The sequence below is a fragment of the Pectobacterium actinidiae genome (assembly GCF_000803315.1).
Taxonomy (GTDB): domain Bacteria; phylum Pseudomonadota; class Gammaproteobacteria; order Enterobacterales; family Enterobacteriaceae; genus Pectobacterium; species Pectobacterium actinidiae.
Window position 1 is genome coordinate 2,303,778 of sequence record NZ_JRMH01000001.1, and the last position, 230,686, is coordinate 2,534,463.

The window sequence follows — 230,686 nt, forward strand, 5'->3', positions numbered from 1 at the left end:
ATTTTCGCTAAACCCGAAAAACAGGCGGTCAGCTTTGGGGCTTCACAGCGCTTAACCAAGCTATCGCTGACGCCTACCAACAATACGGCGTTTTATATCTATGACTGGCTGGTTGGCCTGAATGAGATGATCATCCAAAATGCAGGCTATTCCGCTGCACGAGAAGTCAGTGATGATCAGCGTGAACAGCTAGGCACGATTCTGACGTTGATTAAACCCGCAGAGAAATAACGTTCAGCCTACCGCTGTCGAACCAGGAAACATGGCGTGACATTGTCACTACATTTTGCGCCATGTTTTCTTTTTTCTAACGCCACCTCCCTCCGTATGTACTTATCCCCTTGCCGTTCCTCAAAATCTTATTTGACGAACGGTGGATTCAATCTATACCTAAATTGATATCTTTCAATTAATAAGCGTTGACGTTTCTCTATCTGTTAGCCATCTCCACTGCGTGGACATGGGTGACCTTAACAGGAGTGGTTGTGACGATAGAAAAAGCGCGTGAGGAAGAAGGCATCGCGGTAGAAAACGATGAATACGAACCTATTTTGCTGAAAATAAGGGCATTTTATCGAGAGCTAACCGCTGAAGGATTAACGGAGCTGGGTGATATCTATCATCAGGATATTCACTTTATCGACCCTATTTCCAGTCATCATGGGTTGGATGCTTTGCATCGCTATTTTTCTCATTCACTCGACAGTATGAGCTACTGTCAGTTCGACATCGCCGATGTCCATACCTTCCGCGGCGGTGCGACGATGTTCTGGACGATGCACTATGCCCATCCGTCGTTAAAGCGTAACGCGCCGCTGACATTAGCGGGCTGTAGCCACCTGCTCTTCGCCGACAACAAAGTTATCTACCACCGTGACTATTACGATATGGGCGACATGCTTTATCAGCATATCCCCCTGCTTGGTTCGCTCATCCGTTACCTGAAATCAAGAATGCAGACATGAAACGTGTATTGATTACCGGGGCAAGCTCAGGAATCGGCCAGCAACTGGCACGGGATTATGCCAGCGACGGCTGGGATGTCCTCGCCTGTGGGCGTGATGAACAACGACTTCACGCATTAACTGCCGCCTTCCCAACCATTCGAACACTGGCATTTGATATGACGAACCTGGCGGATACGCAGCAGGCGTTGGACGGCGTCACGGCCGATCTGGTGATTCTCAGTGCGGGAACCTGTGAATATCTGGATAACGGCGTCGTTGAAGCGGAAAAAGTCAGTCGGGTACTGACAACCAACGTGATCGGCCCGGTGAATTGCCTGTCGGTGTTATTGCCGCAGCTTGCCAACGGTAGCCACCTGGCGCTGGTTGGCTCGACCGCCAGCCTCGTTGCGCTGCCAAGAGCGGAGGCCTATGGTGCCTCAAAGGCGGCGCTAGCCTATTTCGCCCGCAGCCTGTCGCTGGATTTGCAGTCTCGCCATATCACCGTGTCGCTTATCCTGCCCGGTTTTGTCGATACTCCGCTGACTGCACGTAATGACTTCCCGATGCCGATGCTGATTTCCGTGTCGGACGCCTCAGAGGCTATTCGTCGTGGTCTGGCAAAGAAAAAACGAGAAATCGCCTTTCCTCTACGCTTTGCGCTATTGCTCAACGTGATTTCTGTCCTCCCACAGTCATGGCAACGTCTGCTCGCCAGCCGGTTAGTAAGGTAAAACGTATGAAGATTGCCATTATTGGCAGCGGCATTTCTGGCTTAACCTGCGCACTCAAGTTATCCGATCGCTTTCAGGTGTCGGTGTTTGAGGCGAACGATTATCTGGGTGGCCACACGGCAACGGTCGATGTCGTTCAGGATGACGTCACCTACGCCATCGATACCGGATTTATTGTCTATAACGAGCGGACCTATCCCCATTTTATTGCATTACTGGATGAATTGGGGTTAACCGGTCAGCCAACAGAAATGAGCTTTTCGGTCAGTAACCCCGTTTCCGGTCTGGAATATAACGGTCATACGTTAAACACATTATTCGCCCAGCGCGGCAACCTGTTCCGCCTCCGTTTCTATCGTTTCGTGGCGGAGATTGTGCGCTTTAACCGCGTCTGCAAGCGGTATCTTGCCAACGGCGATTATCAGGGGCTGACGCTAAGCTATTTGTTGCAGCAGGAAAAATTCTCACCGTTCTTTGCCCAGCACTATCTTTTGCCGATGGGCGCGGCGATCTGGTCGTCGTCGCTGGAGGATATGCGGCACTTCCCTCTGTCGCTTTTCCTGACTTTCTTCAACCATCACGGGCTATTGGATTTGGTCAATCGCCCACAATGGATGGTGGTTCCCGGCGGTTCACGGGAGTATGTGCGGCGACTCGCAGAGCGTATCCACGATCGGGCGACGATCCACCTCCAGACGCCCGTCCATCAGGTAATACGCGATGATGCCGGTGTTACTGTACAGACCTCTGGGCAGGCGTATCGGTTCGATCAGGTTATTTTTGCCTGCCATTCCGATCAGGCACTGGCGCTGCTGGAAACGAGTACGCCCGAGGAGCAGCGTATCCTAGGTGGCATACGCTATCAGCCTAACCGTGTGATTTTGCATACCGATACCCGGCTGTTGCCTCATAACCAGCGGGCATGGGCGAGCTGGAATTACCGCCTGCCAGTCGATCAGGCATTTAGCCGCGTGCGGGCCTCCGTGACCTATAACATGAACATCCTGCAAAATATCCGTTCATCCACGACCTTCTGTGTCTCGCTGAACCCTCAGCAGGACATCGACCCCAATAAAATATTGCACCACGCGATTTATCATCACCCGGTGTTTACCCAACAGACGACAGAACACCAACAGCAGCGCGAACGTATTAATGGGCACAACCGCAGTTGGTTTTGTGGTGCCTATTGGTACAACGGTTTTCATGAAGACGGCGTCAAAAGCGCATTGGATGTGGTCAACCTCCTTCATCAGGGGGTGCAATATGAATAGCGCCTTGTATGTTGGCAAGGTTCGCCATCGACGCTTTACGCCCGTTACACATCGTTTTGACTATGCGTTATTCATGACGTTAATCGATTTAGATGAGATCCCCGCCTTGCCGCATGCGGGGATTGCCTTAGAGCGCTTTTCCCCTGCCTCATTTTGTCGCGGCGATTACCTCGGTGGCGGCGATATCAAAACCAAAGCGCAGGATCGGATTGCGGAACTGACCGGTGAACGCCTCACAGGGAAGGTTTTGCTGCTATGTCAGCTACGCTATCTGGGCTGTTATTTCAATCCGGTCAATTTCTATTATTTGTACGATGCGCATAACGAACTACGCTGGTTATTGGCAGAAGTGCGGAATACCCCCTGGAACGAACGTCATACCTATGCTGTCGTCCCCGATGGTTCTACGCCCGTTTCCAAAGCGTTTCATGTGTCGCCTTTTAACCCGATGGATATGGTGTATCACTGGCGACTCACGCCACCCAACGCGCGTCTGAGGATCCACATCGAGAACCACAGACAAGGTCGCGAGTTTGACGCGACGCTGGTGCTGCATCGTCAGCCACTGACTCGCGCCGCCCTACGTGCTCAACTTTGGTCTCTGCCGTTAATGACGATGAAAACCGCCTGCACCATATATTGGCAGGCTTTGAAACTGTGGATTAAACGCTCGCCCGTTTATCCTCATCCGCAGTCTGGAAAAAAGGATACCCCATGAGTTCAACGGAAACAGAGTTGGTGCGTCACCCGAGCAATACCGCTCGCTATACTCGGGCCAGAAAAGTGCTATTTCTTCTGCTGAGTCGACTAGACGGCGGAGGTTTGCGCCTTCGCGAACCAGAAGGCAATGAAACGTTATTCGGGGATCAACATGCGACGCTGCAAGGCGATATCACGATACATAACCATCGCGTTTATCGCCGCGTCTTGCTGGGGGGAAGTATCGCTGCCGGTGAAAGCTATATCGATGGTGATTGGAGCTCAACCAACCTCACGCTCGTTCTCCAACTTTTGGCGCAGAATCAGGCGCTAGTCGATACGCTAGAAACGCGTTTTGGCTGGTTGACGGGGCCATTTCATCGGTTTATCCATTGGTGTCGCCGTAACCGTCCACAGCAGGCGCAGAAAAATATCGCCGCTCACTACGATTTGGGTAACCATTTTTACCGCAGCTTTCTCGATAGCGAGATGCTCTACTCCAGCGCCTGGTATCAGCAACCCGAAATGACGCTGGAAGACGCACAGCGCGCCAAGCTGCGCCGTCTCTGCGAACAGTTGGCGCTCTGTGAAACCGATCATTTACTGGAGATTGGCACCGGCTGGGGAGGATTAGCCGAACTGGCCGCACGTGAATATGGCTGCCACGTCACCACGACCACGCTGTCACAACAGCAGTATGACTACGCGGTTGAGCGCATTCAGCAAGCGGGGCTGAGCCATAAAGTGACGGTGCTGTTACAGGATTATCGCGCGTTGACCGGTCAGTATGACAAGCTGGTGTCAGTCGAAATGATCGAAGCGGTCGGAAAAGCCTATTTACCCACCTTCTTCAAACGCTGCCAGCAATTGCTCCGTCCACAAGGCCGCATGGTGCTTCAGGCGATCACAATTGCCGATCAGCGCTACAGCCATTACTGTCGAAATGTCGATTTTATCCAACGCTACATTTTTCCCGGCGGTTTTCTGCCCTCAATTACCGCGATGACGACCACCATGACGCGGCATACCGACTTTATTACCCGCGATCTGTTTGATATCGGTCAGGACTATGCCCGCACCCTCAGCGAATGGCGGCAGCGCTTTTATCAGCAGTGGCATACGCTGAATACTCAGGGCTTTGATGAACCTTTCCAGCGCCTGTGGGTGTTTTACCTTTGTTATTGTGAAGCGGGCTTTCGCGCACGCACCATCAGCACGGTACAACTCACTGCGGAAAGACCATGATCAAAAAGCGTAACGGTTGATCCTTAATACTCAAACCTAAGAGGCAAAAGACAATGAAACTGAAGGCACTTATCCTGACAGGCGTGTTTTTTTCCTGTTCCACCTTCGCGGCAAGCACCACGGTGACGCTGCATGAAGCACTGCCTACCGGTGCGGGCGGCAGTATCGGTGAGATATCCATCACGGAAACACCCTATGGCCTGCTTTTCACGCCACACCTGCAGGGACTGGAATCGGGTATTCACGGGTTCCACGTGCATGAAAATGCCAGCTGTGAGCCCGCCGAACAAGACGGTAAATCGGTTCCCGCCCTGGCGGCGGGCGGCCACCTCGATCCAAAAAAGACCGGTAAACACCTTGGCCCTTATAACGATCAGGGACATTTGGGTGACCTACCCGGATTGGTAGTGAATGCGGACGGCACGTCAACTTATCCACTGTTGGCTCCCCGGATAAAATCGCTGTCTGAGGTGAAAAATCACGCGTTAATGGTACACGTCGGCGGGGACAACTACGCGGATGCTCCCGCAAAACTGGGCGGTGGCGGAGCAAGAATGGCATGTGGTGTGATTAAGTAAGGAGACGTGCGATGCCGTATATCCTTCGTAACACGGCATCGCACATTACCAATCGTTAGTTATCGAATCGCGCGTTTTAATATGCGGTTAGCGCTGTTCAGGAAATCATCGGCAACCTTATTCACTTCCCCGTTACCGTAATCCAGCTTTTGCAGACTACTCGTCCACAGTTGAACCAGTTCCTGATTTTCCATAAACGGTGAAACAGGCACCTTAGACGCAGGTTGCTCCGCAGCCGCCCGATAGGCATTCGCTAACAGGTTACCGGGGTTGATCACGCCGATATCTTCCAGCAATTTTTGCGCTTTCGGGTTAGCAGGCATCCCGTTTTGCAACCCTAACGCCTTCACGCCCTCCGGGTTACTCAGCATGAAACTCATCAGCATCGCCGCTTCCTTAGGATGCTTACTGTTTTTGCTGATAGCGAACAGCGAAGACGGCTTGGTGGTCAGCCCGGAATCTTTAGCATCTGGCATGGTGAGGAACGGCCCTGTTTCTAATACAGCATCCTTTGGCATATTGCTGGAGTAGGTATAGATGGCAGAATCCCATAAATACATCCCAGCTAATTCGCCGTTAATCCAGGGGCGAATCTCATAGACGTTGGTACGGCCGAACGAGGAGAAATAACGCTGATCGGGTATCACATGGGAATCAACCAGCTTTTTATAAAAGCCGAAGAGTTCGCGTACCTGATCGCGGCTATAGGCAATGCTCTGCTTCTTCTCATCGATCAGATCAATGCCGTATTTCTGTGCCATGTAACTGCGGCCGAGCGTCAGAATATCCAGCACATCGCTTGAACCTTGAGCGACGCCGAGCGGGTAATAATTGTCGCCCAGTTTTTGTTTAAACACCGGACCAGCGGCAAACAGCTCATCCCAGGTTTGCGGGTAGGCGACGCCTGCCTTATCCCAGGTCGTTTTGTTGTAAATCATGCTACGAGACGTCATCGAAATCGGGAGACCTTGCAGCTTCCCTTTTACGTCCGAGGTTTTCAGGTAGTTAGGCGGGAACTCCCCCAGCCCCAGAATGTCTTTTTGCTTGTTCAAATCATAGAAACCGTCGCCATTGCGCGAAAACTGCGGCAGCCAGTTCCAGTCGATACGAATAACATCAGGCTCCTGCCCCCCGGCCATCTGCGTTGACAGACGGGAAAGATAGCCATCCCAGCCAGCATATTCGGCTTTGACGGTAATCGTCGGATTGGCTTTTTGGAACGCGTTAATAGCAGCGAGTGTCGCCTCATGCCGTTGATTGCCACCCCACCAGGAGATACGGATTTCGGCGGCATCAGCAGAGTGAGAGAATGCCGCGCCCACGGGAAGCGCAGCACAGAGCAGGAGTAGGTGAGATAATTTGTTCCGTGTTTTCGCCATAATAGAACCCTTATAATAGTATTCGGAGGTTTCCACCTGTCTGCCAGTATTCGGACAGACAGGTACTACGGATGCGGAAGCGTTTGCTGCCTGAAATGGCAGGTACTCTGATTAATTCCCTCTTTTCAGGTTAACGGCCAGTTCGCTTATTTTCACTGGCAGTTCGGTGCGTAATGATCGATTAGCAGCAATGCCCGTTAAAATAGACATTGCACCATCACGATAATCTGCTGCGCGATGTAATGGATCGGGTTCCGGTGTACCAAACAGATCGTTTAACATGACCTGATCGCCGCCGCCGTGTCCGCCCGCTTTAAATTCAACCGGTACGACATAAGGCGCGTCAAACATCGGATAGATCTTGATTTCACAGTCATCCAGCGCACCTTCATCCTCTTTTTGTCCGCCTCCGTTTACATAAGATTTTTCTACCAGTTTCATTTCCAACCGGCCCTTGCTGCCATTAAACACCACGTTCAACCCTTCCCAGGGCAAATAGGCATTTAATGAATACGTCATGATGGCTTTACTTTTATAACGCACCATCACACCCAGTACATCTTCAATATTAATCCCGTCATCGAACACGCTTTTATCGCGGTAATAACCATCTTCATGTTCGGCGTCTAAATATAAGGCCGTGAGCTGTTCGCTTTGATTCATATGCAATGCAAACGGATCGTTTTCTGCCGCCGCGCTATTATGTGAGCGGGAATAAAATTCTGTGACACCGCGCGCTTCAGCATTCGCTTTACCGTAAAAACGTAAATCACCCTGCGCATAGACCGTTTCCGGTTCGCTATTAAGCCAGAAATTTACCAGATCAAAATGGTGCGTGGATTTGTGTACCAACAACCCGCCGCTATTACGTTTGTCACGGTGCCAGCGGCGGAAATAATCCGCCCCGTGCTCAGTATTCAACAGCCACTCAAAATGAACAGAATAAACTTCACCAATCAACCCAGCGGCAATCAACTCACGGACTTTGCTGTGATGCGGAGCATAGCGGTAATTAAAGGTGACGCGTAATTTACGGCCGGTACGGTTAATCGCATCGATAATCGCCTGACATTTTTCTTCATCAATCGTCATCGGTTTTTCGCTGATGACATCACAACCTAATTCCATTGCCCGGATAATATAGTGATGATGCGTCCGATCCAGAGACGTCACAATAACCACATCCGGCTTGGTTTCCGCGATCATCTGCTCGAACTGTTCGGCGCGATACGTCGGCACATTATCGTGTCCATATTTATGGACAAGCTGGTTGGCATAATTCATTCGCGTCTGATTTGTATCGCAAAAAGCAACAAACAGTCCCTGATCCTGATAATCCCTGGCAATTGACTCCAGATAAAGGCCAGCGCGGCCTCCCGTTCCCACTACGGCATATTTTTTTTTCATTCTGCGCATTTCCTCCAAATAACGTAGGACCGCTCACCGGATTGACTGGCACGTATCGATAAAGGACTGGTAGCGTGATTTTCATTATGGCAAACCACCCACACGCTTATGCCTTTGCCATAAAAAAATAGAGCATCCCAACATCGTTCACCTTCATTTTATTGCCATGTGATGATGTTATCTGGCAAAAAAATGAAGATTGGCATGCTCCAGCTCTCATAAATACAAATTGAGTGCTTTTTCTATTAATAATTGATTTTATTGATAATATTGGATGGTTAATTCCCATACCCGCGTTGGATGTGCATGACCTCTCTTAAGTGTTCATACGTTAACGGGATTCGTTCTAACGTGGTGCCGTTCGCCACATTCAAACTTTATTTTCAATCCGTCTGAGGATGCCGGATAATCGGCACGTCACTCATGAGAGAAGCAAGAAAGCGATAAGCGCGTAAGGAATCACTATGCAGACTTTTTTTCAGGACACTCTGGCTACCCCGCTTGGGGAGTTATTGATTATTGCGGATGAAAATAATCATTTGCGTGCCGTCGAGTGGCGCGAGTATGAAGACGATTTATTTCGCGTACTTAATCGCAGTTATCGAAATGATCCCTTTTCGTTACAGCCGCGACATAATCCCGGTGGTCTGACTGACAGCCTGCAACGCTATTTTGAGGGTGAATTAGCTATTATTGATACGCTGCCCGTTGCTTCCGTAGGGACCGAATTTCAACAGCAGGTCTGGCAGGAATTACGTCGCATCCCCTGTGGAGAAATTACCACGTACGGCGAACTTGCGACGCTCCTGGGACGCACTGGCGCAGCACGTGCAGTCGGCATGGCAAACGGCTCCAACCCTGTCAGTATCGTGGTTCCCTGCCATCGCGTCATCGGTACTGGTGGGGCGTTGACTGGGTATGCCGGTGGCATTCACCGTAAGCAGTGGTTGCTTACTCACGAAGGTTATTTACCTCGACAGCTATTTACCGCGACTGAATAGTTTACCGTTATAATTCTGCGCGTTGCGACACGCGGAAATGCCCTCCGAATTGCTTATCATCGTAAGCAATTCGGATTAATCAACGTGTTAACCGTTCGGTAACGTAATGGAAAAAAATATTATCTTCGCACGCGTTTTATATATCGAAATATTTCCCAGAAAAAACGAAAAACTATAGTTAGTTCACTATTTATTGGTCTATTCCGATGATTACCGCTCTTATCAGAGCCGATAAAAGCTGTTAAAATTGACCAATATCAATTATTGCCTGAGCAAAGCCTATGATCCCGGAAAAGCGAATTATCCGACGCATCCAGTCTGGCGGTTGTGCAATCCACTGTCAGGATTGCAGTATCAGTCAGCTATGCATCCCTTTCACCCTGAATGAACACGAGCTCGATCAGCTCGACAACATCATTGAAAGGAAGAAGCCTATCCAGAAGGGGCAGGCGCTGTTTAAGGCTGGCGATGAACTGAGATCGTTGTACGCCATCCGCTCCGGTACGATAAAAAGTTATACCATCACGGAGCAAGGCGACGAGCAGATCACCGGTTTTCATCTGGCGGGTGACTTGGTCGGCTTTGATGCTATCGGTACGGCTCAACATCCGAGCTTCGCACAGGCGCTGGAAACGTCAATGGTCTGCGAAATTCCTTTCGAGACGCTGGACGATCTCTCAGGGAAAATGCCTAACCTGCGTCAGCAGATGATGCGCCTGATGAGCGGTGAAATCCGTGGCGATCAGGACATGATTCTGCTGTTGTCGAAAAAGAACGCAGAAGAGCGTCTGGCGGCGTTTGTCTATAACCTCTCCCGCCGTTTCGCCCAACGTGGTTTCTCACCACGTGAATTCCGTCTGACCATGACGCGTGGTGATATCGGCAACTATCTGGGGTTGACCGTTGAAACCATCAGCCGTCTGCTGGGGCGTTTCCAGAAAAGCGGGACGCTGGCGGTAAAAGGAAAATACATCACAATCGAGAATCTTGATGCACTTTCCGAATTAGCAGGCTCTTCACGCAAGTAATATTTCCAGCTTAACTATTTGACGTTGCCACTTTTTTACCGTGGCAGCGTCAATGTTCTTCCCCACTTTTCCGCCCCCTCCGTGATATTTCCTATTTTGTTATTCTCCGGCTTATCTCTGTTGTCCAAAACGATTCCATTGCGGTACTCTTGAATGACAGGCTGTGGAGTAACAGCTGTTTGGAGGAGCTATGGCAAAGTATCAGAACTTACTGGTAGCTATTGACCCAAATCAGGATGACCAACCAGCGCTGCGTCGGGCGGTTTACCTGGTTCAGCGACTTGGCGGCCGTATCAAGGCATTTCTGCCGATTTATGATTTCTCTTATGAAATGACCACCCTGCTTTCCCCCGATGAACGGGTGGAAATGCGTCAGGGCGTTATTCAGCAGCGAACCGAATGGATTGCGGAACAGTGTAAATACTACCTTGAAGCGGGCGTTCCGATAGAAATCAAAGTGGTGTGGCACAATAAACCCTTTGAAGCCATCATTCGGGAAGTGATTTCCGGGCAACACGACCTGTTGTTGAAAATGGCACATCAGCACGATCGGTTGGAAGCCGTTATCTTTACGCCAACCGACTGGCAGTTACTGCGCAAATGCCCTTGCCCCGTCTGGATGGTAAAAGATCAGCCTTGGCCAGTCGAAGGGCGTGCGCTAGTTGCCGTCAATCTGGCCAGCGAAGACCCGTACCACGATCCGCTCAATATCAAACTGGTATCGGAAACGCTGGAACTGGCGCAGCATGTTGACCAGACCGATGTTCATCTGGTTGGTGCCTACCCTGTTACCCCCATTAACATCGCCATTGAACTGCCGGATTTCGATCCCAGCGTCTACAACGATGCGATTCGGGGGCAGCACCTTATCGCCATGAAATCCCTGCGTCAGAAGTTCAGCCTGGATGAACGCGTGACGCACGTAGAAAAAGGGCTGCCAGAAGAAGTGATTCCCGACCTGGCCGAGCATTTGCAAGCGGGTGTCGTGGTGTTAGGGTCGCTGGGCCGAACCGGCCTTTCCGCTGCGTTTATCGGCAACACCGTCGAGCATGTTATCGATCACTTGAAATGCGATTTACTTGCCATCAAACCCGATGATTTCGTGTCACCGGTTACGTTAGAAGACAGCGATAACAGCTGATTGCTGGGCTCAACATCAAATAATGCCAGCCTCCGTGCTGGCATTATTTTTGGCGATGATATGCATCGCTATACTTGAGATGTAAAAAAGGGGCGATTTCGCCCCTTTCGACACCACGCTTACAGCGCTTTCAGAATCGCCTCAACGCTGTCTTTGGCATCGCCAAACAGCATTTGCGTGTTCTCTTTAAAGAACAGCGGATTCTGTACGCCAGCGTAACCGGTATTCATAGAACGCTTGAACACGATAACATTCTGCGCCTTCCACACTTCCAGCACTGGCATGCCAGCGATTGGGCTGTGTGGATCTTCTTGCGCCGCCGGGTTAACGGTGTCATTCGCACCAATGACCAGCACCGTGTCGGTATCGGTGAAATCGTCATTAATTTCATCCATTTCCAACACGATGTCGTAAGGCACTTTTGCTTCAGCCAACAGTACGTTCATATGACCAGGCAGACGCCCTGCAACCGGGTGAATACCAAAGCGAACGTTGATGCCACGCGCACGCAGTTTTGCGGTGATGTCATGCACAGGGTACTGCGCCTGCGCGACAGCCATACCGTATCCCGGTGTGATGATGACGGAAGTTGAGTTCTTGAGTAAATCAGCCACGTCTTCCGCTGAAGCCTCACGGTATTCCCCCACCTCTTCACTCTCACCAGAGGAGACGCCATCCGTACCAAAACCACCGGCAATCACGCTGATAAAGGAACGGTTCATCGCTTTACACATAATGTAAGACAGAATCGCACCAGAAGAACCCACTAGCGCACCGGTCACGATCAGCAGGTCATTGCTGAGCATGAAGCCCGCTGCCGCTGCCGCCCAACCAGAGTAGGAGTTCAGCATAGAAACGACAACTGGCATGTCCGCACCGCCAATGGATGCAACCAGGTGCCAGCCAAATACCAGTGCAATCGCCGTCATCAGAATCAGCGCCAGTACCTGCAACGCTACGCTGCCCGTATTGACGAAAACCAGCAATAGCAGGAAGGACACAACCATCGCCGCCAGATTCATTTTATGGCGATGAGGCAGCATCAATGGCTTGGAAGAGATTTTCCCGCGCAGTTTGCCGAAAGCAACAACCGAGCCCGTGAAGGTCACAGCACCGATGAAGATACCCAGGAAGACTTCCGTCAAATGGATATTAACCATCACTGGGTCGGTAATTTCACCGTGATCGAGGAAGCTGTTAAAGCCAACCAGCACCGCGGCCAAGCCCACAAAGCTGTGAAGAATCGCGACCAGTTCCGGCATTTCGGTCATTTCAACCTTACGCGCCAGATAAATACCGATTGATCCACCGATCGCCATAGCAACAATGATCCACCCCACGTTGCCAGAATCAGGCCCCAGAATGGTCGCGATCAGCGCAAGCGCCATCCCGCTGATACCAAAGATGTTTCCTTGTTGCGACGTTTCGTGCTTGGACAACCCAGCCAAACTGAAAATAAAGAGAATTGCGGCAACAATGTATGCAGCAGTTACTAATCCACCAGACATGTGTTACCCCTTAGTTTTTACGGAACATTTTCAGCATGCGCTGAGTCACGGTGAAACCACCGAAAATATTGATGCTGGCGATCAATACGGCAATGAACGAGAAGAACGACACCCATCCGCCGTGGCCGATCTGCAACAATGCTCCGACAACGATAATGCCTGATATTGCGTTAGTGACTGACATCAATGGCGTGTGCAATGCGTGGCTGACATTCCAGACAACGTAATAGCCCACCACACAGGACAGCGCAAAAACGGTAAAGTGAGACAAGAACTCTTTAGGTGCCACGTCGGCCAGCCAGCCAAACAGCAGGATGGCGATCACGAGGAACGCATATTTCTTCCACGGCGACGTCGGTTTGGCTTCTTCCTTCACCACCGCGGCGGCAGGTTTTGCCTGCTGTGGTTGCGCTGAAACCTGAATCGGCGGTGCTGGCCAGGTGATTTCACCTTCTTTAATGACGGTCACGCCGCGAATCACGGTATCGTCAAAATCGACATCGATCTCGCCATCTTTCTCTTTGCAGAGTAATTTCAGCAGGTTAACCAGGTTGGTACCGTAAAGCTGTGAGGATTGCGTCGGCAGACGGCTAGGTAAATCGGTATAGCCGATAATTTTGACGCCGTTTTCCGTCACGGTGACGCGATCGGCAACGGTCAGTTCACAGTTCCCGCCCGTTTGTGCCGCTAAATCGACAATCACGCTACCGGGCTTCATGCTCAGCACCATTTCTTTGGTGATCAGGCGCGGAGCCGGTTTTCCAGGGATCAGTGCGGTAGTGACAATAATGTCGACTTCTTTCGCCTGAGCGGCAAACAGTTCCATTTCCGCTTTGATAAAGGCTTCAGACATGACTTTGGCATAGCCGTCGCCGCTGCCCGCTTCTTCTTCAAAGTCGAGTTCGAGGAACTCAGCCCCCATGCTTTTGACCTGCTCTTTTACTTCAGGGCGGGTATCAAAAGCACGAACGATAGCCCCTAAGCTACCTGCGGCGCCGATCGCGGCCAAACCGGCCACACCGGCACCGATAATCATAACCTTAGCAGGCGGAACTTTACCTGCGGCGGTGATCTGTCCGGTAAAGAAGCGGCCAAACTCGTGAGCAGCTTCAACGATGGCACGATAACCTGCGATGTTGGCCATTGAGCTGAGCGCATCCAGTGACTGCGCGCGCGAAATACGCGGCACGGAATCCATCGCCATCACCGTCACCTGACGGGCAGCCAGCTTCTCCAGCAGTTCTGGGTTTTGCGCTGGCCAGATAAAGCTGACAACCGTACTGCCTGCACGGGTCAGTTCAATTTCATCATCCTGTGGCGCATTCACCTTCAGGACGATATCGGCTTGCCAGACTTCCACACTGTCAACAATCGACGCACCGGCTTCTTCGTATGCCGCATCGTCAAAACTTGCCAGTTTTCCCGCTTCACGTTCTATCGAGACCGTAAAACCCAGTTTCAGCAGTTGTTCAACCGTTTTCGGCGTCGCTGCTACACGGGCTTCATTGGCCAACCGCTCTCTTGGTACACCAATACGCATGCTGATACCCTTTTCGCTTATTTTTAACGAAGATTATTATTCTCACCCTATTCTGTTATACGAATTCGCCAAGACCAACTGCACCCTGTATCCCCGCATTCACACGCCAGGAAGAGGGTCTTCTCATCTGCTTGCCACACGCTTTTTTGAGGCGTCTCACTGTAGGCGAACTCATTTATAACGTACTGAAAATGTGATCGATGATCCATAAATAAAATGAATTTCACAGAAAAGCCGAGTTATCACAGGTTCTGTCAGCCTTTCTTGGTCGAAAATCATGCTCTTCTCTGCCTTTTGTAGCATTATTACAGAAGTATTTTTCTGGGCTGTTTCACAAAAACGATGTGTTACATGGTTGTTAATGCGATAAATTGCATAAATATCCCTTATGATGTCAAAACAATCATTAACCGTTATTATTAGCACTTTTCTTGTTCCAGGCCGAAGTATCACGGCTTTTTAGCCCGCTGAAAATGCTAAAGCACAAGAATTTATTCCGTGCGATAATCAGCCCTATTCCGTTACAGGTTGATTGCTATACCTTAAATAATTCGAGTGGCAGGAAGGCGAAAGGATTTTTTATGAAGCTGAAGACTACTGTTATTGCATCCACATTGTTGTTATCACTCTCGGCATTTTCAGCGCAGGCTGCACAGGAACTTACGCCTGAGCAGGCCGAATCCCTGCAACCCTTTGAACGAATTACGTTTAAAGGACGTTTTAATGCGATCAATGAAGCGGTAGCCGCAGCCTCAAAACGCGCCGACAAGTTGGGTGCAGAGTCGTTTTATGTGCAAGCGATGGATGACGCTAATTCGAGTGGAAACTGGAATGTCACTGTGGATCTGTATCGCAAGGATGCGCCTAAGGCAAATCAGGATGCCCAATTCCGCACCTTCTACGGTGTGAAAGAACTGCCGAAAGATGTGGCTTACGGGCTGGAACCGTATGACACGGTAACCATTGGTGGATTTTTCCGTAGCCAGCCGGAAGTCAATGACGCCATTGCGAAAGCAGCAAAAGAGAAAAATGCCGATTCGTTTTACATCGTCCGTCAGGTTGATGTGAACTCGAATAGTGGCAACCAAAAAATTACCGCCTACATTTATAAAGCCGATGCACCGAAGCGTCAGACTCAGAGTACCGACGTCATCCCAGCAGATTCTGACGCAGGCCGTGCAGCGTTAGCTGCGGGTGGTGCGGAAGCTGCAAAAGTGGAAATTCCTGGTGTTGCCAACTCTGGCAGCCCTAGCCGTAACGTAGGTAATTTCTTCGAAACGCAATCGTCAAAAGGTGGGCGTTACACGGTAACGTTATCAGATGGTTCCAAGATTCAGGAACTGAACAATGCCACGGCTGCACAGATGGTGCCTTTCGATTCGATTAAATTCCGCGGCAACTACACCAACATGACCCAGGTGTCAGAAGCCGTTGCTAAACGCGCGGGCGAGAAAGGTGCCAAGTACTACCACATCACCAGACAGTGGGAAGGCAACGGTAACAACATGACTATCAGCGCTGACCTTTATAAATAAGATCAATGAAACAGCCCGCAGCAATGCGGGTTGTACATTATGGGGTAGCAAACCCCCCCTTCTTCAGCGTTTCCACGCTATTGCCATTCGCATCTTTTATCTCAAAATCCGCCCCTTTCTCTTTCAGCACTTTTAAAAGCTCTGAACGCTGGAACAGTGAAGCGTACATCGCCGCCGTTTGTCCTGCATGATTGCGCTCATCTGGGTTGCACTCTGCGGCAATCAATCGGCGTGCGATTTTTATCTCACCTTTAAAAACCGCGCCCATTAGCGCAGTATTCCCACGTTTATCATGCAGACATGGATCGGCTCCCGCTTTTATCAATATGTCCACCGCGGTGTCATGCCCATGATAAGCCGCGAGGATTACCGCAGTGTAACCCTTTTCATCAGCCACATTCAGATTGTAGTGCGATGTGATAAACGTCTGAAGTATTTCCAGATCGCCATGTCGGGCTGCATCCCACAGATATTGATTAAGCGATGAGGTGACTTCGGTTTCTCTCAGCCCCGTTTCCTCGCCTTGCACCACCTGTGGAATTGCGACGAACAATCCAAAAATCAGCAATAGTGTTTTCACTGTCTTTCCTCCTTGAGGTAAACGGAGCCTGCGTCACTCATGACGCAGGCCAGTGAGTACGCTTAGTCAGACAGTTTCTCAGCCAGCTTTTTCACCGTGTCGAGATCCGCTTTCGCCACCGTAGTCAGGCGTGAACCATACTCCATATCAGCTTTATAAAAATACGACAGCATGATATCGCGGCTTTCTCTATCAGCCGTGGCTAAGGCTGTCCCCAGACTATTAACCAGATCGGTACGCTCTTTTTCACTGTAGGAACGATACAATTCGCCCGTTTGCTTAAAATTTTGCTCCCGTTGGATTTTGCTCTGTGTCGTGCTGCCTTGTAATGGCGAGTGGCTATAACGTGCTGAAACTAACTCCTCACGAGGATACAATCGGCTAGGCTGGTAGTTGACGCCTTTATCCTGCGTTTTCCCACTGTTCAGGCTGCCATCCTGATTACCATTGTTGACGCCAGTGCGAGGCGTATTGATCGGCAGACTGAGCCCGTTGGCTCCAATGCGATACATTTGGGTATCGGCATAGGCAAACAACCGCCCTTGAAGCAATTTGTCTTCCGATGGCTCTATTCCCGGCACCAGATTGGAAGGTGCCATCGCTACCTGTTCCGTTTCCTGAAAAATATTTTCAGGATTTCGATTCAGCACCATTTGTCCAATTTTTCGTTCAGGAACGTCAGGCCAGATTTTTGTCGCGTCCAGCGGATCGAAAGCAAACTTCTTCAAATCCTCTGGTTTAAGTACCTGAATATAGAGATCCCATTTAGGGTAATCGCCACGTTTAATTGCAGACACTAAATCGTTAGACATGTGGCTGTAATCTTTGCCCTGCACCTGCTCAACTTGCTGCGGATCGAGGTTTTTGATCCCTTGCAGCGTTTTCCAGTGGAATTTGACGTAATGGATTTCACCCTTACTATTCACTAACTTATAAGCGTGTACGCCATTACCATCCATATTGCGATAAGTGGCAGGCGTGCCCTCGTTGGAATAGAGTAGCGTTAACGTACGAATGGATTCGGGGACGTGGGAAAAGAAATCGAATCGACGGGCATCGTCATCCAAATTAGTTCTTGGGTCAGGCTTAAAAGCATGCACCATATCTGGAAATTTAATCGCATCCCGAATAAAGAATGTAGGAAAATTATTGCCTACGAGATCCCAATTTCCTTGAGCGGTATAGAATTTAGTCGCGAATCCACGCGGATCGCGTAATGTTTCCGGTGAATGGTTCCCATGAACCACGCTAGAAAAACGAACGAAAACCGGCGTCGTACTTCCTGACTTAAACACCTCAGCAACGGTTAAATCGGAAATATCCGCAGTCGCGCTAAATTCGCCATAAGCCCCTGTACCACGAGCGTGAACAACACGTTCGGGAATGCGCTCACGGTTAAATCGTTGCAACTTTTGCAACAATTGTACATCTTGCAAAAGCACCGGGCCATTATCACCCGCTGTTTGTGAATTTTGATTATCACCAACCGGTGCGCCATTATCGCGCGTCAACGTCGCCGCACTAACCGAAGAGGCAAAAAGTCCCAGCAAAACCATTGCGGTACTTTTTTTATAGAAAAAGAGATTGCTCACAAAGGGATAATTCATAACGCTGTCCTCATTATTGTCGTGAAGTCCATTCCCTGCCGCGTTGGCGATGTTCTATTTCCTCGCCTCAGCCAACAAGGTATTCCGGCCAGCCGGAATAGAGATACTCTACCGATGCAAACAGAAAGTCGTGAGCGCTCGATACCTATTACATCAATAGCTGTAATCTAATTCCATGTAAAAAACATGGATAAACGGACGCAAATTAAAGGGATTTTAAGAATAACGAGAAGGAAATGAGGGGGTGTAACTAGATCGACATCACATTTTACTATTTTTCATCCAAACGATAATAGACAATCATCGTTTGGATGATCGAAATTTGTGCGCTCTTAGAATCTTTCTTCATCAGCACACAGATCTGCCACGCTTTTTACTTGCTGGTATCCAGTTCTGGGAAGCTTTTCACCAGATCGTCAATCGCTTTGATCTGTTGCAGGAACGGCTCCAGCTTATCCAGCGGCAGCGCAGATGGACCATCACACTTCGCATTTGCAGGATCCGGGTGCGCTTCAATGAATAACCCAGCCAAACCAACGGCCATACCAGCACGCGCCAGCTCGGTCACCTGTCCACGACGGCCACCGGACGCCGCACCAAACGGGTCGCGGCACTGTAGCGCATGGGTAACATCAAAAATCACCGGCGCACCGTTGGAAGCATGCTTCATGACATTAAAGCCCAACATATCGACAACCAGATTGTCGTAACCGAAGTTGCTACCGCGATCGCACAGAATCACCTGATCGTTGCCACCTTCGATGAATTTATCGACGATGTTCCCCATTTGACCCGGGCTGACGAACTGCGGTTTTTTCACGTTGATTACCGCACCCGTTTTCGCCATCGCTTCCACCAGATCGGTTTGGCGCGCCAAAAACGCAGGAAGCTGGATCACATCAACCACATCGGCAACAGGCTGTGCCTGATGCGACTCATGCACGTCAGTGATAATTTTTACGCCAAAGGTCTGTTTCAGTTCCTGGAAGATTTTCATCCCTTCTTCCAGACCGGGACCACGGTAAGAGTGAATCGAGGAGCGGTTAGCCTTATCGAATGACGCCTTGAACACGTAAGGAATGCCCAACTTCTGCGTGACCGTGACGTAATGCTCACAAATGCGCATCGCCAGATCGCGTGATTCAAGAACATTCATGCCGCCAAACAGCACAAAAGGCAGATCGTTGGCGACGGGGATATCCCCTATCTTGACCACTTTATTCGTCATACTTTTACCTTCATGTCGGGAAATAAATTAACGTAGCATTACTGCAAAACGGTTTCTTAATGTAAGACTGTTTTTTTAATGCAAGACAATCTGTTTTTGCTCTATCGAGTGAATCTGTACTTTTATCATTTCACTCACCGGATCTTCCGGGCACTGTTCAACGAAATAGTTGAGATCGGACAGCGCAATATGGTCACAATCCAGTTGAGCATAAATCAGGCCACGATCGCGGATTTCATAGGGATCGTCTGGGTCAAACTGCAATACCGCTTCGCTGGCCCTCAACGCCAGCTCCATCTGTTTTTCTTCCATCAGGGCGACTTTCAGCGTGTCGAGCATTTTACGCACGATGAGAACATTTTCAGCCTCATCCAGATCTTCATCCAGCAGGCGGGTTGACGGGCCGATATTACCTTTCAGCCAGACTTCCAGCACATGCTCGCTCAGCGTATCGCCATTGAGCGGATTGATCAGCCACATCTCTTCATCGAGCCAGTCGGCACGCAGAATCAGCTGCGTCGGGAAAATCACCGGCATCAATGGCAGCCCAAGTTCATTGGCGATATGTAGAAAGATGATGCCAAGCGATACGGGCATGCCCTGACGAGACTCAAGCACCTGATCCAGCCACAGCGCATCAGACAGACGATAAACGCCGCCCGCACCGCCGAATCCCCAGGTGTGATAAAACAGCTCAATCAGCTTTTCAAGCTGAAGATCTTGCTCAAGGTCGTCAGGAATAGCGGCTCGAGCGTTCTCAACCAAGTGTTGCAGATTTTGCCGCACATCCTGAGCGGGAAAGTCGCGGCGAATCGCCTGTGAAACCAACACGACACCATCACTTAGCCGTGACTGGTTGAATTCAAAATCAGCAATAGCACTCATAATTATTCCATCAGCAACGGTGACTGTGTCAGTGCCAGCAGCACGACCACACCAAAGCATATTAAAGCAGATACAAACGCCAACCAGCGAACGTTCTGGCTACGGGGGCGTTTCCCCAAGGCGATAGCGCCAAGAAGGATATAAATGATAACGCCAAACAGTTTTTCCGTCAGCCAGCTTTGCTCGGGAGTAAACGGATACGTATGGCTAAGCGTGATTAAACCAATACCGCTGATCAATAACAAGGTGTCGTTAATATGCGGCAGGATTTTCACCCAGCGCTGTTGCAGCATAGCCGATTGTCGGCACAGCCAAAAAAAACGAATCACAAACAGGGAAATACTGATACCAACCGTTGCCAGATGCAGATATATCGTGGCTGGGTAAAGCGTTATCACGTCCATTGCTCCTAATAAATTGGGGTATGCAACCAGCGTCCTAACGACACGCGGTCATTGCCACCATAGTCTTGACAGGTTTCTATTTGTGTAAATCCTCGTACCTGCAAGAGCTGACGCACCGCATCAGCCTGCTGCCAGCCATGTTCCAGTAACAGCCAGCCACCGGCGTCCAGATAATGTGGAGCGGATTCAATAATCGTGCGTAAATCAGCCAGTCCGTTGTCAGCGGCAATCAGCGCGCTGGCAGGTTCAAAACGGACATCTCCCTGCGACAGATGCACATCATCCGCATCGATATACGGTGGGTTACTGGCGATAAGCGCAAAGCGGGACTGATCAAGCGGTGAATACCAGTTTCCTGACAAGAAGCGGGCGTTGTCGAGCCCCAATTGCTGGGCATTTTTTGTCGCTAACGCAACGGCATCGGGTTGAACATCAATGCCAGTCACCTGGCAATCACGCCTTTCACTCGCCAGCGCCAGCGCGATCGCTCCGGTTCCGGTGCCTAAGTCCAGCACAGCACAAGGCGTTTGAGGCAGGCGTAACAAAGCTTGTTCGACCAAACACTCGGTATCAGGTCGAGGAATCAGCGTCGCGGGTGAAACAGCCAGTGGCAGTGACCAGAACTCACGCACGCCGATCAAATAGGCGATAGGTTCTCCCTGTTCACGGCGCGCCAGCAATTCAGTTAACTGCTGTTGCTCGGCCGCGTTCAGCTCAGTTTCACCAAACGCTAGCAAAAACGTGCGAGCCTTTCCGGTCACAAAACCCAACAAAATCTCCGCATCTCGCCTCGGGCTTTCGCCCGCCGCAAGTTGCGCGACGGCAGAGACTAACCAGTCCTGATACGTCATTATTCCTGCTCGGACAACGCAGCAAGCTGATCGGCCTGGTATTCCTGCACGACCGGTTGAATCAGCGTGTCCAGCTTCCCTTCCATGACTTCATCCAGTCGGTAAAGCGTCAGGTTAATGCGGTGGTCGGTCACCCTTCCCTGCGGGAAGTTGTAGGTACGGATACGGTCGGAACGGTCACCGCTACCGAGCAGGTTACGGCGAGTTGATGCCTCTTCCTGTTGACGCTTCTGTACTTCTGCGGCACGAATACGCGCCCCCAACACCGACAGCGCTTTGGCTTTGTTCTTGTGCTGTGAACGCTCGTCCTGACACTCCACGACAATACCGGTTGGCAAGTGGGTAATACGGATGGCGGAATCGGTGGTGTTAACGTGCTGACCGCCTGCGCCAGAAGAGCGGAAAGTATCGATGCGTAAATCCGCTGGGTTAATGTCTGGCATCTCCGCTTCCGGCACTTCCGCCATCACGGCGACGGTACAGGCCGAAGTATGAATCCGCCCTTGAGATTCAGTCGCGGGAACGCGCTGCACGCGATGGCCACCGGATTCAAACTTGAGCTGGCCGTACACGCCGTCACCAGAGATTTTGGCGATGACTTCTTTATAGCCGCCATGTTCACCATCACTGGCGCTCACCACCTCAACACGCCAGCGGCGTGCTTCAGCATAACGGCTATACATACGGAACAGATCACCGGCAAAGATCGCCGCTTCATCACCGCCTGTTCCGGCGCGCACTTCCAGGAAACAGCCGCGCTCATCGTCGGGATCTTTCGGCAACAACAGCACCTGAAGCTGCTGCTCCAGTGCTTCAATCGTCGCTTTGCTTTCTTTCAGCTCTTCCTGTGCCATATCGCGCATTTCAGGATCGTCCAGCATCATTTCTGCGGTCTGCTGATCCTCTTGCGCCTGCTGCCATTGTTGGAAACAGCCGGTAATATCAGTGAGCTGCGCATATTCTCGCGACAACGCGCGAAAACGATCCATATCAGCGATGACGCTGGGCTCACCGAGTAACGCCTGGACTTCTTCATGGCGTTCTTGTAACGCTTCCAGTTTAGCAACAATAGAAGGCTTCATGCGGGCGGTTAAATCCTGTAATAGAGATGAATGCTAGTCCAGCCCAAGGCTGTCACGTAAAATTTGTAACCGATTTTGGTCGCCGTCACGAGCGGCTTGCTGAAGGGATTTGGTCGGCGCGTGAATCAGACGGTTGGTTAAACGGTGTGTCAGTTCCTGAATCACCGCTTCAACGTCATTGCCTTGTTGGATGGCAGCCAGCGCCTTGGCCGTCATTTCCGCACGCAATTCATCGGCCTGAGCGCGATAATCACGAATGGTCTCCACCGCAGACTGCGCACGCAGCCACGCCATGAAGTCGGAGCTTTCCTGCTGCACGATAGATTCAGCCTGCACCGCCGCCGCTTTGCGCTGCGCGAGGTTATGCTGAATGATCGCATGCAGATCGTCCACGCTGTAGAGATAAACGTTCGGCAATTTGCCGACTTCCGGCTCAATATCACGCGGAACCGCAATATCCACCATCAGCATTGGTTGATTCCGTCTCGCCTTCAGCGTCCGTTCCATCATCCCTTTTCCGATAATCGGCAGCGTACTTGCCGTTGAACTGATCACGATATCAGCATGGACGAGCTGTTCGTCCAGCTCTGCCAGCGTGATGACTTCTGCACCGACTTCCGTTGCCAGCGCCTGCGCGCGTTCACGGGTGCGGTTCGCAATCACCATTTTCTGCACCTTGTGCTCGCGAAGATAGCGAGCGACCAGTTCAATGGTTTCTCCGGCACCAACCAGCAGCACCGTGACATCCGCCAGTGATTCAAAGATCTGTCGCGCCAGCGTACAGGCGGCAAATGCCACCGACACCGCGCTGGCACCAATATCCGTTTCCGTACGAACCCGCTTGGCAACGGTAAACGATTTCTGGAACAGCCGCTCCAGCTCGCTAGATAAGGAATGACCACGCTGTGATTCGGCAAACGCCTTCTTGACCTGCCCCAAAATCTGCGGTTCGCCTAACACCAGAGAATCCAGACCACTGGCAACGCGCATCAAATGGCTAACGGCGGCGTTATCCTGATGCCAGTACAGGCTGTCGTTGACGTCTTCCGGGCGCAATTGGTGATACTCACATAACCAGCGAATCAGTTGCTCCCGCTGGTTTTCCTGTTCGTCAACGCTAAGATAGAGTTCCGTACGATTGCAGGTAGACAGCACAACGCCGCCCTGCACCAGCGGTTGCTGTAGCAGACTGTCGAGGGCCACGCCGAGTTTATCTGGTGAGAACACAACGCGTTCACGCAGAGAAACCGGTGCGGTTTTGTGATTAATACCAAGCGCAAGCAGGGTCATTAGGCTGTTTCTGAGTAATACCGGTCTTAGTATGGATTTCGTTTGAACCGCATTCTACTTGATGCAGGAGTGCAAGAAAAGCGACAGCACGCGATACACCTCGTCCGAGGTAGTCACTTTTTGACAAAAAACAATAAACGCCATTAACGAATAACAATCATTGACGCTGAGCAGTAAGCCCGTTAGCGTGACGTATTTTACGGACTTCGTTCATTTACAGGATACGACCGACATGCCAACCAAAACCGTCCGATGCCTGCGTTTACTGCCTTTAGCCAGCGTATTGCTCGCCGCCTGTAGTGTTAATCAACCAACACAAACGGGTACAAGCCCCACCTCGCCAGAGTGGCAACAGCATCAGCAAAAGGTCCAGCAGCTCAGCCAATATCAGACCCGCGGCGCTTTTGCCTATATCTCCGATAGTAAAAAAGTATCAGCCAATTTCTTCTGGCAGGACACACCGCCGCAGCGTTATCGGCTGCTGCTGACCAACCCACTTGGCAGTACTGAATTAGAACTGCGAGCCCAGCCTGACGGCGTGCAAATCACCGATAATCAGGGCAAGCGTTACGTGGGTAAGGATGCCGAATACATGATTCAGCAACTGACTGGCATGGCGATCCCGCTGAACAATCTGCGCAAATGGATTCTCGGCATCCCAGGTGATGCGACCGAATTCACGTTGGATGAACGCTACCTGCTGAAAACCATCACCTATCGCCAAGGCAATCAAAACTGGAATGTCAGCTATCAGAGTTACAACACCGAGCTGACACCTCCACTGCCAACCAGCCTGGAGCTGATTCAGGGTGAACAGCGTATTAAGCTGAAGATGAATAACTGGATGGTTAAATAAGCGATGCAACCGACGGTTATCGAGACATGGCCTGCCCCCGCCAAACTGAACCTGTTCCTGTATATTACCGGTCAGAGAGAGGACGGCTACCACCTGTTGCAAACGCTATTCCAGTTTCTGGATTACGGCGATACCCTGACGATTCGACCACGTGATGACGACCAGATTAACCTGCTTACTCCTGTCGACGGGGTAGCGAACGAGCAAAATCTGATCGTCCGCGCCGCACGCTTATTACAGCAACACTGCGAACGCCATGCTATTCGCCCTGCCCGGTTCGGCGCAGACATCAGCATCGATAAGTGCCTGCCAATGGGCGGTGGGCTTGGCGGTGGGTCATCCAATGCGGCGACCGTTTTGGTCGCTCTCAACCATTTGTGGCAAAGCGGGCTGAACGTTGATACGTTGGCCGAATTGGGCCTGCAATTAGGTGCAGATGTTCCCGTCTTTGTTCGTGGGCATGCTGCCTTTGCCGAAGGTATTGGTGAACAGTTAACACCTGCGAATCCGCCAGAGAAATGGTATCTGGTCGCCCACCCTGGCGTAAGTATCTCCACACCGTTGATTTTCGGCGATCCTGAGTTGACGCGAAATTCGCCAATTCGTGATTTAGAAACTTTATTAAACCAGACCTTCGTCAATGATTGTGAAGCTATCGCAAGAAAACGTTTTCGTGAGGTTGAACAGCTACTTTCATGGCTGCTAGAATATGCCCCGGCGCGCCTGACTGGAACGGGAGCTTGTGTGTTTGCAGAGTTTGACACCGAGTCCGCAGCCCGTCAGGTGCTTGACCAGGCCCCGGAATGGTTAAACGGTTTCGTCGCGAGAGGTGTTAATATCTCTCCGCTACAACGTACGCTTTCTGGGCAACGTTAGGTTTTGCCACACACCGGCTGCCACGCGGCCAGTCTGTAGCAAACTTAATTCATACACCCGTATGCATATTGTACCTGTTGTTCTTCCTTGCTTGGCAGGTGCAATATTTCTCTGGACGCAAGCCTGAGGTTCTTCTCGTGCCTGATATGAAGCTTTTTGCTGGTAACGCCATCCCGGAACTAGCACAACGTATTGCCAACCGTTTGTACACTAGCCTTGGCGACGCCGCTGTCGGTCGTTTTAGCGATGGCGAAGTCAGCGTGCAAATCAATGAAAATGTACGCGGTGGTGATATTTTCATCATCCAGTCCACCTGTGCACCCACCAATGACAACCTGATGGAACTGGTTGTGATGGTTGATGCTCTGCGTCGCGCTTCCGCGGGACGTATTACCGCCGTTATCCCCTACTTCGGCTATGCCCGTCAGGATCGTCGCGTGCGTTCCGCACGTGTGCCAATCACCGCGAAAGTCGTTGCTGACTTCCTGTCCAGCGTGGGTGTTGACCGTGTCCTGACTGTTGATCTGCACGCTGAGCAGATTCAGGGTTTCTTCGATGTCCCGGTAGATAACGTATTCGGTAGCCCGATCCTGCTGGAAGACATGTTGCAACAGAATCTGGAAAACCCGATCGTGGTTTCTCCTGATATCGGTGGCGTTGTGCGTGCCCGCGCAATCGCTAAACTGCTGAACGATACCGACATGGCGATCATCGACAAGCGCCGTCCACGTGCCAACGTTTCTCAGGTGATGCACATCATCGGTGACGTCGCTGGTCGTGACTGTGTACTGGTTGACGATATGATCGACACCGGTGGCACGCTGTGCAAAGCGGCGGAAGCGCTGAAAGAACGTGGTGCTAAACGTGTATTCGCTTATGCCACACACCCAATCTTCTCAGGCAATGCTTACGAGAACATCAAGAACTCTGTCATTGATGAAGTGATTGTCTGCGATACCATTCCGCTGGCGGAAAACATTCGTTCACTGCCGAATGTTCGTACGTTGACGCTGTCCGGAATGTTGGCCGAAGCGATTCGTCGTATCAGTAACGAAGAATCTATTTCTGCGATGTTTGAACATTAATCGCCGCTGATCGGGTAACCGATCACAAACGATAATGATGAAGCCACCTGTCACAAGGTGGCTTTCTTATTTTTACCGCTTCTGACGTATAAAAAAACCGCCATAGCGAGGCTACAGCGGCTCTAATATTTATTCTTATTAACACCTATGGATGGTGCTGGCGGCGGCAACGTTTATCGAAGTGTTTAACCCACCAATAACGGTCTGCAACTTCCTCACGCCCGCTAATGCGCGCTCCCACCAACCAAAATATTGCGCCAGAAAAAATACTGACCAGATCAATGTAAGTCATATATTCAGGGACATTTAGCTTAGGAAACTGACTGGCGATGGAGAAGCCAATGCCACCAATCATCAGAATCATACCAAGCCCCATCAACACATTACCTAATGCAGCCACGTTCTTGCGTTTCATCTGCCACCTCCAGATTAATTCTGTGGATGAATCGGAGTGCCATTACTGTTTACTGTCTTATCATTGATGTAATTATAGACAATAATGTACTTGGATGATTGCGGGAGGGATCACAGATAAGGGGAATGATTAATATTTTTTTACGTTTAAACAAATAAATAGACAAAAACCCCAATAATCACATAGCTAAACAAATAACACTGCATTTACATTCCGACACCGAGATTTGGCTATCAACCACACGGTGTGTAAACTAGCGTTCTTATTATCACACTACCCTGCGTAAGTTTAAGCACGTAATCTGGAATATACCGTGAGCAGCATTAAATTAATTGTCGGCCTGGCGAATCCCGGCGCTGAATACGCCGCCACTCGCCATAATGCGGGTGCCTGGTTTGTCGACCGTCTGGCGGATTCTTACCGTCAGCCGCTAAAAGAAGAAAGCAAATTTTTCGGCTACACCTCCCGCCTGAGCCTGGCTGGGCAAGATGTACGCCTGCTGGTTCCCACTACGTTCATGAACCTGAGCGGAAAAGCCGTCGCGGCAATGGCCACCTTCTACCGTATTCAGCCTGATGAAATTCTGGTTGCACACGATGAGCTGGATTTATTACCGGGAATTGCCAAACTTAAGCTGGGTGGCGGCCACGGCGGCCACAACGGTCTGAAAGACATCATCAGTAAATTGGGCAACACCCCGAACTTCCATCGTTTACGCATTGGTATCGGCCATCCGGGTGATAAAAGCAAAGTGACCGGTTTTGTACTGGGAAAACCGCCGATGAGCGAGCAGACGCTGATCGACGATGCCATTGACGAAGCCGTACGCTGCACAGAAATCCTGATGAAAGAAGACATGATCAAAGCGATGAACCGCTTGCATGCCTTCAAAGCGGCATAATCTGGTCAGAATGCGGATGGTAGATCGAGATAAATCGCTATTCCGTGTATAATCGGCCGAAATATTTCCATTCTGACAGGCAAGAGATAGTAATTGCCTGATTAATAAGTTATTTAAGGTGATATAAACATGGGATTCAAATGCGGTATCGTTGGGCTGCCTAACGTCGGTAAATCCACTCTGTTCAATGCGTTGACCAAAGCCGGCATCGAAGCGGCCAACTTCCCGTTTTGTACCATCGAGCCGAATACTGGCGTAGTACCAATGCCTGATCCACGTTTGGACAAACTGGCTGAAATCGTTAAGCCACAGCGTATCCTTCCTACCACGATGGAATTTGTCGATATCGCCGGTCTGGTAAAAGGTGCGTCTAAAGGCGAAGGCTTAGGTAACCAGTTTCTGACTAACATTCGTGAAACGGAAGCCATCGGCCACGTTGTACGCTGCTTTGAAAACGACAACATTATCCACGTAAACAATAAAGTTGATCCAGCTGATGACATCGAAGTCATCAACACTGAATTAGCCCTGTCTGACCTCGACACCTGTGAACGCGCCATTCATCGCGTGCAGAAGAGAGCGAAAGGCGGCGATAAAGATGCTAAAGCCGAACTGGCCGCGTTAGAGAAATGTTTACCACAGTTGGAAAACGCTGGCATGCTGCGTTCGCTGGATTTAAGCGATGAAGATAAAGCAGCCATCCGCTACCTGAGCTTCCTTACGCTGAAGCCAACGATGTACATCGCCAACGTCAACGAAGACGGTTTCGAAAACAATCCATACCTCGATAAAGTGCGCGAAATCGCAGCCGCTGAGGGTTCTGTCGTCGTCGCTGTCTGTGCCGCCGTTGAATCCGATATTGCGGAGCTGGATGATGCAGACCGTGAAGAATTCATGGCTGAGTTAGGTTTAGAAGAACCAGGCCTGAACCGCGTAATCCGTGCGGGCTATGAACTGCTGAATCTGCAAACTTACTTCACCGCTGGTGTGAAAGAAGTTCGTGCATGGACAATCCCTGTCGGCGCCACCGCACCGCAGGCCGCCGGTAAGATCCACACCGACTTCGAAAAAGGCTTCATCCGCGCACAGACTATCGCCTATGAAGACTTCATCACCTACAAAGGTGAACAAGGTGCAAAAGAAGCCGGAAAAATGCGTTCAGAAGGTAAGGAATACATCGTAAAAGATGGCGATGTGATGAATTTCCTGTTCAACGTCTAATTTGATTCGGTTGTCTCATGGGATATCACAACATCTCATGAAGACCGACAAACACCCTAAAATCCACGCAGTTGCGTGGATTTTTCATTTCATGACGCCTGAGATAATTTGATGGAAACGCAGTTGAAATGCTCAACGGGAAGTGAAGATAAGCCTCATCACGTAAATCGGGCGGGGTTTCATCATCGGTTCAAATATCGTCCGTTGTATGATCCACGATGATTTCCAACGTCTTACGAATAATATCGACCTTAACCACGTCATCCGTTAACTCAAGTAATCCCATCAGACGCAGAATAATCGTTTTATTGGTCAGGGGCTCACCCCTGGCAAGCATACTGCGAATAACCGCACCGAGCATTGCGGATTCATCTGCCAGCATATCGCCTGCATTACGAAAATACTCAGACAGGATCGTATCTGGGATATCTGCATAATTTTCTGACTCTTTAAGTATAGTCTGACTCATGTATTCACACCGTTATTGATTTATTTGTCATTAGATACTGTCAGTGCTTTTTATCGGAACTACCCTGCTGGTTGTCGCCAAACAATGGATAGACATTACCCATGTCTCCATTGTCCCTACCGCTTTGCTCATTCGTTGGGCTGATATTTACAGTCGCACCATTATTGTGGCTCATTTCAGCAATAATTCGTGCCATTGTCTCTCGCCGCAACCTGTTAGCTTCATGAGATTCCATTGCTTTCAGCTTCACAATAAGCGCCTGAAGGCTGATGGGACAATGTTCCTTGAGGAGGGACAATACCGCCTCTCCGATTAGTTCATCTGTCAGTTGATTAATTTCACTACTTTTCATAACTGCGTCTCTGGTCGCCGCAATGATCGGAGCGGAACGCGGCATTAGTCAGTTGCTCTGATGGAAGAGCCAGAAAAAATTACCGCACCTAGGCGAAACCTTCACTGCCTCCTGACAGAGTTGACTTTGATAACATCAATCTAAAACATTTATTGGTGCGCTTAACGATCAAAAAGCAGACCGATTAACGTGTAATAGTGTTTTTCTTCTTCGGCATCGCAAGCCAGCTCAACCCGACGCAACAATTTATCGCAGATGGCTTTTCGGCTTAGGTTTTTTCCTTCGCTCAGGATCTCAACGACAATTTGCCCTAACGTTTCCTGCTGGCTAGGCAAAGTCGCTTTGTTGAAATACCGGGTAATGGCATTAGCAGTATCTGGAATGTAACCATTCTGATGCATATGTCACTCCTTTAATCTTTAGTAATCAGTGAAATTATTGTTAAACTTATACAAAAACGAGGAGTTCGTACATAAAAATTGTACAGGTTTTTTCGAAAAATCTTCGGCAAAAATAAATTGCAATACATTTCAATTACTTGAAAAAATCAACACTACAGCGACCTAATGAACTTGTACACATCCAACAGATTCAAGAAAACACAAATCAAACAATCAATACATCAGGAAAAGCGTAGTCATGCCAAGGCATTACATCCTCCCATTATCTTTGAAACAAGCGTCATTCCCTACAAGACGTGTAGATAACCATCTGCTACTGTATTGAATCATTCATTTTTGCCTCGGAACAACCATGCTCACTACCATCATTTACCGTAGCCATCTCTGCGACAATATTCCGATTAACACACTAGAAGACATGGTGGCTGCTGCAAATGAAAAGAATAGCCAGGCTGACGTAACAGGAATTTTGCTTTTCAACGGCACCCATTTTTTCCAACTGCTTGAGGGGCCTGAGGAAAATGTTATTCCTATCTACCGCAATATCTGCGAAGACCCTCGTCACTATAACGTTGTAGAGCTTTTATGTGACTACGCACCATCGCGCCGGTTTGGTAAAGTAGGGATGGAACTCGTTGATTTAAGAAAGTATGACAGGCATGAAGTACTGCAGAATTTACTGGATAAAGGCACATCTAAGTATCAATTAACCTATGATGATCGGGCACTCCAATTCTTTAGAACGTTCGTTGAAGACAGAGAAAAAGAGAACTACTTTGAAATTCCCCCTGCTGACTCATGGGAATTTGTTCTCGATGACAATGCCGCGCTGTCAAAAGTCGTTGCCGCAGATCAAGCATCTGACTGTAGCTTTGCATTCCAACCGATTATCGACCCACTTTCTCAACAAATAGTGGCGCTGGAAGCCTTGATCCGTACGCCATCGGGTGCCCCCCCCCATGCTTATTTCGAGGGGCTGACAGACGATGAAATCTACGAAGCAGACCTCAGAAGTAAAAAAATTGCATTTGCCATGGCCTCAGCGTTACCGATAGGAGAACAGAGTCTGTCTGTTAATCTTAGGCCTATGACGTTGGTTAAGATCCCCCAGGCAGTCAACTTTCTTTTGCAGGAAATTCAGGCGCATGGGCTGGTTCCAGAACAGGTCATTATTGAATTTACTGAAAGTGAGGTTATCTCACGCTTTGACGAATTTACTGATGCTGTCAGGCTGTTGAAAGCCGCGGGTATCCGCTTAGCCATTGATCACTTTGGAGCGGGATTTGCTGGGCTGTTATTACTTGCCCAATTTCAACCAGACCGGATCAAGATTAATCGAGATCTCATCAAGGATGTACACAGAAGTGGCTCTCGTCAGGCTATTATTCAAGCGATTATCAAATGCTGTACCTCACTTGAAATTTCAGTTTCTGCCGTAGGTGTTGAAAAGCCCGAAGAGTGGATGTGGCTCGAATCTGCGGGAATTTCTCTGTTTCAGGGATATCTGTTTGCCAAACCAGAGATAGGTAGAATCCCCGCGATTGCCTGGCCAGAAAAAAAATCCGTTTTTTAAATAAGCACGATATCGGGGAATATGGTGGGGCTAGCTTACCTGTACAGTAAAAAAAAATTTGTACAACTTGCTCTGATTCGTTAGTTTTAGGTGCAGGCTGGTAGGTTTTTAACATGAGGGAGTCAATGACCTTTTATAGTATCGGTGACGTAGCCGAGCGATGTGGAATTAACCCTGTAACACTGCGTGCCTGGCAACGGCGCTACGGATTGCTGAAACCGCAACGTAGCGAAGGTGGGCATCGCCAGTTTGATGAAAGCGATATTCAGCGAATCAAAGAAATTAAGCGTTGGGTAGAAAGCGGCGTTCCTGTTGGTAAGGTTAAAGCGCTGCTAGAAGAAAAAAGCGTTGCCATCAATGATGGCTGGTCATCATTTCAGGAAGAGATGATGACGGTACTACGTCATGTTCGCCCCGCCAAATTGCGAACCATGATTATGGCAATAAGTAGCGAACACCCTGCCGATGCAATCATCGATCATGTTTTTATCCCCGTACGTCAGCGCCTCAGTCTTGATCAAAACACGTCACGCACGATGTCTAGCCTGCTGGATGGTGTACTCATTGAATATGCTGTTCTATGCCTTGCTGAGACACGTAAGAAAAAAGGTAAAAATGCATTACTGATCGCATGGGATACCGATGACCGCACTCGCCTATGGCTAGAAGCGTGGCGTCTTTCGCAGCAGGGTTGGCACATTGAGGTGCTGGCGGAACCGCTCAGCTCGCCCCGCCCGGAACTCTTTCCTGGTCAGCACATTCTTGTATGGACAGGTAAAACGCTATCTCGTAGCCAGAGTGAACAACTCGCTCACTGGAAAGCACAAGGTTTTGCTATCGATTTTCACGAAGCATGATCGGGTAGCAGGCGGCATGATACCGCTAAACCGCGTTGATTCTCGAGCCACCTTACTGTGCCTGTTTACCAGTATTCAAGTAAACGTCCATAACTATAAACCTAGCTGTCTAGACGAGAACACCACCACTGGCTAAACGTCTGCTGCGGATTATCAACCTGAACGCATTCACCAATGCGGGGGGTCATTAAGCGCCAGTCTTGATTTTCGCTGGCCTGTGCAATTCGCTCCAGCGGATCGTTCCAGCGATGGTGCGCCAGCTTAAATTTGCTGTTATGGCTCGGCAATACCGCTTTGGCCTGCAAATCACTGGCTGCCCGTGCGCTCTCTTCCGGCGTCATGTGAACGTGAGGCCAATCCCGATCGTATTGCCCGCATTCCAGTATTGCGATATCGAATCCACCCAGACGCGCAACGATCTCCTTGTAATGCGCGCCATAGCCGCTGTCCCCGCCGAGATACAGGCGATACTGTGGCGTGATCAGCGCAAATGATCCCCACAGCGTTTGGTTATGCTTCAGGAGTCGACCGGAAAAATGCTGTGTAGGAAGCACATGAATGTCGACCCCGTTCTCTTTCAGGCAACTGAACCAGCCGCCTTCCGTAATATCTTTCTGCGGGAAACCCCATTTTACAAAATAGGAACCCACGCCAGTTGGCGTGACAATACGGCGGATTTTCCCGCGTAGCGCGTTCAGCGTGGGGTAATCCAGATGATCCCAGTGATCGTGGGTGATCAGCAGATAGTCGATTTCGGGAACATCGTCCGCTGTATACACGTTGCTGCCCTTAAAGGCGACATTGGTGCGCGGCACTGGCGAGGCGTTGTCGCTAAATACCGGATCCAGCAGGAACGTTTTCCCTTCCAGTTGAATAAAATAGCTGGAGTGTCCCATCCAGATGATGACGTCATCCGTTTTACTCAACTGATGCAGATTGGTTTTTTCCGACGGCAACCGGGCATCAGGTAGCGCGCCAGCGTCTTTCTCGAAAAGAAAGCGATACAGCAGCGCGAACCGGTTCTGGCTATCCACCGTCGGGCGAGCAACCGGGTTATGAAACGCGCCATCGCGAAAGAGTGGGTTTTCCGGCTGGGGCTTTACCTCTGGTGATACATACTGCGGCTGTTTTAACCAGCCGTAAACGGCGACTGCAATCACAGCCAAAACGAGTAAAAAAAGCATAGCGTTTATCCGATGTCGTTTCGTGATGAAGATTATTCGTCATGAATGTCAGTGTCGTCCTGATGATTTCAGGCATTGCCCCTCTGGCTCCGGCAAGTTATGCACGAACGTAGAGAATCTGGCAAGGGAGAACCGGGGGATTGTTGGTGCAAAAAAAGCGAAGGTGCTCGCCTTCGCTCAGGAATGTTGATGAAGAACAATGGCAGTCTGTCGCCGCTAACGCCTGCTCTACTGAGTCGGCGAAGATGACTTCTTAAGCGCCAGCAGCGTTTTTCCCATCCCGACAACAAACTCATTTTGTTGCCCAATAATCTTATTCAGCCCAGCTTCATCCTGAGTATTTTCAACCGTGTTGATCGCCTGCACTTCCAGCACGCGTCCTTTAATCAGCGTCGAGCACAGCGAATGCAGAACTTTGTTATTCAGAATCGTTTGTAAACAGCGAAAAGGCGTCGCATCATCAATGTTACCCGCACGCTGGTCGGGCTTGATGCGCTGGCGCAGCATCTCTTTTTCGGTACTGGCGATCACCGCATCCAGATCGCTAGGCTTGGAGGCAATCGGGACGTTGCCATCTTTATCTGGCGGCAGCATGAAGAGTGAAACCAACGCCTTATTGCCTGTCGTAGGGTCAACATACTCGGTTTGCACCATGTGGTTTGCCGCATCAACCACTTTGTCTCGTTGAATCATGTTCAACAGCTGTGCAGGTAATGCATCGGTAAGATCCTGCGTGGTATAGCCAACGAACAAATCTGGATCTTTTGTCTCGGCAAATCCGTGCAACGGCAGCACCAGTAACAGACTCGCAATCCCTTTCTTTATCGCACTGATTTTCATTATTTTCCTCTACGATTCATTGTGTGCATTTCTTTCTCTCACCGATCGCTATTCTGATCACGTTTAAACGCGACAACACGTTCTACAACGACAGGAAAGCATAGCATTTTTTATACAAAAACTTGTTGTCGGATAATTCCTTCGCTAGAATCGCGCCGTTTACTCACCCCCAATGTGTCATGTGGAGCCCCAAAGTGCCCTTTACGTCAGCCCCCCTCTAACCGCCGACGACTGCATTAAGCAGCCTCGATTCGGCGCAGTCTGCGCCAGCGTTGGCTGCGGTACGCGTTCCCCTTTTCTTTCTGCCATTGCGCGGAGCAGAAAATGAATCTTCCGCCTCCTACCCCCGCGACTCTGACCTCTGGAATGCCAGTGGACAGCCTATAGACTCGCGCCAGAACACGTTCGTCGGCCCTCTTTTTTCATAGATGGGCCTGGCTGCGCCAATAACGCAGCAGGCGAAAAACATGTATTTACATTCAATACCGTTAGTAAAATATCCGCGTACTCCTCATCTGGAAGGTTCGCGTTTACAGCCCGGCGATGATGCGTCGGATCAAATTTCACTGAAAGCATTGGCAGGTCGTTACGTCGTGATCGAAGAAAAGATCGACGGCGCGAACAGCGGCGTGTCCTTCAATGAAACGGCGGAACTCCTGCTCCAATCGCGCGGCCACTATCTGGCTGGTGGCTCGCGGGAGCGCCAGTTCAATCAGTTCAAGCTCTGGGCAACCGCGCACGAAATGCGTTTTCTTGAGCTGCTGGAAGACCGCTTCGTGATGTACGGCGAATGGGCGTACAGCAAGCATTCCGTGTTTTACGACCGGTTGCCGCACTATTTTCACGAATTTGATCTTTACGATCGTCGTGACGGCATTTTTTTATCGACGGCGCGCCGACACGCGATGCTGGCAGGTTCACCCGTGTTGTCCGTTCCGGTGCTCTATGCCGGGGAGATGCCAACAAATCCGGCGTTGTTGTGGAAGCTGGTGTTCCGTTCGCTGGCAAAAAGCCAGAACTGGAAGACGGCGTTTGAATCCACCGTGCAGCGTGAAGGCTTACCGCTCGCGCTGTGCTGGCAGCAAACCGATAAATCGGATCGTTCGGAAGGCCTGTATCTGAAGGTTGAAGATGATGAACAGGTACTGGCACGTTACAAGCTGGTGCGCCATGACTTTATCCAGACCATTCTGGACAGCGGATCGCATCATTCCCGACGCCCAATTCTGCCGAACCAACTGGCTGAAGGCGTTGATCTGTACGCGCCTTGTCCACAAGTATCCTGGGAAATGCTGGGGCTGAATACGCTGCGTTCTTTGGACGCACTCGCCGCCGCCATGCCCAATAAGTAAGGAGTGCACCTCTCATGGAGTGGAATACTATCAGGGGATTAGTCCCCGTCTCTGGCGTACAGCCAGATTTTGCAGATTGTCTGGATGCGTTCCCGGTGCTTCAACGCGCCAAAGAGACGCCGCAGGAGCCACGCTATCACGGCGAAGGCGATGTCTGGACACACACCATCATGGTGGTCGAGTCGCTATTGCAGCTTCCCGATTACCAGGCAGCCACGCGCGAGCAGCAGGAAATCTTGTTTTTTGCCGCATTGCTGCATGACGTTGCCAAATACCGCACGACAGTGATTGACCCAGTAACGGGTCAGATTGGTCAACCGGGGCATTCGCGCAAAGGAGCCATCGACGCTCGGGTGCTGCTGTGGGATGCAGACGTTCCGTTTGCGATTCGGGAAGCGATTTGCCGGTTAATTTCGGTGCATCAAGTGCCGTTTTACTGCCTTGAGGATGAACGCCGTCGGATGTCGCCGATCTTTACGATTCGCGAGCTGTCATGGCAGTTGAGCATTCCGCTGCTGGCAACGCTGGCGGAAGCCGATATGCGTGGGCGCATCTGTCAGGATCAAGCGCGCGTGCTCGACAGTATTGAGCTGTTTCGCGAACTGGCGCGGGAAGAAGGCTGTTACGGTCAGCCGAGAGCGTTTGTCGATGCTCATACACGCTTGAGTTATTTTCGTGGAGCCGATGTGCACCCAGACTACCCACTGTTTCAGGAACCGGGTTCAAAGGTCACCGTGATGTGCGGTTTGCCGGCTTCGGGAAAAGACACCTGGGTGCGAACGCATCGGCCCAATTTACCCGTGGTTTCTTTCGACGATGCGCGAACAGAATTGGGGCTGAAACATGGCGAAAATGAAGGGAAAGCGGTGCATTGGGCGACTGACAAAGCACGCTCGCTGCTGCGAACACATGCACCGTTCGTATGGAATGCCACGCATCTCAGCCAGCAAATGCGCACCCGCACGTTGGATCTGTGTTATGCCTACGGCGCAGATGTGGAGATCGTCTATCTGGAGCGTCCGCGTCAGGAATTACTGCGCCGCAACGGGAAACGTGACACCACATTGAGCAATAAAACGCTGCAAGGTATGCTGACGAAATGGGAACTCCCTTCGCCGACAGAAGCGCATAATGTTCTCTATGAAATCTGACGCAGCCGCAGCGCACGCCAGCGTAGAAGCGCGGTAAAACGGGATCACGTACTCTGTGAGACCGTTTCTTTCTGCATCAACATACTGTTTTTCATAGATCGGTTTATCGTCCTCGAAACGTACGGGGACGATAAATCCCCTCACCGCCTGAGCAATCAGATTTTTTTAGATTCCCCACACATTATGACGCAAACCAAGGCGCTATCGGATCCGGATAATTGAGCCACATCGCCAGCCCTTCTGCCATTTCTTTGTCCGTCAGCAGTGCGGCTTCCAGACGGGTTCGCAGTGCGTATTCATCCATATCGATACCGATAAACACCAGTTCCTGCCGCGCATCACCCACGCCATCCACCCATATGGAACGAATGTAATCTAGCGATTCACTATCTGTCGGCCATCTTTCTTTTGGCGCGCTGACCCACCATGAACCAGCCAGCCCCTGACGCGCCACGCCGCCGGCCTGAGACCACGATCCGGCATATTCCGGACGGCTTGCCAACCAAAAATAGCCTTTAGATCTGACAACTCCGGTGAGCGAGTTTTCCATGACCTGCGCGAAGCGGGCAGGATGAAACGGCCGACGCGCGCGGAAAACAAAGCTGGCGATGCCATATTCCTCCGTTTCAGGCGTATGCTCGCCGCGTAGCTCTTTCAACCATCCAGGGGCCTGCGCCGCTTTGTCGAAATCAAACAATCCCGTGTCGAGCACCTCGTTCAACGGCACAGCACCAAATTGCGCATGAAGTATTTTTGCGCCCGGATTCAGTGAACGAACAATCGCAACCAACTTCTGCTGTTGTGCCGCATCAATAAGGTCGGTTTTGTTGAGGATAATGACATTGCAGAATTCGATCTGGTCGATCAGCAAATCCACCACGCTGCGCTCGTCCCCCTCTCCTAACGATTCTCCGCGTGAATGGATGCTGTCCACCGACGTGTAATCTTTTAAGAAATTATATCCATCGATAACGGTCACCATCGTATCCAGCCGAGCCACTTCAGAAAGGCTTTGCCCATCGTCACCCGCAAACGTGAAGGTCTCCGCGACCGGAAGAGGTTCCGCGATACCGGTTGATTCAATGACCAACTGATCAAAACGTCCTTCTTTCGCCAGCCGATTAACCTCGATCAGCAGGTCTTCACGCAGCGTGCAACAGATACAGCCGTTGCTCATCTCCACCAACTTTTCATCCGTCCGTGAAAGCTCAGCGCCGCCCTCCCTCACCAGTGCAGCATCAATATTCACTTCTGACATGTCGTTGACGATCACCGCGACGCGTCGGCCAGCGCGATTATTCAGAATATGGTTAAGTAACGTGGTCTTCCCCGCGCCGAGAAAGCCGGATAGTACGGTCACAGGTAATCTTGCATCTGTTTTCTGTCGAGCTACAACGTCCGCCATATTTCACACTCTCTAATGATTCAAGGTCGTTTGCATTTTTACTTTTCCGCTTCAGGATGATTCATCACCACGAATGTTGAGCTTTTAAACCTTCGTCGCGATAATCTCCCTACGCACCAATTGTTATGTTATAATATAACAATTAAACCATGAAAAATCATTGAGCGTTTGGTTTTGTCTAATAATATTAAAGTCGGCGGGGTTACCCTGCCAGAGACCTTGCAGACAGCACACAACCCGCATCGCACCAGCGTTTTCTTTCTCCCGCCGTTCTAGCTTTCTCCAACTAGGCAAACGAGTTACTCAATTAGAATGTTAAGATAGGCGCAGCAAGCGTTTGCCGTAGAAAGAAATTTATACGGTTTGTTGTGAAAGCTAAGCCATTACTTAAGGAGCGAAAAATGGCACGTGATTCAGCAAGTAAAATTCATCAAGCCGTCTCGCCATTGCTTTCTCCGCACGATGTCACATGTCTTTTACAGCCCGTGGCACAGTGTATTTCGGATGAATACCCCTGGGTAAGTAATGATGAACAGGCGATCGAAAAGCATTTTAAAGGGATTTGCGCACAGGTCATGCGCGTGACCCACACCAAATCGAGGATAGAATGGAATCACTACGGCTCTGGGTATGCGTCTTTTGTCGACGCCTGGTTTTATAAGAACATGCCGGATTTTAATGCCAAACGCCCGGTTCACTATGGTGAAGAGCACACCGGATTGACCGTTTTATTAAGCCGCCTGTCGCCCTATTTCGTTTTTATGGAGAGTGAGAAACACTGGCACGCTCAGGGCGGTTCTCAAGCACTTCCAGACATGGAGATGATCGATAGGTTGGAAACGCCAGCCGTTATTGAATTGAGCCAGCAGGTTCAATCAGCACTAGAGAAGTGTGGGCTTGTGCGCGCTTATAAGGAACAGTTGACATCGTTGCTACCCACCGGGACTCGCGTGCCGACAGTGCTCACAGCTCGCGGCTTCACACAGTTCGATGCGCTGTTCCATTGGGAAGATTGAGAGTTCAACCCAGTCGCAGCGCCCCCCAGCGCGGAAGTGTAGTAAACGGGATCTCGTATTCCGTAATACCGTTTTTTTCTGCACCAAAATACTGTTTCTCATAGACCAACTTATCGTCCTCGAAACGCACGGGGACGATAAATCCTCCCGCAGCCTGAGAAACCTGACATTGCCGTTCTTCGAGCACATCAATACAGAGTAAAGCCGTTTGCGGGCCGTCGCGTTCCGCCGTAGAGAGCCACTCCTGCACGACCAAATAGCGAGAATCCGGCGACCACAGCATGTCTTTGCCGAAAACGCGCCCTTCCAGTGCTTTTCCATCGATGGACAGCGAAAAATAAGGAGGACCGAACCGGATTTCACCAGCGTAAATCAGCATCGCAGTATGTTGTCGATCGAATGAAGGCAGTTTGTGCAGCATACAAAGTGGTTCCCTAATCAGTCTGACGTTATCTCAATCAGATTACCATCAGGGTCGCTGACGATCGCTTCATAAAATCCGTCCCCCGTCATTCGAGGCTGGGCAACCAGAATGCCGCGTTCCGCCGCTTTGCTGGCTAACGCTTCCACATCCGCCTTGCTCCCAACCGAAATCGCAACATGTGCCCAGCCGCAGCCTTCTTTATTGCTTAAGGCTTCCGCCAACACTGGTAGCGTCATCAGCTCAATGGAAGCCCCCTCGCCAAGTTGAACGAAGTGCGATTCAAAACCGGGACGATTCCGGCTCACATACTTTTCCCCCACCTGAGCGGAGAAAAATTCCTGCCAAAATGCTGCCTGAGCAGCCAGATCGGCCGTCCATAACGCCACGTGTGCCACTCTCATCATGATTCCTTTTCAGCTATCGTCTTTCACATTGTCAGAGGGTTATGCAGACCGCGTTCCGTTCAGAATGTCTAAAACCTGTTGGTGCAGATCCGGGCTACCGGTCGCGACCACCGTGCCGCCTGCTTCCACCCGCTGCCCGTTGAGGTCGGTAATGATGCCGCCCGCCTGCTCAATAATCGGGATCAGCGCAACAATGTCGTAAGGCTGCAATCCAAATTCCACGCAGATATCAATCTGGCCAGCCGCCAGCATCGCCATCGCATAACACTCGCCGCCGTAGCGCGTCATCAGCGTACTCTCGGTTAGAGCTGCGAAGCGAACTGCGGGATGCATACTCAGCGCTTCCGGGGCGGTAGTGTGAAGAATCGCCTGTTCGAGCGACACGCCTTTGCGCGTGCTTAAGCGCTTTTCTCCCTGCCGATCGCTATGCCAGGCCTGTGAACCATCGGCCCAGAAACGCTCTCCGGTAAACGCCTGACTCATCATCCCCATCACGGCGCGTTCATGGTGTAGCAGACCGATTAACGTTCCCCATACGGGTAAGCCACATAAGAAAGGCCGGGTGCCATCCACCGGATCCAAGACCCAGCGCACTGGGCCTTCCCCGCTCAGGCCAAATTCTTCCCCCATAATCGCGTGATCGGGGTAATGACGCGTGATGTGCTCGCGGATGACCCGCTCCGCCTCTCGGTCAGCTTCCGTGACCGGATCAAAGCGAAAGCCTTCTTTCGGCTTCGTCTCTATTTGGTTTGCACTAAGGGAACGAAAACGCGGTAACGTTTCCTGACTGGCCAACGTGGCGAGTTCGTGAAAAAAAGCAATATCGGGAAGCGACTGACTCATGATGTTTTACCTTCCTATCGTGTTGGCATGACGTCGTCATTAAGCATAGGGGGATGCACCGTAATGCTCACCAATGCTCGATTAAGTGCAATTTAATTGCTCGATTATGCACAAACAAGCCAAAACCACAATTCACGTTCTTCGTATTGTTGGAAAAAAATAGCCCCCAAACGTCTCCGTCAGGGGGCTAGAGCAGAAATAGCTGAGCAACCTTATTGCCTTTAGCTCAGGTCAGACCCGTTGCTGGCGATAACCTTCTTGTACCAGTAGAACGATTTCTTTTTCTTTCTGGCTAATGTCCCTTCTCCCCGGTCGTCGCGATCGACATAGATGAAACCATAGCGTTTGCTCATTTCACCGGTAGAAGCAGAAACCAGATCGATGCAACCCCACGAGGTGTAGCCTATGACGGGGATACCGTCACCAATCGCGTCCGCCATCGCGCTGATGTGTTCGCGCAGGTAGCTGATGCGATAGTCATCATCAATCTCGCCCTGTGCGTTAATCTCATCCTTCGCACCCAGCCCGTTTTCTACCAAAAACAGCGGCTTCTGGTAGCGGTCATACATCATGTTCATGGTGATGCGCAGACCCAGCGGATCGATTCCCCAACCCCATTCACTCGCCTTGATGTGCGGGTTCTTTAACGATTTCACGATGTTCGCCGCGCTGCTATTCTGCTCGTTCATATCCGCCGAGGCGCAGCGGGAGGCGTAATAGCTGAAGGACACAAAATCTACCGTATTCTTGAGAATCTCATCATCGCCCGGCTCTGACACAATCGTGATGCCCTTCTCTTTAAACAAGCGGCTCGTATACGCCGGATAAGTGCCGCGCGCCTGCACATCAATAAAGAATAGGTTCTCTCGATCTTTATTTAGCGCCGCCCAGACATCTTCCGGTTTGCACGACCACGGATAGAAATTGCCGCCAGCCAGCATGCAGCCAACCTGATTTTCCGGGTTAACCTCATGCGCAATCTTCGTCGCCAGCGCGCTCGCCACCAATTCATGGTGCGCAGCCTGGTATTTCACCTGCTCCTGATTTTCCCCGTCGGCAAACGCCAACCCCGCGCCAGAAAACGGACTATGCAGCAAGATATTGATTTCATTAAACGTCAGCCAATATTTCACCAGCCCATCGAAGGCTTCAAAGCAGGTTCGGGCATAGCGAGAGAAGAATTCCACCATTTTCCGGTTACGCCATGAACCGTACTCGGTAACCAGATGCATCGGCACATCGAAATGGCACAGCGTCACCAGCGGCTCAATGTTGTACTTCTTGCACTCGGCAAACATATCGCGATAAAAGGCTATACCGTCCGCGTTGGGTGTCAGCTCATCCCCGTTTGGGTAAAGTCGGCTCCAGGCGATAGAGGTGCGGAACACCGTGAACCCCATTTCTGCCATCAGCGCAATATCTTCCTTATAGCGATGGTAGAAATCGATCGCCTGATGGCTGGGATAAAACTCATCCTCACGCAGCGCAAAGCGCGGTTCTTGCCCCAGTTTCACCGGCAGACGATTCACGCCGTGGGGAATCATATCCACCGTCGTCAGCCCTTTACCGCCTTCGAGGTACGCACCTTCTGCCTGATTGGCCGCAATCGCGCCCCCCCATAAGAACCCATTGGGAAATGTTGATGCAGACATACGCTCTTCTCCTTCGTACTAATTAGTGCTTCATTTAATTCGTGTTCGCTGCGTGCTGCGGCACGGAAATCTCATCGCTCTGTACGCGTTTCTCTTCCGGTTGGTCTTCTACCGGGATGTCTTCAAAACCCAGCAGCAAGGTGACGAAGAAGGAAATCACGACGGACAGAATCATGACGCCAAATACCCAGGCAATACTCATCGGATTGGTTGGATCGAAGAACTGCACGCTGGTAAACAGCCCCGGCGAGGCCATTGAATGGCTTGCCAGACCGCCGATACCCGCAACGGCACCACAGATAAAACCGGTAATTAAACAGGCGATCAGCGGGCGCTTCAGACGCAACGCCACACCGTACAGCGCAGGTTCAGAGATCCCAGCAACAATAGCCGATGCCGCCGCAGCCAGCGCCGTCTGGCGCAGCTCCGGGTTTTTGGTGCGCCAGGCAACCGCCAGTGAAGAGCCACCCAGCGACAGGTTCGCACCGATTTCAGACGGCATCACCATGCCTTCTTTTCCCGTCTCGGCGATGGTTTGAATAATAGTCGGCGTAAACACACGGTGCATACCGGTCATCACCAGCAGCGGCCAGATAGCGCCCATGATGGCAACGGACAGCCAGCCCAGATAATCATGCACGGTGTACACCACCGCAGAAATGCCGCTACCGATCCAGATCCCAATCGGGCCGATCAGCATGATGGCAATCGGGGACGCAATCAGCACGATTAACATCGGCTTCAGGAAGTTTTTGGTCACCGCTGGCGTAATGCGGTCTACCCATTTTTCAATATAAGACAGAATCCAGGTCATACACAGCGCCGGAATGACGGTGTAGGTATACTTCACCGCCGTGACGGTCAGCCCCATAAACACCACCTGCTGACCCTGCGCCGCTTTTGCCATCAGATCGATAAACGTCGGATGAACCAGCACCCCAGCGATAGCAATCGCCAGTGACATATTGGTTTTGAATTTTACTGCCGCAGATGCTGCCACCATGATCGGCAGGAAGAAGAATGCGCCGTCACCAATCACATTCAGGATCGTTATCGTCGATGCCCCCTTTTCAAACAGCCCGGTCATGTCGAGGATCATGGCGAGCAGTTTCACCATCGAGCCGCCGATAATCGCTGGAATGAGCGGTGACATCGTGCCAATCAGCGCATCCAGAATCCCCGCGCCGATGCGTCGCAGCGTAATTTTATTGTTCACCGGTACGGCTTTTTCAGCCTCCGCGCCTTCCGGCAGCAGTTTCACCACTTCCGCGTAGGCCTGAGAAACGGTGTTGCCAATGATGACCTGACACTGGTTATCATTTTTCACGACGCCCAACACGCCGCTTATCGCCTTCAATTCGGCCACATTCGCCGCATCATTATCTTTCAGCACAAAGCGCAGACGAGTCATACAGTGCGTCACGGCAGCGATGTTATCAGCACCACCGATGGCATCGACGATCGAACGGGATACAGCCGCATAATTCTTTGACATGGATAAACAATCTCTCGTAATCGTGCACGCGACACCAAACTCAACACACCGCTCAGCGCGTCTAAAGCGGCAATATCACTTGGTCTACGCACATTTATTATTCAATTTCATACCGTTATGAAAGTATTCATGCCGGTATCCTTGCTCCATGCAACGTGATGAAACGCCGATGGGTAACCGGTTCCACATGATAGTGTTTATATGTTGATTAGATTTCAATAGAGTAATTTATAATATTTTACTTATGTGATGACGATCGCCATGGAAATGTAATTCTTACCTCGATCGCACCCGCACTCATCCCCTTGCGATCAACGCGCAGGCACTTGACGTATGAGCGATATAAAGTGTGTAAAATGATGGGAGTATTCAACGTCTCAGGATGTCTCATGTCGACAATGCAGGAAGTGGCGAAGAAAGCAGGCGTATCAAAAGCAACGGTGTCGCGCGTGCTATCGGGCAAAGGCTATACCAGTGAAGAAACCAAAGCACTGGTCTATCAGGCCATTGAGGAGACGGGATATCGGCCCAATTTACTGGCGCGGAATCTGGCGACCAGCAAATCAGCCTGTATTGGTTTGGTGGTGACCAACACGCTCTACAACGGCAGCTATTTTAACGAACTGCTGTCACAGGCCGCTAAGAAGCTGGAAGACAACGGGCGTCAGTTGATTCTGGTCGATGGCAAACACAGCGCCGATGAAGAAAGAGCCGCGATTCAATTCCTGCTGGGGTTGCGCTGCGATGCAATCATCATCTATCCCCGTTTTCTCAACGTAGATGAGATGGACGACATCATCGAGAAGCACAAGCAGCCGATCATGGTGGTCAACCGTAAACTGCGGAAACATCAGAGCCACTGCATCTGCTGCGATCATAAGGGTTCCAGCTATAACGCTACGCAGCATCTGATCGCGCGCGGTCACAGAGATATCGCTTTTATCACCGGCTCACTGGATTCGCCGACGGCTATCGAACGCCTTTCCGGCTATAAAGATGCCCTGACGGCGGCCAATATCGCGATACGGGATGAACTGATTGTGAGAGGAAAATGGACGCCGCACAGCGGATCGCTCGCGATTACTGCCCTACGCGATAGCCGGGTATCGTTTAGCGCCGTTGTCGCCAGCAATGACGAGATGGCGATTGGCGCGATAAAAGCACTGGATGAGGCTGGCGTTGCCGTGCCGCGCGACGTTTCTGTCGTCGGATTCGACGATATTCCCACCGCCCCGTTTTTGAAGCCGTCGCTCTCCAGCGTCAAAGATCCGGTGAGCGATATGATCAACGAAGTGATTAACCGCCTGATCGCGATGCTGGACGGCGGCTATTTCTCGAAAGAAAATCTGTTCTTGTCAGAATTACAGGTCAGAGATTCCATTCAGAACGGGCCGTACGGTAATCCGTCCGTTTGAGCGTCATCAAACCTGACAGGCTGCATTGCGCGAAGAGCAGACATGGCTTATGCAGAACACATTAATAGACCCCAATAAAATCATCCTAATGTGTGATCATTTTCATACTCGCCCCCGTATATGTTAAATTATGTAACAATACTCAGCGTTGTGGCCAGGCTCCCATACTTCTGATGTAGATGGTGAATATTGAAATCAATGTTAAAGGAAAGAAGATGAATAAAAATTTATTCGCATTGGCTCCTGCGATCTTTATGGCACTGCCCTATCTTGTTCCCCCTGCCTATTCAGCACCCGCCGTTCGTTCGGTTGATGTAACATCTTTCGATGTCGGCGGCGTAAAGACTGGCATGAGTGTTGAAGAAGCTCGCGCGGCAATGCAAAAAAATTTTGGTGTTTCAGCGGATAAAATAAGAGCCTCTAAGTCCATGAAAAGTCAGTACGCTACCCTTATTTATGGTAGCCCGCAGATTCAGGACCTTGTATATGAAAATAATGGCACCCGTATGCAGGTGAGTTTTGAACCACGTGTTCCCCTCAACCAATCTAACTCCATGGCGGCGTCCTTAATTACCTATGAGATCCCGTGGACGAAAGAAAATGAAACTGCAATGAAAGAAGCCGCAATCGCAAAATATGGACCGATTTCAAGTGGTGGAATGAATCCAATATGGTGTAAAAAACCGTTGCCTACGTCAGGTATGGGGTGTGAACCCGATACAGCCCAGCTGACTGTTGGCAGTACAACTGTGAGATTGTTTGATCCCGCCTGGCAAAACGCTACGAGCAAATATATGGATCAGCAAAAGGCGACTAAACCACAGTTTTAGCTTAGACAATGAATTTCATCTCCCTTGCATTGCAACTGGCGAGGGAATGGAGATGAGGTACCAGAAGTAAGTCTTACCTCTCAGGAGTGTGGTTAGCCTTCCACACTCCTTTAAAGTTAATGGACATATTGTAAATATTTACAGCGTCCATCGATGGCATAGCGCTACCGTTCCCCCTCCGTCAGATAAACGATATTTTCCATCCCGAAACGAAAAGCGACGAAGTTTAGGAAGCCGACACGTTAAAAAATACGCGATTAGACCTACGTAATGACTACTTAGAGGATGCTTTTTGAAGAGGGTTTGATGCAAATAGAGTGAGAAAAAAGAAGGCAACCTACGCACTGAAAACGATCGTTTACAGTACGTGATTGCCCATTTTATCCGCTTGATACCATCTTAAACGTAAACATTAAGCTGGTTATTTGCCGTTGGGCGATTAACCCCATCGGCTATGGGTGTCTTAAAGACCGATGCGTTATTGTCGTACGTCGTCCGGGTTCGGCTAGACGCATCCTGATTAGGGTAACCAGACAGTTGCGACGAGCGGGAGATACCCTGAACATGATCGGGTTTGTCAGGCATTGAGCTATATGACACTGGATAGACTAGGTTGAGACCAATCATTTTTCTTCCCCCTATTCATCTTCTCTGTCAGTAAAACTTACCTTGCTTATTACTGAGTATAGAACAGTCAAACAGGGGGAATATGTAAGGTTTTGTCTGAAAAAACACCGCTAGCGCGGCTCTGACATTTTTTGACCATTGCTCAGCGCGGTGCCAGCAGCCGAATCGACGCTTCACGCTCGCGGGGTGATGTCACGGGCGTATGGATGATGAATTCATCCACACCAAAGCGCTGATGGTAGCTCTCCAGACGCTGATGAATATGTTCCGGCGTGCCGTAAAGCACATGGCGCGGCTCCTGCTCGATACGGAAATTCGTCGCACCCGCCTGCCGAACGAAATTGTCGGCCTGCTCCTGACTGCCTACCGTCAGCGGCGGCTTGTTCTCAATATAAACTTTATAGTTATGCTGCGTGCTGGCCAGTGCCTCCGCATCCTCATGACGTTCAGCGGCAATCACCGACAGTGACAGCAGCGTCTGGGCGCTGGCGGGCTTCAACTCCCGATAGCTCAGGAGAGACTCCGTCAGCAGCGTTTCACTGGCGTTAATGAACCCGGCGAACACAAAACTCCAGCCCAGCGAGGCAGCTAATCGCGCACTCTCCTGGCTGGCACCCAGCAGAAAGCGCTGTGGCGTTTGTTCAGGTAATGGCGTCGCGTTCAGACGTTCGGTCGTCTCGTCATGGCTGTCGAGAAAATGGTTCAGTTGATGTAGCTTCTCCGTAAAGGCAACTCGCTGCACCTCACCGATTTCCTGCTGTAGCGCCCGCGTCGCCAGCGGCAACCCGCCCGGCGCTTTGCCGATCCCCAAATCCACACGCCCGCCCGCCAGTGCGCTGATCACATGGAAATTCTCCGCAACTTTATACGGGCTGTAGTGCTGCAACATCACGCCGCCGGAGCCAATGCGTAGCGTCGTGGTGTGTGCCAATAGCCAAGTGATCAAGACCTCGGGAGACGATCCCGCCAACTCATCAGAATTATGATGCTCGGAAACCCAAAAGCGATGATAGCCAAGCGCTTCCGCCACTTTCGCCAGCGACACGGTTTGCGCCAACGCCTGCGACGCACTCATTCCTTCGGCGATGGGGCTTTGATCTAATAAACTGAGTTTATATCCCACGATGTTTCCTTATTTTCAGCGACTATCCGTTAGCATGCTAGCGCTATTCACAGCAATAAATAGTCATAATAAAAACCACAGCTATAGCAAAAAACAGAATAAGAAGAATGTTGCATAAAGATGTAAAAAATAAATATGAATAACAGATTTTGTTAGCAGAAATATTCATAATAAATGAATACAAAAAAGCACCATCATAAAAAGACATGAAATATAACCAGATGGTATTTATCCATTGCGTTGCTATCAGCTACCTTTAGCATGTTTAAGTTTTGTTAAGGAGGTGTATTGATATGGCTGAATCTATCCCCTGTTGTGATACGTCATTTGAGCAACAGTTAATTAACTGGCGACGGCACTTGCATCAGTACCCGGAATTGTCCAATCAGGAACACCAAACCACCGCGCACATTACCCGCTGGCTACAAGAGAAAGACATCCGCCTGTTGCCCCTTGCGTTAACCACCGGCGTCGTTGTCGAAATCGGTCACGGCAGCGGCCCGACGATTGCACTGCGGGCAGATATTGATGCGCTGCCGATTGAAGAACTGGTCGATGTCGATTTTCGCTCTCAGCACACGGGCGTCATGCATGCCTGTGGCCATGATTTCCACACCGCCGTGATGCTGGGTGCGGCTTGCCTGCTGAAAAAGCGTGAGCATGTCTTACCGGGCAAAGTCAGATTATTTTTTCAACCGGCAGAAGAGGTCTCGACTGGCGCCAAACAGTTGATCCGCGCGGGGGCTCTCGCTGATGTTGCGGCCGTTTTCGGCCTGCACAATGCGCCTGAACTTCCTGCTGGCACCTTCGCTACACGCAGCGGCCCGTTTTATGCCAACGTGGATCGCTTCGCCATTCACATTACGGGAAAAGGCGCACACGCGGCCAAACCCGAACAGGGCATCGACAGCATCGTCACCGCCTGCAATATCGTCAATGCGCTGCAAACGCTGCCCAGCCGTAGCTTTAGCTCTCTGGAGTCGCTGGTCATCAGCGTCACGCGCATTCAGGGTGGCAATACCTGGAACGTCCTGCCGCAAACGGTAGAGCTGGAAGGGACGGTTCGCACCTACAATGCCGCAATTCGCGCGGAGATACCGGAACGAATAGAACAGTTGATTGGCGGCATCGCCCTTGCGCTGGGTGCAAAAGCGGAACTGAAATGGTATCCCGGCCCGCCTGCGGTCGTGAACACCAATGAATGGGCCGATTTCAGTAAGCAAATTGCCCGAGACGCAGGCTATCAGGTAGAAAACGCCGAGCTGCAAATGAGCGGTGAGGACTTTGCGCTGTATCTTCAGGACGTGCCGGGCACGTTCGTCAGCATTGGATCAAACAGCGAATTTGGTTTGCACCATCCTCAGTTCAATCCAGATGAAAGTGCGATAGCGCCAGCCTCACGCTACTTCGCTCAATTAGCGGAAGCTGCGCTACATCGCCTGAGAACCACGAAAACCACCTCACCACAGGCCGTACTGTCCTCATCTTAAAGTCTTGTTATAAAAATAAAATCACCTCCGCACGATCAATTCGGCGGAGGTGTACTGGTTACATAAATTCGATATTAGGAGAGACTCGGGGATGAGGTTCCCGCTGGGACGCCTCACCCCGTGGTTGCTCCGGGTATCTCGATCGTCAAACGATCGGGATTAGGTGAGAAAGCAGTATGGGTTAACCCCGAACTGCATGGTAACGGCGGGAAAAATACACCAGACCATCAGTGCTTTCGCCCTGCTTAATCGCTAATACCCGGCAAATAAAGATATCGTGCGTCGCCGCGCTCACGACCTCTTCAACCTTGCAGTCAAACGCGACCAGCGCGTCCCGCAACACCGGTGAACCCGTGTGTAGCACGTCCCACTCCGCCGCGGCAAACCGTTCCTCGGTAGACGACGGACTCCCAAATAGCGACGACAGCGCTTCATGATGGGCGGGCAGCGTATTGATGCACAAATGTGTATTTGCCTGAAACGTGGGATAAACCGACGAACCACGATTCAGACACACCAACAGCGTACCCGGCGAATCACTGACGCTGGACACGGCCGATGCCGTAAAACCTGCCTTACCTGCCGGGCCATCCGTCGTAACGACATTGACCGCCGCGCTCAACCTTGCCATTGCATCACGAAACGCCTGCCGGTCAACCGTGGCAACTGCCGCAGAGAGAACCGCGTCATTCGCGGTGACGTGTCGTTCAGCTATCAAATCAGACATTCAATACTTCCTTTAGATACGGCCAGAAACATGACTATTAACATCATACTAACAAAATCAGCTATATCATAATCTGAAATTTTTGAATTTCATTATCCATTTTTGTTGTTTTACATCACGCCTCGCCTCATCAATAGTGAAAACACGCTATTAACGCCTTATTAACCTTTCATTGAATGCGTGAATGCCTATTGATGGACTGTTTCACTTTCATGGAAGTTTGTTTAATTAATAATAAGTGCTTTCAATTAATAATAAACACATTCAATTAATAAAAAGGCTTCTGACGATGAGTGAAAAACAAACATCTGCGAATCGACAATTAAGGCTGGGTTTAATATTACAGGGCGCAGCGGGAAATATGTCCGCATGGCGGCATAAAAACGTCGTACCCGATGCCAGTATTAATTTTGGTTTTGTTCTGGATGCGGTAAAAAAAGCCGAACAGGGGAAATTTGATTTTGTCTTCGTAGCAGACGGCCTGTATATCAATGAAAAATCTATCCCGCACTTTCTTAATCGCTTTGAACCTCTGACGCTGCTGTCTGCACTGGCTACCGTTACTACGCATATTGGCCTGGTGGGTACACTCTCAACGTCGTATTCCGAACCCTTTACCACCGCCCGGCAGTTCGCCAGCCTCGACCATCTCAGCAATGGACGCGCGGGTTGGAACGTGGTGACATCGCCGCTGGAAGGATCGGCGAAAAACTTTTCCCGAGAACAGCACCCTGAACACGCGCTGCGCTATCGCATTGCTGATGAGTTCCTTCAGGTGGCGAAAGGCCTGTGGGATTCCTGGGAAGACGATGCCTTTGTTCGTGACAAAACCAGCGGACAATTTTTCGATCCTGAAAAGCTGCACACGCTGAATCATCAAGGAGAGTTCTTCTCGGTACAGGGGCCGCTGAATATTGGCCGATCCGCGCAAGGCCGCCCAATTGTGTTTCAGGCTGGCGCATCGGAAGACGGGCAAAAACTGGCCGCTAAACATGCCGATGCCATCTTCACCCATCAACACACGCTGGAAGACTCACAGCGCTATTACCGCGAAGTGAAACAGAAGCTGGAAGAAAATGGTCGCCGAGCCGATCAGTTACACGTCTTCCAGGGCGTTAGCGTGATTGTTGGTAATGATGCTGAAGACGTAGAGCGCCAGTATCAGGAAACCGCACAGTTGGTGACGATTGAGGACGCCCTCAATTATCTGGGACGCTATTTTGAGCACTATGACTTCTCACAACACCCGCTGGATGAGCCCTTCCCCGATATCGGCGATCTGGGGAAAAACAGTTTTCGCAGCACCACCGATGAAATCAAACGCAACGCACAGGAAAAAGGCTTAACGCTGCGTCAGGTTGCGCTGGAAGCCGCGTCACCGCGTCCCGTCTTCAGCGGCACGCCTGAGCAGGTGGCGGATGGTTTACAGCGCTGGTTTGAAAACGGTGCGGCCGACGGTTTCATTATTCAGGGCGGCACGCCGGATACGCTCAACCACTTTGTCGATCGCGTCGTTCCTCTGCTACAACAGCGTGGCCTGTTCCGTCAGGAATATCCTGGCTACACACTGCGGGAAAATCTGGCGCTGGATTATCCGGTGAATCAATTCACGCGCTAATTCGCGCAACAGGAGATTCACTGTGAAACGTTCCCCATTTATCACGCTAACCCACGTGGCGGCACTTTTGAGTACCACGCTGGTGGCAAACGTGCAGGCGCAAGACGCGGGTTTCGTGAGCCGTATCGATCTGAAAGCCAACCAAACGCCTATTCGTACCGATAAAAATGCTGAGGCCATTGCACAGATTCCGGCTCATTTCAAATTCGTCACACCGGGTAAATTGACGATTGCCGTTTCAGCGCTCAGTTCACCGCCGCTGTCACTGCTGGCTGACGATAACAAAACGCTTATCGGCAGCGATGCCGATATTGCGCGACTGGTGGCTGACGGCCTCGGGCTGGAGCTAAAGCTGGTGCCCGCCTCTTGGGAAGACTGGCCGCTGGGCATCACAGCGGGGAAATACGACGCCGCCATTTTTAATATCACGGTAACGAAACTGCGCAAAGAAAAGTTCGACTTCGCCACGTATCGCATTGATACGCTAGGTTTCTACGTGAAATCGACCAGCAAGATTACGTCGATTAACAAGCCAGAAGACGTCGCAGGTCTGAAAGTGATTGTCGGTTCTGGCACCAATCAGGAAAACATTCTGCTGGGCTGGGATCGGCAAAACCGCGCCAGCGGCCTGCCTCTTGTACAACCCGTTTACGTCACCGACGATGCCGCCGCCAACCTGAGTATTCAGTCCGGGCGCGTCGATGCGTTTTTCGGCCCGCACTCCATCGGAGCTTATAAAGCGGCGCTGACGGGCAAAACCCGCATGGTGGGCAAAGGCCCGACGGTCGCTTACGTCGCAGTCACCACGCAGAAAGGCAACGGACTGGCACAGCCAATCAGCACCGCTATCAATCATGCGATCCACAACGGCAGCTATGCACAGGTACTGGATCGCTGGGGTGAAGACGATGAAAAAATCACGCAATCCGTGGTGAACCCGCCGGGTATCGGCGATTAAGTAAAAACAGCACGCCACAAAGTGACATTGTCACTAAAGCCATTATAAATAGTCACCTGCAAGGGAAAAAAATGCAAAAAGAGATCGCATATTCATCCAACTCACATCGCATACGTCCATCGCGTTTGACAAGGCTACTGACGGGATCTCTGCTGCTCGGCACGCTGTCTGTCACGACCGGCGCACAGGCAGCCATCGACCTGAAAGCTAACCAGCAGCCGATCCATGCACCGAAAAATGCGGAGGCTATTGCGCAGATTCCGGCCGATTTTAAATTCGTCACACCGGGCAAACTCACCGTCGCCATCGCCGCGCTCGGGTCGTCACCGCCGTTGGCGTTTCTGGCCGATGACAACAAAACCGTAGTGGGCAGCGAGCCGGATATCGCCCGGCTGGTAGCCGATAGCCTCGGGCTGGAACTGAACATCGTTCCAACCTCGTGGGAAGACTGGCCGCTTGGCGTGGCTTCCGGTAAATATGATGCCGCCATCATCAATATTACTGTCACTAAGGAGCGCAAGGAAAAGTTCGATTTCGCCACCTACCGCATCGACTCGCTCGGCTTCTACGTGAAATCCACCAGTAAAATTCAGTCTATCAAGGAAGCGAAGGACATCGCCGGGCTAAAGATTATTGTTGGTTCCGGCACTAATCAGGAAGCAGTACTGCTGGCGTGGGATAAACAGAATCGCGCCAACGGCCTGCCCGCCTTTCAGCCGATTTATGTTACGGACGATGCGGCTGCCAACCTGAGCCTGCAATCCGGCCGTTCTGACGCCTATTTCGGCCCCAACGTGATCGGTGCATACAAAGCAGAGTTGACAGGCAAAGTTAAGCATGTCGGTACGGTCAACGGCGGTTACCCCAACGTCGCCCATATCGCGGTCACCACGCGTAAAGGCAGCGGACTGGTACAGCCGATTAATACCGCGTTGAACGGCGTGATTAAAAGCGGTGAATACGACAAGGTGCTGAACCGTTGGGGAGAAAGTATCGAACGTATCGACCGTTCAGAAATCAATCCGCCAGGACTGGGCGATTAATACCGTTCGATGGCTATCGGGACACGCAATGGTTACCGATAGCCCCTATACGCTAACGAATCAGGAGCACCCCATGTCCGACGATATTTTCATTGTTACCCAGCCCGAAGATCCTATCGTGGCACCCATTATCGACGGCCTGTTCGCGGAATATGAACAGCGCTACGGCGACTTTTTTGGCGAACGGGAAAGCGATCCACCAGGCATCTACCAGCAGCCGCACGGCATTTTTATTGCGCTGCTGCGTCACGGCGTTCCCATTGCCACCGGTGCGTTTAAACGCTACGACAGCACCACCGCTGAGATTAAGCGGGTATGGACGGATAACTCGCTGCGCCGTCAGGGGCTGGCAGGGAAAGTGATGCAAGAGCTGGAGCAACACGCCCGGCGATTAGGCTATCAGCACTTTTTCCTGACCACCGGTTTCCGCCAGCCTGAGGCCGTGCGCCTCTACCTGAGCCACGGTTATACCCCGCAGTTCGACATTAACGTCGACCCGGTAACTTACAGTATTCCGCCTTACGATGGGCGACTGCCGTTTAAGAAAGCGCTGTTTGACGCGGCAATGCCACGGATTGCGCGGCAAACGGAAGTCGATCTTATCGCTCGCCATTTGAAAGTGTGTTGACCCTTGCGCACGGTAATAGCCCTATGCATTCACAACAAAACGACACTTTTTAGCATCACCTTCAACGGGTATCGATCATGACGCAATCTCTACACACGTCTTCTCAACAGCCACCGCTGAGCCAGACACAGGAACCGCCGTTGAACATTGTTCCCGCGCGTTACCCTTTTCGCTTTGCCGGTGCGCTGTTTTCTCTGTTTATTTTTGCCGGCATTATTCAGTCAATCGCGCTGAATCCGCGCTGGGAGTGGGCGGTCTTTGCCGAATGGTTTTTTAATCCCGTAATCCTTGCTGGGCTGGGTCAGACACTGCTATTAACCGCACTGGGTACGTTATTCAGTATTTTTTTCGGCACCGCGCTGGCGCTGGCCCGGCTTTCGCCGTCTTACCTGCTGTCCACGCTGTCGTGGCTGTATATCTGGCTGTTCCGATCGCTGCCGCTGATTCTGGTGCTAATCATTCTGTACAATTTCTCATATCTCTATGACGAGCTGGCGCTGGGGATCCCCTTCACCTCTATCGTCTTCCTGAACTATCCGACGATTGATCTCCTGGATCAATTTTCCGTTGCCGTGCTGGGTCTGACGCTGGTGCAATCCGCGTATACAGCGGAAATTATTCGCGGCGGTATTCTTGGCGTGGACGCAGGCCAGTTTGAAGCCTCTGCGGCACTCGGCCTGCCCGGCGGTCGCCGCACTGTGCGCATCATTCTGCCGCAGGCGCTGCGTTCGATTCTGCCCACCGGTTTTAACGAAATCATCAGCCTCGCGAAGGGGACCTCAATTGTCTATGTGCTGGCGCTGCCGGAGCTGTTTTACACCGTCCAGGTCATTTACAACCGTACGCAGCAGGTTATTCCGCTGCTGATGGTCGCCACTATTTGGTATCTGCTGATCACCACGGTGCTATCCGTCGTCCAATACTACGTGGAACGCTATGTGTCCCGCGGTGCGGTGCGTGAAATGCCGCCAACGCCGCGCCAGAGACTCGTCCGTTTCCTGACGCGCCAGCGCGCACGCTAACCCCCAGACTCTGGAGACTCACCATGTCTGAAGCTATCGATTATTTTGCTCATGCCCGCACCACCATACAGCCACAGCCAGAAAACGCGGTTGGGCTGATCGAAATCCGCAACGTAGCGAAACATTTTGGTCAGCACAAAGCGCTGGAGGATATCAATCTGACGCTGGCACCCGGCTCTGTCACGGTGATCCTCGGCCCGTCCGGTTCGGGAAAATCCACATTGCTACGCACCATTAACCATCTTGAACGCGTAGACGAAGGCTTTATCCGCATCGACGGCGATTACATTGGTTACCGCCGTAAAGGGAATACGCTCTATGAGTTAAAAGAAAAGGACGTGTTACGCCAGCGCATCAACGTCGGCTATGTATTCCAGAATTTCAATCTGTTCCCCCACCTTTCCGTGTTGGAAAACATCATTGAGGCACCGCTGGCGCATAAACTGTATTCGCGTCAGGAAGCGGAAGATGTCGCCTTTACCCTGCTGGAAAGCGTCGGGTTACGCCATAAAGCCCAATCTTACCCACGCCACCTTTCCGGCGGCCAGCAGCAGCGCGTCGCGATTGCCCGCGCGCTGGCGCTCAAGCCGAAAGTCATGCTGTTTGATGAACCGACGTCCGCACTCGATCCCGAACTGGTTGGCGAGGTGCTGGATGTGATCAAATCGCTCGCCCGCTCCGGCGTGACACTGGTCGTCGTCACACATGAAATCGGCTTTGCGCGCGAAGTGGCAGACCGCGTGGTGTTCATGGTGGATGGCAAAATTGTCGAAAGCGGGGATTCCTGGCAGGTGTTGAACCATCCCCGTCACCCGCGAACGATCAATTTTTTGAATAAGGTGTTGTGAGGAAAAGAGAAGGCTATTCATTGATGACATACGCATTGGGCTCGCTACGAGTGAGCCTAATGAGATCGCGCGTAAATGATTATTTTGCTGCCAATGGCGCAATATACGGGCTGCTATAAACCTGAACCATTACGCTTTTATCCGCATCAAACGTCGCCACCGTCACAACGTCATGAGTGCCCGCCGCTCGCCAACATTCAGCTTCAACATCGCAACGATCCTGTTTCTCATAACCTATCGACGTCAGGTAACTATGAACCTTGCTGGTATCGTCCGCGCCATAGAAGTTCACCGTCCATATTTTAGCTTCCGGCCCCGTTACGTTTGAAAAATTGAAGTCATAGCGAGCGGTAATACGTGGCATTGCTCTTAGAATATCGGGGGTATAGAACACATATTCCCTTTTGTCTTGCTCGGTATAGTGTGAACTGCCAGCAAAATTCATTTTGATGTAGGGCCATAGAGAACCGACCGCAACAGCAATAACGGTGATGCCAAGCACGGCAAAAATTTTCAGCGGTTTACTCATCCTTAATCCCCCTTTCCTTTTTAGCTGAAGATACACAAAAATTATCCGCTTAAGGCAGTATTTTACAAAATCTGCTCGTTAGGTCTGAAACTTTTGTCCTGCCAGCGTAGCGTTAACGCAACCACATTCAAATCGCCACCAGTCCCCGCACGCCATCCTGTTCCATCGTTTCACCCCGTCCGCGTTGTATGATTTCCCCACGGGACATCACCAGATAGCTGTCGGCCAGGTCGGCGGCGAAGTCGTAAAATTGCTCGACCAGCAGAATCGCCATATCGCCACGCTGTGCCAGTTGGCGAATCACCGCGCCAATCTCTTTAATCACCGACGGCTGTATGCCTTCGGTTGGTTCATCCAGAATCAGCAACTGTGGTTTACAGGCCAGCGCACGTCCAATCGCCAGCTGTTGCTGTTGTCCGCCGGACAAATCGCCGCCGCGCCGCTGCTTCATTTCATCCAATACTGGGAAAAGCTGGTAGATCTCATCCGGCACCTGCCGTGCCTGTTTGCCCGGAAAGCGCGATAGTCCCATCAACAGGTTTTCTTCCACGGTTAACCGTGGAAATATTTCCCGCCCCTGTGGCACGTAGGCAATACCAGACTGCACGCGCTGATAGGGTTTACGCGAGTTAATCGCGTCACCCTGCCAGCGAATCGTGCCGGACTTCGCCGGAATCAGCCCCATCAGACATTTCAGCAGCGTAGTTTTTCCGACGCCATTGCGCCCTAACAGGCAAGTAATCTCACCGGGTTTTACCTCAAAAGACAGGCCGCGCAGAATGTGGCTGCCGCCGTAATATTGATTCAGTTCTGAAATTTCTAACATGTTAGCGCCCCAGATAAACGTCAATCACCTGCTCATTCGCCTGCACTTCACGCAGCGATCCTTCCGCCAGCACCTGCCCCTGATGCAGTACGGTGACGCGGTCAGCAATGCTTTCGACAAAGCCCATGTCGTGCTCCACGACCATCAGCGAGTGTTTGCCCGCCAGGCTGCGGAACAGCTCGGCGGTATAGGCCGTTTCGGCGTCCGTCATCCCGGCGGCGGGTTCATCGAGCAGCAGCAGATGCGGCTCCTGTACCAGTAACATACCGATTTCCAGAAACTGCTTTTGCCCGTGTGACAACAGCCCTGCCGGTCGTTGCCGCTCGTGACCGAGCCGCAGCAGCGCCAACGTGTCGTCTATACGGTCACGCTGCTCGCTGTTCAGCCTGGCGCGCAGGCTCGCCCACACCGATTTGTCGGTTTTTAGTGCGATTTCGAGGTTTTCAAATACCGTCAGCGCTTCAAACACCGTCGGCTTCTGGAATTTCCGCCCAATTCCCGCGCGGGCGATATCGACCGGCGATAGCGTCGTCAGGTCGGTATACTGATCGTAAAATGCTTTGCCGTTATCCGGTCGCGTTTTACCGGTGATGACATCCATCAGCGTGGTTTTCCCCGCACCGTTAGGGCCAATGATGCAACGCAACTCCCCGATGCCAATCTGCAATGAGAGATCCGTGAGCGCGCGGAAACCGTCAAAGCTCACGTTAATCTTGTCGAGTTGCAGTACCGGATCGGTCTGATGCCGATGGCGATCCGACGGATGCGGCTGTGCGAACATCGTCTGCGTCTCGACGGTTTGTGCAGGCGCGGGAACCAATGGCTCAGATAAAGACTCAGTCATGTTTCTTCCTCGTCAGCAGTCCAATCACGCCACGCGGCAAAAACAGCGTGACGAGAATAAACATCATCCCCAAAAAGAACAGCCAATACTCGGGAAAGGCCACGGTAAACCAGCTTTTTGCCCCGTTGACGATACCCGCCCCGAGCAACGGCCCGATCAGCGTCCCGCGTCCCCCCAGCGCCACCCAAATGGCGGCTTCGATAGAGTTGGTCGGCGACATTTCGCCTGGATTGATGATGCCAACCTGCGGCACATACAGCGCTCCCGCCAGCCCGCACAGCACGGCGGAAAGTATCCAGACAAACAGCTTGAAGCCTTTCGGATCGTAACCACAGAACATCAGACGGTTTTCCGCATCGCGTACCGCCGTCAGCACGCGGCCAAATTTACTGCGCGCCAGCGCAAATCCCACTAGCAGGCTAGCAATCAACAACAGCACGGTAGCGACAAATAGCCCAATGCGCGTACCAGTTGCCGTAATAGGGAACCCCAGCAACGTCGTAAAGCCGGTAAACCCGTTATTACCGCCAAAGCCCGTTTCGTTACGGAAGAACAGCAACATTCCGGCGTAGGTCAGCGCCTGCGTCATGATCGAGAAATACACGCCTTTGATTTTGGAGCGGAACGCGAACCAACCGAACACAAACGCCAGCACACCCGGCACCAGCACGATCAGGCACAGCGCCCAGGCAAAATACTGGGTTCCCGCCCAGAACCACGGCAGTTCGGTCCACGACAGAAAGGACATAAACGCGGGCATTCCCTCTCCAGCGGCCTGCCGCATCAGGTACATGCCCATTGCGTAGCCGCCCAGCGCGAAAAACAGGCCGTGACCGAGCGACAGCAGCCCGGCATAGCCCCACACCAGATCCAGCGCAACGGCGACAATCGCATAGCACAGGATTTTGCCAATCAGCGTCAGCGTATAAGTGGAGATCGCCAGCGGATGCTCTGCGGGCAGCAGCGCGAGAAACGGCAGGATCAACAAGGCCAGGAAAACCGCAGCCCCCAGGCCAAGCATGAGTCGCGGTGCACGCTGCGTCAGCGTTATCGTCATGGGTTGCGTAATAGATTGCGTCATCAGTCAATCACCCGTCCTTTGAATGCAAACAGCCCCTGTGGCCGCTTCTGAATAAACAGCACGATCAATACCAGAATGACAATCTTGCCCAGCACCGCGCCAATCTGCGGTTCCAGCACTTTGTTGAGAATACCAAGGCTGAAGGCGGCGACCACCGTCCCTGCAAGCTGCCCGACGCCCCCCAGCACGACGACGAGGAAGGAATCGATAATGTAGCCCTGTCCCAGCTCCGGTCCGACGTTACCCAGTTGCGACAGCGCAACGCCTCCTAAGCCCGCGATGCCGGAGCCCAGCCCAAAGGCCAGCATATCAACGCGGCCGGTCGGCACGCCGCAGCAGTCCGCCATCGCCCGGTTTTGCGTCACTGCCCGCACATTCATGCCAAGGCGAGTTTTATTGAGGAGTAGCCAGGTGAGCAACAGCACGCCGAGGACGAACACAATCACCGCGATGCGGTTATACGGCAGCACCAGATTTGGCAGCAGACGCAGCCCGCCGGACAGCCATGCGGGATTGGCGACTTCCAGATTCTGCGTGCCGAACAGCATACGCACCAGTTGGATCAGCATCAGGCTGATGCCCCAAGTCGCCAGCAGCGTTTCCAGCGGTCGGCCATAAAGATGACGAATCACCGTGCGTTCCAGCACCATACCGACGCCAGCGGTAATAAAGAAGGCAACAGGCAATGCCAGCAACGGATAATACGCCAGCCAGCTCGGCGCAAACTGCTGACACAGCGACTGCACCAGCCAGGTTGCGTATGCACCCAGCATCAACATTTCGCCGTGTGCCATGTTGATGACGCCCAGCAGCCCGTAGGTGATCGCCAGCCCCAGCGCCGCCAGCAGCAGGATAGAACCGAGCGACAGCCCGGTAAACGCCTGTCCCAGCAGATCGCCGACGATCAAACTTTGCTTAATCTGAGTCAGGCTCTCCTGCGCCGCCGCACGCACGCCGGTATCTGGTTCGTTCTGCGCCTGCGTTAACGGCTGTAAGCGTGCCTGCATATGCGGGTCACCGGTCTGTCCTAAGCGTTTGACCGCCTCAAGGCGCACCAGCGGATTAGGATCGCTTAATTGCCGAGTCGCAATCGCGGTATTCAGCGCATCGCGTACCTGCGCATCTTTCTCTACGCTAAGGCGCTGCACCAACAGCGGCAACTGTTCCGCACTGCTGTCGCTCTGTAGCTGCCGTACCGCATTCAGACGCGTTGCGGCGTCATTGCTGACGAGCTGATGCGCGGCCAGCGCGGTGGCAACAAGACCGCGAAGGCGGTTATTCATAAACAGTTTTTTGGTCGCACCCACCGGTTCTGCGTTCGCGTCCAGCGGCGTTAATGTGCCCTGCACATCCCTAAACGGCTGCTGGTTCTTATCAAGCACCACCGATTCATCGCGCAGCGCCTGTAACAGCGGCAAGCGTGCGGGTTCCGGCGCTGCGGCCCATTGCTGCAACAGTTCGGCCTGCTGCGTGCGGCTGGCCGTGGCAAAATCAACCGCAGATCCGGCCTGTGCCAGCAGCGGAAGCACCAGACACAGCGACAGCACAAACGTAGATAATCGACAACTCATCATCGCAATGTCCGCCATATAAGAGAGATAATATCTATTCGGCACCATTTATTTTGCCTTATATATCAGCAGCCTCACCGCCACACATTTATGCTGGCACAGTGAGTATTTCGTGCGCTATAACGCCGCCATTCATATGCAATACCGTATACGCGCCCGACGCAGGGCGCTCAATCGCCGCCGCCCTGCGAACCCAGGCTTCCGGCTAAATTACACCGGATAACAAAACGCTTAAGACCTGAAATTCAGATTTACTGCGCGGCTTTAATTGGGTGATCGGGTTTCTTATCGTTACCGGAGATGTACGGGCTCCACGGTTGCGCGCGAACCGGTTTATCCGTCTGCCAGACCACGTTGAACTGACCATTTTCCTCAATCTCACCAATCATCACCGGTTTGTGCAGGTGGTGGTTGGTGCTGTCCATCGTCAGCGTAAAGCCATCCGGTGCGGCAAAGGTTTGCCCTGCCATCGCGGCGCGCACTTTATCCACGTCTGTCGTGCCCGCTTTTTCTACCGCCTGCGCCCACATATGAATGCCGACATAGGTCGCCTCCATCGGATCGTTAGTCACCACCGTGCCCGCATTCGGCAGATTTTTTGCTTTGGCATAGGCTTTGTAGGCTTCCACGAAGTCGGTATTGGTTGGGTTATCTACCGACTCAAAGTAGTTCCAGGCGGCTAAATGACCGACCAGCGGTTTGGTGTCGATCCCGCGCAGTTCTTCTTCGCCGACCGAGAACGCGACAACCGGCACATCGGTCGCTTTGATTCCCTGATTCGCCAGCTCTTTATAGAACGGTACGTTGGAATCGCCGTTGATGGTGGAAACCACCGCCGTCTTGCCGCCCGTCGAGAATTTCTTGATGTTGGAAACAATGGTCTGGTAATCACTGTGGCCAAACGGCGTATAGACTTCCTCAATATCTTTGTCCTGTACGCCTTTGGAATGCAGGAACGCGCGCAGGATTTTGTTGGTGGTACGTGGATACACATAGTCCGTACCCAGCAGGAAGAAACGCTTCGCCGCCCCGCCGTCTTCACTCATTAGGTATTCCACGGCCGGGATCGCCTGCTGATTCGGTGCCGCGCCGGTGTAGAACACGTTCGGTGACATTTCTTCACCTTCATACTGTACCGGGTAGAACAGCAGCCCGTTCAGTTCCTCAAACACGGGCAAGACCGACTTACGCGACACCGATGTCCAGCAGCCGAACACCACCGCCGCTTTATCCTGCGTCAGCAACTGACGCGCCTTTTCGGCAAACAGCGGCCAGTTCGAAGCGGGATCGACCACCACAGGCTCCAGTTTTTTACCCAACACACCGCCTTTAGCGTTGATTTCATCAATGGTCATCAGCGCCACATCCTTCAGTGGCGTTTCCGAAATGGCCATCGTGCCGGACAGGGAATGCATAATGCCGACTTTGATGGTGTCTGCCGCCTGCACGCTCCAGGTCAACCCCATACCAACCACCGTTGCGGAAAGCGCAAAAACTTTTAGCAATGAACGTCTTTTCATTTATTAGCCCTTAAGTCGTGTTGAGTGATAATGGAATCATGTGATGCGTCAGGTGAAACTGATTGAGGTCGCGCCTGCTGTAACATGTGTAAGGTAATCTTCCTGACTTCGGCCTTACTGACGGAAATGTGCTCAGTCAGAATGCGCTGCGCCTCCTCGGTGTGCTGTTGCAATACCGCCAGCAAAATGCAGGCATGCTCTTTATAGGTCGCGTCGATGCGATCTTCGCGGGTGAAATCGAGACGGCGAATAATGCGGATTTTCTCCGTCAGTTCGCCGTGTACTCGCGCCATTTCGCTGTTTCCCGCTACCGTCACCAGCCCGCGGTGAAACCCTTCATCGTAGCGGGAGACGATCTTGCCGTCGTCCAGACGCGGTTCCTCAATCCAAAAGCGTTTTAGATCCGCTAATAACTCGGCGCAGCGCCCCGGCGGCATCCCGCATAGCCGCCGAATGGCTTCGCGCTCCAGCACAATGCGGAAGTCATACAGTTCCTCGAAATATTCGAAATCAAATGGACGAACCTGCCAGCCACTGCGGAAATAGACTTCGACATAGCCTTCTCGCTCCAGCCAAAACAGCGCCTGGCGCACCGGTGTACGGCTGACCGACATCCGTTCGGCAATTTCATTTTCACTAAAACGGTCGCCCGGCATCAGGCGAAAGTCGAAAATGTCGTTTTTCAGGGTTTGATACACCCGCTCCGCCAGTGCTTCCGGGCGATCTTTGCTGCGCTTTTGTGTGCCTGTTCGCATCGTTTTCTCCGCCTCATCGTTGATTCAGGCTTGTCCCTTTATTTCCATCTCTATTCCAACCACAGTAAGGCATCACCGGGGCTGACGGGGCGTCCCGGCTGGCAGCCGATGCGTTTCACCCGACCCGACTGCGATGCACTAATCGTCAGCTCCATTTTCATCGCTTCAACGATAATCAGCGGCTGTCCGGCTTCGATGACATCCCCCACATTCACCAACACTTTCCAGATGTTGCCGTTCATATCCGCACTGACCTGAAACGCGTCTTCGTCGTTTTCTACGGGAGCGATTGAAACGTCCTCCTGCGGCGAGCTGTCGTCTTCTTGCTGCCACAGCGCCACTTCGGTTTCAAACGCCGAGGCTTGACGCTGGCGGAACGCGGTGATGTCGTCGGCCTGCTCCGTCAGAAAGCGCGAATGCTCGGCAAAATCAAATTCGGTTTCGTCGATGCGGATCGCCGCGCGTCCTTCGCGGAAGTCATCGCGCAGCGCCGTGAGTTCGGCCTCGCTAACCGGATAAAACCGCACCTGATCGAAGAAGCGCAGCAGCCACGGTTCACCTGCGATGAACTGATCGTTTTTAAGGAATTTGTTCCAGATAGGCAGCGTGCGCCCCACCAGTTGATAGCCGCCCGGCGAGTCCATACCGTAAATGCACATGTACATGCCGCCGATACCGACTGTGCCTTCGGCAGTGAAGGTACGCGCAGGATTGTATTTGGAGCTAAGCAGGCGGTGGCGCGGATCGATTGGCACCGCACAGGGTGCGCCGAGATAAACATCCCCCAGTCCCAGAATCAGATAGCTGGCATCGAAAATGATGTCGCGCACGTCATCACGGTGTGGTAACCCGTTAATACGCTGAATGAAATCGACGTTATTCGGTAGCCAGGGCGCGCTGGCTCGTACGGTCTCACGGTAGCGTTCCACCGCGCCGAGCGTGGCGCTATCTTCAAACGCCATCGGTAAATAGACGATGCGCGACGGCACTTTCATCTGGCTCACGTCACCCAGTTGACTTTCCAGATGAAGCAGCACGTCCAAGAGCGCCCGCTGGCGGATAATCCGGCTGTCATAACGTACCTGTAGCGAACGCACGCCGGGTGACAGTTCTTCGATCCCCGCCGTCTCAGAAGCACGGATCGCCACCATGAGCAGATGAATACGCAGCCGCAACGCCAAATCCAGCACGTTTTCGCCATACTCAATCAGAACGTAGTTATCCCCCGCCTGACGATATACGGCGGCTGGCGTGGTCACGGTTGCCGGTACCGCAGCCAGCACTGTTGCGGAGCCGAATGCCGTTGTCGCCAGCGAAGGAACGTCAAATGCAGGGGCATGCGCCGTACCCAGCGTAGAAACGCACGCAGACTGTGCCTGTTCCAGCGCCAGCGCTTCATCCGCACTGATTGGGTGGAAACGAATACGATCGCCCGGCTTAACCTGACCGACTTTCCACAGCTCCGCTTTGGCAATCGTGACCGGACAGACAAACCCACCCAGACTCGGTCCGTCCCGCGTGAGGATCACCGGAAAGTCGCCAGTAAAATTCACCGCACCAATCGCGTATTCACAGTCGTGAACGTTGGAAGGATGCAGCCCCGCCTCGCCGCCGTTTTCTCGCGTCCAGCTTGGCTTGGGCCCAACCAGACGCACGCCCAATCGGTTCGAGTTGTAATGCACCTGCCATTCCGCTGCGAAAAATTCATCAATCGCCGCGTGAGTAAAGAAATCCGGCGCGCCATGCGGGCCGTAGAGCACGCCAATACGCCACTCATCGCTGTACTGCGGAATCACCGCAGCATCCACGGCCTGCGGTGCGCTCACGGGCGCGGGCGTCGTGCAGGCTGGCAAATCGGGTTGAGAAATCGCCAGCATATCTGCCACTCGCAAGGTTCGTCCGGCATGACCGCCAAATTCCCCGAGCGCGAAAGTCGAACGGCTGCCGAGATACTGCGGCACATCAATGCCGTTGCGCACCGCCAGATAGGTGCGGCAACCAGACTGCGCGCGCCCCAGCGTCAGCGTCTGCCCAGCCATTACGGTAAGCGGCTGCCAGTATGGCACCGTTTCGCCATCCAGCGTCGCCGGACAGTTTGCCCCCGTCAGCGCAATCACTGCTGTACGGTGGAAGCACAGCGTCGGGCCTTGCAGCGTAAATTCCAGCCCGGCTGCGGCTTCATCGTTGCCGACAATACGGTTTGCCAGACGAAACGCGAAATCGTCCATTGGGCCGGACGGCGGCACGCCGATATCCCAATAGCCGAGGCGTCCGGGATAGTCCTGCACACTGCTCCAGGTGCCGGGTTGAATCACCTCAATCACCGACGCGGACGGCGTAAAGCTGTCGAGCATCCGCGTCCACACGGTTCCGTTGCGGAACGCCTCGGTGGCGACAATTTGGCGCAGGTAATCGAGGTTGGTGGCAATACCGTGTAAGCGCGTGGCATTCAGCGCCTGTTGCATCTTCTCCAGCGCCAGCTCACGGGTTTCCGCGTGGACAATCAGCTTGGCGATCATCGGATCGTAATACGCCGACACCTCGGTGCCCGTGCTCACCCAGCCGTCAACCCGCACGCCATTAGGAAACGCAACTTCAGTCAGCACGCCGGGGCTAGGCTGGAAGTTCTTCAGCGGATCTTCCGCATAAATGCGCACCTCAATCGCGGCTCCACGCGGTGCCTGCGTCAACTGCACCCAGTCCAGCGGTTCATCCGCCGCAACACGTAGCATACATTCGACTAAATCCAGCCCGGTGACACACTCTGTCACCGGATGTTCAACCTGCAAACGGGTATTCACTTCGAGGAAAAAGAACGCATCGCGTTCGGCATCGTAGATATATTCCACCGTTCCCGCACTGCGATAGCTGACGAGTTCGCCCAGCTTCACCGCGGAGGCCAGCAGCGCTGCTCGCGTGGCATCCGGCAAATGCGGTGCGGGTGTTTCTTCCACGACCTTCTGGTTACGCCGCTGCAATGAGCAGTCGCGTTCGCCCAGCGCGACCACGCGCCCTTTGCCATCGCCAAAAATCTGTACTTCAACGTGACGCGCCCGATCGATACAGCGTTCGAGAAAGACGCCTGCATCGCTGAAGAACTGTTCGCCTAAACGGCGCACGCTCTCCCACGCCGCCCGTAACGCCACCGCATCCGCACAGCGCGTCAGCCCAATGCCGCCGCCACCAGCGGTGCTTTTCAGCATGACCGGATAGCCGATGCCTTCGGCGGCGGCCAGCGCATCCTCCAGCGAGGCCAGCAGCGGCGTTCCCGGCGTCATCGGCACACCGGCGGCAGCGGCTAATTCACGGGCACGGTGCTTCAAGCCAAATTCACCAATTTGCTGCGCGGTTGGCCCGACAAACGCAATGCCCGCTTTTTCACACGCCGCGGCAAATGGCAGGCTCTCTGACAGAAAACCGTAGCCCGGCCAGATCGCCTCAGCCCCCGTCTGCTGTGCGGCGGCAAGAACTTTATCGATACGCAAATAGCTGTCGCTGGCCTTCTCACCACCAATCAGTACCGCGATGTCAGCATCTTTTACATGCTGCGCGTTTTTATCCGCATCGGAATAAATCACCACGCTGGTTATCCCCAGGCGTTTCAGCGTGCGTATGGCGCGACAGGCAATTTCGCCCCGGTTAGCGATCAGTACGGTCTTAAACATGGGATGCCTCCTGACGAGCAAGCCAGTGACGCCAGCCGCCGAATTCGGTGATATCTACGGCGTCACTCAGCGCAGCCGGTTCGCAGATAAAGCCTTTAACCTGCCGTCCGTCGATTAACGTCAGCGTGCCGATGCCCAACGGCGCAGGAATTTCTGCGACAAACTCACCAAAGCGTGCCAGCGGGATGTCCCACAGTTCGACGATAATCGCTGCGCCGTCGGTACTTTTCGCTAAACCGGGCTTGGCCGGTTGCGTATTCGCCAGCGCATAAAGACGATAGTTCTCCGCCGTGCGTGTCTCCTCCACCCGTACAGCATCGCGGGTGGTAAGTTGATGATTCAACGGCATGCCTGTCAGATGCGCGCCGACAACGGCAAGTCGGACGTGTAATGCAGAGGGCGGCAAGGTGGTCAGCCCCGCAGCAGGCCGTGTTTTTCCCGTTGCGCCCAATGTGAGCGCCAGTTGTGTTTGCCAGCGCAGACCAAAACTCGCTAATGCACGGTCATGCCAGGTGGGCGCAATCAGCGTGATCCCCGCCGGCAAGCCATCGGTACGAAAAGGGGCTGGCAGCGCCAGTGCCGAAAGATCGGCCAGATTGGTAAAGTTGGTATAGGCACCTAACTGGGAGTTATAGCGCACCGGCTCCTGCTTCATTGCCTCACGCGTATGAATGGTCGGTGAAGTCGGCACGACTAACGCATCAAACGACGCCAGCGTCTGCTGGATCTGGCGCGCCAGTTCGGCACGCAGGTACTCTGCTTTGAAGGCTTCTACCGCGCTGAAACGCTCGCCGCTCGCCACAATGCCATGCACCACCGGATCCATGTGTTCTGGCTGCTGTAGCATGTCGCCCACCGCAACCGTGCGTTCTGCCACCCAAGGGCCTTGATAAAGCTGCTCGGCGAGTTGCGTGAAAATGCTGAAATCGATCGGGTGCAGCGTCGCGCCCGTCGCTTCTAATTCGACCAGCGCGTGCTGCCATGCCGCCTGTGCGACAGCATCAGCAAAAAAGGTCGGATCGCTGGGGATAGCAAAGCGCGGCTTCGCGGGCAGCGCAGCAGGTGCATTGGCGGGATGGCTGCGTGAGTAGGCATCCGCCCCATCGTATCCGCCAGCCAGTTCGGTGACGGTAAATGCATCCTCGACGGTCAGCGCAAACACGGAAATGGTGTCGTTCAGGCGACAGGCCGGTACGACACCGCTTGCCGATAGCCATCCTTTCGTCGGCTTCAGGCCGACAATATTGTTAAACCCGGCGGGAACGCGCCCCGACCCCGCGGTATCGGTTCCCAGCGAAAAAGCAACCAGCCCGCGCGCCAGCACCGAAGCCGATCCCGAACTGGAACCTCCGCTGATATAGTCCGCATTAAAGGTGTTTGGCACTTCACCAAACGGCGAACGCGTGCCGACCAGACCGGTCGCAAACTGATCGAGGTTGGTTTTGCCAATGACAATCGCCCCTGCCGCTTTCAGTTTGGCAACGGCCGTCGCATCCTTATCTGCCAGATAGGTAAATGCCGGGCACGCTGCGCTCGTTGGCCAGCCTGCAACATCAATGTTGTCTTTGACGGCAAAGGGAACGCCGAACAGCGGCAGCGCGTCCGGGTTTTCACGATACTGAGGCAACAGCGCCGCGATCTGCGCCTGAAGCAGCTCAGGTGTCGCCAGCATGATCCAGGCCGGATCGTCTTCCGACAAGCTGGCAAGCAGCGCACCGAGTGTTTCATCAACGCTATCGGCCTGCTGATGATAATGCTGTTTCCATTCCTGAAGCGTGAGTCCTGTCATTCTTGGCATAGTGTGAATCCCATCTGGTATACAAGATTGAATTCACTAAAGCGAAAACCATGCCAGCTTTTACTCTGTTGATTTTTATGAAATTAACTGAGATAGAATGATTATCATGCACAGAAAAGGCACAACCGTGCGCCATCGTAGAGCACGGTGCTATGGGGTAATGAGAAAAGACAGTAGTCTCTTAGACAATCTTCTTCGCCGCCTGCTGCGCCAGAATCGACAGCTCCGTTGCCTTGAAAATATGCGCTTGCGACATCGCGGTTTCGGTGCGCTCACGGCAGTCACGAAGGAAATCCGCGAAAAAGGGGCGTTCGACGCTGCCTGCGGGGGTAAAGCGCTGTTCGCCTTTGCCATTCACCAGATAAACGACGTTGCTTTCTCCGCGCGTGAGATCGACATATTTCCTGATTTCGATATAGCCTTCCGTTCCTAGTATCGTCAGACGACCATCGCCCCAGACGCTCAGCCCATCCGGCGTAAACCAGTCACAGCGGAAATAGCCGGTTGCCCCATTGTCGCCCAGCAGCATGGCATCGCCAAAATCCTCAAATTCGGGCTGGTGCGGGTGGTGATAATTCGCCGTTTGGCTGGTCACCACTCGCGCATTAGTATTACCAGTAAAATAGAGAAACTGTTCAATTTGGTGGATACCGATATCACAGAGGATCCCACCGTACTGGCGCTTTTGATAAAACCAGTCAGGCCGCGCGCCGCGCTCACGGTGTGGGCCAACGCCAATGGTCTGAATCACTCGCCCAATCTCACCCCGTTGCACCAGTTCACCGGCAAACAGCGCGCTATCCACATTGATTCGTTCATTAAAGTACACGGCAAACTTGCGGCCAGTTTCCGCTACCCGACGTTGGACGACATCCAACTGCTCCAAGGTGGTCAGCGGCGGTTTGGCGGTGAAGAAGTCTTTGCCAGCATCCAGCGTGCGCAGCGCCAGTTCAGCTCGGTCACAGGGAATGACCGCACAGGCAATAAGATCGATAGACGCGTCGGCAATCAACTGTTCCGCAGAGTCAGCAAAAGGAACGGAGGGGAAAAGTGAGATGAATTTTTCCCGATGATTAAGATCGGGTTCAAACACGCCGACCAGTTCCGCGCCCGCATCAACCAACTGCCGACACATGTCATAAATGTGGTTGTGCGCTAGCCCAATCGCCGCAAATCGCCTCTTTTTCATCTTCACCTCTGCCGATATCGTCATGCCGAAGCACTACAATAAGGCGGAAACCCAGCGGGCTAAAGACAAAAGCCGCGTAACGCGTTAGAATTTTACCTGTTTTTTTAACATATCCACATTTTTCGCAACGCAACTAAAGATAACCATGAAAAGAAAACGTATCCTGATCCCCCTCATCATTCTGATCCTGTTTGTGCTTTATCTGAATCGCGATGCGTTGAATCCCTTTGCGACGGATTGTAAAAACCTCCCTGCGAATCAACCTAAACCGGAAGAGTGTAAAAAACCGGTGAAGGAAGTCGCCCCCGGTTTTGAAATTTAAGCCTTTGAAATTTACGCTGGCGCATTAACGCGGTTTGGGAATATTGAACTGTTCTAGCGCGGGATTAACCGTTTTGGCAAAATCTTCCCGCCGGTGTTTGAGTTTGCTTTTGGCATTGAAGAAATTTACCAGCTCAGCAATCCCCATGCCGATGCTGAGCGCCCCGCTCACGGCCCATCCTACCGGTCCAACTGCCGCGCCAACGGCAGATGCCGCCGCCGCACCAGCGGCTTCACCCGCGATGGCACCGACCACCTTTCCGGCAATCGCTGCGCCCGCCTTGCCAGCCAGACCAATGGCCGTTTTACTTCCTGCCGCTTTGGTTAAATCCTCTGCGTGTAGCGATGATTTAGCAAAATTCATCACGCTGCGCCCGGCATCTTTCACCGCCTGCGCATCGTTTTTTACTCCCGATCCCGCATGGGGTACAGCCGAAGGCGAGGCATCAAGCCCAACCGTTCGCGGAGCGGCAGGTGACGTCGTAGAGAAACGCTGGCTCATCGCCGTCTGCGCCAGCAGCGGATCGGAGCGTAAAATGGTGTTTATCTCGTGCGGTACCGCTTGCTCAAAATGCTGAATCACATCCCCGTCTTGCTGTAGCGCTTCGATACGTTGATGTAATACCTTTTCCGTTTCTTCGGTATTGCGGTATTCGCGCCCTGCCATCACCTGTTCCAGCGTCTGTTGCAGTTTGACCAGCGTCGCCGACTTTTGCGCCCCGCTGTAAAGCTGCGGCTGGGAAAAAACCGCTTCATCCAGCTTGCTGATATCCGTTTTTGCCGCCAGCCCCAACGCCGCCGCATTGTGTAGCGTATCCGTCGCTTCCTGAAGGTTCACAGGCGCTTGTTCACGAATCCAGCTTTTCATGTCCTTCATCATCAACTTGCCATCATGCGAGACTCGCGCCAGTTTCTCCCCTTTGACATCCGCATGCTCCAGAATCCCGAATAACCCAGGGTGCGACCACAGCCGGGCAGCCGCTTTTAACTGAGGCGACAGCGTCGGGTTGTCGGTGATAATCGCATTCAGGTCGGTCAACGTGCTGGTACGGTCATTCTTCTGCGGCGGGGAATGCATATAGGATTTTTTAGCATCGGCGGCATTAAGCAGCGGCTCGTTAGCCAGTAACAGCGCGGAAGATTGTACTAAGCGCAGCGACTGCGCATCGGCTGCCGGATTTTTCTCCCGATATTCTTTCACGGCGTGGTTGGCATCGCTGGCGCGTCGCTCCATATTTTTAATAAAGGATTGGGTATCACGATTAGAGATATGTCCATCGGCTCTGCCACCGTCTTTTGCCGTATCCATCGCCGTATAGATCGCGGGATTTTCACGCAGGTAGGCGAGCGCTTTTTCCGCGTTCGCCCCGCCATCCTGTAGCATTTTCGCCGCTGCCAGCGGCCGGTTCAGTTCCTTTGCCGCCTTCTCGCGTTCAGGTTCCGGCAGATCGCTCAACAGCGCCGACCATTTCTCCAACGCCCTGGCATTACTGTGCACCGAGCTATCTATCGCCTGAAGATCGACGGGTGGTCTGGGCTCTGCAATCAGTGAACTGTCAGCAATTTGCATGGTTGGTAATGCGCGCGTAGGTGTCATTGTCCTCAAGTCAGAAGGAACTGGCGACATGCTCGGCGACGTCCCGCCAAAATCGATGGAACGAGCACCCGACCGCGCAGTGGGCAATGGGGCTTGTTGTCCACTCAGCCTACTCATCTCTGTATTATGCTGCGCGGGCAAAGGCGCGGTATTTCCCCAGCGGCTTCCATTCTCAATACGATTGATCATTGATGTCTCCATTCTGCTGTCGTCAGGCTTAACAAACGAATTTCCCGCGTCATTCGAATACAGAGAGGCCAGCACGCTTACCGAGTGCAGTATGACGGAGATAGCGAAGATATGAGTGGAATGAAAACGGCATGGGTTCCTGAAAATGTTCAGGATAGTTAATTATTATTGACCGTTTATTCATTTTGATGGAAAGCGCTTTCCGCAGGATATTTTCGAATCGATGGCGGAAATAAGGCAGATAACAGGTTAACTGTTGTTCAATTACATATCATTATCATCATTAACGATCAAGAGAGACACCCCTCAATCTGACAACAACGATCGCCGCAACTCCACGTCCTTATCCTTACAATAATCAGGCTAAATGATTACAAAAAATTTCAAACAGCAACCAAATGTGTGATCAACATAAATGAAACAGCGTTTCCTTTTCACCATAATGCCATACAACCTAATTATCAAGTCTGATGATAATTATGAAAAACAGTAAGAAGTATAAATTATCGACATTCACTCATCAGCATAAGCCATTTCGCTGATTGAAATATTCATAAGCAACGCCGTATATAAGGAAACGTAAATGAATTGATAGAAACCTGATTTACCAGGGAGAAAGCCCTGCCTGACATTATAAATGGCGTCATCATTATTTCTGGTGATTCTATTTTTACGTCCAAAAAATGACATCAACTGTCTGGTTTGAAAGATAGAGACTGCGTTCGCCAATAATATTATTTATTCATCAAAAAAGAGAAAGATAGAATGAAAGTATACACACGTAACCTACTCATTGTTTGTGCCGGATTCACGCCTTTCCTCACTCAGGCAGAAACCGACGGCAAAACCACTTTCCAATATGAACATAACTGGAAGACAGAAGACCGCCGCCACTCAGACTCCATTAAGCTCATTCATAAGAAAACCAACGGCTGGTCGTACGAGGTCAAATTCAGTACGTCGGCAGGCGGGAACAGCAACTATGACGTTGCCTATGATGATATGCAGGGCGGATCTGGCGGCATGGTGATCGGTAAGGATTTCAAGCTCAGCAAGGCCGCGACCTTGACCCCTAGCTTTGAGTTCTCCATCGGGAACGCAAGCATGATGTACCAGCCGGGGCTGAAATATAACTACCGCATTAACAGCGACTGGTCCACGTATGCCCGCTACCGCTATGAATATAAAAAACCGACGCGTAGCTCACGCTATTCGACCATTTCTACGTCAGATAAATATGGTTATGCAGGGGAATCTTATTTATCAAAATCCGATACTGGGCGCCATCGTCTGGATACCGGGGTAACCTATTCTGGTTTTGATAAAATTAATCTAACTTACGTCTTTAACTACTATATCGGTGATAACACCACAAAATCGTATAAATATAGCAAGGGTGAGTTCACCGAAAGAGAATACGCCGTCTATGACAATGGAAAAACGGATTATGAGCATCAATTCAAAGTTCAATATAAGTTAAACAAACAGCTAACTCCTTACATTGAGTATGATGATATTAGCCAATCCAGCACATCATCAAGCCGTCAAGGGAAAATCAAAGTTGGTTTCAACTACGTTTTCTAAGAAACACAGAATTTTATAAAATAAATACGCCGTATTTCGTGCCGTGTTGATGAAGAAAATGAATTCATGAATGAATTTTGTCTATCAGCGCACAGTTTTCATAATTAACGATCAATATTAATGGTGCCCATAATGAAAAAACGCTACCTTGTGGCCGGTATTCTCTTTGCCCAAATTTATGCTATTTCCGCGTCAGCCTCTGATACCAAACTCAGCTATGAACATAGCTGGGGAACCATGAATCGCTATCACGGTGATGAAATTGGTATGCGGCATTTTATGGATAATGGCCTGTACGTTGGCGTTGAGTTGAATTTTTATAATAAGAATAAAGATCTGACCATCGATGATGTCGTCTCGAATTCTTATGCTTTTTATACCGGCTATGCCTATCGCTTAACGCCTGAGTTAACCCTGACGCCTAATCTGGAAGCACGCTTCTATTCCGGTGGCACCAGCGGTGAAGGCACCGTGGGCGACATCGGCGCTAGCCAGAGTTCTGGCGCACGCTATACGCCGGGTTTGAAACTGAGCTGGGCTGTTACGGATAAGACGGATCTTCATGCGCAATATCGTTATGACCTCAGAAAAATTACCCGCAGCAAGCGTACCAGCACAGATGATGACACTCACCGTCACCGCTATGAAGCGGGCGTGGCCTACAAAGGTTTCGGCAATTTCACGCTGGCGTACACCGCTTACTATTATCATGCGGATTACGTGCTGCAAAACAACAAAAAGCATGATTATCAACAGGATTTCGACGTGTCTTACACCCTCAACGACAACTGGACAGCCCACATTGGCGTTGAAGATGTCGCCAGCGGGCGCGATGTGAAATCGCGTGAAGGAAAAGGAAAAGTCGGCTTCACTTACACGTTCTAACAACGGCTTCCCTTTCTAACCGCAGCTTACCGCTATGCCATTTTTCTCGGGGATCCTGTTCATCAAGCGGGATCCCTTTATTACAAGCATGAATCATCACAGGTAAATAAAATGAAAAGATTTGCGCTGTCGCTCCTTGCGGGTCTGGTCGCTTTACAGGCCAGCGCCGCTACGCCTGACCGTCTCACCATCGTCAATCAATATGTTGATAACGTGCTGACAAAAGCCGGCGATCGCTATCATGGTCAGTCGCCGACGCCATTACTTGCTGATGGTGTCGATCCTCGCACGGGTAAACAAATGGAGTGGATCTTCCCCGATGGTCGCCACGCCGTGTTATCCAACTTTTCCGCACAGCAGAACCTGATGCGCGTGCTGGTCGGACTCAGTAATCTGAGCGGGAATCCCAGCTACAAGCAACGTGCCGAAGCGATGGTGAAATACCATTTTCAACATTATCAGGATGAGAGCGGCCTGCTGATTTGGGGCGGCCACCGTTTTGTGGATCTAAAAACGCTGCAACCGGAAGGCCCCAGCGAAAAAGAGATGGTGCATGAGCTGAAAAATGCCTATCCCTACTACGATTTGATGTTCAGCGTCGATAAAGACGCAACCGCACGCTTTATTCGCGGTTTCTGGAATGCACACGTTTATGACTGGAAGATCATGGAAACCAGTCGCCATGGTAAATACGGGCAAAAAATAGGTGCGCTCTGGCAAAGTCCGTTTGAGCAACAGCCGCCCTTCTTCGCCACCAAAGGCCTCAGCTTTCTGAATGCAGGGAACGATCTGATCTATTCCGCATCACTGCTGTACAAATACAATAAAGAAGACGGTGCGCTGGTTTGGGCGAAACGTCTGGCACAGCAGTACGTGCTGCCGCGGGATAAAGCGACCGGGCTAGGCGTGTATCAGTTTACGCAGGCGCTGAAGCGTGAGGAAACCACCGACGATGCCGATACGCATTCCAAATACGGCGATCGCGCCCAGCGCCAGTTTGGCCCAGAGTTCGGCCCCACCGCGCTGGAAGGCAATATGATGCTGAAAGGACGCACCAGCACAATCTATTCTGAAAATGCGCTCATGCAGCTTCAGTTGGGTAAAGATTTAGGTGCGGAGGGCAAAGAACTGCTGACGTGGACAACCGATGGCCTGAAAGCCTTCGCCAAATACGCCTACAACGAGTCGGATAACACATTCCGCCCAATGCTGGCTAACGGCAAAGATCTCTCCAACTACGTTCTGCCACGTGACGGTTACTACGGCAAAAAAGGCACCGTGATCAAGCCTTATCCTGCGGATAATTCATTCCTGCTTTCCTATGCTCGCGCCTATACCGTGTTACCGGACGCAGAACTGTGGCGTGTCGCACGCGGCATCGCTCATGCTCAGGGACTGGGTGAGTTAGGTTCAGCGCCGGGTAAAGACACCAAAGTAGATCTCGCGACTAAGAACAATGATCCTTACGCCCTGTTCGCGCTGCTGGATCTGTATCAGGCGAGCAAAGTGAAAGACTATCTGTCGCTGGCGGAAAAAGTGGGCGATAACATTATCAGCACACGCTACCAAAACGGCTTCTTTATGGAGGATTCCAAGCGACAGTATGCCGATATCGACACCATCGAGCCTTATGCCCTGTTAGCGTTGGAAGCTGCGGTGCGCAATCAGCCACAGTCCGTTGCGCCATTCCTGAATGGTGCGGGCTTCACTGAAGGCGGCTACCGTATGGAAGATGGATCAACTCGCGTGTCTACTCGCGATAATGAGATCTTCTTGCTGAACGTTGGCGAAACCTTAAAACCCAACAACAAGAAGTAAGCGTTAATCCTCAACACGCCAATGGTGGTTCGCTGCCATTGGCAACCCTCTTGTTACCCTGCTCAACTATTCACAGCACAAAACAGGCCATTATCGGGTGTGATATTTAACGATGTGATGCTTAATCATGTGGTATTGACAGGATGCCATGCCGACCACGATTAACGTGGCCAACATAAGTTAACTCAATAATTTTACGCGTTAGTTAACCAGAGGCACCTCTGGGTTCACACCCAGCCAGCCCGGCGTGGGTTCGCCTTTCGCTTCACCGACATACAGGCTCATCTGTGCGCGGAAGCGCTCGACCGCACCACGGTCATACATGAAATCAGCAAATGCCTGCGGACGAGTATTGCGGTATTCCCAGATGTGCTTGTAACCCTCTGGCGGGGCAATGTCAGTACGCACTGACCACATACGCGAAACCTGAGTCTGCGTGTACGGATCCAGCAGCCAGCTTAGATACAGCTTGGCGCTTTCTGGGTGTTTAGCCTTTTTGAAGATAGCGGCACGCTGAGCCCAGGACACAAAAGGATCGGACTTCGGCAGAACAAAGCGGGTGACGGAATCCGCAGCCGGAACGAGCGCACCAGAACTGGTAAAGGTGGCGCTGTATTTTCCCGTCGCGATTTCAGTACCGGGTACGTTGGTGCCACGCACGTAAACAGGATCCTGATCCTGCAATTTTTTCACAAAATCCCAGCCGTATTTATCCACGACCAGCTTATACCAAAACAGCACCGCATCGTCGTCGTTAGGATAGGCCAGAATCAAATTGCCTCTCAGGTTCAGACGAAGGTAGTCATTGGCTTCACGCGGCCAGGATTTTTCATCCAGAAGCTGGGTATTGACAAGGTTACTGAACGCGATGACATAGGCACCGATCCACGCCCCGTCTGCATCACGAAATTCCGGGTAAATCTTGTCCCAGCCACGTGGTTTGTAATTCAGCAGCACGCCTTCTTTTTTCCAGCGTGGAAAATTCTGCACCGTTTGCAACTGCACCACATCCGGAATCAAGGTATCGGTCGCCAGCTGGTTATCGATACGGGCGTCATGATATTTGCTGTAATCGACAATCACATTCAGTTTGATGCCAGGAAAACGCTTCTCAAATTCCTGCTTGAAACGCGCCTGCTGCGACTGCACATCACCGCCAGCATAGACCGTGACCGTACCGCCTTCTCTCAGTGCACTCTGATAGATTTGATCCAGCGAACGCGTCTCCAGTTCGACTGCCGCCTGACTTTGCCCGACGCTGAGTCCGGCCATCATGGCCAGCATCAGCACTGTTTTCTTCAGGTACTTCCCAGTGTATTGCATTGTGATTTCCTTCACTTAATGAATAAAACCCGTACCGACAAACGACAACGATAGGCCGTTAAAACGGTAACGGTGTGACCAGCGGTTCGCCATCGAGCGACGCGCAGGATTGGCTTAACGAGATGAGATCGTCAAAAATAAAATCAGAGTAGAAAACCCATAGTCCGTCATTGATATCTCTCCCGTTCGAGGATAATCTCCCCACTTCCATTAGGGTATTTAGCCTTGAGTTTAGCGGATTAAATAAAAGTACATGCGAAGAAAAAACGAACAATATAGTTAAAAATATTGAATGGATAAAATGAGATTACGCTTTCCCGTAGGAACAGGTTAACTATCAGAAACAGATAGAATGGAATTATTTATCCATCGCAATAATTAAAAATTTAATTATATCGAGAAGAATCATACTCACTAAGAACATTAGGATGCTGTCACTCTGCCATCTCAGACGTTGAAAATAGAAATCTAAAAATAAAAGCCTGAAATAATCATCATGAAATTAAAGGTGAGCGCTTATATGCTCACCGAATGCAATAATACATCAGTGTTAATATTCATATAATGACTATTATGGGTTAGGATGAATGATCCTTTTCAATCATCATGACCTTGCCTGTCTCGGTGTCCAGAATAAGCAAGGCTTCTTGTGTTGCATTAGCCTGTATGAGACATTTTCCCTCACGATCCCAAACCGCCGACTGCCCTGCACAGATAAAATTATCGGCTTTTCCAACAGCATTCGCCATCAGAACAAACATCCCATGCTGCCTGGCAATGACAGGATAATGCGCATAAGCCTGCACCACGCCATTAGCGGACTTTGCCACACTCGCCGCATAAAGATTGGCCCCCAATTTCGCGGCCTCAAGTGCATGGGCTGGTTGCAAAGACTCATAGCATATTGCTGGCACAACGACTTTCCCTTCAACGCTAAGTGTCGCTTGCTGCTTACCCTGTTTAAAAAAAGGCATTTCATCAGGATGCAGTAACTGCTTTGAATAAAATAACATCTCTTTTTCAGGCTGGAAGATAATCATGGTAATTTTTATCCCATCGCTGAATTTGACAGGATAACCTACCGCAATAGAAATGCCATATTCATCACTCATTGACTGAAAGACATCAAATTTACTCTCTTCAGATGGCAACGCCACTATTTCAGCTAATGAAGGTTCATAGCCGCTTAATGAAAGCTCAGGAAAGACAATAATATCGACAGCATTCTGTGACGCGGTAATTACCATGTCCTGATGCTTTTTCACATTCTCATCGACATGACCAGCCACGAACAGTATTTGCGCGATACAGATTTTCATTGTAAATACCTTGTGCTTATCTGAATAAACTCATTGATACGTTGTATCAGGAAATATAAATAATTGAAAATAGGAAATATTTATTTACATAGAAGCCGATTTAAATAAATAGCAAACTTAGAATCGTTGTTACCTAACGTACCGCCCTCCGTCCATTGGGACGACACCGTCATCGGATCGTGGAATAGATTATCAGTATCAACTGACCTAACCATAGCGTCTTTGATGCATCATATTGTATATTAACGCCTCGTTGCCGCGGGTCGTTGCGGTATCAACCTATCTCTCTATCTCATCACGTTGCGCAGCGCTTCTCTCTGGGGGAACAGTGAATTATCCAATTGGGCAGATCAATCACAGCTATCTGGGTTCCAGCGTTTATACCATGCTGCGTGAGGCGTTAATTACCGGCCAACTCAAACCAGACGATCGCCTGAGAATACGCGAGCTTGCCGCGCAGGTTGGCACCAGCGTCACACCGGTGCGAGATGCTATTCTGCAACTGGCGAAAGAACAGGCGCTGGTGCTCAAAACGCCGCGCGATATCCGCGTTCCCCAATTGACCGAAGCCCAGTTTATCGAGATCCGCACATTGCGGCTGGCGCTGGAAGGTACGGGAGCTGAACAGGCTGCCACGCACATTACGCCGAAAATGCTGGAACAGATCGAAGAAAATATTCGCCAGAATCGTCTGGCGATTGATGACAAAAATCTACGGGAAGCGCTGCGGTTAAATAGCGAATTTCATCTGTTTCTGGCACAGGCGGCGCGTATGCCGCTGTTGACGCAGTTTATCGGTAGCTTATGGATGCGCACGGGCCCGCTGATTGCGCAGGCCTATGCACATTTCTCCGTGCAGATGGCGATCGAACATCACGAAGAGGTTTTCGCGGCGCTACAGCAGCACGATACCCGCGCCGCCAGGCGGGCTATCCAATCCGATATTCTGGACGGCAGCGAAACGATGCTGGCCTTTATTGCCATCGACCAATAGTGTGCCGTGGCTCAACCACGCTATGCCGCGATAAACCGTGGTAACAAGCCGCGAATCAGCAGTCGGGTCTCTTTGGCCTGGCTGATAAAAGCAGGCAGCAGCGCAGTAAAACTCGGTTCATCCAGCGATTCTGCGGTGTGCTGCGTGCACAAACGCAGCGTGGCATTCTCATCCAGCGCCAGCCAACAACCTTTCATCGCCGCCATTTCAAAGTTAAGCATCAGCATGAACTGATACACCGCCGTGTTAACCGGCTCCTGAAATCGCATCACATCGCTGTGTAATAGCAACACGCCGCTGCTGGCGGGGACTTCCAGCACCACCGCCTCCTGACCGTCAGGTTCGCGTAGTGCGCAAACGCCGTCCTGCAAGCCCAACTGGGTACGACTGAGCGCACCGTAATGGCGTAATAGCCGCGTAATATGCTGTTGTGTGGGTGTCATCCTGTTCTCCTTTAATCACCGCATGTTATTTACGATTAACCGTTAATTTGCAGGCCTTCCTGCTGAAGCTGTTGCAATGCGTTGGCAGTAGCCGGATTGGCTTTGGCAATCTCGCCGCTCAGTTTGTAACTTTGCGGTACGGTTTGATCCTGTCCGTAGCTAAAGCTGACGCTGCCGAGCAGTTTATTCATACTGACGCCCGCGCTGCTTGACGCGTTGATGATGACCGCCGGGGTATTGAACCCCTCGCTCTTCTTCACCGCCTTCGAGACGTCAATGCTGGCAAGTCGCAAATTATTGCCATCTTTAAACAGCGCGATGACGTCATCTTTGCCGTGCGTCTTGTTCTGAATACCCTTCTCGATCTTTTCCCGCACATCGTCTTTTAGCTCTAGTGCAACCGTCACCGAGGCTCTGTCGTTATCCTGTAAGCGACTCACGATATCCTTCAGTGCCGGGTTGTCGGCGATCAGTTGATTGATGCGATCGGCATTGCTCGGTGGCAGAGAAGAAAACAAATGGTTACCGATAACCTGAAACAGCCCGTTTTCTGTCAGCTTGCTGAGATTGGTGTAGGACGTTGTGTGCTTGACGCTATCGAGCGTGGCGCCATCACGCTGCGCGACATCCTGCCGCACGTTCAATTTTTGCAAGCTCATCAATCCCTGATGCTGATCGTCGGTTTTTGCCGTTTTACCCGCAAAATGTTGACTCAGGATGGCAAGCTGATCGTCCGGTTCTGCGATTTTTTTCACACTGTCGATCAGGAGCTGACTGGCAGGATCGTTAAAGGCAGAGTTCAGCGTTTTAGTCAGCGCATCGATATCTTTTTTCTCCAGCGGTTCGGCTTTCTTCATGCCCAGGCTGATCGATTGGTTCGTGCGCGAATCTACCGCCACATTCACCCCGATGCTGGCCGAAGTAAAGAACGGGACGGTGCCATCTGGCGTGGTTCTGGCAGCACCCGCGCTGAGGGTCGCGTTGGCCCCCATCGCTCCCTGACTCAGGAAGCGCAGGCGGTTGTCCGACTCTGTATAGGTGGTGGATTTCTCACCTTGCGCGACGCTGGACGCACTGCTACCAGACAGCACATTGACGCTCGCCGTCAGGCCGACGGATCCGCGTAGTGTGGCACTGGTGGGTGCCGCGCCTTTTTCCGTCAGGTTGATGCCACCACGCAGTTCCAACGCCCCATTACCATCCAGATTGAAGCTGACCGTTTTACCCGCCTTAACGCTGTGCTGCTCCCCTTTATCCAACAGGGCAAGCGGGTTGATCGTGCCGCTCGACAGGCCGTCAATAAATCCGGGGAGTTCCTCTTCACTGAGGGTAAAGTTCAGGGCGTTTTGCTGTGCGACTTGCAGGCTGGCGGATACGCCGAAGGAAGCACGGACATCCGGTGCAAAACTGTGTTTACTGTTAATGTCTTGCGTCATCTGCGCCGAGGTTTTCCCTGCCAGATACTCGCTGACGTCGTATCCGCCGGAATAGCTCACTTTCCCGGTAATGCCGCCCGAACGTTCGAAAGCGACATTGATGCCGTTTTCACCACGGGAGAAACTCAGGTTGTAATTTCGTTCACCGCTGACGCCACCGCCCGGCACCGGAGGGAAAGGCAACGGTGTACCGCTGACCACAAACGACATGGATGCCCCGCCGCCATAGGTTCGGTTAAAGGCAATACTTTCGTTGCTATCCAGCGACAGCACGGTCGACTTCATTTTGTCGATCATGTCCGTCTGGCTGGTCGCCTGCATCACGGTTTTTGAGGTTACGCTGACGGCGTTCTCTTCTTTCCTGAACGCCTTCATAAAGGTTTTAACCGAATCGTAATCCGCCTCCAGCGACTTATGATTGGTGAACCCCATGTCGGTCATCTTCTTAACCGGGTTTTCGCCGTAATCTCCCTGCCGCAGCGCGTTAAGTTCCTTCATCATCGATGCCAGTGCCGCCTCACCCGGCGATGTGCCGGATAGCGCATCGATTCGATCGGTCAACTTATGCAGGTCTCCCAGCACCAGGGTATCCAGCACCAGTCGCGTTTTTGCCAGTGACAGCGCATCGCTGGTATCCCGCTGCTGCCCAAACGCTTCGCTATTCGGCTTTTGGGCTAGTGGCGTTTTACTGTCTACGAAGGTTTTTAGTAGCGTCGCAGCGGTACTTGTTTTTGATGATGGATGGCTTTCCATCGCCGCCAGCAGCATCGGAGCCAGATCTTTTTCTCTGCTATGCAGGCTGGCGGGCTTGCCTTCCGTGTTCATCACGCCGTTATCATTCACGACGCCCTGCTGTCTGCCGATAAGCAATGCCGCCTTGGACGAGCTGCTTTCCAGTTCGGTATGGAACTGTTTTAACAGGCTAACCAGCGGTTTCCCTTTCTCCCCCAGATCCAGCTTGTCGATCTTCGTCGCCAAATCCGTCACCGTTCCCTGCGGCTGACTGGCCGTCGTATCCAGTTTTTTTAGTAATTCGGTCTGCATGTCGTACACCGGTTTCAGGCCTTCACGCCCGTTGAACTGGTGCTGAACATGGTCGGCAAAGGTTTTTATCGGTCGCGGCATGTCCAACGTGAACGAGACAATATGGGCTCTGACCAGATCGGACAGTTTACTTTTAACCTGCTGCGACTCTTCACCCGTTTTCCCCAGAACCTGAACATCGGCCTTAACCGTGACTCCGGTTAACGGTATCTTCATGCCCTTTGTCGCCACATCCAGCCGGCCAAACACCGTTTCTGCGTCACGAGGCTCTGCGGGTAACGATGCCTCTCCTTTTGGCACAGTCGTTTTCCACGCGTTCCCTTGCTGGGTGTGTAATTCATGCTCGTCATGCGCAACCTGCAAATGATGCTGTGCGTCTGTGCTCAACGAACTCACCTTGCCCTCTACTGGCGTTTTCACCTGTTGCCATTGCGCACTGTCGTGATTCGCTGCATTTTGCCAGTCGGTTTTCGGCAGTTGAAAAAGCTGCCCGTCTTTATTCAAGACAAAGAGCGTTTGCTGGTGATCCAGCGTGATGTCCTGTATCTCACCGGACAACCCATTTTTAGGCAACGCCAGCGGTGGCGCGGCGATCTTATCCGTTCCTGGCTTGATTTGGTGGAAATGCAGATCGCCCTGCTTATCGACGGCAATAAATTTATTACGGTTGATCACCGCCATCGCCGAGACGCCATCGTCCTTGTCAATGCCGGGGAGCGCGGTGCCCGCAGACGGCGTCATACGCACCTGCGGCAGCGCAAATACGGTGTTGTCGCCGTGCGTAAACGTATCTGACTTCTGATTGATAGACAGCGGCGTGATTTCACCGTCTTTCAGCGTGTAAGCCTGATTGTCCAGCCCGCGCTTTAGCTGACTGGCTTCAACGCTGGACGCCTCCCAGTTCTTGGTATTGCCGTTATAAAATTGGACTTTCCCGTCCTGTAGCCCAATTTGTCCCAACCGTCCTAGATCTAAGGTGTCTTTCGCCGCAAGTGCCGTCGTGGTTAGCCCCAGTTTATTGTCCACCACCAGACTGTCGCTCAGGTTCCATCCCGGCGTTGGCGACAGCCCACTTTGCCCCAGAGGCGCGACGTGTTTTTGTCCTTGACGATCGGTGGCGAGCGCCTGCGTCTGACCGCGTTCATCATGGGCAAATCCGGTAATACGATGGTCGTCGCCCAGCACCGCATTCAGTTCTGGCGTGCTGGCCGGGGTTAATGTGACGTGCGGTTCACCCGCCTCAGGCAGCGGTGCGTGGTAAAGCTTGCCGTCATTATCGGTAATCAGCAGGTGTTCTGCGGTTAACCCCACCGCTTTCGCATATACCGGTTCGCCGCTTTCCAGTTTGAGATCCACAGGCTGCGGTGTGGCCTCCAACGAGCTCATCAGATGCAACTGCGTAAGGTGATCTTGCTCGGTCAGCACGGCCGATTGCCCGTTCTGATTGGCAGAAAACGCCGTAATCTTATCGCTGAAGGTGGATGACACGCTGCCCGACGACAAGTTGCTCAGCGTGTGGTCGTCTTTGACTGCATACAGTTGGCCATCCCCCTGTCGGGATAACTGGCTGTGGGCGACATCGCTGGTTTTCTGCCAGACGCCAAACTCGGTATTTAACGCAAAGAGCTTGCCGTCATGAAGACGCAGTTGCTCACCCGCGCCTGACGCGGAATCGGGCTGTCGGTGGACACCGGTTAACAGTTCGTGGTTCATACGCCCGGATAGCGGCACACTCGTAGATTCGCCGGAGGTTGTTTTCACAGAAATACGTTCCGGCGTGGACGCTAACTGTACGTTATTCGCACTCAGCTTGCCTGTTGGCATCGCACTGCGGCCGCTGCTATGGAGCGCGATATGCTGATTTCCATCGCTTTGAATCACGAACAGCCGCCCTGATTTGTCGGCTAACGCGTGCTGCTGCGCATCCTGATTTTCATGATGAGCGACGAACGGCTGGCTATTTTTCCCGATAGTCTGTTGCAGCAGCGTGGTCAATGCTTCCGGCAACGCCTTACCAAGCTGAAGTTTGCCATGGTGGTCAATTTTAACGCCAAAATCAGGTGTGGACGCAGAACTCGCAGAGTCACGGAGTAACGGCGATGGTTGACTCTGAAAACTTAACCGATCGCGGCCTCTGGTTATGGATATACTCGGCTCTTCGGCGATCGGCGCACGATGTGAGTGAGTGGGAGAAAGGGACTCTCGCGGAGTGAAGAATCGCTCGCTGTCGCTACCAGACTCGCTATGGCGCAGTGAACTGGATGCGGTATGAAAACTATCGTTGTGCTCAAGGTAACGGCCAGACAGGCTACTTTCACGAGAAAGCATCGGCGTATCGCCAAACCGGGAAAAGCTTTGGATCGGTCCGCCCGATGCCAGCGAATCACGCGGTAAACCCTGGCGCATCCCTTCCGATGAGAAAAGCTCGCGCAGGGTGGTCGAGCGTGAGTCCTGGCTCTTCACCGAACTACGGCTTCCCTGCTCCAGTTCGGGCGGTTTATTTTTATCATGCAAACCTTGTTGAACCAGAGACTGCGCGCCTTTCTGGCTCGCACTGGTGCTCGTGCTCTGCGATAACGATGTTTTCGCTAGCGTGGCAGGTGCAATTTCCGACGTGGATAGGCCGGGCTGAACATGCTGGATTTTCTGCATAACAGGTTCCAAGAATGATGAAGTGATCGTGTCAGTTAAGTGGTCATGTTCTGCTTTCGGTTCCCGATATCTTTCTCCTCCCCGATCGGGAACCACATCACCCCTTCCCTCACTTAATACGCAACAGACGTAAGCCTGTTAATGACTCATCACTATTCACTTCACTTTCAAGGAGATGTTATGGCTGATATGACGATTACGCTCAGCATACAACCCGGCGCAGGACTGTCATCGACAGGTCTTAATTCCCCACTTTCGGGCAGTAACAGCGGAGCTTCACCGCGTTCTGCACAGCAAGATAGCCAACTTATGGAGGCGCTGGGCACATTGCTCAGCGCGCTCTTGCCTAATGCACAGAATACGCCATCCTCAACCGATGGCGGCACGCAGAGCCAGCCAGGTGCAGGCAACAGTAGCAGCTCGGCGTTAGGGCAAAACGGCAGTCCTGCCGATATGCTGATGAAACTGCTGGAAACACTGATTCAGGGCAAAAATGGTCAGGACGCGGGAAACCCTCTCTCTTCCGGTACGGCAGGCGGCAACGGCGGTGCTTCACCGCTGGCGGGTTCATCCGGCACGGGCGGCGCAAGCGGTACGCAAAATCCAGAAAATCTGAGTCGCTCTCTACTGCAAGATTCGGCGGGCAGCGCATTAGACAATGCCATCAGCCCAACGGCAGACGGAGGGGGACAACTGAGTAGTAACGATCTGTTGAAAGCGCTGCTCGAATTGATCGGTAATCTGATGGATTCACAGAAAGGTGAGTTCGGTCAGCCGCAAGAAAAAGGACAATCACAAGGTGGTGGCGCGCCGTCTGTGGGCGCACCGCAGGCTTCATCCGGTGGTGGCTCTGGGTCACCTGCTGCGCCGTCTTCACCCGTTGGCGGTAACGGTGGCGCAGCACCTGCTCCACTAACGGCCGCCCCAACCCGCGTTGATGGCGGTTCAACGACATCACCCACGACGTCAACAGCAGGCGCTGGCCCGGTTGCATTCCCAAAGGCCAGCGGTGATGCCACTGTGGTCAATGACACTATCAAAGTTGGCCCCGGTGAAGTCTTTGATGGCGGAGGTAAAACCTTTACCGCTGGCAGCAAATTAGGCGACGGCGGCCAGGCTGAAGGTCAGAAGCCAGTATTTGAACTGGCTCCGGGCGCAACGCTAAAAAACGTGGTGTTTGGTGATAATGCAGCGGATGGCGTACACGTTCGCGGCGATGCCAAAATTGACAACGTACATTGGACCAACGTGGGTGAAGATGCGCTGACGGTGAAATCCAACACGGGTAAACCTGCCAATGTTGAAATCACCAACAGTAGCGCTCAGGGCGCTTCCGATAAGATTTTTCAGTTGAACGCGGATGCCAACCTGACCATCGATAATTTCAAAGCGAAAGATTTCGGTACGTTTGTTCGCACCAACGGCGGACAACAAGGTAACTGGAACTTGAACCTGAGCAACATTGACGCAGAAAACGGCAAGTTCTCGTTCGTGAAAAGCGACAGTGAAGGGCTGAACGTCAAAGGTAGCAACATCAACCTGACGAACGTCAATAATCACTACAAAGTGCCGGATTCCGCCAACTTGCAGGTGAATTAAGATGCCAAACACGATGACCTCTCCCGCCCCGACACGCTGGGCGGATATCGCCAGACAAGGCGGATACATTACGCCGGCGCAACGTGAATCGTTCGCTCAGGCTATCCATTTAGTGAGAACACAGTTGAACACGGTGCTCAGCCAGTCAGGATCGCTGCGACGGGGTGAGTTCGAGTTCGATGCCTTTGTGGATTCACTGGAGCAGGATTTCCTGCATCAGGCCGACATCCATACGAAGAACGGGTTGCATAGCGACGTGGCACAAACCTCGTTCTGGGTCGCTCGCCTGATCGCCGATCGCTTTATTGCAGTGCGCCAAATGTAACACTTGCGCCATACCGCACCGGGGAAAAGCCAGCCAGGGCAACTTGCGCTGGCTTTTTTTAGCTCGAGGAACCAGACATCCGGTGTAAGTACCCCATCGTCCCTCCTGTATGTTTCTGGTAAAAATAACAGAAACACGAGTTAGGATTTCCAGAGCTAATAGATCTAAAATGTATAAATTGGCTCAAGCATCTACCTTATAGTTCAGTCGCCCAAAAAGATTCCTTATCTTTTTTGCATTTGAAAAATAGAAAAAACCTAACCCTACGCCATGATCGTAATAAGCCCAACAACTCATCTCTGATAGCTCTTTTTCTGCCCCCAATTATAGAGAGACATTCATCTAATTCACTGTACCTTATGGCGTATTTCGATGATTAAGTTACTTAGTGACAAAATATTGAGTCGCTCATCAATTTCGCTTGTGTTGAAAGCATCTAGATTTGCATCCCACTCATCTAAAAGGATAATACGGTTCCGTATCCCTGATAATGATTCAAGTTGATACAATTGTTTTTGTCCTGTGGAGCCAGGCACTGTGTCATCATCTATATCAATGCCAGGACCAAAAAATAAAGCATCGGAATGTTGGCTCTTCAAATATTTTATGAGCGATGATTTACCTGCGCCATTCGTCCCCATGATCAATATCCTTCCATTAGGATTACGATCAATGAAATTGTCACCTAAGATATCCTGTACGTTTATCTCATTCCCATTATAAAGATTGGTAATTGACAATTTCACAGGATCAATGTTAGCAAGATAATCATAACCTTTGAGTGTTGTAGAAAAGGAATACAATTTTGTAACTTTTCTCTTCAACAATAAAATCTGGCTTGTACTCATACTTGCAGCATGAATGTTCTGGAACAACTGTAAACTTCTTGGCAGTACAGCAACCAGCGCACCGATAGCGACTTCATTCACTGAAACCTGATAATATGAAAACCCTACCAATAATGGAATAGAAATAAGAATAGGCGTACAGGAAATTATCTGCTCCAATAATTTGTACGACTCTTTTCGCTTGAAATAAATAGACGCTTTCTCTCGGGTTAATGACTGTGCAGAAGCCAAACGCTCTCGATCACCATAGAACATGCTATCCCATATTTTACTCAAAAAATGCAATGTCGTGATTTTATCATTTTGCATATTTCCAGCCAATCCCCCTATCTTTCCTTTTGCCAGAAATAAGAGCATGACTGAAAATAACATGCAGAATACAATAACCCCAGCCAACTCCACGCCCAAAATGACAAATAGTGCGATAGTAGTGAAAATGACGTTAAAATATATGGCGAGAATCTCAACAAACTCAAAGCCAACCTCATCAAAAGTGCTAAGCGCTTCACCACTGAGCCATAGTTGAGTTAATTTTTTATTCTCATCCGTCGAAAGTGAATGATTACGAGAAACACTTTCCAAAGTTGATAGATAATATTTTTGCCACAGCGAATTCGATAATTTAACACGATAAAATAAAGACACCGAACCCAAAAAATAAGCAATAAAAATAGAAAAAAAGAACAACCCAGTATAAAAAAAAGCCCCAAAGGAGCTTAAATTAATATTTTCTCCAGCTCGACCAATAAAATAGGTCGATAATCCAACAAGTATTTGCTGAAGGCAGACAAAGCCAACGCTGATTATAAAAAACTTGTTAAAGAAAACGTTATTCATATTTTTTAATGATTGTCCCTGTTAGCTTCAGAGCATGTAACATACGGGGTTTGAGATGCGATGGCAAATTATCTACTATACTATAAATTACGTCATCTGAGTTTTCAACACCCAATTGATGAAAAATTTTAACTCTATCTTCTTGATTGTAAGAAGCAGCAAGGCAGGACAATATAAGTCTTTGCTCATTGTTATCAAATAGAGGTTTTACTTCATCAATAAAAAACTGAGATGTTTTACGCAATGTTACTGCGGAGACTACTTTTACTTTTCGTTTCTTTTCATCTTCCGTAGTTGCCAAGTTAACATATTCATTGAGTAATTCTATATTTTCCGAATGATAAATCATCTTTGACAATTTTAGAATGAACCAAATTGTTCAGTTAATGAAAGCTGTTTTAATTCATGCAACATTTGCTTTCTACACTGAACAGAATCGATCATATTTAAAAGTCTAAAATATTTTATTTTCTTATTAAACATAATATCAGTCGCAGAGTGATTAACTCTCAACCCAGGAGGAAAGTAGTTAAGCTGCGGAGACAATTCCATGACTGGATGAGTCCTTACTATCAAGCTGACTGTCGGTTTTTCTAAGTGAAGAACAGCATGTTTTTCCTTTCTGCCATAGGGGATGACCCGGCAGTCTCCTTTTTTACTGATATAGGCCTCAGTGAGTTTGATGTCACCTAAACTAAGGTTATGGCTAACTTCGTCGGTTTCATCAAATGAATATATCGCATTCAAAGAACTTCCTTCAAGCTGTAGCAGAACCCCAGAAAATCCATGATCATGAATTGAGGTATCATTATCCCACCAATTAAGTACCTCAATGTAAAAACGAGAATTGTCGAAAAGTTTCAGGTGTAACTCAGAGAATTCAGAGACTATTTGGATTTTAGACATTTCACTATTGTCTAAAACGTCGATTAGTCTAGTAAAAGAAAAGAGAGAGGTTAAATCAATCTTATCTAACTCTGATTTTGCGATATCGGCGAAAGTGTAACAACTATAGTCATCCTCACGCCACCTAGCATCAATATTTCCTGCCAAAGACTTAATTAAATTTAACATATCACACCTCATGGCTAAGATTGTTCTGAGCTTTTAATAAAAAATCTCTGGTTCTTTGGGTTATTAAATCATTCAAATTTTTCATTGCTAGTGTTTCTGCAATAGAGTTCATTGTATTATTCTTTAATATATCAGTAGCAGGATGAATTGTAACCATATCTGATTCAAGATAATTTCTGCGCGCATTGAGAATTTCATGAGAGACAAGAATGCTATGCACAACTTTATCCAATGGCCTTCTTTTCCCAAGTAGAGCAGACATTGAATAATTTTCAGGCTTAACGATTTCCTGATAGTTAAATTGCTCGTGGCACCGCTCATCAATAAATAACAAATGGTGCGTCAATTCATGCAACAAAAATTCTGCGACATCATGAGATGTCAAGTCGCCATGACCACTAATCCAGATACTGCCTATTGCAGTTGAAGAAGAACCACCAAATGATGCAGTATTAAATTCATTAGTAGATTTCCTGAAAAAAATTGTGTGGATAACCAGAGCAAAGATTAACTTAATATCAGCATTGCTACTGGATAGTTGATTGTACCCTTTTATAATGAGTTCAGAAAGTTCTCTGTATCTCTCAACACTATGCTTATCGCCTATCATTTTTAATTGATTTAGATCATCAAGCTTGCTTGGTTGATAGGCATTTTTTAGCGCATTTATTTTTTCATCATCGACAACAATGATGTTCTCGCTCACGTTAACAGGTTGATAAGGCTGGTGCTTCTGAATAAATTTCAAATAGAATGGTTTAAGCTCATGAGTATTTTTAACTGATTTATCCCCGAGGAATGGCTGGGATAAAAGATAGACATTTTTAACTAACTCTTGCTTACCAAGGATACTTAACATATAGGCTCCAATAAGTAAAAATCCACCTCTTGAAGAGGTGGCTTTAAGTGGGGCCCCTAGAAGGGGGCCTTGTCCGTTTTAATCCTGCAATAACTCCATTTGCTGTTCGTATTCTTGGTCTTTCTTATCCTGATGCCTCACGTAACGTCTGATAATTTCTTCGTTCACTCCCACCGTGTCCGCAAAGTATCCTCTAGCCCAAAAGTGATTGCCCCACAGTTTCTTTCTTATATGCGGGAATTTATTGTAGAGACGAATTGCCGTGCGCCCTTTCAGGACGCCCATTAGCGTTGAAATTGAGAGTTTCGGTGGAACCATCACGACAAGATGAACATGGTCTGGTTGAACATTTAGTTCCAATATCTCGCAATCTTTCATATTGCAAAGTATGTAAATCGAACGGTAAAGCTCTTTCCCTACTGTGCCCGTTAAAATCTTGTAGCGATATTTTGGGGTCCAAACCAAGTGGTATTTGCAACGCCAAAACACATGTGCTGAACTTCTATAACTGCTCATGTCAGTGATTTCCTTCTTACTTGTGGTGAGTAAGCTGGAATTTTCTGGCATGGGCTTCCTTCAGGCTATAGCCTCACAGGGACAATCACCACCTCCCGAGGAGGTGGTTTAAGGCTGACAATAAAAGCACCCAAACATCGGGTGCTTATTGTCTACGCATCAAAAGCAAGCATGTTCATTGGCCCAAGAATGGATACTTCTTCACTTTCCATCTTGTTAACTTGATTTTCCGTTGCTTCAATTTCCATTTCCTTCACTGAATTAATCAGATCTTGAATATCCATAGTGTATTACCTCATATATGAAATTTAATACCCATGCAAAATCACCGGGCATTTCGACACTACAAAAACAGACCACAAAAGTAAACAAAAAAAATACAATTAATGTCAAATTAAATAACAAATAAATATAATAATTATGACCAAAAAAATATCATCAAAGTAATATCAACTGATATTATTTTGATGATTAACTGTGGGGGTGAGTTAATTCCTTCCGTTATCCCAACGCTGTATTCATTGAAAAACTTAGAGCAGAATGGAGTACTGAAGATACTTCTTAAAAGCACCAGTAACGATCGAAAGCACAATACCCAACAACACAGCTGCGGGTAAGAGCGACAGATTCGACCACACAGCAGTTGGTCAGGACAAATACAACATACAGGGGACATACATAGCAGGCTTCACAAACCGCTTAGCATGATAATGGATAAAACAGGATTCGTAGCCAGCGCCGTAGAGCCGTAAATCCCCATGAACCAGACCATCAGCGCCCTCTGTCACTCCAACCATGATAAAAGGCGGTACAGATAGCACCAGAATGCCAACCTGTATAGCAAAAATGATCGTTGAAGTGACACAGTAAATTTGGCCACCTGAATTGGGGGGATATTCTTACCTCAACACAAAACAGGTGACTTCATGAATAAGAAAATAAAGCGTACCTTTTTCCCCCTAGTTCAGACTAGAAGGTGATCTACTTATTACTGATAAGGGGTATTCATGTCGCGTAAAGGATAGCAAGCGAAGTGAAAACGCAATAATGCGGAGAAATAACTGAAATCAGGGCAACCAATTAATTAATAATTAATTTAATTATGATTAATAACCAGGGAGCAGCGCTTCCGCCCTGCTCCCTGTAGTTTCTTCGCTTTAGCTGGAGAGCTTTTGCAGCCCCATATTAACGATACGGTCACCAATCATCGACGCATCAATGCCCAGAGACGCGCCGCCGTTGCCGCGAGCGTGCAGGTTGGTATTGCCGGTATCGCCCGCTACCGCGCTCTTGATCATGCCGACCGCCTTCATGAATTTATCCATGCTGCCTTTGGTCATGCCATCATCATCCGGCTTGCTCAGCGCTTTCGCCCAGGATTTGTCATCCTGCTTTGCCGTCTGCCAGTTATCTTTCTGGTATTCCGGTTTACCGAAGACTTCAGGATATTGATCCATAAACTGACCAATTTCTTTCGCCATCTTACGGTCTTCTTTATCGACGAAGTAACGCGTCGGACTGTCGTTGTGCGTGCTAATGTTGTTCAGTTCCTGCAAACCGGCTTTTTGCCCAACGCTCATCCCCAGTGTGTTGCCCAGCTGATTAAACGCACCCGCGCCGCTCAAGCCTTGCAGGCCGTTGTTGCCCAATTGCAGCGGTGACGTTTGCCCTTTCGTCTGGCTCAGACCATTGCCCAAAATCGCGGACAGCGCATCGTTTACGCCTTGGGTATACGCAGAAATTTCCGGCGACGTTGGCTGTTTGTTGCCGAAAAGCCCACCTTGCTGTTGTGACATACCACCGCCCAGCAGATCCTCCAGGGCGCTAGACAGGAGGCTGCCCATCATCGCGGCTGGGTTCATGGCATTCATACCCGCACCTAGCGCCCCGCCCAAACCACTGCCGAGCGCACTGCCAAGGCTACTGCCGAGACCGCCGCCCAGGCCACCGCCCAGCAAACCGCCACCGAGTCCACCTAAACTGCTGCCCAAGCCACCGAGCCCGCCGCCCAATCCTTGTCCCAGTAAACCACCACTCAGTCCGCCTAAGCTGCTACCCATGCCACCACCCATCATGCTGCCCATGAACATCATGGATGTCATAATGTCGGACAGCTGTTCTGCGATGTTGCTAAGCTGACCACCCAGTGCTGACTGCGACGACGATGCGCCATTTTGTGAAGACTGAGGTTGAAATAAATCGCCGTTACCGCTTGCTTTGATCGTGATTTGCAGAGAAGTACCGCCACCAAGAGAATTAAGCATAATGTTTCCTCAATGAATAAATGGGTTATGAAAGCGCCACTGGATGTGCGGTTAACCCGCGTAATTGTGACTCTCCCCCCATTAAGTGATTTTCTTGCCTGCTCAGTTCCCCCCGTACGCACGAAAACACATGACTTTTTCATGGTTCAGCGCGTCGGCAGACCGGCCAAACGCCACAGTTTCGTCGATTGCCATCGCTGAATCAGTGAATGTGGATAATGGCCGACGTAACCGCAGATGTTGCTGTTCATCCAGGCTCAGGCTAATAGCAAACAGTGCGTCAGCCTCCAGAAAGCGACGTTGTAAAATTTGCCGCAGCATTCCGGGGTAATGTCGGGCAGGAGCCAGCGTTAAGGTGAGCGTCGCCTGCCGCGCCGACACAGCCGTAAACCACAGCGTGACGCCCGGCTGTACCGTCCAACAAGCGGCCGGCGTCGTTTCCAGCGCCGTGAGAAAGTCATGCTGATTGTCGAATTCCGCTGCTGGCTCACTCATCCACGCTGACCCTGCTGTAATCCGCCGGGCCGCTACGCAAATCGGGCTGCCACCAGATGATTAATTGCCGCGTTTCCGGCTGCGGACGGCAGGTCACCGAGGCGCAGTTGGCGACCTGGCGCGGGGCATTGCAGGCGCTCAGCAAGAGTGCTATCAGCGCAGCGGACAGTGCTTTATGATTCATGACAACTTCCTGTTTTAATTGAGATCGCTACTGAGATATCAGCAGATTACGTCGGGCTGGCTGGGGCGTTAGCGCGGGCTGTAAAGCCAGGAAAACCTCGCTGGACTCTCCCGGTGCCAGCGTGGTTTTCGGCCACACGGCCACCGCCAGCGTGCGGCTGCTGGCACAGGCAGCTTCATCAAAACGCTGTGGCTGTGTGCCGCCGTTACGCACGACACCGACACTCAAGCGCACCTGACCGTTGCTGTACCACTGATAGCGCGAACTGTCGTAGATCAGACCCGACTGTGAACGACATACCTCTCCTAATCGCGCACCTTTGCTGTCGGCCTGAAATCCGGCAGGAAGCTGGCGGCTGGCGAGATCGCGAAATGCACCTTCAATTAGGCTGTAGAGATCCGTTTTACCGTTGCGCTGCGCGACGCGATTCATCGCACCATTCAGCTGCTGGCGATTAGCGGAGGAAACATAGCGCGTGGGATCGGTTTGATCGCCGACCAGATGTGGTGTCAGGATAAACAGGCGTTCACGACGGGAAACTTCATGGCGCGTCGAGGTAAACAATTTCCCCAACAACGGGATATCCCCGAGGATCGGAATGCGACGATCGCGGTCACCGCTCTCCTCAACGTGGAAACCGCCCAACACCAGCGCACGGTTCTCGCCAATCAGCGCCTGCGTGCTGACGGTGCCGCGTTTCACACCGGATGCTTCACCTTCACGCCCCGTTTCCACCTGACCATCTTCGATATCGATAACCAGTTGGATGCTGCGCTGTGCGCCTTCGCCGATCACACGCGGCGTCACTTGCAGACTGGTGCCAGCGGTCACGGGTTGAATATCCGCGACGCGCTCACCCGTCGCCGTGATGAACGCCGTCCGGCTGAAATCGACAATCGCGGGCTGATTTTCCAGCGTCAGCACGGAAGGATTAGCAACGATGGAGGCCGTTCCTTCCCCTTCCAGTGCCTGAATATCGGCGAAGAAGCGTTTGAAATCGCTGACAAACAGGGTGCTCCGCCCCATCATCATCGTGCTGCCCGCGCTCACATTGCCGAGCTGTGCCTGCCAGTTTGCTTCCAGCCGTGACAGGGCGGTCCGGTCGACATCCAGAATAATGGCATCAATGTTGACCAGATTTTGCGGTACGTCGATATGCTCGACGAGCTGCTGATACTCCGCGCGGCGTTTTTCGTCATCCCTAATCAACAGTGCGTTATTACGCACATCGGCGGAAATCTTGCCGCTCAGCGACATGCGGCCTGATGCCTCACCGTTACGACCAGGGTTGTTACGCGTTGCCAGCCGGGTCATCAGCGAACGCGTACTGTCCCGCATCGCTTCCATGCCGGTATCCGGCTGCACGGGCATCGGGCCGGAAGCGCCCGCCGGTGCTGCGCGTTGACCATCCATCAATTCATTAAGAATGGTCGCAACGCCGGGAATGGTGACTTTTTGGTCGCGATATTGCAGTGTCCGGTCGGATACCGAGGCATAGCGCAACGGAAAAATCATGACCTTGCGCCGTTCGTCCTGCTTTTCCCGCTGCTGGCTGAAATTACGAATCAGATCGATATACGCCTGCGGGCCGGTGACCAGCACTACGCCCTCTTCTGGCAATTCACCCCAGCCGAAGCGCGCATCGAGCAACCCGATACCGCTGAGCGCCTGTTTGATATCGGGCGCGGCGTCTGGGGAAATCTCCAGCCGAACCGACGCCTGTTCATCCTGCGGGCTGACATAGAGCGCATTGTTATACACAAACCACTGAAAACGGTGCTCCAGCGACAGCCTGTCGAGAAACAGCGCGGGGTTATCCGCCCGAATTTTCGCCGTAACCTCATTGTCTGCAATATTGCCCAGCACCAAATCCACGCCGTGGCTGTTGGCAAAATCCGTCAAAATCGCAGACAGCGGTGTTTGCTCGGCAGAATAGGCATACGCGCCCTTATTCCAGTCGGGTGGCGTGGCGGCGTGCGCCAGCGAAACGATCCCGTTCACGGGGATAATCCCCATCAGCACCACCGCCCAGCAAAACCAGCGATAGGCCGCCAGCAAAATGCGATATGATCGATAATGCTTCAGTCCCTTACGCATGTCGTTCTCCTTGCAAAAAAGCCAGCGTGTTCAGATTCAGAGGAGCGGGAACGGGCGCTTTCACACGCGGTGTGAGCAGGCTCAGCCAGACGTCCCGTTGATTCAGTAAGGTTTCCAGGCTGCGGCACAGTTGCATGACGTCATCGGCATCAGGTCGCATCCAGAGCCAGAACTGTTCATCCTGCGGTGAGAGTGACAGTATGGCGGTGTCATCCTGAAACTGGGCGTGGGCGGCGTCAGCCAGTTGTAATGCACGCGCCAGCATCGGCTCATCCGGCAACGTGCGCAGCGGAATGGCCGCGCGGCACGCCACCCCCGATGACTGCCGCACCATCGCTACCGCGCCACCATCAATGTCCAAGTGCAGCGTCGGCGTCCCGCCGTTTAGCCAACGCTCCAGCATCGCGGCCAACTCAGTTGAAGTCATTGATGATGGCCTTTGCCAAGCCGTGTTTAACGCTCAACAGTTGCCCGACAGCCCAACTGGCATTGGAATAATCCATGCTGGCTTCAAAAAAGGCGTAACTGTCAGCCTGACTGGCTCCGCCTTCGGCAACATTCAGCGCAATATCATCAAGTTGCTTCTGCGAATCGACCAGGTGCGCGTCAAGGCGACGCTGAATGGGGTTAAGGGACATAGCACGTTCTCCTCATAAGGTATTTTCCTCACAAACGGTTTGGGTCGTTGACCTGACGTTTTGGCCGTTAACCTAAACGTTCTCGTCATTGACTCAATAGTGAGTGGTTAACCCGGGCGTGCAGTTCCCATCGGCGAGCCGTGATTTCACATCGCGGTGGGATAATATTCAGGCGGAATGAGCTGCGCCGTCGCTTGTCGCCAGCTCAGCGACATCACGCCATGCGCCGTAATCAGTTTCATGGCATCGCTATCCAGCGCCTCATCGCTGGCGAGACGCCACTCCAGATGCGCATGGGCATCCAGCCAGTGCTGCACATCGGCCAACTGGGCGGGATGGCAGTACAGCGTTCCCCGGCTTTCTCCCTGCTGTTGCTTCAGCAGTTGTCGTAATAAAGCGTGATGACGCGACGGTGCAGGCGTTTTATCCAGCAACTGCGCCAACGCATCGCGCAGCAGCTGTCCGGCTTGCGTAATCATCATTTTCTCCAGCTCCATCCGTTCTTGCTGAACGCCCTGTAATAGCGCGTTTGCCTGCTGCCAGAATTCCGCTTCTGCGTGTTCTACCGCCTGCTCACAGAGCATTCGGGCACGGTCATGCGCCTGCGCCACAATCGTCTCGGCCTGCACATTAGCCTCTTCCCAGAGTGTCCGACTGCGCCGATGCGCTGCGATGCGCTCCGCCGGAATAATCACCGTTTCATCCCGACTCGCGCCGGGTAATGTCATAAACGTCTTCGTTGTCAGCATTACGTCCTCCTTCTTTGCTAAATGAAATGGGATAAGAAAGCTAGGCCGGTACAGACGTCTTCCAGATCAGGGCATCGCACAGTGCATGTAGCCGGGCTGCGGGTAATGGCATCATCGGAGTTTGGCAATCGGTGCCCCACTCACGGGGGAAAAGCAGCCGCAGACGCGGCCAGCACGTTTCACCGTAACGAATACGCAGCAACATCAGCACATCCTGATAGCGAGTGGATGGCGATGAAGATGAAAAGGTGATTGTTGACGGTAACCATAAGCCCGGCCGCAGCGCCTTTGCCAGTCGCGCGCACCATATGCCCTCAGCATCCGAGCGTTCCAGGTGAGGTACGGGCTGACACACCCGTAACATCAAACGCAATACCCTTTCTCGCTGCACCGTATCCAGCGCCCCCATTTGTATCAGTGAGGCAAGCGGATCCGGCGGCAGCACTGGCGACAGAGAAAAATGGCGATGAAGTTGCACAGCATTCACATGCAGCCAGTCTCGACGCTGCGGCGAATCAGGCAACCTCACCTTCCCGTCCCACCAACTGGGATCGGCCTGTAACAGGCAGTCTTCTGCCCACCAGATCAGCCAGGCAAGCGGTGTGATGTCGCCCGATTCACGCCCCTGTTTTTGCGCTTGTGTGGTCATTGTGACGACGACGCCCCCGCTTTTTTCTGCTGCCACTGCCGCAGGTAAGGCGTACCCACGCGCCAGCCTAATAGCCCGGCCAGTAGCAGACCGAACAGCCCGGCGCTCCACTGCCAGCGCCGCATCTCATCCGGCGTGAGCGTAAACGGCCCCAGCGTGACGACGGGAATCGTGTCCTGATACGGTTCCGCCGGAACAAAGACGATCGCCAGTTCTTTATCATCCTTGCCAGACAGGCCGGGGATGCTGCTGGCAACCATACGACGGATTCGTTGCTCCATCCCATCAGGCTCCAGTTCGGCACGATATTTGATAAACACCGCCGCCGAAGCTGGCTGAACTGGCTCGCCGGGGGCAATACGTTCAGGTAGCACCACATGCACCCGCGCCACCAGCACGCCGTCGATCTGCGCCAGCGTCGCCTCCACTTCCTGCGACAGGGCGTAGATATAGCGGGCGCGCTCTTCCAGCGGCGTTGAGATCACGCCGCTTTTCTGAAAGACCTCACCCAAATTGGTACGCGATTGCTTCGGTAAACCCGCCGCATTGAGAATATTGACGGCACGTTCCATGTTTTTTGCATCGATCACCAGCGTAACGCCGGTTTTGTCCACCCGTTTCTCCGCGCCGATCTGATAGCGGCCAAGCATCGAAATCGCTTCGTTGGCATCGTTCTCCGACAGCCCGCGATTCAACTCAATCGGCTCGCCACAGCCAGCCAATAGCCCGACCAGCAGAAGAAACACTCGCTTATCGATTTTCATAGGCCGCTACTGTAAATTGGTGAGTTTTTCCAGACTTTGTACACTTTTCGCCACCAGTTTGGCGCTCAGTAAACTTTCGAGATAGAACGACGACAGCGTTCGGGTCGCATCCAGCACATCCTTTGGATTATTGGAACGCATCGACTGGCTCACATCGCGTTCGGCGGATTTAAAAACGCCGTTCAGTCCCTGAGATTTTTCCGCCAGCGCACCCAGCCATTGGCTGTTGCCGCTTTCTGCCGTCATCGGTGGCGACGACAGCGCCGCGCTAAACCAGGAAACATCCTGATCGGTAGCGGAAGAGGAAAAAGACGTACCGTTGTCCGCCAGCGGAGCATCCCCCGGCTGGGACAGCGTAGTAGCGTGGTTGATTTTCATGGTGTGAATTCCATCGCGGACGGGATAAAAAAATAAAGCCGGAGCAAGGCTCCGGCTCGTTGCATCACGATCAGAACTGGATGGCTTTCGCTGCTTTCTGCCCGGAGTTCAGTGATTTGGACGCGGAATCCATCTGACCATCCAGAATGGAGTTTTCTGTATCCAGCGCAATTTTTTCTGCCTGAGCGCCGGCAGCACGAGTCAGAGAACCGGCCATCGCGGTATCCAGAGTCTGAGAAGCCGTCTGAGATGCAACCTGAGAAAGTCCTAAAGCCATGATATATCTCCCAATATAATGAATATTTACGGTAGTGAACTGTCATGCTGTACATACAGTCATCTTGTTCATTCATTAAGTGGGAAAGCGGGTCAGTGAGTTCCAACTGAAAGCAAATTCTTTCTGTAATGCCATTCGAGAGGAAGAACTAGCCTAGTTTTATCTGTGTTTCCGGCCGTTCGTTATCATAGATTTCTTTTAAAATAATAAAAAACGTTATTACCTTACCGAAAGGCCGTGCGTTATTTCTGATTTTCAGGAACGTTTTTATTCTGTGCAACTGGCAAGGATGCAATACCTGAACCCATGCCGTACTATTCCCGTCACGCTGCCAAATGGTTGCTATGCCCAACTTAACTACCAACACCGGATTGTGGTTCAGACTTGTTTTGATTTCATTTGCCAGCGCATTGCTGGCACTGTTTATTGGGCAAGGAATTGTAGCCAGACAGGAACAAACACAGTTGCAGCGCTACAGTCAGGAAGTGCTCGATCAGGGAATTGCTGTCGCGAGTGAAGGCCGGGAAACCATCAACCGCGTGTTGACGTTAAATAACGTCCCTTGCTCTACTGCCGACCTGAAAGAATTACGCCTGATCTCCTTTTACTCCGTTTACCTGCGTGACATCGGACGTATTAAAGATAACTATCTCATCTGTTCTGCGGGCTGGGGTATGCTCAACCCACCGATTTATCTGCTACAGCCAAACCTTACGACCCCCGAAGGCGTACAGCTGTGGACCGCAATGAAAGATGTGATTGATCCACGTATTACCGCCGATATGGCAAGCCTCAACGGCGTTGTCACCATCACCGCAGCCGCTGCATTTCGCCGTTTTACTCAACCGCCAGCCGAACATAACGCAATGCTGCTCACGCGCAATTTGAGCCATGTTTACCAAACCTTCGGTAATATCGACCTCACGGCATTCCAGCAGACACAGCACCTGAATAATTCATGGCTAACGATGGGAAAACGCCAGACGTTTTTCTGCGCGCAGAACCGGGATATCTGTGTACTGGCTCAGTTGAACTCCGCAGGTATTCTGTCTCGTCCGTGGTATATCATCACCGCCCTGTTTTTTATCGGTGCGCTCATTGGTGCCAGTTTTACGCTGTCCTATCAGCTCTACTACGATCGGCACCATGCTCTGCCATCACAGCTAAAACGCGCGATCAAACACCAGCGATTTCAGGTACATTATCAGCCGCTGATCAGCCTGCCACAGCGTGCGATTATTGGCGTAGAGGCATTGGCGCGTTGGAAAAACGAGCGTGGCGATAACGTCTCGCCAGAGTTTTTCATCGGCATCGCAGAAAAAATGGGGTACTCCGCCGAGCTAACCCGCATTATTACGCGCCAGGCTCTGCACGATATGCAGCCGTACCTCACGCAGGAAACGCCTTTTCTTCTGAGTATTAACCTGTCCGTATCCGATATTGTTTCCCGCGATTATCTTCGTTTCCTACAGCAAATGTGTGACGAGTTGGCGATCGATAAAACACGCATCATGCTGGAGCTGACGGAACGATCGAGCACGTCTCATAAGACGCTGGCTAACGGTCTTGAGGCCTTACGCCGTTCAGGTTATAAGGTCGCCCTTGATGATTTCGGCACAGGCTATTCCAATCTCGACTACCTGAGCCACTTACCGTTCGATATGATCAAGATCGACAAAATTTTCGTCGATGCTATCGGCACGGACACGGTGAATGCCGCGATGGCCGATCTGCTATTCACCTTGATCAAAAAGCTGGACGTTCCGGTGATCATTGAAGGGGTAGAAACACGCGAGCAAGCCGCCTACATCCTGCAACAGTGCCCGTCGGCGATTATGCAAGGATGGTATTTCAGTAAGGCGGTGCCATTGCGCGACCTACCGGATGTCCATCACTATCAGTGTCCGCCGATAGAAACGGCGTAACCTGAAGGCAGGTCACTCCACAAAACAGGCCTGCCGTCTTCGGCTCTCATGCCTGACAGGCTTCCACTCCTCCTGCGCACATTTCTCGTACTGTCACATTCAGCACTTTCAGGCGGTGATAGAGCGTCCGCTTGGGGATCCCCAATTCCACAATCACATCGTCAATGCAGTGGTCGTGGCGGCGCAGCGCATCCTGAATCAGAAATTTTTCAATCCGCTTTAACCGATCTTTTAACTGCAAGGGACGCGGGTGTAATAGCGGCTGAATTTCAGCCAAAGGCGACAGCCCCAACGCCCAGCGATCCGCCGCCGCTTTCAGCTCGCGAATATTGCCCGGCCAGCTGTGGGTCAGTAGCTGTTCATAAATTTCCGCCGTCATTGGTGGCAGCGTCATTCTCAGGCGTACCGCCGCTTCCTGACTAAAACGCTGAAACAGCGGCAGAATGAGATCGCTGCGAGAACGCAGCGTCGGCAATTGAATCTTTACCGTATCCAGACGGAAATAGAGATCGCGGCGAAACAGCCCTTTTTCCACCAGTTGCAGCAGCGGCGTTTGTGTCGCCACAATCACACGCATGTCCACGGGCGTGAACTGGGTGCTTCCCAGCCGTTTTACGCCACGGCTTTCCAACACGCGCAGCATCTTGGCTTGCAGCGTCATGGGCATACTGTCGATCTCATCCAGAAACAGGATCCCCTTATCAGCACTTTCCAGATAACCGGCACGAGAGCGATTCGCACCGGTATAAGCGCCCGAAACCACGCCAAACAATTCGCTCTCGGCCAGATTTTCCGGTACGGCGGCACAGTTCACTGCCACCAGCGGACCACTGCATCGAGAAAGTTGATGTATGCGATTCGCCAACGTGTCTTTACCCGTACCGGTTTCACCTTCCAGCACGATGTCGACATTGAGGGGGGCAATAACATTAATGATGGGCGAGAGCGATGAGTGAATATCATCAGCGGTGTGTGTGGAATGTCCCGATAATGACGGGAAAGCGTTTACTGATGACGGTGCTTTTTCTGATGACGAATGCGCTAATGATGAATAGCCCTGTCTGTCCTGATGGTAATGATTATTCATTGACGACTCCTGGAGCCCAAACGGGCTAACTAATTGCTTTCCATAATGTTGGCGTACCACCTCGCCCCCGTGGCTTTTCTCCGCATAACGCACACGGGTGCCTTACCGAGGGAACGATGACAAGCATTACCGTCATTGCACAATGAAACCATCAGGCATCGCTGAACATCAGGTAGGAATTCCAGAGGAATTTGTAAGGAAAGGCCTACAAAAAGGGAGTAATAGCAAAAAAAAACAGTCGATTACTCTTTTACATTACACGCAGGAAAACGAAAAGATACCGTAAGAAAAGCGTAAGCCCACAATAAAGGGATTCACCGACTGTTGAATCCCTTTGATTTGTTATCTTTTACCACGTCGGGTTCCCATCACTAGGGAATGAGCTTCTTGCTCACGACGTATTTAACAATCTCCACATTGGTGCTGAACTGCATTTTTTCCATCAGACGCGCCTTGTGAGTGCTGACCGTTTTATTGCTGATGGCCAACTCATTGGCGATGGCATTGATGCCCATCCCCTGTGCAAACATAATCATGATTTGGTGCTCTCTGGCAGTCAGCACATCGTGCTCGGCTCTGCCGCCCTCCGTGTAGTTGGAAAACACCAACTGCTCGGCAATCGTGTGGTCAATGTAGCGCGCCCCCTGTGCGACACGCCGAATGGCTGCAAGCAGCGCCTCCGGGTCTTTATCTTTAGTGATGTAACCTCTGGCACCGCTTTTCAGCGCATGCTGCGCAATTTGCGCCTCGCTATACATGCTGAGCACCAGAATCGGCAGCCGTGGATATTGCGCCACCACGCGTGAAATCAACGCTTCACCGCTGATTCCGGGCATCGACATATCCAGCAGCAACAAATCGGGCTTCACGCTACGCAACTGCGCTAGTACCTGTGCGCCATTTCCAGCTTCAGCGACAACGCTCAGCGAGTCATCCAACGCAAAGATCTGCTTGAGCCCTTCCCGCATGATGACGTGATCGTCTGCGATCATTAAACGTATTGGTTTACCCATCGCTCATCTCTTCCTTTTGTTATTCTTATCCCGCGGTTAACGGGTGTAGCCATTTTTAGGAAACGTTAACTGCACCGACGTGCCTTCGCCGATCGCACTTTCAATAACCACTTCGCCTCCCAGCATCCGTCCACGTTCTTTCATGCTCATGAGTCCAAAGGCATTTTTATTTTTAGCGTGAGAATCAAAACCTTTGCCGTTGTCCTTGATGCACAGCACAATGCAGTCATGCTGGTTATCCAGCGTAATAATTACCTGTGTGGCGGCAGCGTAGCGCGCCACGTTAGTCAATGACTCCTGCACGACGCGAAAGGCCGCCGTGGCGCTCTCGTCATTGAGCGCCAGCGGTTCTCCCGACGTTCGTAGCAGACAGGTGGCGCTGTAATGCCGGTTAAATTCGTCGCACAGCCATTCCAGCGCAGGCGTCAGCCCCATATTCAATACGTTCGGCCTGAGCCGAGTCGAAACGTTACGCACCACCTGGATCGTTTGGTCCGCCAACTGCATTAGCTTTTGCAAATGCGCCTGCATCTCTGGATTTTCCTTGGCAAAACACATGCGCATTAGCGACAGGCTCATGCGGATCGTGGTCAGGTGTTGCCCCAATTCATCATGAATTTCCTGTGCAATATGCTTGCGTTCTTCCTCGCGTGAAATCTCACGCTGGCGCGCCAGTAAACGCAATTGCATATGCGAATCGGCCAGTTTTTTCTCCGCATAGCGAATCGCTGTAATGTCCCGTCCGACGGTCAGAATGGACACCAGCGCGCCGTGCTGATCGAATTCAGGCACGCAGCGAATATGGTGAATATGGTGATGCAGCTGCTCACCTCTCCCCAGCGCTTCCATGACTTCGCCTTCCGCACTGCTGCGGGTATCCACAACCTGCTGCACCAGTTGTTCTATGCGGATCGCGCAGCCCACGCCGGGCATCAATTCCGTAATCATACGGCCCCGAAGTTGCTCTATGGTGAAATCCAGGTGTTTCAGACTGGCGGGGTTGGCGTACAGGCAATTCAGGTTGGGATCAAAGCGGATAATCAAATCCGGCGTGTTCTCAACCAGCGCGCGAAATTCCTGTTCTCGCGCGTAGGCCAACTGTTCAATATGTTTACGTTCCCTGATATCTCTGACGACACACATGTTGTAGCTACGTCCTCTGTGTTGAAAATGCGTGAGATTGACTTCAACGGGAATGGTCATGCCGTGGCGGGTGAGGTGTCGTGTTTCAAACGTGGTACCCACGCCCGATTCACACGCCTGCAACCAGTCGGGTGAGTTATGCTCGGCGGCCCATTGCGGGTCGATATCGGCAACGCTCAAATGCATGAATTCCGTAATGCTGTAGCCCAGCGTCTGGCTGGCGGCCTCATTGACGTAACAAAAACGCTGATCTTCGTTGACGATATAGATCGCGTCCTTGATACGGCCAAATGCAAAATCCACCAGTTCCAACTGAGGGGCTCTGGTTTTACTATCGGAACGAAAAGGTTGGGTGAACATCATTGCCATCTCCTTATTTAAAGTAAGACTGTTATGCAGCCCCGCCGTGCAGGTAGCGCAATACGGCGTCTCAACATTCCAGAAGATGGACAGGGAACCCTGCAACGGCATAAATGCGGCCTGATATCACGGCGTGTGACCACAAACTGAGCGGTAACCGCCATTATTAAATCAAGCGGTCACCCCATCAGTCAGTGAAAAACGGCAGGTGCAGGCACGTCCTTTCGTCCCGTGCAATACCGTCAGGATTCAACAGCCTGACGGATCACACTTCGGGCACGAGACAACCGTGACCGCACCGTACCGATCGGGATCTCCAACTGCAACGCGAGATCTTGATAGCTGGCATCGGTATCCAGCAATTGCATCAGCATCTGACGGGTATCCTCAGGCAGTGAGACGATGGCATCCATCGCGCGTTTCAATGCCCGCTGACTTTCGGTAATCGCGCCAGGATCGAGTTCTATCGCGATATGTTCCAGCATCTCATCGCCCATTTCCTGAGCGCGCTGGCGTGCCTGCTTGAAATAATTGCGCACCAGGTTGAGGGCAATGCCGAACACCCACGTCTCCGGCCGTGACGCTCCCGCAAATTTATCCTGATGTTTGAGCACTTCCAGATAGGTCATTTGCTGTAAATCCTCAACGTCATCATGGTTGCTGACGCGCTTGCGGATAAAGTTATGCAATTTCTTTCCGTGTTGACGAAACACCTGTTCCCAATCGACAGATAACGCTGGGTAAAGCGAAGGGGTCTGTTCGATGTGGTTGGTAGACATTTCCATTTGCTGACTCTCCGTTGTTATGCCCTATTGGCAAAAACGGAAGAGCAAGCCTTGTGCCAGCCCTAAAAATTTTATATCACACTGATTTTTAATAATTTATTATTTAACTTATCTTTTATCGTGCCATTTTTTGCCAGCGCCCACAGCTCGGAATTGCAAGTTATTGCAATCAGTAAAACGACATTTACGCCAATCCGCCATCAAATTCAGCCTGCTTCAATCACTTCACGTCAGGGAACCCATCCTTTTCTGCGTCCACACAGCAATACATTCATACCGCTGCACGTTCATACCACGACACGTAGCCGACTTATTCAGGATGACATCATGATCAAAATGCCGACTGTCCTTCCCGCCAGCAGCGCCCTGCCGCGTCCCGTCGTGGTGGATGACGATCCCGTGCCACAAACCGCGGTGCAGCAGACGAGTTCTCACCACGCCGCCCCCGGCTCGCCGTTATCCACCTCAATGGAAGAGGTGGCGATGGCATTTGGCGAGCAAGCTGAGCGAAGAAGTAAATCGCTGAATCGGCGCCACATCGCCCAGCAGCCGGACGCACGCGCTGCTGCGAATGTCGAACGGATTGAGAAACTGACGGAACTGTTCAGGATGTTGGAAAATCCGTCACAAAGCACGCTCGACCAGCAGCTGAGCCGCCTGCGCGATCTGCTGACGCGACAGGATTCGCCGTCGCTTGAGGCGGTGTTGGAAGCCGCAGGCAACGATCCGGCGCGCGGCGATATCCTATTGCGCCACATCCAGCAGCAGTCTCAACAGCCCGAGCTGACAGCGGCGGCCGAAAGTGCGCTACAGCAACTGCATCAGGAGAAAGGTCCAGAAGTTCGAGCTGGTCTGAATACGGCAACGGCCATCGCGCTATTCAGCACTCAGCCGGAACAAAAACAGGCGATGCGCGAGCTGTACTACCAAAAAATCGTGCATCAGCAATCGGCCAGCGCGCTGCTGGATTCTCTGCTGGAGCGCTTTGACGCCGCGACTTTTTCCATTGGGCTGCGCACGTTGCAGCGGGCGCTGGCGGCGGATATTGCCTCGCTAACGCCGTCTATTTCGAAAGCCGTGCTCAGCAAAATGCTGAGCAACCTCAACGATTCCCGCCACCTGAGCCATACGCTGTCATCGAGCCAGACGCTGCTCACTCGGCTAGCGAATAAAGTGCCCGCCTTTACGCTCGGTGCCGTGGAGCTCACCCGCCGCCTGATAGGCCTCAGCGCCAACGGAGCCTATGCCCGCGACCTGCACAATCTCGGACGGGAAGTAGCCGGTACCCAAATGCAACATCAGGCGATGTTTTTCAGCGCCCTGCTGCCGCTCGTCAGCGATCTGCCGCATCCGCTGTGGCGAGACAGTAAAAACCGACAAACGGCGATCCAACTGATACGCGGCATGATTGGCGATATCGCTCAATATGAAAAGCAACAGGCCAAAAGTACTCAGCATGATGAACTGACGCAGCGTGATACCGCATCGCGGCAAAAACAGGATGCACGCGACTCCGATAAGGGACAGCCATGAATCTGTTGATTATCTGGCTGAACCGCATTGCGCTGAGCGCGATGCAGCGCTCGGAGGTCGTTGGCGCGGTCATCGTGATGTCCATCGTCTTCATGATGATCATCCCGCTGCCCACCGGGCTGATCGATGTGCTGATTGCGCTCAATATCTGCGTCTCTTCCCTGCTGATCGTGCTGGCAATGTATCTGCCCAAGCCGCTGGCTTTCTCGACGTTCCCGGCAGTGCTGCTGCTGACCACCATGTTTCGGCTGGCGATCTCTATTTCCACCACGCGCCAGATTCTGCTCCAGCAGGACGGCGGCCATATCGTCGAAGCCTTCGGTAACTATGTGGTGGGCGGGAATCTGGCGGTCGGTCTGGTGATTTTCCTAATTCTGACGGTGGTGAACTTTCTGGTGATCACCAAAGGCTCCGAGCGCGTGGCCGAGGTGGCGGCGCGCTTCACTCTGGATGCGATGCCCGGTAAACAAATGTCCATCGACAGCGATCTGCGTGCCGGATTAATCGAAGCCCATCAGGCACGGCAGCGGCGAGAAAATCTGGCAAAAGAAAGCCAGCTATTCGGGGCGATGGACGGTGCGATGAAGTTCGTTAAAGGCGATGCCATTGCGTCGCTGGTGATCGTGTTCATCAACATGATCGGCGGTTTTGCCATCGGCGTGTTGCAGCACAACATGGCCGCGTCCGATGCCATGCACGTCTACTCGGTGTTAACCATTGGCGACGGGCTGATTGCCCAGATCCCAGCACTGCTGATCTCACTGACTGCCGGGATGATCATCACCCGCGTCTCAGCAGATGGGCAAAAGGTCGATGCCAATATTGGTCGCGAAATTGCCGAACAGCTCACCAGCCAGCCCAAAGCGTGGATCATCTCCTCCATCGGCATGTTTGGCTTTGCGCTGCTGCCGGGGATGCCGACGCTGGTGTTTGTCACCATCAGTCTGGCATCGCTTGGCAGCGGTCTGTTCCAGCTCTGGCGCATCAAGCAGCAGGGCCAGCTCGATGCCAACCAGTTGGAAGCGGACAATATGCCCGCTGAACAAAACGGCTATCAGGATCTGCGGCGCTTCAACCCAACCCGCGCCTATTTGCTGCTGTTTCATCCGGTCTGGCAAGGGCAGCCAACGGCGGCGGCGCTGGTACAAAATATCCGCCGCCTGCGTAACAAGCTGGTCTATCGTTTTGGCTTTACGCTGCCGTCCTTTGATATCGAATTCAGCGATCGGGTAGCGGAGGATGAATTTCAGTTTTGCGTTTATGAGATTCCCTACGTTAAAGCCACGTTTGCCACTGACCGGTTGGCCATTGCCAGCAGTGCCGTCGAACCGACCGATGCCGCCCTCGCTACCCCCGGCACCATGCTGCGAGATGAAAATCAGTGGCTCTGGTTGCCGCTGACACATGTCTCGCAGCAGCCCGACGGTGTGCCGCGCTGGACGGCGGATGAGCTGATTCTGGCACGTATGGAACAGGCCATTCACCGCACTGGTTCACAATTTATTGGTTTGCAGGAAACCAAATCCATTCTGGCCTGGCTGGAGAGCGAACAGCCGGAATTGGCGCAGGAGCTTCAGCGCATCATGCCGCTCTCGCGTTTTGCCAGCGTGCTACAACGGCTGGCTTCCGAACGTGTGCCTCTGCGCTCGGTGCGCCCCATCGCCGAGGCGCTGATTGAAGTCGGCCAGCACGAACGGGACACGCTAGCGCTGACCGACTACGTGCGTCTGGCACTCAAATCGCAGATCTGCCACCAGTACAGCAACGAAAACAGCCTTGCCGTCTGGCTGCTGACGCCAGAAAGCGAAGAGCTGCTGCGCGATGCGCTGCGCCAGACGCAGAACGAAACCTTCTTCGCTCTGACGCAGGACTATGCCGCCACGCTGATTGGCCAGTTGCGACAGGCGTTTCCGCCGTTTTCGTCGCATCGCAGTCTGGTGCTGGTGGCGCAGGATTTACGTAGCCCGCTGCGCACGCTATTGCAGGACGAATTTCACCACGTTCCGGTACTGTCCTTCACCGAACTGGAATCCACCTTGTCGATCAACGTCATGGGGCGTCTCGATCTGTACGACTCCCCCGATCCCTTTAGCGCATAGGAACACACCATGTTTGAATTACGCGTGCTGACTGGTTTACATCGCGGTGCGGCACTGCCGCTCTGTGGACATACCTGGCGCATCGGTGCAGCCGATGACGCCGATCTCGTGCTTTACGATCCCGGCATTGCGCCGTATCACGGCCAGTTGGAAAAGACCGCTGACGGCTGGGTACTCAGCGCACAGGATGGCGCGTTGTGTAATGCGGAAGGCCATACCGTCGAACAGATTGACGCTCTGCCACCCGGCACGCCATTTGCGCTGGGGCAGATTTGGCTCTGCATTGTGGCGGCGGATACCCCCTGGCCTGACGACAGCGAAGCCCCTCCGACCGCGGAAGAGCACGTTCCGTCTGCGGATATGCCTGCCGACGAACCACCGGTTCATGCCGTCGCGCCGATTCCTACCCCCGCCCCCGCAACACGTCTGCCGCTATGGGCTAAAGCCAGCTATTTGCTGCTTGGTGCGTTGCTGCTGGTGATGGTTGGCAGTTGGCAGCTACAGGAGAGCGTCGCAATGCCCGCGGCTCCGTCGCCGCAGGATACCCGTAAGCCGCTCGGCACGCTGCCACAATTGGAAAGTACGCTGCGCATTATGTTGCAGGAGCGGGAACTGAGCACGGCCGTGAAAGTGGCGGCGTATCAAGATCGCCTCACGCTTACCGGACAATTAACGCCGGACGATCAAAAAAAACTGGAACGGATGCTCGCCCAACTCCACCAACGTTATAGAACCGCGCTGTCCGTGGATAACCGCACGCAGTTGAAAACGGAGCAACTGCCGTTTCAGATCGTTCAGGTGACCAGCGGGTCGCGCGCCAACGTCGTCACGGCGGACGGTCAGCGCTTTTTCATCGGCGATGAGATAGACAACCTGCGTCTGGTAAGAATTGATGAGCACCAGATTGAATTCAGCGGCAGACAACAGATAACGGTGAACTGGTAATGCAGACACAACCTTCTTCTTTTCCGCTGCTCGACCAGTGGGTCGCCCAGCAGCGCCAGCATCTGGCGAACTACGCCCCCGTGGAGAAAAAAGGCCGCGTGATGGCCGTCAGCGGCATCTTGCTGGAGTGCAGCCTGCCACAGGCACGTATTGGCGATCTGTGCTGGGTGGCCCGTCAGGACGCCAGCCAGATGATGGCCGAAGTCGTAGGGTTCAGCCCGGACAATACCTTTCTTTCCGCGCTCGGCGCGCTGGACGGCATCGCTCAGGGTGCCACCGTGACGCCGCTGTATCAGCCGCACTGCATTCAGGTGTCGGAACGTTTGCTAGGCAGCGTGCTGGACGGGTTTGGTCGCGCGCTGGAAGACGGTGGCGAGAGCGCGTTTGTCGAACCGGGTCATGCTACGGGACGCACGCAGCCGGTACTGGGCGATGCCCCGCCGCCGACCTCCCGACCACGCATCAGTCAGCCGCTCCCTACTGGGTTACGCGCCGTCGATGGCCTGCTGACCATCGGTCAGGGGCAGCGTGTCGGCATTTTCGCCGGTGCGGGCTGCGGTAAAACCACGCTGCTGGCAGAACTGGCACGTAATACGCCGTGCGATGCCATCGTTTTCGGGCTGATTGGCGAACGTGGCCGCGAACTGCGCGAATTTCTCGATCACGAACTGGACGATGAACTGCGTAGCCGCACGGTGCTGGTGTGTTCCACCTCTGACCGCAGCAGTATGGAACGCGCCCGTGCGGCATTCACCGCCACCGCCATCGCCGAGGCTTACCGAGCCGAAGGCCGTCAGGTACTGCTGATTATTGATTCTCTGACGCGTTTCGCCCGCGCCCAGCGCGAAATCGGTCTGGCGCTCGGCGAACCTCAGGGGCGTGGCGGGCTACCGCCGTCGGTCTATACGCTGCTGCCGCGTCTGGTTGAACGCGCCGGACAAACGGAAGACGGCGCCATCACCGCGCTCTATTCCGTGCTGATCGAACAGGACTCCATGAACGATCCGGTCGCCGACGAAGTGCGTTCGCTGATCGACGGGCATATCGTGCTCGCCCGACGACTGGCGGAACAGGGGCACTATCCGGCTATCGACGTGCTGGCCAGCCTGAGCCGCACCATGAGTAACGTCGTGGATACCGATCACACCCGCAATGCGGGCGGCGTGCGACGCCTGATGGCCGCTTACAAACAGGTTGAAATGCTGATCCGCCTCGGTGAATACCAGCCAGGTCATGACGAACTGATCGATTCTGCCGTCAACGCGCATTCAGAGATCACACAGTTTCTACGTCAGTCGATGCGTGAACCGATGCCGTATGGCGTGATTCAACAACAGCTCGCCGGAGTCAGCCGCTATGCCCCATAACACCGAACGCGATGCGGAGTTACAGACCGTGTTGAACCTGCTGATGCCGATACGCCGCCAACGCTTAAGCCGCAGTGAACGCCAGCAGCGGCAGGAAGAACAGCAGTTGATCCGAATTGCGGAGCAGCAACGCCATCATCAGCAGCAGGTCGACATGTTGCGACAGGCCAGCCAGACGCAGCGCGACCAGTTTGCCCAAGAAACCCAGGGGCGACCCCAAACGCTGGAAAACCTGAAAAAGCGTCTTACCGCCGAACAGCGCTTACTCAGTGAGATAGCGACAGAAACACAGCAAGTGCAGGCCACACAGCAACAACGCCACAACCAGCAATGTCAGGTTGATCGCGCCCGAGACGCCACTCGCCAATGCCAGAAAGCGGTGGAGAAACTGGACTATCTGCTTACGTTACCTCAGGAGCACGTATGAATAACCGACAGATTGCGTCACCCGAATCCAAGGCGACGCAAAACGCGCAGGCCGCGCTGCACGGCAAATCCTCACGCGCAGACGATCCACAACATAGGAATTACTGGGAGGCTTTCACATTTTCAGACGGCTTTGAAGACGCGTTCTATCAGGAAGCGTCTTTCGTCTTAACACCGGGCGGCCCCATCAACGCCCCGCCGTCATTACACAGTGAGGCACCGGATAGCCCACAAAACGTGACGCCGTCACAATGGCAGTCGCTGCAATGTGAGCTGATTGAGGCGATCGACAACATCTGCGCCCCGCCGTTTGCCTTCAGCCTGCAACTGCCGCAGTTAGGCGATATCGATGCGCGTTTAGCCACGCTGGTGCCGCGCGGCTGGGATATTTCCCTGCGTTTCAGCCGGGAAAGCTACCACCAGTTAAAAGATCGGCGTGAAGCCTGCCGTCATTCGCTCTCCAGTGCGCTGGGCTGTCCGATAAATCTGCGTTTTGATGCCAGAGAGTATGAGCAATGAATCCGAATCTACAGCACATCAGACCGCTGACGCTGCCGTCCCTGTGCGCGCAGCACGCCCGTATCCGATCGGCGTTGGCCGCCGGATTATCGCTGCCATTTACCCGCGACGGACTGGCTGGCTGTCTGGACCTTCAACTGGCAAATGTACGCGAGCAGGCAGAAGACTCGTTTACCACGCAGGCAAGCCGTTGGCGGAGCGATATCGGTAATCTCTCACTGACCGATCCGTCTCCTGTACTCAGTCTGCTGTCGGACTGCCCGCTGCTGCCCCTCACAGAAGACGATGACGCAGCACAGGAATGGTACTGGACACTCTACAACCAGTCGCTCAATCCCGTACTGCGGACGCTGATCGGGGAAATCTATCCGCTGAGCCTTCCTCAGAAAGAACAGGATTCAACAGAGCAGAATCACAATGCTGCCTGGCTCAGCGTGAGCTGGAACGGCATGACCGTGCGCAGCCAGATGCAGGCCGCTGACGCCGTCTGGCTGGCGCTATTTTCCCGTTCTGACTGGCACCGCCAGCGCCACGCGCTCCCCGCAGGCATGGCTATCACTATCCCGCTCACGCTGGCTGATGCCGTACTGCCGCTGTCCGCGTTACACGGTTTGCGTACGGGCGATCTTATTCTGCCTCATCGCCCGTGGTTTACGCCTTCCGGCGAGGGAACACTGTCATCCGGCACGCTACGTCTGCGCGGAGTACTCCAACTCGCGGCGTTCGCCCCCTTTACCTTTACCGTTACCGACATGGAGACTGTCTCAATGCCCTCGTCCGCTACCGACACGATGTTAACCGCCACGCAGCCAGCTACTTCAGCGCTTGAATTCACGCCAATGAGTGACAACGTCACTGAAAACCTCCCCCCGCTGCCGGTCACCTTACATATTCGCTGTGGCAGCCTGACGATGACGCTGGCGGAATTGCAACACCTCGCCAGCGGTAGCGTGCTGACGCTGCGCGACGTAGTGCCGGGGCAAGCCTGGCTGTATCACGGCGATATCGCTTTGGCGAGTGGCGATCTGGTCGATGTGGAAGGCCGTCTGGGGCTACAGATTACCCAGTGCTTTTCCGTACCAGCACCCAAACTGCCGATAGCGTCTGAAGAACACGCCGCCGAACCGGAGCTGGCACCATGACCTCGGGCGCGTTCGATCCGTTGATGTTTGCGCTCTTTCTGGGCGCACTCTCTCTGATTCCGCTGATGATGATTGTCTGCACCTGCTTTCTCAAGATTGCGATTGTGCTGCTGATTACCCGCAACGCCATTGGAGTGCAACAAGTGCCTCCCAACATGGCGCTGTACGGTATCGCACTCGCGGCAACGCTGTTTGTGATGGCACCGGTGTTTCAGGACATCACCACACGTGTACAGGAAAAGCCGCTGGATATGACCGACATCACCTCGCTTCAGGCCAGCGTGACCTACGGGCTGGAGCCGCTGCAAACCTTTATGTCACGCAACGTTGACCCTGACATTCTTACCCATCTGCATGAAAACAGCCTGCAAATGTGGCCTGCCTCGCTATCCGAAAAGGTGAATACGCAAAATTTGCTGCTGGTGATCCCGGCTTTCGTGCTGTCGGAACTACAGGCCGGATTCAAAATCGGCTTCCTGATCTATATCCCGTTTATCGTCATCGACCTCATCGTCTCAAACGTGCTGCTGGCGCTGGGGATGCAGATGGTCGCGCCAATGACGCTCTCGCTGCCGTTAAAGCTGCTGCTGTTCGTACTGGTTAACGGCTGGACGCGGCTGCTGGACGGCCTGTTCTACAGCTACCTGTGAGGCTGCGATGGAAATAATCACGCTTTTCCGTCAGGCCATGGTGATGGTCGTGCTGCTCTCTGCGCCGCCGCTGCTGGTTGCGGTGATTGTCGGCGTGCTGATTTCACTGCTACAGGCGGTGATGCAGTTGCAGGATCAGACGCTGCCCTTTGCCGTCAAACTGATTTCCGTCGGGCTGGCGCTGGCGCTCTGCGGGCGCTGGATTGGCGTAGAGTTGATGCAGTTGGCTATTACCGCATTCAACATGATTGCGCACACCGGGGTATAAATCCGCATGATCGCCACCATTCAGCACGTTTACGACTTTATCATCGCCATTACGCTCGGCATCGCCCGGCTGTATCCCTGCTTTATTTTGGTACCGGTTTTTTCACTCAACGTGCTGAAAGGGATGACACGCAACGCCGTGGTGATTTCCCTGACGCTGCTGCCGGCCCCCATCGTGCAGCAGCAGCTTCTGCTGACGCCACTTTCCTGGCCGATGCTGCCCGGTCTGTTGCTGAAAGAGATCATTGTCGGGCTGCTCATCGCATTGATTCTGGCGATGCCGTTCTGGTTGTTTGAATCCGTCGGCGCATTGTTCGATAACCAGCGCGGAGCTCTGATGGGCGGCCAACTCAACCCCGCGCTGGGTTCGGATGCCACGCCGCTCGGCCATTTGCTGAAACAGACGCTGATTCTGCTGTTGATTATCGGTATCGGCCTGAAAGGGCTGACGCAGTTGATTTGGGACAGCTACCAGATCTGGCCGGTGCTGTCCTGGCTGCCCGCGCCGGGCGAACAAGGGTTTGAGGTCTATCTCAGTTTGTTGGCTGACACCTTCACGCATCTGGTGGTGTACGCCGGGCCGCTGGTCGCGCTGCTGCTGCTGTTGGAATTCAGCATTGCGTTACTTAGCCTGTATAGCCCGCAGCTTCAGGTGTTCGTCCTGTCTATTCCAGCCAAGTGTCTGGTGGGAATGACATTTTTCATCGTCTACTTGCCCGTATTGCAATATTTAGGTGACCACAAACTTCAGGGGCTACCGGATCTCAAGCACCTGCTCCCGCTGATTTTTACGGCATCGAACAGCGAATAAGGCGGAGCTGATGAGTGAGAAAACCGAAGAACCCACAGATAAAAAACTCGAAGACGCACGCCGTAAAGGGGAAGTCGGGCAAAGTCAGGATGTGCCTAAGCTGCTGATCTGCGTCGGCCTGCTGGAGTGCGTACTGGCGCTGGCGGACAGCACGATGGGGAAACTGCAAACGCTGATACAACTGCCGCTGCAACGGCTGGATGCACCGTTTGCGCAGGTGGCGAAAGAGGTGTTCCACGACGCCGCCGTGCTGGCGGGCACGCTCTGTTTGCTGGCAGCCGCCATTGCCGTGCTGCTGCGCGTGGTGGGCGGCTGGCTCCAGTATGGTCCGCTCTTTGCGCCCGAAGCGCTGAAGCTCGATCTCAACCGCCTGAACCCCATCAACCAGTTCAAGCAGATGTTTTCGATGCGTAAACTGGTGGAAATGCTGACCAATATCCTGAAAGCCGTGGTGATCGGTACGGTCTTTTATAAAGTGGTGGTGCCGGAGCTGGAGGCGCTGGTCGAATTGGCCTATGGCGACCTACACGGCTTCTGGCAAGGGGTTAAAGCGCTGCTGACGCGCATTGCTCGCACCACGCTGACGGCGCTGCTGGTGCTGTCCGCACTGGATTTCGGCCTGCAAAAGTATTTCTTTCTTAAGCAGCAGCGGATGAGCCACGAGGATTTACGCAACGAGCACAAGGATTCCGAAGGCGATCCGCATATGAAAGGCCACCGCAAATCGCTGGCGCACGAACTGATGAACGAACCTGCCGCCCCGCGTCCCAAAGCCAAAATAGAAGATGCCGATATGCTGCTGGTCAACCCAACGCACTATGCCGTAGGGCTCTACTATCGCCCTGGCAAAACGCCGTTGCCGCGCATTTTGTTTAAGGGGGAAAACCAAACCGCACGCGATCTCATCGCGCAGGCGCAAAAAGCGGACATTCCGGTGATTCGCTTCATCTGGCTGACCCGCACGCTGTATCGCACCACGCCGGAGGGCCATTACATTCCGCGCGAAACGCTTCAAGCGGTCGCACAGGTCTATCGCGTCCTGCGCCAGCTCGAAGACGAGCAGAAGCGCGACATTATCGAGATGGAGTGAGAGTGAAAACAAAGACGTAAAATCGCTCGCGGAAAGATCGAGATACCCGGAGCGACCACGGGGCGAGGCATCCCTGCGGGAACCTCATCCCCGTGTTTCTCCTAATCAGTGACAGCAATCAACCGTATCAAACCGCATCGGTAGCGATCTGACTCAGATAATACGCTTCCCCCTGACGCAGCTCCGCCACCATGAAATCCAGAAAATCCTGCTGCTGGGGCGCATGGGCTTTCCCTGCCAGCGTTTGGATTTGGAGCGAACGCTGGTCAAGCTGCTTAATATTCAGCGGTTTCAGACGCATCGGTTGTTGTAAGCACTTGTACATCACGGAATAGAAGCTACAGGCGGTGACCGCGCCCGGCGTGCTCATCGCATAGTAATACAGCGTGGTGAAGTTGTTGCAACACAGGGTCGGTTCCAGAAAGGTGCCGTTCATGCGGCATGAGAGATCGAACAACTGCCGCAGCGTGGTAGAGGATTCTGGCAAGGCCAGCGGGAAAGGATGCAGATCCGCCAGTTGAATAGACTGCTGCGCTAACGGGTGATCGTCAGACATCAGCAGCATCAGCGGCGCAGGCAGTGCCAGTTCCACATTCACCCCCTGTTCGGGCGCCAGCGCAAACTGGAGCGCGATATCCACTTCACCATTGCGTATCATCTGGGACACCTGCATCGCTGAGTCAACTTTCAGCGCAAAAGTGGTATCCGGGTCATGCTGGCGGAAACGCGCAAACAGCGTCGGCAGTAGATCAAACGCCATCCCTTCCGTGCAGCCGATGCGCAGCAGCGCCCGACGGCTGGCTTTCAGCCCCTGAATCTCCGCCACGGCAGCATCCATGTCCATCATGCTCTTACGCACATGATTTTCCAGAATTCGTCCTGCATCATTCAGAACCATGCCGCGCGCATGGCGTTCGAACAGCGGCACGCCGATACGTTCTTCCAGCCGTTGGATTTGGCGACTGATAGCAGAAACGGCCACAAACAGGTGCTGACTAGCGGCACTGAGCGAACCGGTGGTGGCAACCACTAGAAAATAACGGATCTCGGAGCTGTGCATGGCGGCGTTCCTTTCAGACATCACGGGGGCATTCGCAGGTTTATATTAAAAGCAAAGCTTAATTGCAATTTTTATTATTGTTGCAAAGCTCATTTTTCCTTTAAATATCGGTAACTTCGGCACACTATTCAGCAAGGAAAGGCATGACCAGCGCAGACCTTATTCGTATCGCCTGTGAGCGTTTCGATCGCGGAGAATTTAAACAGACGCTGGCCCGTCGTATTGCCCATGCCAGCGAGAGCCAAAAATCCGGTAATCGTCCCGCGCTGAACCACTATCTGACCGACGAGATCCAGCCCGCGTTGCAGGCGATGGGGTTCAACGTAAGCCTGATTACTTCATCGGATGAACGTTATCCTCCTTTTCTGCTGGCCGAACGTATTGAAGATCCCAGCCTGCCGACCGTGCTGTCTTACGGCCACGGCGACGTGGTTTTCGGTGATGAAGAAAACTGGCGCGACGGGCTTACGCCCTGGGAATTGGTGGAAGAAGGCGATCGCTGGTACGGGCGCGGCAGCGCCGATAACAAAGGCCAGCACAGTATCAATCTGATGGCGCTGGAGCAGGTGTTTCAGGCACGCGGGCAGCGTTTAGGTTTCAACTGCAAACTGCTGTTCGAGATGGGCGAAGAAATTGGTTCACCGGGGCTTGCCGAGCTGTGTCACCAGCATAAACAAGCGCTGGCCGCCGATATCTTTATCGCCTCCGATGGACCGCGCCTCAGCGCAGAACGCCCGACGCTGTTCCTCGGCTCTCGCGGCTGCATCAATTTCCGTTTGTGCATCAAGGCACGCGATCGAGCCTACCACTCTGGCAACTGGGGCGGACTGCTGAGCAATCCGGGCACGCAGTTGGCGAACGCCGTGGCCAGTCTGGTGGATGGACAAGGACGGATGAAGATCGACGCCCTGCTGCCACCGCCGTTAACGCCCGCGCTGCGGGAAATCCTCAGTACCATTGACCCCGCAGGCAGCGAGGGCGATCCGGCGATTGATGAAAATTGGGGTGAAGACGGTCTCACGCCTGCCGAACGGCTATTTGGCTGGAACACGCTGGAAGTGCTGTCGTTCATTACCGGCAACCCGAGCAAGCCGGTGAATGCCATTCCCGCCGACGCCACGGCGATTTGCCAGTTGCGCTTTGTGGTCGACACCGACTGGCAGCATCTGGCGCAACATGTGCGCCAACACCTCGACCAGCACGGCTTTACGCAGGTGGAGATTGAGGTACTTAATACCTCTCCGGCGACGCGCTTTAACCCTGAAGATCCGCTGGTGAACTGGACGCTGGCGCTGATGCAGCAAATTAGCGGCAAACAGCCCGCGCTGTTACCGAATCTGGGCGGCTCGCTGCCTAATGACGTGTTCGCCGACATCCTCGGCCTGCCGACGCTGTGGATCCCCCACTCCTATCCGGCATGCGGCCAGCACGCGGTCAACGAGCACCTGCTGAAATCCGTCGCCCGCGAAGGGTTAGCGATCATGACTGGCCTGTTCTGGGAACTGGGGGAGCAAGGCGATACGTTACTAGATGAACACAGAGGGTATGCACATCAGAAGTGATGTTTAGAACCTGGTCACTGCTGTATAAACGCAAAAGTGGCCGTATCAAACGGCCACTAAACGCAATGAAACAACCATTTATCTTTACTGTATCATCAAAGAATAGCACTTAAGCCTTTTCTCTCGATGACCTCCAGTATTCGTAACGCCGCACCCGTTGGTGCGCTTACTCCACGTTCCCATTTCTGAACGCTGTTGGCTGACATATTAATGATGCCAGCCAGTTGGCTTTGACTAATTTTTTCACGCTCACGGATGGCCCGCACTCTGCTCGCGTCCATACTCGCGCGTGATTCCGTTTTTTGACTTTCCGCTACCAAGCGATTGATAGCGTCAAGGTCTACGTCACTGGCCGTTCCTGCGGCATGTTGACGCTGAATCATACTCTGTATATTTAATAAGCGCTTATCAACCATTTATCACCTCAACAAGCTCTTTGTTTTTAAGGTCTGTTTCGAGATCGGCATCAGATTTATTTTTAAACACCGTTGACGCAATTTTAAAAGCTGCCAATACATCATCGGGAATTTCTTTCCCACGCATTGATACCGTGTTTTTCTCCCATCCTTCAAAGAAAAACACCTTACCTTCTCGATGATAAGCCACTATTGTCCGAGCACCGCTACGTTTACCCAGACTGGTAGCAACGCGCTTTTTATAAACACCGCCACCGAGGCCTCCTTTATCTGGATGATCCATAATGTCTGCCGCAATATCACGTAACTGTTGATCGGTTATGCCTGATTTTCTGCGAGATTTATTGTAGTGACGCTCAACAAAAATCCTTTTTTGTCCCATGTTTTCCCCATAAAAAATGCCCGATATTACTATGGTAATAACTACCATAGTAATATCGGGCAATAGCGTCAACCGATTCGGGAGTCGTTTACTCGGATTGCGTGCCTTTCTTCATCCACTCAGGCTTCTGGAACGCGTGGAACATGGAGTTTTTGTCCTCAAAGAACGCGGCGAATTCCGGGGATTGAACGGCGGCTTTCAGATCCTGAGCAAACGGTTTGTCGGCATCCTCCGCACGTACAACAATCATGTTTTTCAGATCTTCCGGCAGCACATCCAGTTGAATCGCGTCAGACAGGTTCAGACCAGCGGAAATCGCGAAGTTGGCGTTAATCAGCGAGCCGGTTACGCCGCCCAGCGCACGCGGTAGCTGTGCGGCTTCCAGCGGTTTAAAGACCAGCCCTTTCGGGTTTTCTGTGATGTCACGCAGCGAGGCTTTTGTCGGCGTAATCTCTGGATTAATCTTGATCAGGCCGTATTTTTGCAGGAAATCCAGCGAACGCGCCAGGTTTGACGGATCGTTTGGCAGCGTCACGATATCGCCCGCTTTCAGCTCATTCAGGGAGCGGACTTTGTTGGAGTAAAAGCCCATGCTCGCTGTCGGCACGGTGATCACTTCTGCCAGTTTCAGCCCTTTATCCGCGCTGAAACGATCAAGATAACGGCGGTTTTGGAACAGGTTGGCATCGATACTGTTGTTCGACAACGCCAGATTCGGCTGGATATAGTCGCTGAATTCACGCACTTTTACGTCGTAGCCTTTTTTCACCATTTCCGGCTTGATCGCTTTCGTGACCATGTCGCCATACGGCCCCGGCGAGACGCCGATGGTGATTTCTTTACCTGAATCTGCTGCGTAAGCCTGAGAGATGCCCAACATCAGCATCAGTGGAATGAGTTTTTTCAATCGCATCGTCGCGTTCCTGTCTGTCGATTTAGTCAGTCTTTACCATTATTTTGGACGTAATAAGTGCCATGATATTGATGACGAAGTAAGGCGGGCAGAGAGCGTGGGTAGATCGTAAAGACGCTGTAAATACATCCCTGTACGCTCGAGCCCCGCCATCCTTGGCGCGGACGCTTTACTCTTCTATCCCACGCTCTCTGTTGCCATGTCGTATAACGATTATGGGCGTCGTAGCGCCCTGTTCTATTTTTATAACGTTATTCCCTGGTGTTGGATAACGTTTTACTGCTCACTTTTTACTACAACGGTTTATTAAATAATTAGTTAAAACAAAAAGGTTTCCTGTCCGTAGCAATATTTTTCGTACAGTTCAGGGTTAATGTCGAAGCCGATTCCCGGCTTATTTGGCACCGCAACACAGCTGTCTTTGTCTAATTCGACAAACGGCAGCATGAAGTCTTCATGCCAGTAGCGGGAAGATGGTGGAATATCGTGCGCGTAGATAAAGTTCGGTAGCGTAGACACTGCGATGTTGTGCGCTTTACCAACCGCCGTATCCAGCATACCACCGCACCACACCGGAATATTGTGGGCCTGACAGTAGTCATGAATCAGTTTGGTTTCAGTAATACCGCCCACGCGTGCGACTTTAATATTGATGATTTTGGCGCTGCCCAGCTCTATCGCCTTACGAGCATCTTCTACAGACGCAATGCTTTCATCCAGACAGATCGGCGTATTCACCGCTGCCTGAAGTTTGCGATGGTCGATAATATCGTCGTGTGCAAGTGGCTGTTCGATCATCAACAGATTGAATTTATCGATGCGCTTAAAGAAATCGATATCGTCCAGCGTGTAGGCGGAATTGGCATCCACCATCAGCGTGATATCACCAAACGTCTGACGCAGTGCCGCAATATAATCGTAATCTTTTCCCGGCTTGATCTTTATTTTGATGCGCTTGTAGCCTTCATTCACGAAATTATCGACCACGCTGACTAATTGATCCGGCGTGTCCTGAATACCAATACTGACTCCCGCTTCGACGTTATTCCGCACGCCGCCCAGTAATTGATGCAGCGGTACGCCTTTTATCTTCGCGTAAGCATCCCAAATACCGCCTTCGATTGCCGCTTTAGCGCAGTTATTACGCTTTACCGGAGCAAAAATATCGCGCACCTGTGAAGGATGCGCAATATCCCCCGCCTGCTTAATCATCGGGATCAGGAAATCACGCATAATATGCCAGGCGGTAACGTTGGTTTCTTCGTTATAAAACGGCAGCGAAATGGCCGAGCAATCGCCGTAGCCAATGTGTCCGCCAGCATGCACTTCCGCGATGGAAAAGTGTTTTTCCGTCTGCGTCGCAAAACTGGTCGTAAATGGCGTTTTCAGCGCCATTTTCATTTTTCTTAATACAATTTTGTCTATTTTCATGACATATCTCTGCTGCCCGAAATACCTTATCCTGCCGTGGTTTAGCGGCGTTCGCGCTTATTTGCCCGGCGCGATAGCATATCACCCAGCGTCTGCACGACCTGTACCAGCACCACTAGCGCAATTACCGTTACCACCATCACTTCGGTTTCATAGCGGTAATAGCCGAAGCGGATCGCCAGATCGCCGACACCCCCGCCGCCAACAATTCCGGCCATCGCGGAATAGCCAATCAGGCTGACCAGCGTGATTGTCAGGCCGCGTAATAACCCAGCCAGCGCTTCCGGTAACAGCACGGTCGCAATGATGCGTGTCGGGCTGGCACCAAAGGCTTCCGCCGCTTCCACAATTCCTAGATCGACTTCACGCAGTGCGGAATCCACCAGACGGGCATAAAAGGCAATCGCCGCAACTGACATCGGCACCGCCGCCGCAACCGGTCCTATCGTGTTCCCCAGCAGCAACTGCGTTAATGGCAACAACAGCACCAGCAGGATCACAAACGGGATCGAGCGGATGATATTCACCAAAATGGTTGAGATCAGATAGATAAAACGGTTCTGCCAAAATAAATGACGATCGGTCACATAAATCGCGATACCTAACGGCAGGCCGAATATCACCGCACAGAGCGTTGAAATACACACCATCGTGAAGGTTTCACCAAAGGCGAAGATTAATTCACCGAATAACTCAGTCATTGATAACCTCCACCCCAAAGGTATTCTGTCGAATATAAGCAATAGCGGCGGCTACGTTATCCGCCGTCGGATCGTCACGGTATGAAATCTGAGCAATAATATGCCCCAATGCGCGATCGTTAATATATTCAATATTGCCGTGCAGAATATTGACCGATACCTGAAACTGCTGTGCCACATCGGATAATACGGGTTGCTCTACCGAATCATCGGCAAAAAGTATTTTCAGCAAGACGCCTTTATTATTCTGTCTAAAGCGTTCAGGTAATTCGACGGGCGTAGAGTGGCTAACCAACTGTTTGGTGTAGGCGTGCTGCGGTGAAGAGAAGATCGTAAAGACGTCGCCCTCTTCCACAATATTTCCGCCCGTCATCACCGCCATACGCTGACAAATACTTTTAATCACACTCATTTCATGGGAAATAAGTACGATCGTGATACCTAACCGAATATTGATGCTTTTCAATAGCGCCAGAATAGACGCCGACGTTTCCAGATCCAGCGCCGAGGTGGGTTCGTCACACAGCAGCACTTCGGGGTGGTTGGCAATGGCACGAGCGATACCCACGCGCTGTTTCTGCCCGCCGCTCAACTGCGCTGGATAAGATGTTCCCTTGTCCTGTAACCCGACCAGCGCCAGAATTTCCGGCACGCGCGATGCAATCTCTTCTTTGCTCTTTCCCGCCGCACGCAGGCTGAACGCTACGTTGTCATACACATTGCGGGTATGCATCAGATTAAAATGCTGGAAAATCATTCCGATACGCTGCCGATGCTGACGCAGTTCACGGCCGGACGCATCGCTAATCAGCGTATCACCCAGAAATACACGCCCTTCGGTGGGGCGCTGCAATAAATTGATTGTCCGCAGCAGCGTACTTTTTCCCGCGCCGCTGGTGCCGACAATCCCAAAAACTTCACCCTGTTGAATGGTCAGGTTGACGTTGTTTACCGCTCTGGACTGTGCTGCTTTACCGGCGGGAAAATCAACGCTCACGTTTTCTAACCGAATCATTACCTGACTCACTCCTGCTGTTGCCCATTGTTTAAGTGATGTTGTGCGGCATACGCAAACGTATGCCTGTTTGATATGAGGGTATGGCCTAATGCCAATCGTTTAAGCATCGAGATACACGGGGCACAGGGGTGGAGCCTCCTACGGGAACCTCCCTCTGTGTTTCCCCTAATAACGGGCTTAAGTGCCCATATCAGGGCAAGGCCTCCCTTTATTGTTTTGTATAACTTTTAGGAGTAAACGCCTTTTTTATTGAGAAATAACCGGGCTATTTGTGGCCGTCATTCTTGTTGTAATTAGATTAAATCTTTATAAATCAATAAAATATTGAAAAATTATCGTCTGTTTAAAGTAGAGAGAAATGAGCTTTGCGTCAATGATAAAAAAAGCAAATCACCTTTCCATTTTTTAGAAGCTTTTTTATGTCTTTTTCTTCTATACAAGCTACAGCCGCCCTTGGCTGCCGTGTGAGGTTAACCACGTCACCAAACATAACAAATCGTGATAATGCGTTGATAAGCATCTCAAAATATATCCTGAAACATTACCATCACAATCAGCGCCTAGCCTGATCTCGCACAGACAAACGTTTATCCTCCCAACTAAGGATGCCACCATGCGTTATCGTTCTACGCGGTTCCCGGCGACGGCAACCAATGTGTTACCCGCGCTCAAGCTGCTGCCTGTAGTCAGTCTTTTCCTGTTACCGTTTTCCGGGTTTGCAGCCCTACCTCAGCCGGAGAATGTAACTATCAGCACCATTGTCGATACCACGACGCAGGCCAGTCACAGCCCTCGCGTTGTTGAACTGGAACAATCCATTCAAGCTGCGCTGCGCAAGGCGATTCAGGGCGATGCAACGAAGATTACCCGAGCACAGTTAGAGCAGGCGAAAGAAACGCCACAAATGGCGGATATCGACTGGCTCAACAACAGCGGTTATGACTTTGCCGTGAAAGCCAACCAGCAGGCCGGTATTGCGCTACTGGAATCTTTCTCACATCTTTCCACCGATGTGTTACAGCAAAACATGGCTATCGTGACGCGCATTAATCGCGAAGCCACCACAGGGCAGCGCGAACAGGCACTGGTGGATGCAGAAGGTCAAGGGTATCTCTACTATCTGGCTGATGCATTGGGCCCGCGGTTGGGCAATATCTTCCTCAACGCGTATGATCGCGGTGAAATACGCAAGGCCGCCGCCTTACTCAAGTTATCCGCCGTCAGTACGTCCGCCGCTAAACAGCATTTCGACTACCCGCGCCCTTTCTTACAGCCGAATAACACTATTCATCTGGTGCCGGATACCGCCGTAATTGGCGATAACAAACCTTACACCGCTTCCGGCGGCGCGTTTCCGAGCGGGCATACGAATACAGGTTACACCGATGCGCTGCTGTTAGCAGAAATGCTCCCTGAACGCTTCGTCCCGCTGATTGATCGCGGTGCGCGCTACGGCTATTCGCGCGTCGTGCTGGGCGTGCATTATCCCTTAGACGTGATCGGTTCACGGATGGTTGTCGAGCGCAACGTGGCGCACTACCTCAACGACCCACAGTATCGTCAGCGGTTTGAACAGGCGAAGGCTGAGTTACGCAACGCGTTAGAGAAAGCCTGTGGCACAACGTTGCGCGACTGCGCGAAGAGCGCGCCACAGGATGACCCCTATGCCGCACCGGAAATGAAGACGTTCTATCGCTACACAATGACGTACGGCCTGCCTGCGCAGCCTGGCGCAGCGTCTCCGGTTAGCGTTCCCGCAGGTGCGGAAGTCCTGCTCGAACCCGTGCTTCCGCATCTCTCCGCAGCCCAACGCCGAAACCTGATGGTGAAAACCGCGCTGGCTGACGGTTACCCACTTTCCGGCGCGCCGGGCGATAAAGGTACGCAGAATTTCTGGCAGCGCCTCAACCTGCATGACGCTGCCCAGCTCGCCCTGCACCGTTAACGTTTTCCTACGGCGGGTTATTCCTGCCTATGGGAGCGGATTGCCGTCAGCACGTCGCTCAGTGTGGTTAAAAACACATCGGCGTGTTCTTCCTGAAACACCAGCGGCGGGCGAATTTTCAGCACGTTCGCCGCTGGCCCTGTTGCGCTGATCAGGACACCGCGTTGACGCATCGCGTTTACCACCTGCAACGCCGATTTACTTGCAGGCAATTTGCTTTCACGATCGCTGACCAGCTCTACGCCGATAAACAGACCGTAAGCCCGAACATCGCCAATCAGCGGGAAATCCTGTGCCAGTTGCTGTAACCCTTGCCGCAGATAACCCCCAACCCGCTGGGCATTCTGCTGTAACCGTTCTTCTCTTATCACCCGCAGCACCGCGTGCGCCGTCTGACAGGACACCGGATTGCCGCCGAACGTATTGAAATAGCGCACCTCTCGCCCGAATGCCTCAAATAATGCGGAACGTCCAACCAGCCCGGCGATAGGATGCCCATTGCCCATCGGCTTCCCTAAACTCACCAAATCCGGGATAACGCCATGACGCGCAAAGCCCCACATTGACTCCCCAGTGCGCCCAAAGCCCGGTTGCACTTCATCCGCAATAAACAGCCCGCCAGCCTGACGGATCAGCGCCGCCGCCTGCGCCATTTCTCCTGCTGGCGCACAGAACACGCCATCGCTGGAAAAAATCGTATCCACTAGCAGCGCGGCAGGACGAATACCGTCCTGCCGCATCTGCGCCAACGCTTGACGAATACTGGTCAGAAATGCGCCGGGCTGACGATAAGTATCCGGTGCATCAATCAGTTTCACATGGCTGCCGCGCGCCACGCCGTCCCCCAGCGACGGCGACAGCTCCGCCAGCGCGCTGGTCACACCGTGGTACGCCCAGCGTGTCACCAGAATCCCCGTCCCGCCCGTAACATGACGAGCAATCCGCAACGCCAGATCGTTGGCCTCACTGCCGGTACAGGTCAGCATCACGTTGTTTAACTCAGCGGGAAACTCACTCAGCAGATCTTCCGCAAAATCGACAATCGCATGATGCAAATACCGCGTGTGAGTATTGAGCTGTGCACTCTGTCGCGCTATCGCCTCAACCACCGCGGGATGGCAATGCCCAACCGAAGCCACATTGTTATAGACATCCAGATAGCGCTTCCCCTGATGATCGAACAGCCACACGCCCTCACCGCGCGCAACGTGCAGCGGTTCGTCATAAAACAGGCGATAACCACTGCCCAATACTCGCTGGCGTCGCGCCAGCAAATCTTCTGTTACTGTCATTTCAGAAGTGATGCTCTGATTCATCGTACGTTCTCCGGGCAAACCTGCTGTAGGCGAGTCACAAACTGCGCATGGGAATAGGTCGCGATGCGCTGCAAACTGTGCCAACAGCGCGGTACATTGCGCAGCAGATACTCCCGATTGTCGGGGTAGCGCGAGGCACGCCACTGCGCAATGGTCAGGGTGAGCGCCATACGAGTCGCGATCAAATCGGGCAGCAGTGCGATCTCCTCCGGCGTTAGCGGCCTGTGTTGGTGATAAGCAGCAATAAATGGCACAACCTGCTCCAACAGATCCGCTCCATCACCCATCTGGTACGCTAGCGCCGTCGCCACTTCGCAGATTAATGGGGCAAATACGGCATCGCCAAAATCAATAATGCCAGTGACTCGCGTCGGTAATGAACCCTCTACCAGCACATTATGCGGGTTCAGGTCGTTATGAATGACCTGACGGCGTAGCGTCGTTAATTCGGGTGCGACGTGGCTATCATAGCGGTCAAAAACACGCTGAAGATGCAGGTACTGTTGCGGTTCAGGAACAAAATCGAGATAAGGACGCACCTGCTCTGCCCGGCTGATATCCCACAGCAGTGAACGATTCGCCGCCGGATGCGTAAAGCCGTGCAACGCGTTGTCCAACTGCGCCAATGTGCCCCCCAGTGGCGGCATCAGCGCCGTTGAAGACGCCACCTGATATTGCGGCATACCCGCCAGATAGCTCACCAGCCGCACGCGCAGCAGTACGCCATCAATCTCAACGCTCGTTTCCGACAGACCCGCCGTTGTCGGCCTGATGCGCGGAACGGGCAGTTCGGGCGCCCGCTGAGCAAGGTGCAACAGTAGCGCGGTCTGAAAATCGCTGACCTCGGCAGGCTCCGCCGCATTGATGACTTTCAGCATATAGCGCTCATCTGGCGTCACCGTCAGACAAAAATTCATGTCACGTTCGCCCTGTAACAGCGCCATCTGCCCGGACAACCCATACTCTTGCTGTGCAATCGCCAGCGCTTGCTGGCAGGAAACCTGCGGGACGGCCTGCGTCATCAACTCGTCACCGAGTGATCCCGTCTCGGCAAACACCGGCTGATTGGACGCAGAAGGCGGGAACGAGGGAAAAAGTACGCTGAGTCGTCCGTCAGACATGCTGCCCTCCGTTAACATGGATTTCCGCCCCGTTGACATAAGACGCACCGGACGTGCAGAGAAAATAGATCAGGCTGGCGACCTCTTCGGGCTTACCCAAGCGCTGCATCGGCACCTGCCGTTCAATGATGTCGTCCGTGCCGGGTGACAAAATTGAGGTTTCGATTTCCCCCGGCGCAATCGCATTCACACGAACGCCGTGTGGACCAAAATCAAACGCCATTTCCCGCGTCAGCGCAGACAGTGCCGCTTTTGACGTGGCATACGCCACACCAGCAAAGGGGTGAACGCGCGATCCGGCAATCGAGGTCACATTGATCACGCAGCCCTGTGAGGCCTTGAGTTCATCGAACAAGCCGTTTGCCAGCAGCGCGCAGGAAAACAGATTGACGTTGAAGACGCGCAGCCAGGTCGCATAGTCCGTATCACGGACGCCCAAGCGCTGCCCGTCTGCACCTTTTGGCGAAATTCCTGCGTTATCCACTAGCGCATCCAGTCGCCCGCCCAGCTTTTCCTTAATCAGCGGCAGCGTCTGTTGCAGGCTGTCGATATCTTCCAAATCGAGATGAATGTGATTGAGCAATTTTTCCGCCCACGGGCACTCTTCTGCCCAGTTTTGTCGCGACGCGGTAAAAATCCGCCATCCTGCCGCATGAAAATGCTTCACGGTGGCATGTCCGATTCCCCGGCTGGCACCGGTCAGCAGTAGTGTTTTTTGCGCGGTCATACCGATCCTCCTGAGTCTGTGTACAATCATTTTTTACACAACACACATCAAAATGGTGTTTGATGCATCATCAATTGGGTTTTAAAAAAAGCTGAAAAAAATTTTCAGCAAAAACCGGTCTTTTCTCGTGGCGAAATGCGCTCTTAAACACACTTTTATGCCGAATCAGAGGGCGTTTCGTGCGCCATAGTACCGTTATTTCATGCTACCTCGTAGCACGCGCCCGACACAGGGCGGCTCACTCGCCGTCGCCCTGTGAACCCTGGCTTTTCGGCGCTAATTATGTCGCTGCGCGATGCCTTCGTCGGTATCAGGCTTAACGAACCGCTTGCGACACGTTCCCTACGTGGCGCAAGCTTTCGCGGCATCCATGCCGCTCATCCTAAGCCTGCTATCTCCTCAGCATAATTCTTACGCCGGATAACAACTGCCTCACTTGCGCCTTACATTAATGGCGATAAGAAACGGAATACAAATATCAACGCGCACGAGATATTCTCACGCTGGATATTTTTCGATTCCCGCCTTAACCCCCGCTTCTTAAGCGCTCTGAACGGCGGCGTAAAATCTCCATCACGATTAGCAGGATAAGCGCAGCACCCACCATCATGGTGGCGGCGGCGGCGATCGTCGGGTCGAGGTTTTCGCGGATGCCAGCAAACATCTGTAGCGGCAGCGTGCGCTGGCGCGGGCTGGCCAAGAACAGCGTGACGATCACCTCATCAAACGACGTCGCAAAGGCAAATAGCGCGCCGGAGAACACGCCGGGGGCAATCAGCGGGAACGTGACCTTACGAAAAGCCAGCAGCGGTGAAGCGCCCAGGCTGGCGGCGGCACGCGTCAGGTTGTGATCGTAGTTCTTCAATACCGCCGTGACCGTAATCACCACAAACGGCACGCCGAGCATCGCATGCGCCAGCACCAGCCCCAGATAGCTATTCAGCAGCGACAGTTTAGCGAAAAAGAAAAACATCCCTACCGCAACAATCACCACCGGCGCAATCATCGGTGAAATCAGGACCGCCATCACCAGTGACTTACCGCGAAATTCACCGCGCACCAGCCCGACTGAGGCCAGCACGCCAAGCACCGTCGCCAGCAGCGTCGCCAACGGTGCAATCAGCAAGCTATTCCCCAACGCGCCCAGCCACTCGCTGGAGTTGAAAAATTCGCGATACCAGCGCAGGGAAAACCCCGTCAGCGGATAGCTCAGAAACGATCCCGCATTAAATGAGAGCGGCACAATCACCAGTACGGGCACGATTAAAAACAACAGCATAGCCGCCCCGTAGAAATTAAAGAACGTGTTCCACAGACGGATAATCACGTCACCCTGCTGTCTCATTTGTTATCTCCCCAATATAAGGTGTGCTTAGTGCGCCGCGGCTTCCGCATTGGTGCGCGTTACACGGATGTACACGACGTACAGCAGCGTCACGATGATCAGCAACTGTGTCCCCAGTGCGGCCGCCATTCCCCAGTTCATGGTGGTATTGGTGAAGAACGCGACAAAATAACTCAGCATCTGGTCGCTCGGCCCGCCCAGCAGTGCAGGCGTAATGTAGTAGCCAATCGCCATCATGAAGACCAGCAGCGCTCCCGCCGTCACACCCGCGTAAGTTTGCGGCACGTAAACCCGCCAGAAGGCGATAAACGGATGCGCCCCCAGAGAAATCGCCGCACGTACATAGTTCGGGGAAATGCCTTTCATCACCGCATACAGCGGTAAAATGAAGAACGGCAATAGGATGTGGGTCATTGAGATGTAGACACCGATGCGGTTGAACACCAGCACCAGCGGTTCGTCGATAATGCCAACGTTAATCAATGAACGGTTGATCAAGCCACCGGACTGCAACAGCACAATCCAGCTTGCCGTCCGCACAATCAGCGATGTCCAGAACGGCAGTAAAACCAGAATGAGCAACAGGTTGGCACGGTTTGAGGGCTGTTTCGCCAGCCAATAGGCCAGTGGATATCCCAGCCCCACGCACAGCAGCGTCACGACACCCGCCATCAGCAGCGTACGCAGCAGCACATCGACATACAGCGCCTGATCGGCAGGCTGTGGAATAATCTGCTGCGTGGTGGCATCGACTTTGTGATCAAATACCGCCAGCAGATAATAGCTGGTGAAAGGCCGCGCCGCGCGATCGAACGTTTGCCAGGTCGCCAGCTCCCCCCACATCGGCTGCTCACGTATCAGTTGGTCACGAATACCGCTGCTGCCCTCAGCGGGCAGCTTACGCAATGTGCGGGTAATCAGCGTGCGGTATTCCGACCCTTCATACCCCAATCGTTTGGTGATCGTGCTTAACTTGCCGCTGCTGCGGGCATCGCGCAGATCGCCGACCAACGCCCGAAAGACCGCCTCATCCGGCACGTTGTTACCCGACCAGAGCCGCATCGCGGCAATGGTCTGCGGCATATTATCGCGCAATTCCGGGTTGGAGACGCTTTTCCCCAAAATCGAGGTGATCGGGAAGAGAAAACTCACCACGATAAACAGAAACAGCGGTGCAATCAGCAGCAGAGAGCGTTTCTTATAGGCTTTCTGCGCAATCCACAGTTGCTGCTTCAAGGTTGAATTTTCTTCGTTTCCGCCAGGCGGTGCAGCGGCGACGATATCACTCTGGGACATAGGCTCTTTCTCCATCATCACGTACGATCACTCACTGCGGCTTTACTGCGCGGCCCAGGCATTAAAGCGCTGTTCCAGCTCTTCACCGTGATCGATCCAAAACTCCGTATCAACTTGCAAGGCCTGTGCCAGATTATCCGGTGCAGTCGGCAGATTAGCGGCGATGGCCGGTGCCAGCAGGCTGGTGGTTTTGACGTGCGTCGGGCCGTACGGGATGTTCTCGGCAAACACCTTCTGGTTTTCTGGCTGGTTGGCAAACGCAATGAACTGTTCCGCCAGCGCCTTGTGCTTGGAGCCTTTGACGATTGCCCAGCTGTCCAGATCGTAAATACTGTCAGCCCAGACAATCTTGAAGTCATGCCCTTCTTTCTGCGCCGCCGCGACGCGGCCATTATAGGCAGACGTCATCACCACATCCCCCGACACCAGCCATTGCAGCGGCTGTGCACCGGATTCCCACCACTGGATATTCGATTTGATCTGATCCAATTTCTTAAAGGCGCGCTCGACACCTTCTGGCGTCGCCAACACCGTGTAGAGATCGTCACGTTTCACGCCATCGGCCAGCAGCGCGATTTCCAACGTGAATTTGGCACTTTTACGCAGCGCACGTTTGCCGGGGTAATCTTTCACATTCCAGAAATCTGCCCAGCTTTTCGGTGCCTGTTTCAGCTTCTGTGCGTTATAGGTCAGTACGGTAGACCACAGGAAGATCCCCGCACCGCACTCGCTCACCGCGCCTTTGACAAACTGAGATTGATCACCCAGTTTTGACCAATCCAGCGGTTCAAACAGCCCTTCGCTACAGCCGCGCATCAGTTCAGGGCCTTCGACTTCCACGACATCCCAGCCTACCTGTCCGGTTTCCACCATCGCCCGGATACGCGCCATTTCACCGTTATACTCGCCAGCTTCTACCGTACCTTTGCCCGCTGCGGCGAACGGTTTGTAAAACGCCTTATCCTGCGCATCTTTGTTCAACCCGCCGAATGAGATCACCGTGACGGATTCCGCCTGCGCCTGACAGGCCATCGTCACCAGAAAAGCGGTAGCCGCGATTTTTTTCAGCGTCTGACGTTTGAACAGTCCTTTTGCTTTGGAGAGAGTATTAAGTCTGGACATTGTTTTGCTCCTGGAGTGGTAGTCAACGTAAAGGTCAAATGCGTATCACAATTTCGCACCCTGCATTCTTGATGCATCATGTATCATCGTAGTCATGCAAAAAAATATGAGCATAAATTGTGCCAATTCAAAAATTTTATTGATGTTTTTCCACTGCGGCGGCGGGAACGGCGATGAGACGCATCAGGGGTGAACAGCATTGTCTTATCGCCTGATAGTATGTCGCCATTTTTGCCATATTGTGGTGCAAGCTAACATAGCCTGCACCACTCAGACGCATCGCACGTCTGCCATACGTGCACCGACATAGATTATCGATGCGTGTTTTTTACCGACGATCGGGGCTACGTTTTATCTGGAAAGATCGACACAGAGATATTTCATCTCCAGATAGTCTTCGATACCAAAACGCGACCCTTCACGCCCTAACCCAGACTGCTTCACTCCGCCAAACGGCGCGACTTCATTCGAGATCAACCCGGTGTTGATACCGACCATGCCGTAGTCCAGCGCTTCCGGTACCGTCCACTGACGCACGGCATCACGCGTGTAAACATAGGCCGCCAGCCCAAATTCGGTATCGTTCGCCATTGCAATTGCCTCTGCCTCATCGCTGAAGCGGAACAGTGGTGCCACCGGCCCGAACGTCTCTTCGCGGGCGAAACGCATTTCGCGCGTCACCCCGCCAACGATGGTTGGCGTAAAGAACGTGCCGCCCAATTCGTGGCGTTTACCGCCCAGCAGCAGCGTTGCTCCGTGCGATAACGCATCAGCAATGTGCTGCTCAACCTTGCTAACCGCATCGGCATCAATCAGCGGCCCCTGCGTCACCCCCGGCTGCGTACCGTCGCCGACGTTCAACTTGCTCACTTCCTCAACCAGCCGTTCGACCAGCGTCGGGTAAATCCCATTCTGCACGTAAATCCGGTTGGCGCAGACGCAGGTCTGCCCGCTGTTACGGAACTTAGAAGCCAGAATCCCCTTCACCGCCTGATCCACATCGGCGTCATCGAACACAATAAACGGCGCGTTGCCGCCCAGTTCCAGCGACAGCTTTTTCACCGTTGGTGCGCTCTGCGCCATCAGGATACGACCCACTTCTGTCGAACCGGTAAAGCTCAGTTTGCGCACTACCGGGCTATCGCACAGCACCTTACCGACCGACTGCGCATCGCCGACAATCACCTGCAACACGCCGCGCGGAATACCCGCCTGCTGTGCCAGCTCCGCCAACGCCAGTGCGGTAAACGGCGTTTGCTCGGCGGGTTTAACAATCATCGTGCAGCCTGCCGCCAGCGCGGGCCCGACCTTACGCGTAATCATCGCCGCCGGAAAATTCCACGGCGTAATCGCCGCACACACGCCGATGGGCTGCTTAATAACCAGCAGACGCTGCTGCCCCTGAGGAGATTGCAGCACGCTGCCTTCAATGCGCTTGGCCTCTTCCGCAAACCAATCTATGAAGCTGGTCGCGTAGGCGATTTCGCCCCGCGCTTCCGCCAGCGGTTTGCCTTGTTCCGCCGTCAGCAGCGCAGCCAGGTCTTCCTGATTGTCCATAATCAGACGCGCCCACGCCTGCAACAGCGCGGCACGCTCTTTTCCCGTTTTTTTACGCCATTCAACCAACGCCTGTTCAGCGGCGGTAATCGCCTGCTTGGTTTGTGACACTGTCACTAACGGGACGCTACCTAACACCTCGCCCGTCGCTGGATTAGTGACATCCAGACGTTCACCGCTTTGACTATCCTGCCACTCGCCGTCAATCAGGCAGTGTTGACGGAATAAGGTTTGCTGTTTCAATGAAATAGCGTTTTTTTTCAGTTGCATAGCTTCTCTTCTATCGTGTTAATACGCGCGTCAGGATGTTCATCGCCTTGCTGAACTGATCGTCAGGCACCGTTAACGGGTACAGGAAACGGATCACGTTGCCATGCACGCCGCAGGTCAGCAGCAGCAGGCCTGCTTCCAACGCGCTTTTCTGGAATTGACGGGTCAACTCTGCCGACGGTTTACCCGTAGTCGGATCGTTAAACTCTGCCGCCACCATCGATCCTTGGGCACGAATCGCCACCAGAGCCGGGCACTGCGGTTTGATATTCTCCAGCGTTTCCACCAGCGCAGCTCCCAAACGCTGTGCACGCTGGCACAATTTCTCTTCTTCAATCACATCCAATACCGCCAGCGCAGAGGCCACTGCCAGCGGGTTGCCCGCATAGGTGCCACCCAGCCCGCCGGGCGAAGGCGCGTCCATCACCTCAGCGCGACCGACGACGCCAGAAATCGGGAAGCCGCCGCCCAGGCTTTTCGCCATGGTGATCAGATCCGCTTTCTCCGCGTAATATTCCATCGCAAACAGCTTTCCGGTACGGGCAAAGCCCGTCTGCACTTCGTCAGCAATCAGCAGAATACCGTGCTCGTCGCACAGTTTACGCAACCCACTGATAAAGGCTGGCGGCGCGACGTGAAAACCGCCTTCGCCCTGTACCGGCTCCAGAATAATCGCAGCAACCTGATCGGCAGCGATGTCGGTGTGCATCAGGCGTTCGACGCTTTCCAATGCCTGTTCAACGGTGATGCCACTCCTTTCATTCGGGTAAAGCGCATGAAAAATGGAACCGGGGAACGGGCCAAATCCCGTTGAGTACGGTGCCACTTTGCCCGTCAGCGTCATGGTCAGCAACGTCCGGCCGTGAAACGCGGCGTTGAAAGCAATCACACCGGGGCGTTTGGTATAAGCACGGGCGATTTTTACCGCGTTTTCTACCGCTTCAGCACCGGTGGTAAAAAACGCAGTCTTGGCTGCGCCTTCAATGGGCGCCAGCGCGTTGATGCGCTCGGCCAACGTGACATAGCTGCCGTAAGGCACAATCTGGTAAGCCGTATGGGTAAAACGATCCAACTGCTCGCGTACCGCGGTGACAATCTTCGGATGGCGATGGCCCGTGTTCAGCACCGCAATCCCGGCGGCGAAATCGATAAACTCTCGTCCTTCAACATCCCACAGGGTGCTGTTTTCCGCACGCTCAGCATAGAAATCACACATGACGCCCACACCACGCGGTGTGGCGGCCAGACGGCGTTGATTCAGTTCGCTATTCTTCATGGTCTGCTCCGGTATCCCAAACACATCTGTTAGATGTTGAAGATGATTAGTTGAACGATGACAGTAAGTGTAGTCGCAAGATGATGGTGTCATTTAGACGCGAGATGGTTCTATAATCCAGTGCCAGTTTTGAATATTTGAAGGATCCACTTTTGCGCTCACTTCTGACCGACTTATTGCTACAGCGTTTAGCCAACCAGCAAGACGGTGCGCTGAATAAGCGTTTGTACGACTGCATTCGGCTAGCGATTCTTGATGGCGCGATTGCTGCTGGCGAGCGTTTGCCATCGTCACGCGATCTGGCGCAGCAACTGTCGCTGTCGCGCAATACCGTGCTAACGGCTTACGAACAGCTACTGGCAGAAGGTTATATCGAAGCGCGCAAAGGAAGTGGAACCTTCGTCACGGAACAGTTGCCCGATGGCAATATGCAGCCTGTAGATAGCAGTAATGCAGGCGATGTGCGTGAACCGAAACATGAGCTGTCGCGTCGCGGCATGCACCTGCTGGGCTACGCCGGTGCTTCCGTCCGCCAGTGGGGGGCGTTTATGCCAGGCATCCCAGATATCGCCAGCTTCCCTCACGATTTATGGCGACGTATTCAAACGCGCCTGACGCGACGTGTTCGCCCCGAACAGCTTTCCTATTCGCCGGTTGGCGGTTGCCCCGAACTCCAGTTGGCACTGGTGGATTACCTACGAGTCGCCCGTTCCGTGGAGTGCTCGCCGGAGCAAATTCTGATTACCGAAGGCACCCATCAGGCGATGGATTTGCTGGCCAAGATGCTGTGCAATCCCGGTGATTTGGCGTGGATTGAAGACCCGTGCTATTGGGGCATTCGCAATGTTCTGACGATTAACGGATTACGCGTCGCCCCTGTCGATGTGGATGAACAAGGGCTGGCACCGCCAGAAACGCTCTCGCCTGACGCCGCTCCGCGCCTGATCTGCGTGACACCGTCACATCAATATCCGCTGGGTGCGGTGATGAGTCTGACGCGCCGTCAGCGGTTGCTGGCACTGGCGCAGGAGCACGGCTGCTGGGTGGTGGAGGATGATTACGACAGCGAGTTCCGCTTTTCCGGCAGCCCAATCCCCGCACTACAAGGGTTACAGACACAATCGCCCGTGATCTACATCGGTACATTCAGTAAAACGCTCTACCCCGGCCTGCGTGTTAGCTACATGGTGCTGCCCCCGCTGCTGGCGCAGTCTCTGAAAACGGCACATTCCGAACTCTATCGCGGCGGACACTGGCTAACACAGGCGACGCTCGCGCAGTTTATCCACGAAGGTCACTACGCTGCACATATCCGCCGCATGCGCCTGCTGTATGCCAAGCGCCGCGCGCTATTGACATCACTGATCGAACAGCATCTGGGCGCGGATTACGTCGGCGACAACAGCAATGCCGGGCTGCATATGCTGCTCAGCCTGCCTTCCCACCTCGATGATGTTGTGCTGAGCGCCGCGATTTTGCGCCGTGGCGTGATGGTCAAACCGCTTTCCAGCTACTATCTGCAACCGACACAACAGCGCGGTTTATTACTGGGCTACGCCAGCGTGGAAGAGAGCCAAATGACGCAGGCTTTCTCGGTAATTGTGGCATGTATTCAGGCTCTGAATACACATGATTCAAACGCCTAACGCGACGCATTTTTATCTGGTATCGCTATCATCATCGTCCGCACCATTAGAGTGCCCCTTCCCGCGAAACGCTCCATTATGGGGCATCCACTGTGCCAGGCAACGGCATTTTTGCCTGTTGTAGTATGACAACCCTCAACTTTTTCGCATCCGGCATGGTTTATGCATTCTTATGAATAACAATGACTGCCGGAGAGTGAAAAATGAGAAATTATGTCAGCTTCAGGAATGTTCAGAAAACCTATGACGGTGACCGCCTGATCGTCAAAAACCTTAATCTGGATATCCGTGAAGGTGAATTTCTGACCCTGCTTGGGCCATCCGGCTCGGGAAAAACCACCAGTTTGATGATGCTCGCCGGATTTGAAACCCCGACGCAGGGGGAAATTATGCTGCGCGACGCCCCGCTGCACCATCTCCCACCGCACCAGCGCGACATTGGTATGGTGTTTCAGAACTACGCCCTGTTCCCACACATGACCGTGGCGGAGAATCTGGCGTTTCCCCTCTCCATTCGTCGCCTGAACCGTGCCGATATCAAAGAGAAAGTGGATCGGGTACTGGATCGTGTGAAGCTCACCAGCCTGGCCGATCGCTACCCAGCACAGATGTCCGGCGGCCAGCAGCAGCGTGTGGCGCTGGCTCGCGCACTGGTTTTCGAGCCAAAGCTGGTGCTGATGGATGAGCCGTTGGGCGCGTTGGATAAGCAACTACGCGAACATATGCAGTTGGAAATCAAAGAGCTGCATCAGTCGCTGGAATTAACTGTGGTGTACGTCACCCATGACCAGAGCGAAGCCATGACCATGTCCAACCGCGTCGCCGTGTTTAACGATGGCGTGATTCAGCAGATGGACAGCCCCAGCGACATCTACGAAAAACCGGAGAACGCGTTTGTGGCCCAGTTTATCGGCGAAAACAATACGCTGCTCGCCACACGCGCCGAGGCCGAAGGCGCGTTCTATCGGGCTACGCTGGACGACGGCACCTCGCTGCGCGCACTGAAAGTCCGCCCCAGCTCACCGGGCCGAAAAATCACGCTCTGCATCCGCCCGGAACGCATTCACGTCAACGCCGCTCATACCGACGACACCATGCAGCATGTCAAAGCCCGCATTCAGCAGTTCATCTATCTGGGCGATCACGTCAGGATGATGACGGAAGTGGCAGGCCAACCGCAGTTTATGGTGAAACTCCCCGCCAGCGAGATCCAGCCGCACTGGAAAGCCGGCACTGAGGTCAATCTATCGTGGCAGCCGGAACACCTGCGCGCGCTGGATAGCATCATTACGCATTAATAGCGCACTGACGGCATCAAGGAACACAGGAAAACATCCAGGTAGAAAATAAGAAAAGAAGCATGTTGCCCCAGAACAGGGGCAACGGATATAGCACTAGTCTCGAATCTTGCGGTATACCCACAGCACGACAATCGCGCCGACAACCGCTACCACAAAGCTGCCGAAGTTAAAGCCATCGACCCGGCCGAACCCAAAGAAAACGCTGATGTAGCCGCCCACGACCGCACCGACAATCCCGAGCAACACCGTCAGGATAAAGCCGCCACCGTCTTTACCGGGCATAATCCACTTAGCCAGAATCCCCGCAATCAAACCAAAAATAATCCAGGACAGAATTCCCATAACCACCTCACCTTTATTTCATCATACCCATATAAACGCCAATCCTTGACAGATAAGACGCGAATCCAAGTATAGACAAGGATTCTATCAACGTGCGCCAGACGGTAAATAAAAATGCTGGTACCCCATACCTATCTCATTCATCCAGCAAAATAATATCCACACCGTTACTGACAATAGGTTTGCATAAAATTTTGTAGCCATCGCTATCAAAATTTGCCGCAACGCGTTTTAGCGCTGCGACCTCTGATAATCGTGCAACCGTTCCCAAATAAAACCAGTTATGAATAATGTGATAATCCGTCTTTCCCTGACGACTTTCTTTGATAGCGATACGGCCTGGATAAGGCCAGCAGCTCAGCTTCATCGCTTCAAGCCGGATTGACAGCCGGCGTTGATGTTCCGAAATGGACTCTTTGCCACAGCAGGCACCGATGCATTTTTTCAATGCATGGCGAAAACAGGCTCTGCCCGCGGGCAGATGCTCAAAACCCAGCACCCCCAGGCACAGTTTTTCTTCATCAGCGATCGTTTTCAATGCATTCACCGCCGCAAGGCGGTGGCTAAACAGCCCATAAAGGCAGGATGTCGTGGAGAAATCGACATTTTTGGCGTAGACCACCTCAATAAGCCTTCCATCAAAATGGAACGAGCACAATTGACGTGAACGCCGCAGCCGCTTGTTAAAAAGCGGCACCTGCTGCTTAATCATCTGCGCTTCCAATAACAGCGCACCGATTTCCCCTGCCGTTTCAATAAATGTAATGCGGCGGGTCTGCCTCAACAGCTTTGCTTCTTTACGTGTACGCATATGCGACAACACCCGAGCACGGATGTTGATACTTTTGCCGATATACAGCGGCAGCGTTTCGCTGTCACCGTGAAAGACATACACTCCCGGCGCCGTAGGCAACCCATCCAATTCAGTACGCAGATGTTCTGGATATTGATAAATATCAGGTATTTTCTCAGGCAATATCATGATTTAACGACCTTCAAATCTTCCGCTCGCGTGGTATAAGCGGGCGAAAGCCGCTCTCGTTTCATGGACCAGTTGGGGTTAATTCCCTGACCCGCAAACCAAATTTTCCCCTTGCCAGACTGATTAATGCGATCGATAGCCGCCATTAAACTGGCGCTATTTGCATGGGGTTTACGCGCGTCAAACATATCCAGTTGTGCCACACCGTGCTGATAGAAATCGGACAACACCACTCCGGCTTTACAGTAACGGTATCCCTGTTTCCAGATGCAGTTCAGTGCTTCAATCGCTAGCGCAATAATGTCTCGCGTATCGTGAGTCGGGACGTGTGTCACGCGGGTAGCCTGCTCGCCATAATAATCCCCCCGTGGGACATGGGGGCTGGTGCGGATAAACACCGAAACCTGACAGCAATACTGCTTCTCATGGCGTAATTTCTCTGCCGCGCGCTCGGCATAACGGCACACGGCCTGATGCAGGTGAGCATACTCGGTAATCCGCGAGCTGAATGAACGGGAACACAGTATTTGCTGCTTGGCCGCCGCGGATTCTTCCACTTCCAGACAGGATTGTCCGCGCAATTCGCGTACCGTTCTTTCTACAACAACGCTAAAATTTCGCCGAATATAGGCGAGATCGCTGCGAGCCAGCGCCAAGGCACTCTCGATGCCCATTGATTCCAGTCTGCGTGCCAGTCGCCGTCCGATCCCCCAAACATCACCGACGGGCGTAATTGCCAGCAGTTTCTCCTGACGGGTCGGGCTGGACAAATCTACCACGCCCTGTGTTTTATGCCAGATTTTGGCCGCATGGTTAGCCAACTTGGCCAGCGTTTTGGTCGGCGCAATACCGACACCGACGGTCAAATGCGCTTCGCGCTTTATCCTTTCTTTGACCTGATGGCCAAAACACGCCAGCGACGTGCAGCGATCCACGCCGGACAAATTCAAAAATGCTTCATCGATGCTGTAGATTTCCACCGCAGGTGCCATCTCTTCTAAAATACTCATGACCCGAGCCGACATGTCAGCGTACAGCGCGTAATTGGAGGAGAAAACGGTGATGTCGTGTTTTTGAATGAGCTCACCGAGCTGAAATAACGGGGCGGCCATCTTTACTCCCAGCCGTTTTGCTTCATGAGAGCGGGCAATGACACAGCCGTCATTGTTGCTAAGCACAATGACTGGCTTGTCTGCTAAATCAGGGCGAAAAATTTTTTCACAGCTAGCATAAAACGTGTTCACATCCACCAAGGCGTACATCAGCGTGTCGCATGTATGACATAAGTCACGACACCAAAAATATCAAGGCTGTCGCACTCATTAATCGGAATCGGGGCATAGGCAACATTCATAGGAACCAATGCGCGGGTCGGTGTCAGTTGCAATTGCTTGATAGTGAACTCGCCGTCGAGCGCAGCAATAATGATATCGCCATGACGCGCCTGTAATGCGCTATCAACCACCACCAGATCGCCATCATGAATCCCCCCATCCACCATGGACTGACCGGACACGCGAACGAAGTAGGTTGCTGAGGGATGACGAACGCACAGCGTATTGAGGTCGATGCGCTGTTCAACATAATCATTCGCCGGACTGGGAAACCCGGCGGGCACCGTATCGGCATAAAGATTTAATTCCTGCTTATCGGGACAGGATTCGGGAAGGTATCGTTTCATCGCTCAGCAAGGTAACTGTATTTTTATACAGTATAGGAAGCGGCGTTTGACAATGCAATGCGCAACATTCCCTGACCGACGCGGATCGTCAGCCTTTCATCTTGGGTAAAAAGCCGATCCATATCACATCAGTGACTTACGCATTACGCAAGGTGGCATAAAAATATTCCGTTACTCCTTGGCATACAAATACACCGACGCCCGCGATACGCCAAGGTGCTGTGCGATAGTTTCCATCGATTTTTTCACTTCCAGCAGGCCGCTGTCTTTCAGTTCCTGAAGCAGGATTTTTCTGTCCTGCGCTTTTAGCGCCCGTGGCGTGGTGGCAAGTCGTGCGGCGAAGTGATCGATGTGTTGCCTGATCGCCGCCGCGCCGTTTGGCTCCAGGTGTTCAGTCACTGAGTCAGACGCAAGCTGGGTGAACTGCGCCAGCGCATTTTGCATGCCGCGAAATAGCGTCATATCGACGTTCAGGCACAGCGCGGCGACGTATTCACCTTGCGCATTTTTGATGCCAACCGAGGTACTTTTTACCGGACGTCCGTCAGCAAACTGGTTGGCGTAGTTCGCCAGAATGTTAGGAAATTCAGGTGAAGCAATGCGCGCAAGACCCAGTTCCGTCGCAGGCGCGCCAACCTCCCTGCCAGAAAGGTTATTGTGAATGGAAAGTATCGCGTGTTCCGGGTTTTTCAGATCGTGCACAACCACTTCACAGAATGGCGCGAACGTCTCGCTCAGCCCTTTCGCTATCGCATCTAACTGCGTCAGCAGCAGACCTTCTCCTGATGTAGCCATCTTATCTCCAATCACAACAGCGTTTTCTGCCGCAGAGTGTACCACACGCCCACGTTTCGCTTTCTTTCAGCGCCACATGACACCTCTCACATAATCCATCATTTAAAAATAAATCAAATTAGACAATTTATCTAATTTTATATATTTTGTTTATTACGTATTCGACACTATCGGGGGCAACAGCCTCGGTATTCATAATCACTAACAACAGGTGATCCAGACATGAGCGACTTACGCCTCCCAACCTACGACGATGTGGTAGCCGCTGCGGAACGTATCGATGGCTACGCCAATAAAACACCGGTGATGACATCGCGCACGGTCAATGACGCGTTCGGCGCAGAGGTTTTCTTCAAATGTGAAAACTTCCAGCGCATGGGCGCATTTAAGTTTCGCGGTGCCATGAACGCACTGTTGCAGTTCTCGAACGAGCAGAAAGCCGCTGGCGTGGTCACCTTTTCTTCCGGTAACCATGCGCAGGCGATTGCTCTGGCCGCTAAATTACTCGGCATCCCCGCAACGATCGTCATGCCACACGATGCCCCGGCGGCAAAGGTCGCCGCCACGCGCGGTTACGGTGGGAACGTGGTGGAATACAATCGATATACCGAAGATCGTGAGCAGATCGGTCGCGATCTGGCGAAAAAGCATGGCCTGACGCTCATTCCGCCTTACGACCATCCGCACGTGATTACTGGGCAAGGCACGGCGGCGAAAGAGCTGCTGGAAGAAACCGGTGAACTGGATGCCCTATTCGTCTGCTTAGGCGGCGGTGGATTGCTGTCAGGTTGTGCGCTTGCCACCCGTCAGCTATCCCCACAGTGCAAAATTTATGGCGTCGAGCCTCTCGCGGGTAACGACGGGCAACAATCTTTCCGTAGCGGCAACATTGTGCATATCGATACACCCAAGACCATCGCCGACGGCGCACAGACCCAGCATCTGGGCAACTATACCTTCCCTCTGATTCGCCAGAACGTTGACGATATTCTCACCGTGACAGATGGCGACCTGATTGACGCGATGCGGTTTTACGCCGAACGCATGAAGATCGTCGTTGAGCCAACGGGGTGCCTCAGCTTTGCGGCGGCACGTAATCTCAGAGAATCGCTACGCGGCAAACGCATCGGCATTATGATCAGCGGTGGGAATGTCGATATCAGCCGCTACGGCGCATTTTTGACCGGAAATGCTTAGGGGAATACGATGATCTTTATTTCTGAAGCTGAATCCGCGGCGCTCATCAGCCATGAGCTGGCCTATGATGCGGTGCGTGAAGCCTTGCTGGCTGCCAGTGAACCGGAAGCACGCAGTTTTCCGGTGGTACACGGGCAAGGCTCCGATCCGGTCAATACATTCAGCATCAAGGCTTCTGCAACCCATGAACTTGCCGGACTAAAAGTCGGTTCGTTCTGGCCGGGAAATCCCGCGAATGGGCTGCCCCGCCACAATTCCCTCATTCTGCTGTTCGATCAGCAAATCGGGAAAATAACTGTCGCGATTGAAGCCGGCAAGGTGAATGCCTTTCGTACCGCCGCCGCCAACGCCGTTGCAGCCGATTTGCTGGCAAGACCTGATGCTTCGGTCCTGGCCGTGTTCGGAACCGGTCATCAGGCTCGCTATGAATGCGCTGCGCTGGCAAGAATACGGCCACTTCATACCGTGCTGATTGTCGGGCGCGATAACAGCAAATCCGCAGACATGGCGCGAGAGCTCAAGGCCGCCGGGCTGAATGCGCAAATCAGCGATGCCGAAAGCGCCTGTCGGGCAGCAGATATCATCGTCACCGCAACGCCATCACGCACACCGCTTTTTAGCGCCGACTGGGTGAAAGCGGGAACGCACGTTGTCAGCATGGGATCCGATGCCGTCGGCAAACAGGAATTACCTCCCGAGCTGTTTACCGCGAGTCGTCTGTTTTGCGATCTGCCTTCCCAATCCCGAATAATCGGTGATTTCCAACACGCGCCAACCGGTGTGACGCTGACCGCCATTGGTGATGTGATTAGCGCAAACGCAGCGGGACGGCAAACGCCGGACGATATCACCGTGTTTGATAGCTCCGGCTTATCTATTCAGGACTTATATGTTGGCCAGCGCATTCTTGCTGCCTGGCAGCAGGCTAAACGAAATGAAGGTGCACAATGAACAATAGTGAATGGCTTAACGCGCTGGAAACGCCTTTTTTGCTGATTGATGAATTCCGCTTTCAACGCAATATCGACAGGCTGTATCAGCGTACAGAAAAATTAGGCAGCCAGATTCGGCCACATCTCAAAACGTTACGGTCAATTGAAGCCGCCCGTTATCTACTCAAAGATGCCGCGTCTCCCGCAACGGTTTCGACGCTGGCAGAAGCGGAAGCCTTTGCCAACGCGGGTTACACCAACCTGCTCTACGCCGTAGGGATCGCCCCACACAAGCTGCCGCGCATCGCCAACTTAATCCACAAAGGCGTGAATATTCATATTCTGCTGGATAGCGCAGAGCAGGCACGCGCAGTAACTGATTTCGCGCTCGCCAATAGCGTGACGTTTTCGGTGTTTATTGAGATCGACTGTGACGGGCATCGCGGCGGCATTCCACCGGAAAGCGACGCGTTGCTTAAGCTGGCGAAGCAGATCGACGGCAACGGTGCAACGCTCACCGGCCTGCTGGCGCATGCGGGAGAATCCTACGCCTGCCGCACGGACGATGCGATTAGAGCGGCCGCGCGTGCCGAGTGCAACGCCATCAATACCGCCGGACAGCGTGTACGGGCGCTGGGAATTGCCTGCCCCGTACTCAGCGTCGGTGCCACACCGACAGCGCATTTTGCCGAAGATCTCACTGGCATTACCGAAGTCCGAGCGGGCGTTTTCACCACGTTCGATCTGGTGATGAAAAATGTCGGAGTTTGTTCACTGGATGATATCGCCCTGTCGGTCGTCAGTACCGTGATTGGGCATAACCGCGAAAAAGGCTGGGTGTTTATCGATGCAGGCTGGATGGCGCTTTCCCGCGATCGCGGCACCGCCTCTCAGGCAAAAGATTACGGTTACGGGCTGGTGTGTGACCGCTATGGCAGCCCTTACAACGACCTCTGCGTGACGATCACCAATCAGGAACACGGCATTATTGCGCTCCCCGCCGACAGTGGCTTTTCGGTCGATAATTTCCCCGTCGGCTCCCGGTTGCGGATACTGCCTAACCACGCCTGTGCGACGGCCGCGATGCATCAACACTATCAGGTTTTGAAATCACACAGGAATGAGCAGGAAACCTGGCAGCGCATTACCGGATGGTGATGGGCGACTAAACATCAACGGCCATCCCGCCCGATCTGAACGCATCGGGCGGTCATTCGTGTTAGTCGCGGTTATCTCAGAGCCTCGTCAACCGTTCGTCCCTAACGTCGGTTCGCAGTTCACAGGAAAATTCACCGAGTGAGCGATGTAGCAGGCATCGTGCGCCAGTTCATGCAATTTGGCATATTGCTCGACGGTGGGCTGCTTCTCACCGCTGAATGTCACCTGAGGACGCAGCGTAACGTCCAGCATCGCCATTTTTCCCGCCGCATTAACGCCCATCGTCCCTACCGCATTGTCCTGATAATCATCTACACAGAAACGCTTTTTAGCCGCAATGGAAAGAAACCACAGCATATGGCAGCTCGACAACGAGGCAACCAGCGCTTCTTCAGGGTCGACCGCATCCTCCTGCGAAAAAGGCAGTGGAACGACATGGGGCGATGACGAGGCGCGTAGCGTAATACCACCATCAAACTGCCACTGGTGCAGGCGACTATAGCGGTTATCAATAAAATCTTGCCCATCGCGTTGCCAGCAAATTGAAGCATGGTATTCAGACATCGTTCAGTTCCTTTTGTATTAACAGATTCAGGTTAGCGCAGTGGCTTAATTTGTCTCTTTAGGTTCAACGCGTCCTGCGTGCCTTTCCAAACCTCGCAGTAGCGCGGCGAGATTAGCGTCAAGCGCAGCCAGAACCTCGGCAGGCAGTACCGACAGCACCTGACGTTCATTCTCAATATGTGCCTCAACGGCACGATTGATCAGTTCCAGTCCCGTACTGGTGAGCTGCACGAGCATACTGCGCGCATCCTGCTCATTCTGCACACGCTCAATAAATCCTCGGGTTTCAAGGCGCTTGAGCCGGTGAGTCATGGTGCCTGACGTCACCATCAGCGTGGAAAACAGTTCAGTCGGACTCAGACAATGTGGTGCGCCAGCCCGCCGCAGCGTAGCCAGCATATCAAACTCCCAACTGCTCAGTTCGAATCTGGAGAAACAGGCTTCCAGCCGCTGCTCCATGAGCACAGCACAGCGCCGGAGACGCCCAATTGGCCCCATGGGGCTGGCATCCAAATCGGGGCGCTCGCGCCGCCACTGGTCAAGGATGGTGTCGACTGCGTCATGTTCGCGCTCGCTAGTTTGATTTTTCATTTATCTTGACTTCAAGGTAATTGATCAACACTATCATAATATCTTGAATTAAAGGTAAAGTCATGAACACCACATTCTCATCACACTATTGGCGTGACGTTATACTCACGGCGCTGGCTCCCGCAATTTGGGGATCGACCTACATCGTAACATCAGAAATCCTGCCACCGGATCGCCCCTTCACGGCGGCGCTGATTCGCGTGCTGCCTGCGGGTTTGCTGTTACTTGTATTCACCCGACGCTTCCCCGCCCGGCGAGACTGGTGGCGTGTGGTTGTGCTCAGCGCCCTGAATATCGGCGTCTTTCAGGCATTGCTGTTCGTTGCGGCTTATCGTTTGCCCGGCGGGCTGGCCGCGGTATTAGGTGCGATCCAACCGCTGCTGGTTATGGTGTTGGTCTGGGCAGTGGATCATCGCGCCCCCAGATTGGCTACGCTGTGGTCAGCGATCATCGGCGTGGGAGGCATGGCCATTTTGCTGCTGTCGCCGCAAACGATAGTTGAACCCGTGGGAATTGCTGCCGCGCTGCTGGGTGCGTTGTGTATGGCGGCAGGAGTCTGGCTGACCCGCCGCTGGCAACTTGATTTGCCCGTACTGCCTCTGACCGGCTGGCAACTCTTTATCGGTGGCTTGATGCTGGCACCCGTCGCGTGGGGAGTCGACGCGCCCTTACCTGCTTTAACCCTGTCACAGTACGCCGCCTACGCCTATCTCTGCCTTGCAGGTGCCGTGATCGCTTATGGACTGTGGTTTCGTGGCATAACCCGTCTGCCGACGATTGCCGTTGCATCATTGGGATTACTAAGTCCGTTAACTGCCGTCGTGCTGGGTTGGGGGTTGCTTTCACAGTCGATGACTGACACAGCATTTCTGGGGTTGACGATCGTGCTGGCGAGCGTCTTCGCCGTGCAATGGACGACGGCGCGAGGCAAATAATCGACAGAGATGCCGATGACGATCGTTGTTGGCGGGGAAAAATGAAAAGGAAGACGTTAAAACAGCGACGTTATCATAACGCCGCTGTTTTCTATCATACCTAACGACGGTTACGCACTAACTGGTAGCGACGCGTCAGGTACTCGACCGGTGCGCTCCAAATGTGAACCAGACGGCAGAACGGGAACAGAACGAACAGCGTCAGCCCCAGCACAATGTGCAATTTGAAGATCAGCGCGACACCCGCCAGATGCTCAGATGCTCCGCCCTGGAAGAAGGCCACGCTCTGTGCCCAACCGACCAGCTTCAGCATTTCACTGCCGTCCATATGCTGTGCAGAGAACGGGATGGTCAACAGCCCTAAACCAGCCTGGATCACCAGCAGAGACAGAATGAGAATGTCGCCAACGCTGGATGTGGCACGAATACGTGGGTTGGTCAGACGGCGTTTTAACAGCAGCACGCCACCGACAAACGTCAGCAGACCCGCTGCACCACCGCCGAACATCGCCATTTTCTGTTTTACATCCATTGGCAGGAAGGCTTCGTACATCCAGTGCGGCGTCAGCATACCGAGGAAATGCCCGGCAAATACGCCCAGAATCCCCAGATGGAACAGGTTAGACGCCAGACGCATCCCTTTCTTATCCAGCATTTGGCTCGAACCTGCGCGCCAGCTGTATTGGCCGTAGTCATAACGCAGCCAACTGCCAATCAGGAAAATCGCCATTGCCAGATAAGGATAGATATCAAACAAAAATATATTGAAATAGTTCGTGATTGCACTCATTAGCGTTGCCCTCCCGCCGATGTCGCGTCAAGATTCAGATATTGCGGCACCACCGCGCCAGCGAAGCGGCGTTGGTGTTGCGTTTGTTGGGCCGATGCGCAGCCTTCTTCGCCGAGGAACTTAACCTGTTCCTCTTCCCACACGGCATCCAACGCCTGCGGCGTGTCGTCACGCGCTTCGTCAACCACCTTGTGCGTGACATCGTCACTTTTCAGGTCACTGCCGGACAATGCCAACAACAGATCGAACAGCACGGCATAGCTGCTGTCACGCTGCTGCAAACGCGCGCCAATCAACGCCAGAATCGGTGCGATGTCGAGTAAACCCGCGCGACCTTGCGCGGGCTCCAGACGAGAAAGGTACTCAAGATACAGCGGCAGGTAGTCCGGCAGTTCACGGCAATCCAGCGCCAGACCGGCATCCTGATATTGCTGCATGAGATCGACCATCGCCTGACCACGGTCTCGAGACTCACCGTGAACGTGTTCGAACAGCAGCAGCGAGGTCGCCCGACCGCGGTCAAACAGGCCGCTATACTCCGCCTGTTTGTCCAACAGATCCTGCGCGCACAGCGTGTTGATGAACTGCATCAACTGATGACTCTCACGCAGCGGTAAGGCATCAGCCTGCTCTACCGCGTCGATTAATTCAGCCCGGTTTTCCCACAGCTCGCTATCGGGATAATCCAGCAGGCGGGCAATAATCCGCAGGCTAATCATGGTTCGTCTCCTGCATGATTTTGCTGTTCATATCGCGCGTTTTACTGCTGACATCAATGGCATCAATACGCTTGCTGTTGAACAGGTTGAATTTGGTATCGCTACCGTGGCAACCATCGCCAAAGCTGAAACCGCAGCCTTTGCTTTCTGGGAAGGCTTCACGCGCCAGTTCACGATGGCTTGATGGGATCACGAAACGGTCTTCATAGTTCGCAATCGCCAGATAGCGGTACATTTCCTGCGCCTGCGCTTCGGTCAGCCCAACTTGCTCCAGCGCGCTGGTATCGATTTTGCCTTCTACGGTTTCTGCACGTTTGTAGTGACGCATCGCCAGCATACGTTTCAGCGCCAGCAATACGGGCTCGGTATCCCCCGCGGTCAGCAGGTTCGCCAGATACTGCACCGGAATGCGCAGGCTTTCGACGTCCGGCAGTACGCCAGTGTGTGCCAATTGACCTGCATCCGCGGCAGACTGAATCGGTGACAACGGCGGCACGTACCACACCATTGGCAGCGTGCGGTATTCTGGGTGCAGCGGCAGCGCCAGCTTCCAGTCCATCGCCATTTTGTACACCGGCGACTGCTGCGCCGCTTCAATGACGCTGTTGGGAATGCCATCTTTCAGCGCTTGTTCAATGACTTTAGGGTCGTGCGGGTCAAGGAACACATCCAGTTGGCTCTGGTACAGATCCTTCTCGCTTTCCACCGAAGCCGCTTGTTCGATGCGATCGGCATCATAGAGCAGCACGCCCAGATAGCGGATACGGCCGACGCAGGTTTCTGAACAGAGTGTTGGTTGACCGCTTTCGATACGCGGGTAGCAGAAAATACATTTTTCTGATTTGCCGCTCTTCCAGTTGAAGTAGATTTTCTTGTACGGGCAGCCAGTCAGGCACATACGCCAGCCGCGACACTTGTCCTGATCGATCAGGACGATGCCGTCTTCGCCACGTTTGTAGATCGCGCCGCTCGGACAGGTCGCCACACACGCTGGATTCAGGCAGTGCTCGCACAGGCGCGGCAGATACATCATGAACGTGTTTTCGAACTGGCCGTACATCTCTTTCTGCATATGCTCAAAGTTTTTATCTTTGGAGCGCACGCTAAATTCACCACCCAGATCGTCTTCCCAGTTCGGGCCGTTCTCGATTTTCTTCATCCGCTGGCCGGTAATCAGCGAGCGCGGACGGGCGACAGGCTGATGCTTACCTTCCGGCGCTTTACGCAGATTCTGGTAGTCGTAGTCGAACGGCTCGTAGTAGTCGTCGATTTCTGGCACATCTGGGTTAGCGAAGATTTTGGACAACACGCTGATGCGGTTACCCATACGCGGTTCGAGCTTGCCGCTGATTTTACGGATCCAGCCGCCCTTCCATTTTTCCTGATCTTCCCAGGCATGGGGATAACCCACGCCCGGTTTGGTTTCGACGTTATTGAACCAGGCGTATTCCATCCCTTCACGGCTGGTCCAGACGTTTTTACAGCTAACGGAGCAGGTGTGACAGCCGATGCATTTGTCCAGATTCAGCACCATGCCCACTTGTGAACGAATTTTCATCAGGCTTTCTCCTGCTGTACCGCTTTCTGTACATAGTCCTGGCCTTCATCATCCAGCCAGTCGATGCGTTTCATTTTACGAACCACGACGAACTCATCACGGTTTGACCCGACGGTGCCGTAGTAGTTAAAGCCATAAGCCAGTTGGGCATAGCCGCCGATCATATGGGTCGGTTTCGGCGTGATACGGGTTACCGAGTTGTGAATACCGCCGCGCTGCTGGGTAATTTCCGAACCTGGCAGGTTAATAATGCGTTCCTGCGCGTGGTACATCATGGTCATTCCCGCAGGTACACGCTGGCTGACCACCGCACGCGCCGTCAGCGCACCGTTGGCGTTAAACGCTTCTACCCAGTCGTTATCTGCAATACCCAAATCGCGTGCATCGTCTTCACTCAGCCAGATAATCGGGCCGCCGCGACCCAGCGTCAGCATCAACAGGTTGTCGCTGTACGTGGAGTGAATGCCCCATTTCTGGTGCGGCGTCAGGAAGTTCAGCGGTTTTTCCGGGTTGCCGTTAGGCTTCTTATTCATCACCGGATCAGCCGCACGGGTATCGACCGGCGGACGGTAGACCAGCAGGCTTTCACCGAAAGCACGCATCCACTCATGGTCTTGATACAGCTGTTGGCGACCAGACAGCGTACGCCACGGAATCAGCTCATGAACGTTGGTGTAACAAGCGTTATAAGAAACGTGTTCGTCTTCCAGACCAGACCAGGTCGGGCTGGAGATAATTTTGCGCGGCTGCGCCTGAATGTCGCGGAAGCGAATTTTCTCGTCTTCTTTATTCAGCGCCAGATGCGTGTGGTCACGACCGGTAAATTTGCTCAGCGCTTCCCACGCTTTCACCGCCACCTGACCATTGGTTTCCGGTGCCAGAGACAGAATCACTTCTGCCGCATCGATCGCCGTTTCAATCTTCGGACGACCCGCCGCCGCACCGTCAGCCTTGGTGTAGTTCAGCTTTTTCAGGAAATCGACTTCGGTCTGCGTGTTCCAACCGATGCCTTTACCGCCGTTGCCCAGCTTGTCCATCAACGAGCCGAGCGAGGTGAAACGTTCGTACAGGTTCGGGTAATCGCGTTCCACCATCATCAGGTGGGGTGCGGTTTTGCCCGGAATCAGATCGCATTCGCCTTTTTTCCAGTCATCCACACCGAACGGCTGCGCCATTTCTGCCGGGGAGTCGTGTTGAATCGGCAACGTAACCAGATCGGTTTCCTGACCCAGATGCCCCTGACAGACGCGGGAGAAGGTTTTTGCGATGCCTTTGTAGATTTCCCAGTCGCTTTTGGAATCCCACGCCGGATCGACAGCCGCAGACAACGGGTGAATAAACGGATGCATATCCGAGGTATTCATGTCGTCTTTTTCGTACCAGGTTGCCGTTGGCAGGACGATGTCGGAATACAGGCAGGTGCTGGACATACGGAAATCAAGCGTCACCACCAGATCCAGTTTGCCTTCAACACCCTGATCGCGCCATTCCACTTCCTCCGGCTTCACGCTGCCCGCCGTGCCCAAATCTTGCCCCTGAATACCGTGCTCTGTACCCAGCAGGTACTTCAGCATGTATTCGTGGCCTTTACCGGAGGAACCCAGCAGGTTAGAACGCCAGATGAACAGGTTACGCGGGTAGTTTTGCGGACTATCCGGCTGTTCAGCGGCAAATTTGATTTCGCCTGATTTCAACGCGGCAACGGTATAGTCCTGCGGCGTGACACCAGCGGCACGCGCTTTTTCTGCGATATCCAGTGGGTTAACGTTCAACTGTGGTGCAGACGGCAGCCAGCCCATACGTTCGGCACGCACGTTGAAGTCAATCATGCTGCCAGTAAAGCGGGATTTATCCGCCAGCGGTGACAACAGTTCCTGCGGCGCGACGGTTTCATAACGCCACTGGCTGGAATGGTTATAGAAGAACGACGTACTGTTCATGTGGCGAGGCGGACGCTGCCAGTCCAGACCAAACGCCAACGGCGTCCAACCGGTTTGCGGACGCAGTTTTTCTTGTCCGACGTAGTGCGCCCAGCCCCCACCGCTCTGACCGACACAGCCGCAGAAAATCAGCATGTTGATAATGCCGCGGTAGTTCATGTCCATGTGGTACCAGTGGTTGATACCGGCACCGACGATAATCATCGAACGACCGTGCGTTTTATCAGCGTTATCCGCGAATTCACGCGCAATGCGGATGATGTTCTGACGAGAAACGCCCGTAATTTTCTCAGCCCAGGCTGGGCTGTACGCTTTCACATCGTCGTAATCGCGCGCGCAGTTGTCGTCGCCCAGACCGCGATCCAGGCCGTAGTTCGCCATCGTCAGGTCATACACGCAGGCAACCAGCGCGTCACTACCGTCAGCCAGCGTCAGACGCTTAACCGGCAGTTTGTGCATCAGGATTTCTTCTAGCGCAACGTTGTTGAAATGTTCGCTGACCGCGCCGCCAAAATACGGAAAGCCGACATCAACCACATCGTCGTGCGACCCCAGCAGGCTCAAGCGCAGCTTCACTTCTTCGCCGCTCACGCCGTCACGCTGTTCCAGATTCCATTTGCCCTGATCGCCCCAACGGTAACCGATCGACCCTTGCGGAGCCGTCAGGTTGCCGCTTTCATCGTCAATCGCGATGGTTTTCCACTGCGGGTTATTGTCTTGGCCGAGGTTGTCCACCAGATCGGAAGCACGCAGCATACGACCTGCCGCGTAGTAGCCATCTTCACGCGGCTCCAGCAGCACCAGCATCGGTAAATCCGTGTATTGACGAACATACTCGCTGAAATACTGACTCGGTTTGTCGAGGTGGAACTCTTTCAGAATAACGTGGCCCATTGCCAGCGCCATCGCGCTGTCGGTGCCCTGTTTCGGGTTCAGCCAGTGGTCGCACAGCTTGGCGATTTCAGCGTAGTCCGGCGTAACCGCTACAGTTTTGGTGCCTTTGTAACGGACTTCCGTAAAGAAGTGGGCATCTGGCGTACGGGTTTGCGGAACGTTAGAACCCCAGGCAATGATGTAAGAGGAGTTATACCAGTCTGCCGATTCCGGTACGTCAGTCTGTTCACCCCACGTCATGGGTGACGCAGGTGGCAAGTCACAGTACCAGTCATAGAAGCTCAGGCACACGCCGCCGAGCAGAGAAAGGTAACGCGCACCAGCCGCGTAGGACACCATCGACATCGCAGGAATGGGTGAGAAACCGATAATGCGGTCTGGGCCATAGGTTTTGGCGGTGTAAACGTTAGAGGCAGCGATCAGTTCGTTAACTTCGTTCCAGTCAGAACGAACGAAACCGCCACGACCACGAATTTGTTTGTAGTATTGGGTTTTTTCGGGGTCATTGACGATGGACGCCCAGGCATCAACCGGATCGCTGTGCGTCAGTTTTGCTTCACGCCACAGCTTCATCAGGCGCTTACGCATCATCGGATATTTCAGGCGGTTAGCGCTGTAAAGATACCAGGAGTAGCTGGCACCGCGCGGGCAGCCGCGAGGCTCATGGTTAGGCAGGTCCGGGCGGGTACGCGGATAGTCAGTCTGCTGCGTTTCCCACGTCACCAGACCGTTTTTCACATAAATCTTCCAGCTGCATGAACCGGTACAGTTTACCCCGTGGGTAGAACGTACGATTTTGTCATGCTGCCAGCGACTGCGATAGCCGTCTTCCCAGTCACGATTGGTATTGAGGGTCTGGCCATGACCATCCGCAAACGGTTCGGCCAATTGTTTAAAGTAACGTAACCGGTCAAGGAATTTGCTCATCCGGACTCTCCTGCTGCGAAGCCTGCTGGCTCCTGTCGTTATGAAATGCTCGTAGCAGACATCTGTTTTTGCTTACGACACATCGCTCAAGTTGGCGCTAGGGTATCCAGCAACTGCGCCGCCAAACTTGATAACGATCAAGAGTGTCCCCCTGTGAAAAACGAAGTACATCGCTAACTACCACTAAAGAATTACCATGAAAAAAATACGTAATTAAATGATTTTAAAAGATAAAAATAAAACCATTCGTTTTGTGCTTATACTGAATTCATACACACGACTATTTAGAGGTAGTAGTCAGTGGGGGCGAAAAATTGCTCGAACAAGAGAGATGACATATGGACGTTTTAGTATGGGGATAAGCCCCAAGATCACAGAATGTTCTCTGTCCTTATTTTTCCGGCGTAAGAATTGTGCTGAGGTGAGCGTGACTGCCGGGTGAGCCGCATGGAAGCGGCGAAAATCCGTGCCGCGTCGGGAACGCGTCACGGGTGGCCCGAATAGCAGTCACGAACGCCGAAGGTATCGCGTAGCGACACAATTAGCGCCAACAAGCCAGAGGTCAAGGAGCGCGGCAATTGAGCGCTCCTTGTCGGGCGCACGCTACGGAGTAGCATGAAAATAACAGTGTTAATCGCGCACGGAACCACCTCTTAGTCGACATAAGAATGTGACTAAAAGGCAGTTGGGAGACGGGTCAACGCTTAGCGTTGCTTTCTGGCATAGAACAGCCAAGTCACCAATACACACACGACGTAGCACACCACAAACACCTTCATCGCACCGGTAGGTGAACCGGTTAACTCAAGCGACATCCCAAAGGCCTGAGGAATGAAGAAGCCGCCGATAGCACCAATGGCTGAGATAAAGCCCAGCGCCGCGGCGGTATCCGTGGCTGCCGCACGCTGCGCATCCGCATCGCTTCCACCTTGTGTTTTCACGCGATCTGCCGTTAGTTTACGGAAAATGACGGCGATCATCTGGAAGGTTGACCCACTACCCAGACCGGCCGTCAGGAACAGCATCATGAAAATGCCAAAGAACATGCCGAATGAACCCGCAGAGTTCGCACTCGGCAGTGACAAGAACAGTAATACCGAGAAAATCGCCATCAGAATAAAGTTAATCAACGTGACCTTAACGCCACCAAAGCGGTCAGACAACATTCCTCCAACCGGACGCGCCAACGCGCCGAGCAGCGGCCCAAAAAATGCGTAGTACAACACGACGATCTCTGGGAACTGCGTTCTGGACAGCATGCCGAAGCCTGCTGAAAAACCGATAAATGAACCAAATGTGGACAAATACAGGAAGCTGAGTACCCACAGGTGCATCTGCTTCAAAACCGGCAACTGCTTGCGTATTGATGCATTGGCAGTCGACAAATCGTTCATGCCAAACCAGGCAGCGGTGGCGGCAATAACTAAAAACGGCACCCACATCCACGCAGCGTGATGCAGCCAAATCTGGTGTCCGTCAGGCTGCACAACGCCATTGCCGGAAAAACCCAGCATCGGCAAGAAGATTACCACCGGCACCAGTAACTGCATCACGCTCACGCCGAGGTTGCCCAATCCGCCGTTAATACCTAACGCACTGCCTTGACGTGATTTTGGGAAAAAGAAACTGATGTTAGCCATGCTGGATGCGAAGTTAGCACCGGCAAAACCACACAGCAGAGAGATCGTGACGAATACGCTGTAAGGCGTTTGCGGATTCTGTACGACAAACCCGAGCCAAATGCATGGAATAACCAGAATGATGGTACTTAGCGTCGTCCAGCGTCGACCACCAACCATCGGAATCACGAAAGAGTATGGAACGCGTAACAACGCGCCGGACACGGAAGGCAGCGCGGTAAGCAAAAATAGCTGGTCTGTGGTAAAACTAAATCCGACCTTGTTTAGGTTAACGGCCACGGTGCTGAAAATCATCCAGACACAAAACGACAACAGCAGGCACGGTACGGAGATCCAAAGATTACGCTGTGCTATCCGTTGTCCGCCAGATTGCCAGAATTTTGTATCTTCAGGATTCCATTCCCTTATCAGCGTGCTTTGCGATACTTTTTCGGGTGATGAAGGCTGCGTCATAAAAACCTCGATAAATAAAAACGCGGTAGAATTAAGGCGCAACATTAGGGATTACACCGCAGGTAAAGTTGATGCAAATCAACGCGCTGTCAGGTAAAAAAACCGAGTAAAAATAACCACACTCCTTAATGAGTAATAAAAATAGAAAAATAAGCAACGATAATTCAAGCTGTTATATCTCCATTTTTTCTTACTGTCATATCCCCTTTCAAGGCGCGGATATTCGGTGGTACTCATTAGTAGGTATAGGGTTATCACGTAGAATCGGGAAAAATGCCAAAAGGGTTATCCTTCTCGGTACTGGTTTTCTACTCCTCCAGCAGAGGTCGCTTTATTATGTTGAAACGTTTCCTGCTGCCGCTGTCGCTCGTCAATCAGGTTGTACTATTGATGCTGCTACTCGGTTTGCTGGGTATTGCAGGTATGTCGGTTTCCAGTTGGATGTCTCAAAGCATTCAAGGGAACGCGCACGCCATTAATAAAGCAGGCTCGCTGCGTATGCAGAGTTACCGCCTACTCTCGATGGTACCGCTCTCTGCCGAGAATGAAATTTACCTGCAAGAGCTGGAAGAAGACGAAATCAGCAGCGACTTGCAGCAAGCAGTACGTCGGGAAGGGCTCAGCGAACAATTCACTGAACTGCGCGTTTTCTGGCTGGAGAGTCTGCAACCGCATTTGCGGCAGGCAACGCACTCTGCGGATGCCTCGGCGGATGTCGCCCGCTTCGTGAAACAGCTGGATGACCTGGTTTCCGCCATCGATCATAAAACCGAACAACGGCTGATGATGGTCACGCTGGTGCAGCGTATCTTCATCGGCATCATGTTTATTCTGCTGGTTACCACGTTCTTTTACCTGCGTCGCCGCTTGCTCACACCGTGGCAGCGTTTGGTTTCGATGGCGCAGGCTATCGGCCACGGCGATTTCACCCAGCGCGTCACCATCAGCGGTCATGATGAAATGAGCACGCTGGGACAGGTGCTGAACAGCATGTCGGATGAACTTTCCGCCATGTACCACAGCCTGGAACTGCGCGTCGCCGAGAAAACCGCCGACCTGCAACAGAAAAACGATCTGCTTTCTTTTCTTTATCGCGCCAGTCGACGCCTGCATACCGGTGCGCCACTGTGTAGTCGACTAATGCCGATCCTGAACGAGCTGCCGTCACTGACCCCGCTGCGCAATATTCAACTGCGGCTGTATGAAGATAATAATCAGGAACAGTTTCATCAATTTAGTGATGATAGCCAGTCACAGCCGGGACACTGCCCAGATAACAGCTGTCAGAGCTGTGGTATGCAGGAAAAACGAGAAGCACTGCCGGGTGAGCCTCACTGTTGGGATCTGCACGACAAACATGGGCAATATGGTGTCGTATTAGCCACGCTGCCGGACAACACCGTGTTGAGCCGCGATCAGAATCAGTTACTGAACACCTTATTGGAACAGTTGACCAGCACGTTGGCGCTGGAGCGTCAATCCAACCATCAACAGCAGTTGATGCTCATGGAAGAACGCGCCACGATTGCCCGCGAACTGCACGACTCTATTGCCCAGTCCCTCTCCTGCCTGAAAATTCAGGTGAGCTGCCTGCAAATGCAGGGCGGCGATTTGCCCCCCGCGTCGCAGCAGTTGCTGACGGAAATGCGGGAAGAGCTGAACACCGCCTATCGCCAACTGCGTGAACTGCTGACGACGTTCCGGTTGAAGCTTTCGGAATCCGGCTTACTGGCCGCTCTGCGGGCGTCGGTCGATGAATTTGGCAAGCGACTGGGTTATCCCATCGAATTACATTACCGCCTGCCGCCGCAGTCGGTCTCCGCTCATCAAGGCATTCACGTTCTGCAAATTGTGCGTGAAGCGCTAAGCAATATTTATAAACACGCGCAGGCCACACAGGTCGATATCACGCTACAGCTACGCCAGGGTTACGTCGAACTCAGCGTAGCCGACAACGGTATCGGTATTCCTGATGATGCCAGTCGCGCTAATCACTATGGGCTTATTATCATGCGCGACCGTGCACGGGGTTTGCACGGCGAATGCATTGTTCGACGCCGGCCATCGGGGGGGACTGAAGTCAATGTCAACTTCCTCTCCGAATACCGTCACCGGCTGCCATTAACAGGAGAAACTCATGATTAACGAAGATGCCGCCACCCTACTGCTGATTGATGACCATCCCATGTTGCGCAATGGTGTTAAGCAACTCATCAGCATGGACCCAGAGTTACAGGTCGCAGGTGAAGCCAGTCACGGCGAACAGGGTGTCGAGCTAGCGGAACAGTTGGACCCGGATTTGATTCTGCTTGATTTGAACATGCCCGGCATGAATGGTCTGGAAACGTTGAATCGGCTGCGGGAAAAATCGCTGTCTGGCCGCATTGTCGTCTTTAGCGTATCCAACCATGAAGACGATGTTGTCAACGCCTTGAAAAATGGTGCCGATGGTTACCTGCTGAAAGATATGGAGCCAGAAGATTTACTGGCTGCGCTGCATCAGGCGGCATCAGGAAAAATGGTACTGAGTGAAACATTAACCCCGATTCTGGCCGCCAGCCTGCGCGAAAGCCGCCACAGCAGCGACCGGGACATTCAGCAGCTCACGCCGCGCGAACGCGATATTCTGAAGCTGCTGGCTCAGGGATTATCCAACAAAGTGATCGCCCGCAAGCTCACGATTACCGAAAGTACCGTTAAAGTTCACGTTAAACACCTGTTGAAGAAAATGAAGCTAAAATCACGGGTTGAAGCGGCCGTCTGGGTATTACAAGAAAAAGTCATTTAATCACATCGTCACACGATACCGCTATTGTCAGCGGTACGGATAAGGCGCTCTGGCGCCCTTCCGTCCGAGATTATCCTCGCGTGAGCGAGGATGCCGCCGTAGTTAATGAGAAATAGTGGGTGGAAATGCCGCCAATACCCCGCCAAACCTAAACGGTTGCTAAACGGCGCCGGCATTTATAGCCATTATCCTAATTAATGTGACGTTGCCCTCGTCTAAACTAGACCGTAATGGCATTTTTCGGCTTTTACACTGAGTTTAACGTTGAGGAACAACATGAAGAAGGTCAGTAAAGAGCGATTTATCGGCCTGGAATGGTTACGATTTTTGCTCGGTTGTTATGTGATGATTTATCACACAGTACACGTTTATCCCCAGCGTGAACGCATTCCGTTCTTGAGCGAGCTCACCAGCATGGGATTCTTCGCGACCAGCACGTTCTTTGTCCTGTCTGGCTTCTTGCTAGCGCATGTTTACATCAAGGACGGACGTCTGCGTGAACCTGTTCGCCAGTTCTGGGCCAAACGCTTCTTTAATCTTTATCCCATCCACATCATTGCCCTGCTGTCTTCGATTGCCGTTGTCACGCTGATGCAGTGGCTAGCCGTGCCGCCGGAAGGACAGGTCGCGAGCGCGCGTTTTGTCATTTATGACACCAACGATCCCGCAGCCGACCCCGAAACCCTGCGCCATTACATGACGAATGCACAGTTGGCGTTCAACGGGTTATTGCAGGTACTGATGTTGCAAGCGTGGAATCCTTACTTCCTGACCTTCAATGCCCCGTTATGGTCGCTTTCCACGCTGTTCTTTTTCTATCTGGCGTTCCCCCTGTTAGCCCCACGTCTGTTGAACAGTCGCCACCCGTGGCTGTGGATGGGGATCGTCTGCTTGCTGTATCTGCTGCCGCCGATTTGGGTAATTTGGCAACAACAATTCGGGATGCCGTACACCGGATTATTACAGCGTGGGCCGATTTTCCGTTTGCCGGAATTCCTGGCCGGGATTTTGGGCTATGCGCTGTTCCGCCATTATCGTCAGAAAGATCGCTCACCGCTGACAAAAGGCCAGCGCTATGCGGTCGCTCTCTTTATTGGCGTGAATTTCCTTATCGCCACCTGGCTGTTCACAAAAGGTGAAGCCTATTGGTACTTCCTGCTGCACAACGGCTTACTCCTGCCCGCACAGGTCGGCTTGGTCTGCCTCAGCGCGCTGGCACGGGAACCTAATAGCGAGTGGCTGCGGCATTGGTCGCCGCGTCTGGGTGCGGCATCACTCTCAATCTTTGCGCTACACGTTCCGCTCTTCAATCTGTTCCGGACACTGGAACAACTGGTACGCGGTAACCCGATGGCCTGCTTCAGCGACTGGGATCAGTGTATTGCCGCCGCAGGTCAGGTGCAGCTCTCCATGACGGGCTATATCATTTTCCTGCTCAGCACCGTGACGCTCTGTGTTCTCTTCCAGGAACGGATCGTGTTCCGCGTCAGGACATTCCTGACCGCACGCTTCCTTGGCAACAACAGCACATCCCGCACGCAGCGCACCGCGTAGCGTCATCTATCGCACACGCTCTCTGGCCTGAAACACGCTGGGTCAGAGAGCATCATCCCCCACAACAACTTCCCCTTTCCGCCAGCCGAAAATGTGACAGGTATCGCGTTATAGCTGTTAATCATCAATAGCAACTTTTATAACTATTTACATTCTAATCAATTTTCGTTTTCGGGTAGAGCATCACTACGATTCCTGTTAATGTTTGCCGTTCCGGACTAAACCGGTTCGTTATCATCGGCTGTACGTCTTTGACGGACATCTCAATACCTGTCACCACGGTTTACTTGGCAATAATGACACTATCCAAACACGCACTCTCTTCCCTCAGCCTGGTTATCGCCCTCTCTGCTGGCATTACGCAGAGCCGCGCTGACACCATTTGGCTGAACAACGGCGACAAGCTCACAGGGAAAATCACGCTGCTTGACAGCGGTAAACTCTTTATCAACACCGACTATGCAGGCTCTATTTCTGTAGCCTGGGACAAGGTGAAAACCTTTGAGTCTGACCATGGTCTGGTGATTCAAGGCGAACGCTACGAAAAAGGCGTATTGTATCCGACGATTAAAGCGAGCGAAAACCGCGCCATCGTCGCGAACCCGTCGCTGGCTAACGAAGCTGCGGGTCCACAAACATTACCGCTTTCTGAAATCACGTCCATCGTCGCACAGAAGCCACTGGTGACCGATTTCGCCTGGAAAGGCAACATTGATGCGGGCATGTCGCACAAGAAAAGCTCGACAGAAACCGACAACTACGATGTGACGCTGAACACCAAAGCACGTCACGATACGTGGCGACACAACCTGGATGCCAGCTACCATTTGGCAAAAGAGGATAAAGTCGAGAGCACCAAGAATGCGGCTGGCGAATATGCGCTGGATAAATTCGTGGATGAGAACTGGTTCTGGCAGGGTCGTTATCAGTACAAACGCGACTGGATTGAAAGCATTAAAATCAACCGCTCTTTCGGTCTCGGTCCCGGTTATCAGTTCTGGGATAACGATTTAGGTGCGTTCTCACTGACGTCGCTGGTCAACTCCCAAACCTTCGTTTACCGCGATCAGGGTGATGACAACTTCTACTCCGGTGCGCTTAAGTGGGCGTACAACCGCTACCTGTTCAGCAAATCAGTTGAAGCCTTCACCAACGGTGAATTGGGGCGTTCATTTGATGGTACTGCGCCAATTTATCTGAAAGCGGATGCAGGCCTGCGCTTCAAGCTGACCGACTGGTCTTCTATGAGTATGAAAGTGTCACGTACCCGTATCGAAAGTAATCAGGGGAATGTTGACGACACGCTGTACACCATGGGTGTTGGCGTCGGCTGGTAAATCAGTTGCTTCACCTTGCCTCAAGGTGAACGGCAGTCTCGTCGTTCACCTCAATGTTCCCGCTCACCGCAGTTACTATTAGCAGCTCCCTGCTGCTGTAGAACACGACTGTTGCAGAATTCGCACCCGCTGCGCCAATTCGCTCACGCTTTCATCTTCCGTTCCGTGATTCTTCAGCTCTTGCTCAAGTGCAAACAGATATTGTGCATTAGTGCCGAGCGGACCACTCGCGCGCGCAATCAACGGTGCAACGCTCTGAATGCAGATATCATTTTCGTTGAGGGGATGCTCCGGTTCCGAAACGAACACCAGCGCCGTCAGCGGTGCGCCGTTCTTACGATGCAGTTCGCACCAGAGCGGACGATAGCAGCCCGTCAGCATTTCACGCTTCCACAACAGTTCCAGGTCTTCACGCAATGAGGTTTCCGGCAAACGGAAAGCCAGCCCCGTCGTTTGCCCACCGGGTTTCAGCGCCAGCATCCGCCCCGGCTGCGTTATCGTGCCACGACCAATGGTAAGGCGCAGACAAAAGGCACGCTGCCACCCCGCCAACGTGGCCAGACAGGTTTCTTCGGCGTCAAAAACCGGATTCCACATGAGCGAACCGTAACCAAATACCCAGACAGGACAGCTATTTGGCCGAAGCGCCAACGTCCTGTCCAACGAGTCAGCCCGCTGTTGCGGGGTGAGCAGTAAGGTTTCTTCAATACAACCAAAAGACGTTCTACAATCTGCTTTCTGCAAAAAATCGCGTGTTAACACTGCTTACTACCCCCACCCCTACTCTTTTGCTGCTCGTCAAACCAGCTCTCGCCCTGCGGTAAAAACCTAACTGCTTTATCTGCTTAACTTTACAACACCATCAACCCTGAGGTTATTCATTTATGGCTTTGCGATCAAGTTTGATACTAGTCACAAAAACCGAAAAAGTTCGTGATAATGTTTCATTCACATAAGGTTCAGCTTTTGTATCAACTAATCGGCAACTCGCCGTCAGACTTGACGTACTCCTGATACAAACTTCATTTTTGTGATGTCAGGGGTCTGCCGAATAACGGTACGCTTAACGTAAATGCGCCAACGGGCATAGGCCTTAATAAGCTACCCGTATCGGCTGTAACTGTAATAAGAAGAATAATCTACAAGAATAATAACGATCAGACATCAAATGATAATAATTATCATCTCGTGTTATTATTATCCTTAATTTTTGGAATCGACTATTCACGGAGACAATAAATGGCAACGCCGCGTCAGCCTGTTTTAGTTCAGGTCAAACACATCCACGATCTTTCCCCTCATTTACGCTGTATTACGTTCCATCACGACGCGTTGCGTGATTATCCGATCGAACGATATGGTGCGCATATCAAACTCTTTCTGCCTCAGGTGGGACAGCAAAAACCGGCTTTGCCTGCAATCGGCGAGCGCGGCCCGATCTGGCCAGAAGGCGAAGCCCGCCCCATCGTTCGTACCTATAGCGTCCGCGCGTTGCGCCCGGAAGAGGCGGAGCTGGATATGGTTTTCGCGCTGCATGAACACGCCGGACCTGCCGTCACTTTTGCCCGTCAGGCCAAACCCGGCGACTGGGTCGGTATTTCACAACCCGGCGGCCCGCTCCCGATGTTACCGCCTGCGGCCACTTATTATCTGGCTGCCGATCCATCATCGCTCCCTGCGCTCATGGCGCTGCTGGAAAACCTGCCTGATGATGCAACGGGATATGCGGTAATCCGTGTCGACAGCGAGGCTGATAAGCTTGATTTCGCTAAACCATCGCAGCTTCAACTGCACTGGATCGTCGGTGGAACGGATGCGACGGATGTATTGCTGCAACATTTTCAGTCACTCCCGACCGTTGAAAATGCATTTTACTGGTTAGCAGGTGAAGATCGTATCGTGGTTCAGCTTCGTCGCCACGTGCGTCGCGAACGCGGGTGTGAGCGAAATCAGATGTATGCCGTGCCTTATTGGCGAGAAGGGTTAAATGAAGAGGATTATCATCATAAACGTCACGATATCATGGATAATCCTGACGAATAACCATAAAAAATACATTTGATATTATCATGATAGGGAGAAGATACGCAGATTCTCCCTTTTCATGTGAATTTAAGCGCAAAGCGTAAAATTCCGTAAAAAAAACCGCGCCATCATGACAATCTGTTATCATATTGTTCGTTTTATTACGTTATAACTACTTTTTAGTAACCTTTTGCTGTTTATTGTTGTTCTACGTCTTTAATAAAGGGGTTTACGACCTCAATAAATTGCTTTATGCCCGAAATAGTTCGAGTTGCCAGTATGCTGGCTTGAAATATGACGGGGATATTTTGCCGCATCATTCCTCTGGATAAGGAGAACTCCCGCAATGAAGTCTCATGCTGAGGTGGTCAAAACTCGCCATCACGAATACTCACTCATTTTTCCTGTTATTGCGCTTGCCGTACTCTACATGTGGGGTAGCTCACAAGATTTTGTCGCCATTCTCGGCATCAACGCCATCGCGCTAGCCGGGATACTGTTCAGCGCCTTCAGCGTGGTACGTCACGCCGACGTGCTCGCACACCGTCTGGGTGAACCCTACGGTTCGTTGATCCTCAGCCTGTCCGTCGTCATTCTTGAAGTCAGCCTGATTTCTGCGCTGATGGCAACCGGTGACGCTGGCCCAGACCTGATGCGTGACACCCTCTATTCCATTATCGTGATTGTCACTGGTGGTCTGGTCGGTTTTGCCCTCTTACTCGGCGGCCGTAAATTCGCCACACAGTATGTCAACCTCAGCGGCATCAAGCAGTACCTGATGGCGATCTTCCCACTGGCCGTGATTGTGCTGGTTTTCCCCAGCGCTTTGCCCGGTGGCAATTTCAGCGTAGCGCAATCACTCATTATTGCCGCTATTTCTGCGGCGATGTACGGCGTTTTCCTGCTGATTCAAACGCGTACGCACCAAAGCCTGTTTGTGTATGAGCATGAAGACGAAGGGGACGGTGACGATCCGCACCATGGTAAACCGTCTGCGCACAGTTCACTGTGGCACACCGCCTGGCTGCTGGTTCACCTGATTGCTGTTATCGCAGTAACCAAGACGAACTCTATGCCGCTGGAAACGCTGCTGACCGAAATGAATGCGCCGACACAGTTTACCGGCTTCCTGGTCGCACTGTTAATCCTCTCGCCTGAAGGGCTGGGAGCGATCCGCGCCGTTCTGAAAAATCAGGTACAGCGCGCCATGAACCTGTTTTTCGGTTCCGTGCTGGCAACCATTTCACTGACGGTTCCTACCGTTACGATCATCGCCATGCTGACAGGCCGCACGCTGAATTTCGGTTTGGATATGCCACACATTGTTGTAATGCTGTCGGTACTGGTGCTGTGCCACATTACGTTCTCTACCGGTAGGACCAATGTGTTGAGCGGCAGTGCGCATCTGGCGCTTTTTGCCGCCTATCTGATCACAATCACGCTGTAATTTCCCTGCCCGACGCGGTTTTCACCGCGTCGGCGTCACCAAAACTCACTTCTCTTGATGTATATCTGGATCTTTTGAGCACGTCCGGCGTATCGTAAGGTTGTCGTCGACGGACCGACAGGCCCGCCATATTGATTTACTTCCTTACTTTGGTTTTTGCTTAGATGAAAACGCACGGAATTAACGGTGTCAGGCCGTTCAGCGCGCTGATTGATGCGTGCTGGCGCGAGAAATATACGCTACAACGTTTTACCCACGACATTATCGCTGGCGTTACTGTCGGCATCATCGCCATACCGCTGGCGATGGCACTGGCCATTGCCAGTGGTGTTCCTCCGCAGTACGGACTGTATACCTCGGCCATTGCCGGGATTGTCATCGCCGTCAGCGGCGGCTCACGCTACAGCGTATCGGGCCCGACAGCCGCCTTCGTCGTTATTTTGTATCCGGTATCACAACAGTTCGGGTTATCCGGCCTGCTGGTTGCCACCTTACTTTCCGGTGTATTTCTACTGCTGATGGGGCTCTGTCGCTTCGGCCGCCTGATTGAATATATTCCGCTCTCCGTGACGCTGGGGTTCACCTCGGGGATCGCTATCACCATCGGAACCATGCAAATCAAGGATTTCTTCGGTTTGCAGATGGCAGTTGTGCCCGAGCATTACGTTGAGAAAGTGGCGGCGCTGGCACAGGCACTACCTACCCTGCATCTTGCAGATACGTTGATCGGCGCAACGACGCTACTGGTTTTGATTGTCTGGCCTCGGCTCGGTATCCGCCTGCCCGGTCATCTACCCGCGCTCTTGGCTGGTGTTGCGGTAATGGGGATCATGTCGCTGCTGGGTGAGGATGTGGCGACAATCGGTTCCCGATTCAGCTATATGCTGGCAGATGGTTCGCAAGGGCAAGGGATTCCGCCTATCCTGCCGCAGCTTATTCTACCGTGGGATATTCCGTCGCCGGATGGGAAGACAATGACGCTGGATTGGCAAAGTATTTCTGCTCTGCTGCCTGCGGCATTCTCGATGGCGATGCTGGGGGCAATTGAGTCGCTGCTGTGCGCCGTCGTGCTGGACGGGATGACGGGCAAAAAACATAATTCTAATGCAGAGCTGATGGGTCAGGGGTTCGGTAACATCATCGCACCTTTCTTTGGTGGCATTACCGCGACCGCTGCCATTGCCCGTTCCGCCGCCAACGTGCGTGCAGGAGCAAACTCACCGATCTCCGCTGTGATTCATGCGCTGTTGGTGTTACTGGCGTTGCTGATACTTGCGCCGTGGCTGTCTTATCTGCCACTGGCGGCAATGGCATCGCTGTTGCTGATTGTCGCCTGGAACATGAGCGAAGCGCACAAAGTGGTGGATTTGCTTCGCCATGGGCCAAAAGACGACATTATCGTAATGCTGCTCTGTATGTCGTTGACCGTACTGTTCGATATGGTGATTGCAATTACCGTCGGCATCGTGCTGGCATCGCTATTATTTATGCGTCGCATTGCGCAGATGACCCGTCTGAGCGAACTGCCTGACACCAAAATTCCCGATCATCTGGTGCTGCGCGTTAACGGCCCGCTGTTTTTCGCCGCCGCGGAGCGCATCTTCAACGAACTGACCATACGCAGCGAAGGTTACCAAAATATCATCTTGCAGTGGGATGCCGTGCCGGTGCTGGATGCTGGTGGCCTCAATGCGTTCCTGCGTTTTAGCGAAACGCTGCCCGAAGGCAAACAGCTCATCATCACCGACATTCCCTTCCAGCCGTTAAAAACGCTGGCGAGGGCGAAGGTGCATCCGATTGAAGGACGACTCAGCTTCTACGGTTCATTAGCACAGGCGATTGAGGCGACAACGGTGCGCTCGGCGTAACGGAAACAGAATCGAAATAGTGTGCAGGCCACGCCGTGCTAATGCTGCACGGCAGGCATGTTAAACCGGACGGACGTTTGTTTCACTGTGCCGCTAAATAATCCGTGTAGTCCAGACAGAGTGGCTCACTGTAACGTGTAGACTCAGGAAACTTTTCCCTATTCCCTTTTCTCCTCTTCGCCAGTGATTTGGGTGACAAATCTGCTTGCAGCGGCCCCAACGGGGCGAGGCTCATGGATGAGCCGAGTAACGAAGGCAGCCAACGTACATGCAACGTGAAGTATGACGAGTATGGTGGTTAATTCAGGTATATTGTCACGCTTCGCCCCCTTTTGATTAGCGTGTTGAGGAGACCTCATTGTGACAACGTTTTCTTCTGCTCCCGTGTTAATTACCGGCGGTGCCCAGCGTATTGGGCTGGCACTGGCGCGTTCGCTTCTGGCTCAGTCGATTCCGGTCATCGTCAGCTATCGCACGCCTTATCCTGAATTGGAGACGTTACAGCAAGATGGTGCCGTTTGTCTGGCCGCCGATTTTTCCACCACGGAAAATATCTATAGATTTGCGGAGCAAATCCAGTCGCTCACGCCGCAGTTGCGCGCCATTATTCACAATGCCAGCCGCTGGGAACCTGAAAGCCCCACAACGCCGCCAGAGCAAACGCTGGCCGATATGCTGCAAATTCATGTCTATACACCCTATTTACTCAACCAGTTATTGGAATCTTGCCTGCGTGGGCAAGGTGTTGCTGGCGCGGATATCATTCATCTGACGGATTACGTGGTAGAAAAAGGCAGCGACAAGCATATTGCTTATGCCGCTAGCAAAGCGGCGCTGGATAACATGACGCGTTCGTTTGCCCGCAAGCTGGCACCGGAGGTGAAAGTCAATGCGATCGCCCCCAGTTTAATCCTGTTTAATGAACAGGATGACGAAGCATATCGCCAGCAGGCGCTCGACAAATCCTTGATGAAGATTGCCCCCGGCGAAGAGGAAATTGTCCAACTGGTGGATTATCTGCTCAGCAGCCGCTACGTCACCGGGAAAACGCTGGGTGTTGATGGTGGGCGGGCTTTACGCTGATACTGTTCATAGGCACGCAAAACCTAACTCATGCGAATAAACAACCACTTAACACCCATTTACGCTTCATTTCTCGTTTATGGTCTCTCATCAGGCTATGCTAGAAACAGTGAGTTGGGGATGACGTAGACACCATGCATAAGATTGTTTTTATAGAAGATGATACCGAGGTGGGGAAATTGATCGCAGCCTACCTTGGCAAGCATGACATTGATGTTCAGGTTGAAGCTCGGGGCGATCGGGCATTGGCCTTTATTGAACAGCAGCAGCCCGATCTTGTGCTGTTGGACATCATGCTGCCCGGCAAAGACGGTATGACAATTTGTCGGGAATTGCGGCCACAGTACAGCGGCCCGATTGTGCTGTTGACCTCGCTGGACAGCGATATGAATCATATTCTGGCGTTGGAAATGGGTGCCGATGATTACATTCTGAAAACCACGCCGCCCGCCGTGTTGCTCGCCCGCCTACGCCTGCATTTACGGCAGTATGCCACCGCGCCACAGGCCGTGGCAGAAAATGCCGCGCCCGCCGCGTTGCAGGTGCATAAATCACTGCACTTCGGCCTGCTCTGTATCGATCCGGTCAACCGGGAAGTGACATTAGGGCAAGAGCACATCGTGCTATCCACTGCGGATTTCGATTTGCTCTGGCAGTTGGCGACCCATGCAGGTCACATTATGGATCGGGATGCGCTGCTGAAAAATCTACGCGGCGTGACCTACGACGGCATGGATCGCAGCATTGATGTCGCGATTTCCCGTCTACGTAAGAAGCTGTACGACAACCCGCTGGAACCGTTCCGTATTAAAACGGTGCGCAACAAAGGATATCTGTTTGCTCCCAATACCTGGGAGAGCATCACGCTATGAGAAAGCTGTTCATCCAGTTTTTTCTATTGCTGTTCGCCTGCTTTGTCGTCATGACACTTCTGGTCGGGCTGGTTTATAAAGTCACGGCTGAACGCGCCGGACGTCAGTCCATGGATGACCTGATGAAAAGCTCGCTGTATCTCATTCGTAATGAGCTGCGCGCGATCCCCCCACGCGACTGGCATAAAACCATCAACCAGCTCGATTTAAACCTGTCATTCAAACTGCACATCGAACCGGTGAGCAAATATGCGCTTAGCCCCAATAATCGGCAGCGTCTGAATCAGGGGGAAATTATCGCGCTGGATGATGAATACACGTTTATCCAGCGCATCCCCCGCAGCCACTATGTTCTTGCTGTCGGCCCGATTCCTTATTTGTTCTTCCTGCACGAAATGCGCCTGCTGGATTTGCTGCTGGTCATGCTCATCGGGCTATCGCTGGCGTTTCCGGTTTTCCTCTGGATGCGCCCACACTGGAAGGCCATGCTGAAACTGGAGAATGCCGCGCAGCGACTGGGAGATGGTCATCTGGAGGAGCGCATTCACTTCGATAGCACCTCAAGCCTGTACCGACTCGGCGTTGCCTTCAACCGCATGGCAGATAACCTGAATCAGCTCATCAACAGTAAAAAGCAGCTGATTGACAACATCGCGCACGAACTGCGCACGCCTCTGGTCAGGCTGCGCTATCGGCTGGCAATGAGCGACAACCTGACAGAAGACGAGCAGCAGGCGTTAAATCGGGATATTGGCCAGCTCGAAGCACTGATTGACGAGCTGCTGACGTATGCCAGACTCGACCGTCCACAGGTGACGTTGCATCTTGCCGATATTGATATTCCGTCGTGGCTACAGGCAAAAGTTGACGACTTCCGCCTGATCCACCCAGACAAACACATCTCGCTGGACATGCCCCACTCGGCACAGATTGGGGCGCTCGATTTACGCCTGATGGAACGGGTGCTGAATAACCTGATCGGTAATGGGTTGCGTTTCTGCCACAGCCGATTGCATATCAGCCTGACGTCCGACGCTGGGCATATCGCCTGTCTGCAAGTCGAAGATGATGGCTCCGGTATTCCGCCCGAAAGCCGGGAAAGCGTGTTTGAACCGTTTGTCCGTCTGGACGCGGGTATTGAGAACAGCAGCGGCGGATGTGGGCTGGGACTGGCAATTGTTCATGCTATCGCCCGGGCTTACGATGGCAGCATTACCGTCGATGACAGCCCGCTCGGCGGTGCCCGTTTCCGTTTTTGTTGGCCAGTAAAAACCACGACAGCATCGGCCGCACTCGCCATTCAACACTAGCACCGAGACGGCGGTAACCCCGCCTTTCTCCCTATCATCCTCGCCTTCTCTGGCTTGTACATTAGGTTACACACCGAAACCAATCACTCACTGAAGCCGTTATCCGTTTCTCCTATTCTCTCTTCAACGGCTCAACTGAGGGCCACGAAACGTGAATGAGACAATGAGGAAATGATGATGAATAAAGTATTAGTGATGATCGCCGGTGCGGCACTGGGTCTGTCCTCTGTAGCGTTTGCCGCGGATACCGTAACCAGCGCACCTGTTCAGCCTTCTGCAACGGCCACAACTTCTGCTCCGGCCAAAACCGTTCACCATAAAAAACATGTGAAGACAGCTAAACCGGCTCCTGCACAGAAAGCACAGGCCGCTAAAAAACACGTGAAGAAAGCTAAACCAGCCCCTGCACAGAAAGCACAGGCTGCCAAAAAACACGTGAAGAAAGCCAAACCAGCCCCTGCACAGAAAGCGCAGGCCGCTAAAAAACACGTGAAGAAAGCTAAACCAGCCCCTGCTCAAAAAGCACAGGCCGCTAAAAAACACGTGAAGAAAGCGAAAACTGCAAAACCAGAAACCACTACGCCAGCCGCGTAATCGGTAAGCAACCACGCCTTCCCCACGGGGAAGGCGTCACTGTAGGTAAGCTCTATTTGAACCACACCACTAAGGGCTTCGCGTCTGACAATCATCAAACACCCGGTTTACCGGGTGTTTATTTCATGGGGGGACGGGAGAATGATGCGTCGGTACTCATTTGAAATTATGCTATCCCTCGTTCTGCTCTGTGGCCTTATCACCCTGAGTTTTTTTCTCTAGTCGCAGAGTCTGCATCACACAGCGATTCGCACCGCGATTGATCGCGAGATAATTGAACGTCAAAAATGTCGGTATTTCGCCAAATAAAGATTTTTGGAGTAGTAAAGTTTTATCACTCAGCGCCGTTTATATCAGTACACTCCAGGCAATACCGAGAACATGATAATGAAAAGAAACCTGCAAATATCTGCCCTATTGCTGAGTACGCTGGCTGCAACATCGTATACCTTTGCTTCCCCCTCTTCGTTGACCGGCATCATTCGCTTTTCAGGTGCCATCGTCGAACCGGTCTGTGATATTACAACGCGTTCAAATAATGTGACCGTCAGTTGTGAACGACAAGGGGAAGTACAAACGCTACAAATGAAAAACGGCTCACAGCATGGTGTTTTACCGCAAGGCATCGGTTCTGTGAATTCGAAAACCTTAAGCTCCAATGCACGTATCGTGATCGTCAGCTACGAATAAAGCAGACGGTGTTTGCGGCATGTTGACGTAAAAACGCTACGCCACTTCATTTCGTGGCGTAGCTGTTCACCTCAGAGAACTCATGATGAAATAAGTACCGTGATATCTCGTGCCACGCTTTTTACACTCGATAACATTTTAATTTTCAGTCTCTCACCCACAAATACATCTATAGTTAATTCAACACGCTATATTTAGCGCCTCAAGATGACTTTTCTCATAAGGTTTATTCACTACATGCGCATATCAGCCTGGTTGTTATGTTCATTACCCTTTATCGCCCCGCTCAGTTGGGCGGAATCCTCACCGACAGACACCGCCGCGCAGAAGCAGCAACAAATCTTATTTTTCAACCATGACGATCGGGATATCGTTCCCGACACGGCAGTTTGGCCGTGGCAAGCGATTGGACAGTTGGAAACCGCCAGCGGCAACCTCTGTACCGCGACGCTAATCTCCCCGCACCTGGCGCTGACAGCTGGGCACTGTGTGGTCACGCCACCGAAAGGTGAGATAGATAAACCCGTCGCGCTGCGCTTTCTGGCGTCGGAAAATGGCTGGCGTTATGAAACAACGGACATTGAAGCGCTGGCGAATAAAACACTCGCCAAAAAACTGAAAGCCGACGGCGAAGGATGGATCGTTCCGCCTTCAGCAGCACCGCTGGACTACGCCCTGATTCGGCTCAAGCAAACGCCACCCGACATTCGCCCGCTCCTGCTCTGGCAAGACAGCCGCCAGGCGTTGATGCAGGCGTTGAAGAATAATGGTCAGCGCGTCACGCAGGCAGGTTACCCGGAGGATCATCAGGAAACACTTTATCGCCATCAAAACTGTTTGATCACCGGCTGGGTTCACACTGCCGTTATGGCGCACCAGTGCGATACGCTGCCTGGTGATAGCGGCTCCCCGCTGATGCTGAATTCACCAGCAGGCTGGGTGCTCATTGGCATCCAAAGTTCCGCACCCGACGCCAGTGAACGCGACAGAGCTGATAATCGCGCCGTTTCCGTTACGGCCATTCGCCAGCAGTTAGAAACGTTAGCAAAACTACATTCCCCAAAACCAAGTTCACCAAAATAACGCTAACGCCACAACACCCCACCGTCAGGCGGAAATCGTTATTCAAGATACCGCCTGACAGCATCGTTTACCGCCGATTTCATGGTATAAAAAAATATCTGTTCTATTCTTATCAGAAAGATAGATTAATCATCCATATTGTCACCCCACAACGGGCATAACAATTATCAGAATGCTATTTTCTCTGATGGAAGCGGCCATTTTTTATAATTAGATTCCCATTTATTCGCAGAGCACTTTCTCAGCCAAAAGGCCGTTATTTTTTCGTAACCTTTCGGAAAATATAATAAATTCACATGGCGCATTGAAAACCGAAAACATGCCTGAAGACAAAAAAGCGCCTAAGTCTTAACGGAAAGATAAAGGTGGTATAATAAGTTACCTCAATTTTTAGCCTCTATGTTATTGTGTCGCCGTTAAATTAAATTGATGTCGTCGCGATTATTATTGCGAAAAGGAAGAGTCTACATGTTAAAACATTTGAGCCATGACGAAAAAAAGCGCATGCAGACTCTCGACGAATTACAGAAAACCGATACATCTCAAGACGATATCCTTCACAAACTCACGAAACTGGCCTGCCAACTGCTCGAAACTCCGACGGCTCTCGTGACGCTAACCGGCTCCACATCTCTGCATGTTAAAGCGAAAACCCATTTCCTGTTGGATGATATGGATAAAATCGGTTCCTTCGACCATTTTACCGTACAAACGGGTCAAGCATTTATCTGCAATGATGCCATTCATGACGAACGTTTTAAAGACAGCCCTTATGTAACCAGACAGCCTTTTATCCGTTTTTATGCTGGTGTTCCGCTTACAACTAAAGAAGGTTATTCCATTGGGACGTTCTGCGTTATCGATTATGTTCCGCGAACGTTCAGTAAAATCCAACTGCGCCTACTGCACGATTTAGCCGCCATTGCGATGGTGTTGATGGAATACCGCAATGCGATTGGGCTCATTGACGCCGTCACTCTTTTACCCAACCGCCAGCGCCTGATTGACGACATCAGCCGCATTACCGACATCCACGAGCCCTACCTGCTTATTCTGATTGATACCATCGACATTTCTTACGCCTATGAAATGGGATGTGCACTGGGCATGCCGACCGTAGAAGGGCTGCTGAAAGATATCGGGGTCTTTTTACGTCTTAGCTTAAATTCATCGAATAATCTGTATTCTGCCGCCGTAGGCCGTTTCGCCCTGTTGGTGAAGGCCGATAGAAAAGAGCAGGTTCTGGCTGAGCTCGATGCCTGTGCTGAGCGGATCCATGAAAGTATCGCCAGCCATATTCCGCTCAAGCTGGAGCTTTTTGTCGGCTACACAGAATTCCAGATTCCGGCCAAAGACCCACAGCAAATATTGCGTGAATCGATGAGCGCGCTGCGCACCGCCATCAGCAGAAATATCCGCCAGTTTGCTTATGACGCAGAGGCCGATCAGGCGCAGAAAATCGCCTTTACCTTGCTCAATGAACTGGCTGACGTCTTACAGAATAATAAACCGGGTCTATATTTGGTTTACCAGCCGAAATTAAGCATTAAGACTAACACCGTTATTGGTGCCGAAGCGCTGATTCGCTGGCGCCATCCCGATTTAGGTGAAATTTATCCCGATCAATTTATTCCGCTAGCGGAAGGCACAACGCTGATGCGTCCGTTAACGGATTGGGTCACACGAGAAGCGGCATGTCAGGTGAAGCAGTGGCGTCAGGAAGGCTTAACGTTCCCTGTGTCGATTAACGTTTCCGCCAGAAACTTTTCCGAGAATGATTTTATCCCACGCCTCATCACCATTCTGGAGAATCACGGCCTTACCCCTAGGGATATTGACATCGAGTGTGTCGAGACGCAGAAAATCATCGAAAGTGCGGAAACACTCGCCACTATCCAAACGCTACAACAGCTCGGATTTACTATCGCTCTTGATGATTTCGGTACGGGGTATAGCAACTTAAGCTATCTGCGCAATATTCCCTCTACGGTGATAAAGCTAGATAAATCGCTGATTAAAGATATAAAAACTGACCGCAAAAGCCGCGTCATTGTGCAATCGATTATCAGCATGCTACACAAACTGAATTACATTGTGCTGGCGGAAGGGGTGGAGAATAAGGAAACGCTTGAACATCTGGCTCGTTTTGGATGTGATGAAGTACAAGGTTACTATTTTTCCCGACCTATCCCACCCGATGCGTTCACCAGCTGGTTAACGGTTCACTCGTCACAAACGTCTGCATAACTATCCCGTCAGGCAGGCTATTCAATAAACGGTACGGAGAACGCACATGACTCTTCTTACTCCACAGGATGCGCTCGCCATCAAACAGGCCATGGCGCTGCTGGAAGCCCCCTCGTTTGCCATACAGGCGGCCAATCTGGTTGGAAAACCGATTGAATGGAGCCTGTCGAAGCTACCCGCTATGGTGAAAAATAAAATACAGGATGTGGTTCACGCTGCGCTTCACAAAGCGGTAGACGCCGCACTCTATACGCTGGACGATGCTCCTGCTCGTGTAGCCTCGCCAAAGACACACAAACTGGCCGTCGCCGCTTCCGGTGCAGTCAGCGGCTTTTTTGGTGCCGCCGGTCTGCTGGTTGAACTGCCTATCAGCACCACGATCATGATGCGTTCCGTAGCGGATATTGCCCGCAGCGAAGGTTTCTCCCTCAGTGATTTTTCCGTCAAAGCCGCCTGTGTGGAGGTTTTTGCGCTCGGAGGGACACAAGAAAGCGATGACGCTGCCGATTCTGCCTATTACACGTCACGCGCGGTTCTGGCCGATATCACCCGACACGCCAGCCGCGAATTAATCGGCATTGCTGGCAAGAAAAGCGCGGGGAAAGCGTCTGCCAGAATGAGCACGTCACAGGCAGGAAAAACGCTGGCAAAACTGATTGATGCGGTAGCCACCCGATTAGGTGTCACCATGACGGAAAAAATGGCCGCGCAGATTGTCCCGGTGATTGGTGCCGCCAGCGGCGCCGCCATTAATACGCTATTTATTCACCACTACCAAAACATGGCAAAAGGCCATTTCATCATAAAACGTCTGGAGCAGCAGTATGGTGAAGAAGCGATCAGGTCGGCTTACCTTGAGATCAAAAAACAGCCATCGCCGACCTGATGTGATACCGAAAAAATTACCCTTCGACTTGCTCCATTGCCTGCAAGACGCGCTTATCCGAGATCGGGAATGGCGTCCCTAGCTGCTGGGCAAAGTAGCTGACGCGCAGCTCCTCAAGCATCCAACGCACCGCTTTCACGTCGTCGTCATCACGTCGCTCCGCAGGCAGCTTATTCCACCACTGCTGCCACGCCTGTTGAACCTGCTCTACTTTCAGCATCTGTGCCCGATCGCGGTGGACATCCTGCGCCAGTTTCTCCAGACGGCGTTCTATCGCATGCAGATAACGCAGCACATCCGGCAGACGCTGCCAGCCGTTGTCGGTCACAAAACCACGGAACACCAGGCCGTTCATCTGGCTCTTGATATCACTTAACGCCAGCGCCATCGCCATATCTACACGCCCTTTCAGACGCTTGTTAATGGTGAAGACGGCCGTCAGGATTTGCTCAACCTGTTTGGCGATATCAACCACCGTATCGTTCAGCTCCGCACGCACTTTTTCATGCAGTTGCTGGAAGGCTTCTTCCTGCCAGACCGGGCCACCGGATGATTCAATCAATTTGTCCACCGCGCAGGCGATACAGTCATCGATGAGATCCAACACTTTGCCGTACGGATTGAAATAGAGACCGAGTTTCGCCTTGTTCGGCAGTTTTTCATGCAGATATTTGATCGGCGACGGAATATTCAACAGTAACAGACGGCGCAACCCCTGCCGCATCACCTGCTGCTGCTGATGCGGCGTATCGAACAGGCGAATCGCCACGCTATCTTTTTCATCCACCAGCGCCGGATAGGCTTTGACTGAATAGCCGCCCCGCTTCTGTTCATAGCAGTCCGGCAGCGAACCAAAACTCCAGACGTGCAGGCCGCGCTGCTCCAGCCCGTCATCTGCTACGGATGACAGCGTTTGCTGCACTTTATCCTTGAGCTGATCTTTCAACGCGTTCAGGTCTTTACCTTCCCGCTGCGTCCGATTCTTCTCATCAATGACGCGGAAGGTGATTTTCAGATGATCGGGCACCTGATCCCACTGCCATGCCTCACGCGGCACCGTGACGCCCGTCATCAGCCGCAGTTCACGTTCCAGCGCATCCAATAGCCCTTTCTCTAATGGCGTGGCACGAGCCAGAAACGCCTCGGCATAGTTCGGTGCGGGAACAAAGTTACGGCGTAACGGTTTAGGCAACGATTTAATCAGCGCAATCGTCAGTTCGCGGCGCACACCGGGAATCTGCCATTCGAAGCCCTCTTCGCGTACCTGATTGAGAATAGGTAACGGGATATGTACGGTTACGCCATCCGCATCCGTGCCCGGTTCGAACTGATAGGACAAGCGTAATCTCAGGCTGCTCTGATGCCAGAAATTTGGGTAATCCAGCGCACTGACCTTCTCCGCACCGTCTTTGATCAACATGCTCTTTTCAAAATTAAGCAGGTCGGCATTGTCCCGGCTGGCGGCTTTCCACCACTTGTCAAAGTGGCGCGACGAGATGATATCGTGCGGCAAACGCTGATCGTAGAAAGCAAACAACGTCTCGTCATCCACCAGAATGTCGCGGCGGCGCGATTTGTGTTCTAAATCTTCAACCTCCGCCAGCAGCTTGAGGTTGGCGCGGAAAAAGGCGTGATGCGTTTGCCAGTCACCTTCCACCAGCGCATGGCGGATGAACATCTCACGCGCCAGCGTCGGATCGATTTGGCTGTAATTCACCTTGCGCGCCGCGACAATCGGCAGCCCGAAGAGTGTCACCTTCTCCTGCGCCATCACCGTGCCCTGCGCTTTCTCCCAGTGGGGATCGCTATAGCTCCGCTTAATCAGATGTTGAGCCAGCGGCTCGATCCACTCGGGTTCAATACGAGCGGCAATACGCCCCCACAGACGGCTGGTTTCCACCAGTTCAGCGACCATCGTCCACTTAGGCGGCTTTTTGAATAATCCGGAGCCAGGAAAAATCGCAAACCGTGCGTTGCGCGCGCCGCTGAATTCCTGTTTCTCAATATCTTTCTGCCCGATATGCGACAACAAGCCAGTGAGGAGCGCACAGTGAATACTCAGGTAATCGGCAGGTTCGCTGTTGACGGGCAGCCCCAGTTCTTTCACCACCTGACGCAACTGCGTGTAGATATCCTGCCATTCGCGCACACGCAGATAGTTAAGGAAATCTGTGCGACACTGGCGGCGGAACTGGCTGGAAGACAGCGTTTTTTGCTGGTCGCGCAGGTAATCCCACAGATTGACGAAAGCCAGAAAATCAGAGTCCTTATCAGCAAAACGACGATGTTTCTCATCCGACGCCTGTTTTTTATCCATCGGCCTTTCGCGCGGGTCTTGGATCGACAGCGCCGCAGTGATCACCATCACTTCACGCACACAGCCGGTTTTACGGGCTTCCAGCACCATTCGCGCCAAACGCGGATCGATCGGTAATTGCGCCAGCTGTTGCCCCTGCGGTGTCAGGCGATAATGTCCGTTCTCCGCCAGATTAATGGCCCCCAGTTCCTCCAACAACCGCACACCGTCCTGAATATTGCGCTTATCCGGCGCTTCAACAAATGGGAACGCGGCGATATCGCCTAGCCCCAACGATGTCATTTGCAGAATAACGGAAGCCAGATTGGTGCGAAGAATTTCAGGATCGGTAAATTCAGGCCGCGACAGGAAATCCTGTTCGGAATAGAGACGAATACACACCCCGGCAGCGACACGGCCACAGCGCCCTTTACGCTGATTCGCCGATGCCTGCGAGATCGGTTCAATCGGCAGGCGCTGTACCTTGGTGCGGAAGCTGTAGCGGCTGATACGCGCGGTACCTGGGTCGATTACATAGCGAATCCCTGGCACGGTGAGCGAGGTTTCCGCCACGTTGGTCGCCAGCACAATGCGGCGGCCGTGATGAGATTGAAAGACGCGGTTCTGTTCCTGATTCGACAGACGCGCGTACAGCGGGAGGATCTCGGTATGCGGTAAATCGAGACGGGTCAACGCCTCTGCCGTATCGCGAATTTCACGTTCACCGCTCATGAAGACCAGAATATCCCCCGATCCTTCGCGCGTCAGTTCATCGACCGCATCAAAAATTGCCTGTAGTTGATCGCGCTCGCTGTCATCCGCATCTTCCACTACGGGACGATAGCGCACGTCTACCGGATAGGTCCGGCCGGACACTTCAATGATCGGTGCGTTATTAAAATGGCGGGAGAAGCGCTGCGGATCGATAGTGGCCGACGTAATAATCACTTTTAAATCGGGGCGCTTTGGCAACAGCTGGCGCAAATAGCCCATGATGAAATCAATATTCAGGCTGCGTTCGTGCGCTTCGTCGATAATCAACGTGTCGTACTGCATCAACAGGCGATCCTGCTGAATTTCAGCCAGCAAAATACCGTCGGTCATCAGTTTGACCAGCGTATTGTCACCGACCTGATCGTTAAACCGGACTTTATAACCGACGCTGCCACCCAGCGGCGTTTCCAGCTCGGCGGCGATGCGATCAGCAACGGTTCTGGCTGCCAGACGACGCGGCTGAGTGTGGCCGATCAGACCGTGCACACCGCGCCCCAGTTCGAGACAGATTTTCGGCAACTGCGTGGTCTTACCCGATCCTGTTTCACCTGCGACAATAATCACCTGATGATGACGCAGCGCCTCCAGTATCTCGTCTTTTTTCTGGCTAACGGGAAGCTGTTCAGGATAGTGAATCGCGGGGCAGCTTGCCCGTCGGTTCTCGACTTTCTGGCGAGCGACAGCGATTTCCCCCTCAATGTCCTGCGCGATCGCCGCCTGCGCCTGTGGGCTGCTGACCTTTGCCGCGCCCTGTAAACGGCGGCGCAGACGTTGCCGATCGCGAAGCATTAGCTCACTTAACTGCGTAGATAATGCACTGAGAGGTGATTTCACGTTGCTCTTCCTTAATCGTTTTCTCTAATTCTGTCTCTGCCGGGGGCGATGCTCGCCGCCGAATCTGGCTCGATGGAGCCTACCCTGATTTCAAGGCACGGAATGTTTAAGCCGTGGAAATTTTAAGCCGTGGATAGTAGCACATTGTCATAAGCGGCTCTAATCGCCTTGTTCGGTCGTATTCAAACGTCGTCTTATTCAAGAAAATCGAATAAAGACCTCGAATATTTGCACTTTTCGCTTTCCAGAGCACCGCATAAGATGTGACGCATCAAAGGGCGTTATGTTGTCGCCCGCTTCAATCACTAAAGGAATTGGCAATGAGCAAAGTATTGGTTCTGAAATCAAGCATTCTGGCAGGTTATTCTCAGTCAAACCAACTGGCCGACCACTTCACCACCGAATGGCAGTCTGCGCATCCAAACGACAGTATCACCGTCCGCGACCTGGCTGCTCAACCGATTCCGGTTCTTGATGGCGAATTAGTTGGCGCACTGCGTCCTTCTGATGCCGCCCTGACCCCTCGTCAACAGGAAGCCCTGAAGCTGTCCGACGAGCTGATCGCCGAATTGCAGGCACATGACGTTATCGTGATCGCCGCGCCAATGTATAACTTCAACATTCCGACCCAGTTGAAGAACTATTTCGACCTGGTGGCGCGCGCGGGTGTAACATTCCGCTACACCGAGCAGGGTCCGGAAGGTCTGGTGAAAGGTAAACGCACTATCGTATTAACCAGCCGTGGCGGCATCCATAAAGGCACGCCAACCGATTTACTGGAACCGTACCTGCGTGTATTCCTGGGCTTCCTCGGTCTGAACGACCTGGAGTTCGTGTTTGCAGAAGGCTATGGCTACGGCCCAGATGTGGCACAGAAAGCCACCGAAACGGCGAAAACTCAGTTGTCTCAACTGGTCACTGCATAACGAATCGTGGTTCATAACAGATCATTGTTACCGACCTTGCCATTGATTTACTTGGCTTGACTATTGCGCGCCCTCCGGCGCGCTTTTCTTTATCTCATCGCCAGCCGCATTCTCCGACCTTTCCAGCAGTTGCGTCGCCTCTTTATCCGCTTTGATGTGAATCTCATGCTCGATCTTTACGTTCATATTGATGGTTATCGGCTCTTTGGGCGCAGCCACTTCGATACGCGGCACGCATCCCGTCAGGAATGCGGCCATGCAACATGCCGCCAGCAATGTCTCGCACTTGTTCATTGTTCTACCTTGAGTTTATTCATTTGCCTGCTGCTCCAGCGTATTCCGCAAGTTATCGCCAAAACGTAAGCTGCGCCATAGCTGGAAGAGATTCTCCTGATGGCGATAGTTAAGAATAACCTGTCGTTTCGCACTGAGCTGCGGGTTTTTCCCCTGCACCTGCGATGTCAATGTCAGCTCTCCCTGATTATTCAGGTCAAGCGCAGCATAGGAACGCCCAATCTCCAGGTAGCGCAACCAGCCAATCGCCGCCCCGCCAGCCAGATTTTTACTTGCTAACTCGTCGGCCAGTTGATTATCCAGCCGCAGCGTCAGGAAACCATCATTGGTAATTCGTCCACCTTCAATCAGCATGGTCGGGTGATTAAAATTCAACGGAAGCGTGCCGCTCACGCGCCCGGACAGGGCAAACTGCTTTTGCTTCAGTACCGTCACTAGCTCACTGAGATCCACGCTCTTAACGGTGAACAACGCGGGTTCCCGCTGCGGCCAGCGCAGCGTCGACAGGCCGATATGTCCATCCAAGACGTCCATGTCAGCCTGAGACATAACTAGCGGCTGTCGCTCGCTGTACGGGTAAAACCCCTGAAGGTCGACGCGAATATTGCTCATCCGAAACAGGTTATCCAGCACGTCAATTCGCAGCGCGACGGGTTGCTTCACGCCCAATTGCCAGCGCTGATCTTTCAAACGATAAGGCAGGATAAAATTGACGCCGCTAACTTCACCATCCTGTAGCCACAGACCGCCATTTTTCACCACCCAATGCCCGCCCGCGCTGAATCCTTCTTTGCGTGCGGCGGAAAATGCCGCCTGCGCGTAAAACTGCCCGGCGCGAATGTTCATTTTCAACAGCGGGGAAAGCAGCGGCTGAAACACCTTTAGCGGTTGTGTCGGCCACCACGCACCACCGCGCAGTCGTTCACCATCCCACCGGCCACGCAGCCTGACCGGCCCGATATCTTCAGCCTGTAGCTGCCCCTGTAGCTGGAAATCATCCGGGCTACGCCCCTGCATCTCCAGCGTTAACAACGAAGGCGGCAAGTACCCCCCGTTGCTGAAGTGCGTCCGCTCTGAGGCCAGTTGCAGCGCCCCTTGAAAATGCTCACCGGAGCGGGCCCGCTGCCAACGGATCGGCTCAGTAATGGTCAGCCGGGGCTGATGCACCGTCACAATGCCGTAGCTCAACTGATCCAAACCGCTCGACAGTTGACTGACTTCAATCAGGGTATCTTGCCACTGGCCTCGACCGGCCACATCCCACTGACCGTTGAGCGGAGGCAGATGACCGTTGCCCCAATAGCGCCATTGCCACTGCCCTTGATCAGGCCAAAAATCCTGCGCCTGGCCGTCAAGGTGCAGGCTAAAACGCCCCCAGTATGCTTCCCGCGCCTTCACAATCGCCTGTAATCGCCCATTCACACCCGTCGCACTGACTCGGACACCCGCTAGCGGCCAGCGTGCTTCTTCAAGGTAAATTTGCGGCGCAGGCGTTCCCCAGGCGCGTAGCAGCGCCCCTGGTAAAAGAGAGAGTTCGGGATTGAGAATAGAGCCCTGCAACACCCCCGGCAACGTTGCCGTCAGGGAGAGTGCGGGTAAATTTGCCTGCCCGGTAAGCTGAAAGCGCAATTCGCTGTTGAGCAAGCCGATGTTGCCCGGCCCCAACACCAGCACGGCGTTCGCCTTGCCGTTATGTCCTTGCGTCAGCATGTTTAACCGCGCGTTGATCGTGGTGGCATCCAGCCCTTGTCGCCAATGCTGTAATGTCATGGCCACCTGCCCGGAGAGTGGCTGATCGGCATAAGGCCAGCGCCAAACGCCGTTAGTGACCTGAATCACCTCATCCGTCAGGTGCCACGGCAGCGATATCAGCGGCGTGTCGTCATTCGCCGCATTCAGTACCAGCTCACCGGTTTGATGATGCCAGTCCAGCAGGAGCGAAAGTGGATCGGGTGTCTGCCCTGAATCCAGTTTTCCGGTGAGCCGCCCCTGCACGGGTGCGGCATCCAACGTATCGGCCAGTTCCATCTCACCACTGACTTGCAGGCGCGCAAATCCTGCTGGCGTTGCGAGCATGCTTTCATGCAACGTCAGACGCTTATCGTTCAGTTCTGCCTTAAACGCCAGTTGATCGCCCTGATAATCCAGCGTTTGTAGCCGTTTGCCGTCGCTGCTGAATCGCACCTGTCCGGCATAATCCTGCCAGGGCTGTAGCGTAAACGTCTTCACCTGAATATCGACAGCAGGTAGCCGCTGTTGCCATTGCACCAACTGCGCCGCTGGCTCGGTGCTGCTGTTTGCTGGCACATGCTGCAAGCAGTCGCTGTTTAGCGTCACGGCATCAATGTCGACATGCCATCGCCAGCCATGCCAACGCAGCGTCATATTCCGCACGTCAACGAGCGTGCACTCCCCGGCCGTAAGACTGAACCCCACGCCATGCAGCCCACCGCCCTGCCAGCCAGGTGTCCCATTCACGGTCAAAGATATCGCCTTCGGGAGCCAGATGTCGGCAAGGCGTGGCAGCCACTGCGGCAGTGTTCTCCAGGAAAGAAACAGCAATGCGGTGAGCAGGAAAACGATTGAAAGTGCACGTTTTTTGATCATTAGCGCGAGTTAAGCATCCTGTTAAATAGCGGTAAAAATTCGTCCTGCATGCCTCTGTCGATTATTCATTCACAAATCGCTCTTTTTGTTAACAAACAGCCCAATCCAACTCACATTTACTGCTATTGTGCGTACGTACTCATTACCCTTTCGTGGTAAAATGTTTAATCGAGGTTATATTTTGTAATGAATCACGTTATCTCATCATGAACAAAGCGTTTACGGGTGGATATCAGGATTATCTCGTTCTGCCCGACCGCCTTAAAAAAAACAATGAGCAACTTGAAGCATTACCGCTATCCGCTGATTCATTGTCGTGGGTATGCCTCATGTTAAATCAGTATTCGGACACAGCATATCAAGGACTGCTTTATGCGCAATAACACCCCTGTAACCGACCGCCTGCACCCTCTTTCTGAAAAAACCAGACTCATGTCGGTCACCACGCCAGAAAGTCATATTACCTACGCAAACAAAGATTTTATTGATGTCAGCGGCTACACCACAGATGAGCTGATGGGGCAGCCCCATAATCTTATCCGACACCCAGATATGCCACCAGCCGCCTTCGCGGATATGTGGAAAACGCTGCGCGCAGGCAATATCTGGACGGGGATTGTGAAAAATCGGTGCAAAAATGGCGACCATTACTGGGTAAAATCCAGCACCACGCCGCTGAGAAAAGGCGCTGACATTGCCGGTTATATGTCTGTGCGGACAGCCGCCTCACCCGAAGAGATTCGTCAGGCCGAGGGGCTCTATGCCAGTGCAAATGAAGGTAAATTGAAATATCGCACCTTCCATCATGGTCTGCTTATTTATACCGGGCCATTGCGCATCCTGAGTCTTTTTAAAACCATGCCATTACGCTGGCGTATCCGCAGCTATTTTCTACTCTTTAGCCTGATTCCGCTCATCGCCGCCTATTCTTTACTCGCGGGAACGGCATTGGCCTCCGTACTCTTTCCGCTGCTCATCGCCTGTTGTTTTGTCAGTGGTGAGCTTCTGGTGCACCATGTTGCCCGTCCCATTGAGCAAATCCTGACTCAGGCCATGCGTTCCGCTGCCGGACAGGCGGACAACCTGACGCAGCTTAATCGCGTAGATGAAATTGGCATGTTAATGCGTGCGGTAAACCAGTCCGGCATGAATTTCCGCACCTTCGTGGACGATGTGAACACCAATCTGAGCGAGCTGAAAAACGCCTGTAATGAAATCGCGCAAGGCAACCATACCTTGGCACAGTGCTGTGAGGAAACGGAAGAGAGCCTGCAACAAACGGCGGCGTCCGTCGAACAGCTTACCGCAACAATAAAAAGTAATGCGGAAGCCTCGCTTCAGGCCTCACGCTATACACAAGATGTGAATCAGGCGGTGAACTCTGGCGAACAGGCTGTCAGCCAGGTCTCCGATACGATGGAAACAATCACCCGTTCCAGCGAACGGATTACGGATATCGTCAGCGTGATGGATAATCTCGCGTTCCAGACCAATATTCTGGCCGTGAACGCCGCCGTTGAAGCCGCACATGCGGGAGAACAGGGTAAAAGCTTTGCGGTGGTCGCCAGTGAAGTGCGGTCGTTGGCACAGCGTAGCGCCACCTCTTCCAGCGATATTTCGACCATCATTGACGAAACGCTGAATAGTATTCGTGCCGGTGAACAGCAGGTTTCACACACGCATAAATCCATGAGCAATATTCTGCTACAGGTTCAGCACGTCACCAATTTGATGAATGAGATCAGCCTCGCAACGCAGGAACAATCTCAGGGGCTGGAGCAAATTAATGAAGCGGTAAACCGCATCGATGAGCTCACACATCAGAATACCGCGCTGGCGAGTCAGTCACATTCAGCCACCGATCACCTGCAACAGCAGATCTCGAGCATGGTACAAGCAGCCTCTGTTTTCAGCCTTTCCCGCTAGTTAATCTCATCCTCACGGACGCTCATATCAGGGCGTCCATCGTCCTATTTCCTCATCATGTTTCTCTTTCTTCAACCCAGGTACCCACCGTGCAAATTCGCAGAGTCATAATATACTTAACAAACGAATGCTTTTGGTCATCGGCACAGGCTCTTACCGCGAGTCAGGCTGGGTAACTACTTTCCTGAAGAAAAAATAACGGACGAAATTAGTGACAATATATAAGTCTACCCGCTAATTATTTCGCGAATATTGCCGTTAATTAAATAGCATTAATCGCTTTTCCGTTCGCTAATAGATCTAAAAACATCACATCTGTATCCTAAATAATTCGAGTTGCGTGACAAAACGTTAACGTTTTGAACAACGCAAAGCGCTGGCCCGCGAGGGCGAGGCTCAGAGATGAGCCGAGTATTGCCAACGCACAAGCCGCTCGAAGTATGACGGGGATATGCTTGCTTAATACTAAAAGGATCAATAAATGCGTCAGAATTTTCCTGTCAGTGATATTCAGTATTTATTAGATGAGAAAGCCAAGCTAATGTCGGTCACGACTACCGATAGCCATATCACTTATGCCAATGACGATTTTATTGATGCCAGTGGTTACGACTTTGAGGAAATCCTCCACCAGCCTCACAATATCGTGCGTCACCCCGACATGCCTCCGCAGGCGTTTGCCGACATGTGGGCAACGCTGAAGGCAGGCAAAATCTGGACAGCTGTCGTCAAGAACCGCCGCAAGAATGGCGACTACTATTGGGTAAAAGCCAGTACGACGCCGTTAATGAAGGAAGGAAAAATAACAGGATATATGTCGGTACGAACCCGCGTTTCACAGGAAGAGATTCGGCAAGCAGAAGCGCTTTACCACCAAATGAATGAGAACAAATTAAAAAACCGCCGACTCTTTCAGGGACTACTGGTTTATAAAGGACCGCTAAAACTTCTTAGCTTGTTTAACGTCATCCCAGTACGTTGGCGGATAAGAAGCTACGTATTTCTTTTCATGCTATTCGCACTACTTTTCTTACTGGCTACCCTTCCACTCACCACACCGCTATTAATTTTTGTTTTGGCGTTACTGGCTGGCGCGACAATAACCAGTGAATTATTAGTTCAGCATCTGGCAAAACCACTGGAAAAGATTCTACGCCAGGCGATTAATTCCGCATCCGGGCAGGCGGATAACTCGTTTCAACTTAACCGCGTGGATGAAGTTGGCATGTTATTACGCGCCGTCAACCAATCCGGCATGAATTTCCGCACGTTTGTCGATGATGTTAACGGCAAGCTGGCCGAACTACGCCACGCCTGCGGTGAAATTGCCTCTGGAAATTACACGCTAAGCCAGCGCTGCGAAGATACCGCACAAAGTTTGCAATCCACTGCATCCTCAATGGAAGAGCTGACGGCGACGATTCAGAGCAACGCTTCGGCCTCGCAGTTGGCAACACGCTGCGCGAACGATGCCAATCAGGCCGTCGATGCAGGAGAGAAAGCGGTGAGTCAGGTCACGGACACCATGGCGGTGATGACTTGTTCCAGCAAAGAGATCACTGACATCATCAGCGTGCTGGATAATCTGGCGTTCCAGACCAACATTTTGGCGCTTAATGCGGCAGTAGAAGCGGCTCACGCCGGAGAACAGGGCAGGAGTTTTGCCGTGGTCGCGGGGGAAGTCCGTATTCTGGCACAGCGCAGTGCTGCTGCCGCCAAAGACATCGCGGCGATTATCGATGCTACAATCGAGAACATTCACACCAGCGATAAATTAGTTAACCACACCAGCCAGTCGATGCAGCATATATTGACTCAGGTGCAGCAGGTTACGCAGCTTGTGAATCAAATCAGCCTGGCGACACAAGAGCAATCGCAAGGGCTGGGGCAGATTAACTCGGCGGTGAACAACATTGATGAATTAACGCGTCAGAACACCATTTTGGCGACACATTCCAGTTCTGCCATTAACAGTCTGGAACAGCAGATCTCTACGATGTCTGAAGCGGTGTCGGTTTTCAGTACGTCTCGCTAACCCCACTCTTACGCGATAATCGCCTCCCAATTTCAAACCGTTACTGTCAGTCAGGTAACGGTTTGTCACCGCCCAATTTTCTGATAGCTTAATCTCAGGATTTTTCGGAGAAACTATCAATGAAACTGGCAATTTACAGCACTAAGCAGTATGACCGTAAATATCTGGAACAGGTCAATCAGCAGTTTGGCTATGAACTGGAGTTTTTTGATTTCATGCTCACATCGCGTACCGCGAAAACAGCCGCGGGCTGTCAGGCCGTCTGCATCTTTGTAAATGATGATGGTGGACGCGAAGTGTTGACCGAACTGGCGGCGTTAGGCGTTAAAACGCTCGCGCTGCGCTGCGCGGGCTTTAACAATGTCGATTTGGAGGCCGCTAACGAACTGGGTATTAGCGTGGTGCGCGTTCCCGCGTATTCCCCTGAGGCCGTCGCCGAACACACCGTCGGCCTGATGCTGACGCTTAACCGCCGCATTCACCGTGCCTATCAGCGTACTCGCGACGCGAACTTCTCTCTGGAAGGGTTGATTGGGTTCAATATGCACAACCGGACGGCGGGCATTATTGGCACCGGAAAAATCGGCATCGCCACGATGCGTATTCTGAAAGGCTTCGGCATGCGACTGCTGGCCTTCGATCCCTACCCGAATCCGCAGGCAGTGGAATTAGGAGCGGAGTATGTCGATCTAAAAACGCTGTATGCCAACGCAGACGTTATCTCTCTGCACTGCCCGCTGACGCCAGAGAATCATCACCTGCTGAATCAGGCGGCCTTTGCGCAGATGAAAAACGGCGTCATGATCGTTAATACCAGCCGTGGTGGACTGATTGACTCACAGGCCGCTATAGACGCATTGAAGCAACAGAAAATTGGCGCGCTGGGTATGGATGTTTATGAAAACGAACGTGACCTTTTCTTCGCCGATAAATCCAACGATGTCATTCAGGACGACATCTTCCGCCGCTTATCCGCGTGCCACAACGTACTCTTTACCGGGCATCAAGCGTTCCTGACAGAAGAGGCGCTAATCAGCATTTCCCAAACCACGCTACAGAACCTCAAAGACATCAGCCAGAACGCGCCTTGTGTAAATCTGGTTACATCTTGACCTTTCCGCGGCAGTGCAGACTGCCGCAACACTCACCCCGCCGGGCAACTGCCATTCATCAGCGATTGTTCGCTACAGCGCTTACCATTGGCTAACTGACAGGCACCTACGCTCGCACCGTCAAGCTGCCTAGAGATCGCCATCGTTCCGCCAATCAGCGTACAGTTGACGTCAACCGGAGAACTGCTTTTCAGCAACACGACGGCGTTCTTATCATCATTTTGCGTGGCGTCTTGCTGAGCAGTTGTAGCGTTCTCGCTATGGTTGCTGCATCCCGCCAGTAGGAGCACAGCAGCAGTACATAGCCATGGCAATAATTTCATGTTTTGGCCTCGGATCGTGTGAACAAACGGCTCTGACACCACGCTTGATGTCAGAGCCGAAAAATATTTTTCAGATAAAGACTATATCGATCGCGTGAATATTCATCAACTCTCAATATTGGCAATTCTGGCGTTTAATGCACAAAGGATTGCCAAGTAAAGATACCTCTTTTTACCGAATCAGAACCGGATTATATAAGAATACTCTGGGTAAAACGTATATTGTCACGATGAGGCGTGTGCTATGCGCTGATTAATGACGCACGTATTTTTCGCTTAGGCGCTGATAATTTGAAGACGTTTTCTTTATCTGATAGTTTCCTTTATCCGATATAAGGGGTGATATCCCCACTTCAGTGCGGCTCGTTAATTTAAGGATTATTTAAATGAAGAAAAAATATGCTTTTGTACTGTTATCTATGGCCTTCGCCATTTCAGGCTGTGGCGTCGTTGATAATGCGTTAAGAAGCGATAACAACATCAAGGAAAAGGCAGCGTTTGCCTTGGGCACGACACCAGATAAAATCACGATAACGAACAGAACATCCGATATAAACTCGGTAAAATTCAATGCCACAACCAATGGTAAAGTTTACCAATGTTATTATAGCACCGCCGGCGTAAGCTCTGATGCACTATGTTCATCCACCGACGGCTCTTCATTGCCTAACGGCTCACAGTGTAATGCTTTATTGAAAGCAGCAAATAAATGCTAAATCTCATCACCTCTGCAAGATGATAAAGTCAATGCACTATCTTAAAGCTCACCTCGGTGAGCTTTTTTTCGCCTGAAAAACGCACTCTCCATCAAAGAGCCAGGGGCAATCCGTATCCGGCTCGTTGCCCCTGTTCTGGCAAGCTAAGGGGAGCAACAATGAGTGACGCTTTCTCGTCCATCGGGCAATTGTGGAACACTGCTGTAAAACGATCTGGCATTCGTCGCCGTAATCCGTACCATACACGCCATGATCATGCAGACCGTGTTGACGTCTGCGCTGAACCGTTTTCCATTCGCAACGCCTTTTGCAACGAGCACAGATAAAATGTCAGAAAATCAACAAATTAACCAGAAACAACAATACAATCTCAACAAATTGCAAAAGCGCCTGCGCCGTAACGTCGGCGAAGCTATCGCTGATTTTAATATGATCGAAGAAGGCGACCGCATTATGGTGTGCCTGTCCGGCGGGAAAGATAGCTTCACCATGCTGGAAATTCTGCGCAATCTGCAACAGAGCGCGCCGATTAACTTTTCACTGGTCGCAGTCAATTTGGATCAGAAACAGCCCGGGTTCCCGGAACACGTTCTGCCGCAGTACCTTGATGGCATCGGCGTGGAGTACAAGATTGTCGAAGAAAATACTTACGGGATTGTGAAAGACAAAATTCCAGAAGGGAAAACCACCTGCTCACTGTGTTCACGCCTGCGTCGCGGGATTTTGTATCGTACCGCGACAGAGCTTGGCGCAACGAAAATCGCCCTTGGCCACCACCGCGACGATATCCTGCAAACTATGTTTCTGAATATGTTCTATGGCGGAAAACTAAAAGGTATGCCGCCGAAGCTGATGAGCGACGACGGTAAACAGATCGTGATCCGACCTCTTGCCTACTGTCGCGAAAAAGATATCGAACGCTTTGCAGAAGCCCGTCAATATCCGATTATTCCGTGCAACCTGTGCGGTTCGCAGCCAAATCTGCAACGTCAGGTGATTAAAGATATGCTGCGCGACTGGGACAAACGCTATCCTGGCCGTATTGAGACCATGTTCAGTGCTATGCAGAACGTTGTTCCATCTCATCTTGCCGATCATACGCTGTTCGATTTTAAAGGCATCCGTCACGGTAGCGACGTAGTAGATGGTGGCGATCTGGCTTTTGACCGTGAAGAACTGCCGTTGCAGCCCGTTGGCTGGCAGCCGGAAGAAGATGACGACGTGCCATCAATGACTCGCCTTGACGTGCTGGAAATAAAATAAGCGCGACGTTTTCGTGTGGGAACGGCATTACCATAAAGAAAGGGACACGGTGGCAAGAAGCAGCGGTTGCTGTTTCACCACCGTGTTTTTTATTGCCGTTTTCTGCCGCGTAGCGTGTCGCTATCGATCATGCGGTGGTTCAGTTACAGGTTCGTGTTCCGGCCCTGTCGGCGGTGGGTCAGGAATGGGCGGTGGATCGGGAAGCGGCTGAGGTGTTGGGTCGTTCGGTATAATGGGAATCGGCTCAACCGGAACCGTGTCGGCTTGCAGGTAATCCGCTGCGCCTTGAGTGAGCATATTTTCCTCCTCGGTGTTGGATAATGTAAAAGTAAATCCAGCTACTGAAGCAGTACAGACATGCGTTACGGCTGGCTCATCGGTGCCAGCCCTTCCCCTTAAGCATAGTAAGCTAATGAATAAAATGCCAAAGGCATTTTACAACGTCGCCTGCGACGGCCCGAAGGGGGATGGCGCGTAGCCCATCATAATAAAATGCCAAAGACATTTGGCAACGTAGGGCAAAGGTCAGGATCGAAGGACAAAAAAAAGCCGACAAAACTGTCGGCGTGGTGTGAATCAATTGTGCTATGCAGTAATTCAAAAAAGGAAGTAAGACAATATGGAGCGCAACGCCCATCGCTTGACGTTGCATTCACCTGCGGGAATGATAGTGCCGCACAATAGGGTAAAAAATGTTGATATTGCTCAATTTACACGTGGTTTTTTAGCCGTTCACGACAGTTTGTGATTATCTGCGCATCCGTTCGCCATGAGTCGTTATAGCCATTTACTGCGCTTTAACCACCATGCAACGCCGCCCACCAATATCACCAATATCAAGCAGAACGTGAAAAAACCAAACGGCGCATCGCCGCCGGGAATTCCCCCTAAGTTGACGCCAAATAAGCCGGTTAAGAACGTCGTCGGCAGAAAAACCATCGCCAAAAGTGACATCGTATAGGTACGGCGGTTCATCGCTTCGGTCATCAAAGCGGTGATTTCATCCGAAAGTACCGTGGTACGTGCAATACTGGCATCCAGATCTTCCAGCCCGCGTCCTAATCGATCGGCGATTTCCTGCATTCTGCGGCGATCGTCATCCTGCATCCAGGGCAGTTTTTCGCCGGAAATACGCGAGAATACATCACGCTGTGGCGTCATATAGCGGCGTAACACGATAAGCTGTTTGCGAATCAGCGCCAGTTCACCGCGCGGTGGAATTTTTTGCTCCAGCAAATCCTCTTCCAGATCGATGATTTTCTCATGCAAATCATCAATGAATTCGCTGGTATGATCGGTCAACGATTCCGCAATAGAGACCAGCCAGCCTCCGCTGTCCGTCGGGCCATTGCCTTCCTTCAGGTCGGTAAGTATTTCGTCGATAGCCTGAATCTTACGACGTCGGGTAGAAATGATCAGCTTGTCGGTAATGTACACCCGAACGGCCACCAGATGATCCGGCCGCGCATTGGCATTCAGGTTAATGCTACGCAGCGTGATCAGCGTACCCTCACCTAAACGCGTGACTCTGGGACGGGCGCTTTCCCCCGCCAACGCATTGCGTACGCTATCCGGCACTAGCGTCGTTTTATTCAACCAGCGCACGCTGGCGGGTAATGTAGAATCCAGGTGTAGCCAGCAGGGTTTCTCGCTATTAACCACATCCTGCTCGCCAATCGAGGTCACCCCTCCCTTTCCATCCAACTGATACGCATGAACCGCACCGCTGTGTTGCAACTCTTTTCCTGCAAAGGATTCCACGTTTTGCCTCCAACGGTTTTTTCTATCCGCTCTTTTGCTATCAGTTTTGCACGCTATCAGCCGGAGTGACCATCACGATCGCTCCGGCTTTATCACCACATCATTCAATATATTGATACTTAATGCTTTTCGATGTAAAGCATGTGGCTGTACGCCACGTCTTCAGGGTTAGTAATGGGGTAACCCTTCACCCACGGCTTGATCAAGCGTCCGTTGGTATATTGATAGATCGGCGCAATCGGCGCTTCATCCATCAAGATCTGCTCAGCCCGGTTGTAGTCTGCATTCAGCGCCTGCGGGTTAGTCTGATTGCCCGCTTCATCCAGGACGCGATCGTAATTTGCATTTTTAAAGCGTGCGATATTTCCGCTATGGTGTGAAGCCAGCAGCGAGAGGAATGTCGAGGGTTCGTTGTAGTCACCGACCCAGGACGCCCGCACGACGTCAAAATCACCGCTATTGCGGCTGTCGATGTAGGTTTGCCATTCTTGATTGGACAGACGCACATCTACACCCAGCGTTTTCTTCCACATGGAGGCCACGGCAATCGCGATCTTCTGGTGACTTTCCGACGTGTTGTACAACAGTGATAATTTCAACGGATTATTTGGACCGTAACCTGCGGCCGCCATCAGCGCTTTTGCCTGCGCATCCTGCTCATCCTGAGAATACTGCTGCAACAGGTTCTCCGTCGGTTTGAAACCCGCTGTGACATCCGGCGTAAAGTGCCATGCCGGTTTTTCCCCTGTGCCCAATACTTTTTCCGCAATCACTTTACGATCGATAGCGTAAGACAATGCTTTTCGCACTCGTACGTCGTTGGTTGGCGCACGCTGTGTGTTAAACGCGTAATAGTAGGTGCCAAGCTGCTCTGGCGTATAAACCTGACCGGGCAAGTCTTTCAACAGCTTCTGGTACAAATTTTTAGGAAAGGACTCAGTGATATCAATATCCCCGGACAGATAGCGCTTCGTCGCGTTCGATTCCTGATTGATGGGAACAAAGGTCACCTTAGTCAGGCGCGTGTTAGCGTTATCCCAATAATAGGGATTCTGCGTGAGCACCAGCTTCTCATTAACGACGCGCTGATCTAGCTTAAATGCACCATTCCCGATCAGATTGCCCGGCTTCGTCCAGTCATTGCCGAATTTTTCTACCGTAGCCTGATGTACCGGAAACAGGCTGAAATTTGCCGTCAGACTAACAAAATAAGGCACTGGCTTGCTGAGCTGCACTTTCAGCGTGTGATCATTAACGGCCGTCACACCAAGCTGATCGACCGGCAGCTTACCCGCAAGAATCTGCTCGGCGTTCTGAATTCCCGCCAGTCGCGCAAACCAGGCAAACGGCGAGCTGTTTTCAGGTGTGACCAGACGACGCCAGCTGTAGACAAAATCGTTTGCCGTAACGGGTTCACCGTTAGACCAGCGGGCATTATCACGCAGAGTAAAGATAAACGTGCGGTTATCCGTCGTCTGCCAGTGCAGCGCCACGCCAGGAACAATGTTTCCCTTGGCATCCTGATTGACCAGCCCTTCAAACAGATCGCGCGCCACCTGTGCTTCCGGCAGCCCTACCGCTTTTATCGGATCGAGAGAAGCCGGTTCATCTTTAATGTGACGGACGATTTCTTGCTTTTCAGCCAGAACCGTTCCCGCCGGAACCTGCGCCGCGACGGCATTGCCCGTCATGGCCGCCATCAACGCGACATAAAATGCAGAATATCCATAGTGCATGATGATTTGACCTGAAAGCGTAATGAATTGATTGAAGAATATAATAGTCAGAAATCAGCGTTATCATCCAGCGATACGCCCGCAATTTGTCAGCCCGCATCGATGTTTGCGTCTCCTGGCCGATTTTTTTATGATGAAACGCATAGGCAATTACAGGGCAATATCATGGAAAACACGGTCATTCCTCTTCAGGCGCGCCAGCAACGCGGTAATTTGCCGTCGCTGGGCGACCCGTATGGGAAATCGCTGCTGGGCGCACCGCTACTGTATTTCCCAGCCGAATTAGCCCCTTCTGAGAGCGGGCTAATTATTGCCGGAACACACGGCGATGAAACCGCAGCGGTGGTAGCGCTTTCCTGCGCGCTGCGCACCCTCTTTTCAGGACAGCGTCGCCACCATGTGATTCTTGCAGTGAACCCAGATGGCTGTCAGTTGGGGCTGCGCGCCAACGCTAACGGTGTCGATCTCAATCGCAATTTTCCGGCCAGTAACTGGCAGCCGGGGAAGACGGTCTACCGCTGGAATAGTGCCGCAGATGAACGCGATGTCGAGCTCTCTACCGGTGAAACCGCAGGTTCAGAGCCGGAAACAAAAGCCCTTTGCTCGCTGATTGAGAAACTTAATCCTCACTGGGTTGTCTCTTTTCATGAGCCACTCGCCTGTATTGAGGATCCACAGGGTTCCGAACTGGGTCGATGGTTGGCACAACAGTGCGAGCTGCCGTTAGTATCAAGTGTCGGTTACGACACACCTGGATCGTTCGGAAGTTGGTGCGCCGATCGTTCGCTTCATTGCATTACCGCGGAGCTTCCGCCAATCTCGGCAGATGCCGCCAGTGAATGCTACCTGAAAGCGATGGTGGCGTTGCTAAGCCAGCAATTTTAATCGTAATTTTTATACCAATGTTGCTAATGTTGCCCTAAACTGAGCAGCGTGTTAATCACCTGTAATTAAGGACGCAAACATGTCACAGAACGTACATTTTCAAGGCAATCCTGTGCCAGTAACAGGGTCATTCCCAGCTAAAGGAAGCAAAGCCCCGGCATTTACTCTGGTGGCTAAAGATCTGTCCGATACCCCGCTGAGCAACTATGCTGGCAAGCGCAAAATCCTGAATATTTTCCCAAGCATCGATACCGGTGTTTGTGCCGCGTCCGTGCGCAAATTCAACCAACTGGGTTCTGAACTGGATAACACCGTTGTTCTGTGTATCTCTTCCGATCTGCCGTTCGCGCAGTCCCGTTTTTGCGGTGCGGAAGGTCTGAACAACGTCGTTGTACTGTCTACCCTGCGTGGTGGTGAGTTCAAAGAAAGCTACGGCGTCGCAATTGCGGATGGTGCGCTGAAAGGCCTGACCGCTCGCGCTGTCGTCGTACTGGATGAAAACGACAACGTGCTGCATAGCGAGCTGGTGAACGAAATCACCACTGAACCAGACTATGACGCTGCGCTGGCTGTGCTGAAATAAGTCACACTGGCATTACGTGAAAAACGGCTGCGCAAGCAGCCGTTTTGTTATTTTGACTAGGGCCGATGGGAATTAGGAATCCATTGATAACGTACTGGCCGCTCGTGTTTGCTAATAACGCCCTCATCAACAGCCCTCTGTAACCAGACAGTAAGTTGCGATTTGTGTAGCATAGTGAGACTAATGAGTTCATCCAGACTTACCGCGTCTACCGCCAGTCGACTGAGTTCCTGCAAAAACAGTGCATAAAAATTAATGGGTTCATTCTTCAGAGCATTGATTTCGGTTTCTTCTGCTGTAACAAGCTTCTCCTCGCTCGTCGGAGCTATGCTTTCAGCACAGATTTTTTGTAAGTCTAGCTGCTCCGACGGTGCTATTTGCGGTTCCTCGCGCAAAAATAGGCTACCTTGCCCCCCAAGGGCAGCGGACGTCGATACAGGGTTAAGCTGCTCGAGTAATCTGGCAACACTCAAAGATCGCCAATCCATATCACACCAGTGACCTCCGGCAACCACCAGATCTGCGTTACCCGCAGACTCTTCGTCTGTTGGCTTTACCCACAGCGGTACCCAGCCTTTCTTTAGGTTTTCCTGCGCGCCGCTGAACGTCCCCCCATTTTTACCTGAGTGAACGACTAAGGCACTTTCAGCAAGGCAATAAATGTATTTATTCCGCGCCATCGCATTGCCTGTACTGAAACCCGCTTCAGGGTGGAAAGGAGACACCAGCACCGCCAGCCCTTCCATCAATCCTTTACGCCATTTTGTACTCGTACTCGCCTTAAGCAAGCTATCAGACATCACGCCGATGACAACGCCCCCTTGACTCATGGCACCCAGCATCGCTGTTTCATCCACGCCTCTGGCCCCGCCAGAAACGATGGCAATATGTTCAGTGGCAGCCTGTATACCGACCTGATTTGCAAACGATAAATCGGTGGCATTAGCATTACGCGAACCGACTACCGCCAGCCCTCTGGTATTTAATAGCGCACGGTTGCCACAGCCAAATAATACGGGGGGAGAATCACTTTTTAGCTGCTGTTTTAAGCGTTTGGGATAATCATAATCCGAACGCGTAACGACCCACAATCCCGCCCTTTGCCACTTTTCAATTGCCAGAGCCAGACTATGTCCTCGGCTCAGCAGTTGAACAATTCGGGCAACACTCACGCGTGAATCATGCCAACCGCTGAGTAGAGTCGTAGGGTCTGGCACAAGGAGATCCGCGGGGCTCAGTGATTTTTCTTTCAACCACAATGCAAAACGCCCCCACTCCGTATTGGTGAGTGGCTTGAGATCGCCAGCACTTGCCTTGCTGAAATAGCAGGTCAAAAGCAGTGTCGCTTGTGCCGTGGGGGATAAATTCATGCATTACTCACCGAAGCAGACGCGAGCGCAGCCGGATAAACACAGCCACTGCCCGCTTGTTGTAATAAGGCAGCAATCACCGCCAACGTCCAGCCAGAATCAACAATATCATCAATCAACAACACCGCACCTTCTGGTATCGAGGGGATGACGGCAAACGCACCGTCCAGATTACGGCACTGATGGAAGCGGTTTTGTTGACCTTTCTGTGGCTGATTGTCACGTATTTTATGAATAGCATCCACAAACGGTAGATTCAACCGTACTGCCAGACGCCGAGCAAAATCAGGCACCAATGTAGGATGATTACGAGAAGGGACACAGCAAACCCATTCAGGTGCGGGTTCGGGTTGCCAACGTTGTTGAATCATCTCTGCCATCGCAGCAACCAATTCGTCACTAAAACGGCCCGCATATTTATTGTCTGCGACCGCCTTTCCCCATCCCGCATCCCCCCAACGTGACAAGACGCGCCCTTCTTTAGCACGCAAGTTCTGCGCCAGATTTCCGCGAAAACCGTATTCAATAAAAGCATTCGCAGCAACCTGTATATTGGGTCGAATAACAATTTCAGCCTGTTTAAGAAACGTTCCTGCCCGATGAATAAGCTCAGCATTAAGCGGAATTGCGACCACCGGACGACCCAGACAGGAAGTACACTTACCACACGGCGTTGTATATTGGTCATCCAGTGCGTGACGCAAAAATGTCATCTTGCAGCGCGTCTCCGCCAAATACGCCTGCATCTCCTGCCATTCCCGTTCTCGTTGCCCAGTCAGATGTGCAATACGAGCACGATCCATACCATACGAAACGGGTGTTCTACGCCACTTCCGGTCAACGTTTATCACTGGCGCAGGGCTATCGACGCTGAGAAACTTCAAGACTTTCTCAATCTGCCCATGACGAAGATTGGTTTGTTCTTCAATGCCTCGCAATGTCAGGCCATCCGCACTGGCAAGCGCCTGCAAAATTTCAGTCACCTGCGTCTCCGCAGGAAAAGCCGATCCCCTGAAAAATTCGTGAATCTCTCTATCTTCAACGCCAGACATCAGGATACCAACAGCATAATCGATACCGCGTCCAGCACGGCCCACTTGCTGGTAATACGCGACTATCGAGCCCGGCATCTGATAATGAATCACAAAGCCCAGATCGGGTTTGTCATAACCCATCCCCAATGCGGTCGTTGCCACTAACACTTTAATTTGGTTATTCAGCAGCAATGACTCAAGGTGTTGTCGATAACTGTCTGAATCAGCCATCCCAGATGACGTGCTAAAATCGTCATGCGTTACACCGCTGTAATAAGGCCGCGCCTCGATGCCTGAGCGATTCAACCAGCGAGAAACCATCTCTGCATCACGCTGTGTTAGCACATAAACAATCCCCGTACCCGGCAAGGTTGGAATAGCCTGTGCAAGCCAGGCCAGACGCGATGATTGGTCAGGCAATCTCATCGTCTGTAACCACAAACTTTCACGAATAAGTGGGCCACGCTGAATATGGATATTACCTAGTTGTGCCTGAATATCCTCAATCACGCGATTATTGGCCGTAGCCGTCGTACCCAGAACGGGAATATTCGCAGGCAGTTGACGCAAAATATTCACAATACGCCGATAGTCTGGGCGGAAATCATGCCCCCAATCCGAAATACAGTGTGCTTCGTCAATCACCATTAGGGCAATACGATCGGCAATGGGCTGCAATACCGTTTCAACAAATGAATCATTCGCCAAACGCTCAGGTGAAATCAATAAACAATCAACCTGATTGCTGATGATTCGTTGCGTCACGCTATTCCAATCATCTTTATTGGTCGAGTTCAGCGTTTCTGCCACAATCCCTAATCGTCCAGCAGAATCTATCTGGTTGCGCATCAACGCCAGCAAGGGCGAAACAATGATAGTTGGCCCCATACCTCGGTCACGGAAAATTTTCGTACTGATAAAATAAACCGAACTCTTTCCCCAGCCAGTACGCTGTACTACCAGTAATTTCTGCTGGCGGTTAACCAGCGCGTCAATCGCTTCCCACTGCCCGTCACGAAACTGTGCGGCGGGGTCGGCTAATACCGTCTGTAGCAGTTGCCGAGCCTGTTCTTGATCCATAATCACTCCTTTGATTAATGAAGCCACTGCGCATATACCAAGCGCCGCGATTACTCCTCGTCGTCCCCCGCCGCTTTACGTTGGCTGAGTCCATATTCCCGTAGCTTGTTAGCTATTGCCGTGTGCGATACCCCTAACCGTTTCGCCAGTTTGCGTGTGCTTGGGTAGGATTGATAAAGGCGGGTCAGCACGGAGCGTTCGAAGCGCTTGTTGATGTCATCCAGCGAGCCATCAAGCAGGGTTTCATCTTGCGGCGCATCAATCGAAAACGCAGGGAGATCGATATCCTGCATATGCAATTCGTTACCTTCCAACTGCGTCAGCGCCCGATAAATGGTATTTCTCAACTGCCGAACGTTACCCGGCCAGCCGTACTGCGGCAGGAAATGTTCCACATCTGCGGCCAATTTGGGACGCGAAATCCCCTGCTCGTCAGCGAAACGCGCCACGAAAAGCTCTACCAGCGGCATAATATCAGCCGGACGCTCGCGCAGAGGCGGTAACATCAGCGTAAGTACATTGAGGCGATAATAAAGATCCTCCCGGAATTCACCGCGCTGCACCAGCTCCAATAAATTTTTCTTAGTCGCGCAAATCACCCGCACGTCAACATGGACTTCATGATCTTCACCGACGCGACGGAATGTCCCGTCATTCAGGAAACGCAGCAGCTTAGTCTGCATCTGTGCCGACATTTCACCGACTTCATCCAGCAGAACCGACCCACCGTTAGCCTGTTCGAAGAAACCTTTCTTACCTTCCTGTGCATTGAGATACGCACCGGGCGCATGGCCGAACAGCTCGCTCTCCATCACATCATCGGGTAACGCCGCGCAGTTCAGCGCCAGGAAAGGGTTCTTGCCACGCGGCCCGCGCAGGTGGCAGGCACGCGCCAGCATATCTTTACCCGTCCCCGTGTCGCCCACGATCAGCAGCGGCGCATCCAGCATTGCTAATTTACGCGCCTGCTCAACAACCTGACGCATTTTCGGACTCACCGCCACGATATGATCGAACTCATTTTCATCGTTCACAGCAAGATTCTGCAACTGTCGGCCCATGCGAGCGGCCGATTTCAGCATCACCAGCGCGCCCGCCGTTGCCACTTTCCCGCCATCATCTTCCAGACGGACTGGCGTCATTTCCAGCAAGAAATCCTGACCGCGAATCACCACACGCTCCGTCACGACGGTGCTGCTCTTCTCCAGCCAACTGGCGAAATTGAAACTGGGGATCATGCTGCCAATCGTCAGTTCGCTGATGGTCTCTGCTGATTGTTCAAAAAGCGCCAGCGCGGCAGGATTAAACAGCTCCAACTTTCCCTTCATATCCAGCGAGAATACGGGTTCAGGCATCGATTCCAGCAGCGCATTCAACGCCCGATGTTCGCGCTCTGACGGCATGAAGGCCACGGTACGCACATCGCTAACGCTTTCAATACGGCGAATTTCCGTCATCAGCAGACGGAAATCATCAAAATCGAGGGTGGCAAAATTGAGGTAAATACGACCGATAGACGCAATTTCAATACCGCGTAAATCAATATTGCGTGACGCAAGCAGATCTAACAGTTCACGGACCATACCAATGCGGTCTTCACAAATCACTTCCAGATGCATCAACGGCTACCTTCTTCAAGAGACACGACATGGCTATTGCTACTGATAATACCCTTTCGTTTGCACCGGATGAAGTAAAGTGGCAGCAAAAGTTGACACATCTGTACGTTTTTTCCACGTCAATGACGAAACGGGGTTACGACAGCGGCGTCGTGGCCATCGCCACAATGGTGCGAATGCCTTCCAGATAGTTACCGAGGCGTAAGTTCTCATCAAAACTATGCTGATTATTATCGGCATTCACCAGAGGAACGATGACGTAAGGCACCTTCAATACGCTGACCGCACCGCTCATCGGCAGCGTCCCGCCCATCATGCGATTCTTCTCTGGTGCGATGCCACGCGGTGCGGTTGTCGTCGCGACGGCCCAGTGACCCAGCGGGGAGTCGATCTCCGTTCTCGCCGCATAGGCACTGCTCGGATAGGCCGTCAGGCTAAGGGAAATCAGGTGCGGATATTGTTCGCGTTCGGCCTGTGTGGGTGCCTCACCGGCAATGATATGAAAGCCTTTGCTGGCGATATACTGGCGTAACAACACATACATCTCATCCGGCGGCGTTTCCGGCACGGTGCGAATATTCACGCTGGCCGTCGCGGTTGACGGAATGGCGTTCGACGCTTTTTTGCCCGTATCGCCCGCTCTAATGCCGAGAATATCCAGAGAAGGATATTGCACTGCTTCTGCCGCATTGCTGGCGACATTTTCTAGCCGAGCAACACCAAAGCGTTTCTCCAACGCCCCAGCGGGAGGGGCGGTCTCCGCGACCTGTTTTTTATCGCTCTCGCTCAACGTAACGCGGTCATAGTAACCGGGGATCGTAACCTTACCGTCCGCATCTTTCATGCTGGCTAGCAGCGTTGCCAGATTTTGCACCGGATTGGGAATGACATTGCCATAACCACCGCTGTGCGCCGCCGCGTTCGCGCCGAAAACCGTCATATCGATTTGGATTGAACCGCGATTGCCAAAGTTGATGCCGGGCTTATTGCTGGACGGCATCGCGCCGTCATAAATCACCATCCCATCGCTTTTGAGTAGCGTAAGATGATCGGCCATCACCGTCGTCAGACCGGGTGAACCTTTTTCTTCTTCAGAATCTAGCAGCACTTTGATATTGACCGCAGGTTCAACGCCTTTATCTTTCATTGCGTCCATCGCGGCGAGAAACATCACGATCGGTCCTTTATCATCGGCCGATGCCCGGGCGAAGAGACGCCATTCCGGATTGATATCCCCTTTCAGCAGGCGCGACTCGGGCAGTGTTTGCCATTTGCCAGCGGCGTCTTTTTCTTTCAGCACAGGCTGCCACGGCGGCGTTTGCCATTCGGTTGGATTCACGGGCTGTCCGTCAAAATGCATGTAGAACAAGATGGTTTTACGATCGGCTTTTGGCGTACCCAGCTCAGCATAAACCAGCGGTTTATCCCCATTCTTCAGTTGCTGCGTGGTGAAGCCACGCTTCTGAAAAGCCTTTTCCAGCCACTTAGCATTACGCTGAATATCCGCAGGCACGGCAGCATCATTTGGCAACGTGAGTAATTCAAGATATTCAGGGAAGCTGTTTTGCGCGTAACGTTCCGCATCGGTGGGTGCCAGTACCAGTTGTGCACTGGCAGGTAAGCAGAGAATGGCTGCCGACAGCGACAGCGCCGCCAGCGTCAATTTTTTACCGGGAATCATAAAAACGTCCTGTTATACAGAAATGAGGAGCTTTAATCCTACACACGATTCTGTAACAACGGTACTCACACTGCCGGACAATGAAAAATGTGACGAAGGCGCATACTGCGCGCCTTCGTTCCCCTAACGCCCTTTTTGCAGCGTTTCTTTTACCTGACCAATCAGTTCGCGGCGGAAATCACCGAGGCGTGGCTTGTCATCCAGCCACGGCAGCGGGCGACACAGTTCCATCGCTTTAATGCCCAGACGTGCCGTCAGCAGCCCCGCACCAATGCCCTGCGCAGCGCGGGTCGATAGCCGTGCAGCAAGATCCTGCGACATCCAATCCATACCAATCTCCCGCACCAGCTCCGATGCCCCAGCAAACGCGATATTAACTAGCACCAGTCGGAACAGGCGAATGCGGCTGAAATAACCGAGTTCGATGCCGTACAGCGCGGCAATACGATTAATCAGACGCAGGTTGCGCCAGGCGATAAAGGCCATATCCACCAGCGCTAGCGGGCTGACGGCAATCATCAACGTCGATTCCGCCGCGGAGCGGCTGATTTCACGCCGCGCCTGCGTGTCCAGTACGGGCTGAACCAGACGCGCATAAAGCTCCAGCACTTCGCGGTCGTTGTGGGTTTCGTGGAGTGAAGCCTGCCAGCGTTGTATCGCCGGATGGCCGCTATCCAACCCAGCCTGACGCGCCAGTTTTTCACAGAATTCACGCCCGCGCCCCACGCCGTGGCTGTGTAGCAAATCGCGTGCTACATCGCGCTCTTCCGCACGTTCTCTCAAGCGATAGAGGCGTCGCCACTCGACGGCCAGCGAACCGACACCCGCCGCCACAATCAGGCTACCCGCGGTAATACCGCCCAGCGCAATCCAGTCCTGCTGCACCCAGGCGTTGTGCAGCGACTGAACGCCCTGCGCTAGCGCGCTGACACCAAACAGCCCGATTCCTGCCATCACCATACGCCGCCATAGGCTGCGCTTTGGCCGCAGCGCCGCGCTGATCGCCTCTTCCGCCGCGCCTTCTTCTGGCACTTCCTCTTCGCGGCTGATCGGGGAAAATGGCGTACCGCTCTGCTCATCAAACGCCAGCCCTGCACGTAGCTGCGGCTGAGGCTCTTGTGGTGAAACATCGTCGAAGGTGACGCGGGGTTTTAATGGCTCGTTCATCGCAATTTATCCTTTAGCAGAAAGTCCATGACCGTATCCAACCGGATATGCGGCAACGGCGTGTCTACCGTCATTTCTCGCGGACGAAATTGATCGAAATGGAAGCCCTGCGTTTGCCAGAATGCGGCACCCGGTAAACGCGCAGGCACTTCACCGGGGTAGACCGTCAACGGCTGGCCGTCGCTGAGTCGATGCCCTTTCAGCGCAGGAATTTTCTGGCCCTGATGATCGACCACCCCGCTCTGCGTTGACTGGATCGACGCAATGCCTTCACAGCGCATATCAATGCCTTCAAACGCGGCATTCTGCCACGCTTCTTGCACCAATTGCTGAAGCAACGACACCAGATTGGCGTGCTGATCGGCGGTAATGTGATCCGCTTTACTCGCCGCAAACATCAGCTTGTCGATACAGGGCGAGAACAAACGCCGGAACAGCGTGCGCTTCCCGTAATGAAAACTTTGCATCAGTTGGGTCAACGCCAGCCGCATATCGTTAAACGCATGAATACCGCTATTGAGCGGTTGCAGGCAATCGACCAGAACAATCTGCCGGTCGAAGCGCACAAAGTGATCTTTATAAAACCCTTTGACGACCGACTGGCAGTAATAGTCAAAACGCTTACGCAGCATGCCGATGTTGGTTTTGTCATCCGCCTGCGCCAGTTTGGCTTCACCGATATTATTCACCTGCGGCCAGGGGAAGAATTGCAGCACTGGCGCGCCCGCCAGATCGCCCGGCAGCACAAACCGCCCCGGCTGAATAAAGTGCAGCCCTTCCTGCTTACAACGGTGCAAATAGTCGGTATAGGCCTGTGCCACCTCGGCAAGCTGGTTTTCATCTGCTGGCGCCAGCGGATCGATTTTCTCGCACAGCGCCAACCAGGGTTTCGCCCATTCAATGCGTCCCCCTTGCAGCAAACCGCTCATCTGCTGTGACCAGCTCAAATAGGTTTGCTCCAGCAGCGGCAGATCCAGCAACCACTCGCCGGGGTAATCGACAATTTCGAGATAGAGCGTCGAGGTGTCTTTAAAGTGACGCAGCAATGAATCTTTAGAGCGATAGCGCAGCGCCAGGCGGATTTCACTCACACCACGCGTCGGCGTCGGCCAATCCGGCGGGGAACCATATAGCGCTGCCATGCCTTCATCATAGGCAAAACGCGGCACGCCCAGATCGCGCTGCGGCACGCGTTTCACACCGAGCAAACGCTCTTCGCGCACGGGAGAAAACATCGGCAGGTGTGCCCCGCTGTGGGTGTTCAATAATTGATTGACGAACGCAGTGATAAACGCGGTTTTGCCACTGCGGCTCAACCCAGTGACGGCAAGGCGCAGGTGACGATCCACGCCGCGATTGACCAGGGAGTTAATTTCGTTCTGTAGTCGACTCATTGAATGAACCATCACTCCTGTAATTGAGAAATATATCGTATCAATATAATAAAATCAGACAAAAACCTCACGCCGACATAAATTCAGTCACGACTACCTATCTGTGACACTGTATTTTTACCGCCAAAATGTAAAGAAACAGTAATTTTAAGACAACTCTTAGCAAACAAATTGTTAACTTACATAACCTGAAATTGTTCCAATTAACAAATGTTGCCCCAATAACAATCAATAATTCAGGTTAATTAATTATGCTACGGAATGCGTCATTCTCTGACGGGTATCAACCTGCGCGTCTCAGCCAGCTTGCGCTATTTATTTTATTGACCACCTCAGCAAGCAGCTGGGCGGCAGATAATAATCTGACGCCTCTTGCCGCGCCGAATCGTGTGGATGAACAGCTAAATATTAACCAGCAGGATCGCCAACGTGCGATGCAGCAGCAATTAGCCCCGCAAACACCCGATGTGCGTTTGCAGCCCCCTTCTTCATTCTTTACTAAACTACAATTTCCTCAAGAGCAACAGTGCTTTACGCTGTATCACATTATCCTGACCGGTAAAGAAGATTTCCCCTCCTGGCTGCGTATTCCGCTACAGCAGCTGGCCGATCAGGGTAAAGGTCAGTGCCTGGGCGCTCAGGGTGTCAACCTGCTAATGAGTGCGCTGCAAAACCGTCTGATTGATCATGGCTATGTCACCGCGCGCGTGATGGCACCGCCGCAAAACCTGAAAACCGGCACCTTGCATATCACCCTGATTCCAGGGAAAACACGCCAGATCAAACTGACCAAAGAGAGCGATCGCTACGTGAACCTCTGGAGCGCCCTGCCAGCGCGTGAAGGCGAACTGCTGGATCTGCGTGATATCGAGCAGGGACTGGAAAACCTGCAACGCGTGCCAACCGTACAGGCAGAAATGGCGATTGTTCCGGGCGAACAGCCCGGCGAAAGCGACATTGACGTGACCTGGAAACAGGAAAAAATGTGGCGTCTCGGCGCAACGCTTGATGATTCAGGCACCGAAACCACCGGTCGTTATCAGGGCGGCCTGACGCTGTATATCGATAATCCCTTCTCGCTCAGCGATCTGTTCTACATTTCCGGCAACCACGACCTTGAATCCGGCAGCGAAAAAGGCAGCAAGAACTACATGCTGCACTACTCCGTGCCGTTCGGCTACTGGATGGCGGGCGTCACCGCCAGCGGCTACGACTACAACCAGAATGTGGCGGGCGCGTATGAAGACTACAACTACAGCGGCAACAGCAAAAACCTTAACTTCCAACTGAGTCGGGTGCTGTACCGTAGCGGCAGTCAGAAAACGTCAATGAGCTATGAAATTCTGACGCGCGAATCACAGAACTTCGTCAACGATACCGAAGTGGATGTGCAGCGGCGTAAAACCAGCGCCTGGCGTCTGGGCTTGCAGCACCGCCACTACTTCGGCGCCACCACGCTTGATGCAGCAGTGAGCTACCAGCGCGGCACTCGCTGGTTCGGCGCTATTCCGGCGCAGGAAGAGTATTTCGATGAAGGCACCGCGCTGGCGAAAATTATCCAACTCAATGCACAACTCGATGTGCCGTTTACGCTGGGCAATCAGACCTTCCGCTACAACGTACAGTATCTGCGCCAGATCAACCACACCAAACTCACGCCACAGGATCAGTTGTCGATTGGTAACCGCTGGACCGTGCGCGGCTTCGACGGTGAACGCACTCTGACGGCCGACCGCGGCTGGTTCGTGCGCAACGATCTGGCCTGGCGCACGCCGCTGCCCAATCAGGAACTGTATCTCGGCGCTGACTACGGCGAAGTTGACGGCACGCGTGATTACCTCGCCGGAAAACATCTGGCGGGCGGTGTACTTGGCCTGCGTGGTAACGCCTTTAACACCGGCTATGACCTGTTTGTCGGTGTGCCGTTCTCCAAACCGGAAGGGTTCCACACCAGCCCGGTCACCCTCGGCTTCAACCTCAGTTGGCAGTACTAAGGAGGCGCGTGATGAAGATTCCTGTTAATGGCTATCAGTTAACCGCACCGCTGCTCGGCGGTCAATTCAGCGAGGCGGAAGCGCTTGGCGCGGCGGTCTGGCTGTGGATGCATTCGGAACAGCACCGCGATATTCCGCTCAGTGTGCTGCCGACGCTGCTGTTGCCTGCCATCAAACATCAGCAGTTTGTTATCGCCAGCCGCGATGACAAGCCCATGTTTTTCCTCAGTTGGGCGTGGATGGATGAAGAAGCGGAACAGCGCTACCTCACCGGCCCCGGCATTCTGGTGCAGCCGCAGGACTGGACCAGCGGCGACCGCCTGTGGTTCCGCGACTGGGTCGCGCCATTCGGCGATCAGCAGGCGTTTCGCCGCATCGTCGGCGGCACGCTGTTTCCCCATTTATGTGGCCGTGCGCTGTACCACAAAGGGGCGGAACGCGGACAACGGGTATTGCAGTTCCGTGGCGATGATGTCACACAGCAACAATTCAGACTCTGGCAGCAGAACACGCCGCTGGTTGCTTAACATCACTTTTAGCAGGGATAACTTTTCGTGAATAAGAACCTCTATCGCATCATTTTCAACAAGGCTCGCGGCCTGTTAATGGTGGTTTCCGAAATCAACCGCGGCCAGGGTAAAAGCGGTGCAAACGGCGTCGGACATACGCTGAGCCAACTGATTGGCCGCATGAAGCCCACGGCCTTCCTGACCATGACGGCACTCGGTTTGGTCACGCTCGCGCCACAGGCGCTGGCGGCCGGGATTGTTGCCGACAAAAGCGCCCCGGGCGGCCAGCAGCCGAATGTCATGCAGAGCGCCAACGGCACGCCGCAGGTCAATATCCAGACGCCGAGCGCCGGTGGTGTTTCGCATAACAAATACACCCAGTTTGACGTCGATAACAAAGGCGCCATTCTCAATAACTCGCATAAGCAGGTACAGACCCAGATGGGCGGCTGGGTGGCGGGTAACCCATGGCTGGCGAAAGGCGAAGCCAAAATCATTCTTAACGAGGTCAACTCGCGCGACCCGAGCAAGCTGAACGGCTATGTCGAAGTGGCAGGCCGTAAGGCGCAGGTGGTCATTGCCAACCCGGCGGGCATCAGTTGCGATGGTTGTGGCTTCATTAACGCCAACCGCGCCACCCTGACCACCGGCACGCCGCAGATGACCAACGGCGAACTGCGCGGTTACCGCGTGGGCAAAGGTGAAATCGTGGTGGAAGGCGCAGGCATGGACAGCAGTCGCCAGGATTATACCGACCTGATTGCCCGCACCGTGAAGGTCAATGCCGGTATCTGGGCGAAAGATGTGACTGTCACCAGCGGTAAAAACGAGGTGACCGCCGATAACAGCACGGCCACAGCCAGCAGCGCGACCGACAGCGACAGCAGCGACGTCAAGCCGACGCTGGCGATCGACGTCGCCCAGTTGGGTGGCATGTATGCCGGTAAAATCCGTCTGGTGGCGACCGAGCAAGGGGTCGGCGTCAGCAACAAGGGCACACTCGGCACTCAGGCGGGTGATATCACCATTAACGCGAATGGCGATATCGTCAACAGCGGTTCGGTCAATGCCGGACAGGATCTGCTGCTGGGCGGTAAAAAAGTCGATAACAGCGGCACCCTGTTCGCCCAGCGAGATCAGAGCACCACCGCCAGCGACGAGGTGACCAACAGCGGCCTGATCGCCGCCAAAGGTAACACCCGTGTGCGCGGCGCAACCATCCGCAACAGCAAAGGCGCGGCCATTGCCGCCGGGATGAAAACCGACGGCACCCTGGCTAACAGCGGCAATCTCATTCTCGCCAGCGACGGTAAACTGACCAGCCAGGGTCAGGCGCTGGCCGGTGGCGATTTGAACGCCAGCGCCAGTCACATTGATCTCAGCGGCAGCGATACCGCCGCGCATCACGCCACCCTGACCAGCAGCAGCGATATCATCACCGACGACGCGCAACTGCTGGCAAGTGGCGATTTGAAACTCTCAGCCGCCGGTAAACTCAGCAACGATCGCGGCGTGATTAACGCTAATGCGCTACAGGCCAGCACACCGGTTATCAGCAACCGCGGTGGCCAATTACTCCAGAGCGGTGACAGCGATCTGCAACTCAGCAGCGGCAGCATTAATAACCAGAATGGCCGCATCGCCGCTAATGCCAAAAAATTCAGCGTACAGAGTGCCAGCCTGAATAATCAGGGCGGCACCATTATGGCGGCCGGTTCCGGTTCGCTGGATGTGACGGCCAGCAGTGAACTGAATAACCAGAACGGTACGCTGGCCGCCGCCAGCGATCTGGCCATCGCCACGCCGTTGCTGAACAACAATCTGGGACAGATCTCCGCCAATAAGCAGCTGACGCTCGATCAGCAAAACGGCAGCGCCCTCGCCCGCACCGCAGCCACCAGCAGCGATCTGCGTATCAGCAATGAGGGTGGCCGTCTGGTAGCGGGTCAGCAACTGACCTTCCGCGGTCGCGAGATTAACGGCAGCGGTGAAGTTTTGTCACTTGGCGATATGGATCTCAGTTTCGCCGACGGCTTCAGCAACAGCGGTAAAACGCTGGCGAACGGCGATCTGACGCTGAATGTAAACAACAGCCTGATCAACACGGCGCTGCTTGGCGCAGGCGGTAAGCTGAATGTCCAGGCCAGCAACATCGATAACCAGGCTACTGGCGAACTAAGCGCGCAACAGAGCACGCTGAACGCCAGCGATACGCTGAGCAACCGCGGCTTGATCGACGGCGTGCTGACGCGCATCAACGCCAGCACCGTGAACAATATCGGCACCGGCCGCATTTATGGCGACGGTCTGGCGATCGGCGCAGCGACGCTGAATAACCTGGCGGAAAATAACAGCACGGCCACCATTGCGGCGCGTCAGCGTCTCGATCTGGGCGTCGGTACGCTGAATAACCGCGACCATTCCCTGATCTACAGCGACGGTGATATGGCGATTGGCGGAGCGCTGGATGCGGATGCGCTGGCGACCGGCAAAGCGGGTGAAATCAACAACCACAGCTCGACTATCGAATCGGTAGGCAACATGGCGCTAAGCTTCACCGCGCTAAACAATATCAACGACAACTTCGCTACCAGCATGGTGCATTTGTCCCAGCAGCAGAAAGATGAGTATATGGTGGTGGACCTGAATAATGGCGTCCACTACAGCCCTGACGACTACAACATCCGCTTCTACAAAGATGAAGTCCGCCATATCTGTATCGAAGGTGTGGTGTGTGGTCGTGACCATTACTATCAGTACAGCTATACCGAGACCATCAGTGAAGCGCAGATCACCCAGAGCGATCCGGCGAAAATTATCGCTGGCGGTCAGATTTCGCTCTCCGGCGATAAGCTGCTGAACGACAAGAGCCAGATTATTGCTGGCGGCACGCTGCTGACGGCGGTGAAGGAACTGGTGAACACCGAAGTCACCGGTCAGAAACTGACGGAAAAAGTCGGACAGGTGATCGAATGGGATCGTATCCACCGTAAAGGCAGTGACGACCAGAAAGCCAGAGCGTCTGCCTATACCCCGCCAACGGAAATCCAGTCCATCAGCCTCAGCCCGAGCGTGATGAAGGAGAATACCCAGGCGACCAGCAGCGCGCCATCGCTGGCGGATTATGCCGCGCAGCGCGTGGAAGTGGCCGGACAGAACACCGATGTGATTCGTTCCATGACGCCGGACGCTTCCCTGCCAACCGGCAGCCTGTTCACTACCCTGCCGGACGCCACCAGCAGCTATCTGATCGAAACCGATCCGCGCTTTACCAACCAGAAAACCTGGCTGAGTTCCGACTATATGCTGAGTCAGCTGCGGACCGATCCGTCGATTACGCAAAAACGTCTCGGCGATGGCTTCTACGAGCAGCGCCTGGTGCGTGAGCAGATTGTTGAGCTGGTCGGTCAGCGTTATCTGGCCGATTACACCAGCGATGAAGATCAATACAAAGGTCTGATGGAAGCGGGCGTCAGCTTCGCGAAACAATTCAACCTGGTGCCGGGCGTGGCGCTCACCGCCGAGCAGATGAAACAGATCACTCAGGATATGGTGTGGCTGGTGGCGCAGGATGTGAAGATGCCGGATGGCACCACCCAGAATGTGCTGGTACCGCAGGTGTATGCACAGGTGCAGCAAGGCGATATGGACGGCAGCGGTGCGCTGCTGGCCGGTAAAAATGTCAGCATTGGCGTCAGCGGCGGCATGCTGAACAGCGGGCGAATCAGCGCCACCCAGTTGGTCAGCGTTTCCGGCGACGATATCGTCAATGTTGGCGGCATTATCGCTGGTAAGTCCGTTTCGCTGAAGGCGACCAACGATATCACCAATACCGGTGGCATGGTGCGTGCAACCGATACCCTGCTGGCGCAGGCCGGACGCGATATCACCGTTGCCAGCGAGACCAACCACGCGGAAAGTCAGAACGGCAGTAACAGCTTCAGCCGTGACAATCTCGACCGCGTGGCGGGCATGTATGTGCAGGGTGACGACGGCAAACTGCTGCTACAGGCAGGCCGTGATGTCAATCTACAGGCCGCACAGGTGGTTAGCTCCGGTGAAAACAGCCAGACGCAGATCGCTGCTAACCGCGATATCAATATGACCACCGTCACCACCGGCAGCAGCGACAAGGTGGTGTGGGATAAAGATAACCATGTCACACAGACGCTGACTCAGGTACAAGGCAGTGAAGTCACCAGCGACGGCAATATCTCGCTGAATGCCGGCAATAATATTAACGCCCAGGCGACGAAACTGAATGCCGATCGGCAGCTTGCGCTGACCGCCACCAATGATATCAACCTCGGCAGCGCCAGCAGCCAGGAATATCTGGATATGAACTCCAAGGTGAAAGGTTCCGGCTTCCTGTCGAAACGCACGACCACGACCCGCGCCGGTTACGATGCCACGCTGGCGAACGGCAGCAGCCTTGGCGGGGAAAATATCTCCCTCACTGCGGGTAACAACCTGAATATCACCGGCAGCGATGTGGCGGCGGATCAGGATCTGGCATTGCGTGCCGGGAATGACCTCAATGTCACGGCGGCGGAAGAGAGCCGCGACAGCTGGTCGATGAAGAAAACCACCAAGTCAGGCCTAATGAGCAGCGGCGGCATTGGCTTCTTTGTCGGCTCGATCAAAGAGAGTTCGACCTCCGATACCGCGGCGCTGACCCACAATAACAGCACGCTGGGCAGCGTCGATGGTGATACCAGCCTGGTGGCGGGCAATAATATTGCCGTGCAGGGTTCTGACGTGATCGCCGGTAACGACATCAATATGGTGGCGAACAATATCACCATTGATGCCGCGAATAACCAGAGCACCACCGACACCACTTACGAGCGCAAACAGACGGGTCTGACGTTGGCGCTGTCCGGCGCGATTGGCAGCGCGATCAACACCGCTTACACCAGCGCGAAAGCTGCCGATGAGCAGCAGGATGGTCGTATGGCATCGCTGCAGAAGCTGAAATCCGGTCTGGCAGGCGTACAGGCCGCTCAGGCCGCAGTACTGGCATCGCAGAACGCCACCGACCAGAACGCCATTGGTGTCAGCCTGTCGCTGAGCACCTCGAAGTCGAAGAGCGAGAGCCACAGCGAAGCGGTCAACGCCTCCGGCAGCACCGTGCAGGCAGGCAACAATATCAACCTGGTGGCGACCGGCTCAGAAAATGGCACCGATGGCGATCTGACCATCGGCGGCAGCCAGTTGAAAGCGGGTAACGATGTGCTGCTGTCGGCAAACCGCGATATCAACCTGCTGTCAGCGCAGAATACCCAGTTGCAGACCGGCAAGAACAGCAGTAGCGGCGGCGGCGTGGGCATCAGCATCGGCGCTGGCCAAGGTGGCGCAGGGATCAGCGTGTTTGCCAACGCCAGTAAAGGTTCCGGTAACGAGAATGGTGATGGCCTGACCCATACTGAAACCACCGTCGACGCGGGTAATAAACTGACGGTAAACAGCGGACGTGATACCACCCTGCGCGGCGCACAGCTGAGTGCCGATCAGGTGGTAGCCAATGTCGGTCGTAACCTGACGCTGCAAAGTGAGCAGGACGTGAATAACTACGACTCGAAGCAGAAGAACAGCTCAGCAGGCGCCAGCTTCACCTTTGGCAGCATGACTGGCAGCGTCAGCGCCAGCGTGGCGAAGGACAAAATCCACAGCACCTATAACAGCGTGCAGGAGCAGACCGGTATCTTCGCGGGTGACGGCGGCTTCGATATCAACGTCGGTAACCACACGCAGCTGGATGGTGCGGTGATTGGCAGCACTGCCAGCGAAGATAAAAATCGTCTCAGTACTGGCACGCTGGGCTTCAGCAATATCGATAACAGTGCAGAGTTTGAAGTATCGCACAGCAGCGTCGGCATCAGCACTGGCGGATTGGGCGCACAGGATCTGCTGAAAAATGCCGTGCAGAATCTGGCGGCCAATGGTCTGGGAGCGGATGGCAGCGATGGGAATGCTTCCGGCACCACGTATGCGGCCGTTTCTCCAGGTTCGCTGATTATCCGTGACCAGGCGAACCAGCAGCAGGATGTCAGCGAACTAAGCCGCGATGTCGAGCACGCCAATCAGAGCATCAGCCCGATCTTCGATAAGGCAAAGGAGCAGCAGCGTCTGAGCCAGCTTCGGTTGATTGGTGACGTTGTGAATCAGGGCGTGGATATCACCCTCAGCCAGGGCCAGATTATGGCGAACAACGCGGGAATTAAAGCGGCTGGCGAGTGGGATGAGACCAAGGAGACGCGTCAGGAGTACTGGGCTCGTGTACAAAATACCGCCGCATATAAGGACATCAACGATCAATATAAAGCGGGTGGCGAGCTGAATAAAGGCATTCGTGCCGCAGCGGCAGCCATCACTGCGCTGGCGGGTGGCGATCCACTGAAAGCACTGGCACAGGGTGCTGCGCCTTATCTGTCCAGCACAGTGCGCGATTTGACCCTACAGAATAGTGACAATCCAACCGCCGCGCAGATCGCGGCAAATGCTATCGGCCACGCTATCGTTGGCGGCGTGGTCGCTGAGCTTTCCGGTTCGAGCGCCACTGCTGGAGCAGTGGGTGGAGCGGGTGGTGAGCTGGCTGCACGAGCGATCGTCGACTATCTCTATCCAAACAGAACGGTTGAGTCGCTGACTGATGATGAACGGGCCAAAGTCAGTAATCTGGCATCTCTGGCTGCCACCATGGCGGCAGGCCTGGCGAGCGATTCTTCGGCAGGCGCAGTGGCTGGACATGATGCAGGTAAAAATGCCGTTGATTATAACCTACTGTCAAATAAGTACGGCGTTGAGAAACTGAGTAAAGAAGGCCGCGCGCTGTATGAAAAACTAAAAGCCGCTGGTATTGGTGGTATGGATGAACTACAGGAACGCTTTACTGCCTGTGGCTCTAATGGTAAATGCCAGACCGAGATCCGCAATGAGTACCGTAAACTGGAAAAAGAAGCGGGTGAAAAACTGGTCGCGATGTATCAATCTGGGGCAATAACGGCCGATGAGTTCGGCTATCTCGTAACAGATTATGCCAGAACTATGATGGATGGTGCACGACAGGGCCAGGAAAATTCTGATTACTCTGGATTCATCGGAGACATCTATACACAGACGGGCATTGACTGGACACCAATGGGCGTCGCTGGCAATCCTTATATCGCCGCCATTAAGGGCAGTGAGCAACTTGCTGAATGGAAAGCACAGGGACTAAGCGATGAGAAAATCCGTGAGCTGGCGCTGAAAAACGATATCATTACCTCAGCGATGACGCCTGTTGATATCAATGGGATCCTCAGCTTATACGATAACGGTGCATCGGGGCAGGAAGTTATAAAATTTGCTGCTGGAATGGTGTTCAATAAAGTCGTACAAAAAACGCAGGCGGGTGCAGGTAAAGGAAGTACTTTAAATCAGGCAGATAAAGTTGCTGCTCAGGCGCAGCAAGATCTGCTAGATAAAATTAAGAATTTCCCTTCGAAAACCCAGGCGAATAAAACCGCCACCATGGTTGGCGCCTACGATCCAGTGACAGGTAAAACCGCGGTAGGAAGCAGTAATGCCAGTATCACAGCGGATGCATTGGATCCCAAAACTGTTGCCTACATTGAAAAGCAGTTAGGCGTCAAAATCGGTGAGTTTACGAGTTTTTGCAAGAACAAAGCAGGAGCCTGTGCTGAAGTTTCTGCAGCAGACCAACTGGTTCGTCAGGGGGTATCACCGGAGAATGTTAAATTTACGGATGCCGTCAGGCCAAGAGCGGTGTACGACGCAGGAAAAGTGACACCAGAATCGGTCATAAAACCTTGCGAAAATTGCCAGGTAACATGGCCTAAAGGACAATAATGATGAACACCTTAAACATAAACTGGAAACCTGAATTCGGTACAATTTTCACCTGGTTTGCGATGGATAAGCACGGGAAAATTGCCGTTATGGTTAACAACTGCTTTGGTGATCTGCCGAAAGCACTTTTATCAATCAATGATGCCGAGTCATTACTCGATCAGTTGAACGAATTTTTATGGGAAGAATCGGAACACTTTACCGTCTATCCTGAGAATAAGTGCGGAGAGACTGTGTCAGATCTGTATTCCGGCTTAAGATTTAGCCATATGGCTAGCAGAGAAGAATTTGATCAATGGCTAAAAGAACGATCCGGTCATGAGCAAAAAATCGGGGACTATAATGTCCCCTCAGTAAAAGGATTTTTTGTCTATCACGGGATTGAGGGAAGTTCTGAAGGCGAAGATTATCTTGTTGGCTATGACGGTAATACGAAAATGGGTGATTACTTCCGCTTCTTAGTACCTACGGTTTATGGTTCGATAGACGATTTCCCCAGCGAACTGCATCATGGAATTGCAGTATCAGATGTAGTCGATTTCACAACGGATCGACTATTTGATAACGCAAAAATCAACGACTACTTCCCCAGAATGTATAGTGAATAATCGTATATACCCTAAATAATTCGAGTTTCAGGCAGCCAACGCACATGCAACTTGAAGTATGACGGGTATAGCCTCAGCGTCATGCTGAGGCTTATTTTACTCTGGTTGAATAAAACGTTTAGATATTATTCTCCCCTTTCACTAGATGATTTGAATAATCCAGTATCGAGGAAATGAAAGTGAAATTTTTACGGCTAACCAACCTTGCTGCGATAACTATTTTAGCGTCAGGCTGCTCCATCATGCCGAATAATTCCTTTTTTACCCCACCAGCTGAAAAAAATGATTCACCATGGGTACGTATCGTAGATAACACAGAACAGACAAGTATCTATCAGATGTTAAACGGCAAACGCACTGGCGGTCTTATTCGTTCCAGTGAATGGGTATTACAGAACACCCAGGATCGCGGTATGCCGAAAGTCTCCGGTGAGAAATACAATATCGATTACTACGAAACCCCCTTAGTGCCTGGTCTTGAAACCGCGATTATCAACGTTTATGTTGAAAGCAAATACTCATGCCTGATAACCACTCGCTTTGTTCCGGAAAAAGGCAAAAAGTATCAGTTCCAACTGGAAGCCGATACCTTGCACTACCAGTGCCGCGTACAGGCCAGCGAGATTGTGCAAGACAGTCATGGTCAGTGGAAACTCGAACCTCTACAGAATGTGCGCTACAGTGCGAAAGAAGGAAATGGCTGGCATCCGATGCACAGTGGGATCGGATCATAGAGATTGCAGCGAAAAAACAGCGCGACATTATCCACTTTCGACCCCAGTCGTACGGTGGATAACGTCAGCGAAAGAGTATAACCGATGGCAAATTACAGGTGACGAAAGCGGTTCTGGACGCCAAACGTATCCGAGGTGACATAGCGTTCAATGTTACGCAGGCGCTGTTCGCTGGCCTGCAAGGTCGCGTCCGCCTCATTCAGCAGTTGGCTGGGCGTTCGGGTCGTCTTTTCATCCTCAAACCCCATTCCTGCCGGAGCCGGGTCGAGCATAAAAGTCAGGATGATGTAAGCCACCACGGTGAAAAAGAACAGGCCGAAAAATATCGACAGCACCGCAATCAGTCGCACGAGTTTCACTGGCACGTCAAAATAACGTGCTAAACCAGCGCAAACCCCTTTCAACATACCTTCTTCCGGCAAACGGTATAATTTTTTACCTGACCACGTATTTTTCATTACGATTTTCTCCAGTCCGGGTGTTCTGTATCCAGAATGTCTTCCAGCGCTCTGATACGCTCGCGCATACGATTGGACTCTTCCGTTAAACGCGTCAGACGTTGTATATCGTTTTGTCCCAGTTGAGCACTGTTTTTACGCTGACTGTAATGTAGCCAAAGCCATATCGGTGCCACAAACAACATGAAAATGGTCAGCGGAATGGCAAGAAACAACGCACTCATTGTGTCTCCTTAGTTATTATTCACACGCCCTATGGCGGCTGCCGTTTTCCAACGACAGCCATCCGATGACGTTTATGCTCTTATTACTCTGCTGGCTTAACTTTAGCTTTAAGTGCCGCCAGCTGCGCGCTGATTTCATCGTCCGCTTTCAGCTCGGCAAACTGCTGATCCAGCGATTTTTGTTTCCCCAGCCCGTGGCTTTCCGCTTCTGCTTCCATCGTGTCGATACGACGTTCGAACTGATCGAAACGCGCCATGGCTTCGTCCAGTTTACCGCTGTCCAACTGGCGGCGCACATCACGTGACGATGCCGCAGCCTGATGGCGCAACGTCAGCGCCTGCTGGCGAGCGCGGGTTTCGCTTAATTTATTCTCCAGCTCGCCGATTTCACGTTTCATGCGCTCCAGCGTTTCATCCACGCTTTCGGCTTCATGCTGCAACACCGCGATCAGGTCAGTCAGCTTCTGCTTCTCAATCAGTGCCGCACGGGCCAGATCGTCTTTATCTTTGCGTAGCGCCAGTTCGGCTTTTTCCTGCCACTGATCTTGCTGACCATGCGCTTGTTCAATACGGCGGGCAATCTGTTTCTTTTCTGCCAGCGCTCGTGCCGAGGTTGAACGTACTTCAACCAGCGTATCTTCCATTTCCTGAATCATCAGCCGCACCAATTTTTGCGGATCTTCAGCTTTATCCAGCAATGAATTGATATTGGCATTCACGATGTCGGCAAAACGAGAAAAAATACCCATAATTACATCCTCTTCATGATTTCCAGCGTCTCATTACGCCTGATTTATCACCGCGGCTGACCCAGCCAGCCGCGATCTCACTGTAGATATATCAATAAGCATGCCAACTTTTAATTTCATTTAACTAACTGAAAATAAAAGGATAGATAATTTTGACTATTTTTCTCTTTTCGTTAGATTAGTCAAATACACTAACAGTTAGTAAAAATAATACGGTGAAACATCATGCTTCAGGAAAAAGAGAACCTGCTGGGCGAAGCCAACAGCTTTCTGGAGGTACTGGAACAAGTGTCGCAACTGGCACAGTTGAATAAACCTGTGCTGGTGATTGGCGAACGCGGTACCGGTAAAGAGCTGATCGCTAGCCGTCTGCATTACCTTTCCCCTCGTTGGCAAGGGCCGTTCGTTTCCCTCAACTGTGCGGCGCTCAACGAGAATCTGCTCGATTCCGAGCTATTTGGTCATGAAGCGGGTGCCTTTACCGGGGCACAGAAACGCCATCTGGGGCGCTTCGAGCGTGCCGACGGCGGAACGCTGTTTTTGGATGAGCTGGCAACCGCGCCGATGCTGGTGCAGGAAAAATTACTACGGGTGATCGAATACGGTATGCTGGAACGCGTCGGCGGCAGAGATCAGCTACAGGTTGATGTGCGTCTGGTGTGTGCGACCAATGACGATCTGCCTGCGCTTGCCGCCAGCGGTAAATTCCGTGCCGATTTGCTCGACCGTTTGGCCTTTGACGTGGTGCAACTCCCACCGCTGCGCGAACGCCAGCAGGACATCATGCTGCTTGCAGATCACTTTGCGATTCAGATGTGTCGCGAATTGCATTTGCCGCTGTTTCCGGGTTTTACCTCTGCCGCGCGCGCGACGCTGCTGAATTACAGTTGGCCGGGCAATATTCGTGAGCTGAAAAACGTGGTCGAACGCTCGGTGTATCGTCACGGCGACAGCGAACAACCTCTTGATAATATCATTCTGAATCCCTTCCGCCGGGCTTCCGCCGTTCAGGAAATATCCTCACAGACGACAACCGGCCTGCCGGATTTACCGCTGGATATGAAACCGTGGCTACTGGAACAGGAAAAAGGCTTGATCGATCGGGCATTGAATCAGGCAAAATTTAACCAGCGTAAAGCCGCTGAACTGCTGGGATTAACCTATCACCAACTGCGTGGGTTGCTGAAGAAACACGATATTGCGGTAAACGAATAAAAATCGGGAAAGAAAAGGCGGGCGAATTAACGCCCGCAGAGTAAAGGGATCAATACCTTAACCGGGCGCGATTACGGCTCAGCGCCCCATACCAGCGTGCCTTTATCATGCACGGTGATCTTATCCCAGTTGCTATAGCTCGTGACGTTAGCGCCGTATGAATAGTCATTCGTTTCATTCACGTTGCTCCAGTCACCGGCATGGATACGAACCTGCACCTCACCCGTTTCCGCACCCGGTTGAAGGGAACCGGCTCCACTGCTGAAGGTCACCAGAACATAGCGGTTAGCCTTATCAGTGCTGGCGGCTGGCGTCCCTGTGCTGGTCACGATGTTGTTAGGCCCGACGTTCGCCCAGTCAACAAAGAGGTTCGCTCCAGGTTTACCATCATCATGGAAGTAGTAACGCACTTGCAGATCGCTCAGTTTGATCGGCGTACTTCCGGTATTTTTGATGTTAAAGGCCATGCGAATTGCATCATCGGACGGGTTGTTATCCACATTACGATATTGCAGCACGACATCACCCGTCGTTCCGTTACCCGGGTTGGTCGGTTCCGTTGGCGTGGTCGGCGTATCGCCACCGCTCAGATCCGAGCCCGCGCGAATCTGCTCTCTGACAAATTTCCCTGACGTAGACAGGTTTTGCTCCGTCCAACCACCTGATTTGCTCGCCCCCGGAGCCAGCGCGGCAGATGCCTCTGACTTGTCAGTAAGCGACCAGTTCACCCAGCTTACGCCACGGTTATTCAGGAAATCGATCCAGGTCTGCGATTCTGGCAGGAACGGCCCGCCGTTGCCGGACGCATCGCTTGTCCCCCATTCGCTGACAAAAATCGCAGCGCCACGGCTTTGTGCATAGTCAATGCGATCGCGCAGGGATTGTCCGTGCGTACCTGCATAGAAATGCAGTGCGTACAGGGTATTAGGATCGGGCAGTGGGTTGTCCGCCGCATCATGAATATCCTGACTCCAGGTGCCCGTACCAACGATAATGAGATTATCGGGATCTTTGCTACGGATGGTGTCAGTCACTTCCAGCGCATAGGGCCGAATCTGCCCGTTCCATGTCACGCCACCATTTGGCTCATTGGCGATCTCATAAATCACGTTCGGAGAGTTGCCATACAGCCCGGCCATTTCGGCAAAGAAGGTTTTTGCCTGTGCTTTATAAATATTGGGATCGTTGTCTGACAAGATGTGCCAGTCGATGATGATGTAAACGCCGAGGCTTTGCGCCGCCGCAACGGCTTCTTTGACTTTATTGGCAAGGGAAGGATTAGAGATATAGCCGTCAGACGAGGTATACATCGCGGCACGAAACACCGTAATCCCCCAGTCATCGCGCAGCCACTTCATCGAGTCTTTGTTAACATAGTCGCCAAACCACTGCAAACCGTGCGAACTGATCCCTTTCAGTTGCACCCTTTTCCCCTGTTCATCCACCAGTCGCCCGTTTTCGATGGACAACTGGCCATGCGTTTCTACTGGCGTGGCGGATAATGCTGAAAAACTGAGTGACATCCCCAGCACCGTTGTTACCACACCTAGCGTCAATTTCCTGACGATTTGATTCCTTCTCATCCACATATTCCTTATCTCCATTGTGACCCAATATGATCTTGGGTATAGGCATGATAAGGGAGATTTATGCTGCCGCAAATAATTTAAGAAATATCTCAATGATATTGATTTTATTAATTATTCGCCTAAAAATAGTAAGCATATAATGTTGTTGCTCTCGCCGAAGATAGGCCGCTCGTTTTCATCATCCTCCGTTGCTTCATATCCGATCCTGAATGAAGAACGCGCGGCCTTGAGCGCGCGTCCAGAAAGATCACGAACTTGCTATCCTGATTTCAGCGACGTGGCCTTAGCGCGTTTTATCTCCCAGCAATATCCCCGACCGCCGGAAATCTGGCTGCGGCGCTCAGCACCGCCAGCACCGAAGCCGTGATGATATTCGGATGTCGCCCAACACCGAAGCGCGATCCCGGCACACCAGACCATGCGGCTTCCACAATGGCTAACGCGACGGCATCCGCCCCTGCGCCCAGACTGCGCTCCTCATAGCTGTCGATACGCAGCGGTAACCCCAGCGCGTCCACCGTAGCGGAGATCGGGCCATTACCCTTTCCCTGGTAGTTTTGTGGCGAACCATTGGTATCAATGAGTTCCAAAGCAATCGCCTGCCCTTCGGGATCGTCTGACAGGTGATGCGCACGGTAAATAAAACCCGGTTGTTCAAGAACCGGAGAGAGGTAAGTCTGTTGGAAAATGTTCCAGATTTTCTCGCTGCTCAGTTCGGTTTCACTGGTTTCCGCCAGTGCCTGAACGATAGCGCTGAACTCCACTTGCATACGGCGTGGCATAACAATGCCATGATCGCGTTGCAGCAGAAAAGCGATACCGCCCTTTCCAGACTGGCTGTTAACACGCACGATACTGTCATAGGTGCGCCCCAGATCCTGAGGATCGATAGGCAGATATGGTACGCGCCACGGTGCATCTGAATGCTGTGCGGCAAACCCCTTGGCGATAGCGTCCTGATGCGATCCAGAAAAGGCTGTGAAAACCAGGTCACCGACATAGGGATGACGCGGATGGATAGGCAGCGCGGTACAATCCTCAGCCACGCGCGCCACAGCGGCAATGTCAGAGAAGTCCAGACCGGGTGAGATGCCCTGGGTGTACAGGTTTAACGCCATCGTCACAAGATCAAGATTGCCACTGCGCTCGCCATTTCCAAACAGGCAACCTTCTACTCGCTGAGCGCCTGCCAGTAAAGCCAGTTCCGCACAGGCGATGCCGGTGCCACGATCATTGTGTGGATGAACGGACAGCACGATGTGCTCGCGCCGCTCCAGACGCTGGTGCATCCATTCGATCTGATCCGCGAAAACATTGGGCGTCGCGACTTCTACCGTTGTTGGCAGATTAATGATCATCGGACGCTGTGGTCCCGCATCCCAGGCTCTGATGGCCGCGTTGCAGAGCAGCAGGGAAATATCCAGTTCGGCCATGCAAAAAGTCTCAGGAGAATACTGGAGAACCCACTGCGTTTGGGGATGTTCTGCCGTTAACTGTTTCAGCAGAGCAATATGGTGCTCGACCATCTCGACGATCTGCGCCACGCTCATACCGAACACGATCTCACGCCAGGCGGGGGCAATGGCATTGTAAAAATGAACAATCACGCGTCGCGCGCCAGCCACGCTGCGTACCGTTTCTTTCACCAGATCATCACGCAATTGGGTAATGACCATCGGAGTCACATCCTCAGGTATCAGCTCGGCATCAATCAAGTGGCGCACGATTTCAAAATCGGTGCGCGATGCAGAGGGAAATCCAACTTCAATCTCCTTAAAGCCGATACGAACCAATTCCTGAAACAGATGCAGTTTACGTTCACGGTTCATGGGTTCGAAGAGCGCCTGATTGCCATCACGCAGATCCGTAGAGAGCCAGACAGGGGCACACGTCAACGTACGCGATGGCCATTGGCGGTCGGCTAAATCGACAGGGGGAAAGGGGCGATATTTTTGCGAAGGATCGGTCAACATAACAATCTCCAGGGAGTCAATAGAACCTGATCCCCAGACTCAAAAAGCGGACCGTCGTCGGGGTCAGGAAGAAGCAGGATGGTGCATACTGCGAACGCATGCATACCGACCCCGACCGAGAGACAATCGTCGTAACGAACATGAATAATGGCTGGACGGCAGCATGTACGAGAGGCTCAAGGTTGTCATTACACGTCCATATTAGGTTTGCACAATTCGTCCATCTACATGAAAATAGACATTCAATTGTTTGTTTTGGACAAAGTGAATCGATATGGGTTTTTCTTCCCCTGGAGACGGTGGACACGCGCTTGACTTAAACGCGGCCGAAACTTCAGAGCTGCCTGTCACGGGTGTCGCCATGCATTACCCGCAGGGGCATGTGGTTCCCATGCACCACCACCGCAGAGGTCATCTTATTTATGCGGATAGTGGACTGGTGCAGGTGGAAGCGCCAACCGGACAATGGCTGGTCCCGCCCACCTCTGCCGTATGGCTGCGTCCAGGCGTTCCCCATCGCCTGATCATTCCGGTCGCGTCACAGGCAAATGGCATTTTCGTGCGTGAAGATATAGGCACACGACTGCCCACCGCAGACGGTGTCGTGCGCGTGTCTGGGCTGGCAAGAGAATTGATATCCAGGCTCACCGATGCAAACAGCCACGCAAACACGCCGCGCTATACTCAACTGCTAGGGGAGCTATTAATCGAGGAACTGCGTACAACACCGCATCTCCCCTTTCATCTGCCCTGGCCGCAGGACGTGCAGATACAGACGGTTTGCCAGATACTCATGAGCGACCCAGGTGATATCGCAACAGCAGAGGACTGGGCTGGAAAGTTGGCTATTAGCAGTAAAACCTTTCATCGCCGCTTTCTGAAAAGCACAGGGATGACGTTTGGCAAGTGGCGTCAACAGCTGCGCCTGATGTCATCATTAACGCTGTTGGTGCAAGGCGCCCCCATCACTCAGGTCGCGCTGAGCAGCGGTTACGACAGCCACAGTGCCTATACAACGGCATTCAGAAAACAGTTCGGGCAGTCACCATCAGCATTTATGGGCGACAGACGGCGAAACACATAACGCCGTCACAGGAATGTTGGGCATAAAAAAAAAGCCAGCACGTTGGCTGGCTAAAATAATACTGGAAGCAATGTGAGCAATGTCGTGCTCTCCTTCAGGGCCTGCGAGAAGCCACTGCTGAAGTGCGAAAATGATGATAATAGTTATCAGTATCATCTGTAAAGCACTTTGTTGAGAATTTTTCTCATTACCATACTGACTATGGGGTTCTTGTCATCAAAATCCACAGCAAAAATGCCGTTCAGGATACGATGATTTCTGCGAATAACCTCTCCACTGACACATCGGGGTGCCTTAAGCGGTTGGAAAGTCGCCAGACGCACACAACAAGAGTGGGGAGGATGCCAAGAGTGCGATACACTCTGTCTATAACCGTCTTGACTGAAAAATCCCGTATGTTCGGAAAAACCTGTTTCGCACTGGCACTCACCTGGCTGGCTTTGCCTGCACTGGCTGCACCACAGTCCGTGCCAACGCCGCCTGCTCCGCTGGAAAATGTTCGCCAGAGCGGTTTTGTCTATTGCGTCAATGATGTCCTGAACACGTTTAACCCGCAGATGGCGCGCAGCGGTGTCACCATTGATACGCTGGCGGCACAGCTTTACGATCGCCTGTTGGATGTCGATCCTTACACCTATCGTCTGATGCCAGAACTGGCTCAGCGCTGGGAGGTACTGGATAACGGTTCGACATACCGTTTCTACCTGCGTCGCGATGTGCCCTTTCAGCACACCGCCTGGTTCAGTCCAACCCGCAATATGAACGCCGACGACGTGATATTCAGCTTCCAGCGCATGCTGGACGAAAAGCACCCGTATCATGATGTCAACGGCGGCGACTATCCCTATTTCGACAGCCTGCAATTCGCCGATTCGGTGCAAAGCATCCGCAAGCTGGGCGAATACAGTATTGAGATCCGCCTCAACAGCCCGGACGCCTCTTTCCTCTGGCATCTGGCTACGCACTATGCGCCGATTCTGTCCGCAGAATATGCGCAACGTCTGGCGAAAGAAGACAAGAAAGAGTTGCTGGATCGCGAACCGGTCGGTACCGGCCCTTATCTGCTCGATGAATACCGCAACGGGCAGTATATCCGGCTGACGCGCAATGGCGATTATTGGCGCGGCCTGCCACGCATGCGGCAGGTGGTTGTCGATCTCGGATCCGGCGGTACGGGGCGTTTGTCCAAGCTGCTGACGGGCGAATGTGATGTCCTCGCCTATCCGGCAGCGAGCCAGTTAACGATCCTGCGTAATGACCCGCGTCTGCGTCTCTCGCTGCGCCCCGGTATGAACGTCGCCTATCTGGCCTTCAACGTGCGTAAATCGCCGCTGGACGACCGACGTGTGCGGGAAGCCATCGCATTAGCGATCAATAACGACAGGCTGATGCAGTCGATCTATTACGGCACGGCGGAAACGGCGGCGTCTATTTTGCCCCGCGCATCGTGGGCGTACGACAATGAATCGCAGATTACGGAATATAACCCGCAAAAAGCGCGACAAATTTTGCAGGAACTGGGTCTGACTAACCTAAATCTGCGCCTGTGGGTGCCCAGCGCTTCACAGTCCTACAACCCCAGTCCGCTGAAAACAGCAGAACTGATACAGGCCGACTTGGCGCAAATTGGCGTCACCGTGACCATCGTTCCGGTGGAAGGCCGTTTTCAGGAAGCCCGATTAATGGAACTCAGCCACGATTTAACGCTGGCGGGATGGGCAACGGACAGTAACGACCCGGACAGTTTTTTTCGACCGCTGTTAAGCTGCGCGGCTATTCGCTCCCAGAGCAATTACGCACACTGGTGCGATCCCACTTTTGATGAAGTGCTGCAAAACGCGCTCTCGTCACAGCAGCTTTCTAAGCGGATTGACTATTATCAGCAGGCACAGCGTATTCTGGCAGAACAATTACCCGTTCTACCGCTGGCGTCGTCATTACGGCTGTTGGCCTACCGCTATGACATGAAAGGGCTGGTGCTGAGTCCATTCGGCAATGCCTCATTCGCGGGCGTCTTCCGCGAGGACCAACAGACGCAGCAGAAGCCTTCTGCACCGGAAACCGTGGAGGAAGCACAGCCGTGATTATCTTTACCTTACGACGTCTGGTGTTATTGATAGTGACATTGTCACTGCTGACGCTGGTTGGCTTTAGCCTGAGTTACTACACGCCCAACGCCCCGCTCAACGGCGCAGCGCTGTTTGATGCCTATCGCTTTTATCTCACCAGCCTGCTTCAGGGGGATTTCGGTCGCTCCAGTATTAACGGACAGGCCATCAGCGAATTGCTGAAAGAAGTGTTTCCGGCCACGATCGAGCTTTGTCTATTGGCATTTGCGCTCTCGCTGCTGGTCGGCATTCCACTGGGCATTACCGCTGGTGTGATGCAGAACCGCGGCGCAGACATTGTGATTAGCACGCTGGCGCTCATTGGCTTTTCCCTACCGGTGTTCTGGCTGGCGCTACTGCTGACGCTCTTCTTCTCGCTGCATCTCGGCTGGCTGCCCGTTTCAGGCCGTTTCGACCTGCTCTATCAGGTGAAAACCGTCACTGGATTTGCACTGATTGATGCCTGGCTATCGGATTCGCCCCATCGCGGCGAAATGATCACCAGTGCCATCCGCCACCTGATTCTGCCAATTACCGTGCTGGCCGTCGGGCCGACCACCGAAGTCATTCGCCTGATGCGCGTCAGTACCACAGAAATCATCAGCAAAAATTACATTAAGGCAGCGGCAACGCGTGGGCTATCACGCTTTACGATCATTCGCCGTCACCTGATTCACAACGCGCTACCACCGATTATTCCCAAACTGGGATTACAATTTTCTACCATGCTGACGCTGACCATGATTACCGAAGTGGTCTTTAACTGGCCGGGTATTGGCCGCTGGCTGGTCAATGCCATTCGCCAGCAGGATTACGCGGCCATTTCTGCGGGCGTGATGGTGGTTGGCGCGATGGTCATCACGGTCAACATCCTGTCCGATATTTGGGGTGCTATGGCAAATCCGTTGAAACACAAGGAATGGTATGCCCTACGATAACGTCTATAGCGAAAAGCGGCTGCCTAGCCGACTAGGCGATACCTGGCGGGCATTCCATCAGGATATGCTGGCGATGATTGGGCTATACGGCTTTCTGATCCTGATCGGCCTGTGCCTGTTCGGCAAGTTTCTCGCGCCGTATGAAGTTGACCAGCAATTTTTGGGCTATCAACTGCTGCCTCCTTCCTGGTCGCATTACGGAGAAGTGTCGTTCTTTCTCGGCACCGACGATTTAGGTCGCGACCAGCTAAGCCGCTTATTGAGCGGTGCCGCTCCCACCGTCGGCGCATCGCTCATCGTCACCTACGCGGCCGCACTGTGCGGCATCGTGCTGGGCGTCTTTGCGGGCGTCACGCGCGGGCTACGCTCTGCAATGCTCAACCATATTCTGGATACGCTGCTGTCGATTCCGTCGCTGCTGCTGGCGATTGTGGTCATCGCCTTTATTGGTCCTAAGCTCGAACACGCCATGCTCGCCGTCTGGCTGGCGCTGTTGCCGCGCATGGTGCGTACCATCTACAACGCCGTGCACGATGAAATGGATAAAGAGTACGTGATCGCAGCTCGTCTTGACGGGGCTTCCACGTTTTATCTGATCTGGTACGTCGTATTACCGAACATTGCCGCGCTGCTGGTTTCCGAATTTACCCGTGCGTTGTCGATCACCATTCTGGATATCGCCGCACTGGGCTTTCTCGATTTGGGCGCGCAGTTGCCAACCACCGAATGGGGTGCCCTACTTGGCAACTCGCTGGAGCTGGTTTATGCCGCACCGTGGACCGTGATGCTGCCCGGCGCGGCTATCGCGCT

General features: G+C 52.6%; 198 protein-coding genes and 2 pseudogenes (2 of these 200 only partly in view). 91 read left to right on the top strand and 109 right to left on the bottom strand.

Annotated features, from left to right (window positions below):
- The 7 genes from KKH3_RS09760 to sodC all read left to right on the top strand — a co-directional run.
- On the top strand, positions 1-231 hold the end of the coding sequence (locus KKH3_RS09760; protein WP_039358713.1) for a putative virulence factor. Its footprint begins 2,232 nt before the window's first position; 231 of the gene's 2,463 nt are visible here — the last part of the coding sequence; its start codon lies off the left edge, out of view; the stop codon is at positions 229-231.
- Between the two features lie 254 nt (positions 232-485).
- Positions 486-965, top strand: a complete 480-nt coding sequence (locus KKH3_RS09765; RefSeq protein ID WP_039358715.1) for a nuclear transport factor 2 family protein — start codon at positions 486-488, stop codon at positions 963-965.
- Positions 962-1,678, top strand: a complete 717-nt coding sequence (locus KKH3_RS09770) for an SDR family NAD(P)-dependent oxidoreductase (protein ID WP_039358717.1) — start codon at positions 962-964, stop codon at positions 1,676-1,678. Before KKH3_RS09765 ends, KKH3_RS09770 begins: the two co-directional genes overlap by 4 nt.
- Positions 1,679-1,683: 5 nt before the next feature.
- On the top strand, positions 1,684-2,952 hold the full coding sequence (locus KKH3_RS09775) for an NAD(P)/FAD-dependent oxidoreductase (protein WP_039358720.1): 1,269 nt from the start codon (positions 1,684-1,686) through the stop codon (positions 2,950-2,952).
- Complete coding sequence (locus KKH3_RS09780) at positions 2,945-3,670, top strand: DUF1365 domain-containing protein (RefSeq protein ID WP_039358722.1); 726 nt, start codon at positions 2,945-2,947, stop codon at positions 3,668-3,670. Before KKH3_RS09775 ends, KKH3_RS09780 begins: the two co-directional genes overlap by 8 nt.
- Positions 3,667-4,896, top strand: coding sequence for an SAM-dependent methyltransferase (locus KKH3_RS09785; RefSeq protein WP_039358725.1), 1,230 nt, complete (start codon positions 3,667-3,669; stop codon positions 4,894-4,896). Before KKH3_RS09780 ends, KKH3_RS09785 begins: the two co-directional genes overlap by 4 nt.
- A gap of 53 nt (positions 4,897-4,949) precedes the next feature.
- Complete coding sequence (gene sodC, locus KKH3_RS09790) at positions 4,950-5,474, top strand: superoxide dismutase family protein (RefSeq protein ID WP_039358728.1); 525 nt, start codon at positions 4,950-4,952, stop codon at positions 5,472-5,474.
- A gap of 59 nt (positions 5,475-5,533) precedes the next feature.
- On the opposite strand, the gene KKH3_RS09795 is transcribed toward sodC, so the two are convergent.
- Both KKH3_RS09795 and KKH3_RS09800 read right to left on the bottom strand, forming a co-directional pair.
- Complete coding sequence (locus KKH3_RS09795; RefSeq protein WP_039358732.1) at positions 5,534-6,853, bottom strand: ABC transporter substrate-binding protein; 1,320 nt, start codon at positions 6,851-6,853, stop codon at positions 5,534-5,536.
- Between the two features lie 111 nt (positions 6,854-6,964).
- The gene (locus KKH3_RS09800; RefSeq protein ID WP_039358735.1) at positions 6,965-8,260 is read right to left on the bottom strand and encodes a Gfo/Idh/MocA family oxidoreductase; all 1,296 of its coding nucleotides are present in this window, start codon (positions 8,258-8,260) and stop codon (positions 6,965-6,967) included.
- Positions 8,261-8,724: 464 nt separating this feature from the next.
- Between KKH3_RS09800 and ogt the strand changes: the two genes are divergently transcribed.
- The 3 genes from ogt to uspE all read left to right on the top strand — a co-directional run bounded on the left by ogt (position 8,725) and on the right by uspE (position 11,430).
- The gene (ogt, locus tag KKH3_RS09805; protein WP_039358739.1) at positions 8,725-9,261 is read left to right on the top strand and encodes a methylated-DNA--[protein]-cysteine S-methyltransferase; all 537 of its coding nucleotides are present in this window, start codon (positions 8,725-8,727) and stop codon (positions 9,259-9,261) included.
- A 281-nt stretch (positions 9,262-9,542) separates the two neighbouring features.
- On the top strand, positions 9,543-10,289 hold the full coding sequence (gene fnr / locus KKH3_RS09810) for a fumarate/nitrate reduction transcriptional regulator Fnr (RefSeq protein ID WP_010274971.1): 747 nt from the start codon (positions 9,543-9,545) through the stop codon (positions 10,287-10,289).
- A 190-nt stretch (positions 10,290-10,479) separates the two neighbouring features.
- A complete protein-coding gene (gene uspE / locus KKH3_RS09815; protein WP_039358742.1) occupies positions 10,480-11,430 on the top strand; it encodes a universal stress protein UspE in 951 nt (316 codons plus the stop codon).
- Positions 11,431-11,549: 119 nt separating this feature from the next.
- Here uspE and pntB read toward each other — a convergent pair whose 3' ends face one another.
- Both pntB and pntA read right to left on the bottom strand, forming a co-directional pair.
- Positions 11,550-12,938, bottom strand: a complete 1,389-nt coding sequence (gene pntB, locus KKH3_RS09820; RefSeq protein WP_014915422.1) for a Re/Si-specific NAD(P)(+) transhydrogenase subunit beta — start codon at positions 12,936-12,938, stop codon at positions 11,550-11,552.
- Between the two features lie 10 nt (positions 12,939-12,948).
- Entirely contained in the window at positions 12,949-14,478 is a 1,530-nt protein-coding gene (gene pntA, locus KKH3_RS09825) for a Re/Si-specific NAD(P)(+) transhydrogenase subunit alpha (RefSeq protein WP_039358745.1), read from the bottom strand.
- 581 nt (positions 14,479-15,059) lie between these two features.
- On the opposite strand from pntA, the gene ydgH reads away from it, so the two are divergent.
- Positions 15,060-16,013, top strand: coding sequence for a DUF1471 family protein YdgH (ydgH, locus tag KKH3_RS09830; RefSeq protein WP_039358748.1), 954 nt, complete (start codon positions 15,060-15,062; stop codon positions 16,011-16,013).
- Positions 16,014-16,050: 37 nt separating this feature from the next.
- Here ydgH and KKH3_RS09835 read toward each other — a convergent pair whose 3' ends face one another.
- The 8 genes from KKH3_RS09835 to hemA form a co-directional block, all read right to left on the bottom strand.
- Positions 16,051-16,593 (bottom strand): ankyrin repeat domain-containing protein, encoded by a 543-nt coding sequence (locus tag KKH3_RS09835; RefSeq protein WP_039358751.1) that lies wholly within the window; start codon positions 16,591-16,593, stop codon positions 16,051-16,053.
- 62 nt (positions 16,594-16,655) lie between these two features.
- Positions 16,656-18,149: a catalase gene (locus KKH3_RS09840; RefSeq protein WP_052201377.1), complete on the bottom strand. Its 1,494-nt coding sequence runs from the start codon at positions 18,147-18,149 to the stop codon at positions 16,656-16,658.
- Between the two features lie 424 nt (positions 18,150-18,573).
- On the bottom strand, positions 18,574-19,428 hold the full coding sequence (gene kdsA / locus KKH3_RS09845; protein WP_010274945.1) for a 3-deoxy-8-phosphooctulonate synthase: 855 nt from the start codon (positions 19,426-19,428) through the stop codon (positions 18,574-18,576).
- 75 nt (positions 19,429-19,503) lie between these two features.
- On the bottom strand, positions 19,504-20,313 hold the full coding sequence (sirB1, locus tag KKH3_RS09850) for an invasion regulator SirB1 (RefSeq protein WP_039358754.1): 810 nt from the start codon (positions 20,311-20,313) through the stop codon (positions 19,504-19,506).
- A gap of 2 nt (positions 20,314-20,315) precedes the next feature.
- Complete coding sequence (locus KKH3_RS09855; protein WP_010274936.1) at positions 20,316-20,717, bottom strand: SirB2 family protein; 402 nt, start codon at positions 20,715-20,717, stop codon at positions 20,316-20,318.
- Positions 20,718-20,722: 5 nt separating this feature from the next.
- Positions 20,723-21,568, bottom strand: a complete 846-nt coding sequence (gene prmC, locus KKH3_RS09860; RefSeq protein ID WP_039358758.1) for a peptide chain release factor N(5)-glutamine methyltransferase — start codon at positions 21,566-21,568, stop codon at positions 20,723-20,725.
- A complete protein-coding gene (prfA, locus tag KKH3_RS09865) occupies positions 21,568-22,650 on the bottom strand; it encodes a peptide chain release factor 1 (protein WP_039358760.1) in 1,083 nt (360 codons plus the stop codon). Before prfA ends, prmC begins: the two co-directional genes overlap by 1 nt.
- Before the next feature lie 33 nt (positions 22,651-22,683).
- On the bottom strand, positions 22,684-23,940 hold the full coding sequence (gene hemA / locus KKH3_RS09870) for a glutamyl-tRNA reductase (protein WP_039358764.1): 1,257 nt from the start codon (positions 23,938-23,940) through the stop codon (positions 22,684-22,686).
- Positions 23,941-24,172: 232 nt separating this feature from the next.
- Between hemA and lolB the strand changes: the two genes are divergently transcribed.
- The 3 genes from lolB to prs all read left to right on the top strand — a co-directional run bounded on the left by lolB (position 24,173) and on the right by prs (position 26,757).
- A complete protein-coding gene (lolB, locus tag KKH3_RS09875) occupies positions 24,173-24,796 on the top strand; it encodes a lipoprotein insertase outer membrane protein LolB (protein WP_039358766.1) in 624 nt (207 codons plus the stop codon).
- Between the two features lie 3 nt (positions 24,797-24,799).
- The gene (gene ispE / locus KKH3_RS09880) at positions 24,800-25,672 is read left to right on the top strand and encodes a 4-(cytidine 5'-diphospho)-2-C-methyl-D-erythritol kinase (RefSeq protein WP_039358768.1); all 873 of its coding nucleotides are present in this window, start codon (positions 24,800-24,802) and stop codon (positions 25,670-25,672) included.
- A 137-nt stretch (positions 25,673-25,809) separates the two neighbouring features.
- The gene (gene prs, locus KKH3_RS09885; protein WP_010274915.1) at positions 25,810-26,757 is read left to right on the top strand and encodes a ribose-phosphate diphosphokinase; all 948 of its coding nucleotides are present in this window, start codon (positions 25,810-25,812) and stop codon (positions 26,755-26,757) included.
- Between the two features lie 145 nt (positions 26,758-26,902).
- Here the strand turns inward: prs and ychH are convergent, their stop codons facing one another.
- The gene (gene ychH, locus KKH3_RS09890) at positions 26,903-27,172 is read right to left on the bottom strand and encodes a stress-induced protein YchH (RefSeq protein WP_039358771.1); all 270 of its coding nucleotides are present in this window, start codon (positions 27,170-27,172) and stop codon (positions 26,903-26,905) included.
- A gap of 313 nt (positions 27,173-27,485) precedes the next feature.
- Between ychH and pth the strand changes: the two genes are divergently transcribed.
- Together pth and ychF are read left to right on the top strand one after the other, a co-directional pair.
- Positions 27,486-28,073, top strand: coding sequence for an aminoacyl-tRNA hydrolase (pth, locus tag KKH3_RS09895; RefSeq protein WP_039358775.1), 588 nt, complete (start codon positions 27,486-27,488; stop codon positions 28,071-28,073).
- Positions 28,074-28,202: 129 nt separating this feature from the next.
- Positions 28,203-29,294 (top strand): redox-regulated ATPase YchF, encoded by a 1,092-nt coding sequence (gene ychF, locus KKH3_RS09900; protein WP_039275079.1) that lies wholly within the window; start codon positions 28,203-28,205, stop codon positions 29,292-29,294.
- Between the two features lie 190 nt (positions 29,295-29,484).
- Here the strand turns inward: ychF and KKH3_RS09905 are convergent, their stop codons facing one another.
- From KKH3_RS09905 to ycgZ, 3 genes are all read right to left on the bottom strand, one after another.
- Positions 29,485-29,763: a biofilm development regulator YmgB/AriR family protein gene (locus KKH3_RS09905; RefSeq protein WP_039358779.1), complete on the bottom strand. Its 279-nt coding sequence runs from the start codon at positions 29,761-29,763 to the stop codon at positions 29,485-29,487.
- A gap of 40 nt (positions 29,764-29,803) precedes the next feature.
- Positions 29,804-30,115, bottom strand: a complete 312-nt coding sequence (locus KKH3_RS09910; RefSeq protein WP_039362320.1) for a hypothetical protein — start codon at positions 30,113-30,115, stop codon at positions 29,804-29,806.
- A 161-nt stretch (positions 30,116-30,276) separates the two neighbouring features.
- Positions 30,277-30,516 (bottom strand): regulatory protein YcgZ, encoded by a 240-nt coding sequence (ycgZ, locus tag KKH3_RS09915; protein WP_039358781.1) that lies wholly within the window; start codon positions 30,514-30,516, stop codon positions 30,277-30,279.
- Between the two features lie 352 nt (positions 30,517-30,868).
- Here ycgZ and KKH3_RS09920 point away from each other — a divergent pair, with 352 nt between their 5' ends.
- Together KKH3_RS09920 and KKH3_RS09925 are read left to right on the top strand one after the other, a co-directional pair.
- Positions 30,869-32,089 (top strand): diguanylate phosphodiesterase, encoded by a 1,221-nt coding sequence (locus KKH3_RS09920; protein WP_039358785.1) that lies wholly within the window; start codon positions 30,869-30,871, stop codon positions 32,087-32,089.
- A gap of 125 nt (positions 32,090-32,214) precedes the next feature.
- Complete coding sequence (locus KKH3_RS09925; RefSeq protein ID WP_039358788.1) at positions 32,215-32,946, top strand: MerR family transcriptional regulator; 732 nt, start codon at positions 32,215-32,217, stop codon at positions 32,944-32,946.
- A gap of 101 nt (positions 32,947-33,047) precedes the next feature.
- Here the strand turns inward: KKH3_RS09925 and KKH3_RS09930 are convergent, their stop codons facing one another.
- Positions 33,048-34,130 (bottom strand): MBL fold metallo-hydrolase, encoded by a 1,083-nt coding sequence (locus tag KKH3_RS09930; RefSeq protein WP_039358791.1) that lies wholly within the window; start codon positions 34,128-34,130, stop codon positions 33,048-33,050.
- 228 nt (positions 34,131-34,358) lie between these two features.
- A complete protein-coding gene (locus tag KKH3_RS09935) occupies positions 34,359-34,970 on the bottom strand; it encodes a hypothetical protein (RefSeq protein WP_039358794.1) in 612 nt (203 codons plus the stop codon).
- Positions 34,971-35,437: 467 nt separating this feature from the next.
- On the opposite strand from KKH3_RS09935, the gene KKH3_RS09940 reads away from it, so the two are divergent.
- The gene (locus KKH3_RS09940) at positions 35,438-36,322 is read left to right on the top strand and encodes an RNA ligase family protein (protein WP_039358797.1); all 885 of its coding nucleotides are present in this window, start codon (positions 35,438-35,440) and stop codon (positions 36,320-36,322) included.
- Positions 36,323-36,336: 14 nt separating this feature from the next.
- Positions 36,337-37,473: an AAA family ATPase gene (locus KKH3_RS09945; RefSeq protein ID WP_039358801.1), complete on the top strand. Its 1,137-nt coding sequence runs from the start codon at positions 36,337-36,339 to the stop codon at positions 37,471-37,473.
- Between the two features lie 181 nt (positions 37,474-37,654).
- On the opposite strand, the gene zigA is transcribed toward KKH3_RS09945, so the two are convergent.
- Positions 37,655-38,878, bottom strand: coding sequence for a zinc metallochaperone GTPase ZigA (zigA, locus tag KKH3_RS09950; RefSeq protein WP_039358802.1), 1,224 nt, complete (start codon positions 38,876-38,878; stop codon positions 37,655-37,657).
- Between the two features lie 401 nt (positions 38,879-39,279).
- On the opposite strand from zigA, the gene KKH3_RS09955 reads away from it, so the two are divergent.
- Positions 39,280-39,894 (top strand): hypothetical protein, encoded by a 615-nt coding sequence (locus KKH3_RS09955; protein ID WP_039358805.1) that lies wholly within the window; start codon positions 39,280-39,282, stop codon positions 39,892-39,894.
- A 4-nt stretch (positions 39,895-39,898) separates the two neighbouring features.
- On the opposite strand, the gene KKH3_RS09960 is transcribed toward KKH3_RS09955, so the two are convergent.
- The 5 genes from KKH3_RS09960 to ascF all read right to left on the bottom strand — a co-directional run bounded on the left by KKH3_RS09960 (position 39,899) and on the right by ascF (position 44,712).
- A complete protein-coding gene (locus KKH3_RS09960; RefSeq protein WP_039358808.1) occupies positions 39,899-40,315 on the bottom strand; it encodes a hypothetical protein in 417 nt (138 codons plus the stop codon).
- Positions 40,316-40,332: 17 nt separating this feature from the next.
- Positions 40,333-40,719: a VOC family protein gene (locus KKH3_RS09965; RefSeq protein WP_039358810.1), complete on the bottom strand. Its 387-nt coding sequence runs from the start codon at positions 40,717-40,719 to the stop codon at positions 40,333-40,335.
- 42 nt (positions 40,720-40,761) lie between these two features.
- Positions 40,762-41,565 (bottom strand): histidinol-phosphatase, encoded by an 804-nt coding sequence (hisN, locus tag KKH3_RS09970; protein ID WP_039358813.1) that lies wholly within the window; start codon positions 41,563-41,565, stop codon positions 40,762-40,764.
- A 221-nt stretch (positions 41,566-41,786) separates the two neighbouring features.
- The gene (locus tag KKH3_RS09975) at positions 41,787-43,217 is read right to left on the bottom strand and encodes a 6-phospho-beta-glucosidase (RefSeq protein ID WP_039358816.1); all 1,431 of its coding nucleotides are present in this window, start codon (positions 43,215-43,217) and stop codon (positions 41,787-41,789) included.
- Between the two features lie 34 nt (positions 43,218-43,251).
- The gene (gene ascF, locus KKH3_RS09980; protein ID WP_039358818.1) at positions 43,252-44,712 is read right to left on the bottom strand and encodes a PTS cellobiose/arbutin/salicin transporter subunit IIBC; all 1,461 of its coding nucleotides are present in this window, start codon (positions 44,710-44,712) and stop codon (positions 43,252-43,254) included.
- A 389-nt stretch (positions 44,713-45,101) separates the two neighbouring features.
- Here ascF and KKH3_RS09985 point away from each other — a divergent pair, with 389 nt between their 5' ends.
- Positions 45,102-46,127: a LacI family DNA-binding transcriptional regulator gene (locus KKH3_RS09985; protein WP_039358821.1), complete on the top strand. Its 1,026-nt coding sequence runs from the start codon at positions 45,102-45,104 to the stop codon at positions 46,125-46,127.
- Between the two features lie 215 nt (positions 46,128-46,342).
- Positions 46,343-46,957: a hypothetical protein gene (locus tag KKH3_RS09990; protein WP_039358824.1), complete on the top strand. Its 615-nt coding sequence runs from the start codon at positions 46,343-46,345 to the stop codon at positions 46,955-46,957.
- 769 nt (positions 46,958-47,726) lie between these two features.
- Here the strand turns inward: KKH3_RS09990 and KKH3_RS09995 are convergent.
- The gene (locus KKH3_RS09995) at positions 47,727-48,707 is read right to left on the bottom strand and encodes an LLM class flavin-dependent oxidoreductase (protein ID WP_039358827.1); all 981 of its coding nucleotides are present in this window, start codon (positions 48,705-48,707) and stop codon (positions 47,727-47,729) included.
- 293 nt (positions 48,708-49,000) lie between these two features.
- Here KKH3_RS09995 and KKH3_RS10000 point away from each other — a divergent pair, with 293 nt between their 5' ends.
- A complete protein-coding gene (locus KKH3_RS10000) occupies positions 49,001-50,197 on the top strand; it encodes a M20 peptidase aminoacylase family protein (protein WP_052201323.1) in 1,197 nt (398 codons plus the stop codon).
- A gap of 181 nt (positions 50,198-50,378) precedes the next feature.
- Here KKH3_RS10000 and KKH3_RS10005 read toward each other — a convergent pair whose 3' ends face one another.
- Positions 50,379-50,924 carry a flavin reductase gene (locus tag KKH3_RS10005; RefSeq protein ID WP_039358830.1) on the bottom strand — a complete coding sequence of 182 codons (546 nt, stop codon included), beginning with the start codon at positions 50,922-50,924 and terminating at the stop codon, positions 50,379-50,381.
- 289 nt (positions 50,925-51,213) lie between these two features.
- Here KKH3_RS10005 and KKH3_RS10010 point away from each other — a divergent pair, with 289 nt between their 5' ends.
- From KKH3_RS10010 to KKH3_RS10035, 6 genes are all read left to right on the top strand, one after another.
- Complete coding sequence (locus KKH3_RS10010; protein WP_039358834.1) at positions 51,214-52,542, top strand: LLM class flavin-dependent oxidoreductase; 1,329 nt, start codon at positions 51,214-51,216, stop codon at positions 52,540-52,542.
- Positions 52,543-52,564: 22 nt separating this feature from the next.
- Positions 52,565-53,500: an ABC transporter substrate-binding protein gene (locus KKH3_RS10015; protein ID WP_039358837.1), complete on the top strand. Its 936-nt coding sequence runs from the start codon at positions 52,565-52,567 to the stop codon at positions 53,498-53,500.
- A gap of 71 nt (positions 53,501-53,571) precedes the next feature.
- Positions 53,572-54,543 (top strand): ABC transporter substrate-binding protein, encoded by a 972-nt coding sequence (locus KKH3_RS10020; RefSeq protein ID WP_039358840.1) that lies wholly within the window; start codon positions 53,572-53,574, stop codon positions 54,541-54,543.
- A gap of 73 nt (positions 54,544-54,616) precedes the next feature.
- Positions 54,617-55,171, top strand: a complete 555-nt coding sequence (locus tag KKH3_RS10025) for a GNAT family N-acetyltransferase (protein ID WP_039358843.1) — start codon at positions 54,617-54,619, stop codon at positions 55,169-55,171.
- A 77-nt stretch (positions 55,172-55,248) separates the two neighbouring features.
- A complete protein-coding gene (locus tag KKH3_RS10030; protein WP_039358845.1) occupies positions 55,249-56,193 on the top strand; it encodes an amino acid ABC transporter permease in 945 nt (314 codons plus the stop codon).
- Positions 56,194-56,216: 23 nt separating this feature from the next.
- Entirely contained in the window at positions 56,217-57,041 is an 825-nt protein-coding gene (locus KKH3_RS10035) for an amino acid ABC transporter ATP-binding protein (protein ID WP_039358848.1), read from the top strand.
- A gap of 79 nt (positions 57,042-57,120) precedes the next feature.
- Here KKH3_RS10035 and KKH3_RS10040 read toward each other — a convergent pair whose 3' ends face one another.
- From KKH3_RS10040 to KKH3_RS10085, 10 genes are all read right to left on the bottom strand, one after another.
- Complete coding sequence (locus KKH3_RS10040) at positions 57,121-57,570, bottom strand: hypothetical protein (protein WP_039358851.1); 450 nt, start codon at positions 57,568-57,570, stop codon at positions 57,121-57,123.
- Positions 57,571-57,697: 127 nt separating this feature from the next.
- The gene (gene urtE / locus KKH3_RS10045) at positions 57,698-58,396 is read right to left on the bottom strand and encodes an urea ABC transporter ATP-binding subunit UrtE (protein WP_039358854.1); all 699 of its coding nucleotides are present in this window, start codon (positions 58,394-58,396) and stop codon (positions 57,698-57,700) included.
- Position 58,397: 1 nt separating this feature from the next.
- Positions 58,398-59,177 (bottom strand): urea ABC transporter ATP-binding protein UrtD, encoded by a 780-nt coding sequence (urtD, locus tag KKH3_RS10050; protein ID WP_039362325.1) that lies wholly within the window; start codon positions 59,175-59,177, stop codon positions 58,398-58,400.
- 55 nt (positions 59,178-59,232) lie between these two features.
- Positions 59,233-60,309 carry an urea ABC transporter permease subunit UrtC gene (urtC, locus tag KKH3_RS10055; protein WP_039362327.1) on the bottom strand — a complete coding sequence of 359 codons (1,077 nt, stop codon included), beginning with the start codon at positions 60,307-60,309 and terminating at the stop codon, positions 59,233-59,235.
- Positions 60,310-60,320: 11 nt separating this feature from the next.
- Complete coding sequence (gene urtB / locus KKH3_RS10060; protein ID WP_052201378.1) at positions 60,321-61,910, bottom strand: urea ABC transporter permease subunit UrtB; 1,590 nt, start codon at positions 61,908-61,910, stop codon at positions 60,321-60,323.
- A gap of 233 nt (positions 61,911-62,143) precedes the next feature.
- Positions 62,144-63,412, bottom strand: a complete 1,269-nt coding sequence (gene urtA, locus KKH3_RS10065; RefSeq protein WP_039358857.1) for an urea ABC transporter substrate-binding protein — start codon at positions 63,410-63,412, stop codon at positions 62,144-62,146.
- Complete coding sequence (locus KKH3_RS10070; protein WP_039358861.1) at positions 63,409-64,167, bottom strand: GntR family transcriptional regulator; 759 nt, start codon at positions 64,165-64,167, stop codon at positions 63,409-63,411. The genes urtA and KKH3_RS10070 overlap by 4 nt, the downstream gene beginning before the upstream one ends.
- Positions 64,168-64,217: 50 nt before the next feature.
- Positions 64,218-67,832, bottom strand: a complete 3,615-nt coding sequence (gene uca / locus KKH3_RS10075) for an urea carboxylase (protein ID WP_039358864.1) — start codon at positions 67,830-67,832, stop codon at positions 64,218-64,220.
- Positions 67,825-69,630, bottom strand: coding sequence for an allophanate hydrolase (gene atzF, locus KKH3_RS10080; RefSeq protein ID WP_039358867.1), 1,806 nt, complete (start codon positions 69,628-69,630; stop codon positions 67,825-67,827). Before atzF ends, uca begins: the two co-directional genes overlap by 8 nt.
- A 181-nt stretch (positions 69,631-69,811) precedes the next feature.
- Positions 69,812-70,819, bottom strand: coding sequence for a Gfo/Idh/MocA family protein (locus KKH3_RS10085; RefSeq protein ID WP_039358870.1), 1,008 nt, complete (start codon positions 70,817-70,819; stop codon positions 69,812-69,814).
- A 145-nt stretch (positions 70,820-70,964) separates the two neighbouring features.
- Between KKH3_RS10085 and KKH3_RS22270 the strand changes: the two genes are divergently transcribed.
- Positions 70,965-71,141, top strand: a complete 177-nt coding sequence (locus tag KKH3_RS22270) for a hypothetical protein (RefSeq protein WP_167371723.1) — start codon at positions 70,965-70,967, stop codon at positions 71,139-71,141.
- Positions 71,142-71,165: 24 nt separating this feature from the next.
- Here KKH3_RS22270 and KKH3_RS10090 read toward each other — a convergent pair whose 3' ends face one another.
- On the bottom strand, positions 71,166-72,926 hold the full coding sequence (locus tag KKH3_RS10090; protein WP_039358873.1) for a type III effector HrpK domain-containing protein: 1,761 nt from the start codon (positions 72,924-72,926) through the stop codon (positions 71,166-71,168).
- Between the two features lie 765 nt (positions 72,927-73,691).
- Between KKH3_RS10090 and KKH3_RS10095 the strand changes: the two genes are divergently transcribed.
- The 3 genes from KKH3_RS10095 (at position 73,692) to KKH3_RS10105 (ending at position 77,213) form a co-directional block, all read left to right on the top strand.
- Positions 73,692-74,510 carry an oligogalacturonate-specific porin KdgM family protein gene (locus tag KKH3_RS10095; protein ID WP_039358875.1) on the top strand — a complete coding sequence of 273 codons (819 nt, stop codon included), beginning with the start codon at positions 73,692-73,694 and terminating at the stop codon, positions 74,508-74,510.
- A gap of 132 nt (positions 74,511-74,642) precedes the next feature.
- On the top strand, positions 74,643-75,395 hold the full coding sequence (locus KKH3_RS10100; RefSeq protein WP_039358877.1) for an oligogalacturonate-specific porin KdgM family protein: 753 nt from the start codon (positions 74,643-74,645) through the stop codon (positions 75,393-75,395).
- A gap of 111 nt (positions 75,396-75,506) precedes the next feature.
- Positions 75,507-77,213: a pectate lyase gene (locus tag KKH3_RS10105; protein WP_039358880.1), complete on the top strand. Its 1,707-nt coding sequence runs from the start codon at positions 75,507-75,509 to the stop codon at positions 77,211-77,213.
- 201 nt (positions 77,214-77,414) lie between these two features.
- Here KKH3_RS10105 and KKH3_RS10110 read toward each other — a convergent pair whose 3' ends face one another.
- Positions 77,415-78,536 (bottom strand): ABC transporter substrate-binding protein, encoded by a 1,122-nt coding sequence (locus KKH3_RS10110; RefSeq protein ID WP_039358884.1) that lies wholly within the window; start codon positions 78,534-78,536, stop codon positions 77,415-77,417.
- A gap of 578 nt (positions 78,537-79,114) precedes the next feature.
- Complete coding sequence (locus KKH3_RS10115) at positions 79,115-79,855, bottom strand: carbon-nitrogen hydrolase family protein (RefSeq protein WP_039358887.1); 741 nt, start codon at positions 79,853-79,855, stop codon at positions 79,115-79,117.
- 328 nt (positions 79,856-80,183) lie between these two features.
- Here KKH3_RS10115 and KKH3_RS10120 point away from each other — a divergent pair, with 328 nt between their 5' ends.
- Complete coding sequence (locus KKH3_RS10120) at positions 80,184-80,849, top strand: GntR family transcriptional regulator (RefSeq protein ID WP_039358890.1); 666 nt, start codon at positions 80,184-80,186, stop codon at positions 80,847-80,849.
- A gap of 20 nt (positions 80,850-80,869) precedes the next feature.
- On the opposite strand, the gene KKH3_RS10125 is transcribed toward KKH3_RS10120, so the two are convergent.
- Together KKH3_RS10125 and KKH3_RS10130 are read right to left on the bottom strand one after the other, a co-directional pair.
- Positions 80,870-81,292, bottom strand: coding sequence for a type III secretion system chaperone (locus KKH3_RS10125; RefSeq protein WP_039358892.1), 423 nt, complete (start codon positions 81,290-81,292; stop codon positions 80,870-80,872).
- Positions 81,293-81,327: 35 nt separating this feature from the next.
- The gene (locus tag KKH3_RS10130) at positions 81,328-86,424 is read right to left on the bottom strand and encodes an AvrE-family type 3 secretion system effector (protein WP_039358895.1); all 5,097 of its coding nucleotides are present in this window, start codon (positions 86,422-86,424) and stop codon (positions 81,328-81,330) included.
- A gap of 180 nt (positions 86,425-86,604) precedes the next feature.
- On the opposite strand from KKH3_RS10130, the gene KKH3_RS10135 reads away from it, so the two are divergent.
- The gene (locus KKH3_RS10135) at positions 86,605-88,023 is read left to right on the top strand and encodes a pectate lyase (protein WP_039358898.1); all 1,419 of its coding nucleotides are present in this window, start codon (positions 86,605-86,607) and stop codon (positions 88,021-88,023) included.
- Between the two features lies 1 nt (position 88,024).
- A complete protein-coding gene (locus KKH3_RS10140; RefSeq protein WP_039358903.1) occupies positions 88,025-88,348 on the top strand; it encodes a hypothetical protein in 324 nt (107 codons plus the stop codon).
- 347 nt (positions 88,349-88,695) lie between these two features.
- Here the strand turns inward: KKH3_RS10140 and KKH3_RS10145 are convergent, their stop codons facing one another.
- The 18 genes and pseudogenes from KKH3_RS10145 to KKH3_RS10220 all read right to left on the bottom strand — a co-directional run bounded on the left by KKH3_RS10145 (position 88,696) and on the right by KKH3_RS10220 (position 100,977).
- Entirely contained in the window at positions 88,696-90,033 is a 1,338-nt protein-coding gene (locus KKH3_RS10145) for an ATP-binding cassette domain-containing protein (RefSeq protein WP_039358905.1), read from the bottom strand.
- On the bottom strand, positions 90,026-90,391 hold the full coding sequence (locus KKH3_RS10150) for a hypothetical protein (RefSeq protein ID WP_139338647.1): 366 nt from the start codon (positions 90,389-90,391) through the stop codon (positions 90,026-90,028). Before KKH3_RS10150 ends, KKH3_RS10145 begins: the two co-directional genes overlap by 8 nt.
- A 2-nt stretch (positions 90,392-90,393) precedes the next feature.
- Positions 90,394-91,107 carry a cupin domain-containing protein gene (locus KKH3_RS10155; protein WP_039358911.1) on the bottom strand — a complete coding sequence of 238 codons (714 nt, stop codon included), beginning with the start codon at positions 91,105-91,107 and terminating at the stop codon, positions 90,394-90,396.
- 1 nt (position 91,108) lies between these two features.
- Entirely contained in the window at positions 91,109-91,966 is an 858-nt protein-coding gene (locus tag KKH3_RS10160) for an aKG-HExxH-type peptide beta-hydroxylase (RefSeq protein WP_039358914.1), read from the bottom strand.
- 78 nt (positions 91,967-92,044) lie between these two features.
- Entirely contained in the window at positions 92,045-92,482 is a 438-nt protein-coding gene (gene tnpA, locus KKH3_RS10165) for an IS200/IS605 family transposase (RefSeq protein ID WP_039281630.1), read from the bottom strand.
- Between the two features lie 152 nt (positions 92,483-92,634).
- On the bottom strand, positions 92,635-92,766 hold the full coding sequence (locus KKH3_RS22500; RefSeq protein ID WP_258305550.1) for a hypothetical protein: 132 nt from the start codon (positions 92,764-92,766) through the stop codon (positions 92,635-92,637).
- Positions 92,767-93,012: 246 nt separating this feature from the next.
- Positions 93,013-93,336: pseudogene (locus tag KKH3_RS21700) on the bottom strand (IncC plasmid conjugative DNA transfer DtrJ family protein); the annotation flags it as partial.
- Between the two features lie 303 nt (positions 93,337-93,639).
- Positions 93,640-94,746, bottom strand: coding sequence for a harpin HrpZ family protein (locus tag KKH3_RS10170; protein ID WP_039358917.1), 1,107 nt, complete (start codon positions 94,744-94,746; stop codon positions 93,640-93,642).
- 102 nt (positions 94,747-94,848) lie between these two features.
- The gene (locus KKH3_RS10175; protein ID WP_234991523.1) at positions 94,849-95,241 is read right to left on the bottom strand and encodes a type III secretion protein; all 393 of its coding nucleotides are present in this window, start codon (positions 95,239-95,241) and stop codon (positions 94,849-94,851) included.
- Complete coding sequence (hrpT, locus tag KKH3_RS10180) at positions 95,234-95,425, bottom strand: HrpT family type III secretion system protein (protein WP_039358920.1); 192 nt, start codon at positions 95,423-95,425, stop codon at positions 95,234-95,236. Before hrpT ends, KKH3_RS10175 begins: the two co-directional genes overlap by 8 nt.
- 27 nt (positions 95,426-95,452) lie before the next feature.
- Positions 95,453-97,522: a type III secretion system outer membrane ring subunit SctC gene (gene sctC, locus KKH3_RS10185; protein ID WP_039358923.1), complete on the bottom strand. Its 2,070-nt coding sequence runs from the start codon at positions 97,520-97,522 to the stop codon at positions 95,453-95,455.
- Complete coding sequence (locus KKH3_RS10190; RefSeq protein WP_039358926.1) at positions 97,515-97,949, bottom strand: type III secretion system chaperone; 435 nt, start codon at positions 97,947-97,949, stop codon at positions 97,515-97,517. Before KKH3_RS10190 ends, sctC begins: the two co-directional genes overlap by 8 nt.
- Positions 97,936-98,160 (bottom strand): type III secretion protein HrpF, encoded by a 225-nt coding sequence (locus tag KKH3_RS10195; protein ID WP_015840423.1) that lies wholly within the window; start codon positions 98,158-98,160, stop codon positions 97,936-97,938. The genes KKH3_RS10190 and KKH3_RS10195 overlap by 14 nt, the downstream gene beginning before the upstream one ends.
- Positions 98,161-98,306: 146 nt before the next feature.
- Positions 98,307-98,909, bottom strand: coding sequence for a type III secretion system stator protein SctL (sctL, locus tag KKH3_RS10200; RefSeq protein ID WP_039358930.1), 603 nt, complete (start codon positions 98,907-98,909; stop codon positions 98,307-98,309).
- 40 nt (positions 98,910-98,949) lie between these two features.
- Positions 98,950-99,558 (bottom strand): hypothetical protein, encoded by a 609-nt coding sequence (locus KKH3_RS10205; protein ID WP_039358934.1) that lies wholly within the window; start codon positions 99,556-99,558, stop codon positions 98,950-98,952.
- Positions 99,555-100,322, bottom strand: a complete 768-nt coding sequence (sctJ, locus tag KKH3_RS10210; protein ID WP_039358936.1) for a type III secretion system inner membrane ring lipoprotein SctJ — start codon at positions 100,320-100,322, stop codon at positions 99,555-99,557. Before sctJ ends, KKH3_RS10205 begins: the two co-directional genes overlap by 4 nt.
- Before the next feature lie 6 nt (positions 100,323-100,328).
- The gene (locus tag KKH3_RS10215) at positions 100,329-100,700 is read right to left on the bottom strand and encodes an EscI/YscI/HrpB family type III secretion system inner rod protein (RefSeq protein ID WP_039358940.1); all 372 of its coding nucleotides are present in this window, start codon (positions 100,698-100,700) and stop codon (positions 100,329-100,331) included.
- Positions 100,701-100,770: 70 nt separating this feature from the next.
- Complete coding sequence (locus tag KKH3_RS10220) at positions 100,771-100,977, bottom strand: type III secretion system major pilin HrpA (protein WP_039358944.1); 207 nt, start codon at positions 100,975-100,977, stop codon at positions 100,771-100,773.
- Positions 100,978-101,321: 344 nt separating this feature from the next.
- Between KKH3_RS10220 and KKH3_RS10225 the strand changes: the two genes are divergently transcribed.
- The gene (locus tag KKH3_RS10225) at positions 101,322-102,902 is read left to right on the top strand and encodes an EAL domain-containing protein (RefSeq protein WP_039362332.1); all 1,581 of its coding nucleotides are present in this window, start codon (positions 101,322-101,324) and stop codon (positions 102,900-102,902) included.
- 46 nt (positions 102,903-102,948) lie between these two features.
- Here KKH3_RS10225 and KKH3_RS10230 read toward each other — a convergent pair whose 3' ends face one another.
- From KKH3_RS10230 to KKH3_RS10245, 4 genes are all read right to left on the bottom strand, one after another.
- Positions 102,949-103,989, bottom strand: coding sequence for a sigma 54-interacting transcriptional regulator (locus tag KKH3_RS10230; protein WP_039358947.1), 1,041 nt, complete (start codon positions 103,987-103,989; stop codon positions 102,949-102,951).
- 371 nt (positions 103,990-104,360) lie between these two features.
- Positions 104,361-105,002, bottom strand: coding sequence for a response regulator transcription factor (locus KKH3_RS10235; protein WP_039358950.1), 642 nt, complete (start codon positions 105,000-105,002; stop codon positions 104,361-104,363).
- A 36-nt stretch (positions 105,003-105,038) separates the two neighbouring features.
- Positions 105,039-106,508 (bottom strand): PAS domain-containing sensor histidine kinase, encoded by a 1,470-nt coding sequence (locus KKH3_RS10240; protein ID WP_039358953.1) that lies wholly within the window; start codon positions 106,506-106,508, stop codon positions 105,039-105,041.
- A 239-nt stretch (positions 106,509-106,747) separates the two neighbouring features.
- A complete protein-coding gene (locus KKH3_RS10245) occupies positions 106,748-107,290 on the bottom strand; it encodes an RNA polymerase sigma factor (protein ID WP_039358956.1) in 543 nt (180 codons plus the stop codon).
- Positions 107,291-107,617: 327 nt separating this feature from the next.
- Here KKH3_RS10245 and sctW point away from each other — a divergent pair, with 327 nt between their 5' ends.
- The 11 genes from sctW to sctU are packed head-to-tail and all read left to right on the top strand — an operon-like array spanning position 107,618 to position 118,139.
- Positions 107,618-108,823, top strand: coding sequence for a type III secretion system gatekeeper subunit SctW (gene sctW / locus KKH3_RS10250; protein WP_039358959.1), 1,206 nt, complete (start codon positions 107,618-107,620; stop codon positions 108,821-108,823).
- Positions 108,820-110,922 (top strand): type III secretion system export apparatus subunit SctV, encoded by a 2,103-nt coding sequence (gene sctV / locus KKH3_RS10255; RefSeq protein ID WP_039358962.1) that lies wholly within the window; start codon positions 108,820-108,822, stop codon positions 110,920-110,922. Before sctW ends, sctV begins: the two co-directional genes overlap by 4 nt.
- A gap of 9 nt (positions 110,923-110,931) precedes the next feature.
- Entirely contained in the window at positions 110,932-111,867 is a 936-nt protein-coding gene (locus KKH3_RS10260) for an FHA domain-containing protein (protein ID WP_039358966.1), read from the top strand.
- Complete coding sequence (gene sctN / locus KKH3_RS10265; protein ID WP_039358969.1) at positions 111,867-113,234, top strand: type III secretion system ATPase SctN; 1,368 nt, start codon at positions 111,867-111,869, stop codon at positions 113,232-113,234. The genes KKH3_RS10260 and sctN overlap by 1 nt, the downstream gene beginning before the upstream one ends.
- Positions 113,224-113,661 carry a hypothetical protein gene (locus tag KKH3_RS10270; protein ID WP_039358972.1) on the top strand — a complete coding sequence of 146 codons (438 nt, stop codon included), beginning with the start codon at positions 113,224-113,226 and terminating at the stop codon, positions 113,659-113,661. Before sctN ends, KKH3_RS10270 begins: the two co-directional genes overlap by 11 nt.
- On the top strand, positions 113,658-114,179 hold the full coding sequence (locus tag KKH3_RS10275; protein ID WP_039358975.1) for a type III secretion system HrpP C-terminal domain-containing protein: 522 nt from the start codon (positions 113,658-113,660) through the stop codon (positions 114,177-114,179). Before KKH3_RS10270 ends, KKH3_RS10275 begins: the two co-directional genes overlap by 4 nt.
- Positions 114,176-115,321, top strand: coding sequence for a type III secretion system cytoplasmic ring protein SctQ (gene sctQ / locus KKH3_RS10280; protein ID WP_039358979.1), 1,146 nt, complete (start codon positions 114,176-114,178; stop codon positions 115,319-115,321). Before KKH3_RS10275 ends, sctQ begins: the two co-directional genes overlap by 4 nt.
- Positions 115,318-115,971 (top strand): type III secretion system export apparatus subunit SctR, encoded by a 654-nt coding sequence (sctR, locus tag KKH3_RS10285; protein ID WP_039358981.1) that lies wholly within the window; start codon positions 115,318-115,320, stop codon positions 115,969-115,971. The genes sctQ and sctR overlap by 4 nt, the downstream gene beginning before the upstream one ends.
- 7 nt (positions 115,972-115,978) lie before the next feature.
- Complete coding sequence (gene sctS / locus KKH3_RS10290) at positions 115,979-116,239, top strand: type III secretion system export apparatus subunit SctS (RefSeq protein WP_010302163.1); 261 nt, start codon at positions 115,979-115,981, stop codon at positions 116,237-116,239.
- Between the two features lie 6 nt (positions 116,240-116,245).
- Positions 116,246-117,049: a type III secretion system export apparatus subunit SctT gene (sctT, locus tag KKH3_RS10295; protein WP_039358984.1), complete on the top strand. Its 804-nt coding sequence runs from the start codon at positions 116,246-116,248 to the stop codon at positions 117,047-117,049.
- A 10-nt stretch (positions 117,050-117,059) separates the two neighbouring features.
- Positions 117,060-118,139: a type III secretion system export apparatus subunit SctU gene (gene sctU, locus KKH3_RS10300; protein WP_039358987.1), complete on the top strand. Its 1,080-nt coding sequence runs from the start codon at positions 117,060-117,062 to the stop codon at positions 118,137-118,139.
- A 127-nt stretch (positions 118,140-118,266) separates the two neighbouring features.
- Here the strand turns inward: sctU and KKH3_RS10305 are convergent, their stop codons facing one another.
- Entirely contained in the window at positions 118,267-119,199 is a 933-nt protein-coding gene (locus KKH3_RS10305) for a LysR family transcriptional regulator (protein WP_039358990.1), read from the bottom strand.
- A 143-nt stretch (positions 119,200-119,342) separates the two neighbouring features.
- Between KKH3_RS10305 and KKH3_RS10310 the strand changes: the two genes are divergently transcribed.
- A complete protein-coding gene (locus KKH3_RS10310) occupies positions 119,343-120,761 on the top strand; it encodes a M20 family metallopeptidase (RefSeq protein WP_039358993.1) in 1,419 nt (472 codons plus the stop codon).
- A 95-nt stretch (positions 120,762-120,856) separates the two neighbouring features.
- On the opposite strand, the gene KKH3_RS10315 is transcribed toward KKH3_RS10310, so the two are convergent.
- The 6 genes from KKH3_RS10315 to KKH3_RS10340 form a co-directional block, all read right to left on the bottom strand.
- On the bottom strand, positions 120,857-121,177 hold the full coding sequence (locus tag KKH3_RS10315) for a helix-turn-helix domain-containing protein (RefSeq protein ID WP_039358997.1): 321 nt from the start codon (positions 121,175-121,177) through the stop codon (positions 120,857-120,859).
- Positions 121,170-121,607: a type II toxin-antitoxin system RelE/ParE family toxin gene (locus KKH3_RS10320; protein WP_080756531.1), complete on the bottom strand. Its 438-nt coding sequence runs from the start codon at positions 121,605-121,607 to the stop codon at positions 121,170-121,172. The genes KKH3_RS10315 and KKH3_RS10320 overlap by 8 nt, the downstream gene beginning before the upstream one ends.
- 40 nt (positions 121,608-121,647) lie before the next feature.
- Positions 121,648-122,472 carry a MetQ/NlpA family ABC transporter substrate-binding protein gene (locus KKH3_RS10325; protein ID WP_039359000.1) on the bottom strand — a complete coding sequence of 275 codons (825 nt, stop codon included), beginning with the start codon at positions 122,470-122,472 and terminating at the stop codon, positions 121,648-121,650.
- Between the two features lie 318 nt (positions 122,473-122,790).
- On the bottom strand, positions 122,791-123,903 hold the full coding sequence (gene menC / locus KKH3_RS10330) for an o-succinylbenzoate synthase (RefSeq protein ID WP_039359003.1): 1,113 nt from the start codon (positions 123,901-123,903) through the stop codon (positions 122,791-122,793).
- 41 nt (positions 123,904-123,944) lie between these two features.
- The gene (locus KKH3_RS10335) at positions 123,945-124,604 is read right to left on the bottom strand and encodes a methionine ABC transporter permease (RefSeq protein ID WP_039359007.1); all 660 of its coding nucleotides are present in this window, start codon (positions 124,602-124,604) and stop codon (positions 123,945-123,947) included.
- Positions 124,597-125,619: a methionine ABC transporter ATP-binding protein gene (locus KKH3_RS10340; RefSeq protein ID WP_039359010.1), complete on the bottom strand. Its 1,023-nt coding sequence runs from the start codon at positions 125,617-125,619 to the stop codon at positions 124,597-124,599. The genes KKH3_RS10335 and KKH3_RS10340 overlap by 8 nt, the downstream gene beginning before the upstream one ends.
- A gap of 616 nt (positions 125,620-126,235) precedes the next feature.
- Between KKH3_RS10340 and KKH3_RS10345 the strand changes: the two genes are divergently transcribed.
- Entirely contained in the window at positions 126,236-127,567 is a 1,332-nt protein-coding gene (locus KKH3_RS10345) for an acid phosphatase (protein WP_052201326.1), read from the top strand.
- A gap of 17 nt (positions 127,568-127,584) precedes the next feature.
- Here KKH3_RS10345 and KKH3_RS10350 read toward each other — a convergent pair whose 3' ends face one another.
- The 8 genes from KKH3_RS10350 to KKH3_RS10385 all read right to left on the bottom strand — a co-directional run bounded on the left by KKH3_RS10350 (position 127,585) and on the right by KKH3_RS10385 (position 137,597).
- Complete coding sequence (locus tag KKH3_RS10350; protein ID WP_039359013.1) at positions 127,585-128,883, bottom strand: aspartate aminotransferase family protein; 1,299 nt, start codon at positions 128,881-128,883, stop codon at positions 127,585-127,587.
- The gene (locus tag KKH3_RS10355; RefSeq protein WP_039359017.1) at positions 128,880-130,004 is read right to left on the bottom strand and encodes a phosphotransferase; all 1,125 of its coding nucleotides are present in this window, start codon (positions 130,002-130,004) and stop codon (positions 128,880-128,882) included. Before KKH3_RS10355 ends, KKH3_RS10350 begins: the two co-directional genes overlap by 4 nt.
- Positions 129,997-130,731, bottom strand: coding sequence for an SDR family NAD(P)-dependent oxidoreductase (locus tag KKH3_RS10360; RefSeq protein WP_039359019.1), 735 nt, complete (start codon positions 130,729-130,731; stop codon positions 129,997-129,999). The genes KKH3_RS10355 and KKH3_RS10360 overlap by 8 nt, the downstream gene beginning before the upstream one ends.
- Before the next feature lie 526 nt (positions 130,732-131,257).
- On the bottom strand, positions 131,258-132,076 hold the full coding sequence (locus KKH3_RS10365; RefSeq protein ID WP_039359021.1) for an ABC transporter permease: 819 nt from the start codon (positions 132,074-132,076) through the stop codon (positions 131,258-131,260).
- 27 nt (positions 132,077-132,103) lie between these two features.
- The gene (locus KKH3_RS10370) at positions 132,104-133,372 is read right to left on the bottom strand and encodes an ABC transporter permease (RefSeq protein WP_039359024.1); all 1,269 of its coding nucleotides are present in this window, start codon (positions 133,370-133,372) and stop codon (positions 132,104-132,106) included.
- A gap of 42 nt (positions 133,373-133,414) precedes the next feature.
- Entirely contained in the window at positions 133,415-134,494 is a 1,080-nt protein-coding gene (locus KKH3_RS10375; RefSeq protein WP_039359027.1) for an ABC transporter substrate-binding protein, read from the bottom strand.
- Between the two features lie 351 nt (positions 134,495-134,845).
- Positions 134,846-136,321, bottom strand: a complete 1,476-nt coding sequence (locus tag KKH3_RS10380; protein ID WP_039359031.1) for an NAD-dependent succinate-semialdehyde dehydrogenase — start codon at positions 136,319-136,321, stop codon at positions 134,846-134,848.
- Between the two features lie 10 nt (positions 136,322-136,331).
- Positions 136,332-137,597 (bottom strand): 4-aminobutyrate--2-oxoglutarate transaminase, encoded by a 1,266-nt coding sequence (locus tag KKH3_RS10385; RefSeq protein WP_039359034.1) that lies wholly within the window; start codon positions 137,595-137,597, stop codon positions 136,332-136,334.
- A gap of 152 nt (positions 137,598-137,749) precedes the next feature.
- Between KKH3_RS10385 and pdxR the strand changes: the two genes are divergently transcribed.
- Entirely contained in the window at positions 137,750-139,243 is a 1,494-nt protein-coding gene (gene pdxR, locus KKH3_RS10390) for a MocR-like pyridoxine biosynthesis transcription factor PdxR (protein ID WP_039359038.1), read from the top strand.
- Positions 139,244-139,446: 203 nt separating this feature from the next.
- Positions 139,447-140,541, top strand: coding sequence for an ABC transporter ATP-binding protein (locus tag KKH3_RS10395; protein WP_039359041.1), 1,095 nt, complete (start codon positions 139,447-139,449; stop codon positions 140,539-140,541).
- Positions 140,542-140,637: 96 nt separating this feature from the next.
- Here the strand turns inward: KKH3_RS10395 and KKH3_RS10400 are convergent, their stop codons facing one another.
- The 5 genes from KKH3_RS10400 to KKH3_RS10420 all read right to left on the bottom strand — a co-directional run bounded on the left by KKH3_RS10400 (position 140,638) and on the right by KKH3_RS10420 (position 144,344).
- Positions 140,638-140,886, bottom strand: coding sequence for a GlsB/YeaQ/YmgE family stress response membrane protein (locus KKH3_RS10400; RefSeq protein WP_010300843.1), 249 nt, complete (start codon positions 140,884-140,886; stop codon positions 140,638-140,640).
- 136 nt (positions 140,887-141,022) lie between these two features.
- On the bottom strand, positions 141,023-141,868 hold the full coding sequence (gene cho / locus KKH3_RS10405) for an excinuclease Cho (RefSeq protein WP_080756532.1): 846 nt from the start codon (positions 141,866-141,868) through the stop codon (positions 141,023-141,025).
- The gene (gene umuC / locus KKH3_RS10410; protein WP_039359044.1) at positions 141,865-143,130 is read right to left on the bottom strand and encodes a translesion error-prone DNA polymerase V subunit UmuC; all 1,266 of its coding nucleotides are present in this window, start codon (positions 143,128-143,130) and stop codon (positions 141,865-141,867) included. Before umuC ends, cho begins: the two co-directional genes overlap by 4 nt.
- The gene (umuD, locus tag KKH3_RS10415) at positions 143,130-143,549 is read right to left on the bottom strand and encodes a translesion error-prone DNA polymerase V autoproteolytic subunit (protein WP_039359047.1); all 420 of its coding nucleotides are present in this window, start codon (positions 143,547-143,549) and stop codon (positions 143,130-143,132) included. Before umuD ends, umuC begins: the two co-directional genes overlap by 1 nt.
- Before the next feature lie 171 nt (positions 143,550-143,720).
- Complete coding sequence (locus tag KKH3_RS10420; protein WP_039359050.1) at positions 143,721-144,344, bottom strand: helix-turn-helix transcriptional regulator; 624 nt, start codon at positions 144,342-144,344, stop codon at positions 143,721-143,723.
- A 222-nt stretch (positions 144,345-144,566) separates the two neighbouring features.
- On the opposite strand from KKH3_RS10420, the gene KKH3_RS10425 reads away from it, so the two are divergent.
- Genes KKH3_RS10425 through KKH3_RS10435 form a run of 3 tightly spaced genes read left to right on the top strand, consistent with a single transcriptional unit; the run spans position 144,567 to position 147,631 of the window.
- Positions 144,567-145,541 carry a threo-3-hydroxy-L-aspartate ammonia-lyase gene (locus KKH3_RS10425; RefSeq protein ID WP_039359053.1) on the top strand — a complete coding sequence of 325 codons (975 nt, stop codon included), beginning with the start codon at positions 144,567-144,569 and terminating at the stop codon, positions 145,539-145,541.
- 9 nt (positions 145,542-145,550) lie between these two features.
- On the top strand, positions 145,551-146,492 hold the full coding sequence (locus KKH3_RS10430) for an ornithine cyclodeaminase family protein (RefSeq protein WP_039359055.1): 942 nt from the start codon (positions 145,551-145,553) through the stop codon (positions 146,490-146,492).
- Positions 146,489-147,631, top strand: a complete 1,143-nt coding sequence (locus tag KKH3_RS10435; RefSeq protein ID WP_039359056.1) for a DSD1 family PLP-dependent enzyme — start codon at positions 146,489-146,491, stop codon at positions 147,629-147,631. Before KKH3_RS10430 ends, KKH3_RS10435 begins: the two co-directional genes overlap by 4 nt.
- Before the next feature lie 87 nt (positions 147,632-147,718).
- On the opposite strand, the gene KKH3_RS10440 is transcribed toward KKH3_RS10435, so the two are convergent.
- Together KKH3_RS10440 and KKH3_RS10445 are read right to left on the bottom strand one after the other, a co-directional pair.
- Complete coding sequence (locus KKH3_RS10440; protein WP_039359059.1) at positions 147,719-148,195, bottom strand: OsmC family protein; 477 nt, start codon at positions 148,193-148,195, stop codon at positions 147,719-147,721.
- A gap of 45 nt (positions 148,196-148,240) precedes the next feature.
- A complete protein-coding gene (locus KKH3_RS10445) occupies positions 148,241-148,786 on the bottom strand; it encodes a MarR family winged helix-turn-helix transcriptional regulator (protein ID WP_039359061.1) in 546 nt (181 codons plus the stop codon).
- A gap of 62 nt (positions 148,787-148,848) precedes the next feature.
- Between KKH3_RS10445 and KKH3_RS10450 the strand changes: the two genes are divergently transcribed.
- Positions 148,849-149,721: an EamA family transporter gene (locus tag KKH3_RS10450; RefSeq protein ID WP_039359063.1), complete on the top strand. Its 873-nt coding sequence runs from the start codon at positions 148,849-148,851 to the stop codon at positions 149,719-149,721.
- Between the two features lie 100 nt (positions 149,722-149,821).
- Here the strand turns inward: KKH3_RS10450 and narI are convergent, their stop codons facing one another.
- The 5 genes from narI to KKH3_RS10475 all read right to left on the bottom strand — a co-directional run bounded on the left by narI (position 149,822) and on the right by KKH3_RS10475 (position 158,642).
- Positions 149,822-150,511, bottom strand: coding sequence for a respiratory nitrate reductase subunit gamma (gene narI, locus KKH3_RS10455; protein WP_039359065.1), 690 nt, complete (start codon positions 150,509-150,511; stop codon positions 149,822-149,824).
- Complete coding sequence (narJ, locus tag KKH3_RS10460; RefSeq protein WP_039359067.1) at positions 150,511-151,230, bottom strand: nitrate reductase molybdenum cofactor assembly chaperone; 720 nt, start codon at positions 151,228-151,230, stop codon at positions 150,511-150,513. Before narJ ends, narI begins: the two co-directional genes overlap by 1 nt.
- The gene (narH, locus tag KKH3_RS10465; protein WP_039359069.1) at positions 151,223-152,788 is read right to left on the bottom strand and encodes a nitrate reductase subunit beta; all 1,566 of its coding nucleotides are present in this window, start codon (positions 152,786-152,788) and stop codon (positions 151,223-151,225) included. Before narH ends, narJ begins: the two co-directional genes overlap by 8 nt.
- A complete protein-coding gene (locus KKH3_RS10470; protein WP_039359070.1) occupies positions 152,788-156,549 on the bottom strand; it encodes a nitrate reductase subunit alpha in 3,762 nt (1,253 codons plus the stop codon). Before KKH3_RS10470 ends, narH begins: the two co-directional genes overlap by 1 nt.
- A 704-nt stretch (positions 156,550-157,253) precedes the next feature.
- On the bottom strand, positions 157,254-158,642 hold the full coding sequence (locus tag KKH3_RS10475) for a NarK family nitrate/nitrite MFS transporter (protein WP_039362344.1): 1,389 nt from the start codon (positions 158,640-158,642) through the stop codon (positions 157,254-157,256).
- Positions 158,643-158,978: 336 nt separating this feature from the next.
- Here KKH3_RS10475 and narX point away from each other — a divergent pair, with 336 nt between their 5' ends.
- From narX to KKH3_RS10495, 4 genes are all read left to right on the top strand, one after another.
- On the top strand, positions 158,979-160,787 hold the full coding sequence (narX, locus tag KKH3_RS10480) for a nitrate/nitrite two-component system sensor histidine kinase NarX (protein WP_052201379.1): 1,809 nt from the start codon (positions 158,979-158,981) through the stop codon (positions 160,785-160,787).
- Positions 160,780-161,430 (top strand): two-component system response regulator NarL, encoded by a 651-nt coding sequence (gene narL, locus KKH3_RS10485; RefSeq protein ID WP_010276892.1) that lies wholly within the window; start codon positions 160,780-160,782, stop codon positions 161,428-161,430. Before narX ends, narL begins: the two co-directional genes overlap by 8 nt.
- 276 nt (positions 161,431-161,706) lie before the next feature.
- Complete coding sequence (locus tag KKH3_RS10490; protein WP_039359075.1) at positions 161,707-162,984, top strand: acyltransferase family protein; 1,278 nt, start codon at positions 161,707-161,709, stop codon at positions 162,982-162,984.
- Between the two features lie 296 nt (positions 162,985-163,280).
- A complete protein-coding gene (locus KKH3_RS10495; RefSeq protein ID WP_039359078.1) occupies positions 163,281-164,321 on the top strand; it encodes a DUF481 domain-containing protein in 1,041 nt (346 codons plus the stop codon).
- A gap of 78 nt (positions 164,322-164,399) precedes the next feature.
- On the opposite strand, the gene KKH3_RS10500 is transcribed toward KKH3_RS10495, so the two are convergent.
- A complete protein-coding gene (locus KKH3_RS10500) occupies positions 164,400-165,083 on the bottom strand; it encodes a gamma-glutamylcyclotransferase (RefSeq protein WP_039359081.1) in 684 nt (227 codons plus the stop codon).
- A gap of 477 nt (positions 165,084-165,560) precedes the next feature.
- Between KKH3_RS10500 and KKH3_RS10505 the strand changes: the two genes are divergently transcribed.
- From KKH3_RS10505 to KKH3_RS10560, 11 genes are all read left to right on the top strand, one after another.
- Positions 165,561-166,364: a siderophore-interacting protein gene (locus KKH3_RS10505; RefSeq protein WP_039359084.1), complete on the top strand. Its 804-nt coding sequence runs from the start codon at positions 165,561-165,563 to the stop codon at positions 166,362-166,364.
- A 328-nt stretch (positions 166,365-166,692) separates the two neighbouring features.
- The gene (chaA, locus tag KKH3_RS10510; RefSeq protein WP_039359089.1) at positions 166,693-167,793 is read left to right on the top strand and encodes a sodium-potassium/proton antiporter ChaA; all 1,101 of its coding nucleotides are present in this window, start codon (positions 166,693-166,695) and stop codon (positions 167,791-167,793) included.
- 164 nt (positions 167,794-167,957) lie between these two features.
- Positions 167,958-169,661: a C4-dicarboxylic acid transporter DauA gene (gene dauA / locus KKH3_RS10515; RefSeq protein ID WP_039359092.1), complete on the top strand. Its 1,704-nt coding sequence runs from the start codon at positions 167,958-167,960 to the stop codon at positions 169,659-169,661.
- A gap of 360 nt (positions 169,662-170,021) precedes the next feature.
- On the top strand, positions 170,022-170,744 hold the full coding sequence (gene folM / locus KKH3_RS10525; protein WP_039359097.1) for a dihydromonapterin reductase: 723 nt from the start codon (positions 170,022-170,024) through the stop codon (positions 170,742-170,744).
- A 134-nt stretch (positions 170,745-170,878) separates the two neighbouring features.
- Entirely contained in the window at positions 170,879-171,616 is a 738-nt protein-coding gene (rstA, locus tag KKH3_RS10530; RefSeq protein WP_039359099.1) for a two-component system response regulator RstA, read from the top strand.
- Complete coding sequence (gene rstB / locus KKH3_RS10535) at positions 171,613-172,926, top strand: two-component system sensor histidine kinase RstB (protein WP_039359101.1); 1,314 nt, start codon at positions 171,613-171,615, stop codon at positions 172,924-172,926. The genes rstA and rstB overlap by 4 nt, the downstream gene beginning before the upstream one ends.
- A 177-nt stretch (positions 172,927-173,103) precedes the next feature.
- A complete protein-coding gene (asr, locus tag KKH3_RS10540; protein WP_039359103.1) occupies positions 173,104-173,520 on the top strand; it encodes an acid resistance repetitive basic protein Asr in 417 nt (138 codons plus the stop codon).
- Positions 173,521-173,907: 387 nt separating this feature from the next.
- On the top strand, positions 173,908-174,210 hold the full coding sequence (locus KKH3_RS10545; protein ID WP_039359108.1) for a YmdA family protein: 303 nt from the start codon (positions 173,908-173,910) through the stop codon (positions 174,208-174,210).
- A 237-nt stretch (positions 174,211-174,447) separates the two neighbouring features.
- A complete protein-coding gene (locus tag KKH3_RS10550; protein ID WP_039359111.1) occupies positions 174,448-175,293 on the top strand; it encodes a trypsin-like serine peptidase in 846 nt (281 codons plus the stop codon).
- A 468-nt stretch (positions 175,294-175,761) separates the two neighbouring features.
- Complete coding sequence (locus tag KKH3_RS10555) at positions 175,762-177,540, top strand: sensor domain-containing phosphodiesterase (protein WP_039359115.1); 1,779 nt, start codon at positions 175,762-175,764, stop codon at positions 177,538-177,540.
- 46 nt (positions 177,541-177,586) lie between these two features.
- Entirely contained in the window at positions 177,587-178,426 is an 840-nt protein-coding gene (locus tag KKH3_RS10560) for an EcsC family protein (protein ID WP_039359118.1), read from the top strand.
- A gap of 16 nt (positions 178,427-178,442) precedes the next feature.
- Here the strand turns inward: KKH3_RS10560 and hrpA are convergent, their stop codons facing one another.
- Positions 178,443-182,330, bottom strand: a complete 3,888-nt coding sequence (gene hrpA / locus KKH3_RS10565) for an ATP-dependent RNA helicase HrpA (RefSeq protein WP_039359120.1) — start codon at positions 182,328-182,330, stop codon at positions 178,443-178,445.
- Between the two features lie 320 nt (positions 182,331-182,650).
- Between hrpA and KKH3_RS10570 the strand changes: the two genes are divergently transcribed.
- Positions 182,651-183,256, top strand: a complete 606-nt coding sequence (locus KKH3_RS10570; protein WP_039359123.1) for an FMN-dependent NADH-azoreductase — start codon at positions 182,651-182,653, stop codon at positions 183,254-183,256.
- A gap of 60 nt (positions 183,257-183,316) precedes the next feature.
- On the opposite strand, the gene KKH3_RS10575 is transcribed toward KKH3_RS10570, so the two are convergent.
- Both KKH3_RS10575 and KKH3_RS10580 read right to left on the bottom strand, forming a co-directional pair.
- The gene (locus KKH3_RS10575) at positions 183,317-183,550 is read right to left on the bottom strand and encodes a YnbE family lipoprotein (protein ID WP_039359126.1); all 234 of its coding nucleotides are present in this window, start codon (positions 183,548-183,550) and stop codon (positions 183,317-183,319) included.
- 15 nt (positions 183,551-183,565) lie between these two features.
- On the bottom strand, positions 183,566-186,157 hold the full coding sequence (locus tag KKH3_RS10580; protein WP_039359129.1) for a YdbH family protein: 2,592 nt from the start codon (positions 186,155-186,157) through the stop codon (positions 183,566-183,568).
- Positions 186,158-186,529: 372 nt separating this feature from the next.
- On the opposite strand from KKH3_RS10580, the gene KKH3_RS10585 reads away from it, so the two are divergent.
- The 3 genes from KKH3_RS10585 to KKH3_RS10595 all read left to right on the top strand — a co-directional run bounded on the left by KKH3_RS10585 (position 186,530) and on the right by KKH3_RS10595 (position 191,230).
- The gene (locus KKH3_RS10585) at positions 186,530-188,083 is read left to right on the top strand and encodes a methyl-accepting chemotaxis protein (RefSeq protein WP_039359133.1); all 1,554 of its coding nucleotides are present in this window, start codon (positions 186,530-186,532) and stop codon (positions 188,081-188,083) included.
- 481 nt (positions 188,084-188,564) lie between these two features.
- A complete protein-coding gene (locus KKH3_RS10590) occupies positions 188,565-190,118 on the top strand; it encodes a methyl-accepting chemotaxis protein (RefSeq protein WP_039359136.1) in 1,554 nt (517 codons plus the stop codon).
- A 119-nt stretch (positions 190,119-190,237) separates the two neighbouring features.
- Positions 190,238-191,230 carry a 2-hydroxyacid dehydrogenase gene (locus tag KKH3_RS10595; RefSeq protein ID WP_039359139.1) on the top strand — a complete coding sequence of 331 codons (993 nt, stop codon included), beginning with the start codon at positions 190,238-190,240 and terminating at the stop codon, positions 191,228-191,230.
- Between the two features lie 32 nt (positions 191,231-191,262).
- On the opposite strand, the gene KKH3_RS10600 is transcribed toward KKH3_RS10595, so the two are convergent.
- Positions 191,263-191,553 carry a putative hemolysin gene (locus KKH3_RS10600; protein ID WP_039359142.1) on the bottom strand — a complete coding sequence of 97 codons (291 nt, stop codon included), beginning with the start codon at positions 191,551-191,553 and terminating at the stop codon, positions 191,263-191,265.
- A 386-nt stretch (positions 191,554-191,939) separates the two neighbouring features.
- Here KKH3_RS10600 and KKH3_RS10605 point away from each other — a divergent pair, with 386 nt between their 5' ends.
- From KKH3_RS10605 to ttcA, 3 genes and pseudogenes are all read left to right on the top strand, one after another.
- A complete protein-coding gene (locus KKH3_RS10605) occupies positions 191,940-192,269 on the top strand; it encodes a hypothetical protein (protein ID WP_039359169.1) in 330 nt (109 codons plus the stop codon).
- Between the two features lie 131 nt (positions 192,270-192,400).
- Positions 192,401-192,529 (top strand): annotated as a pseudogene (locus KKH3_RS22455) (hypothetical protein); the annotation flags it as partial.
- Between the two features lie 67 nt (positions 192,530-192,596).
- The gene (gene ttcA / locus KKH3_RS10610) at positions 192,597-193,532 is read left to right on the top strand and encodes a tRNA 2-thiocytidine(32) synthetase TtcA (protein ID WP_039362347.1); all 936 of its coding nucleotides are present in this window, start codon (positions 192,597-192,599) and stop codon (positions 193,530-193,532) included.
- A 120-nt stretch (positions 193,533-193,652) separates the two neighbouring features.
- Here ttcA and KKH3_RS22275 read toward each other — a convergent pair whose 3' ends face one another.
- The 3 genes from KKH3_RS22275 to KKH3_RS10620 form a co-directional block, all read right to left on the bottom strand.
- Positions 193,653-193,829, bottom strand: coding sequence for a hypothetical protein (locus KKH3_RS22275; protein ID WP_167371720.1), 177 nt, complete (start codon positions 193,827-193,829; stop codon positions 193,653-193,655).
- A 480-nt stretch (positions 193,830-194,309) separates the two neighbouring features.
- Positions 194,310-195,293 (bottom strand): zinc transporter ZntB, encoded by a 984-nt coding sequence (gene zntB / locus KKH3_RS10615; protein ID WP_039359171.1) that lies wholly within the window; start codon positions 195,291-195,293, stop codon positions 194,310-194,312.
- Between the two features lie 119 nt (positions 195,294-195,412).
- Positions 195,413-197,029 (bottom strand): peptide ABC transporter substrate-binding protein, encoded by a 1,617-nt coding sequence (locus KKH3_RS10620; RefSeq protein ID WP_039359173.1) that lies wholly within the window; start codon positions 197,027-197,029, stop codon positions 195,413-195,415.
- Between the two features lie 165 nt (positions 197,030-197,194).
- Here KKH3_RS10620 and mpaA point away from each other — a divergent pair, with 165 nt between their 5' ends.
- Positions 197,195-197,914, top strand: coding sequence for a murein tripeptide amidase MpaA (gene mpaA / locus KKH3_RS10625; RefSeq protein WP_039362348.1), 720 nt, complete (start codon positions 197,195-197,197; stop codon positions 197,912-197,914).
- Positions 197,915-197,993: 79 nt separating this feature from the next.
- Positions 197,994-198,497 (top strand): thiol peroxidase, encoded by a 504-nt coding sequence (tpx, locus tag KKH3_RS10630; protein ID WP_039359176.1) that lies wholly within the window; start codon positions 197,994-197,996, stop codon positions 198,495-198,497.
- A 56-nt stretch (positions 198,498-198,553) separates the two neighbouring features.
- Here tpx and KKH3_RS10635 read toward each other — a convergent pair whose 3' ends face one another.
- From KKH3_RS10635 to KKH3_RS10660, 6 genes are all read right to left on the bottom strand, one after another.
- A complete protein-coding gene (locus tag KKH3_RS10635; protein WP_039359181.1) occupies positions 198,554-199,867 on the bottom strand; it encodes a DNA-processing protein DprA in 1,314 nt (437 codons plus the stop codon).
- Positions 199,864-201,981: a RecQ family ATP-dependent DNA helicase gene (locus KKH3_RS10640; RefSeq protein ID WP_039359185.1), complete on the bottom strand. Its 2,118-nt coding sequence runs from the start codon at positions 201,979-201,981 to the stop codon at positions 199,864-199,866. Before KKH3_RS10640 ends, KKH3_RS10635 begins: the two co-directional genes overlap by 4 nt.
- Positions 201,982-202,031: 50 nt before the next feature.
- Positions 202,032-203,600, bottom strand: coding sequence for a transcriptional regulator TyrR (gene tyrR / locus KKH3_RS10645; RefSeq protein WP_039359188.1), 1,569 nt, complete (start codon positions 203,598-203,600; stop codon positions 202,032-202,034).
- A gap of 136 nt (positions 203,601-203,736) precedes the next feature.
- Complete coding sequence (locus KKH3_RS10650; protein ID WP_039359191.1) at positions 203,737-205,281, bottom strand: M20/M25/M40 family metallo-hydrolase; 1,545 nt, start codon at positions 205,279-205,281, stop codon at positions 203,737-203,739.
- Between the two features lie 123 nt (positions 205,282-205,404).
- Complete coding sequence (locus tag KKH3_RS10655; protein WP_010276789.1) at positions 205,405-206,448, bottom strand: YcjF family protein; 1,044 nt, start codon at positions 206,446-206,448, stop codon at positions 205,405-205,407.
- Positions 206,445-207,842, bottom strand: a complete 1,398-nt coding sequence (locus KKH3_RS10660; RefSeq protein WP_039359193.1) for a YcjX family GTP-binding protein — start codon at positions 207,840-207,842, stop codon at positions 206,445-206,447. The genes KKH3_RS10655 and KKH3_RS10660 overlap by 4 nt, the downstream gene beginning before the upstream one ends.
- A 251-nt stretch (positions 207,843-208,093) precedes the next feature.
- Here KKH3_RS10660 and KKH3_RS10665 point away from each other — a divergent pair, with 251 nt between their 5' ends.
- From KKH3_RS10665 to KKH3_RS10685, 5 genes are all read left to right on the top strand, one after another.
- Complete coding sequence (locus KKH3_RS10665) at positions 208,094-209,836, top strand: ShlB/FhaC/HecB family hemolysin secretion/activation protein (protein ID WP_039359196.1); 1,743 nt, start codon at positions 208,094-208,096, stop codon at positions 209,834-209,836.
- A gap of 11 nt (positions 209,837-209,847) precedes the next feature.
- Positions 209,848-210,363 carry a toxin-activating lysine-acyltransferase gene (locus tag KKH3_RS10670; RefSeq protein ID WP_039359199.1) on the top strand — a complete coding sequence of 172 codons (516 nt, stop codon included), beginning with the start codon at positions 209,848-209,850 and terminating at the stop codon, positions 210,361-210,363.
- Between the two features lie 27 nt (positions 210,364-210,390).
- Positions 210,391-218,196 (top strand): hemagglutinin repeat-containing protein, encoded by a 7,806-nt coding sequence (locus tag KKH3_RS10675; RefSeq protein WP_039359202.1) that lies wholly within the window; start codon positions 210,391-210,393, stop codon positions 218,194-218,196.
- Entirely contained in the window at positions 218,196-218,804 is a 609-nt protein-coding gene (locus KKH3_RS10680) for a hypothetical protein (RefSeq protein WP_080756533.1), read from the top strand. The genes KKH3_RS10675 and KKH3_RS10680 overlap by 1 nt, the downstream gene beginning before the upstream one ends.
- A 179-nt stretch (positions 218,805-218,983) precedes the next feature.
- On the top strand, positions 218,984-219,538 hold the full coding sequence (locus KKH3_RS10685; protein WP_234991524.1) for a hypothetical protein: 555 nt from the start codon (positions 218,984-218,986) through the stop codon (positions 219,536-219,538).
- 92 nt (positions 219,539-219,630) lie between these two features.
- On the opposite strand, the gene pspC is transcribed toward KKH3_RS10685, so the two are convergent.
- The 3 genes from pspC to pspA form a co-directional block, all read right to left on the bottom strand.
- Positions 219,631-219,996: an envelope stress response membrane protein PspC gene (gene pspC / locus KKH3_RS10690; protein WP_039359208.1), complete on the bottom strand. Its 366-nt coding sequence runs from the start codon at positions 219,994-219,996 to the stop codon at positions 219,631-219,633.
- Positions 219,996-220,220: an envelope stress response membrane protein PspB gene (pspB, locus tag KKH3_RS10695; protein ID WP_039359210.1), complete on the bottom strand. Its 225-nt coding sequence runs from the start codon at positions 220,218-220,220 to the stop codon at positions 219,996-219,998. Before pspB ends, pspC begins: the two co-directional genes overlap by 1 nt.
- Before the next feature lie 83 nt (positions 220,221-220,303).
- Positions 220,304-220,969 (bottom strand): phage shock protein PspA, encoded by a 666-nt coding sequence (gene pspA, locus KKH3_RS10700; RefSeq protein ID WP_010276756.1) that lies wholly within the window; start codon positions 220,967-220,969, stop codon positions 220,304-220,306.
- A 225-nt stretch (positions 220,970-221,194) separates the two neighbouring features.
- Here pspA and pspF point away from each other — a divergent pair, with 225 nt between their 5' ends.
- A complete protein-coding gene (pspF, locus tag KKH3_RS10705) occupies positions 221,195-222,184 on the top strand; it encodes a phage shock protein operon transcriptional activator (RefSeq protein WP_039359213.1) in 990 nt (329 codons plus the stop codon).
- Between the two features lie 71 nt (positions 222,185-222,255).
- On the opposite strand, the gene KKH3_RS10710 is transcribed toward pspF, so the two are convergent.
- Together KKH3_RS10710 and KKH3_RS10715 are read right to left on the bottom strand one after the other, a co-directional pair.
- Positions 222,256-223,773 carry a cellulase family glycosylhydrolase gene (locus tag KKH3_RS10710; RefSeq protein WP_039359217.1) on the bottom strand — a complete coding sequence of 506 codons (1,518 nt, stop codon included), beginning with the start codon at positions 223,771-223,773 and terminating at the stop codon, positions 222,256-222,258.
- 293 nt (positions 223,774-224,066) lie between these two features.
- Positions 224,067-225,746: a 2-isopropylmalate synthase gene (locus tag KKH3_RS10715; protein ID WP_039359219.1), complete on the bottom strand. Its 1,680-nt coding sequence runs from the start codon at positions 225,744-225,746 to the stop codon at positions 224,067-224,069.
- Positions 225,747-226,020: 274 nt separating this feature from the next.
- Between KKH3_RS10715 and KKH3_RS10720 the strand changes: the two genes are divergently transcribed.
- The 4 genes from KKH3_RS10720 to sapC form a co-directional block, all read left to right on the top strand.
- Positions 226,021-226,830, top strand: coding sequence for an AraC family transcriptional regulator (locus tag KKH3_RS10720; RefSeq protein ID WP_039359222.1), 810 nt, complete (start codon positions 226,021-226,023; stop codon positions 226,828-226,830).
- A 395-nt stretch (positions 226,831-227,225) separates the two neighbouring features.
- On the top strand, positions 227,226-228,914 hold the full coding sequence (sapA, locus tag KKH3_RS10725; protein WP_039359225.1) for an ABC transporter substrate-binding protein SapA: 1,689 nt from the start codon (positions 227,226-227,228) through the stop codon (positions 228,912-228,914).
- Complete coding sequence (sapB, locus tag KKH3_RS10730) at positions 228,911-229,876, top strand: putrescine export ABC transporter permease SapB (RefSeq protein ID WP_039359228.1); 966 nt, start codon at positions 228,911-228,913, stop codon at positions 229,874-229,876. The genes sapA and sapB overlap by 4 nt, the downstream gene beginning before the upstream one ends.
- A protein-coding gene (sapC, locus tag KKH3_RS10735) for a putrescine export ABC transporter permease SapC (RefSeq protein ID WP_039359230.1) crosses the window boundary here: on the top strand, positions 229,863-230,686 show its 5' portion. 67 nt of this gene lie beyond the right edge of the window; only the first 824 of its 891 coding nucleotides appear in the window; it begins with the start codon at positions 229,863-229,865; the stop codon falls past the right edge of the window. Before sapB ends, sapC begins: the two co-directional genes overlap by 14 nt.

Coding starts and splice junctions, on each gene's coding strand:
- KKH3_RS10470 (WP_039359070.1), bottom strand. CDS start 156,549: ATGAGCAAATTCCTTGACCGGTTACGTTACTTTAAACAATTGGCCGAA.
- KKH3_RS10195 (WP_015840423.1), bottom strand. CDS start 98,160: ATGTCCCTTAACCCCATTCAGCGTCGCCTTGACGCGCACCTGGTCGAT.
- KKH3_RS10145 (WP_039358905.1), bottom strand. CDS start 90,033: ATGAATAACGTTTTCTTTAACAAGTTTTTTATAATCAGCGTTGGCTTT.
- pspA (WP_010276756.1), bottom strand. CDS start 220,969: ATGGGTATTTTTTCTCGTTTTGCCGACATCGTGAATGCCAATATCAAT.
- KKH3_RS22275 (WP_167371720.1), bottom strand. CDS start 193,829: ATGCTCACTCAAGGCGCAGCGGATTACCTGCAAGCCGACACGGTTCCG.
- KKH3_RS10095 (WP_039358875.1), top strand. CDS start 73,692: ATGAAAGTATACACACGTAACCTACTCATTGTTTGTGCCGGATTCACG.
- sctN (WP_039358969.1), top strand. CDS start 111,867: ATGCAGACACAACCTTCTTCTTTTCCGCTGCTCGACCAGTGGGTCGCC.
- KKH3_RS10115 (WP_039358887.1), bottom strand. CDS start 79,855: ATGAAAATCTGTATCGCGCAAATACTGTTCGTGGCTGGTCATGTCGAT.
- KKH3_RS10650 (WP_039359191.1), bottom strand. CDS start 205,281: ATGATTCCCGGTAAAAAATTGACGCTGGCGGCGCTGTCGCTGTCGGCA.
- KKH3_RS10025 (WP_039358843.1), top strand. CDS start 54,617: ATGTCCGACGATATTTTCATTGTTACCCAGCCCGAAGATCCTATCGTG.
- KKH3_RS22270 (WP_167371723.1), top strand. CDS start 70,965: ATGAAAAGAAAACGTATCCTGATCCCCCTCATCATTCTGATCCTGTTT.
- narH (WP_039359069.1), bottom strand. CDS start 152,788: ATGAAAATTCGTTCACAAGTGGGCATGGTGCTGAATCTGGACAAATGC.
- KKH3_RS10555 (WP_039359115.1), top strand. CDS start 175,762: ATGTTAAAACATTTGAGCCATGACGAAAAAAAGCGCATGCAGACTCTC.
- pspF (WP_039359213.1), top strand. CDS start 221,195: ATGCTTCAGGAAAAAGAGAACCTGCTGGGCGAAGCCAACAGCTTTCTG.
- KKH3_RS09990 (WP_039358824.1), top strand. CDS start 46,343: ATGAATAAAAATTTATTCGCATTGGCTCCTGCGATCTTTATGGCACTG.
- sctJ (WP_039358936.1), bottom strand. CDS start 100,322: ATGAAAATCGATAAGCGAGTGTTTCTTCTGCTGGTCGGGCTATTGGCT.
- KKH3_RS10380 (WP_039359031.1), bottom strand. CDS start 136,321: ATGCAACTGAAAAAAAACGCTATTTCATTGAAACAGCAAACCTTATTC.
- KKH3_RS10135 (WP_039358898.1), top strand. CDS start 86,605: ATGGCTGATATGACGATTACGCTCAGCATACAACCCGGCGCAGGACTG.
- kdsA (WP_010274945.1), bottom strand. CDS start 19,428: ATGACGAATAAAGTGGTCAAGATAGGGGATATCCCCGTCGCCAACGAT.
- prmC (WP_039358758.1), bottom strand. CDS start 21,568: ATGACGTATCAGGACTGGTTAGTCTCTGCCGTCGCGCAACTTGCGGCG.
- KKH3_RS10230 (WP_039358947.1), bottom strand. CDS start 103,989: ATGAATAATCATTACCATCAGGACAGACAGGGCTATTCATCATTAGCG.
- pntA (WP_039358745.1), bottom strand. CDS start 14,478: ATGCGTATTGGTGTACCAAGAGAGCGGTTGGCCAATGAAGCCCGTGTA.
- KKH3_RS09955 (WP_039358805.1), top strand. CDS start 39,280: ATGGCACGTGATTCAGCAAGTAAAATTCATCAAGCCGTCTCGCCATTG.
- tnpA (WP_039281630.1), bottom strand. CDS start 92,482: ATGAGCAGTTATAGAAGTTCAGCACATGTGTTTTGGCGTTGCAAATAC.
- KKH3_RS10345 (WP_052201326.1), top strand. CDS start 126,236: ATGCGTTATCGTTCTACGCGGTTCCCGGCGACGGCAACCAATGTGTTA.
- urtA (WP_039358857.1), bottom strand. CDS start 63,412: ATGAAAAGACGTTCATTGCTAAAAGTTTTTGCGCTTTCCGCAACGGTG.
- KKH3_RS10000 (WP_052201323.1), top strand. CDS start 49,001: ATGGCTGAATCTATCCCCTGTTGTGATACGTCATTTGAGCAACAGTTA.
- ychH (WP_039358771.1), bottom strand. CDS start 27,172: ATGAAACGCAAGAACGTGGCTGCATTAGGTAATGTGTTGATGGGGCTT.
- sctW (WP_039358959.1), top strand. CDS start 107,618: ATGATCAAAATGCCGACTGTCCTTCCCGCCAGCAGCGCCCTGCCGCGT.
- KKH3_RS10270 (WP_039358972.1), top strand. CDS start 113,224: ATGCCCCATAACACCGAACGCGATGCGGAGTTACAGACCGTGTTGAAC.
- KKH3_RS10005 (WP_039358830.1), bottom strand. CDS start 50,924: ATGTCTGATTTGATAGCTGAACGACACGTCACCGCGAATGACGCGGTT.
- KKH3_RS10655 (WP_010276789.1), bottom strand. CDS start 206,448: ATGAACGAGCCATTAAAACCCCGCGTCACCTTCGACGATGTTTCACCA.
- KKH3_RS10175 (WP_234991523.1), bottom strand. CDS start 95,241: ATGAGTGAGCCAGCAGCGGAATTCGACAATCAGCATGACTTTCTCACG.
- KKH3_RS10440 (WP_039359059.1), bottom strand. CDS start 148,195: ATGTCTGAATACCATGCTTCAATTTGCTGGCAACGCGATGGGCAAGAT.
- KKH3_RS09935 (WP_039358794.1), bottom strand. CDS start 34,970: ATGAAAATCAGTGCGATAAAGAAAGGGATTGCGAGTCTGTTACTGGTG.
- KKH3_RS10155 (WP_039358911.1), bottom strand. CDS start 91,107: ATGTTAAATTTAATTAAGTCTTTGGCAGGAAATATTGATGCTAGGTGG.
- fnr (WP_010274971.1), top strand. CDS start 9,543: ATGATCCCGGAAAAGCGAATTATCCGACGCATCCAGTCTGGCGGTTGT.
- KKH3_RS10305 (WP_039358990.1), bottom strand. CDS start 119,199: ATGCACAGCTCCGAGATCCGTTATTTTCTAGTGGTTGCCACCACCGGT.
- KKH3_RS10170 (WP_039358917.1), bottom strand. CDS start 94,746: ATGCTTAATTCTCTTGGTGGCGGTACTTCTCTGCAAATCACGATCAAA.
- KKH3_RS10575 (WP_039359126.1), bottom strand. CDS start 183,550: ATGAACAAGTGCGAGACATTGCTGGCGGCATGTTGCATGGCCGCATTC.
- sctQ (WP_039358979.1), top strand. CDS start 114,176: ATGAATCCGAATCTACAGCACATCAGACCGCTGACGCTGCCGTCCCTG.
- KKH3_RS10600 (WP_039359142.1), bottom strand. CDS start 191,553: ATGAAATTATTGCCATGGCTATGTACTGCTGCTGTGCTCCTACTGGCG.
- hisN (WP_039358813.1), bottom strand. CDS start 41,565: ATGAGTCAGTCGCTTCCCGATATTGCTTTTTTTCACGAACTCGCCACG.
- KKH3_RS10365 (WP_039359021.1), bottom strand. CDS start 132,076: ATGAGACAGCAGGGTGACGTGATTATCCGTCTGTGGAACACGTTCTTT.
- KKH3_RS09800 (WP_039358735.1), bottom strand. CDS start 8,260: ATGAAAAAAAAATATGCCGTAGTGGGAACGGGAGGCCGCGCTGGCCTT.
- asr (WP_039359103.1), top strand. CDS start 173,104: ATGAATAAAGTATTAGTGATGATCGCCGGTGCGGCACTGGGTCTGTCC.
- KKH3_RS10325 (WP_039359000.1), bottom strand. CDS start 122,472: ATGCGATTGAAAAAACTCATTCCACTGATGCTGATGTTGGGCATCTCT.
- KKH3_RS10100 (WP_039358877.1), top strand. CDS start 74,643: ATGAAAAAACGCTACCTTGTGGCCGGTATTCTCTTTGCCCAAATTTAT.
- KKH3_RS10020 (WP_039358840.1), top strand. CDS start 53,572: ATGCAAAAAGAGATCGCATATTCATCCAACTCACATCGCATACGTCCA.
- KKH3_RS10670 (WP_039359199.1), top strand. CDS start 209,848: ATGAAGATTCCTGTTAATGGCTATCAGTTAACCGCACCGCTGCTCGGC.
- KKH3_RS10275 (WP_039358975.1), top strand. CDS start 113,658: ATGAATAACCGACAGATTGCGTCACCCGAATCCAAGGCGACGCAAAAC.
- KKH3_RS10070 (WP_039358861.1), bottom strand. CDS start 64,167: ATGCGAACAGGCACACAAAAGCGCAGCAAAGATCGCCCGGAAGCACTG.
- KKH3_RS10125 (WP_039358892.1), bottom strand. CDS start 81,292: ATGACACCCACACAACAGCATATTACGCGGCTATTACGCCATTACGGT.
- pntB (WP_014915422.1), bottom strand. CDS start 12,938: ATGTCTGGTGGATTAGTAACTGCTGCATACATTGTTGCCGCAATTCTC.
- tyrR (WP_039359188.1), bottom strand. CDS start 203,600: ATGCATCTGGAAGTGATTTGTGAAGACCGCATTGGTATGGTCCGTGAA.
- KKH3_RS10190 (WP_039358926.1), bottom strand. CDS start 97,949: ATGACTTCAACTGAGTTGGCCGCGATGCTGGAGCGTTGGCTAAACGGC.
- KKH3_RS10350 (WP_039359013.1), bottom strand. CDS start 128,883: ATGAATCAGAGCATCACTTCTGAAATGACAGTAACAGAAGATTTGCTG.
- uspE (WP_039358742.1), top strand. CDS start 10,480: ATGGCAAAGTATCAGAACTTACTGGTAGCTATTGACCCAAATCAGGAT.
- KKH3_RS09775 (WP_039358720.1), top strand. CDS start 1,684: ATGAAGATTGCCATTATTGGCAGCGGCATTTCTGGCTTAACCTGCGCA.
- ttcA (WP_039362347.1), top strand. CDS start 192,597: ATGTCAGAAAATCAACAAATTAACCAGAAACAACAATACAATCTCAAC.
- lolB (WP_039358766.1), top strand. CDS start 24,173: ATGCCAACCAAAACCGTCCGATGCCTGCGTTTACTGCCTTTAGCCAGC.
- KKH3_RS10105 (WP_039358880.1), top strand. CDS start 75,507: ATGAAAAGATTTGCGCTGTCGCTCCTTGCGGGTCTGGTCGCTTTACAG.
- umuC (WP_039359044.1), bottom strand. CDS start 143,130: ATGTACGCCTTGGTGGATGTGAACACGTTTTATGCTAGCTGTGAAAAA.
- KKH3_RS09945 (WP_039358801.1), top strand. CDS start 36,337: ATGGAGTGGAATACTATCAGGGGATTAGTCCCCGTCTCTGGCGTACAG.
- KKH3_RS09770 (WP_039358717.1), top strand. CDS start 962: ATGAAACGTGTATTGATTACCGGGGCAAGCTCAGGAATCGGCCAGCAA.
- KKH3_RS10245 (WP_039358956.1), bottom strand. CDS start 107,290: ATGGAAATGTCTACCAACCACATCGAACAGACCCCTTCGCTTTACCCA.
- KKH3_RS10140 (WP_039358903.1), top strand. CDS start 88,025: ATGCCAAACACGATGACCTCTCCCGCCCCGACACGCTGGGCGGATATC.
- KKH3_RS10355 (WP_039359017.1), bottom strand. CDS start 130,004: ATGTCTGACGGACGACTCAGCGTACTTTTTCCCTCGTTCCCGCCTTCT.
- dauA (WP_039359092.1), top strand. CDS start 167,958: ATGAAAACGCACGGAATTAACGGTGTCAGGCCGTTCAGCGCGCTGATT.
- prfA (WP_039358760.1), bottom strand. CDS start 22,650: ATGAAGCCTTCTATTGTTGCTAAACTGGAAGCGTTACAAGAACGCCAT.
- KKH3_RS10235 (WP_039358950.1), bottom strand. CDS start 105,002: ATGGGTAAACCAATACGTTTAATGATCGCAGACGATCACGTCATCATG.
- KKH3_RS09925 (WP_039358788.1), top strand. CDS start 32,215: ATGACCTTTTATAGTATCGGTGACGTAGCCGAGCGATGTGGAATTAAC.
- KKH3_RS10505 (WP_039359084.1), top strand. CDS start 165,561: ATGGCAACGCCGCGTCAGCCTGTTTTAGTTCAGGTCAAACACATCCAC.
- sctR (WP_039358981.1), top strand. CDS start 115,318: ATGACCTCGGGCGCGTTCGATCCGTTGATGTTTGCGCTCTTTCTGGGC.
- KKH3_RS09905 (WP_039358779.1), bottom strand. CDS start 29,763: ATGAGTCAGACTATACTTAAAGAGTCAGAAAATTATGCAGATATCCCA.
- sctT (WP_039358984.1), top strand. CDS start 116,246: ATGATCGCCACCATTCAGCACGTTTACGACTTTATCATCGCCATTACG.
- umuD (WP_039359047.1), bottom strand. CDS start 143,549: ATGAAACGATACCTTCCCGAATCCTGTCCCGATAAGCAGGAATTAAAT.
- KKH3_RS10560 (WP_039359118.1), top strand. CDS start 177,587: ATGACTCTTCTTACTCCACAGGATGCGCTCGCCATCAAACAGGCCATG.
- KKH3_RS10335 (WP_039359007.1), bottom strand. CDS start 124,604: ATGACTGAGTTATTCGGTGAATTAATCTTCGCCTTTGGTGAAACCTTC.
- KKH3_RS10340 (WP_039359010.1), bottom strand. CDS start 125,619: ATGATTCGGTTAGAAAACGTGAGCGTTGATTTTCCCGCCGGTAAAGCA.
- KKH3_RS10445 (WP_039359061.1), bottom strand. CDS start 148,786: ATGAAAAATCAAACTAGCGAGCGCGAACATGACGCAGTCGACACCATC.
- uca (WP_039358864.1), bottom strand. CDS start 67,832: ATGTTTAAGACCGTACTGATCGCTAACCGGGGCGAAATTGCCTGTCGC.
- narL (WP_010276892.1), top strand. CDS start 160,780: ATGATTAACGAAGATGCCGCCACCCTACTGCTGATTGATGACCATCCC.
- KKH3_RS10370 (WP_039359024.1), bottom strand. CDS start 133,372: ATGTCCCAGAGTGATATCGTCGCCGCTGCACCGCCTGGCGGAAACGAA.
- KKH3_RS09965 (WP_039358810.1), bottom strand. CDS start 40,719: ATGAGAGTGGCACACGTGGCGTTATGGACGGCCGATCTGGCTGCTCAG.
- KKH3_RS10215 (WP_039358940.1), bottom strand. CDS start 100,700: ATGAAAATCAACCACGCTACTACGCTGTCCCAGCCGGGGGATGCTCCG.
- KKH3_RS10310 (WP_039358993.1), top strand. CDS start 119,343: ATGACCAGCGCAGACCTTATTCGTATCGCCTGTGAGCGTTTCGATCGC.
- narX (WP_052201379.1), top strand. CDS start 158,979: ATGTTGAAACGTTTCCTGCTGCCGCTGTCGCTCGTCAATCAGGTTGTA.
- KKH3_RS09795 (WP_039358732.1), bottom strand. CDS start 6,853: ATGGCGAAAACACGGAACAAATTATCTCACCTACTCCTGCTCTGTGCT.
- sctC (WP_039358923.1), bottom strand. CDS start 97,522: ATGCGTAAGGGACTGAAGCATTATCGATCATATCGCATTTTGCTGGCG.
- rstB (WP_039359101.1), top strand. CDS start 171,613: ATGAGAAAGCTGTTCATCCAGTTTTTTCTATTGCTGTTCGCCTGCTTT.
- KKH3_RS10205 (WP_039358934.1), bottom strand. CDS start 99,558: ATGACCACACAAGCGCAAAAACAGGGGCGTGAATCGGGCGACATCACA.
- KKH3_RS10395 (WP_039359041.1), top strand. CDS start 139,447: ATGAGAAATTATGTCAGCTTCAGGAATGTTCAGAAAACCTATGACGGT.
- pspC (WP_039359208.1), bottom strand. CDS start 219,996: ATGAAAAATACGTGGTCAGGTAAAAAATTATACCGTTTGCCGGAAGAA.
- KKH3_RS10240 (WP_039358953.1), bottom strand. CDS start 106,508: ATGATGTTCACCCAACCTTTTCGTTCCGATAGTAAAACCAGAGCCCCT.
- KKH3_RS10320 (WP_080756531.1), bottom strand. CDS start 121,607: ATGGTAGTTATTACCATAGTAATATCGGGCATTTTTTATGGGGAAAAC.
- KKH3_RS10635 (WP_039359181.1), bottom strand. CDS start 199,867: ATGAATTTATCCCCCACGGCACAAGCGACACTGCTTTTGACCTGCTAT.
- KKH3_RS10590 (WP_039359136.1), top strand. CDS start 188,565: ATGCGTCAGAATTTTCCTGTCAGTGATATTCAGTATTTATTAGATGAG.
- KKH3_RS10430 (WP_039359055.1), top strand. CDS start 145,551: ATGATCTTTATTTCTGAAGCTGAATCCGCGGCGCTCATCAGCCATGAG.
- ychF (WP_039275079.1), top strand. CDS start 28,203: ATGGGATTCAAATGCGGTATCGTTGGGCTGCCTAACGTCGGTAAATCC.
- KKH3_RS10130 (WP_039358895.1), bottom strand. CDS start 86,424: ATGCAGAAAATCCAGCATGTTCAGCCCGGCCTATCCACGTCGGAAATT.
- KKH3_RS10550 (WP_039359111.1), top strand. CDS start 174,448: ATGCGCATATCAGCCTGGTTGTTATGTTCATTACCCTTTATCGCCCCG.
- KKH3_RS10595 (WP_039359139.1), top strand. CDS start 190,238: ATGAAACTGGCAATTTACAGCACTAAGCAGTATGACCGTAAATATCTG.
- KKH3_RS10110 (WP_039358884.1), bottom strand. CDS start 78,536: ATGCAATACACTGGGAAGTACCTGAAGAAAACAGTGCTGATGCTGGCC.
- sctL (WP_039358930.1), bottom strand. CDS start 98,909: ATGCTGACAACGAAGACGTTTATGACATTACCCGGCGCGAGTCGGGAT.
- ydgH (WP_039358748.1), top strand. CDS start 15,060: ATGAAGCTGAAGACTACTGTTATTGCATCCACATTGTTGTTATCACTC.
- KKH3_RS09910 (WP_039362320.1), bottom strand. CDS start 30,115: ATGAAAAGTAGTGAAATTAATCAACTGACAGATGAACTAATCGGAGAG.
- ycgZ (WP_039358781.1), bottom strand. CDS start 30,516: ATGCATCAGAATGGTTACATTCCAGATACTGCTAATGCCATTACCCGG.
- KKH3_RS09840 (WP_052201377.1), bottom strand. CDS start 18,149: ATGGTTTTGCTGGGACTTTTTGCCTCTTCGGTTAGTGCGGCGACGTTG.
- KKH3_RS10605 (WP_039359169.1), top strand. CDS start 191,940: ATGAAGAAAAAATATGCTTTTGTACTGTTATCTATGGCCTTCGCCATT.
- urtD (WP_039362325.1), bottom strand. CDS start 59,177: ATGTTCGCACAGCCGCATCCGTCGGATCGCCATCGGCATCAGACCGAT.
- pspB (WP_039359210.1), bottom strand. CDS start 220,220: ATGAGTGCGTTGTTTCTTGCCATTCCGCTGACCATTTTCATGTTGTTT.
- chaA (WP_039359089.1), top strand. CDS start 166,693: ATGAAGTCTCATGCTGAGGTGGTCAAAACTCGCCATCACGAATACTCA.
- KKH3_RS10450 (WP_039359063.1), top strand. CDS start 148,849: ATGAACACCACATTCTCATCACACTATTGGCGTGACGTTATACTCACG.
- KKH3_RS10400 (WP_010300843.1), bottom strand. CDS start 140,886: ATGGGAATTCTGTCCTGGATTATTTTTGGTTTGATTGCGGGGATTCTG.
- KKH3_RS09960 (WP_039358808.1), bottom strand. CDS start 40,315: ATGCTGCACAAACTGCCTTCATTCGATCGACAACATACTGCGATGCTG.
- KKH3_RS10570 (WP_039359123.1), top strand. CDS start 182,651: ATGAGCAAAGTATTGGTTCTGAAATCAAGCATTCTGGCAGGTTATTCT.
- KKH3_RS09940 (WP_039358797.1), top strand. CDS start 35,438: ATGTATTTACATTCAATACCGTTAGTAAAATATCCGCGTACTCCTCAT.
- KKH3_RS10010 (WP_039358834.1), top strand. CDS start 51,214: ATGAGTGAAAAACAAACATCTGCGAATCGACAATTAAGGCTGGGTTTA.
- ogt (WP_039358739.1), top strand. CDS start 8,725: ATGCAGACTTTTTTTCAGGACACTCTGGCTACCCCGCTTGGGGAGTTA.
- menC (WP_039359003.1), bottom strand. CDS start 123,903: ATGAAAATAGACAAAATTGTATTAAGAAAAATGAAAATGGCGCTGAAA.
- ispE (WP_039358768.1), top strand. CDS start 24,800: ATGCAACCGACGGTTATCGAGACATGGCCTGCCCCCGCCAAACTGAAC.
- sctS (WP_010302163.1), top strand. CDS start 115,979: ATGGAAATAATCACGCTTTTCCGTCAGGCCATGGTGATGGTCGTGCTG.
- KKH3_RS10160 (WP_039358914.1), bottom strand. CDS start 91,966: ATGTTAAGTATCCTTGGTAAGCAAGAGTTAGTTAAAAATGTCTATCTT.
- KKH3_RS10580 (WP_039359129.1), bottom strand. CDS start 186,157: ATGATCAAAAAACGTGCACTTTCAATCGTTTTCCTGCTCACCGCATTG.
- ascF (WP_039358818.1), bottom strand. CDS start 44,712: ATGTCAAAGAATTATGCGGCTGTATCCCGTTCGATCGTCGATGCCATC.
- tpx (WP_039359176.1), top strand. CDS start 197,994: ATGTCACAGAACGTACATTTTCAAGGCAATCCTGTGCCAGTAACAGGG.
- KKH3_RS10420 (WP_039359050.1), bottom strand. CDS start 144,344: ATGGCTACATCAGGAGAAGGTCTGCTGCTGACGCAGTTAGATGCGATA.
- mpaA (WP_039362348.1), top strand. CDS start 197,195: ATGGAAAACACGGTCATTCCTCTTCAGGCGCGCCAGCAACGCGGTAAT.
- sodC (WP_039358728.1), top strand. CDS start 4,950: ATGAAACTGAAGGCACTTATCCTGACAGGCGTGTTTTTTTCCTGTTCC.
- KKH3_RS09975 (WP_039358816.1), bottom strand. CDS start 43,217: ATGTCTGCATCAACATTTCCCAATGGGTTCTTATGGGGGGGCGCGATT.
- KKH3_RS10220 (WP_039358944.1), bottom strand. CDS start 100,977: ATGGCTTTAGGACTTTCTCAGGTTGCATCTCAGACGGCTTCTCAGACT.
- KKH3_RS10090 (WP_039358873.1), bottom strand. CDS start 72,926: ATGATCAATCGTATTGAGAATGGAAGCCGCTGGGGAAATACCGCGCCT.
- KKH3_RS10385 (WP_039359034.1), bottom strand. CDS start 137,597: ATGAAGAATAGCGAACTGAATCAACGCCGTCTGGCCGCCACACCGCGT.
- KKH3_RS10225 (WP_039362332.1), top strand. CDS start 101,322: ATGCCCAACTTAACTACCAACACCGGATTGTGGTTCAGACTTGTTTTG.
- KKH3_RS10620 (WP_039359173.1), bottom strand. CDS start 197,029: ATGCACTATGGATATTCTGCATTTTATGTCGCGTTGATGGCGGCCATG.
- KKH3_RS10260 (WP_039358966.1), top strand. CDS start 110,932: ATGTTTGAATTACGCGTGCTGACTGGTTTACATCGCGGTGCGGCACTG.
- KKH3_RS09930 (WP_039358791.1), bottom strand. CDS start 34,130: ATGCTTTTTTTACTCGTTTTGGCTGTGATTGCAGTCGCCGTTTACGGC.
- KKH3_RS10040 (WP_039358851.1), bottom strand. CDS start 57,570: ATGAGTAAACCGCTGAAAATTTTTGCCGTGCTTGGCATCACCGTTATT.
- KKH3_RS09920 (WP_039358785.1), top strand. CDS start 30,869: ATGCTCACTACCATCATTTACCGTAGCCATCTCTGCGACAATATTCCG.
- KKH3_RS10720 (WP_039359222.1), top strand. CDS start 226,021: ATGGGTTTTTCTTCCCCTGGAGACGGTGGACACGCGCTTGACTTAAAC.
- sctV (WP_039358962.1), top strand. CDS start 108,820: ATGAATCTGTTGATTATCTGGCTGAACCGCATTGCGCTGAGCGCGATG.
- hrpT (WP_039358920.1), bottom strand. CDS start 95,425: ATGAATCATAAAGCACTGTCCGCTGCGCTGATAGCACTCTTGCTGAGC.
- atzF (WP_039358867.1), bottom strand. CDS start 69,630: ATGCCAAGAATGACAGGACTCACGCTTCAGGAATGGAAACAGCATTAT.
- KKH3_RS10660 (WP_039359193.1), bottom strand. CDS start 207,842: ATGAGTCGACTACAGAACGAAATTAACTCCCTGGTCAATCGCGGCGTG.
- KKH3_RS10425 (WP_039359053.1), top strand. CDS start 144,567: ATGAGCGACTTACGCCTCCCAACCTACGACGATGTGGTAGCCGCTGCG.
- KKH3_RS10640 (WP_039359185.1), bottom strand. CDS start 201,981: ATGGATCAAGAACAGGCTCGGCAACTGCTACAGACGGTATTAGCCGAC.
- narI (WP_039359065.1), bottom strand. CDS start 150,511: ATGAGTGCAATCACGAACTATTTCAATATATTTTTGTTTGATATCTAT.
- KKH3_RS22500 (WP_258305550.1), bottom strand. CDS start 92,766: ATGGATATTCAAGATCTGATTAATTCAGTGAAGGAAATGGAAATTGAA.
- KKH3_RS10585 (WP_039359133.1), top strand. CDS start 186,530: ATGCGCAATAACACCCCTGTAACCGACCGCCTGCACCCTCTTTCTGAA.
- KKH3_RS10030 (WP_039358845.1), top strand. CDS start 55,249: ATGACGCAATCTCTACACACGTCTTCTCAACAGCCACCGCTGAGCCAG.
- KKH3_RS10665 (WP_039359196.1), top strand. CDS start 208,094: ATGCTACGGAATGCGTCATTCTCTGACGGGTATCAACCTGCGCGTCTC.
- zigA (WP_039358802.1), bottom strand. CDS start 38,878: ATGGCGGACGTTGTAGCTCGACAGAAAACAGATGCAAGATTACCTGTG.
- hemA (WP_039358764.1), bottom strand. CDS start 23,940: ATGACCCTGCTTGCGCTTGGTATTAATCACAAAACCGCACCGGTTTCT.
- KKH3_RS10085 (WP_039358870.1), bottom strand. CDS start 70,819: ATGAAAAAGAGGCGATTTGCGGCGATTGGGCTAGCGCACAACCACATT.
- KKH3_RS09985 (WP_039358821.1), top strand. CDS start 45,102: ATGTCGACAATGCAGGAAGTGGCGAAGAAAGCAGGCGTATCAAAAGCA.
- cho (WP_080756532.1), bottom strand. CDS start 141,868: ATGATATTGCCTGAGAAAATACCTGATATTTATCAATATCCAGAACAT.
- KKH3_RS10035 (WP_039358848.1), top strand. CDS start 56,217: ATGTCTGAAGCTATCGATTATTTTGCTCATGCCCGCACCACCATACAG.
- KKH3_RS10360 (WP_039359019.1), bottom strand. CDS start 130,731: ATGACCGCGCAAAAAACACTACTGCTGACCGGTGCCAGCCGGGGAATC.
- KKH3_RS09855 (WP_010274936.1), bottom strand. CDS start 20,717: ATGGACGTGATAACGCTTTACCCAGCCACGATATATCTGCATCTGGCA.
- narJ (WP_039359067.1), bottom strand. CDS start 151,230: ATGATTAGCCTGCGGATTATTGCCCGCCTGCTGGATTATCCCGATAGC.
- KKH3_RS10680 (WP_080756533.1), top strand. CDS start 218,196: ATGATGAACACCTTAAACATAAACTGGAAACCTGAATTCGGTACAATT.
- KKH3_RS10375 (WP_039359027.1), bottom strand. CDS start 134,494: ATGTCCAGACTTAATACTCTCTCCAAAGCAAAAGGACTGTTCAAACGT.
- KKH3_RS10710 (WP_039359217.1), bottom strand. CDS start 223,773: ATGTGGATGAGAAGGAATCAAATCGTCAGGAAATTGACGCTAGGTGTG.
- KKH3_RS09780 (WP_039358722.1), top strand. CDS start 2,945: ATGAATAGCGCCTTGTATGTTGGCAAGGTTCGCCATCGACGCTTTACG.
- KKH3_RS10475 (WP_039362344.1), bottom strand. CDS start 158,642: ATGACGCAGCCTTCATCACCCGAAAAAGTATCGCAAAGCACGCTGATA.
- urtB (WP_052201378.1), bottom strand. CDS start 61,910: ATGGCGGACATTGCGATGATGAGTTGTCGATTATCTACGTTTGTGCTG.
- KKH3_RS10495 (WP_039359078.1), top strand. CDS start 163,281: ATGACACTATCCAAACACGCACTCTCTTCCCTCAGCCTGGTTATCGCC.
- KKH3_RS10490 (WP_039359075.1), top strand. CDS start 161,707: ATGAAGAAGGTCAGTAAAGAGCGATTTATCGGCCTGGAATGGTTACGA.
- rstA (WP_039359099.1), top strand. CDS start 170,879: ATGCATAAGATTGTTTTTATAGAAGATGATACCGAGGTGGGGAAATTG.
- urtE (WP_039358854.1), bottom strand. CDS start 58,396: ATGTTAGAAATTTCAGAACTGAATCAATATTACGGCGGCAGCCACATT.
- KKH3_RS10315 (WP_039358997.1), bottom strand. CDS start 121,177: ATGGTTGATAAGCGCTTATTAAATATACAGAGTATGATTCAGCGTCAA.
- KKH3_RS10435 (WP_039359056.1), top strand. CDS start 146,489: ATGAACAATAGTGAATGGCTTAACGCGCTGGAAACGCCTTTTTTGCTG.
- sapA (WP_039359225.1), top strand. CDS start 227,226: ATGTTCGGAAAAACCTGTTTCGCACTGGCACTCACCTGGCTGGCTTTG.
- KKH3_RS09785 (WP_039358725.1), top strand. CDS start 3,667: ATGAGTTCAACGGAAACAGAGTTGGTGCGTCACCCGAGCAATACCGCT.
- sirB1 (WP_039358754.1), bottom strand. CDS start 20,313: ATGAGTGCTATTGCTGATTTTGAATTCAACCAGTCACGGCTAAGTGAT.
- KKH3_RS10715 (WP_039359219.1), bottom strand. CDS start 225,746: ATGTTGACCGATCCTTCGCAAAAATATCGCCCCTTTCCCCCTGTCGAT.
- sctU (WP_039358987.1), top strand. CDS start 117,060: ATGAGTGAGAAAACCGAAGAACCCACAGATAAAAAACTCGAAGACGCA.
- KKH3_RS10545 (WP_039359108.1), top strand. CDS start 173,908: ATGAAAAGAAACCTGCAAATATCTGCCCTATTGCTGAGTACGCTGGCT.